Annotated in this window: 158 protein-coding genes, 4 tRNA genes and 1 riboswitch (1 of these 163 cut by a window edge); of the genes, 102 read left to right on the forward strand and 60 right to left on the reverse strand. The window is 68.2% G+C overall.

The window, feature by feature from the left end; translation table 11 throughout:
* A protein-coding gene (locus AC1DVI_RS01855) for a tetratricopeptide repeat protein (RefSeq protein WP_476956530.1) crosses the window boundary here: on the reverse strand, positions 1 to 124 show its 5' portion. It extends 2,507 nt beyond the left edge of the window; 124 of the gene's 2,631 nt are visible here — the first part of the coding sequence; its start codon is at positions 122 to 124; the stop codon falls past the left edge of the window.
* 523 nt (positions 125 to 647) lie between these two features.
* Here AC1DVI_RS01855 and AC1DVI_RS01860 point away from each other — a divergent pair.
* Entirely contained in the window at positions 648 to 1,157 is a 510-nt protein-coding gene (locus AC1DVI_RS01860; protein WP_476956531.1) for a hypothetical protein, read from the forward strand.
* A gap of 177 nt (positions 1,158 to 1,334) precedes the next feature.
* Here AC1DVI_RS01860 and flgH read toward each other — a convergent pair whose 3' ends face one another.
* The 4 genes from flgH to flgF are packed head-to-tail and all read right to left on the reverse strand — an operon-like array spanning position 1,335 to position 4,483.
* Positions 1,335 to 2,120, reverse strand: a complete 786-nt coding sequence (gene flgH, locus AC1DVI_RS01865; protein ID WP_476956532.1) for a flagellar basal body L-ring protein FlgH — start codon at positions 2,118 to 2,120, stop codon at positions 1,335 to 1,337.
* A gap of 12 nt (positions 2,121 to 2,132) precedes the next feature.
* On the reverse strand, positions 2,133 to 2,903 hold the full coding sequence (gene flgA / locus AC1DVI_RS01870) for a flagellar basal body P-ring formation chaperone FlgA (protein WP_476956533.1): 771 nt from the start codon (positions 2,901 to 2,903) through the stop codon (positions 2,133 to 2,135).
* Between the two features lie 44 nt (positions 2,904 to 2,947).
* Positions 2,948 to 3,733, reverse strand: a complete 786-nt coding sequence (flgG, locus tag AC1DVI_RS01875; RefSeq protein ID WP_035675001.1) for a flagellar basal-body rod protein FlgG — start codon at positions 3,731 to 3,733, stop codon at positions 2,948 to 2,950.
* Between the two features lie 27 nt (positions 3,734 to 3,760).
* Complete coding sequence (flgF, locus tag AC1DVI_RS01880; protein WP_476956534.1) at positions 3,761 to 4,483, reverse strand: flagellar basal-body rod protein FlgF; 723 nt, start codon at positions 4,481 to 4,483, stop codon at positions 3,761 to 3,763.
* Between the two features lie 498 nt (positions 4,484 to 4,981).
* Between flgF and AC1DVI_RS01885 the strand changes: the two genes are divergently transcribed.
* The 10 genes from AC1DVI_RS01885 to AC1DVI_RS01930 all read left to right on the forward strand — a co-directional run bounded on the left by AC1DVI_RS01885 (position 4,982) and on the right by AC1DVI_RS01930 (position 15,102).
* A complete protein-coding gene (locus AC1DVI_RS01885; protein WP_035674997.1) occupies positions 4,982 to 5,503 on the forward strand; it encodes a flagellar basal body-associated FliL family protein in 522 nt (173 codons plus the stop codon).
* Positions 5,504 to 5,521: 18 nt separating this feature from the next.
* Positions 5,522 to 6,604: a flagellar motor switch protein FliM gene (gene fliM / locus AC1DVI_RS01890; protein ID WP_035674995.1), complete on the forward strand. Its 1,083-nt coding sequence runs from the start codon at positions 5,522 to 5,524 to the stop codon at positions 6,602 to 6,604.
* The gene (locus tag AC1DVI_RS01895; protein WP_476956535.1) at positions 6,601 to 7,284 is read left to right on the forward strand and encodes a DUF6468 domain-containing protein; all 684 of its coding nucleotides are present in this window, start codon (positions 6,601 to 6,603) and stop codon (positions 7,282 to 7,284) included. The genes fliM and AC1DVI_RS01895 overlap by 4 nt, the downstream gene beginning before the upstream one ends.
* Positions 7,281 to 8,237, forward strand: coding sequence for a MotE family protein (locus tag AC1DVI_RS01900; RefSeq protein ID WP_476956536.1), 957 nt, complete (start codon positions 7,281 to 7,283; stop codon positions 8,235 to 8,237). Before AC1DVI_RS01895 ends, AC1DVI_RS01900 begins: the two co-directional genes overlap by 4 nt.
* Positions 8,238 to 8,439: 202 nt before the next feature.
* Positions 8,440 to 8,778 carry a con-10 family general stress protein gene (locus AC1DVI_RS01905; protein WP_137114835.1) on the forward strand — a complete coding sequence of 113 codons (339 nt, stop codon included), beginning with the start codon at positions 8,440 to 8,442 and terminating at the stop codon, positions 8,776 to 8,778.
* 461 nt (positions 8,779 to 9,239) lie between these two features.
* Positions 9,240 to 9,956, forward strand: coding sequence for a protein phosphatase CheZ (locus tag AC1DVI_RS01910; RefSeq protein WP_476956537.1), 717 nt, complete (start codon positions 9,240 to 9,242; stop codon positions 9,954 to 9,956).
* Positions 9,957 to 9,960: 4 nt separating this feature from the next.
* A complete protein-coding gene (locus AC1DVI_RS01915; RefSeq protein WP_247889727.1) occupies positions 9,961 to 10,647 on the forward strand; it encodes a hypothetical protein in 687 nt (228 codons plus the stop codon).
* Positions 10,644 to 11,381, forward strand: a complete 738-nt coding sequence (locus AC1DVI_RS01920; protein ID WP_035674985.1) for a flagellar motor protein MotB — start codon at positions 10,644 to 10,646, stop codon at positions 11,379 to 11,381. Before AC1DVI_RS01915 ends, AC1DVI_RS01920 begins: the two co-directional genes overlap by 4 nt.
* A 5-nt stretch (positions 11,382 to 11,386) precedes the next feature.
* A complete protein-coding gene (locus AC1DVI_RS01925; RefSeq protein WP_476956538.1) occupies positions 11,387 to 14,815 on the forward strand; it encodes a tetratricopeptide repeat protein in 3,429 nt (1,142 codons plus the stop codon).
* Positions 14,816 to 14,895: 80 nt separating this feature from the next.
* Positions 14,896 to 15,102 (forward strand): hypothetical protein, encoded by a 207-nt coding sequence (locus AC1DVI_RS01930; protein ID WP_476956539.1) that lies wholly within the window; start codon positions 14,896 to 14,898, stop codon positions 15,100 to 15,102.
* Positions 15,103 to 15,186: 84 nt separating this feature from the next.
* Here AC1DVI_RS01930 and AC1DVI_RS01935 read toward each other — a convergent pair whose 3' ends face one another.
* From AC1DVI_RS01935 to AC1DVI_RS01955, 5 genes are all read right to left on the reverse strand, one after another.
* The gene (locus tag AC1DVI_RS01935) at positions 15,187 to 17,085 is read right to left on the reverse strand and encodes a potassium transporter Kup (protein ID WP_476956540.1); all 1,899 of its coding nucleotides are present in this window, start codon (positions 17,083 to 17,085) and stop codon (positions 15,187 to 15,189) included.
* Between the two features lie 200 nt (positions 17,086 to 17,285).
* A complete protein-coding gene (gene fliP / locus AC1DVI_RS01940; protein ID WP_476956541.1) occupies positions 17,286 to 18,041 on the reverse strand; it encodes a flagellar type III secretion system pore protein FliP in 756 nt (251 codons plus the stop codon).
* A 14-nt stretch (positions 18,042 to 18,055) separates the two neighbouring features.
* Positions 18,056 to 18,391, reverse strand: a complete 336-nt coding sequence (locus AC1DVI_RS01945; protein WP_476956542.1) for a FliO/MopB family protein — start codon at positions 18,389 to 18,391, stop codon at positions 18,056 to 18,058.
* A gap of 8 nt (positions 18,392 to 18,399) precedes the next feature.
* Positions 18,400 to 18,768, reverse strand: coding sequence for a hypothetical protein (locus AC1DVI_RS01950; protein WP_476956543.1), 369 nt, complete (start codon positions 18,766 to 18,768; stop codon positions 18,400 to 18,402).
* The gene (locus AC1DVI_RS01955) at positions 18,765 to 19,091 is read right to left on the reverse strand and encodes an EscU/YscU/HrcU family type III secretion system export apparatus switch protein (protein ID WP_014240972.1); all 327 of its coding nucleotides are present in this window, start codon (positions 19,089 to 19,091) and stop codon (positions 18,765 to 18,767) included. Before AC1DVI_RS01955 ends, AC1DVI_RS01950 begins: the two co-directional genes overlap by 4 nt.
* A 225-nt stretch (positions 19,092 to 19,316) precedes the next feature.
* Here AC1DVI_RS01955 and flgB point away from each other — a divergent pair, with 225 nt between their 5' ends.
* The 7 genes from flgB to AC1DVI_RS01990 all read left to right on the forward strand — a co-directional run bounded on the left by flgB (position 19,317) and on the right by AC1DVI_RS01990 (position 25,333).
* Entirely contained in the window at positions 19,317 to 19,721 is a 405-nt protein-coding gene (gene flgB, locus AC1DVI_RS01960; protein ID WP_476956544.1) for a flagellar basal body rod protein FlgB, read from the forward strand.
* A gap of 63 nt (positions 19,722 to 19,784) precedes the next feature.
* On the forward strand, positions 19,785 to 20,195 hold the full coding sequence (gene flgC, locus AC1DVI_RS01965; RefSeq protein ID WP_094302992.1) for a flagellar basal body rod protein FlgC: 411 nt from the start codon (positions 19,785 to 19,787) through the stop codon (positions 20,193 to 20,195).
* 37 nt (positions 20,196 to 20,232) lie between these two features.
* Entirely contained in the window at positions 20,233 to 20,532 is a 300-nt protein-coding gene (gene fliE / locus AC1DVI_RS01970; RefSeq protein WP_149163230.1) for a flagellar hook-basal body complex protein FliE, read from the forward strand.
* Positions 20,533 to 20,577: 45 nt separating this feature from the next.
* Positions 20,578 to 20,898 carry a flagellar biosynthetic protein FliQ gene (locus tag AC1DVI_RS01975; RefSeq protein ID WP_109070594.1) on the forward strand — a complete coding sequence of 107 codons (321 nt, stop codon included), beginning with the start codon at positions 20,578 to 20,580 and terminating at the stop codon, positions 20,896 to 20,898.
* A complete protein-coding gene (gene fliR, locus AC1DVI_RS01980; RefSeq protein WP_149163231.1) occupies positions 20,895 to 21,665 on the forward strand; it encodes a flagellar biosynthetic protein FliR in 771 nt (256 codons plus the stop codon). The genes AC1DVI_RS01975 and fliR overlap by 4 nt, the downstream gene beginning before the upstream one ends.
* A 15-nt stretch (positions 21,666 to 21,680) precedes the next feature.
* Entirely contained in the window at positions 21,681 to 22,757 is a 1,077-nt protein-coding gene (flhB, locus tag AC1DVI_RS01985; RefSeq protein ID WP_476956545.1) for a flagellar biosynthesis protein FlhB, read from the forward strand.
* 50 nt (positions 22,758 to 22,807) lie between these two features.
* Positions 22,808 to 25,333 carry a PAS domain S-box protein gene (locus tag AC1DVI_RS01990; protein ID WP_476956546.1) on the forward strand — a complete coding sequence of 842 codons (2,526 nt, stop codon included), beginning with the start codon at positions 22,808 to 22,810 and terminating at the stop codon, positions 25,331 to 25,333.
* 21 nt (positions 25,334 to 25,354) lie between these two features.
* Here the strand turns inward: AC1DVI_RS01990 and AC1DVI_RS01995 are convergent, their stop codons facing one another.
* A complete protein-coding gene (locus AC1DVI_RS01995; RefSeq protein ID WP_476956547.1) occupies positions 25,355 to 25,858 on the reverse strand; it encodes a class I SAM-dependent methyltransferase in 504 nt (167 codons plus the stop codon).
* Between the two features lie 224 nt (positions 25,859 to 26,082).
* On the opposite strand from AC1DVI_RS01995, the gene recA reads away from it, so the two are divergent.
* Both recA and alaS read left to right on the forward strand, forming a co-directional pair.
* Positions 26,083 to 27,162: a recombinase RecA gene (gene recA, locus AC1DVI_RS02000; protein WP_476956548.1), complete on the forward strand. Its 1,080-nt coding sequence runs from the start codon at positions 26,083 to 26,085 to the stop codon at positions 27,160 to 27,162.
* A 446-nt stretch (positions 27,163 to 27,608) separates the two neighbouring features.
* Positions 27,609 to 30,278 carry an alanine--tRNA ligase gene (gene alaS / locus AC1DVI_RS02005; protein ID WP_476956549.1) on the forward strand — a complete coding sequence of 890 codons (2,670 nt, stop codon included), beginning with the start codon at positions 27,609 to 27,611 and terminating at the stop codon, positions 30,276 to 30,278.
* 23 nt (positions 30,279 to 30,301) lie between these two features.
* Here the strand turns inward: alaS and AC1DVI_RS02010 are convergent, their stop codons facing one another.
* A complete protein-coding gene (locus AC1DVI_RS02010) occupies positions 30,302 to 30,700 on the reverse strand; it encodes an Mpo1-like protein (RefSeq protein WP_476956550.1) in 399 nt (132 codons plus the stop codon).
* 116 nt (positions 30,701 to 30,816) lie between these two features.
* On the opposite strand from AC1DVI_RS02010, the gene AC1DVI_RS02015 reads away from it, so the two are divergent.
* From AC1DVI_RS02015 to AC1DVI_RS02030, 4 genes are all read left to right on the forward strand, one after another.
* On the forward strand, positions 30,817 to 31,662 hold the full coding sequence (locus AC1DVI_RS02015) for an AAA family ATPase (protein WP_014240958.1): 846 nt from the start codon (positions 30,817 to 30,819) through the stop codon (positions 31,660 to 31,662).
* A 356-nt stretch (positions 31,663 to 32,018) separates the two neighbouring features.
* Positions 32,019 to 32,999: a pyridoxal-phosphate dependent enzyme gene (locus tag AC1DVI_RS02020; RefSeq protein ID WP_476956551.1), complete on the forward strand. Its 981-nt coding sequence runs from the start codon at positions 32,019 to 32,021 to the stop codon at positions 32,997 to 32,999.
* Positions 33,000 to 33,210: 211 nt separating this feature from the next.
* Positions 33,211 to 33,450: a hypothetical protein gene (locus AC1DVI_RS02025; RefSeq protein ID WP_476956552.1), complete on the forward strand. Its 240-nt coding sequence runs from the start codon at positions 33,211 to 33,213 to the stop codon at positions 33,448 to 33,450.
* A 99-nt stretch (positions 33,451 to 33,549) separates the two neighbouring features.
* Positions 33,550 to 34,047: a DUF6803 family protein gene (locus AC1DVI_RS02030; RefSeq protein ID WP_476956553.1), complete on the forward strand. Its 498-nt coding sequence runs from the start codon at positions 33,550 to 33,552 to the stop codon at positions 34,045 to 34,047.
* Positions 34,048 to 34,269: 222 nt separating this feature from the next.
* Here AC1DVI_RS02030 and ccoG read toward each other — a convergent pair whose 3' ends face one another.
* On the reverse strand, positions 34,270 to 35,736 hold the full coding sequence (gene ccoG, locus AC1DVI_RS02035; protein ID WP_476956554.1) for a cytochrome c oxidase accessory protein CcoG: 1,467 nt from the start codon (positions 35,734 to 35,736) through the stop codon (positions 34,270 to 34,272).
* A 91-nt stretch (positions 35,737 to 35,827) separates the two neighbouring features.
* Entirely contained in the window at positions 35,828 to 36,379 is a 552-nt protein-coding gene (locus tag AC1DVI_RS02040; protein ID WP_476956555.1) for an HD domain-containing protein, read from the reverse strand.
* A gap of 67 nt (positions 36,380 to 36,446) precedes the next feature.
* Between AC1DVI_RS02040 and AC1DVI_RS02045 the strand changes: the two genes are divergently transcribed.
* The 4 genes from AC1DVI_RS02045 to hmuQ all read left to right on the forward strand — a co-directional run bounded on the left by AC1DVI_RS02045 (position 36,447) and on the right by hmuQ (position 41,024).
* Positions 36,447 to 37,640: a vWA domain-containing protein gene (locus AC1DVI_RS02045; RefSeq protein WP_476956556.1), complete on the forward strand. Its 1,194-nt coding sequence runs from the start codon at positions 36,447 to 36,449 to the stop codon at positions 37,638 to 37,640.
* Positions 37,641 to 38,083: 443 nt separating this feature from the next.
* A complete protein-coding gene (locus tag AC1DVI_RS02050) occupies positions 38,084 to 39,775 on the forward strand; it encodes a methyl-accepting chemotaxis protein (protein ID WP_476956557.1) in 1,692 nt (563 codons plus the stop codon).
* Positions 39,776 to 39,914: 139 nt separating this feature from the next.
* The gene (locus AC1DVI_RS02055; RefSeq protein WP_476956558.1) at positions 39,915 to 40,619 is read left to right on the forward strand and encodes a hypothetical protein; all 705 of its coding nucleotides are present in this window, start codon (positions 39,915 to 39,917) and stop codon (positions 40,617 to 40,619) included.
* A gap of 84 nt (positions 40,620 to 40,703) precedes the next feature.
* Positions 40,704 to 41,024: a heme-degrading protein HmuQ gene (gene hmuQ, locus AC1DVI_RS02060; protein ID WP_149163247.1), complete on the forward strand. Its 321-nt coding sequence runs from the start codon at positions 40,704 to 40,706 to the stop codon at positions 41,022 to 41,024.
* Positions 41,025 to 41,044: 20 nt separating this feature from the next.
* Here hmuQ and AC1DVI_RS02065 read toward each other — a convergent pair whose 3' ends face one another.
* Positions 41,045 to 41,524, reverse strand: coding sequence for a phosphate-starvation-inducible PsiE family protein (locus AC1DVI_RS02065; RefSeq protein ID WP_476956559.1), 480 nt, complete (start codon positions 41,522 to 41,524; stop codon positions 41,045 to 41,047).
* A gap of 251 nt (positions 41,525 to 41,775) precedes the next feature.
* Here AC1DVI_RS02065 and AC1DVI_RS02070 point away from each other — a divergent pair, with 251 nt between their 5' ends.
* From AC1DVI_RS02070 to AC1DVI_RS02085, 4 genes are all read left to right on the forward strand, one after another.
* Positions 41,776 to 43,221, forward strand: a complete 1,446-nt coding sequence (locus AC1DVI_RS02070; protein WP_476956560.1) for an NADP-dependent isocitrate dehydrogenase — start codon at positions 41,776 to 41,778, stop codon at positions 43,219 to 43,221.
* A 78-nt stretch (positions 43,222 to 43,299) separates the two neighbouring features.
* A complete protein-coding gene (locus AC1DVI_RS02075) occupies positions 43,300 to 43,866 on the forward strand; it encodes a sigma-70 family RNA polymerase sigma factor (protein ID WP_476956561.1) in 567 nt (188 codons plus the stop codon).
* Positions 43,866 to 44,657, forward strand: coding sequence for an anti-sigma factor family protein (locus AC1DVI_RS02080; protein ID WP_476956562.1), 792 nt, complete (start codon positions 43,866 to 43,868; stop codon positions 44,655 to 44,657). Before AC1DVI_RS02075 ends, AC1DVI_RS02080 begins: the two co-directional genes overlap by 1 nt.
* 175 nt (positions 44,658 to 44,832) lie before the next feature.
* A complete protein-coding gene (locus tag AC1DVI_RS02085) occupies positions 44,833 to 45,216 on the forward strand; it encodes a GcrA family cell cycle regulator (RefSeq protein ID WP_094302970.1) in 384 nt (127 codons plus the stop codon).
* A gap of 105 nt (positions 45,217 to 45,321) precedes the next feature.
* Here AC1DVI_RS02085 and AC1DVI_RS02090 read toward each other — a convergent pair whose 3' ends face one another.
* The 4 genes from AC1DVI_RS02090 to AC1DVI_RS02105 all read right to left on the reverse strand — a co-directional run bounded on the left by AC1DVI_RS02090 (position 45,322) and on the right by AC1DVI_RS02105 (position 48,608).
* Positions 45,322 to 45,930 (reverse strand): exopolysaccharide biosynthesis protein, encoded by a 609-nt coding sequence (locus AC1DVI_RS02090; protein WP_476956563.1) that lies wholly within the window; start codon positions 45,928 to 45,930, stop codon positions 45,322 to 45,324.
* Between the two features lie 91 nt (positions 45,931 to 46,021).
* Complete coding sequence (locus AC1DVI_RS02095; RefSeq protein WP_476956564.1) at positions 46,022 to 46,402, reverse strand: oxidoreductase; 381 nt, start codon at positions 46,400 to 46,402, stop codon at positions 46,022 to 46,024.
* A gap of 157 nt (positions 46,403 to 46,559) precedes the next feature.
* The gene (locus AC1DVI_RS02100) at positions 46,560 to 47,783 is read right to left on the reverse strand and encodes an NADP-dependent isocitrate dehydrogenase (RefSeq protein WP_454018712.1); all 1,224 of its coding nucleotides are present in this window, start codon (positions 47,781 to 47,783) and stop codon (positions 46,560 to 46,562) included.
* Positions 47,784 to 48,023: 240 nt separating this feature from the next.
* Positions 48,024 to 48,608, reverse strand: a complete 585-nt coding sequence (locus AC1DVI_RS02105) for an LOG family protein (RefSeq protein WP_476956565.1) — start codon at positions 48,606 to 48,608, stop codon at positions 48,024 to 48,026.
* 142 nt (positions 48,609 to 48,750) lie between these two features.
* Between AC1DVI_RS02105 and AC1DVI_RS02110 the strand changes: the two genes are divergently transcribed.
* Together AC1DVI_RS02110 and AC1DVI_RS02115 are read left to right on the forward strand one after the other, a co-directional pair.
* Complete coding sequence (locus tag AC1DVI_RS02110) at positions 48,751 to 48,972, forward strand: hypothetical protein (RefSeq protein ID WP_476956566.1); 222 nt, start codon at positions 48,751 to 48,753, stop codon at positions 48,970 to 48,972.
* 164 nt (positions 48,973 to 49,136) lie between these two features.
* Complete coding sequence (locus AC1DVI_RS02115) at positions 49,137 to 50,228, forward strand: LysM peptidoglycan-binding domain-containing protein (protein ID WP_476956567.1); 1,092 nt, start codon at positions 49,137 to 49,139, stop codon at positions 50,226 to 50,228.
* 19 nt (positions 50,229 to 50,247) lie between these two features.
* On the opposite strand, the gene AC1DVI_RS02120 is transcribed toward AC1DVI_RS02115, so the two are convergent.
* The gene (locus tag AC1DVI_RS02120) at positions 50,248 to 50,712 is read right to left on the reverse strand and encodes a hypothetical protein (RefSeq protein WP_149163256.1); all 465 of its coding nucleotides are present in this window, start codon (positions 50,710 to 50,712) and stop codon (positions 50,248 to 50,250) included.
* Positions 50,713 to 50,839: 127 nt separating this feature from the next.
* Here AC1DVI_RS02120 and AC1DVI_RS02125 point away from each other — a divergent pair, with 127 nt between their 5' ends.
* Both AC1DVI_RS02125 and pssA read left to right on the forward strand, forming a co-directional pair.
* Positions 50,840 to 51,538, forward strand: coding sequence for a phosphatidylserine decarboxylase (locus AC1DVI_RS02125; RefSeq protein WP_476956568.1), 699 nt, complete (start codon positions 50,840 to 50,842; stop codon positions 51,536 to 51,538).
* Entirely contained in the window at positions 51,535 to 52,425 is an 891-nt protein-coding gene (pssA, locus tag AC1DVI_RS02130) for a CDP-diacylglycerol--serine O-phosphatidyltransferase (protein WP_476956569.1), read from the forward strand. The genes AC1DVI_RS02125 and pssA overlap by 4 nt, the downstream gene beginning before the upstream one ends.
* A gap of 21 nt (positions 52,426 to 52,446) precedes the next feature.
* On the opposite strand, the gene AC1DVI_RS02135 is transcribed toward pssA, so the two are convergent.
* Positions 52,447 to 52,785 (reverse strand): hypothetical protein, encoded by a 339-nt coding sequence (locus AC1DVI_RS02135; protein ID WP_476956570.1) that lies wholly within the window; start codon positions 52,783 to 52,785, stop codon positions 52,447 to 52,449.
* Between the two features lie 370 nt (positions 52,786 to 53,155).
* Here AC1DVI_RS02135 and AC1DVI_RS02140 point away from each other — a divergent pair, with 370 nt between their 5' ends.
* Positions 53,156 to 53,746, forward strand: a complete 591-nt coding sequence (locus AC1DVI_RS02140) for an N-acetyltransferase family protein (protein ID WP_476956571.1) — start codon at positions 53,156 to 53,158, stop codon at positions 53,744 to 53,746.
* A gap of 12 nt (positions 53,747 to 53,758) precedes the next feature.
* Here AC1DVI_RS02140 and prmB read toward each other — a convergent pair whose 3' ends face one another.
* Positions 53,759 to 54,700 (reverse strand): 50S ribosomal protein L3 N(5)-glutamine methyltransferase, encoded by a 942-nt coding sequence (gene prmB, locus AC1DVI_RS02145; RefSeq protein WP_476956572.1) that lies wholly within the window; start codon positions 54,698 to 54,700, stop codon positions 53,759 to 53,761.
* On the reverse strand, positions 54,701 to 55,042 hold the full coding sequence (arsC, locus tag AC1DVI_RS02150; protein ID WP_476956573.1) for an arsenate reductase (glutaredoxin): 342 nt from the start codon (positions 55,040 to 55,042) through the stop codon (positions 54,701 to 54,703).
* Positions 55,043 to 55,250: 208 nt separating this feature from the next.
* On the opposite strand from arsC, the gene serA reads away from it, so the two are divergent.
* Both serA and AC1DVI_RS02160 read left to right on the forward strand, forming a co-directional pair.
* Complete coding sequence (serA, locus tag AC1DVI_RS02155) at positions 55,251 to 56,498, forward strand: phosphoglycerate dehydrogenase (protein WP_476956574.1); 1,248 nt, start codon at positions 55,251 to 55,253, stop codon at positions 56,496 to 56,498.
* A 53-nt stretch (positions 56,499 to 56,551) separates the two neighbouring features.
* Entirely contained in the window at positions 56,552 to 57,301 is a 750-nt protein-coding gene (locus tag AC1DVI_RS02160) for a hypothetical protein (protein ID WP_476956575.1), read from the forward strand.
* Positions 57,302 to 57,317: 16 nt separating this feature from the next.
* Here AC1DVI_RS02160 and AC1DVI_RS02165 read toward each other — a convergent pair whose 3' ends face one another.
* From AC1DVI_RS02165 to carA, 3 genes are all read right to left on the reverse strand, one after another.
* Complete coding sequence (locus AC1DVI_RS02165) at positions 57,318 to 57,638, reverse strand: HNH endonuclease (protein WP_476956576.1); 321 nt, start codon at positions 57,636 to 57,638, stop codon at positions 57,318 to 57,320.
* Positions 57,639 to 57,663: 25 nt separating this feature from the next.
* Complete coding sequence (locus AC1DVI_RS02170; protein ID WP_476956577.1) at positions 57,664 to 60,702, reverse strand: response regulator; 3,039 nt, start codon at positions 60,700 to 60,702, stop codon at positions 57,664 to 57,666.
* A gap of 293 nt (positions 60,703 to 60,995) precedes the next feature.
* Complete coding sequence (gene carA, locus AC1DVI_RS02175) at positions 60,996 to 62,171, reverse strand: glutamine-hydrolyzing carbamoyl-phosphate synthase small subunit (RefSeq protein WP_476956578.1); 1,176 nt, start codon at positions 62,169 to 62,171, stop codon at positions 60,996 to 60,998.
* A gap of 450 nt (positions 62,172 to 62,621) precedes the next feature.
* Between carA and AC1DVI_RS02180 the strand changes: the two genes are divergently transcribed.
* The 4 genes from AC1DVI_RS02180 (at position 62,622) to AC1DVI_RS02195 (ending at position 67,425) form a co-directional block, all read left to right on the forward strand.
* Complete coding sequence (locus AC1DVI_RS02180; protein ID WP_476956579.1) at positions 62,622 to 63,083, forward strand: GatB/YqeY domain-containing protein; 462 nt, start codon at positions 62,622 to 62,624, stop codon at positions 63,081 to 63,083.
* A 38-nt stretch (positions 63,084 to 63,121) separates the two neighbouring features.
* Positions 63,122 to 65,053 carry a DNA primase gene (gene dnaG / locus AC1DVI_RS02185; RefSeq protein WP_476956580.1) on the forward strand — a complete coding sequence of 644 codons (1,932 nt, stop codon included), beginning with the start codon at positions 63,122 to 63,124 and terminating at the stop codon, positions 65,051 to 65,053.
* A gap of 185 nt (positions 65,054 to 65,238) precedes the next feature.
* The gene (rpoD, locus tag AC1DVI_RS02190; RefSeq protein ID WP_476956581.1) at positions 65,239 to 67,200 is read left to right on the forward strand and encodes an RNA polymerase sigma factor RpoD; all 1,962 of its coding nucleotides are present in this window, start codon (positions 65,239 to 65,241) and stop codon (positions 67,198 to 67,200) included.
* Positions 67,201 to 67,349: 149 nt separating this feature from the next.
* Positions 67,350 to 67,425: transfer RNA gene (locus tag AC1DVI_RS02195), tRNA-Ile, on the forward strand.
* 272 nt (positions 67,426 to 67,697) lie between these two features.
* On the opposite strand, the gene AC1DVI_RS02200 is transcribed toward AC1DVI_RS02195, so the two are convergent.
* A tRNA-Arg gene (locus AC1DVI_RS02200) sits at positions 67,698 to 67,774 on the reverse strand.
* Between the two features lie 212 nt (positions 67,775 to 67,986).
* Here AC1DVI_RS02200 and AC1DVI_RS02205 point away from each other — a divergent pair.
* The 5 genes from AC1DVI_RS02205 to AC1DVI_RS02225 all read left to right on the forward strand — a co-directional run bounded on the left by AC1DVI_RS02205 (position 67,987) and on the right by AC1DVI_RS02225 (position 74,156).
* A complete protein-coding gene (locus tag AC1DVI_RS02205) occupies positions 67,987 to 68,478 on the forward strand; it encodes a hypothetical protein (RefSeq protein WP_476956582.1) in 492 nt (163 codons plus the stop codon).
* Positions 68,479 to 68,501: 23 nt separating this feature from the next.
* Positions 68,502 to 69,155 (forward strand): phosphatase PAP2 family protein, encoded by a 654-nt coding sequence (locus AC1DVI_RS02210; protein WP_476956583.1) that lies wholly within the window; start codon positions 68,502 to 68,504, stop codon positions 69,153 to 69,155.
* A 187-nt stretch (positions 69,156 to 69,342) separates the two neighbouring features.
* The gene (locus AC1DVI_RS02215; protein WP_476956584.1) at positions 69,343 to 72,723 is read left to right on the forward strand and encodes a DEAD/DEAH box helicase; all 3,381 of its coding nucleotides are present in this window, start codon (positions 69,343 to 69,345) and stop codon (positions 72,721 to 72,723) included.
* Between the two features lie 108 nt (positions 72,724 to 72,831).
* Complete coding sequence (locus AC1DVI_RS02220) at positions 72,832 to 73,371, forward strand: hypothetical protein (RefSeq protein WP_149163271.1); 540 nt, start codon at positions 72,832 to 72,834, stop codon at positions 73,369 to 73,371.
* Positions 73,368 to 74,156, forward strand: a complete 789-nt coding sequence (locus tag AC1DVI_RS02225) for an endonuclease III domain-containing protein (protein ID WP_476956585.1) — start codon at positions 73,368 to 73,370, stop codon at positions 74,154 to 74,156. Before AC1DVI_RS02220 ends, AC1DVI_RS02225 begins: the two co-directional genes overlap by 4 nt.
* Before the next feature lie 4 nt (positions 74,157 to 74,160).
* Here the strand turns inward: AC1DVI_RS02225 and AC1DVI_RS02230 are convergent, their stop codons facing one another.
* Together AC1DVI_RS02230 and AC1DVI_RS02235 are read right to left on the reverse strand one after the other, a co-directional pair.
* Positions 74,161 to 74,382 (reverse strand): hypothetical protein, encoded by a 222-nt coding sequence (locus AC1DVI_RS02230; protein WP_476956586.1) that lies wholly within the window; start codon positions 74,380 to 74,382, stop codon positions 74,161 to 74,163.
* A gap of 24 nt (positions 74,383 to 74,406) precedes the next feature.
* Positions 74,407 to 74,670, reverse strand: a complete 264-nt coding sequence (locus AC1DVI_RS02235) for a hypothetical protein (RefSeq protein ID WP_149163273.1) — start codon at positions 74,668 to 74,670, stop codon at positions 74,407 to 74,409.
* 193 nt (positions 74,671 to 74,863) lie between these two features.
* On the opposite strand from AC1DVI_RS02235, the gene AC1DVI_RS02240 reads away from it, so the two are divergent.
* On the forward strand, positions 74,864 to 77,515 hold the full coding sequence (locus AC1DVI_RS02240; RefSeq protein ID WP_476956587.1) for a glycosyltransferase: 2,652 nt from the start codon (positions 74,864 to 74,866) through the stop codon (positions 77,513 to 77,515).
* Between the two features lie 65 nt (positions 77,516 to 77,580).
* Here the strand turns inward: AC1DVI_RS02240 and AC1DVI_RS02245 are convergent, their stop codons facing one another.
* The 4 genes from AC1DVI_RS02245 to AC1DVI_RS02260 form a co-directional block, all read right to left on the reverse strand.
* Positions 77,581 to 78,399, reverse strand: a complete 819-nt coding sequence (locus tag AC1DVI_RS02245) for a hypothetical protein (RefSeq protein WP_476956588.1) — start codon at positions 78,397 to 78,399, stop codon at positions 77,581 to 77,583.
* A gap of 103 nt (positions 78,400 to 78,502) precedes the next feature.
* Positions 78,503 to 78,853: a hypothetical protein gene (locus AC1DVI_RS02250; RefSeq protein ID WP_476956589.1), complete on the reverse strand. Its 351-nt coding sequence runs from the start codon at positions 78,851 to 78,853 to the stop codon at positions 78,503 to 78,505.
* 70 nt (positions 78,854 to 78,923) lie between these two features.
* Positions 78,924 to 79,373, reverse strand: a complete 450-nt coding sequence (locus AC1DVI_RS02255; protein ID WP_476956590.1) for a hypothetical protein — start codon at positions 79,371 to 79,373, stop codon at positions 78,924 to 78,926.
* A gap of 247 nt (positions 79,374 to 79,620) precedes the next feature.
* Complete coding sequence (locus AC1DVI_RS02260) at positions 79,621 to 81,852, reverse strand: type IA DNA topoisomerase (protein WP_476956591.1); 2,232 nt, start codon at positions 81,850 to 81,852, stop codon at positions 79,621 to 79,623.
* A gap of 45 nt (positions 81,853 to 81,897) precedes the next feature.
* On the opposite strand from AC1DVI_RS02260, the gene AC1DVI_RS02265 reads away from it, so the two are divergent.
* The 8 genes from AC1DVI_RS02265 (at position 81,898) to AC1DVI_RS02300 (ending at position 91,553) form a co-directional block, all read left to right on the forward strand.
* Complete coding sequence (locus AC1DVI_RS02265) at positions 81,898 to 82,683, forward strand: trypsin-like serine peptidase (protein ID WP_476956592.1); 786 nt, start codon at positions 81,898 to 81,900, stop codon at positions 82,681 to 82,683.
* A gap of 112 nt (positions 82,684 to 82,795) precedes the next feature.
* Positions 82,796 to 83,143 (forward strand): RidA family protein, encoded by a 348-nt coding sequence (locus AC1DVI_RS02270; protein ID WP_014240903.1) that lies wholly within the window; start codon positions 82,796 to 82,798, stop codon positions 83,141 to 83,143.
* Positions 83,144 to 83,372: 229 nt separating this feature from the next.
* Positions 83,373 to 85,517 (forward strand): elongation factor G, encoded by a 2,145-nt coding sequence (gene fusA / locus AC1DVI_RS02275; protein ID WP_476956593.1) that lies wholly within the window; start codon positions 83,373 to 83,375, stop codon positions 85,515 to 85,517.
* A 196-nt stretch (positions 85,518 to 85,713) separates the two neighbouring features.
* Positions 85,714 to 86,262, forward strand: a complete 549-nt coding sequence (locus AC1DVI_RS02280; protein ID WP_476956594.1) for a tetratricopeptide repeat protein — start codon at positions 85,714 to 85,716, stop codon at positions 86,260 to 86,262.
* A gap of 120 nt (positions 86,263 to 86,382) precedes the next feature.
* The gene (locus AC1DVI_RS02285; RefSeq protein WP_476956595.1) at positions 86,383 to 87,933 is read left to right on the forward strand and encodes a DegQ family serine endoprotease; all 1,551 of its coding nucleotides are present in this window, start codon (positions 86,383 to 86,385) and stop codon (positions 87,931 to 87,933) included.
* A 190-nt stretch (positions 87,934 to 88,123) separates the two neighbouring features.
* Positions 88,124 to 88,801, forward strand: a complete 678-nt coding sequence (locus AC1DVI_RS02290) for a winged helix-turn-helix domain-containing protein (protein ID WP_109070631.1) — start codon at positions 88,124 to 88,126, stop codon at positions 88,799 to 88,801.
* Between the two features lie 45 nt (positions 88,802 to 88,846).
* A complete protein-coding gene (locus AC1DVI_RS02295; protein WP_476956596.1) occupies positions 88,847 to 90,244 on the forward strand; it encodes a sensor histidine kinase in 1,398 nt (465 codons plus the stop codon).
* Between the two features lie 226 nt (positions 90,245 to 90,470).
* Entirely contained in the window at positions 90,471 to 91,553 is a 1,083-nt protein-coding gene (locus AC1DVI_RS02300; RefSeq protein WP_476956597.1) for an AI-2E family transporter, read from the forward strand.
* 23 nt (positions 91,554 to 91,576) lie between these two features.
* Here AC1DVI_RS02300 and AC1DVI_RS02305 read toward each other — a convergent pair whose 3' ends face one another.
* On the reverse strand, positions 91,577 to 93,118 hold the full coding sequence (locus AC1DVI_RS02305) for an MDR family MFS transporter (protein ID WP_149163284.1): 1,542 nt from the start codon (positions 93,116 to 93,118) through the stop codon (positions 91,577 to 91,579).
* A gap of 128 nt (positions 93,119 to 93,246) precedes the next feature.
* On the opposite strand from AC1DVI_RS02305, the gene AC1DVI_RS02310 reads away from it, so the two are divergent.
* The 3 genes from AC1DVI_RS02310 to AC1DVI_RS02320 all read left to right on the forward strand — a co-directional run bounded on the left by AC1DVI_RS02310 (position 93,247) and on the right by AC1DVI_RS02320 (position 94,926).
* Positions 93,247 to 93,837, forward strand: a complete 591-nt coding sequence (locus tag AC1DVI_RS02310) for an ABC transporter ATP-binding protein (RefSeq protein ID WP_476956598.1) — start codon at positions 93,247 to 93,249, stop codon at positions 93,835 to 93,837.
* 4 nt (positions 93,838 to 93,841) lie between these two features.
* Complete coding sequence (locus AC1DVI_RS02315) at positions 93,842 to 94,645, forward strand: ABC transporter permease (protein WP_476956599.1); 804 nt, start codon at positions 93,842 to 93,844, stop codon at positions 94,643 to 94,645.
* Between the two features lie 68 nt (positions 94,646 to 94,713).
* Positions 94,714 to 94,926: a hypothetical protein gene (locus tag AC1DVI_RS02320; protein ID WP_014240891.1), complete on the forward strand. Its 213-nt coding sequence runs from the start codon at positions 94,714 to 94,716 to the stop codon at positions 94,924 to 94,926.
* A 109-nt stretch (positions 94,927 to 95,035) separates the two neighbouring features.
* On the opposite strand, the gene AC1DVI_RS02325 is transcribed toward AC1DVI_RS02320, so the two are convergent.
* Together AC1DVI_RS02325 and AC1DVI_RS02330 are read right to left on the reverse strand one after the other, a co-directional pair.
* Entirely contained in the window at positions 95,036 to 97,582 is a 2,547-nt protein-coding gene (locus AC1DVI_RS02325) for a hybrid sensor histidine kinase/response regulator (protein WP_476956600.1), read from the reverse strand.
* The gene (locus AC1DVI_RS02330; protein WP_476956601.1) at positions 97,579 to 100,626 is read right to left on the reverse strand and encodes a chemotaxis protein CheB; all 3,048 of its coding nucleotides are present in this window, start codon (positions 100,624 to 100,626) and stop codon (positions 97,579 to 97,581) included. Before AC1DVI_RS02330 ends, AC1DVI_RS02325 begins: the two co-directional genes overlap by 4 nt.
* 644 nt (positions 100,627 to 101,270) lie before the next feature.
* Between AC1DVI_RS02330 and AC1DVI_RS02335 the strand changes: the two genes are divergently transcribed.
* The 3 genes from AC1DVI_RS02335 (at position 101,271) to AC1DVI_RS02345 (ending at position 102,456) form a co-directional block, all read left to right on the forward strand.
* On the forward strand, positions 101,271 to 101,516 hold the full coding sequence (locus AC1DVI_RS02335; RefSeq protein WP_476956602.1) for a hypothetical protein: 246 nt from the start codon (positions 101,271 to 101,273) through the stop codon (positions 101,514 to 101,516).
* Positions 101,517 to 101,752: 236 nt separating this feature from the next.
* Entirely contained in the window at positions 101,753 to 102,079 is a 327-nt protein-coding gene (locus tag AC1DVI_RS02340; protein ID WP_476956603.1) for a hypothetical protein, read from the forward strand.
* A gap of 26 nt (positions 102,080 to 102,105) precedes the next feature.
* Positions 102,106 to 102,456 (forward strand): hypothetical protein, encoded by a 351-nt coding sequence (locus tag AC1DVI_RS02345; RefSeq protein WP_476956604.1) that lies wholly within the window; start codon positions 102,106 to 102,108, stop codon positions 102,454 to 102,456.
* A gap of 38 nt (positions 102,457 to 102,494) precedes the next feature.
* Here the strand turns inward: AC1DVI_RS02345 and sppA are convergent, their stop codons facing one another.
* Both sppA and AC1DVI_RS02355 read right to left on the reverse strand, forming a co-directional pair.
* Positions 102,495 to 104,246, reverse strand: coding sequence for a signal peptide peptidase SppA (sppA, locus tag AC1DVI_RS02350; RefSeq protein ID WP_476956605.1), 1,752 nt, complete (start codon positions 104,244 to 104,246; stop codon positions 102,495 to 102,497).
* 42 nt (positions 104,247 to 104,288) lie between these two features.
* Positions 104,289 to 104,861, reverse strand: coding sequence for a peroxidase-related enzyme (locus tag AC1DVI_RS02355; RefSeq protein WP_476956606.1), 573 nt, complete (start codon positions 104,859 to 104,861; stop codon positions 104,289 to 104,291).
* Positions 104,862 to 105,070: 209 nt separating this feature from the next.
* Here AC1DVI_RS02355 and AC1DVI_RS02360 point away from each other — a divergent pair, with 209 nt between their 5' ends.
* Positions 105,071 to 106,165, forward strand: coding sequence for a response regulator (locus AC1DVI_RS02360; protein ID WP_476956607.1), 1,095 nt, complete (start codon positions 105,071 to 105,073; stop codon positions 106,163 to 106,165).
* Between the two features lie 9 nt (positions 106,166 to 106,174).
* Here the strand turns inward: AC1DVI_RS02360 and AC1DVI_RS02365 are convergent, their stop codons facing one another.
* From AC1DVI_RS02365 to fabI, 4 genes are all read right to left on the reverse strand, one after another.
* Positions 106,175 to 106,711 (reverse strand): invasion associated locus B family protein, encoded by a 537-nt coding sequence (locus tag AC1DVI_RS02365; protein WP_476956608.1) that lies wholly within the window; start codon positions 106,709 to 106,711, stop codon positions 106,175 to 106,177.
* 47 nt (positions 106,712 to 106,758) lie between these two features.
* Entirely contained in the window at positions 106,759 to 107,835 is a 1,077-nt protein-coding gene (gene aroC, locus AC1DVI_RS02370) for a chorismate synthase (RefSeq protein ID WP_476956609.1), read from the reverse strand.
* Positions 107,836 to 107,931: 96 nt separating this feature from the next.
* Positions 107,932 to 109,068: a hypothetical protein gene (locus tag AC1DVI_RS02375; RefSeq protein WP_476956610.1), complete on the reverse strand. Its 1,137-nt coding sequence runs from the start codon at positions 109,066 to 109,068 to the stop codon at positions 107,932 to 107,934.
* Positions 109,069 to 109,267: 199 nt separating this feature from the next.
* On the reverse strand, positions 109,268 to 110,116 hold the full coding sequence (gene fabI, locus AC1DVI_RS02380; RefSeq protein WP_476956611.1) for an enoyl-ACP reductase FabI: 849 nt from the start codon (positions 110,114 to 110,116) through the stop codon (positions 109,268 to 109,270).
* 91 nt (positions 110,117 to 110,207) lie between these two features.
* Between fabI and AC1DVI_RS02385 the strand changes: the two genes are divergently transcribed.
* Entirely contained in the window at positions 110,208 to 111,599 is a 1,392-nt protein-coding gene (locus tag AC1DVI_RS02385; RefSeq protein WP_476956612.1) for a YihY family inner membrane protein, read from the forward strand.
* Between the two features lie 21 nt (positions 111,600 to 111,620).
* Here the strand turns inward: AC1DVI_RS02385 and AC1DVI_RS02390 are convergent, their stop codons facing one another.
* Positions 111,621 to 112,637 carry a radical SAM/SPASM domain-containing protein gene (locus AC1DVI_RS02390; RefSeq protein WP_476956613.1) on the reverse strand — a complete coding sequence of 339 codons (1,017 nt, stop codon included), beginning with the start codon at positions 112,635 to 112,637 and terminating at the stop codon, positions 111,621 to 111,623.
* Positions 112,638 to 112,775: 138 nt separating this feature from the next.
* On the opposite strand from AC1DVI_RS02390, the gene AC1DVI_RS02395 reads away from it, so the two are divergent.
* From AC1DVI_RS02395 to AC1DVI_RS02410, 4 genes are all read left to right on the forward strand, one after another.
* A complete protein-coding gene (locus AC1DVI_RS02395) occupies positions 112,776 to 113,912 on the forward strand; it encodes a sialidase family protein (RefSeq protein ID WP_476956614.1) in 1,137 nt (378 codons plus the stop codon).
* A 73-nt stretch (positions 113,913 to 113,985) separates the two neighbouring features.
* Entirely contained in the window at positions 113,986 to 115,146 is a 1,161-nt protein-coding gene (locus tag AC1DVI_RS02400; protein ID WP_476956615.1) for a phosphoserine transaminase, read from the forward strand.
* Positions 115,147 to 115,199: 53 nt separating this feature from the next.
* The gene (locus tag AC1DVI_RS02405) at positions 115,200 to 115,472 is read left to right on the forward strand and encodes a ribbon-helix-helix domain-containing protein (protein ID WP_476956616.1); all 273 of its coding nucleotides are present in this window, start codon (positions 115,200 to 115,202) and stop codon (positions 115,470 to 115,472) included.
* Positions 115,453 to 115,806, forward strand: a complete 354-nt coding sequence (locus AC1DVI_RS02410; protein ID WP_476956617.1) for a hypothetical protein — start codon at positions 115,453 to 115,455, stop codon at positions 115,804 to 115,806. The genes AC1DVI_RS02405 and AC1DVI_RS02410 overlap by 20 nt, the downstream gene beginning before the upstream one ends.
* A 32-nt stretch (positions 115,807 to 115,838) precedes the next feature.
* On the opposite strand, the gene AC1DVI_RS02415 is transcribed toward AC1DVI_RS02410, so the two are convergent.
* Positions 115,839 to 117,314, reverse strand: a complete 1,476-nt coding sequence (locus tag AC1DVI_RS02415; protein WP_476956618.1) for a TrkH family potassium uptake protein — start codon at positions 117,312 to 117,314, stop codon at positions 115,839 to 115,841.
* A gap of 124 nt (positions 117,315 to 117,438) precedes the next feature.
* On the reverse strand, positions 117,439 to 119,148 hold the full coding sequence (locus AC1DVI_RS02420; protein ID WP_476956619.1) for a hypothetical protein: 1,710 nt from the start codon (positions 119,146 to 119,148) through the stop codon (positions 117,439 to 117,441).
* A 292-nt stretch (positions 119,149 to 119,440) separates the two neighbouring features.
* Here AC1DVI_RS02420 and AC1DVI_RS02425 point away from each other — a divergent pair, with 292 nt between their 5' ends.
* The 4 genes from AC1DVI_RS02425 to AC1DVI_RS02440 all read left to right on the forward strand — a co-directional run bounded on the left by AC1DVI_RS02425 (position 119,441) and on the right by AC1DVI_RS02440 (position 124,865).
* Complete coding sequence (locus tag AC1DVI_RS02425; protein WP_476956620.1) at positions 119,441 to 120,604, forward strand: ATP phosphoribosyltransferase regulatory subunit; 1,164 nt, start codon at positions 119,441 to 119,443, stop codon at positions 120,602 to 120,604.
* Between the two features lie 91 nt (positions 120,605 to 120,695).
* Positions 120,696 to 121,988 (forward strand): adenylosuccinate synthase, encoded by a 1,293-nt coding sequence (locus AC1DVI_RS02430; RefSeq protein WP_145678478.1) that lies wholly within the window; start codon positions 120,696 to 120,698, stop codon positions 121,986 to 121,988.
* Between the two features lie 272 nt (positions 121,989 to 122,260).
* Positions 122,261 to 124,303, forward strand: coding sequence for a serine/threonine-protein kinase (locus tag AC1DVI_RS02435; RefSeq protein ID WP_476956621.1), 2,043 nt, complete (start codon positions 122,261 to 122,263; stop codon positions 124,301 to 124,303).
* A 34-nt stretch (positions 124,304 to 124,337) separates the two neighbouring features.
* Positions 124,338 to 124,865 carry a hypothetical protein gene (locus AC1DVI_RS02440; RefSeq protein WP_145626465.1) on the forward strand — a complete coding sequence of 176 codons (528 nt, stop codon included), beginning with the start codon at positions 124,338 to 124,340 and terminating at the stop codon, positions 124,863 to 124,865.
* Positions 124,866 to 124,965: 100 nt separating this feature from the next.
* Here AC1DVI_RS02440 and rpoH read toward each other — a convergent pair whose 3' ends face one another.
* Both rpoH and AC1DVI_RS02450 read right to left on the reverse strand, forming a co-directional pair.
* Entirely contained in the window at positions 124,966 to 125,850 is an 885-nt protein-coding gene (rpoH, locus tag AC1DVI_RS02445) for an RNA polymerase sigma factor RpoH (protein WP_145626466.1), read from the reverse strand.
* Between the two features lie 183 nt (positions 125,851 to 126,033).
* Positions 126,034 to 127,086, reverse strand: a complete 1,053-nt coding sequence (locus tag AC1DVI_RS02450) for an RluA family pseudouridine synthase (protein WP_476956622.1) — start codon at positions 127,084 to 127,086, stop codon at positions 126,034 to 126,036.
* Positions 127,087 to 127,132: 46 nt separating this feature from the next.
* Between AC1DVI_RS02450 and AC1DVI_RS02455 the strand changes: the two genes are divergently transcribed.
* The 4 genes from AC1DVI_RS02455 to AC1DVI_RS02470 all read left to right on the forward strand — a co-directional run bounded on the left by AC1DVI_RS02455 (position 127,133) and on the right by AC1DVI_RS02470 (position 128,763).
* The gene (locus tag AC1DVI_RS02455) at positions 127,133 to 127,459 is read left to right on the forward strand and encodes a hypothetical protein (RefSeq protein ID WP_145678483.1); all 327 of its coding nucleotides are present in this window, start codon (positions 127,133 to 127,135) and stop codon (positions 127,457 to 127,459) included.
* Complete coding sequence (locus AC1DVI_RS02460; protein ID WP_476956623.1) at positions 127,456 to 128,505, forward strand: threonine aldolase family protein; 1,050 nt, start codon at positions 127,456 to 127,458, stop codon at positions 128,503 to 128,505. The genes AC1DVI_RS02455 and AC1DVI_RS02460 overlap by 4 nt, the downstream gene beginning before the upstream one ends.
* 68 nt (positions 128,506 to 128,573) lie before the next feature.
* A tRNA-Glu gene (locus tag AC1DVI_RS02465) sits at positions 128,574 to 128,649 on the forward strand.
* A gap of 38 nt (positions 128,650 to 128,687) precedes the next feature.
* A tRNA-Glu gene (locus tag AC1DVI_RS02470) sits at positions 128,688 to 128,763 on the forward strand.
* 59 nt (positions 128,764 to 128,822) lie between these two features.
* Here the strand turns inward: AC1DVI_RS02470 and AC1DVI_RS02475 are convergent.
* On the reverse strand, positions 128,823 to 129,824 hold the full coding sequence (locus AC1DVI_RS02475) for a transglycosylase SLT domain-containing protein (RefSeq protein WP_476956624.1): 1,002 nt from the start codon (positions 129,822 to 129,824) through the stop codon (positions 128,823 to 128,825).
* A 627-nt stretch (positions 129,825 to 130,451) separates the two neighbouring features.
* On the opposite strand from AC1DVI_RS02475, the gene AC1DVI_RS02480 reads away from it, so the two are divergent.
* Positions 130,452 to 131,156 carry a sigma-70 family RNA polymerase sigma factor gene (locus AC1DVI_RS02480; protein WP_476956625.1) on the forward strand — a complete coding sequence of 235 codons (705 nt, stop codon included), beginning with the start codon at positions 130,452 to 130,454 and terminating at the stop codon, positions 131,154 to 131,156.
* 214 nt (positions 131,157 to 131,370) lie between these two features.
* Here the strand turns inward: AC1DVI_RS02480 and AC1DVI_RS02485 are convergent, their stop codons facing one another.
* Positions 131,371 to 131,535, reverse strand: a complete 165-nt coding sequence (locus AC1DVI_RS02485; protein WP_149163311.1) for a DUF1328 domain-containing protein — start codon at positions 131,533 to 131,535, stop codon at positions 131,371 to 131,373.
* Positions 131,536 to 131,865: 330 nt separating this feature from the next.
* Between AC1DVI_RS02485 and AC1DVI_RS02490 the strand changes: the two genes are divergently transcribed.
* A complete protein-coding gene (locus AC1DVI_RS02490) occupies positions 131,866 to 132,519 on the forward strand; it encodes a hypothetical protein (RefSeq protein WP_149163312.1) in 654 nt (217 codons plus the stop codon).
* A gap of 18 nt (positions 132,520 to 132,537) precedes the next feature.
* Here the strand turns inward: AC1DVI_RS02490 and AC1DVI_RS02495 are convergent, their stop codons facing one another.
* The 4 genes from AC1DVI_RS02495 to tldD form a co-directional block, all read right to left on the reverse strand.
* Entirely contained in the window at positions 132,538 to 134,613 is a 2,076-nt protein-coding gene (locus tag AC1DVI_RS02495; protein WP_476956626.1) for a YjbH domain-containing protein, read from the reverse strand.
* Between the two features lie 141 nt (positions 134,614 to 134,754).
* Positions 134,755 to 135,408, reverse strand: coding sequence for an AAA family ATPase (locus tag AC1DVI_RS02500; RefSeq protein WP_476956627.1), 654 nt, complete (start codon positions 135,406 to 135,408; stop codon positions 134,755 to 134,757).
* Between the two features lie 184 nt (positions 135,409 to 135,592).
* Complete coding sequence (locus AC1DVI_RS02505; RefSeq protein ID WP_476956628.1) at positions 135,593 to 136,117, reverse strand: glycine cleavage system transcriptional repressor; 525 nt, start codon at positions 136,115 to 136,117, stop codon at positions 135,593 to 135,595.
* A gap of 160 nt (positions 136,118 to 136,277) precedes the next feature.
* A complete protein-coding gene (tldD, locus tag AC1DVI_RS02510) occupies positions 136,278 to 137,711 on the reverse strand; it encodes a metalloprotease TldD (protein WP_149163315.1) in 1,434 nt (477 codons plus the stop codon).
* 169 nt (positions 137,712 to 137,880) lie between these two features.
* Between tldD and AC1DVI_RS02515 the strand changes: the two genes are divergently transcribed.
* From AC1DVI_RS02515 to AC1DVI_RS02585, 15 genes are all read left to right on the forward strand, one after another.
* Entirely contained in the window at positions 137,881 to 139,242 is a 1,362-nt protein-coding gene (locus AC1DVI_RS02515) for a DUF3422 family protein (RefSeq protein WP_476956652.1), read from the forward strand.
* 483 nt (positions 139,243 to 139,725) lie between these two features.
* The gene (gene coxB, locus AC1DVI_RS02520) at positions 139,726 to 140,586 is read left to right on the forward strand and encodes a cytochrome c oxidase subunit II (RefSeq protein ID WP_476956629.1); all 861 of its coding nucleotides are present in this window, start codon (positions 139,726 to 139,728) and stop codon (positions 140,584 to 140,586) included.
* A gap of 66 nt (positions 140,587 to 140,652) precedes the next feature.
* Positions 140,653 to 142,266, forward strand: a complete 1,614-nt coding sequence (ctaD, locus tag AC1DVI_RS02525; RefSeq protein WP_476956630.1) for a cytochrome c oxidase subunit I — start codon at positions 140,653 to 140,655, stop codon at positions 142,264 to 142,266.
* 82 nt (positions 142,267 to 142,348) lie between these two features.
* Complete coding sequence (gene cyoE / locus AC1DVI_RS02530) at positions 142,349 to 143,278, forward strand: heme o synthase (RefSeq protein WP_476956631.1); 930 nt, start codon at positions 142,349 to 142,351, stop codon at positions 143,276 to 143,278.
* Positions 143,275 to 143,409, forward strand: coding sequence for a hypothetical protein (locus AC1DVI_RS02535; RefSeq protein ID WP_256380051.1), 135 nt, complete (start codon positions 143,275 to 143,277; stop codon positions 143,407 to 143,409). Before cyoE ends, AC1DVI_RS02535 begins: the two co-directional genes overlap by 4 nt.
* A gap of 40 nt (positions 143,410 to 143,449) precedes the next feature.
* Complete coding sequence (locus tag AC1DVI_RS02540; protein ID WP_149163320.1) at positions 143,450 to 144,073, forward strand: cytochrome c oxidase assembly protein; 624 nt, start codon at positions 143,450 to 143,452, stop codon at positions 144,071 to 144,073.
* Between the two features lie 87 nt (positions 144,074 to 144,160).
* On the forward strand, positions 144,161 to 145,039 hold the full coding sequence (locus tag AC1DVI_RS02545) for a cytochrome c oxidase subunit 3 (RefSeq protein WP_476956632.1): 879 nt from the start codon (positions 144,161 to 144,163) through the stop codon (positions 145,037 to 145,039).
* An 82-nt stretch (positions 145,040 to 145,121) separates the two neighbouring features.
* On the forward strand, positions 145,122 to 145,496 hold the full coding sequence (locus tag AC1DVI_RS02550) for a DUF983 domain-containing protein (RefSeq protein WP_476956633.1): 375 nt from the start codon (positions 145,122 to 145,124) through the stop codon (positions 145,494 to 145,496).
* Between the two features lie 2 nt (positions 145,497 to 145,498).
* Entirely contained in the window at positions 145,499 to 146,239 is a 741-nt protein-coding gene (locus AC1DVI_RS02555) for an SURF1 family protein (protein WP_476956653.1), read from the forward strand.
* 11 nt (positions 146,240 to 146,250) lie between these two features.
* On the forward strand, positions 146,251 to 147,747 hold the full coding sequence (locus AC1DVI_RS02560; protein WP_476956634.1) for a carboxypeptidase M32: 1,497 nt from the start codon (positions 146,251 to 146,253) through the stop codon (positions 147,745 to 147,747).
* 412 nt (positions 147,748 to 148,159) lie between these two features.
* Positions 148,160 to 149,488 carry a glycoside hydrolase family 5 protein gene (locus tag AC1DVI_RS02565; RefSeq protein ID WP_476956635.1) on the forward strand — a complete coding sequence of 443 codons (1,329 nt, stop codon included), beginning with the start codon at positions 148,160 to 148,162 and terminating at the stop codon, positions 149,486 to 149,488.
* 417 nt (positions 149,489 to 149,905) lie between these two features.
* Complete coding sequence (gene thrC / locus AC1DVI_RS02570) at positions 149,906 to 151,318, forward strand: threonine synthase (protein WP_476956636.1); 1,413 nt, start codon at positions 149,906 to 149,908, stop codon at positions 151,316 to 151,318.
* Positions 151,315 to 152,571: a M16 family metallopeptidase gene (locus tag AC1DVI_RS02575; RefSeq protein ID WP_476956637.1), complete on the forward strand. Its 1,257-nt coding sequence runs from the start codon at positions 151,315 to 151,317 to the stop codon at positions 152,569 to 152,571. Before thrC ends, AC1DVI_RS02575 begins: the two co-directional genes overlap by 4 nt.
* Before the next feature lie 27 nt (positions 152,572 to 152,598).
* Entirely contained in the window at positions 152,599 to 153,189 is a 591-nt protein-coding gene (locus AC1DVI_RS02580) for a GNAT family N-acetyltransferase (RefSeq protein WP_476956638.1), read from the forward strand.
* A 119-nt stretch (positions 153,190 to 153,308) separates the two neighbouring features.
* Positions 153,309 to 153,527, forward strand: coding sequence for a hypothetical protein (locus AC1DVI_RS02585; protein ID WP_144243459.1), 219 nt, complete (start codon positions 153,309 to 153,311; stop codon positions 153,525 to 153,527).
* 73 nt (positions 153,528 to 153,600) lie between these two features.
* On the opposite strand, the gene AC1DVI_RS02590 is transcribed toward AC1DVI_RS02585, so the two are convergent.
* Positions 153,601 to 154,176: a YqgE/AlgH family protein gene (locus AC1DVI_RS02590; protein WP_237903291.1), complete on the reverse strand. Its 576-nt coding sequence runs from the start codon at positions 154,174 to 154,176 to the stop codon at positions 153,601 to 153,603.
* A gap of 158 nt (positions 154,177 to 154,334) precedes the next feature.
* Here AC1DVI_RS02590 and AC1DVI_RS02595 point away from each other — a divergent pair, with 158 nt between their 5' ends.
* On the forward strand, positions 154,335 to 156,434 hold the full coding sequence (locus AC1DVI_RS02595) for a protein-disulfide reductase DsbD family protein (protein WP_476956639.1): 2,100 nt from the start codon (positions 154,335 to 154,337) through the stop codon (positions 156,432 to 156,434).
* 29 nt (positions 156,435 to 156,463) lie between these two features.
* Positions 156,464 to 156,946 (forward strand): peroxiredoxin, encoded by a 483-nt coding sequence (locus AC1DVI_RS02600; protein ID WP_137103196.1) that lies wholly within the window; start codon positions 156,464 to 156,466, stop codon positions 156,944 to 156,946.
* 48 nt (positions 156,947 to 156,994) lie between these two features.
* Here AC1DVI_RS02600 and AC1DVI_RS02605 read toward each other — a convergent pair whose 3' ends face one another.
* The 5 genes from AC1DVI_RS02605 to ispH form a co-directional block, all read right to left on the reverse strand.
* Entirely contained in the window at positions 156,995 to 158,578 is a 1,584-nt protein-coding gene (locus AC1DVI_RS02605) for an AMP-binding protein (protein ID WP_476956640.1), read from the reverse strand.
* Between the two features lie 111 nt (positions 158,579 to 158,689).
* Positions 158,690 to 159,172 (reverse strand): ribonuclease HI, encoded by a 483-nt coding sequence (rnhA, locus tag AC1DVI_RS02610; RefSeq protein ID WP_476956641.1) that lies wholly within the window; start codon positions 159,170 to 159,172, stop codon positions 158,690 to 158,692.
* 4 nt (positions 159,173 to 159,176) lie between these two features.
* The gene (locus tag AC1DVI_RS02615; protein ID WP_476956642.1) at positions 159,177 to 160,160 is read right to left on the reverse strand and encodes a homoserine kinase; all 984 of its coding nucleotides are present in this window, start codon (positions 160,158 to 160,160) and stop codon (positions 159,177 to 159,179) included.
* Between the two features lie 65 nt (positions 160,161 to 160,225).
* The gene (locus AC1DVI_RS02620) at positions 160,226 to 160,783 is read right to left on the reverse strand and encodes a Uma2 family endonuclease (protein ID WP_476956643.1); all 558 of its coding nucleotides are present in this window, start codon (positions 160,781 to 160,783) and stop codon (positions 160,226 to 160,228) included.
* A gap of 49 nt (positions 160,784 to 160,832) precedes the next feature.
* Positions 160,833 to 161,813, reverse strand: coding sequence for a 4-hydroxy-3-methylbut-2-enyl diphosphate reductase (ispH, locus tag AC1DVI_RS02625; protein WP_038527134.1), 981 nt, complete (start codon positions 161,811 to 161,813; stop codon positions 160,833 to 160,835).
* A 226-nt stretch (positions 161,814 to 162,039) separates the two neighbouring features.
* Here ispH and AC1DVI_RS02630 point away from each other — a divergent pair, with 226 nt between their 5' ends.
* The gene (locus AC1DVI_RS02630; protein ID WP_476956644.1) at positions 162,040 to 162,546 is read left to right on the forward strand and encodes a hypothetical protein; all 507 of its coding nucleotides are present in this window, start codon (positions 162,040 to 162,042) and stop codon (positions 162,544 to 162,546) included.
* A gap of 87 nt (positions 162,547 to 162,633) precedes the next feature.
* On the opposite strand, the gene AC1DVI_RS02635 is transcribed toward AC1DVI_RS02630, so the two are convergent.
* Positions 162,634 to 163,452: a hypothetical protein gene (locus tag AC1DVI_RS02635; protein ID WP_476956645.1), complete on the reverse strand. Its 819-nt coding sequence runs from the start codon at positions 163,450 to 163,452 to the stop codon at positions 162,634 to 162,636.
* A 301-nt stretch (positions 163,453 to 163,753) separates the two neighbouring features.
* Here AC1DVI_RS02635 and AC1DVI_RS02640 point away from each other — a divergent pair, with 301 nt between their 5' ends.
* The 5 genes from AC1DVI_RS02640 to gcvPB all read left to right on the forward strand — a co-directional run bounded on the left by AC1DVI_RS02640 (position 163,754) and on the right by gcvPB (position 168,788).
* Positions 163,754 to 163,999: a CDGSH iron-sulfur domain-containing protein gene (locus tag AC1DVI_RS02640; protein WP_476956646.1), complete on the forward strand. Its 246-nt coding sequence runs from the start codon at positions 163,754 to 163,756 to the stop codon at positions 163,997 to 163,999.
* A 72-nt stretch (positions 164,000 to 164,071) separates the two neighbouring features.
* A riboswitch (glycine riboswitch) is annotated at positions 164,072 to 164,171 on the forward strand.
* 175 nt (positions 164,172 to 164,346) lie between these two features.
* Positions 164,347 to 165,459: a glycine cleavage system aminomethyltransferase GcvT gene (gene gcvT, locus AC1DVI_RS02645; protein ID WP_476956647.1), complete on the forward strand. Its 1,113-nt coding sequence runs from the start codon at positions 164,347 to 164,349 to the stop codon at positions 165,457 to 165,459.
* 47 nt (positions 165,460 to 165,506) lie between these two features.
* Complete coding sequence (gene gcvH, locus AC1DVI_RS02650; protein ID WP_476956648.1) at positions 165,507 to 165,881, forward strand: glycine cleavage system protein GcvH; 375 nt, start codon at positions 165,507 to 165,509, stop codon at positions 165,879 to 165,881.
* Between the two features lies 1 nt (position 165,882).
* Positions 165,883 to 167,223, forward strand: a complete 1,341-nt coding sequence (gene gcvPA, locus AC1DVI_RS02655; RefSeq protein WP_476956649.1) for an aminomethyl-transferring glycine dehydrogenase subunit GcvPA — start codon at positions 165,883 to 165,885, stop codon at positions 167,221 to 167,223.
* Positions 167,223 to 168,788 (forward strand): aminomethyl-transferring glycine dehydrogenase subunit GcvPB, encoded by a 1,566-nt coding sequence (gene gcvPB, locus AC1DVI_RS02660; protein ID WP_476956650.1) that lies wholly within the window; start codon positions 167,223 to 167,225, stop codon positions 168,786 to 168,788. Before gcvPA ends, gcvPB begins: the two co-directional genes overlap by 1 nt.
* Positions 168,789 to 168,857: the final 69 nt, after the last annotated feature.

The following is a 168,857-nucleotide window of genomic DNA, read 5'->3' on the forward strand; positions in this document are numbered from 1 at the left end:
GCCAAGCGGCGGCTTGATCCGGGTCGGCGTCGAGGATGCGCCGACATAGGATCTCCGCCTCCGCCGGGCGTCCGGCCTGATGGTGGTCGAGCGCGATGACCAGCGCTTCTTGAATGGTTGCCATGACGCCAGTGGTCTTCAACCGCATGGCCTTGTCAACAGGAGAGTGCCAGCGACGGAGGGGGCGTCCGGAGTCGGCAGGATCCTGACCATGAGATGAAGAATGGGCGGCCCGCCCCTCTGTCGGAGCTTGGTTCGCTCGGGCCGGCCGCGAGCCCGCTGCAAGGAGCCGTCAATCTATCGGCCGGGACTGTTCCAGGCCAGCCGGGGAAACGGGCTGCCTCTCCCTGTTGCCATCCACTATCGAATGAAGGACGCCTTCCGATGGCTGCTTCGCCCTTCGGCGTGGCGCTTTCGCGCGATTCGCCGCGCAGCCTAATCGGCTGCCGGCTCGCCCCGTTGGTGCGGGTTGCCAGAACGGCCTGTTGAGGGTGAAATGGAACTCCTGAAGCGGATCGAGACATTGCAGGCCCTGGTCCGTGAGACGCAGACGCGAAGGAAGCGTCTGCTGGACCGGTCCGACGAACGTCTGCGCTCTGCCGAGAAGGCGTTGGAAGGGTCTCATCGCCTGCTGAAAGGGAGGTCCGATGACCCAGGCACATCATCCGCTGAACCGCGCTGAGGCGCAGGACGCGGATGCGGAGGATTGGCGGCGGCGCAGCGAGGCGCGGCGCAGCAGGGCCGAGGACGCCCGTGCCGGGGCGGAACGGATGCGCGAGGAGGCCGAAGAGGAGCGATCCGCGAGCTTCCAGCGCCATGTCGAGGCGGAAGGAGCGCGACTCATAGCCGAAGAGGGGCGGATCACCGGCGAGGCGCAGCGGCAGGACGCCGAGGGGACGCGTCTCCTGGACGAAGAGCTTCGCCGATCCGCGGAGGTGGCCAGGCTCGCGGCGGAGGATGCGCGCAGCGCCGAGGAACAGGCGCGGCTGCTTCATGAGGCCACCCGGCGTTTCACCGAGGAGGCCCGGCTTCATGCCGAGCAAGCGCGTGCCGATGCGGAGCGCATGCGGGCGGCGAACGAGGAACAGCGCATGATCCTGGAGGAGATGCGGGACACCGTTCGGCGTTACGAGGCGCTTCTGGCTCGGAACGGGTGACGGGGCGCCGAGGGACGGCAGGAAGGGCACGGCAGATCCAGCCGGGCGGCAGAAACTTCCCGCCCACGCGTGAAAGAAGGCCGAGGCCCCCCGGGCAATCGGCCGGAAGGGGATGTGCGCTCCCTTCCGGTGTGATGGCTTGTGCTTTTCAGCCTCGCCGTCTCGAACGCCCTCGGATCAGAAGGGCATGATGATGTCGAACAGCTGCTGGCCGTAACGGGGCTGCTGCACGTCGGTGATCTGGCCGCGTCCGCCGTAGGAGATGCGGGCCTCGGCGACCTTTTCGTAGCTGATGGTGTTCTGCGCGGTGATGTCCTCGGGCCGGATCACGCCGGTGATGATCAGGTCGCGCACCTCGTAGTTCACACGGACCTCCTGCCGGCCCTGGATGACCATGTTGCCGTTGGGCAGAGACTGGGTGACCAGCGCGGCCACCTTCAGGGTGATCTGCTCCTTGCGGTTGATCGCGCCCTTGCCGTCGTTGGAGGTCGAGCTGGAGAGATCCAGCAGGCTGTCGGCGCTCACCCCGTCGGGCAGCGCGCGCTGCAGGGCCTTGCCTTCGAAGCCGAGGAAGCTCGGCATGCCGGCCTTCTCGGAATTGCCGCGGGTGCGTGTGGTCTGGTTGTTGAGCTGGGCTTGATCGTTGATCTGGATGTCGACGGTCAGCAGGTCGCCGACCTTGGCCGCGCGCTGGTCCTTGAAGAAGGCCTTGGCGCCGGTCCGCCACAGGGAATTCGGGTTGCGCTCCGTCGGCAGCGGGGTGGGCATCGGCAGGCTGACGGGCTGGTAGCCGGGCTGCGCCTGCGGGTCCTTGATCTTGGTGAGTTCCGGAGCGGAGCCGATGTCCGCCACGCGCGACATGGCGTTGCAGGCGGGAAGGCCGGCGGCGACGGCGGCGAGCAGAGCGAAGCGGAACGCCATGCGGGCGGTGTGCGTGGGGGCGGACATCCTGAAGGCGGACATGGAGCTTTCTCCTTACTTCGCGGTGAGGCCGGGCTTTGCCACGGCGACGATGCTGGGGCCGGCGACGGTCGCCTCGAGGATGCGGTTCGACTGGGTGTTGACGACGCGGATCACGTCGCCCCGACCGCCGTCCTGCAGCGCCTTGCCCTGGACCGACAGGGTCAGGTTCTCGGTGGCCAGCGTGATGGTGACCAGCGAGCCCTTGTCCACGACCCGCGGCGACTGGAGGTCGCGCAGCCGCACCGGCTGGTTCACGGGAACGCCGCGCCGCGGCGTCAGGCCGATGAGCTGGGCGTCGGTGGCGGCGATGTCGCTGCCGGCCAGGTCGGCGCGCACGTCCTGCCAATCCACGTCGCCGGGGCCGATCACGTCGCCGGGCGCGATGCGCCGCGACAGCACCGGAACCTGGACCACGCCATAAGCGCGGCCCGACACCGGAAGGCGCACGACCGGACGGGTGTCGGCAACGATCATCTCCGCGGCGAAGCGGCCCTGCACCGGGTTGTAGTAGAGGTTTTCCACCGTCAGGCTGCCGGCGCCCGCCGGGGCGCGCAGCTCCACCGCCCGATTGTCCATCTCCATCTGCAGGCGGCCCGTGGTGATCTGGCGGGACAGCGCGTCGGACAACACCGCCTCGACATGGGCCGGGCTGTAGACCACCGCCGCCGAGGCCGCGCCGTCCATCGTCTGGGCGAGGGCCGTCCGGGCAAAGACCGTCTGGCCGCCGGCGAGGGCGGCGACGAGAAGGGCGGTGCCGAGGATGCGGAGAGCGGGGCGGGACATGGCGGGAATTCCTTGAAAGAACAAGCCTTGCGACGGTGATGGGATCAGCGGAGCTGCGAGGCCTGCTGCATCATCTCGTCGGTGGTCTTGATGACCTTGGAGTTCATCTCGTAGGCGCGCTGGGCGGAGATCAGGGTGGTGATCTCCTGCACGATGTTGACGTTGGAGGTCTCCAGCGCGCCCTGCACCACGCGGCCGAAACCGGGAGCGCCGGGGTTGCCGCCGACCGCCTCACCCGACGCGCCGGTCTGCAGGAACAGATTGTCGCCGACGGCTTCCAGGCCGGCCGCGTTGGCGAAGGTGGCGAGCTGGAGCTGGCCGACATTCTGCTGGGCCACCTGGCCGTCCAGCTTCACCATCACCTCGCCCGAGGCGTTGATGGCGACATCGACGGCTTCCGCCGGGATGGTGATGGCCGGCTGCACCGGATAGCCGTCGGCGGTGACGATGATGCCCTCCGGCGACAGCTTGAAATTGCCGGCGCGGGTGTAGGCCGTGTCGCCGCTGGGGAGCTGCACCTGGAAATAGCCGGAGCCGTTGATGGCGACGTCCAGCTTGTTGTCGGTGACGGTCAGGTTGCCCTGCTCCAGCACGCGGGCCACCGCGGCGACGCGCACGCCGGCGCCCACCTGCACGCCGGTCGGCACGATGGTGCCGGCGTCCGACGAGGTGGAGCCGATGCGGCGGAAGTTCTGGTACAGCAGGTCCTGGAACTCGGCCCGCTGCTTCTTGAAGCCGGTCGTCGTCGCGTTGGCGATGTTGTTCGAGATGGTCTCGACGTTCAACTGCTGGGCGATCATGCCGGTGGCGCCGATGGCGAGGCTGCGCATGGTTCCTTACTCCTTGTACGCGGTCGATCAGGCCGTGCGGCCCAGCTTCTGGACGGCGCTGCGGATGCGCTCGTGCTCGCTCTCGATCAGCTTCTGGTTGGACTGGTACTGACGCTGGATCTCGATCAGCGCCGTCATCTCCACCACCGGCTTCACGTTCGAATTCTCAAGCATTCCCTGTGCCACCTTCGTATCGGCGGGAGCCGCCTGCGGCTCCTCGTCGCTGACGTAGAGGCCGGCACCGACCTCGGTCATCAGCTGCTCGTTGCGGAAGGTGACGATGTTCAGCCGGCCCACCTGACCCAGCTCGGTCGAGACGGTGCCGTCGCCGGACACCATGATGTCCCTGGTGCCGTTCGGGATGGCCAGGGGCTGGCCGTTGTCGCCCAGGACCGGCAGGCCGCCGCCGTCGACGATCTGGCGCTGGTCGTTCAGGCGGAAGTTGCCGGCGCGGGTGTAGCGGGGGCCGCTGGCCGTATCGACCGTGAAGTAGCCGTGGCCGGTCAGCGCCAGGTCCAGCGAATTGCCGGTCTGCATCATTCCGCCGGCGGAGAGGTCGCGCACCACGGCGCGGTCCTGCACGAAGCTGACCTGCTCGTGCATGCCCGGACGCTCCAGGAACTCCGTGAACAGCATGCGCTGCTGCTTGAAGCCCGTGGTGTTCATGTTCGCGATGTTGTTCGAGATCACGTCCAACTGGCGGCGCAGGGTGAGCTGGCGCGACAGGGACACGTAGATCGGGTTTTCCATCGGCGGCCTCTTTCCATTCGGGCCGGGGCATCGTCCCGACCGGCGCAAATGGCAATGCACGGTGCGTGCCAACGCCGAGAAGAGCCGGAAGGGCGGCATTGATGGCCGCCGCCGCCGCCGGGGAAGCGCCTGCCGGGCAAGAACTGCCGGTGGGCTGGCAAGGGCTGCCGCCCGCCGCCGGGCAAAAGCGTCCCGTTGCCGCGGCGCGGATCGCGCGCGGGTCACACAAGGCCGCTCCATCGGCCGGAAGCGGGCGGACGGTCGGCAGACGAGGCGGGGAAGGGTGCTGCGGAAGGGGACTGCGGGCGTGGCTCGGGCGTTCGCTCCTCGGTTGACGGGGATCTCCGGCGATGCCCCAATCAAGAACCGTGCCGCTGTCCGTGGTTGCGCTTCTGTCACAGCCCCGGACCATGCCTGAAAGGCTTTGTTAACTATCCGAAAGATAGGGTTGCTGCGCTGGTAAGGCCACGCTCCGCCACCGCTCGCGCTTAGGATTCCATGACCGCGCACGCTGAAGACGACGTTCCGACCGATGGCCTGCCGCGCAAGAAATTCAGCGGCAAGAAACTGGTCCTGTTCGTCATCCTGCCGCTGGTGCTGCTGATCGGCGCCGGTGCGGGCGTGTATTTCAGCGGCCTGCTCGATTCGCTGCTCGGCAAGAAGGAGGAGCACGCGGAGGTGCCGGCCGAACCGGCGCAGCCCGATCCCCACGCGGCGCCGGTCTTCTACGACCTGCCGGACATGTTGGTGAACCTCAACAGCAGCGGCAAGCGTCCGGCCTTCCTGAAGATCAAGATCTCGATCCAGCTCGCGAAGGGCGAGGACATACCGGCGATCGAGCATGTGCTGCCGCGCATCATCGACAATTTCCAGGTCTATCTGCGCGAACTGCGGCTCGAGGACCTGAAGGGGTCGGCGGGCATGTACCGCCTGCGCCAGGAGCTGCTGATGCGGATCACCGCGTCCGCCCATCCGGTGAAGGTCAAGGACGTTCTGTTCAAGGAAATGCTGGTCCAGTAGGGGCGGCGGAAACGGGCCATGAGCAACACCGAGGAACTGAGCGAAGAAGAACGCCTTGCCGCCGAATGGGCCGCCCTCGCCGAAGACGGCGGCGACATGGGCGACATGGCGGACATGGGCGGCGGCGGTTCGACCCGCGTCCTGAACCAGGACGAGATCGACAGCCTGCTCGGCTTCGACCAGGGCGGGGCCGGGGACGGCGACAACTCCGGCATCATGGCGCTGGTCAACTCGGCGCTGGTCAACTACGAACGCCTGCCCATGCTGGAGGTGGTCTTCGACCGCCTCGTCCGCATGATGTCCACGTCCTTGCGCAACTTCACCTCCGACAACGTCGAGGTCAGCCTCGACCAGATCTCCTCGGTGCGCTTCGGCGACTATTTGAACTCCATCCCGCTGCCGGCGATGCTGTCCGTCTTCAAGGCGGAGGAGTGGGACAACTACGGCCTGATGGTCGTGGACTCGGCGCTGATCTACTCCATCGTGGACGTGCTGCTGGGCGGGCGGCGCGGCACCGCGGCGATGCGCATCGAAGGCCGCCCCTACACGACCATCGAGCGCAACCTCGTGGAGCGCATGGTCCATGTGGTGCTGTCCGACCTGTCCGCCGCCTTCGACCCGCTGTCGCCCGTCACCTTCCGCTTCGACCGGCTGGAGACCAACCCGCGTTTCGCCACCATCGCGCGCCCGGCCAACGCGGCGGTGCTGGTCAAGCTGCGCATCGACATGGAGGATCGCGGCGGGCGCCTGGAGCTGATGATCCCCTACGCGACGCTGGAGCCGGTGCGCGAGCTTCTGCTCCAGATGTTCATGGGTGAGAAGTTCGGCCGCGACTCGATCTGGGAAACCCACCTCGCCTCGGAACTGCTGGTCACCGACGTGGACATCTCCGCGGTGCTGGACGAGGTGACGATGACCCTGCACGATGTGCTGAACTGGCGCGTCGGCACGCGAATCCTTCTGAACGCCACGCCGGACGGCACCATCGAGCTGCGCTGCGGCGACGTTTCCATGTTCCAAGGCCGCATGGGCCGCAAGGGCGGGCACATCGCCGTGCGGATCGAGCGGGAGCTGCCCAAGCAGGAGGTCATGCGGCTATGAGCCCGACCCTCACGCTCGTCCTCGATCTGGTGATGGTGGGGCTGCTGGCCGCGACCATCGCCTACGCGATCATCCTCAATCGGCAGATCATCAAGCTGCGCGAGAGCCGCGGCGAGATGGCCGAGCTGGTGCGTGGCCTGAACGAGGCCATGTCGCGCGCCGAAACCGGCGTGCGCGGTCTGAAGAAGACGGCCCATGAGACCGGCGAAGACCTTCAGCGCACGGTCGCCAAGGCGCAGACCCTGCGCGACGAGCTGGAATTCATGATCGAGGCCGCCGACGCCATGGCCAATCGGCTGGGCAACGTCGGTGGGGAGCGGCCGAAATCGGGGCCGGCGGTGCGTCCGGCGGCGCGTCCGGGCTTGGCCGCCCGCCCGCCCGTGGCGTCGCGCCCGATCGTTGAGGACGATCTTGGCCACGACGATCACGATCTCCACGGCCACGATCTCCACGGCCACGATCTCCACGACGACGGTCACATCGATCACGACGATCTGCCGCCGCTGCGTTCCGCCGCCTTCCGGAACGAGCCGCTGCGTGCCGACCCGCTGCGTGCCGAGCCATTGGCGCGCCGCCCGGTGCCGGCGCCCGATCCCATCCTGCGCGAGGGCGAGAGCCTGTCCCGCGCCGAACGTGAACTTCTGCAAGCCATCGAGAACGCCGGCAAGGGGGTCGGATGAGCGACGCCACCACCACCGCGAAGGGCACGGCCGCCGCAACGGGCGGGGAGCCCAAGGTCGTGATCCGGCCGGCCGGGGCCACCCCGACCGGCGTACGCACCAGCCCGAGCGTTGCCGGCCAACCGCCGGCCCAGGGTGCCGCGCAACCCGCCGTACAAGCCGCGGCCAAAGCGAAGCCGAAGGCCAAGCTAAAGCCCAAGGCCAAGCGCAAGCCCGCCGTTCCGCGCCGCCCGCTGTCGGAGCGCATGCGCGAGAAGATGAAGGCGTGGCGGTTCCGAATCCTGCCGCTGACCATCTTCGTCGCCGTCCTGATGCTGGGAGTGCGCGTCGGCGACCTGTGGCGGATCACCACGCGCGACGCCCGCCTGCCGGAGTTCCCGGCGACCCTGGCGCAGGGACAGAGCGCCGTTCCGGCCCCGCCGATGCAACTTGCCGCCAACGGCGCCAAGCCCTCGTCCGAACCGGCCCCGGCCCAGGGCGGGTCCAGCAACGGCGCGCCGCCCAACCCGACGCCGCCGGACAACGCCGCCCTCGGCCCGGTGAAGAACGAGGAGCTTCTCCAGCACTTCGCCGAGCGCCGCGCCGAGATCGAGCGCCGCACCAAGGAGCTGGAGCAGCGCGAGGCCCTGCTGACCGCCGCCGAGAAGCGCATCGATCAGAAGGTGCAGGAGATGGACAAGGTTCGCACCGACATTCAGAAGCTGATGCGCCAGGGCGACGAGAAGCAGACCGCCCAGCTCGAGAGCCTCGTGAAGATCTACGAGACGATGAAGCCCAAGGAGGCCGCCCGCATCTTCGAGGAGCTGGACATGCCGGTCCTGCTGGGGGTGGTGGAGAAGATGAAGGAAACCAAGACGGCGCCGATCCTGGCCGCGATGGACCCGCTGAAGGCCAAGGAGCTGACCTCCGCGCTCATCGAGCGGCGCGGTGTGCCCGCGGCACCGAGGAACTGAATACGCTCTTTGGTTGAGGTGGCGGGAAGGCGGGTATGACCGTGCGGTTGGTCATACACGCCGCCGCCGGCGCATCTACTGAATATACGTACACGTACTGTCAGGATGGTAGAAGGCCTGCAACGGTCGGCTTCGGTTCATGTTGGCTCCGGCGTGTTCGGGCAACGCAAGTTTGCCCAACAACAAGAAGGAAGGAGACAAGATGAACGACCAGAACCAGGGCCGTAGCTCGGGCGGTCAGCACTCCGGCGGCAACTTCAAGAACGATCCGGAGCGTGCGGCTGAAGCCGGCCACAAGGGCGGCCAGGTTTCCGGCGGCAACTTCAAGAACGACCCGGAGCGCGCCTCCGAAGCCGGCCACAAGGGTGGCCAGGCATCCGGCGGCAACTTCAAGAATGATCCGGAGCGTGCGTCGGAAGCCGGCCACAAGGGTGGTCAGGCGTCCGGCGGCAACTTCAAGAACGATCCGGAACGTGCATCGGAAGCGGGCCGCAAGGGCGGCGAACACAGCCATGGTGGCGGGCGGAGCAGCGGCAGCTGACCGCCGGGACTGTTTTACCGGAACGTTTCACCCCTGACTGTTTCATTGGCGCACCAGCCTGACGGAACAGTCGCACGGTGCAACGGTGAAGAAGGGCCGCCCCCAAGGCGGCCCTTTGTTCGTTTGCGGACTCGGATTGAAACAAATTGCCGCAGCTCTCTTTAAAGTTCGACAATGGCGAGCGTTGGTCGAAGGCGCGCGGGCGCAGAACAACGCTTCCGCTTTCCTTCCGGTTGGGCGATTCCGTCCCGTCTTTGCGTTGCGACGTTTCAGGCGCTTAACGGCGTGTTAACCGAGCGAAACTAGGGTTGGAAAGGCTGACGAGGCTCCGAGTCGGCGGCGGCCGTGCGAGGACGCGAGGTTGGGTCGAACCCGCTTCCGGCGTCTGCGTCCGGGCCGGCCGACGCACCCGATCGCACGCAGGCCGGACAAGACCACGGAACGCTCACATCGGAACGCACATGGCCCCGCCCGTTTCCTCCTTGCTCGCCGACCAGAAGCTCCTGCGCCAGCAGCTCGACGCCGCCCATGCCGAAGCGGCCCAGCCGCTGAGCCGCGAGGAGGTGACGGACATCGTCCGCTCCATCCTCGGCAGCATGGACGGCGACATTTCCGCCACCGACCTGCGCCTGTACAAGGAGGTGGTGGATCTCGCACGCTTCATCGAGAGTGCAAAGCATGAGCTGGCGGCGCTCCAGCCCGCGGAAATCCGCGACCAGCACATCCCCAACGCCACCGATGAGCTGGATGCCGTCGTCGGCGCCACGGAGCAGGCGACCTTCGCCATCTTCGACGCCTGCGACGTCATCACCGGCATTTCCGGCCAGATCGACCCGGAGAACTCCGCGAAGCTGACCGAGCAGGTGACCAAGATCTTCGAGGCCTGCAACTTCCAGGACATCACCGGCCAGCGCATTTCCAAGGTCGTGCGCACGCTCAAGCACATCGAATCGAAGGTGGACATGATCGTCGCGGCCTTCGGCGACGAAGTCCGGCAGAACCACACTCGCCCCGCCGCCGCGGTCGCCGCGGCCGAGGTTCACACCGATTCGTCGCCGAACTTCGCCACCGACCGTCCGGCGGACGATCCGGAGGCCGGGCTGCTGCACGGGCCGCAGATGACCAGCGCCGCCATGGACCAGGACGAGATCGACCGTCTGCTGGCGAGCTTCGACTAATCCCATGGCTGCGCCCGGCCACAGGAAGCCGGACCTGTCGGGCAGCCGGCCGAACCCGAACAACGGAAGCGTCGTGCTTCTGCTGTCGCTGTTCCTGCTGCTGCTCGTCTTCTTCATCGTTCTGAACGCCCAGTCCGTGCAGACCGCCCAGCGGGTGCGCACGGTTCTGGTGTCGCTGGAGCGCAGCTTCCCCGCCTTCTACATCGACCCCCGCCTGCGCGAGCCGGCCGACCCGCTGGCCTCGCGCGCCGGCACCGTCTTCGCCGTGCAGCGGCTGGACGGCCTGGGCAACCTGTTCGCCACCGCCATCGCCGTGGCGAAGGTGGACAGCGTCACGCCGGGCCGGCTGCTGGAGGTGCGCCTGCCCGCCGACGAGCTGTTCCTGCCCGGCACGGCGGACCTGCGCCCGGACCGCATCGGCCTGATCGACCGGGTGGCCGACGCGTTGTTGCAGAACCGGCCCGGCGAGCGGATCGAGCTGGACGCGCTTTTGTCCATCGGCCCGGCGGGCGGTCCCAGCCAGCCGCCCGGCCCGGTGGTGCGGGCCGGCGCGCTGGCCCGGCTGCTGATCGCCGATGGGGCGCCGGCGGACGCGGTGACGGTGGGCATCGAGCGCGGTGCGCCGGGGGCCGTCCGCCTGCTGTTCAGCCTGCGCGCCATGGACGATCTGCCGGGGGGAGGGCGCCGATGATCCGCCTCCCCAAGCTGCCCAAGGCCGAGGACAAGAGCGGCGGCCACAACCGGACGATCTGGCTGATCAGCTTCACCGACCTGATGTCGCTGCTGCTCGCCTTCTTCGTTCTGATGTATTCGATGAGCGAGCCGGAGGCGCAGCGCTGGACCGGGCTGGTCAAGTCGCTGTCGTCGGCCCGCTCCACCGCGGTGACGCCCTCCGCGACGCCGCCCGAGCCGAAGGCCGCTTTCAACGCCGCCACGGTGGAGTCATATTCGGCGATCAACCTGGATTATCTCAGCGCCCTGCTTCGTACCCAGACCGCGGCCAACGAGGATCTGGCGGCGGTGGAGGTGCGGCGGGAGGACGACCGCGTGGTGATCGGCCTGCCGGCCCATGTGATGTTCGATCCGACCGGCGGCAGCTTCACCGACCAGGGGCGGCGCGTGCTGTATCTGCTGGGCGCGGCGGTGGGCCGGATCGGCAACCGGATCGAGGTGGTCGGCCACGCCGAGCGGGAGGACCAGTCCGCGGGGCTGGCCTGGGAACGCGCCCTGACGCGCGCGGTTGCCGTTGCGGCGCTGCTGCGCGAGACGGGCTACAAGCGCGACCTCGTGGCGCGCAGCCTGATGAGCGAAGCGCCCGGCATCGATCCGGTGCCCGGCGGCGCGCGGGTCGATGTGGTGGTGCGCGAGGAGACGGCGGGGCCGCCCGTGTCCGGGGCGGCCACCGATGCGGAGCCGGAGGAGTGAAACGGATGGGGCGGGGCAGGGCATATCGGCGCTGGCTGAGCGGCTTCGTGGCCGCCACGGCTCTGCTCGCCGCCCAGGTCGCCGTCTCGCCCGCTGCCTGGGCCGTCGACGTTCCGGTGCGCGCCGCCACCCACAAGACCTTCGGGCGCATGGTTTTCGACTGGCCGCGCCAGACCGGCTACAGCGCGTCGGTGGAGGGCGACACGCTGATCGTCCGCTTCGACGAGCCGATCAACGCGGCGCTGGACCGTGCGGTGTCGGCCTTGCCCGGCTATCTGTCCGGGGTGAGGATCGGCGGCGACGGCAAGACGGTGACCTTCGACCTAAAGCGGCCGGTGACGGTGAAGAGCTTCCGCAACGGCAACGCCGTGGCGCTCGACCTGACCCCCGCCGCGGAGGCGCCGGCCCAGGCCCAGAGCCAGACGCCAACCCAATCCCCCGCTCCAGCCGCCAAGGCCGAGACACCGGCCGCACCCGCTCCGGCGCGTTCCGCAGGGCGGGTGACGGTCAGCGCGGCCGATACGCCGGAACAAAGCCGCCTGTCCTTCACCTGGCCGGAGGGCGCCAACTACACGCTGCGCCGCGACGGCGCGTCGGCCACGCTGCTGTTCGACCGCAACGGCACCGCCGACCTAGCGCCGGTGGCCAAGGCGACGCTGCGCAACATCCAGAACGTGGAGCAGTTCCGGCAGGCCAACGGCGCGCTGGCCGTCACCTTCGCCGTGCCGCAGGACGCCGAGGTCAAGGACAGCAAGTCGGGCCGCTCCGTGGTGATCGACGTGCAGAATCCAGGCACGCGCGCCGGTCTGCCGACGAGCGATGCGGCGAGTGCGCCGCCGCCCGGCGCCACCACGACCACCGTGCGTCCGCCCTCCGCCGAAGCCGCTGCGCCACCGCTCGCGGCAACACCCCCGGCCGTCGCCAAGCCGGTTGCGGCGCCTCCCCCGGCGAAGGAGGTCGCGGCCGCGCCCGCGAAGCCCGAAACCGCCAAAGCCGACGCCGCCAAACCCGATCCGGCGAAAGCCGAGCCGCAGGGGCCGACCTTGGTCTTCGACGCGGGTGGCCCGGCGTCCATCGCCGTCTACCCGCGCGCCGGGCATCTCTACATCGTGTTCGACAAGCCCCTGCCCATCGGTGCCGGTAAGGCCATCGGTGGCGGAGCCGGAACGGTCGGCGCGATCGAGCCGGTTCCGGCCACCGGGGGGAGCGCCTTCCGCACCAGGATCGGTCCGCTGGTCTGGCCGAAGATCGAACGGCAGGGGACGAGCTGGAAGATCACGCCGACCAGCCGCCTGACCGGCACGCCGCCCTTCGAGCTGAAGATCGATCCGGAACCGGATTTCCTGTTGGGTGCCCGCCTGCTGGTGCGCGCCGCGGACGCGGCGACCGTGGTGACGCTGTCCGACCCCGACGTCGGCGACCGTCTCCAGATCGTTCCGCTGCCGGTTCCCGGCAACGCCGTTCCCGAATCGCACCGCTACGCCGACCTGGAACTCCTGCCCAGCTATCAGGGCGTCGTCGTGCGGCCGATCGCCGACGCCGTCACCGTGCGTCCGGTCAAGGAGGGGGTGGAGGTGACCGCGGCCGGGGGCCTCCACCTGTCGCCCATGGCCGACGCCGGAAGCCGCCCGGCCGCATCGCAGACGGCGTCGCTTCCGCCGAAGCCGTCCCCTGGCGGCGCGTCCAACACGCTGACTCCGCCCACCGATCCGAAGCCGGTGCCGTCCGGACGCCGCCTGTTCGATCTGCCGGCCTGGAAGAAGGGCGACCTCGACCATTACACCGAGGCGCGGCAGAACCTTCAGCTCAACATCGTCAACGCGCCGGATTCCGAACGGCCCCGCGCCCAGCTCGACCTCGCCCGTTTTTATCTGGCGAACGGCTTCGGGCAGGAGGCCATCGGCATGATGGACGTGCTGCAGGAGGCCCAGCCCGACCTGGAAGGCTGGCCGGAATTCCGCGCGCTGCGCGGGGCCGCGCGGTTCCTGGCGGGAAACACCGACGCCGCGGCGGAGGATTTCGCCCACCCGAATCTCGCCAACAACGGCGAGGCCGCGCTGTGGCGCGCCGCCATCGCGGCGGACCGCAACGATTGGCCCGCGGCCCAGGCCGGTTTCAAGGCTGCGGCGCCGATCCTGAATTCCTACCCCGACCCGATCCTGACCAAGCTGGCAGCCCGCGCCGCCGAGGCCGCGCTGAAGACCGGCGACGCACCTTTCGCCAAGCGGCTGCTCGACCGCATCGTCGAGCGCGGCGGCACGGATGCGGAGGAGCGGCCCGACGTCCAGTATCTCCGCGGCCTTTACTACGCCCAGGCCAACGAGCCGGAGCGGGCGCTGGAGCAGCTGACCGCCTCCTACAACAGCCTCGACCGCTATTACCGGGCCAAGGCCGGGCTGGCGCTGGTGAACCTGCAACTGGCCGAAGGCCGCATGTCGCCGCCCGCGGCGGCGGAGCAACTGGCCGGCCTGACCTTCACGTGGCGCGGCGACGAGCTGGAAATGCAGATCCGCCAGCGCATGGGCGAGGTGCTGATCGCCGCTGGCCAGTACGCCGATGGCTTCAACGCCATGAAGGATACCGCCGCCCTGGTCGCCGACACCCCACGGGCGGAGGAGATCACCCGCGAGATGTCGCGCATCTTCGCCGACCTTTACAAGGACGGGGCACAGAAGCTGCCGACGATCGAGGCGCTCCAGCTCTACGACCAGTTCCGCGAGCTGACTCCGGTGGGAGAGGCGGGCGACGAGGTGATCCGGCAGCTTGCCGAACGGCTGATCTCCGTGGATCTGCTGAACCGTGCCGCCGACCTGTTGCAGCATCAGGTGGAATACCGCCTGTCCGGCGAGGACAAGGCGCAGGTTGGCACCCGGCTCGCCTCCGTCCGCCTGCTCGACAACAAGCCGGAGGACGCGCTGCGCGCGCTGGAGCTGTCCAACGTGCCGAACCTGCCGGCGGATCTGGTGGGCGAGCGCCGCCTGATGCAGGCCAAGGCTCTGGCCGAGCTGGGCCGTGGCGACGAAGCGCTGCTGCTGCTCTCCGAGGACGACAGCAAGCCGGCCAACTCGCTGCGGGTGGACATCGCGTGGCGCGCCCAGAAGTGGGAAGCCGCGGCCTTCGCGCTGAACAAGCTGATCGGCTCGCCACCGCCCCCGACCCAGCCGATCAACCCGGCGACCTCGCAGCTCGTCCTGAACCGCGCGGTGGCGTTGGCGCTGGCCGGGGACGGCACGAACCTGAACCTGCTGCGCAAGGAGTTCGGCTCGGCGATGACCAACGGTCCCGACGCCGATGCCTTCCGCGTGCTGACCCGGCCGGAGCAGGCGCTGGGGCTGATCGACGTCAACACCGTCCGCTCCCGCGTCGCCGAGGTGGACGTGTTCCAGAAGTTCCTCAAGAACTACCGCGGCAAGCAGAGTGCGGCGATCAACTAGGTTCTTCTCCGGATTCGACCGGGGCGGGAAGTCGTGTTAGGGTTTTGCATCGGAATTCATGCGTCCCAGGGGATTCGGTGATGGACCGTGAATCGGAAATCCTGTCGAAGCTGGACCAGATCATCGCCACCCAACGGATTGATGGCGAGCGTCAGCGTGCCATGGAAGGCGATCTCCGTGAATTGAAGGGCCAGATGTCCATCATGCTGACGGGGCTGCAATCCATGGATCAGCGTTTTTCGGCGCTGATGGCGCCGGTCAATCCACCACGCAAGCCCGCAGCCTGACCCTGCTCTTCCACGAAAAAGCCCCTTTCCATCGGAAAGGGGCTTTTTCCTTGGCACGGCGGCGGACCCTCAGAGCTGGCTCCTTCAAAGCTGGACCTGGGTGCCCAACTCGACCACGCGGTTCGGCGGGATCTTGAAGAAGTCGGTGGCGCTGACCGCGGTGCGCGACATCACGACGAACAGCTTCTCCCGCCACTGGGCCATCTGCGGGTTGATGCGCGGGATCAGCGTCTCGCGGCCGAGGAAGAAGGAGGTCGTCATCACGTCGAACTCCAGCCCGAACGCCTTGCACAGCCGCAGCGCCTTGGGAATGTTCGGTTCCTGCGAGAAGCCGTAGCGCACCGTCAACCGGTAGAAGCCGTCGGCCAGCCCTTCCAGGACGACGCGCTCCTTGGCCGGAACGCGCGGCACGTCCTCGACCAGCACGGTCAGGAAGACGATGCGCTCGTGCATCACCTGATTGTGCTTCAGGTTGTGCAGCAGGGCGATCGGGACCGTGTCGGCGCTGGAGGTCAGGAAGATCGCCGTGCCCTTCACCCGCTGGATGTCCGTGGATTTGGCATGCCGCTTGATGAAGCCGTCGAGCGGCAGGGAATCCTCGGCCAGACGGCGGTTCAGGACGGCGCGGCCGCGGCGCCATGTGGACATCAGACCGAGAGTCACCGCGGCGATGACCAGCGGCACCCAGCCGCCGTGCGGGATCTTCACCGCGTTGGCGAGGAACAGCGCCAGATCGACGCTGAGGAACAGCGCGCCCAGCGCCAGACAAGCCGGCAGGCTCCAGTTCCAGCGGCGATGCGCCACGACCAGCGCCAGGATGGTGGTGATGACCATGTCGCCGGTCACCGCGATGCCGTAGGCGGTCGCCAGCCGGCTGGAGGACTCGAACCAGACGACCAGACCGATGACCGCGAACAGAAGGCCCCAGTTGGCGCGCGGGATGTAGATCTGCCCGCCTTCCTCCTGCGAGGTGTGGCGGATGTCCAGCCGCGGGCACAGGCCGAGCTGCACCGCCTGCCGGGTCAGCGAGAAGACGCCGGAAATCACCGCCTGGCTGGCGATCACAGCCGCGCAGGTCGACAGCAGGATCATCGGATAGAGACCCCACTCCGGCACCAGCAGATAGAAGGGGCTGCGCACCGCCGCGGGATCGCTCAGCAGCAGGGCGCACTGGCCGAGATAGTTCAGCAGAAGCGCCGGCAGCACCACGGCCAGCCACGCCACCTTGATGGGTCGACGGCCGAAATGGCCCATGTCGGCGTAGAGCGCCTCGCCCCCGGTGACGGCCAGAACGACGGCGCCCAGCACAAGGAAGCCGATCCAGCCGTTCGAGGCGAAGAAATGCACGGCGTGGCGCGGGTCGAGCGCCGCCAGGACCTGCGGCTCCTTGACCAGCTCGATCAGGCCGAGCAGGCCCAGCGTGGCGAACCACGCGACCATGATCGGGCCGAACAGCCGGCCGACCTTCTCGGTGCCGCGGCTCTGGATCCCGAACAGGGCGATCAGGATGCCCACGGTCACCGGCACCACGACCCGCTCCAGCGCCGGCTGCGCCACCTCCAGTCCTTCCACCGCGGAGAGGACGGAGATGGCCGGAGTGATCATGCCGTCGCCGTAGAACAGGGCGGCGCCGAACAGGCCCATCGCCATCAGGCCGGACAGCCGCCCGGTGGAATCGGGCCGGCTGTTGGTCGCCAGCGCCAGCAGGGCCAGGATGCCGCCCTCGCCCTTGTTGTCGGCCCGCATGACGAACAGCACGTATTTGACCGTGACCACGAGCACCAGCGCCCAGAAGACCATGGACATGATGCCGAGGATGTTCTGCGGCGTCAGGGCGAGCCCGTGCTCCGGCGAGAAGCATTCGCGCAGCGTATAGAGGGGGCTGGTGCCGATGTCGCCGTAAACGACGCCAAGCGCACCGAGGGTGAGCGCGGCCAGCCTGCCCTTGTCGGGTGCCGCGGCTTTCAGGGTCGTGTCTGACATGTGGGACGTGGAGGGGGTCCGTTGGGAGTCCGAGCGGGGGACGAGAAAGCCACAAGCTGCGGGTACGGCGGCGGTCGGTGCGCTCGCGCGGGCCGATCCTCTTACGCTCTTCCCGGATCCGATACTAGCGCAAGCCGATGCGCCCGTCCGCAGGCCGTTTCACCTGCGACGATCTGTGCCGGAAACCGTGCCCCCCCTGTTCAGAGCGTGCCGAAGCTGCGGGCCAGCGACCCGGCGATCAGGTACCAGCCGTCGACCAGCACGAAGAAGATGATCTTGAACGGAATCGCCACCATGGTCGGCGGCAGCATCATCATGCCCATCGACATCAGGATGGACGACACCACCATGTCGATGATCAGGAAGGGCAGGAACAGCAGGAAGCCGATCTCGAAGGCCCGCTTGATCTCCGAGATCATGAAGGCGGGAACCAGCACGTGCAGCGGCGTCTGTTCGGCGTCCGTCACGTTCTCGATGCGCGCCATGTCCATGAACAGGCGCAGGTCCTTCTCGCTGGTGTGCTTCAGCATGAACTCGCGCAGCGGGGCGACCGTACGGCGGAACGCCTCCGTCTCGTCGATGTCCTGGTTGATCAGCGGCTGGATGCCCTGGTTGTAGGACCGCTCGAACACCGGGGCCATGACGAAGAAGGTCAGGAAGACCGCCAGCGACATCAGCACCGTGTTCGGCGGGACCTGCTGGATGCCGAGCGCCGAGCGCAGGAAGGACAGCACAATCACGATGCGGGTGAAGGCCGTCATCATGATCAGGATCGACGGCGCCAGTGACAGCACCGTGATGAGCGCGACCATCTGGACGATGCGCCCGGTGGTCGATCCCCCGGCGTCGCCCAGGTCGAAAGTCATGCTCTGCGCCAGCGCCGGCCCGGCGGCCAGCGCCCCGGCAACCCCGATCGCCAACGCCAGCAGGCCGGCAAAGGTCAGACGTCTGGTCATGCCCGTGCCGGTCTTCACGACCGGTCCCCGGCGGGCGGCGGGGCGGCGGGCGGCGGGGCGGAAACCTCGGCCATCGCACCCGAAAAGCCGCCGCGTGGCGTCTGGTCGACCACCTGGTCGCCGAAAGCGCTCAGCAGCAGCAGATGCTCACGGTCGTCGCGGCGGACCAGCACCAGCCGGCGCTTGCCGTCGAGCGGCAGCACCTCGACGACGCCCAGCCGGCGCTGGCGCCCCGACGTGGCGGTCATGCCACCGAAACCGATGCGGCGCATCACCCAGGCCACCAGCACGATCAGCGCGATGACGAAGGCGAGGGCGAGAACGAATTGGATGTACTGGTCGAGGCCCATGGATCAGGTCAGCTCTGTCGGGACGGCGTGGCCGGCGGGTCGGACGGGAGGTCGGCGGGGGCACTGCGGCCGTAAACGGCGCTGGCGCGCTGACGCGCCGAATGGGGATCGTGGCGTCCCTCGGCGGCGGCGGCCAGCGTTTCCCTCTGGCGGGTCAGCGCCGTGGCGACGGCGTCCAGCGTGGGGAGCAGGCGTTCCAGGGCGGCGGCCAGTTCGGCGTCGCCGCGGGCGGACTGCGCCTCGGCGCACAGGGCGGCGACACGGGTGTCGAGCCCGGTGAGGTCCGCCGTCAGTCCGGCCTCCATCTGGTCGCGGGTCTCCTCCAGCGCGGCGGCCAGAGCCTGGATGTCCCGGCGGAGCGTCGCGGTCTTTGTCACGGAGCCTCTCCGGTGGCCGGTTCCGCAGACGGCGGCAGCGTGCCGTTGGCGCGGTAGACGTAAGCGAGGATCTCGGCCACGGCGGCGATGGCCTCGATGGGAATTTCCGAATCGATGTCCACCGCCGACAGGATCTGCACGAGGTCGGCATCCTCGCGCACCTTCACGCCGTTGGCGAAGGCCAGTTCCAGGATCTGTTCGGCCACATGACCCTTGCCGGTGGCGACCACGCGGGGCAGGGACTGGTCGCCCAGCTCATACTTCAACGCGACCGCGACGGGCCGGTTGGGGAGAGGGCGGTGGTTGGGAGTCGGCTCGGACAAGGGGCTCCTGCCGGATGGCCTGTGTCGATGGGTGTATCCTGGCGGAACATGCTTAACGAAGCATGAAGCTCAAGCGTGGCGGCAAAGGACGGAGCGATGCCGTGGGTGGGATTCATCTTTGATTAACTGAAACGGCGGAAGATCGGAATGCTGTGATGCATCCCGCCCGCCTTGCTGCGCCCTTTCGCGCGTCCGGGCGGCAGGCCCTCAGACCGGAACCCGGCGATGAATCTCGAGAATCTCGGCCTCTTCAAGCTGATGTCGCGCAAGATGGGCTGGCTGACCGAACGCCAGAACGTGCTCGCGCAGAACATCGCGAACGCCGACACGCCGGATTACAAGGGCCGGGACCTGAAGCCCTTCACCTTCCGCGACGCCTTGTCCGACAGCCGCCGCCTTCAGCCCAGCGCGACCAACGCCTCTCACCTCCAGGGGACGCGCGGCGCGGGCGGGCTGAACCAGGAGCAGCGCCAGCGCAATCCCTACGAGACGGCGCCGGACGGCAACAACGTGGTCCTGGAGGAGCAGATGCTGAAGCAGGGGCAGACCGGCATGGATTTTCAGACGATCACGAACCTCTACAAGAAGCAGGTCAACCTGCTCCGGTCCTCCATCCGCAGCGGCGGTTAAGGAGCGGCGGGGTTCGGGGCGGCAGGGTTCGTGGTGGCAGGGTTTGGGCGAAGGAGGCGGAACATGGATCTCTACACGTCGATGGCGGTGTCCGCGTCCGGCATGAAGGCGCAGGGCACCCGTCTGAAGACCATCGCGGAAAATCTGGCCAACGCCAACACCACGGCGGAAACGCCGGGCGATCTGCCCTACCGGCGCAAGGTCGTGATGTTCCAGAACGCTCTGGACCGCCAGATGGGGGTCGATCTCGTCCGCGTCGCCAAGATCGACGTGGACAAGAAGGACTTCGAGCGGCGCTACGACCCATCGCACCCCTCCGCGGACGCCGATGGCTACGTGCTGCTGCCCAACGTCAACTCGGTGGTCGAGGCGATGGACATGCGCGAGGCGCAGCGCTCCTACGAAGCCAACCTCTCGGCGGTGGACAGCGCGCGCCAGATGCTGACGCGCACCATCGACATCCTCCGCGCCTGACGCGGCGACGCATTTCTAAAGGAAGGACGCACGTCCCATGATCAACCCGATCAACGCCGCCGCGGCCTACGCGAACACGGCCGCCTCCACCACCGGACCGGGCATGGCCCCGCGCAACGGCGTCAGCTTCGGCGACGTGCTGGAGCAGACCGCCAAGGAGGTCATCGGCGACCTCAAGCAGGGCGAGACGATGACCGCCAAGGCCGCCGTGGGGCAGGCCGATCTGACCGACGTGGTCCAGGCCGTCACCAACGCCGAGGTGACTCTGCAAACCGTCACCACCGTGCGCGACAAGGTGATGTCTGCCTATCAGGAAATCCTGCGCATGCCGATCTGATGGCGGCTTCCCTTCCTTGAGCGAAAGCGCCCCGAGCGAAGCATCATGAGCGAAACCGACGTCATCGAGATCTGCCGCACCTCCATCGTCACGCTGGTGTTCGTGGTGGCGCCGGTGCTGGTCGCCATGATGGTGGTCGGCACGGTCATCTCGGTGTTCCAGGCGGTCACCCAGATCAGCGAGCAGACGCTGGCGATGGTGCCGAAGGTCCTGCTGGTTTTCGGCCTGTCGATTCTGCTGATGCCCTTCATGCTGGGCGAGTTGCGCTCCTTCTTCGAGCATGAGGTCGCCGACCGCATCGTCGCCATCGGCACCGGAGCCAACAGCGTCCCCAACGCCGGAAACCTGCCCGGCGGCGGCGGATGAACCTGCTCCAGCAGTTTCTGGGCGACCAGATCTTCCTCTGGTTGCTGGTCTTCGCGCGCGTCGGAACGGCCTTCAGCATCATGCCGACCATCGGCGACGCCTTCGTTTCCACCCGCACGCGCCTTCTTTTTTCCGTCGCGGTCAGCGTTCTGGTGGCGCCGGTTCTGGGCGACCGCATGCCGCCGATCCCCGACAACATCTTCCGCCTGTTCGTCCTGATCGCCGGCGAGGTGACCGTCGGCATTTTCATGGGCACCGTCGCCCGCCTGCTGATGGGCGCGCTGGAAGTGGCGGGCACGATCATCGCGCTTCAGTCCGGCCTGTCGAACGCCCAGATGTTCAACCCGGCCATGGCGTCGCAGGGATCGCTGCCCGGCGCCCTGATGGGGTGGTTGGGGCTGTTGCTGATCTTCATCACCAACCTGCACCATCTGCTGATCATGGCGGTGGTGGACAGCTATTCCACCTTCGCGCCGGGCGCGGCGATCCCCATCGACGACATGGCGAACGTGGTCGGGCAGCTGGTCGGCAAGTCCTTCATGCTCGGCGTGCAGATGGCGGCGCCGTTCCTGATCTCCGGCATGCTGTTCGCGCTGGCGTTGGGGCTTCTGAACAAGCTGGCGCCGCAGATCCAGGTGTTCTTCCTGTTCACCTCGCTCCAGGTCGCGATGGGGCTGTTCATGTTCGCCCTGACGCTGGCCGCCATGATGATGTTCTGGCTGACCCATTTCGAGGCCGCCTTCGTCGATTTCCTGAGACCGGGCTGAGCGGGGAGAGAGCCGGTGTCCGAAGACGCGGATGACGCATCCAAAACAGAAGATCCGACGCAAAAGAAGCTCGACGAGGCCCACAAGCAGGGCCAGTACGCGATGACCCAGGAAATCGGCAACTGGCTGATGATCGCCGCCGCGCTGGTGATCCTGGTCACGACCCTGCCCGAAACGCTGAAGGGCATGGTGCCCCGCCTGAACTTCTTCTTCGAGAACCTGGACCAGATCCCCATGGACCAGGGCGGGGTCGGCGCGGTGCTGATGCGGGTGATGAAGGACATCCTGTGGGCGCTGTGGCTGCCGATTCTGTTCCTTCTGTTTGCCGGCGTGCTCGGCACCATCGGGCAGAAGGGCTTCAACGTCTCCTGGGAGCTGATCTCGCCGAAGTTCGGGAAGCTGAACCCGATCTCCGGCATCGCCAACCTGTTCAGCGCCCAGAAGGGCGTGGATCTTCTGAAGAGCCTGGCGAAGGTCGCGGTGGTCGGCGTCGTCGCCTACATCGCGCTCCAGCCGATGATGCTCACCATCGAGCATTTCATCGGCATCGACATGATGCTGCTGCTCCGCGAGATGGACGGCCTGACCTTCCGGCTGCTGGCCGGCGTGCTGGCCATCCTGACCCTGATCGCCGGGGCCGACCTGTTCTGGCAGCGCCACAGCTTCGACAAGAAGATGCGCATGACCAAGCAGGAGGTGAAGGACGAGCACAAGCAGGCCGAAGGCGACCCGCATGTGAAGGGGCGCATCCGCCAGCTGCGGTTCGAGCGGGCGCGCAAGCGCATGATGGCGGCGGTGCCCGACGCCGACGTGGTGGTGACCAACCCGACCCACTTCGCCGTCGCGCTGAAATACGACTCCACCACCATGGGTGCCCCGATGGTGGTGGCGAAGGGCGCCGACGCCGTCGCCTTCAAGATCCGCGAGATTGCCGAGGAAAACGGCGTACCGGTGATGGAGAACCCGCCCCTCGCCCGTGCGCTCTATGCCGCATGCGATATCGACGAGGAGGTTCCGTCCGAGCACTATCGCGCCGTGGCGGAAGTCATTACCTATGTCTTCAAGCTGAAAGGACGCGCGGTGCGGAACTGAGGACCGTTCCCGGACCTTTCCTTGCAGCGAACGGCTGACCTGGAGTTCCGGTGGACGACACGACCTCTTCCTTTGCCGACAGCGCTCCCGCCGGACGCCGCACCGTTGGTGTCGCGGGGATGGGGGAACGGCCGGGCAGCGCGTTCGCCACGGGAGCGTTGGCGGTCCTTCTTTTGGCCGGGCTGGCCGCGGCTGGGGCGGGGGKGGTTCTGGACCGCGACCCGCTGGCCTGGGCCGGGCTGACCACCGCGGGTGCAGGAGCCTTGGTCCTGGCGATCCGCATGGTCCGTGCACGGCGGCGGGTGGCCCGCGTCGGCTCCCTGCTGGGCAGCGCGCTGGAGGGGCTTCCGTCCGGCCAGCTGGTCTGCGATGGGGCCGGGCGTGTGGTCTTCGTCAACAGCACCTTCCGCTCGCTGACCGGCTGGAGCGAAGGGGAGCCGCCGCTGCGTGCGCTCGAGCGCCAGTTCGCCGACGATCCGGACAGCGCCGACGCCTTTCGCCGCCTGTGCGAACGGGTGAAGGGCGGCTACTCCGGCTCCATCGAGCTGGCGGTCCGCCAGCAGGGGCGCGCCGCCGAATGGCGCCGCATCCAGGGCCAGCCCATCGACGGGCATGCCGGGGCGGTGATGTGGCGTGTCGAGGACATAACCGCCCGGCGCGAGTTGGAGCAGGTGACCCGGCGCGAGCAGACCCAGCTCGTGGATTTCATGGACCATGCGCCGATCGGCTTCTTCTCGGTGGATCAGGACGGGCATTTCCAGTTTGTGAACGCGACCCTGGCGAAGTGGCTGGGCTGCGCCCCGGAGGATCTGGTCGAAGGAGGGCGCCGTCTTCACGATGCGCTGGCCCATCCGCCCACCGCCTCCGCCCCCTACGACCTTCTGGATGGCGGGGGGATGGAGCAGCGCGGCGAGATCGCCATGCACGGGCTCCAGGGGCGCCGTTTCCAGGCCTATGTCGCGCAGAGCGTGGTGAGGAGCGAGGACGGGCGGGTCTCGCACACCCGCTCCGTCGTGCGCGACCTGACGCCGGAACGCGAGTGGCAGGAGGCCCTGCGCCTGTCCGAGCAGCGCTTCCAGCGCTTTTTCGAGGACGCGCCCATCGGCATCGCCCTGGTGGACGAGGGCGGGCGGTTGGCGGAATGCAACCAGGCCTTCCTGGCGCTGATCGGCAGCGAGGCCGGCAATGTCCTCGGGCTGGCCATGGCCGACCTGATCGTTCCGGCGGAGCGCGCCATGGTGACCGAGCGGCTGACCGCCGTGCAGGGCGGCTCCGACCCCGCCGCCCCGCTGGAGGTGCGGCTGACCGGCGGGCGGGAACTGGTGGCCCAGCTCTACGCGCGGCGGCTCGGGGGGGTGGGGCCGGAAGGGGCGGTGGGGCTGATCCTGCATTTCATCGACATGACCGAGCGCAAGGGGCTGGAGGCCCAATTCGCCCAGTCGCAGAAGATGCAGGCGGTCGGCCAATTGGCCGGCGGCGTCGCCCACGACTTCAACAACCTGCTGACCGCGATGATCGGCTTCTGCGATCTGCTGCTGCTGCGCCACAAGCCGGGTGACCAGTCCTTCAGCGATATCATGCAGATCAAGCAGAACGCCAACCGCGCGGCCAACCTCGTGCGGCAGCTCCTGGCCTTCTCGCGCCAGCAGACGCTTCAGCCGCGCATCCTGAGCGTGACCGACGTCCTGGCCGAGCTTGGCAACCTGATGCGCCGGCTGATCGGCGAGAACATCGAGTTGAAGATGCTCCATGGCCGGGACATCGGCTATGTGAAGGTGGACCAGAACCAGCTGGAACAGGTGATCATCAACCTCGTGGTCAATGCGCGCGACGCCATGGCCGGGGGCGGGCGGCTGACCATCGTCACCTCCAACCATGTGGTGGAGCAGGCGCAGCGCCGCGAGCACGAGACCATTCCGCCCGGCGACTATGTGTCCATCGAGGTGATCGACACCGGCTGCGGCATCCCCAAGGAGAATCTCCAGCGCATCTTCGAGCCCTTCTTCACGACCAAGGGCGTGGGGTCGGGCACCGGGCTGGGGCTGTCCACCGTCTACGGCATCGTCCGCCAGACCGGCGGCTTCGTGCTGGTCGAATCGGAGAAGGGGGAGGGGACGACCTTCACCATCCTGCTGCCCCGCCACAAGGGCGAGGCCCGTCCCGACCAGGGCGAGCCGCGCGAGCGGCGCGGCAGCGACCTGACCGGCTCCGGCACCATCATGCTGGTGGAGGACGAGGACGCCGTGCGCGTCTTCTCCGCCCGCGCGCTCCGCAACAAGGGCTATCAGGTGCTGGAGGCCAAGAACGGCGAGGCGGCGTTGCAGCAGCTCGGCACGGACGGCAACCGCATCGACCTGCTGATCACCGACGTGGTGATGCCGCAGATGGACGGCCCGACCCTGGCCCGCCATGTCCGGCAGATGAGGCCCGACATGCGCGTCATCTTCATCTCCGGCTACGCCGAGGATCGGCTGGGCGAGATCGACGGGGTCGAGGTCGCGCATTTCCTGCCCAAGCCCTTCTCCCTGAAGCAGCTTGCCTCCAAGGTGAAGGAGGTCATCCGGGACGGGAAGTAGCGGCGTGGATGACGGTGGCGCCTATCCGACGCGCCAGCCGTGATAGGCCCAGCGTTCCGTTCCCGGTACGTCGACCGGCTCCCAGCCGCGACGCCCCGCGCCGATCGGGCGGTCCGACAGAACCAGCGCGTCCGGTGCCAGGAAGGGTTCGATCAGCCCGCCAATCCAGTTGCGGATGCCCTCCTCCTCGCCCTCCCGCGCGCTGCCGATGTCGGCATGGGCCAGCCGCACCGCACCGCGGAAGCGCTCCGTCGCGGCGGGCAGCGTGTCCCGGAAGTCACCGAGGAACAGCCGGTCATCGTCCGGACGCAGGGAGGCGGGAACGCGCGCTCCCATATCGAACACCAGGATGTCGCGCGGTGGGAACAGGCTGCGCAGATGGTCGTAGGTGCGGCCCTTCCCCAGACCGATCTCCATCACCAGACCAGGGCTCCCCGCGACGCAGCCGGCGGCCCAGCCGAGCGCCACACGCTGTGTCGTGAGGCGGTCGATCATGCGGTCGAGCGTGGAATGGGCTGTGTTCATGTCCGGCTTTTTTGGGCGTTGTTGGCGAGGCTTCCCTTCTTGAACGCCGCAGTTGGAATTCCGTTGCGCGGCGGCGGATCGTTCCTACATTCGGACGAGAACATTCGCGGAACTTAGGGCTTTGCGGAGAGGAACAAAGCTGGTACATTCCCTCTCACCGAATGACCGTTGGTGAGATCGTTGGCCCTGGGGCCGCGGATGTGATCTAACAAGGGGAGACGGGCATGTCGTCCGCACAGCTTCGTTTGGTCGAGAAGGATTCCATGGATAAGCAGAAGGCCCTGGATGCCGCTCTGGCGCAGATCGAGCGCGCCTTTGGCAAGGGCTCGATCATGAAGCTCGGCGCCCGCGAGAACACGGTCGAGACGGAGGTCGTTTCCACCGGCTCTCTTGGCCTCGACATCGCGCTGGGCATCGGCGGCCTGCCGCGCGGCCGCATCGTCGAGATTTACGGGCCGGAAAGCTCGGGCAAGACGACGCTGGCGCTGCACGCCATCGCCCAGGCCCAGAAGAACGGCGGCACCTGCGCCTTCGTGGACGCGGAACACGCGCTCGACCCGTCCTACGCCCGCAAGCTGGGCGTGAACATCGACGATCTGCTGATCTCCCAGCCCGACGCGGGTGAGCAGGCGCTGGAGATCGCCGACACGCTGGTGCGCTCCGGCGCCGTCGACGTGCTGGTGGTCGACTCCGTCGCCGCCCTGGTGCCGCGCGCCGAGTTGGAAGGCGAGATGGGCGACAGCCACGTCGGCCTGCACGCCCGCCTGATGAGCCAGGCGCTGCGCAAGCTGACCGGCTCCATCTCCAAGTCGAACTGCCTGGTGATCTTCATCAACCAGATCCGCCTGAAGATCGGCGTGATGTTCGGCAACCCGGAGACGACCACCGGCGGCAACGCGCTGAAGTTCTACGCCTCCGTTCGCCTGGACATCCGCCGCATCGGCGCGATCAAGGACCGCGAGACGGTGGTGGGCAACCAGACCCGCGTGAAGGTGGTGAAGAACAAGATGGCCCCGCCGTTCCGCGTGGTCGAGTTCGACATCATGTACGGCGAGGGCGTGTCGAAGGTGGGCGAGCTTCTCGACCTCGGCATCCAGGCCGGCGTGGTGGAGAAGTCGGGCGCGTGGTTCAGCTATGACGGCACCCGCATCGGCCAGGGCCGCGAGAACGCCAAGAACTACCTGCGCAACAACCCGGCGGCGGCCGACTCCATCGAGGCGAAGATCCGCGGCAACGCCGGTCTCGTCGCCGACGCGATGATGGGCACTCCGGAAGCCGACGGCGAGGCCGCGACCCCGGAGTGATCCCGGGCGGCAAGCCGGTTTCGCTGCGTGAAAGCCCCTCTCCGGTCCGCCGGGAAGGGGCTTTCGCCGTCTTGCCGGACGGCTGGAAAGACCTTACATTCAGGCTGGGCGGACGGGTGTTCCAGCACCCGWCCGCCGGCCCGGTCCTAGCGGTTCAGGATCTCAAGCAGCAGCTTGAGCGCCCGCAACAGCAGGATCAGGAGTTCGAGGATTTTCCGCATCCTCTCATCTCCTTCTGAGCGGCGGGGCGGTGGTCATCCACCGCCCGTCCTCGCCGACGATCATGCAAATGTGTGGCGCTCCGTCCACGCGGCCTGTCGCCGCGTGGGAGCCCGTCGCGGGCACTCTGTGGACAGCCACCGCAAGTCACGTTAAAAGCACGGTTCGGCCGCGAACAAGGCCGCGCCGCCGATTGTAGCCGACCGTAGCCGGAGCCTGGACAGCCTATGAAGACCGCCAACGACATCCGCCGCACGTTCCTGGACTTTTTCGCGAAAAACGGCCACCAGATCGTGGAGTCGTCGCCGCTGGTTCCGCGCAACGACCCGACGCTGATGTTCACGAACGCCGGCATGGTGCAGTTCAAGAACGTCTTCACCGGGGCGGAGCAGCGTCCCTATTCGCGCGCGACCACCTCGCAGAAATGCGTGCGCGCGGGCGGCAAGCACAACGACCTGGACAATGTCGGCTACACGGCGCGGCACCACACCTTCTTCGAGATGCTGGGCAACTTCTCGTTCGGCGACTATTTCAAGGACGACGCGATCGCCTTCGCCTGGAACCTCGTGACGAAGGAGTTCGGGCTGCCGGCGGACAAGCTGCTGGTCACCGTCCACAGCTCCGACGAGGACGCGGCGGGGATCTGGCGCAAGGTGGCCGGCCTGTCGGACGACCGCATCATCCGCATCCCGACCGACGACAATTTCTGGCGCATGGGCGACACCGGTCCCTGCGGCCCCTGCTCGGAGATCTTCTTCGACCACGGCCCGCACATCGCCGGCGGTCCTCCGGGCTCGCCCGACCAGGACGGCGACCGCTTCATCGAGATCTGGAACCTCGTGTTCATGCAGTATGAGCAGCGCGGTCCCGACGACCTGATCGCCCTGCCGAAGCCGTCGATCGACACCGGCATGGGGCTGGAGCGTCTGGCCGCCGTGCTTCAGGGCAAGCACGACAACTACGACATCGACCTGATGCGGGCGCTGATCGTGGCCTCCGCCGAGGCGACGAAGACCGCGCCGGACGGCCCGCACGCCGTCTCGCACCGCGTCATCGCCGACCATCTGCGCTCCTGCTGCTTCCTGATCGCCGACGGCGTGCTGCCGTCGAACGAGGGCCGCGGCTATGTGCTGCGCCGCATCATGCGCCGCGCCATGCGCCACGCCCACATGATCGGCGCGCGCGAGCCGCTGATGCACCGCCTCGTTCCGGCGCTGATCCAGCAGATGGGCGACGCCTATCCGGAGCTGAACCGCGCCCGCGCCCTGATCGTCGAGACGCTGAAGCTGGAGGAGACCCGCTTCAAGCAGACGCTGGAGCGCGGCCTGCGCCTGCTGGAGGACGAGGTCGGGCGCCTGGGCGAGGGGCAGCCGCTGCCCGGCGACGTCGCCTTCAAGCTGTACGACACCTACGGCTTCCCGCTCGACCTGACCCAGGACGTGCTGCGCACCCAGGGCCGCCCGGTCGACGAGAGCGGCTTCAAGGCCGCCATGGACGAGCAGCGCCGCAAGGCCCGCGAATCCTGGGCCGGCTCGGGCGAGGCGACGACCGAGAAGCTGTGGTACGAGCTGAAGGACGAGCTGGGCGCCACGGAGTTCTTCGGCTACGACACCGAGGTCGCCGAGGGCAAGGTGACCGCCATCGTCAAGGGCGACGCCCGCGTCGAGCAGGCCGCCGCCGGGGACGAGGTGCTGGTCATCGTGAACCAGACGCCCTTCTACGGCGAGTCGGGCGGTCAGGTCGGCGATGCCGGCGTGATCTTCTCCGCCGAGGGCACCGAGGTCGCCGTCTCCGACACCCAGAAGAAGCTGGGCGCCGTCTGGGCCCATGTCGGCACGGTCACCAAGGGCACGCTGAAGGTCGGCGACGTGGTCGAACTGCGCGTTGACACGGAGCGCCGTTCGGCCATCCGTGCCAACCACTCGGCCACCCACCTGCTGCACGAGGCGCTGCGCCGCCGCCTGGGCGAGCATGTCACCCAGAAGGGCTCGCTGGTCGCCCAGGAGCGCCTGCGCTTCGACATCAGCCAGCCGACCGGCCTGACCCCGGCGGACATCGCCGCGGTCGAGGACGAGGTGAACCGCCGCATCCTCGGCAACAGCGAGGTCGTCACCCGTCTGATGTCTCCGGACGAAGCCCGCGCATCCGGCGCCATGGCGCTGTTTGGCGAGAAGTACGGCGACGAGGTGCGCGTCGTCTCCATGGGCGGCCCGCACGGTGAGCTGGACCGCGACTATTCCATCGAGCTGTGCGGCGGCACCCACGTCCGCCGCACCGGCGACATCGGCCTGTTCAAGATCGTCGCCGAGGGCGCCGTCGCCGCCGGCGTGCGCCGCATCGAGGCGCTGACCGGCACCGGCGCCAAGGCGTGGCTGTCGGAGCGCGACCATCTGCTGACCGAGGCGGCATCCGTCCTGAAGGTCCGTCCGGAGGACGTTCCGTCCCGCCTCGCCGTCCTGGTCGACGAGCGCAGGAAGATGGAGCGCGAGCTGGCCGAACTCCGCCGTCAGGTGGCGATGGGTGGCGGCGCCAAGGCCGAGGGCGGCAACGAGGCCAAGGACATTGCGGGCGTCAAGTTCGCCGCCCGCGTGGTCGAAGGCCTGCCGGCCAAGGACCTGAAGCCGATGGCCGACGAGCTGAAGAAGCAGGTCGGCTCCGGCGTGGTCGTTCTGATCGCGTCGAACGAGGGCAAGGCGTCCATCGTCGTCGGCGTCACCGACGACCTGACGGCCAAGATCAGCGCCGTCGATCTGGTGCGCGTCGGTGCGGAGGCCCTGGGCGGGAAGGGCGGCGGCGGCCGTCCGGACATGGCCCAGGCCGGCGGTCCGGATGCCGCGCTGGCCCCCGCCGCGGTCGAGGCCATCGAGAAGGCCGTGGCGGCGAAAGCCGCCTCTTAAAAACCTTCGGCGAAGGCCGCCTCCTAACTGCGTTTCTCGTCCGAGTGCACCGGCTCCAACGCGGGTGTGCTCGGCGGGTGCCTGCGGATCACGAGGCCGGGGCGGTCGGGAATGCCGTAGCGTCGGTATTCCCGCGCCAGCTGTCCGGTCAGGGCCAGCCCGGCCATGCGGACATCCGCGGCCAGCGAGGCCAGCGGCGCGTCCAGCGTCTTGGGCCGGTTGCGCTCCACCAGGAAATGGCCCAGCCACGCCGCGCCATAGCCGACCAGCGGTGCCGCCACGAGCGCCCGCCAGTCGCGGCGGGCCAGTCCCACCGTCAGCAAGGTCGCCGCCGACAGTGTGCCGGCGACGTGCAACGCCCGGTTCGTCGGGTCGCGGTGCTGTTCCAGATAATCGGGCCAAAAATTCGGATCGGTCGCCATGACGGACTCCTTCCGCGGGGGAACGCCGGGCGGCCCGTGGCGGTTCCGTCTTGCATGACGCCCGCCGTGCTGGAAGGATGCGCGGGTCAACGAACAATACCGCGGAACCGACTGGCATGCGCTTTACCGGCACCGATTCCTACGTCGCCACCGACGACCTGATGGTGGCCGTCAACGCGGCCATCACGCTCGAGCGCCCGCTGCTGGTGAAGGGAGAGCCGGGAACCGGCAAGACCGTGCTGGCCCAGGAGGTCGCCCGCGCCCTGAACAAGCCGCTGCTCGCCTGGCACATCAAGTCCACCACCAAGGCGCAGCAGGGCCTCTACGAGTACGACGCGGTCAGCCGCCTGCGCGACAGCCAGCTTGGCGAGGAGCGGGTGCACGACATCGGCAACTACATCGTGCGCGGCAAGCTGTGGGAGGCGTTCGAGGCGCCGGAACCCCCCGTGCTGCTGATCGACGAGATCGACAAGGCCGACATCGAGTTTCCCAACGACCTGCTGCTCGAACTCGACCGCATGGAGTTCCACGTCTACGAGACGCGGCAGACGGTCAAGGCGGCCCGGCGTCCCCTCGTCATCATCACTTCCAACAACGAGAAGGAACTGCCGGACGCCTTCCTGCGCCGCTGCTTCTTCCACTACATCCGCTTCCCCGACCGCGACACGATGGAGCGGATCGTGGACGTCCATTATCCCGGCCTGAAGCAGGACCTGCTGCGCGAGGCGATGTCGCTGTTCTACAGCCTGCGCGAAGTGCCGGGTCTCAAGAAGAAGCCCTCCACCTCGGAGCTTCTCGACTGGATCAAGCTGCTGATGGTCGAGGACGTGGACCCCGAGACCCTGCGCGCCAAGGACGCCCGCAGCCTGATTCCACCGCTGTGCGGCGCGCTTTTGAAGAACGAGCAGGACGTGCATCTGCTGGAGCGGCTGGCTTTTCTCGCCAAGCGGGAAGGGCGCTAGGAAGCGCTTGACCGCGGCCGTCCTTCTGGGGCAGCCTGAACCCATGCAAGCGACCCCGCACCTGAACCGAATGCGAATTACCGCCCCGGCGCTCTGACAGAGGGCGCCGGACCGCGAGCGTTCGTTTTCGCAATCTGGTGTGGAGTGTGGCGTGTCCGTGCGCCCTGGGTCTTCCGGAACCCGCAATCCGGTTCATCACGATCCCCTGACCCGCTGCTTCACGCGTGCGTTGCGCCCCTTGGCGGAGCGAATGCGGGGCTCTGCGCGAATTATCGTCCCGGTCCGCTGACGCGGGCCGGGTTTCGCGCCTTCCTTCTCCGCCCCCCGTTCGTTCCCTCCGCCCGAGGACTTCCGCGATGCCGTCCGCGCACGCCACCCGTCTGCCTGCCGTTTCCTCCCCCAGAAAAAGCGAGAGCCGCGACACCGAAGACCGTTTGCCGCCCTGGCTTCCCCTCTCCGCCATCGAGGACGCCGCCGAGCGTTTGAGCGGGCGGATCGTCCGCACGCCGCTGCTGCCCGCTCCGGTGCTGGGGCGTGATGTCTGGCTGAAGGCGGAGACCTTCCAGGCAACCGGCGCCTTCAAGGAGCGCGGTGCCCTGAACCGCTTGCTGCGCCTGACGGCGCTGGAGCGCGCGGCGGGTGTTGTCGCCATGTCGGCGGGCAACCACGCCGCCGGTCTGGCGCTGCACTCCCAGCGGCTGGGGGTGGCGGCGACCATCGTCATGCCGGTCACCGCGCCGCGCTGCAAGGTGGAGCGGACGGAGGCGCTGGGCGCCGAGGTCGTGCTGTCCGGTTCCACCGTGGGGGAGGCGAAGGTCCGCGCGCTGCAACTGGCGGCGGAGCGGCGGCTGACCTTCGTGCATCCCTACGACGATCCTGACGTGATCGCCGGGCAGGGCACGGTGGGGCTTGAGGTGCTGGCCGACCGTCCGGACCTCGACAGGCTGGTGGTGCCGGTGGGCGGCGGCGGCTTGCTGGCCGGGATGGCGGCGGCGGTGAAGGCGCGCAAGCCCTCGGTCACCGTGGTCGGGGTGCGGCTGGCGCGGCGGCGAGGACCGACCTTGGCCGACGGGATCGCGGTGGACGCGCTGGGCAAGCTGCCGCAGGCTCTGCTGGCCGGCTTCGTGGACGCTCTGGTCGAGGTGGAGGAGGCGGAGGTCGCGGCGGCGATGCGGACCCTGCACGGCTCCTTCGGCATGGTGGCGGAAGGTGCCGGGGCCGCCGCGGTGGCGGCTCTGCTGGCCGGGAAGGTGCCGAAGGAGGGGCGGACCGTCGCCGTGCTGTCCGGCCGCAACGTGGATTCCGACACGCTGGTGCGGACGCTGGCCGCTGCTTGATCGACATCAAAGACCGCGGGGCTGGGGCAGGCTCAGGATCATCCTGCGGGCGCACCGTCCGGAAGACGGTGGCCTCGCAGGCAAAAGGCCGGTTGTCCCCGTGGCTCGTCTGGTGTCCCTCCTCGCGCTTGTGGTTGTGGCCATCGGGCTTCTCGGCGGTGCCGCACCCATGCGCATGCCGGACCTCCCGGCATCGCACTGCGAGTCCGCCGTGGTACAGGATGCCGCGGACTGCGCCATCGATCACCCGACGGATAGCCCGGTTTCGGGAAAGACCCACGCGCACGGCACCGCCGGGTGCCTCTGCCTGAGCGGGGCCTGTGACCTGACCGGCCTTCCGGCCCGGGTCGGCGTGCCTTTTGGCCATCGCCTCGCGACTCTGCTTCCCGGTGCGGACGCCATGCCCGCCGCCACCGCCCACGCGCCGCCGCTGCCGCCGCCGCGCGCCTGATTCCCGTCGTTCCGTCGCCTTTTCCCCGACCTGCGGACGTGCCCGGTCTTACGCCCATCGCGGCACCGGCGCGCCCGCCGAACACGCGCGAGTCATCCCATGACCATGACCCACTACATGGAACTGCTGGCCGTCAACCAGCCCTGGAACCTGCTGATCTTCATGGCGGTCCCCGTCATCCTGGCCGAGACGGTGGCGATCAGCGAACTGTACCTGCTCTACACCCGTAATTACGATGGCCCGGTGCGGCGGCTGAACCGCTGGGCCGGCATCACCGTCGGCGTCTATTTCACCGGTGTCTTCGTCCATCTGATGCAGAACGCGGTCGTTCCGCTGACCGCGTCCGGCGGCTGGCGCGGGCCGGCGGATGTGCTGGCGGTGGGCTTCTACCTTGCCGGCATCGTCCCGCTCGGCGGCATCGCGCTCCTGGACCTCGGGGTGATCGGCCGGGGCCGCGGCGAGCACGGCCGTATGGCGATCCACGCCGCCTTGGTCGGCCTGTTCCTGATTGTCGCCCACATCGCCATGATCTTCGGGATGCTGGACCCGACGCTGCTCACCGGTGCCGCCGCGGCTGGCGGGCACACGATGCACTGAACGGATGCGGACTGTTCCTCTCCCGCCCCGGGAGAGGGAAGGGGCCCGCGCAAGGCGCGGGAAGGGTGAGGGTCATTCGAGAATCACTGCCTTGATCCTTGCACGACCCTCACCCGGCTCTCAGCGGATGCCATCGGCATCCGCCTGACGCCGTCAGCGCTGGCCTTCGGCCAGTGCGAGAGGCCCTTCGGGCCACCCTCTCCCGGGACGGGAGAGGGATTCCTAGGGCGCCATGAACACGCTGCGGTGCCGACCAATCTCGCCGCTCGTCAGGTCGCGCGCCAGCACCGTCACGTCGGTGGACCCCGCCGTTGCGGCGCCCCGCGGCACACGGACGAAGATGCGGTAGGTCGCCACCGAATCCGCTTCCGCAGCGAGCGTCAGCGAGTTCCCCGACTGGGCGTCCACACTGGCGACCGACAGGTCGGCGTTCGCCAAACCCTCCACCGACAGGCGGTAGGTCCGCGCCTCGTGCGTCTTGTTGAGGATCTTGATGGTGTAGGCGTTCTGCACGTCGCCGTTCGACTGCTGCACATAGAGCGGGGCGCGGTCGCGCAGCACGCTGACGTCCAGCGTCGGGCGCATCGCCAAGGAAATCGCCATGACGCCGGTCACCACCAGGATGATGAGCGCGTAGATCACCGTGCGCGGGCGCAGCAGCCGCACCGGGGCGGCCTGACCGTCGGCCTTGGCGACCTGGTTGGAGCGGGTGTCGAACAGGATCAGGTCGCCAGGGCGCCCGACCTGGGCCATCACGTCGTTGCAGGCGTCCACGCACAGGCCGCAGCCGATGCAGGAAATCTGCTGCCCCTTGCGGATGTCGGTGCCGGTCGGGCAGACATGGACGCACAGCTTGCAATCGATGCAGTCGCCCAACCCCTCCGCCGTCCGCTCGTCCCAACTCTGCGACTTGCGCAGAGGCGCGCGCCCTTCGCCGCGCCAGTCCTGGTAGGTGACGACGTAGGTGTCCTCGTCGACCATCGCGGCCTGGAAGCTGCGCCACGGGCAGACGTAGATGCAGATCTGCTCGCGCGCCCAGCCGGCAAAGAAATAGGTGGTGCCGGCGAACAGCCCGGCAAAGGCCAGGACCTTCCACGACACCTCGCCGGTCGCGATCTCGCGCAGCAGGGTCGGGGCGTCGTTGAAATAGAAGATCCAGGCGCCGCCGGTGACCAGGGAAATCATCAGCCAGATGGCGTGCTTCGACGCCTTCAACCCCAGCTTGCGCGCCGAGAAGGGCGCCTTGTCCAGCCGGATGCGCTCGGTCCGCGGTCCTTCCAGCTTGCGCTCCACCCACATGAACAGGTCGCTCCACACCGTCTGCGGGCAGGCGTAGCCGCACCAGATGCGGCCGAGCAGGGTGGTGGCGAAGAAGATGCCGAAGGCGCCGATGATGAGCAGGCCGGTCAGGTAATAGACCTCCTGCGGCCAGATCTCGATCCAGAAGAAGTAGGCGCGCCGGCCCACCATATCGACCAGCACCGCCTGATCGGGAATGCCCGGCCCGCGATCCCAGCGCAGCCAGGGCGTGACGTAATAGACGCCGAGCAGGATCGCCAGGGCCAGCCATTTCAACTGGCGGAAGCGACCTCGGACATCGGCGGCGTAGACCTTGGGGCGTTGCACGAACCAGCGCTCGCGCGGCTGGTCGGCATCATGGGTGGCAGGTGCCGGGGAAATGAGGGACATGGTGTGCGACCTTGCTTTGACGCGGCGGTCAACCTAGTCCCTCTTTTATAAGGCTTCCGTGATGTAGTCACATTGCGGCAGATCAACGCTTTCAGACCGCCTCGCCGCGCAGTTCGGCAAGCCCGTCCTCATAGGCGCGGTCGAACAGCGATTCCAGCCGGGCGTCGGTGCCGCGCAAGCCGGCGACGACCGCGTGCGCCCACTCGAAATACTCGATCTTGCGCTCCAGCGGCCAGTCGGCGGGGGGGCTGTGCGCCATCGAGCGCAGGTTGGACACCTTGTCGGCCAACTTCACCAGCTTGGCGCGGGAGGACGCGGTGGGGGCGGCGTCGATCTGGCGCTGCTTGCGCTCCGCCTTGCGCAGCCGCTTGTCGTCGGTGGTCTCGGCGACGACCCCGGCGACCTCCGCCCCGAAATGCTGCTCGATCTCCTCATAGGAGGCGTCGGTGTCCTCCAGCGTGTCGTGCAGCAGGGCGGCGATGATCACCACCGGGTCCTTGCCCGCCGTCGCCTCGGCGCACAGGAACGCCACCTCCGACAGGTGGTTGAGGTAGGGCTCGGCGCGCACGCCCTTGCGGCGCTGGTCGATGTGCTTGTGCGCGGCGAACTCCAGCGCGCGGGCGAAGTCGAGAAGGGCTGTCATGGCGTTCCTGGCGGGTCGGCGCTACGATGAGGGCGGATGGGGACGAAACCCCACGGGGGGAGGCGGCATGTTCACGGGTTTCTTCTTCGAACTGCGCAAGGCGGGCGTGCCGGTCTCGCTGAACGAGTACCTGACGCTCATGGAGGCCATGAAGCGCGGCGTCGCCGCCTTCCGCGTCGAAGACTTCTATTACCTCAGCCGGGCCTGTCTGGTGAAGGACGAGCGCAATCTCGACCGCTTCGACCGCGTGTTCGGGCAGGTCTTCAAAGGGCTGGAGGGGACGGAGGGCGCCGGCGGCGACGAGATTCCCGTGGTCGACCTGCCGGAGGAATGGCTGCGCAAGCTGGCCGAACGCTTCCTGAGCGAGGAAGAGAAGGCGCAGATCCAGGCGCTGGGCGGCTGGGAAAAGCTGATGGAGACGCTGGCCGAGCGGCTGGCCGAACAGAAGGGGCGGCACCAGGGCGGCTCCAAATGGATCGGCACCGCCGGAACCTCGCCCTTCGGCGCCTACGGCTACAACCCGGAGGGCGTGCGCATCGGCCAGAAGGACTCCCGGCACCGCCGCGCCGTGAAGGTGTGGGACAAGCGGGAGTTCAAAAATCTGGACGATCAGGTCGAGATCGGCACCCGCAACATCAAGGTGGCGCTGCGCCGCCTGCGCAAGTTCGCCCGCACCGGGGCGGCCAGCGAGCTGGACCTGCCCGGCACCATCCGCGCCACCGCCAGCAACGCCGGCTGGCTGGACCTGAAGATGGTGCCGGAGCGGCACAACACGGTGAAGGTGCTGCTGTTCTTCGACATCGGCGGCTCCATGGACGACCACATCCGGCTGGTCGAGGAGCTGTTCTCCGCCGCGCGGGGCGAGTTCAAGCATCTGGAGCACTTTTACTTCCACAACTGCGTCTACGAGAGCGTGTGGCGCGACAACAAGCGCCGCCACGACGAGCGCACCCCGACCTGGGACGTGCTGCACACCTATCCCGCCGACTACAAGCTGGTCTTCGTCGGCGACGCGGCGATGAGCCCCTATGAGATCGTCTATGCCGGCGGCAGCGTCGAGCATTGGAACGAGGAGCCGGGTCAGGTCTGGCTGCAGCGGATGCTGTCGGTCTACAGCCGCGCCGTCTGGCTCAACCCCACGCCGGAATCGCGCTGGGGCTACACCGAAAGCACCCGCATGCTGCAGCGGCTTTTGGGCGGGCGCATGTACCCTCTGACGTTGCAGGGGTTGGACGCCGCGATGCGTGAGCTGGTGCGGTAGCGTTTTCCAGAACAACCGAACACCGTCGCAACCCAGCTCGTGGTTCTGGATTTGCAATCCATTGGTGCGCTTTAAAATGGATGATGCGGGTTCTCGTTCTCTAGGAAAACGGTTTATCAATCACCGGATGAGGGTGGCGCATCAAGATTTGCGTATTTGAACTGATTTGACTCGATAATTGAATGACTCATCGCCCGTTCGCAGAATAAGAACTCCGAGTCGTGGAGTTAAGCATCTGAACAAAGCCTGACTCTGTATTTCTATATGATACGACGAGACGATAATTTTCGTCCGTTTTAAACATTGATCGTCATTTCTGCGGCTTCCTGGCAACATTCGAGGCCAAACGGATACTGAGAATCTTTCCTCCTTGAACGCATACGATTGCACTACGAAGCATGAAGCTTCTTGTTCAGGCATGCAGTCGATGAGGGTCGGGGAAAATGCAGGGTGTTCTTGCACGCATCAGTATCAGCGGCAAAATCTACAGCGTTGTCGCTATCCTGGGAGCGGTGGCCACCATCATTGGTGGTGTCGGCTTCATCGGAATGCAGACCTACGACGACAAGTTCGGCCAGATTCAGAACTGGTCCCGGCGGGCGCTGATCAACGAGCAGATCAACGCTCTGGTCTACAAGGTCGTCATGGACAGCCGCGGCATCTACGCCGCGGATGGACCGGCGGACGCCACGCCCTACGCCAAGAACATCCTCGGCTCCACCGGCGAGTTGGAAAAGCTCATGGGCAAGCTGGAGACCCTTCAGCCGCCGGAAAACAAGGCGGCCTTCGGCGAGATCCAGCAGACGGCGCGCGCGTTCGTCCTGCAGCGCAACGAGGTCGCCCGCCTCGGGATGGAGGCCGGCCCTGAGAGGGCGCGCGAACACGGCGACACCCCCGAGGCCCGGGCGCTCCGCAGCAAGCTGGGCCAGTACATGGAGAAGGCCTCCGAACGCAACATGCAGGGCATCGCCGAGGCGAACGAGGAACTGGCCGCCGTGAACAGCCTGATGACGACGCTCATGATGATCGTCGGCATCGGCGGCGGACTCGGCGCGCTGGCGTTGAGCGTCGTGGTCGCGCGCGTCGGCATTTCCCGCCCGATCGCCGGGATCACCGACGTCATGGCCCGTCTCGCGACCGGTGACACGTCGTTGACGGTTCCTGGCCTCGGCCGTGGCGACGAGATCGGCGGCATGGCCAAGGCCGTGGCGGTCTTCAAGGACAACGCCGTGGACCGAGAGCGCATGAGGCTCGCCGAGGAGGCGGAGCGCCGGGCCAAGGAGCGGCGCACCCACGCCGTCGAGGAGTTGGTGCAGTCCTTCGACCGGAACGTCTCGGGCATCCTGCGCACCGTCGCCTCCGCCGCCACGGAGTTGGAGGCCACGGCGCAGAGCATGCTGACGACCGCCGACCAGACCAAGGGGCAGGCGGCCAGCACGGCCGCTGCGGCCGAGCAGGCGTCGGTCAACGTGCAGACGGTCGCCGCGGCGACCAACGAGCTGAGCGCGTCGATCAACGAGATCAGCGGTCAGGTGACGCGCTCCACCAGCATCGCCAGCCACGCGGTGGGTGAGGCGCAGCAGACCAACGAGCGCGTGCAGGGTCTCGTCGCGCAGGCGCAGCGGATCGGCGACGTGGTGAAGCTGATCACCGACATCGCAAGCCAGACCAACCTGCTGGCCCTCAACGCGACGATCGAGGCGGCGCGGGCCGGGGAGGCGGGCAAGGGCTTCGCCGTGGTGGCGTCGGAGGTGAAGAACCTCGCCAACCAGACCGCCAAGGCGACGGAGGAGATCGCCTCCCAGATCGCCTCCATGCAGGCGGCCACCGGCGGGGCGGCGGCGGCCATCAACGGGATCGGCGACACCATCGGCACCATCAGCGAGATCGCCACGATCATCGCTTCGGCGGTCGAGGAGCAGGGGTCGGCGACCGGCGAGATCGCCCGCAACGTGCAGCAGGCCGCGCAGGGCACCCATCTGGTGACCACCAACATCACCGAGGTCAGCGACGGCGCCACCCAGACCGGCTCCGCCGCCACCCAGGTGCTGGGCGCCGCCGGCGAGTTGTCCCGCCAGTCGGAGAGCCTGCGCACGGAGGTGGAACATTTCCTGGCGGGCATTCGCGCCGCGTAAGGGGCCGCGCGCGGGGTTCGGGGGTGTGCCACGGTGCACGCCCCCATCCGTTACCTCCTGAACGGACCGAACGGCGTTTGCCGGACTGAAATCCCGTTTTTATCGTCACGGCCAATTCGTGTTCGAATGGAGGGGTACCGTGGCGAAATCCTATCTGGCGTCCTGGAAAAAGGCGAAGGACCGCTTCGAAAAGACGACGGGCAAGAAGAAGCCCGACCCCAAGAGCCGTTTCGGCAAGCTGTTCAGCAAGATCAGCGCGACCGGCCTGGAAGGCGCGCTGAAGAGCTACGACGCCGCCACGACGGTGCAGGATGCGCAGAAGCACGCCCGCGCCTTCAAGACGGCGGCAAGCAGCTATATCCCCACGCTCGACGCGGCGGGCAAGGCGGCCAAGCAGGACGGCGACGCGGTCTACGCTGAGGCTTGCGCCGACATGGTGGCGTCGCTGAACAAGATCGCCGGCAACGTCATTACGGATTTGGAGCGGTTCGACGATCTGCCGAAGACCATCGACGGCTACTTCAAGTCGCCATACTGGTTCAAGCTTCTGAACAAGATCGCCAAGCAGGAAATGTCGCTCGAGAATGTCGAGCTGTACGACAAGATCCTGAAAGGCAAGCTGTCGAAGGCCGAGCCTGCGGAAGAGGCATACAAAGAATACGTGGCCGTCCGTTCACCCAAGGAAGTGAACATCGGGTCGGGAACCCGGAGCGCCTGCAAGAAATGCGCGGATCAGGGCGCTTGGACCGCCATGCCGTGGGACAAGGTGGCGAAGGATCTTGGCATCAACCTGGCCGACACCATCGGACGCCTGCACAGCGCGCTCGCCAAGGGCGAGATCTGACGGCCGGGGGCGGTTGACGGGGCGGGCCTCCGCCGTCACTTTGAAGGTTCAGCTTTCTAAGGAACGGTATCGGGAGGCTCCGCCATGTACATCGCCATGAACCGTTTCCGCGTGCGTCCGGGCTCGGAGCAGGACTTCGAGGAGGTCTGGCTGAACCGCGAGGTCCATCTGAACAAGGTCCCCGGCTTCGTGGAGTTCCACATGCTGCGCGGCCCTCGCTATGAGGACCACCGCCTCTATTCCTCCCACACCGTCTGGGAGTCGGAGGCGCATTTCCAGGCCTGGACCCGCTCGGAGGAGTTCCGCGCCGCCCATCGCGGGGCGGGCGACCGCAAGCCGCTGTATCTCGGCCCGCCGCAGTTCGAGGGATTCGAGGTGATCCAGACCGTGGGGCGCGAGGGCTGAACGGGCGGCTTCTCGCGCGGTCAGCCCTTCAGCGCGTCCTCGTCGCCGATCAGCCGGTGGGCGATGGCGACGGTGATCAGGCCGGCGAGCAGGAGGCCGTACTGCCACAGGCTGGACCAGTCGCCGGTCTGCACGTCGCCCGCCACCGCCTGGACCGGGCGCACGATCAGTTGCCGCAGCAGCGTGATCATCGCCACCTCCAGAAAGACCCGCAGGTGGAAGCGGTTGGTCCGCACGTAATCGACCTCCGCGGAGATCAGCGCGGACAGGGTCCAGACGATGAACAGCACGCCGAGCGCGTGCAGGAAGCCGTGCGCCAGCTGGTCCTTCTGAAAAGCCGCCCAGGCTTCCACGAAGAATTCCCAGACCACCATGGCGCTCGCCGCGACCAGGGCGATGGCCAGGACGACGTGCAGCAGCCCGTTGAAGGACTTCAGGGCGCGGATCAGTCCCTGTTCGAGAAGCGAGTTGGGGGCGGTGCGGGGGTGCGATTGCAGCATCGGGGCGGGTCGCAAGGTCGAGGGGTGCGGGAAGATAGAAGCCCAACCCACCGGACGCCCCCGCCGTTTTGCCATTGCCGCCATGGGGAAAACGCAAGCATTGCAGATCAGCGTCAAGTCGCCGCATCAATGGTCCCGGCTTTGCAGGTGGAAAAAGGCACCGGCCATTGAACTCCGGCCCTGATTTCGTCTAGGGTCGCCGCGGTCCCTCCGGCTTCGTTCCTTCGAGGGTTTCCCCCAGGAGTGAATGGATGCGCGAAACCACCCCCATCACGGTCGCCCGCGGCGACGGCATCGGTCCGGAGATCACCGACGCGGTGCTTCACGTGATGGAGGCCGCCGGCGCCCGCCTGAAGGTGGAGGAGGTGCCGGCGGGCGAGCAGGTCTACCGCCGTGGCCATCTGGGCGGGCTGGACGCCGCCGGCTGGGGGTCGATCCGCCGCACCCGCGTCTTCCTGAAGGGGCCGATCACCACGCCCCAGGGCTACGGCAACAAGTCGCTGAACGTCACCGCGCGCACCACGCTGGGGCTGTTCGCCAACGTGCGGCCCTGTGTGTCGCACCATCCCTATGTCCGCACCCGGCACCCGCGCATGGATGTGGTCATCATCCGCGAGAACGAGGAGGACCTCTACGCCGGGATCGAGCACCGCCAGACCGACGAGGTGATCCAGTCGGTCAAGCTGATCTCCCGGCCGGGGTCGGAGCGCATCGTGCGCTACGCCTTCGACTACGCCCGCGCCAACCACCGGCGCAAGGTGACGGCCTTCGTCAAGGACAACGTCATGAAGATGACGGACGGGCTGTTCCTGAAGATCTTCAACGAGATCGCCGCCGAATTTCCGGAGATCAAGGCCGACCACCTGATCGTCGACATCGGCGCCGCCCGTCTGGCCGACCAGCCGGAGCGCTTCGACGTGATCGTGACGCTGAACCTCTACGGCGACATCGTGTCGGACATCGCCGCCCAGATCACCGGCTCGGTCGGGCTGGCCGGCTCCGCCAACATCGGCGACGCCTGCGCCATGTTCGAGGCGATCCACGGCTCGGCTCCGATGATCGCGGGGCAGGGCATCGCCAACCCGTCGGGCCTGCTGATGGCCGCGGTGATGATGCTGGCCCATATCGGGCAGGGCGACGTGGCGGCGCGCATTCACAACGCCTGGCTCAAGACCATCGAGGACGGCGTTCATACCGTGGACATCTTCAACCGCGGGGTCAGCCGCCGGCGCGTCGGCACCCACGCCTTCGCCGACGCGGTGGTGGAGCGGCTGGGCCAGATGCCGGTGACTCTGCCCACCGTCGGCTACGCCATCACCGCGCGGCCCGCCTATGAGTCCGGGGTGCGGCTGTCGCCCCGGCGCAAGGCGGTGAAGGAGCTGGTGGGGGTGGACGTGTTCCTGCACTGGCCGGGCGGCAACCCGGACGAGCTGGCCGGGCTGGTCCTGCCGGTGGCCACCCCGGCGCTGCGGCTGTCCAGCATCTCCAACCGCTCGCAGAAGGTCTGGCCGGAGGGCAACATCGGCGTCTTCTGCACCGACCACTGGCGCTGCCGCTTCCTGGCGCCGGAGGGCGTGGCGGTCGGCCACCCCGACATCGTCGAGCTTCTGTCGGGTCTTGCCCGCGCCGGTCTGGATTTCACCCAGACCGAGAACCTGTGCAACTTCGACGGCAAGTCCGGCTTCTCGGCAACGTAAGTTGCGAAACCGGGGAATAATCGTCCCCGGCCGGGCGTCCAGACGGGCAGGACATCCTTCCAAGGGGAGCGCCGCCGCATGCCTCTGCCAAAGCCGCCTCCCGATCCCCCGCCAGCCGACGGCCCGCGAGCCAACTCCCCGGTGGACGAGCGGGCCATCGCCGCGCAGGTGCCGCGGCTGCGCCGTTACGCAGCCGCGCTGGCCGGCAACCTGTCCGATGCCGACGACCTCGTGCAGGACTGCATCGAGAAGGCCTTGGCCAACCGGCACACGCTGCGGGACGTCACCCGGCTCGGCGGCTGGCTGCTGTCGATCCTGCACAACCTGCATGTCTCCGGCCTGCGCTGGCGCCGCCGCCGTGGACCGGAGGTGCCGGTGGAGGATCTCGCCAACGATCTGGCGCTCAGCGCCGCCCCCGCCGACCGGGTGGAGGTGCGGGATTTCGTGCGCGCCTTCAACCAGCTGTCGGAGGAGCATCGGGCCGTGCTTCTGCTGACCGGGCTGGAAGGGCTGTCCTACCGCGAGGCAGCCGAGGTGCTGGGGGTTCCGGTGGGAACCGTCATGTCGCGGCTGGCCCGTGCCCGGGAACGGCTGCGCGTCCTGCTGGACGGCGGGATGGAGCAGGCGGTGAGGAGGATCAAGTGATGGACACCGAACCGGACGCCCCTGTGACCGAGGCCGATCTGCACGCCTGGATGGATGGTGAATTGCCGGAGGAACGGCGCGGCGAGGTCGAGCGTCATCTCGCGGGCAACCCCGATCTGGCCCGCCGCTTCGAACGCTACCGCGCCCAGCGGGCGATGCTCCAAGGGACCTTCGGCCCGCTGATCGATCGCCCCTTGCCGGCGGCCCTGGTCCCGCCCTACGGACGCGCAGCCGGTCGGCCGGCGACGCGTCCGCGCCGGTCGTTCCGGGCGCTGGCCGCCGCGGCTGTTCTGCTGGTTTTCGTCGCCGGCGGGGCGGGGGGCTGGTGGTTGCGCGGCTGGTCGGGCGGGGTGGGCGGCGGAGGCACCGCCTTCGTCGCCGACGCCGTGGCCGCGCATCGCGTCTTCGCGGTGGAGGTCCGTCATCCCGTGGAGGTCGGGGCCGACCAGGAGGCGCATCTCGTGGGCTGGCTGTCCAAGCGCCTGGGCAAACCCCTGCGGGCGCCGCGGCTGGCCGGCAAGGGCTATGATCTGGTGGGCGGCCGGCTGCTGTCCGACGCGCGGGGGCCGGCGGCCCAGCTCATGTACCAGGATGCGGCGGGTCGCCGCATCACCCTCTACATCCGTCCGGCCTCCGACGCGCCGGACACCTCCTTCCGGTTTGCCCAGGACGGCAACGTCCAGGCTTTCTACTGGCGGGACAACGGTTTGGCGTGGGCGGTAACGGGTGACCTCGACCGAGTGACCCTTTCGGCCATAGCCGAGGAGGTGTACGGCGCGTTGAACTCATAACACCCACAGACTTATGCACAGGAATGTTGCGCAAGCCCCCTATCCCTCTATCCGGCCATCTGGTAGGTTGGCCGGCGTTGGGCACAAAATATTGCGCCTTATGGAAAACGGCCGTCTGGTCGGAAGGTATATTGGTTAACCAAGTCACCGGTTACCGGACCACGGGAGACAGGGGATGAGTTGGACGGACGAACGGGTTCAGCAGCTTAAGGACCTCTGGGCCCAAGGGCTGAGCGCGAGTGAAATCGCGGACATCCTGGGCGACATCACCCGCAACGCGGTGATCGGGAAGGCGCACCGCCTCGGCTTGTCGGGACGCCCGTCGCCGATCAAGAAGAAGCCGACCCGCGGTGCGACGATCCTCGCTTTGACCGAGCGCATGTGCAAATGGCCGGTCGGCGATCCGAAGCACCAGGATTTCCATTTCTGCGGCAAGCCCTCGCTGCCCGGCCTGCCGTACTGCGCCGAGCACGCGGCGGTGGCCTACCAGCCGGCATCCTCCGGCAAGAAGCGCGACGAGGACCGCAACACCGGCGACCGCAACGTCGGCGCCGCCTAGACTCCGCCGGATTTCCGGATTTCGGGCGCTCTTCACGCGGGCGCCCGGCCGACACGGCGACTGGATCGGTGGCCGTCAGATCGGTGCCGATCAAATGGGCGCCGATCAAAGGGGGGCGGAGGTGATCGCCCACCAGCTTCCGGCGATCAGCATCGCCGAGACACCCGCCGCCGCCACGCCCAGACCCAGACCGGCGGCGACCGCCAGACCGTCCTTCACGATCAGCCCCAGCGCGATCACCAGCACCGCCAGACCGGGCAGGGTGTTGCCGAACGGGATGGGCAGGGCGATCAGAACGCCCATCACCAGCACGAAGAGGCCCAGCGGCCGTAGCACACCCCGGTGAGTCAGCGACGGCCAGCGCGTGCGCAGCCGGGCCTCCAGCCGCTCGACCAGCGGCGTTCCCTTCTCCACGATCTTTTCAAGCGTGCCGCGCGCCACGCGGCGGCGCCCGATCCAGCCCGGAACCTCCAGCCGGTCGCGGCCCACGATCATCTGAATCGCCACCAGCGCCAGAACCGTGCCGAAAATCATTCCCGCCGGCAGCCCCGGCGTCGGAACCACGGCGGGGATCGCCAGCGCCAGCAGCAGAAAGCCCGGCGCGCGGTCGCCGAGATGGCCCAGGACCTCCCCCAGCGACGGCTTGTCGCCGGTGATCCGCCCGTGCAGCCGTTTCAGCAGCGCGGACGCCCGTGCCGGGTCCTTCGTGTCCATGACCTGTCCCAACTCCCTGTTCCATCGTCGCCGCGTGCATGTGGTGGCGCGACGGCTCACAGGGAAGGGGGAGAGGGACGAGGCGTGGGGGTCAGTACTCCTCGACCTCGTGCTTCAACTGCACCAGACGGCCGCTCAGCAGCGACAACATCAGCTGCACCAGCATCTCGTGGACGATCAACGTATGGTGGTTGCCGCTGTCCTGCATGTGCTGGCGCAGCGCCTCGCGCACCTTTGGGACGCCGGTCACGTCGATCAGCACGTCCACCGCCTCGCCGAACCGGGCGAGGTCCATGAAGTCGGTCGTGGTGGCGACGCCGCGCTCGCGGGCGAGCCGTATGCCGGGCGCCTCGGCGTCCAGGTCGGCGACGCCGAGAATCTCGACGAAGGGAGCGTCCAGAAGCTGCGTCAGCAGGGGCGTTCCGGTTTCGCCGGCGCCGATCACGGCGATGCGGAAGATGTCCTTGGCCATGGGAAAGTCTCGAATTCCGGTTCGTCAGGTCTACGTCGCCATTGAGGCCACGCGGGCAAGAAAAAAGCGGGGAGCTGAAACTCCCCGCCGCAACCTTACATCGACCGGGCGTCCCGTTTGACCGGGACGCGTCGTCGCACCTGACGCGGAACGCGCGTTACGCCCAGGCGGCCATCTTCTTCTGCAGGTTCTCGTCCAGCTTGTCGAGGAACTGCTTGGTGGTCAGCCAGGGCTGATCCGGACCGATGAGGATCGCCAGATCCTTGGTCATGAAGCCCGACTCGACGGTCTCGACGCAGACGCGCTCCAGCGTCTCGGCGAACTTCACGACGTCCGGCGTGTTGTCGAACTTGCCGCGGTAGGCGAGGCCCTGCGTCCAGGCATAGATCGAGGCGATCGGGTTGGTGGAGGTCTCCTTGCCCTTCTGGTGCTCGCGGTAATGGCGGGTCACCGTGCCGTGAGCGGCCTCCGCCTCGACGGTCTTGCCGTCCGGCGTGATCAGCACCGAGGTCATCAGGCCCAGCGAGCCGAAGCCCTGCGCCACGATGTCCGACTGCACATCGCCGTCGTAGTTCTTGCAGGCCCACACGAAGCCGCCTTCCCACTTCAGGGCCGACGCCACCATGTCGTCGATCAGGCGGTGCTCGTAGACGAGGCCCTTGGCCTTGAACTGGGCGGCGTAATGCTCGTCGAACACCTTCTGGAAGATGTCCTTGAAGCGCCCGTCATAGGCCTTGAGGATCGTGTTCTTGGTGGACAGATAGACCGGGTAGCCGCGCTCCAGGCCGTACATGAAGCTGGAGTGGGCGAAGCCCTCGATCGACTCGTCCAGGTTGTACATGCCCATGGCGACGCCGGAGGCGGGGAAATCATACACCTCGTGCTCGATCGGCTCGCCGCCGCCTTCCGGCACCCACTTGATCGTCAGCTTGCCCTTGCCGGGAACGACGAAGTCGGTGGCCTTGTACTGGTCGCCGAAGGCGTGGCGGCCGATGATGATCGGCTTGGTCCAGCCCGGAACGTAGCGCGGAACGTTGGAGCAGACGATCGGCTCGCGGAAGACGGTGCCGCCCAGGATGTTGCGGATCGTGCCGTTCGGCGACTTCCACATCTTCTTGAGATTGAACTCCGTCACCCGCGCCTCGTCCGGGGTGATGGTCGCGCACTTGACGCCGACGCCGTACTGCTTGATCGCGTTGGCGGACTCGACCGTCACCCGGTCGTCGGTCTTGTCGCGGTTCTCGACGCTGAGATCGTAGTATTTCAGGTCGATGTCGAGATACGGCAGGATCAGCTTGTCCTTGATGAACTGCCAGATGATGCGCGTCATCTCGTCGCCGTCGAGTTCGACGACCGGATTGGCTACCTTGATCTTCGTCATGGGTGCGAGTTCTCCCCGAACGGGTAGGGGTTGTCTTATGCTTGGACGCCGGGCGCGCTGTGCGAGGGCACGGGCCGGGGCGTCCATCCGAAGACGGGCCCCGGTTCCCCGGACGGAAACGGATGGCGGTTATATAGCACCGGGGCACCGCCGAAAGAAAGGACCGCGGGGCATCAAAACAGACGATATCGCGCTGAAAACGGCGCGATTTGCGCGATCTGGTCCTACCACTTGGCCTTTTCAGAGCTTTTGTGTGGGAATCTTCAACGCGGGCTCCGGTTCATAGGCCAGCGCGGCGAACACGTCGTCCACGTCATCGACGACGGTGTACAGCGCGCGGTGCGCCGGCTGGGTGAAACCCTGCGCCACCGTATGGTCGATCAGGCCGAACAGCGGACGCCAATAACCGTCGACATCCACGATCACCACCGGCTTGTCGTGCAGGCCCAGCTGCTTCCAGGTCAGGATCTCGAACGCCTCGTCCAGCGTGCCGAGACCGCCGGGCAGCACCACGAAGGCGTCGGCCCGGTCCACCATCATGCGCTTGCGGCTGTGCATGCTGTCGACGACGAGCAGTTCGGTCAGGCCGGTGTGCTCGATCTCGGCGGACTGGATGTGTTCCGGGATGATGCCGATGACCTGCCCCCCGGCGGCGAGTGCGGCGTCGGCGGCGATGCCCATCAGCCCGACGCGCCCGCCGCCGTAGATCAGCTGGATGCCGCGCCGCGCCAGCCCGTCGCCCAACATATGGGCGGCCTCCTTGTGGACAGCGGCGACGCGGCTGGATGAGCCGCAATAGACGCAGACGGAATTCGGGGCTCTCATCGCTCACCCTTTCTCGCCGGTTGGGTACACGTTCCGGTGACTGTTCCGGTGCGCCCGGCGGGGTCACCTAATGCAAGGGAATAGCAAAGCCGGGGCGGCGTCTACCCGGACATCGGACTTCAGCCCATCGGGAGGAATCATTATGGATTCGCGCGTCGTCAACGCCCTGGCCGCCATTTCGGTGGCCACGTTCCTGTTCCTCGGCTTTGGCGGGGGCTTCGGCGGCGGGATCGGCTTTCTGACCGGCGGGGGCAAGGCGAACGCGGGCGGCGCCACGACGGCTCAGGCCATGGAAACCAGCGTTTCCTCAGCGGACCTTTCCTCCAGCCGCCATTCCGAGACGGTCGCCAAGCTGGAGAAGTGAACCGGGAGGCGTGAGCATGGGGCCCACCCGGCGGCGCGAAGGCGGTGCGCCGGTCCCGATGCGGTTATGCGTCTGCTCCATCGGCGGTGTTCAGTTCCACTGCCGCAATCTGCTATCCTGCCGCAAGCCGGCGTGTCCGCCGGCAATGATGCGGCGGTGCTCCGGTGAAGCAAGCTCTCCTGTTCGGCGGTGCGGCGACGGTCGCCGCGGCCGCCGTGGTCTCGTATCTGGCCTTCGATCCGGCGCCCGCGCCGGGCTCCCGCGCCGGAACGGCCGGTTCCGGAACAACCGTCGCGCTGGGCAGCGTGTCCCCGGCCAAGCCTCCGGCCAACACGCCCGCCCCGGCGAAGGCCGCGGAGGAGCCCGCCGGTCCGCGCTTTGACATCGTGCGCGTCGCCCCGGACGGCGCCACCGTGATGGCCGGGCGCGCCACGCCGGGCTCGTCGGTGACCGTTCATGACGGGGAGCGCGCGCTCGGTTCCGTCAACGCCGACGCGCGCGGCGAATGGGTCCTTCTTCCCGATCAGCCGCTGGCCCCCGGCGCCCGCGAACTGAGCCTGTCGGAAAAGGCGACTCCCGCCGCCGAGCCGACCCCGTCGGAGCGCGTCGTGGTGGTCGTGGTGCCCGACCCGCCGCCCGCCACCGGTGGAGCGTCTTCGGAAGCGCCGACAGGTCCGCTGGCCGGTCCGTTGGCCGTCGCCATGCCGCGCGATGGGCTGGGCGATGGGCAGGGGGGCAGCACCGTCCTGCAGGCGCCGAAGGGACCCGCCGCCCCGGCGACCCGTGGCGTGGCGGCCCCGCCGCCGCCGGGGGGCGTGTCGCTGGAAAGCATGGATTACGACGCCTCGGGTCGGGTCGCCATGGGCGGCCGGGCGCAGCCGGGAAGCGCCGTGCAGCTCTATCTCGACAATCTTCTGGTCGGCAGCGCCCACACCGACCCGAACGGTCAATGGCGCCTGCGCCCGGAGCGCGCCGTGCCGCCGGGCGTCTACACCCTGCGCGCCGATCAGGTCACCGACTCGGGCAAGGTCACCGCCCGCGTCGAGCTGCCGGTTCAGGTGTCGGAGGTTCCGGCCAACCTGCCGGACGGCCGATCGATGGTCGTCCAGCCCGGCAACAGCCTGTGGCGGATCGCCCGCTCCACCTACGGGCGCGGCGTGCAGTACACGATGATCTACGAGGCCAACCGCGGCCAGATCCGCGACCCGGACCTGATCTATCCCGGCCAGATCTTCGCGCTGCCGGTCTCGAACTGAAATTTTCCCGAACCGGGCCTTACAGGTAAGGGGCGAGCAGGCGCAGGAAGGGGCGCGCCTGCTGGAGCGCGACCACCGTCTGGTGGATCAGATCCTCCGGCGTCGCCTGTCCCTCATACTCCGCCTCGGAGAAGAGCAGGATCTTCTGGCCCTCCTGGACGAGGAAGCGGGTGCCCCGGCGGTCCTGGATGCCGCGCAGGATCGCCAGGAGCTGGCGCCGCCGCTCCGGCGACTGGGCGGTGTAGGGGATGTGGCCGATCTCCGCCCACACCTGCGAACGCGATTTTTCCCCGTCGAAGCCGACGGCGATGCTGAAGGGCAGCCCGTCGGCCATGAAGTGCAGCCGCGCCGGGCGCGGCGGCTGGGCGATGCCCAGGACGCCTTCGGGGGTCATCACGAAGGTGTCTGGGCTGAAGGGCAGGGCGGTCTGCGAGACCTGCGCGAGCGACGGCATGGCCTGAAGGCGGGCGGCGGGAACGGACACGGTGGCTCGCTCATTCCTGTGGTGTCGGTGGCGTCACTCTCCACCTTCCCTGCTAAAATTCTGTAAAGGGCGGGGGATGCTGTCTAGAATGCGCCGCTCCAACGATCCGAGGCTGAAGTAACCGGCGATGTCCGCCCTCAATACCGTAGTCGTTCCGATCCACCGCGCCGGCTGGCCCTTCATCGCCGCCTTCGCCGTGGTCTCCCTGATTCTCGGGCTTGCCGTGGCGAAGCCGCTGGGCTGGCTGGGTCTCGTGCTCACCCTGTGGTGCGTGTATTTCTTCCGCGATCCCGATCGCGTGACGCCGACGCGCCCCGGCCTGCTGGTCAGCCCCGCCGACGGGCGCGTGACCATGATCGTTCCCGCGGTTCCGCCGCCGGAGCTTGGCATGGGCGACAAGCCGCTGACCCGTGTCAGCATCTTCCTCAACGTCTTCAACGTGCACGTCAACCGCGTGCCGGCGGACGGCACGGTGGTGGCGGCGGAGTATCACAAGGGCACCTTCGTGAACGCCGCGCTGGACAAGGCCAGCGAGGAGAACGAACGCGCTGCCTTCCGCCACCGTCTTCCCGACGGGCGTGAGATTGCCTATGTGCAGATCGCCGGCCTCGTCGCCCGCCGCATCCTCTACTGGGTGAAGGCCGGCCAGGAGGTCAAGGCGGGCGAGCGGTTCGGCCTGATCCGATTCGGCAGCCGCACCGACGTCTATCTGCCTGACGGCGTGGTCCCGCTGGTCTGCGTCGGGCAGACGGCGATCGGCGGCGAGACCGTTCTGGCCGACCTGGCCGCCACCGAACCGCAACGGCAGGGGGATGTCCGCCGATGAAGCGTCCGGTCTTCAAGCCGGCAGTGTTCCGCAAGCGCCGGGCGCGCCGCCCGCATCCGCGGCTGAAGGGGTTGTCGATCAACCATCTTCTTCCCAACGTGCTGACGGTGCTGGCGCTGTGCTCCGGCCTGACGGCCATCCGCTTCGCCATGCACGAGCGGTGGGAGCAGGCGGTCGTCTGCATCGTCATCGCGGCGATCCTCGACGCGCTGGACGGGCGGATCGCCCGCCTGCTGAACGGGCAGAGCAAGTTCGGCGCGGAGCTGGACAGCCTGTCCGACGTCATCAGCTTCGGCGTGGCCCCCGCCTTCCTGATGTATCTGTGGGCGCTGAACGGCGCCGGCAGCCTGGGCTGGATCGCCGCCATGGCCTACGCGGTCTGCGCGGCGCTGCGGCTGGCCCGCTTCAACTCCCGCCTGGACGTCGACCTGCCGCCCTGGGCCTTCAACTACTTCACCGGGGTTCCCGCCCCGGCGGGAGCCGGTCTGGCCGTCCTTCCCATGGTCATCGGCTTCGAGGCCGGTCCGGACATCGCCGGCCATCCGGCCGTCGTGGTACCCTGGACGCTGGCGATGGGCGGGTTGATGGTCAGCACGCTGCCGACCTTTTCCTTCAAGGGCATGCGGGTGCCGACCCAGTATGTGGTGCCGGGTCTGGTCGGCGTCGGCCTGCTCGCCGCCTCGCTGGTCAGCCAGCCCTGGTGGACGCTGGCGTTCCTCGGGCTGGCCTATCTGGCGAGCCTGCCTTTCTCGGTGGCGCAGTTCCGCAAGCTGCAGCAGGCCGCCCAGATGATGAAGGAGACGGAGGAGACTCCGGTTGAGGAGGCCGTGGTTTCCGCGCCGGAAACGCCGTCTTCGCAGGAAACCACGAAGACGGCCAACGACTGAACGGCGTGCCCGCCGTTGCCGTCACTCGGCGGCGGCGGGCAGGTCCAGCGGCACGGTCCGTTCGGTCACGACGACCGCGAGCACCATCGGGATCTGCCGTAGGCAATTGCCGACATGGCTCGACTCCGCGGCGACCATGCCGGTCATTTCGACCTCCACGGTCAGCGTCTCGCCCAGCAGGCGGCTGTTCAGCGACAGGGGGACGAGGCCGCGCTTGGCGAACAGCTCCAGCACGCGGGGCAGGGTGCCGGGATCGGCATCGGCCTGCACGGCGAAGCGGACGAGACGGTTCGGATCGGTCGGACGGGATTCGGCGGCGGGCGCCGCCAGCGTGACGGTGGACAGCGTGACGGTGGACATGGATCGCTCTTACCTTGGTCTTGAGTCGATGAGTGCAGGTTCAGACCTGCAGACGCGCGAAAACCCCGGCTCTCACAGGAGAACCGGGCTGCTAATTCGCAGACCCAGGGTAAGGTGACGGTCCATCATGGCCGCCAGGATAGGGCGATGGGCGGCCATGGTCAATGGAGTCGGCATGCGATAAACCCTCTCCCCCCTGGGGAGAGGGCTGGGTGAGAGGGACTCACGCCCGGCAGGGCGGGGGAAATCTTCGCCCCGCGTCGTGGATCGCCTTCGGCGCCCCCTCATCCTGACCTTCTCCCCAGAGGGGAGAAGGGAACGGCGCCGTGTGGAAGATTATCTAGGGATATTCAACAGGACACGCGAAGCCATGAACGACAACGGCATCCACATCCGCCCGGCCGAGCCGGACGACGCGCCGGACTTGGCGCGGCTCATCGACATGGCCGGGGGCGGCGTCTACGAGTTCCTGCTCGACGGGCTGGTGCCTGGCCAGACGGCGGCGGAGATGCTGGTGCCGGGCCTGGCGGGCTCCTCGGGGTCCTTCTCCCACCGCCACTCGGGCGTGGCGGAGGTGGCGGGGCGGATCGTCGGGGTCGCCCATGCCTATCCCGTGGACTGGATCAAGACCCAGGACTACAGCGGACTGCCGGTCGACCGGCTGGCCCATATGGAGGACTTCAACCGGGTGCACGACTGGGGCAGCTACTTCCTGTCGGCGCTGGCCGTCGATCCGGCGTGGCGCCGCCGCGGCATCGCCTCCCAGCTTCTCGCCTGGGTCTACGAACGGGCACGCCGCGGCCGGTTCGACCGGGTGACGCTGCATGTCTGGGCCGACAACGCCGACGCCCGCCAACTCTATGCCAAGGAAGGCTTCGCCGAGATCGGCCGCGCCGACATCCCCTGGCACGAGCGGCTGCCGCACCAGGGGGGAAGCGTGCTGCTCCGGCGCCCGGTCTAATCAGCGGTCCAGTTACTTCGCTGCCTTCAGCTGGTCGCGGGTCAGCCAGAAGACCTCGCCGAAGCTGTTGGCGGTCTCCACCCAGAAGAAGTCGAGGTCCGGATACTCGGCCTCCAGGATCTCGCGGCCGGTGCCGAACTCGCAGAGCAGGCCGCCTTCCGGCGTCAGGTGCTTGGGCGCCTCCTTGAGGATGCGGCGCACGATGTCCAGCCCGTCCTCGCCCGACGCCAGGGCCATTTCCGGCTCGTGGCGGAATTCCGGCGGCAGGGCGGCCATCGCCTCGGCGTCCACATAGGGTGGGTTGGTGATGATGACGTCGTACTTGCGGTTCTTCAGCGGCGCGAACAGGTCGCCGTGGTGCAGGGCGATGCGGTCCTCGAACCCGCTGTCGGCGACGTTGCGCTTGGCCACCTCCAGCGCGTCGGCGGACAGGTCCACCGCGTCCACCTGGGCCTCCGGGAAGATCTGCGCGGCCAGGATGGCGAGGCAGCCGGAGCCGGTGCAGAGGTCGAGCACCCGCTCGACCTCCGTCGGGTCCTCGACCAGCGTGAAGTCGTCGCCGCCGATCAGGTCGGAGAACAGGATCTCCCCGATGTAGGAGCGCGGGACGATCACCCGCTCGTCCACATAGAAGGGGATGCCCTGGATGTAGGCCTTGTTCAGCAGGTAGGAGGCCGGCTTGCGCGTCTCGACGCGGGCGTGCAGCAGGTCGGCGATCTTGCGGCGCTCCGCCAGGGTCAGTCGGGCGTCCACATAGGGGTCGAGCTGGTCGATCGGCAGGCTCAGCCCTTCCAGCACCATGAACACCGCCTCGTCATGGGCGTTGGTGGTGCCGTGGCCGTAGTCCAGATCGGCTTCGTTGAAGCGGCTGACGCCGTAGCGGATCAGGTCGCGGATGGTGCGCAGCTCGGTCGCCGCGTCGGCGGGGGTGAGGTCCAGGGAGGGCTTGGTCACTTACAGGATCTCCAGAACGCTTTCCGGCGGACGGCCCACGCGGGCCTTGTCGCCCGAGACGACGATGGGCCGCTCGATGGCGGCGGGGTTGGCGGACAATGCGTCGATCAGGGCGTCGCCGTCGAGATCCTTGGCGATCCCGGCCTCCGCCGCCTCCTTGGCGCGCAGGATGTCGCGGGGATCTTTGCCCAGCTTGCCCAGGATGGCCTTCAGCTCGGCCGGGCCGGGCGGGGTTTTCAGATACTCCACGACGGTGGGCTCGACGCCCCTGGACCTCAGAAGCTCCAGCGTCTGGCGCGACTTGGTGCAGCGCGGGTTGTGGTAGATGGTGACGTCGCTCATCCCGGTGTTTCCCTCGCTCTTCCCAGCCATGACTTTGCCTGTGGCACGAATACACCCGCCCCGCGCGCGGCGCCAACCCGCCATGCGGAATGGCGGCGGCAACGCAACATCCCTCGCGTGACAAGGCTGGCGCTTGGCATTACCTTGCGCGCTCGCATTATTGGCGGCCCGCCGCGCGCGGGGCCATTCATTTCGACGGATGCCGGCCGTGACGAAGCTCTCGCTCTCCAAGGACAAGATCAACATCCTGCTGCTCGAAGGCGTTCACGACAACGCCATCAACGAGCTGGCGCATGGCGGCTACGCCACCGTGGAGCGTCTGCCGCACGCGCTGGACGAGGCGGAGCTGCTGGAGCGCATCGGGTCCGTCCACATGCTGGGCATCCGCTCGCGCACCCAATTGACCGGCAAGGTGCTGGAGGCCGCGACCCGCCTGTTCAGCGTCGGCTGCTTCTGCATCGGCACGAATCAGGTCGATCTGAAGGCCGCCCGCCGACTCGGCATCCCGGTCTTCAACGCGCCCTATTCGAACACCCGGTCGGTGGCGGAGCTGGTGATCGGCGAGGTCATCATGCTGATGCGCGGCATCTTCTCGAAGTCGAACCTCGTGCACGGCGGCGGCTGGATGAAGTCGGCCAAGGACAGCTACGAGATCCGCGGCAAGACGCTGGGCATCGTCGGCTACGGCCACATCGGTACACAGGTGTCGATCATGGCCGAATCGATGGGCATGAAGGTCCGCTACTACGACGTCGTGAACAAGCTGGCGCTCGGCAACGCGCAGCCCTGCCACTCGCTGGAGGAGCTGTTGGCGGTGTCCGACGTGGTGACCCTGCACGTCCCCGACACGCCGCAGACCCGCGACATGATCGGCGAGGCGCAGATCCGCGCCATGAAGAAGGGCGCCCACCTGATCAACGCCGCCCGCGGCAAGGTCGTGGTGATCGAGGCGCTGGCCGCCGCCCTGAGGGACAAGCATCTGCTGGGTGCGGCCATCGACGTGTTCCCCAAGGAGCCGGGCGGCGACAAGGAGGTGTTCGAGAGCGCGCTGCGCGGGCTCGACAACGTCATCCTGACCCCGCACATCGGCGGCTCGACGATGGAGGCGCAGGCCAACATCGGCACCGAGGTGTCGCAGAAGCTGATCGAGTATTCGGACAACGGCTCGACCATGGGCGCCGTGAACTTCCCGCAGGTCGGCCTGCCGGTGGTCCACGCCGGCAGCACCCGCTTCCTGCACGTCCACGAGAACCGTCCGGGCGTGCTGCGCAAGATCAACGAGGTGTTCTCGGGCCGCGACCTGAACATCGCCGCTCAGTATCTCCAGACCGACCCGGAGCTGGGCTACGTCGTGGTGGATGTCGACGGCGACGTGGAGGAGAACGAGGTGGCGAGCGACCTGCGCGCCATCGAAGGCACGCTGAAGGCCCGCTTCCTCTATCCGGGCAAGCGCTGAGGTCCGGCGTTGCGGCCCTTGCCGTCGGCGGGGGCCGCACCGACATAGGCGGAATGACCCTCCGCCCAACTCGACCGCGCCTGCGCGCCGGCCTCCTGATGCTCCTGTGCCTGGGTGGAGGAGGGCTCGGCTTTTCAGCGCCCGCCGCCGCGCAAACCGCGACGGCCCAGGGCGGGGTCGCCGCCTGTCCGGACTTCGCGCCGGCCCGCGTGGTCCTCGACCTGCAAATCGCCCCGCTGCGCACCGACTACAGTCAATCCATCCGGCAGCTGGCTCAGAAGCCGGGGCGGCGGCCCATCGCGGGGCGGATCGCCAACTCTCACACGCTGGGGCTGGCGGCCATCCAGTACAATCAGCAATGGCAGGCCGGCGTCATGACGGCGTCGCTGGGGCAGGGTCGCTATTGCGGCGCGGCGCAGACTTTGACCGTCACCTTCGGCTACGACGAGCGGACCGTCTATGTGGCCCGCGAACTGCCGCAGGGCAGTTGCATCCATGGCGAGGTGCTGGCCCACGAGATGCGCCACGTCACGGTGGACGAGCAGCTTCTGCGCGAATATGTGCCGGTCCTGAAGCGCCGGTTGGAGGACGTGGTCGGCCGCGCCCGCCCCGCTCAGGGCCGCTCCGAGCGGCAGATCATGGCGGCCATCGAGCAGCCGATCAAGGCGGCGATGCGCCAGTTGATGGAGGAGTTCGGGCGTGAACGCAACGCGCGTCAGGCCCGCATCGACACCCCAGCCGAGTACGAGCGCATCAGCCAGTCCTGCAACGGCGAGATCAACCGCTACCTCGGGCGCGTCTGACCCACCGAGCGGCGTGTCATCGCCGGCGCCCGCGTCCGGAGGCGTGGCGGTCGATGAATTCCGGCGGCTTGCGGGACACCCAGCGCAGGAAGGCGGCAATGTCCGGGTGGGCGCGCAGGCTTGCGATGGTGTGGTAGTGGTCGCGCAGTTCCGCCTCGCTCAGCACCGTGTGGATCTTGGCGTGGCAGATGCGGTGCATGGTCACGGTGTCCCGTCCGCCGTAGGTGCGGGGGATCAGGTGATGCTCGTTGAGGCTGGGGCCGGGCACCATCGGGCGCCCGCAGAGTGGGCAAGGCGGATGGAACGAGGGCGGATGGAACGGGGCGGGCGGCGGCATGGAGCGTCCGGGCGGGCGGGGGCCGTCAGCCGGGCGGCGCCGCGGGCAGGGCGGCGCGGATGCGGGTGACCAGCTCGTCGGCCTGATAGGGCTTCTGCAGGATGGGCATCCCGTCCAGCGCCGAGGCCCTCTGGATCTCCGCATAGCCGGTGACCATCAGGACCGGCAGGCCGGGGCGCCGGGCGCGCAGCTCCCGCACCAGTTCCAACCCCGTCATGCCGGGCATCGCGTAATCGGTCAGCACGAGGTCCACCTCCGGTTCGCGGGTGAAGGCGTCCAGCGCGTCAGGGCCGCTGGACGCCTCCATGATGCGGAAACCGGCATGCTCCAGAACCGTTGCGGTCGCCATGCGGACCAGCGCCTCGTCCTCCACCAGCAGGATGGTGGCGGGGCGGGGCGGGGATAGGACGGCGGCGGGCGGCTCGGCGTCCGGGGTGGCGTCCTCCTCGGCGTCGGCCCGCGGCAGATAGAGCGTCACCGTCGTGCCGGCGCCCAGACGGGTCGTGAGGACCACGGTCCCGCCGGATTGCGCGGCCAGCCCGTGCACCATCGACAGGCCCAGGCCGGTGCCGTGCCCGACGCCCTTCGTCGTGAAGAAGGGCTCGAAGGCGCGGGCCGCCGTCTCCTCGCTCATCCCGCTGCCGGTGTCGGCGACGGCGATGGACACGCAGTCCCCGGCGGCGAGGTCGAGCGGCCGCCCCTCCATGTCATCCGGGCAATTGCCGGTGCGGATGGTCAGGGTGCCGCCCGCCGCCATGGCGTCCCGCGCGTTGATGGCGAGGTTGAGGATGGCCATTTCGAGCTGGTTCGGGTCGACCCGCGCCGGCCACAGGCTGGGGTCCGTCTCGGTCACGATGCGGGTGGTGCCGCCCAGCGTGCGTTCCAGCAGCCCGCCCATCCCGGTGACCAGGGCGCCGACGTCGACCGTCTTCGGCTCCAGCCGCTGCCGGCGGGAGAAGGCCAGGAGATGCTGGGTCAGCGTGGCGCCGCGCTCCACCGCCTTCTCCGCCATGTCCAGGGCCTGGGGGTGGGTGGCTCCACCGCTTTCCCCCGCGGCGCGCAGCAGGTAGAGCGAGGTGCCGATGGCCTGGAGCAGGTTGTTGAAGTCGTGGGCGATGCCGCCGGTGAGCTGGCCGATGGCCTCCATCTTGCGGGCCTGGTGCAGCGTCTCCTCGATCTCGCGCAGGGCCTGGCCGGTGCGCTCCCGCTCCTCGACGTCGCGGGCGACGTGATAGGCGCCGATGCGCCGTCCGCTGGAATCCAGGATGGTGCCGAAGGCCAGTTCGTAGCGCTTGCGCTGCAACGTGGGGTCGCCCAGCTCCTCCACGATGGTGAAGCGCTCCCCGCCGAGCGCGCGGCTCCACAGGGACTCCGCGGTGACCTGCGCGGTGGGCAGATGCTCCATCATCTCCAGCAGGCGCTGGCCGATGGCCGGGCGGTGGCCGTACAGCGCCTCGACCTCCCGCTGGTAGGCGCCGTTGAAGAGGATGTAGCGGCACTCCTGGTCCACCGCGACGATGAGGTCGGTGGAGCTTTCGATGATCGCGGCGAACAGGCGGCGGTCGGAGGCGTGGCGGTCCACCAGCTCGCCCAGCTGCATCTCGTGGGCGCGCCGCCGCTCCGTCACGTCTTCCAGGATGCCGACGGCGCGGGTGGTGCCGTCCGGGTCGGTCAGGCAGGAGCCGCGCATGGCCAGCCAGCGCACCTGTCCGTCAGGGGAGCCCACGGGAAACTCCGCTTCCAACTCGCCCTTCGACGGGGCGTCGCGGAAAAGGGCGGCGCGGATGGCGTTGCGGTGATCCGCCGCTACGTTGCGAATCCAGGATTCGACCGAGGCTCCGTCGAGCACCGGGACGCCCAGCAGGGCCGCGGTGTGGTCCGACCCGTGGAAGCGGCGGCTGCGCATGTCGAAGCGCCAGACGCCCAGCCCGACGACCTCCATGACCAGCCGCTGCTGCGCCTCGCTGTCGCGCAGGCGGCGGGCCGCCCGGTTCAGCGCGCCAGCCACCGCGTTGACCTCGCGGATCGGTGCGGGAGAGGTCATCATCAGCGCGGCGTGCGGGCCGTCGCGCCCGAGCGCCAGAGCGGACCCGGCCAGGGCCGCGACCGGATCGGCGATGCGCCGCCCGACCGCCAGCGCCATCGCCAAGCTGACGAGCAGCAGGATGCCGCCGCCGCACAACACCAGCGTGACCGAGCGGCGCATGGGCTCGGTGATCAGATCCTGCGGAACGCCGACGGCGACGGTCCAGCCCGACAGCTCCGACCGGGCGAAGGCGTTGAACAGCGGCGTGCCATCCCGCGCCACGGCGGCGAAGGTCCCGGAGCTGGCCGAGGCGGTCCGGCGGAACACCTCCGCTGAAATCGGCGTGCCAGTGAAGGTGTCGGACGCCGCGGTCCGGGTGATGACGACGCCCTGCCGGTCCCACAGGGCGGCGATCCATCCCTCCGGAAGGCTCTGCTGGCGCAGCACCTCGATGAACATCTCGGTCGGGATGCTCATGGCCAGCACATGCTCCGAGGGTCCGTTCCGCGTGATCGGCAACGCGACGGCGACCAGCGGGCGTTGGGCGACGACACCCGTGAACATCTCGGAAATCTGGGTCTGTCCGCTGTCCGCCGTCCGTCGGACGAGGCCCGTCACCGCGGCGCGGGGAAGCGTCTCGCCGAACGGGCGGCGCGTGTTGATCAGCTGCTGGCCCTGGGCGTTGCTCAGCACGATGTGGACGCCCTCGCGCCGGGCGCCCTTGTGCTGAAGCAGTTCGGTGGCCTGCCGGTGGAAGGCGGCGAGATCGCCTTTCTCCAGGTGGGGGGAGGTCGTCAGGACCCGGAGCGCCGTTTCCATCGCCATGAGTTCGCGGTCGACGGCGACGGCCAGCGTCCGCGCCAGATCCTGGCCGGACCGCTCGATCGCGGCGCTCTGCGTCTCGGCCATGCGGAAGACCGTCCAGCCGGCGAATCCCAGCATCGGCAGCAGCGCCGCCATGACCAGCAGCACCAGCCCGGTGCGAAGCGACAGGCCGCCGGCCTGGGCTTGGTCATCGCCCAGGCCGCCGTCGTTCACGGCGGGTGCGTTGTCATCCTGAGCGTGCACAGGCAAGGGATGTCATGCTCCGGTATGCATGGCGAGGGGCGCGCCCGTAACCATCGCAGAGTCCGGCAGCAAAGGACACACCTTTGACGGAGCAGGGTTTTTATCGAAGGAGGTGGAAAAACCGGCCGGACCGCCCGATCGGGTGATGACGGTTGAGCGAAAAAGGAGAGGGGCGGCGGCCCTGCGTGTCCGGACACCCGAACAAGAAAAGGGAGCCGCAAGCGGCTCCCTTCTCGTTATCGACCCGGTGCGTCCGCCGGGCGTCAGACCGGCTGCTTGCCGTCCATCAGCGCCACGAAGCGGTCGAACAGATAGTGGCTGTCCTGCGGGCCGGGCGAGGCCTCCGGGTGGTACTGCACCGAGAAGACCGGCTTGTTCTTCAACCGGATGCCCTCGTTGGTGCCGTCGAACAGGCTGACGTGGGTCACCTCGGCATCGGCGGGCAGGGTCTCCTCCATCACCACGAAACCGTGGTTCTGGCTGGTGATCTCCACCCGGCCGGAAGCCAGATCCTTCACCGGATGGTTGGCGCCGCGGTGGCCCAGCGGCATCTTCTTCGTCTTGGCGCCCAGCGCCAGCGAGAGCATCTGGTGGCCCAGGCAGATGCCGAACATCGGCAGGCCGGTGTCCAGCAGGCCCTTGATCGTCGGCACGGCGTATTCGCCGGTGGCCGCGGGGTCGCCGGGGCCGTTCGACAGGAAGACGCCGTCCGGCTTGTTGCGCATCACGTCCTCGACGGTGGCGGTGCCCGGAACAACGGTCACCTTGCAGCCGGCCGCCGCGAGGCAGCGCAGGATGTTGCGCTTGGCGCCGAAATCGATCGCCACGACGTGGAAGCGCGCGCTCTCCTGGGTGGCGTAGCCGGAGCCGAGCGTCCAGGCGCCCTCATCCCAGCCGTAGGTTTGGCGGCAGGAGACGTCCTTGGCGAGGTCCATGCCCTCCAGCCCCGGCCAGCCCTTGGCCTTGGCGACCAGCGCGTCGAGGTCGAACCGGCCGTCCGGCGCGTGGGCGACGACGCCGTTCGGCGCCCCCAGGTCGCGGATGCGGCGGGTCAGGCGACGGGTGTCCACCCCGGCCAGACCGACCAGCCCGTAGCTTTTCAGCCAGTCGTCGAGATGGCGGGTGGCGCGCCAGTTCGACGGGTCGGTGACGTCGGCGCGCAGGATCAGGCCGCGCGCGGCGGGGGTCACCGTCTCGATGTCTTCCGGATTGGCGCCGGTGTTGCCGATGTGGGGGAAGGTGAAGGTGATGATCTGCCCGGCGTAGCTGGGGTCGGTCAGGATTTCCTGATAACCGGTCATCGAGGTGTTGAAGCACACCTCGCCCACCGAATCCCCCACCGCACCGATGCCTCGGCCCTTGAAGACGGTGCCGTCGGCCAGAACCAGGACACCGGTGTAAGCGCCGGCATCGCCCGCCGGGAGAGTCGATTGAGCCATCCTTCAGACCTTATCAAGAGCCGCCGCGGGCCACATATTCCTGCTTTGCGGAGCGTCGGCGCCGCGTCCCGCCCCGCTGGGCGCACGCGTCGTCGTCGGTCCGTGCCCCTCCATCCCGTTTCCTTGCGGTCGGGTGTCTGAGCCTGGATCGATTAGTCGGGACGGGTGAGCCGGTCAACCGTATATGACGATTGGTACCCCGATTTCCAGCGGCGCGTTTGCATAATCGCCGTGCTTCACCGGTGGGGCTTGGCTGTTGGAAGGGCGGTTGGGGGCGTGAAGCGGCTCTTCGGAATTGACGTGGCAATCCGGCGCAAATTTAGGAATATTACCGGTTCGCGCCGCGTCTCCCGCGCCATCCCACGGATCGGGATGCTGCGGATGCTGCCGAGCGGCCATTGATCGTTTCGACCTGACGAACACTCCTGACGAACACGAAGGACACACGCAATGCTGCGCACGCGCCTGAACGAGGCTTTGAAGCAGGCGATGCTCGCCAAGAACCAGCGCGCCGTCTCGACCGTGCGCCTGATCCTGGCCGCGCTGAAGGACCGGGACATCGCGGCGCGCACGCGCGGCGTCACCGACGGCATCGACGAGGCCGAGATCCTCTCCATGCTGCAGACGATGATCAAGCAGCGCGGCGAGTCGATCAAGCTGTACGAGCAGGGCGGCCGCCTGGAACTGGCCGAGCAGGAGCGCGAGGAGATCACCATCATCGAGGGCTTCCTCCCCAAGCAGATGTCGGAGGAGGAGGTGGCCGCCGCCGTGAAGACGGTGGTGGACGAGATCGGTGCCACCTGCATCAAGGACATGGGCAAGGTGATGGCGGAGCTGAAGGCGCGCTACGCCGGCCAGATGGACTTCGCCAAAGTCAGCGGCACCGTGAAGCAGCAGTTGTCGGCCTGCTGACGGTGCGGTTTCCGATCTAGCACGGGTGCCGCCCGCCCATGGCCTTCCCGCCCCAATTCCTGGAAGAACTCCGCACCCGTCTTGCCCTGTCGGACGTGGTGGGCAAGCGTCTGCGCCTGATCCGCGCCGGGCGCGAGTACAAGGCGCCGTGCCCCTTCCACAACGAGAAGTCGCCATCCTTCTACGTCAACGACCAGAAGGGCTTCTTCCATTGCTTCGGCTGCGGGGCGCACGGCGACATCATCGGCTTCGTGATGCGCCACGACAACCTCGCCTTCCCGGAGGCGGTGGAGGCGCTGGCCGGCGAGGCGGGGCTGCCAGTCCCCCGCGCCACCGAGGAGGACAAGCAGCGCTATGAGCGGCGCAAGACGCTGCACGATCTGGTGGAGCAGGCCGCCCGCTGGTTCGAGCAGCAGCTCTACGCTCCCGCGGGCCGCGCCGGTCTGGAGTATTTCCAGCGCCGCGGGCTGGACACCGACGGCATGGCGCGTTTCCGCCTGGGCTTCGCCCCCGCCGATTCCGGCGCGCTGCGCGGCCAGCTGCTGAAGCAGGGCTTCTCGGAAGAGGACATGGTGACCGCCGGCCTGCTCAAGCGGCCGGAGGATGGGCGCGCGCCCTACAGCTTTTTCCGCAACCGGGTGATCTTCCCGGTGACCGACCGGCGCGGCCGGGTGGTCGCCTTCGGTGGACGCATCCTGGAAGGCGATGGCCCGAAATACGTCAACACCGCCGATACGCCGCTGTTCCACAAGGGTACGCTGTTGTACGGCCTGTCGCGGGCGCGGCAGGCGGCGGCGGACGGCAAGCCGGTGATCGTCGCCGAAGGCTACATGGACGTCATCGCGCTGGTCCGCGCCGGCTTCGAGGGCGCGGTGGCGCCGCTCGGCACCGCCCTGACCGAGACGCAGATCCAGGAGCTGTGGAAGCTGATTCCCGACGCGGAGAAGGTGCCCTTCCTCTGCTTCGACGGCGACAACGCCGGGCGCCGGGCGGCGTGGCGGGCGGTTGAACGGATCCTGCCGCACCTCGCCCCCGGCCATTCCGCCCGCGTCGCCTTCCTGCCGGAGGGGGAGGACCCCGACAGCCTGATCCGCCTGCACGGTCCCCGCGCCATGCAGGAGGTGCTCGGCGAGGCCATTCCGCTGTCCGAAGCGGTGTGGCGCATGGAGACCGAGGGCAAGCCCACCGGCACCCCCGAATCGAAGGCGGCGGTGAAAGCCGCCCTGGACTCGCGGGTCGGGCAGATCGCCGACCGCGACGTGCAGGTCTTCTACCGCACGGAGATGCGCCGCCGCGTCGACGAGGCCTTCGCCCCTCCGCCGCGTCAGCGCAACGACCGCGGCCCCTGGGTTCCTGCAGGGCAATGGCAGGGCGGGGGGCAGGGCGGACGTTTCGGCCAGCCGACGCGCCGGCACACGCCGGGCCTGCCGGGCCTGCGCACCGCGCCGCCGCCCGGCCACCGCCGCCGCAACCCCGGCAATCTCGCCGCTGCGCGGGAGCGCGTTCTGCTCGCCGTGATCATCAATCACCCCGAACTGTTTGATGAGTTGGGGGAATCGCTGGGCATGCTGCCTTTTCCCGACCGGGAATTGGAGGAATTGCGCCAAGCGGTCATTGGATTGCTTGCCGAACGGCGGGAAAACGACTCGGGACTTGACGCCGCATCGCTTTGTCGCCACTTGTCTTCCGCCGGCTATGATACCATTGTCCGCTCTCTGCTCAGCGAGTCGACCTATGTCCATGCCGGCTTTGCACGCCCGGATGCGTCCTCCTTGGACGCGAAACGGGGGTGGTGGCCGACATGGCATCACCTGCATCACAGGCAGGTGATGGCCGATTTGAGAGAAGCGGAGGCGGCTTTGGCCCGTGACAACAGCGAGGCGAACTTCGCGCGGGTCGTGGCCCTTCAACAGGAGGTCATCAGGTCCGGAATGGGTATGACGGATGACGAGGATCTCGACGATGCCTAGCGGCCGGCGCCGCCGGGCGTGGTGCGGAAGGGAAGGGCCGGAGGGAATGAGACCTGGAAGGGTCTGGCCGGACAAGGTCCGGAACGGTTCACAACCGGTTTAAGCAGGTGCGGATCGACAGCGGGGGGCCGCTGCGATGCGTGCTATGGGTTTTTATAATGGGGTAATGCGGGGGCATCGATCGCATGGCCACGAAAGCTGCGAACAGCGTTGAAGTTTCCGAAGCCCGGGACGAGGCCGGCGACGGCCCGCTCATGGACGGCATGGGTCTTGCCGTCAAGAAGATGATCGCCCGCGGCAAGGAGCGTGGCTACGTCACCTATGACGAGCTGAACGCTGCCCTGCCGCAGGATACGTCGTCTTCGGAACAGATCGAAGACACGATGGCCATGCTCTCCGAGATGGGCATCAACATCGTCGAATCGGAAGAGCAGGACGCGGAAGGCAACGCCAACGCCGACGGCGAGGGCGAAGGCCGGTCCGCCGGCAATCTGGACGACGACGACATCGGCCGCACCGACGACCCCGTGCGCATGTATCTGCGCGAGATGGGATCGGTCGAGCTGCTGTCCCGCGAGGGCGAAATCGCCATCGCCAAGCGCATCGAGGCCGGGCGTGAGATGATGATCGGGGCGATCTGCGAATCGCCGCTGACCATCCGCGCCATCCTCGAGTGGCACGACGCCCTCATGGAAGGGAAGATGCTGCTGCGCGACATCATCGACCTGGACGCCACCTATGGCGGCGGCCCGGACGGTGAGGAGATTCCCGAAGGTCTGGCCGAGCCGGTGGAAGCCGCTCCGGAGGCGACCGACGAGGAGCGTCCGCCGCGCCCCGAAGGCGAAAGCGAGGAGGAAGGCGACGAGGATGGCGACAACAGCCTGTCCCTGTCGGCCATGGAAGCCGCGCTGAAGCCGCAGGTCATCGAGACCTTCGAGAAGATCAAGACCACCTACGACAAGCTGCACAAGCTGCACGAGGGCCGCATCGCGGCCATCCAGCGCGGCGAGGACGTGGCCAAGCAGTCGGACAAGAAGTACGACAAGCTCAAGACCGAGATGGTCGAGCTGATGAACACGGTGCGCCTGAACAACCAGCGCATCGAGCAGCTTGTCGAGCAGCTCTACGCCTTGAACCGCAAGCTGACCGGCTTCGAAGGCAAGCTGCTGCGCATGGCGACCGATTGCCGCGTGAAGCGCGAGGATTTCCTCAACCACTATTTCGGGCACGAACTCGACCCGAACTGGCTGGAGCGCATCCGCGGCCTGAACCCCAAGACCTGGGGCAAGTTCTACGACAAGTACGAGGCCGACATCCGCAAGACGCGCGACGGCGTGTCGAGCATCTCGGATGAGGCCAAGCTGCCGATCAGCGAGTTCCGCCGCATCGTCTCCACCGTCCAGAAGGGCGAGAAGGAGGCGAGCCGCGCGAAGAAGGAGATGGTCGAGGCCAACCTGCGCCTCGTGATCTCCATCGCGAAGAAGTACACGAACCGCGGCCTGCAGTTCCTGGACCTGATCCAGGAGGGCAACATCGGCCTGATGAAGGCGGTGGACAAGTTCGAGTACCGGCGCGGCTACAAGTTCTCGACCTACGCGACGTGGTGGATCCGTCAGGCGATCACCCGCTCGATCGCCGACCAGGCGCGGACCATCCGCATCCCGGTCCACATGATCGAGACGATCAACAAGCTGGTCCGCACCAGCCGCCAGATGCTGCACGAGATCGGCCGTGAGCCGACCCCGGAGGAGCTGGCGGAACGTCTGATGATGCCGTTGGAGAAGGTCCGCAAGGTCCTGAAGATCGCCAAGGAGCCGATCTCCCTCGAAACGCCGATCGGCGACGAGGAGGATTCGCATCTCGGCGACTTTATCGAGGACAAGAACGCGGTCCTGCCGCTCGACGCCGCCATCCAGGCGAATCTGCGCGAGACGACGACCCGCGTCCTGGCCTCGCTGACCCCGCGCGAGGAGCGCGTGCTGCGCATGCGCTTCGGCATCGGCATGAACACCGACCACACGCTGGAAGAGGTCGGTCAGCAGTTCAACGTGACGCGCGAGCGCATCCGCCAGATCGAGGCGAAGGCCCTGCGCAAGCTGAAGCACCCGTCGCGGTCGCGCAAGCTGCGCAGCTTCCTCGATACCTGAGGTTTCCGGGAGCGTAAGCTCCGCACGGATTGCGGTTGTGTGGAAAGCGGGGGGCCTTCGGGTCCCCTGTTTTCATTTTGGGCTTCGGTCCACATCAAACGGGGTTGCATAAGCTCCCTGTTCTGGGCACATTCGGCATCCCTCGGTGGGGGCCTGTAGTTCAGCGGTTAGAACGCGCCGCTCATAACGGTGTTGTCGTCGGTTCGAATCCGGCCGGGCCCACCATTTCCTTCAAAGTGTCGGCTATTCCCAGGAGGGGGAAAGCACGTTGATGGAAAAGCGATGGGAAAGCAGCCGGTCGGCCGCTTATTTCCATACCGCCCGCCGCGACATCCTCGTTGGTTGGCAGGCTGCCGCTTTCCGCTGCTGGCGATGCAGGATCGCGGCACCGTCATCGCAGCGCCACCTGTCGAAAACGACAAAAAACGCTGTCGGACCGTTTGATCCAACCGCGTACAGAAAAATCATATGAGATGGATTTTGCAAGAAGAGGAGAGTGGCGCGCCCGAAGAGATTCGAACTCCTGACCCCCAGATTCGTAGTCTGGTGCTCTATCCAGCTGAGCTACGGGCGCTTCTCTCTGCCGCGGCGGCGGCAAGGCCGTCGTCTGCGGTGGCGCGGTTTTTAATCGGGCCGTGGCCGGAAGGCAACCAAAATCGTCCGGCTCGTGAAATTTTTCCGGCAAGCGGGTGTCAGCCCTTTGACGGACTACAGAATGGCGGCGGTTGGGCTTACCTTGGCGTGGAGAGCGACCAGCCAGAAGGGCATTTGAGAACAGCTATGGGCATGACGTTTCTGAGCCGCGCCGTTATGGGGCCGGTGGGTTCGCTGATGGCGCTTTCCTTGACGGCGGCGACCGGGATGGCGCAGGCGGCGGACGACCGGGGCGGTGCTGCGGTCCTGGTGTCTGCGGCCATCGGCAACGAGGTCGTCCAGATGGTCGAACTCGGTCCGAAGGTCATCCAGGTGACCGTCAACGACCGTGTCGTCTATGAGGACCGCGAGGGGCGCACCCTGTCCTTCGTGAACGCCTACAACATGGAAGGGCGCTGGCTGGTCCTGCTGCAGGAGAGCGTGGACGGCAAGTGCGCCGCGCGCTTCCGCGTGCTCGACCTCGGCGGGGCCAAGGCCTCCGTCTCGCTGCCCTTCGGGACCTGCAGCGATGCGCCGAAGGTGGAGCAGGCCGACCGGACGCTGACCGTTTCGCTGCCGGCGTCCGACGGAAAGAGCACGGCGGCCTGGAACTACCGGGACGGAATGCTCGTTCGCATGCGCTGAATGGAAAGGGAGCGGCGAGGACCGTGGGACATCTGAACCTCTGGCACGTCAGCAAGGCGATCTCGCTTCTCGGCAGCACGTCCTTTGTGCTTCCGGTGGCGGGCATCCTGATCGTGATGCTGTGGCGCCGCCATTCGGCGGTCTCGGCGGCGCGCTGGCTGGCCGTGCTGGCCATGCTGATGGGCTCGGTGGCGCTTCTGAAGATCCTGGGGCACGCCTGCGGCATCCGCCTGTTCGACGACCGGCTGACCAGCCCCAGCGGCCACGCCGCGCTCGCCGCCGCCGTCTACGGGGCGGTCGGGGTGATGGCGGCGCGCTCGCTGGACGGCTGGCGGCGTGGCGTGGTGGTCCTCGGCGCCCTCGGGCTGGTGGGGGGCGTCGCGGCGTCGCGCATCCTGCTGCGCTACCATTCGGTGACGGAGGTGGTGGTCGGGCTCGTCCTCGGCGGGCTGGCGGTGGCGGCCTTCGCGCAGAGCTTCAACCGGCTGACCCCGTCGCGCCTGAACCTCAGCCCGCTGGTCCTGGCCCTGGTCGTTCTGTTCGGCGTCGCCACCTACGCGCTCGGCGATCGCACCAACGCGGAGCCGATGCTGAAGCATTTCGCCTATCTGCTCCGTGAGGAATCCCCGGTCTGCAGCCCGATGCCGCCGCTGAACAGTTTTCTTGAACGGCTGTAGAGCGCGTTTTCCTTGCCGGATGCCGATGCGGTCCGCCTTTGGTCTTCCCTGGACTTGGCAACCGGAATGTTTGCCTTGCGGTGTCGGTTGAGGGTTGAGAGCGGGCTTGCGACGGGGCATGGTGTGGGCTTATACCGACGCCCCCGTTCCTGACCCGTTCTGTTTTTTTCGGTATCCCTTCCGCCCCATGTCGCTGTTCGGCTCCCTTCCACGCGCCGCCGCCACCGCCAGCGCGACGGTCTCCTTTTCGCAGGAGGATCTGGCGCGCGTCTTCGATGCGAAGACGCTGCAGCGCGGACGCACGCTCATCCTGACCGGGGCGGTGACGCTGCTGGAAGCGGAGGGGCGGATCGCCGCCACGGTGACCGACCTCGGCCGGACGCTGACGGTGACGGTCGTTCCGGTGCGCGGGCGCAGCCGGGTGGTCTTCGACAAGAGCTGCACCTGCGGGCGGAACGCCTGCGCCCACATGGCCGCGGCGGCGCTGATGACGCTGGACGCCCGTCCGGAAGGGCGGCAGATGTCCCTGTTCGACGCGCCCCCGATCGCGGAGCCGCCGGCGCTCCTGGCGGTTCCGGAACCGGCTCCCGCACCGCCGCCGGTTCCGGAGCCATCCCCACCACCCCCCGATCCGGTGCTCAGCGTCCGCTGGACCCTGGAGCCGGGGAAGGACGACGCGGCCATGTTCGTCTCCGCCGTCATCGCGGTGGAGGGGGCGGGGGAGGGCGACGACGTGTCCACCCCGGCCAGCCCGCGCGACGTGCTGGCCCGCGCGCCGCGCAGCCTGGACGGCGACGTGGATCGCGCCATCGCCCGGATGCTCGGCGGCGGCGGGGTGGTGCGCACGCCGGTCGCCAAGAGCCGCGGCGACGTGGTGGATCGCATCCTGCGCCGTCTGCTCGGCTGCGGGCGGCTGCGCTGGCGCGGCGGCACGGTGCTGACGGAGGGGGCGGGGATGACCATCCGCGCCTTCCGTGATCCGGCGACGCGCAAGCTGCGCCCGACCGGCCTGCCGCCCGGCGCCGCGTTGATCAAGGGGCTGGGCTACTGGTGCGTCGATCCGAAGGCCGGCACCGTCTGCCCGGTCGAGTTGCAGGTCGTCGAGGTGCCGAAGCCCAAGGGCCCCGTCGCTCCGCCCGCTGCGAAGACAACTCTTTCGAAGGCGGCGTCCCTGAAGGCATCGCCTTCGAAGGCCTTGGGCCGGCCCGCACCGGTGCGATCGGCGCCTGAGCGCCCGGACTTCCCGGCGGCCTCCGCTTTCGCCGCGGGCAAGCCCGGCGGCGTGCGCATGGGCTCCGACCCCGCCGCCACCATCGTCGAGCGCGACCCGCGCGTCGTCGCCCGGCTGGGCCGGGTGGTGTCGCCGGACGGCGGTCTGGTGGACGTGCTGCGGCTGGCCTTCGACTATGGCGAGGATGATTCACCCTCGGAGATCGAGCCCGACGACCAGCGCCAGTTCGCCCGCGTCGAGGAGCCCGCCGGGGCGGTCTTCGTCCGCCGCGACAAGGCGCTGGAGCAGGGCGCGCTGGAAAGGCTGGCCGCCTTCGGCTTTGCCCAGGCGCGGATCGAGCCGCCCAAGGGCCAGTTGAACGCCCGCGGCACCCGCGTCCATTGGCTGACCGGCAAGGACGCCGACGAGCGCTGGTCCGCCTTCCTGACCACCGAGGTGCCGGCCCTGCGCAAGGACGGCTGGACCGTCGAGATCGGCGCCGACTTCGGCACACGCGTCGTCGAGGCGAACGAGGATGTCGCGGTCGCCGTGCGCGATTCCGGCGACGGCTGGTTCGACCTCGACGTCGGCGTGGAGATCGACGGCGAGCGCCGCGCCCTGCTGCCCATCCTGGCGACCCTGATCGAGCGCGGCGGCATGGAGGCGACTCGCGTCATCGACGGGCGCGCCCATCTGGTGCTGGACGACGGCAACGTGCTGGCCCTGCCGGCGGAGCGGGTCGAACGGCTGCTGAGCGTTCTGGAATCCATGCTCGACAGCGGGCGGCGGCTCGACGACACGCTGAAGGTGCCGCTGACCGAGGCCGACGGCCTGCTGGACATCGACGACCTGATCGCGCGGCGCACCGAGGACACCGGCCAGATCGACCGTTACCTGCGCACCATCCAGGAGCAGGAGATGCCGGCGGAGATGGACCCGCCGCCGGGCTTCCAGGGCACGCTGCGCGACTACCAGCGCGTCGGTCTGGCCTGGATGCAGGGGCTGCGGGCCAACCGGGTGGCCGGCATCCTGGCCGACGACATGGGGCTGGGCAAGACCGCCCAGACGCTGGCCCACATCGCCATGGAGGAGCAGGAGGGGCGGCTGACCGACCCCTGCCTCGTCGTCGTTCCGACCAGCCTCGTCCCCAACTGGGTGGCCGAGGCGCAGCGCTTCACGCCGCACCTGCGGGTGGTCGTTCTGCATGGTCTGGACCGCCACGAGAAGCTGGGCGACCTCGACCGCGCCCACATCGTGGTGACCACCTACGGCGTGGTCGGCCGCGACGTCGAGGTGCTGAAGCGCCGGGACTGGCACACGCTGATTCTCGACGAGGCGCAGGCCATCAAGAACCCGGACAGCAAGGCGACCCGCGCCGTCTGCGCGTTGAACGCCCGCAACCGGCTCTGCCTGTCCGGCACGCCGGTGGAGAACAATCTCGGCGAGCTGTGGAGCCAGTTCGCCTTCCTGATGCCCGGCCTGCTCGGCGACCGCAAGGAGTTCGGGCGCCGCTACCGCACGCCCATCGAGAAGCGCGCCGACGGCACCCGCGCCAAGCAGCTGATGCGCCGCATCCGCCCCTTCCTGCTGCGCCGCACCAAGGAGGCGGTGGCCAAGGAGCTGCCGCCGAAGACCGAAGTGGTGGTCCGCATCGACCTGGAGCCGGCGCAGCGCGACCTTTACGAGACCATCCGCCTGTCGGTGAACGAGACGGTGCGGGCGGCGCTGGCGGTCAGCGGCGTGTCGCGCAACGCCATCACCATCATCGACGCGCTCCTGAAGCTGCGGCAGGTCTGCTGTGACCCGCGTCTGGTCAAGATCCCCGCCGCCGGCAAGGTGAAGGAGACCGCCAAGCTCGACGCCCTGACCGACATGGTGCTGGAGATGGTGCCGGAAGGCCGGCGCATCCTGATCTTCTCGCAGTTCACCTCGATGCTCGACCTCATCAAGCTGCGGCTGGAGGAGGCGAAGATCGGCTATGTCGAGCTGACCGGGCGCACGTTGGACCGCGCGGAGCCGGTGAACCGTTTCCAGAACCGCGAGGTGCCGGTCTTCCTCATCAGCCTGAAGGCGGGCGGGCGCGGCCTCAACCTGACGGCGGCGGACACGGTGATCCACTACGATCCCTGGTGGAACCCGGCGGCGGAGGACCAGGCGACCGACCGCGCCTACCGAATCGGGCAGGACAAGCCGGTCTTCGTCTACAAGCTGATCGCCGCCGACACGGTGGAGGAGCGCATTCTCGACTTGCAACGGCGCAAAGGCAATCTGTCCGACGCAACCATCGAGGGCAGCGGTCTCATCAGTGCACTTGAAGGCGGCGACATCGACTATCTGCTGGGTAAGGCGGCGGACTGACCGTACCCTCGGGGTTACCGCCCTTCCCGGTCTGGCCTTCGCCCGCCCGTGGCATAGATCCTTGAGGACGAAAGCACTGCGTTCGTTTCCCTTGCAGCGGGGAGGGCCATGGCATCGACGAAGCGGGACACCGCGCCCGATCCGGAACGGCTCATCGGCGCGTGGCGCGACGCCGCCGCGGACGCCCGTCGTTGGCGTGACGATCCGGACCGCGTGGCCGCCCTGAGGGCGGCGCGCACCCGGCTGCACCAGCCGCCACCACCACCACCGCGCCCGCCCCAGCGGGTGCTGGCCGACGAGTTGCACGCCGCCCGCGCCGCGTGGGAGGAGGGGCAGGGGCTGGACGCAAACGCCCGCGCCCTGGCCTACGCCAACCTCAAGCGCTGGGAGCCCGGCCTGTTCGGCTACAGCGAGACTCAGCGCTCCACCGCCGGCAAGATCGCCGCGTCGGAAGCGGCGGAGTCGCGGCGCGACGCGCAGGAGCGGGCGGAGGCCCAGGCCCTGCTCCGCGCCTTCCGTCGGGTCCAGGAGCGCGCCCGCAGCACCGCCCGCGCCGTGCAGGCTGACCCCCGCGCCCGCGCCATGGCGGCCGACGAGGGGTTGATGCTTCCGGAGGGCGGCCGGTCCGGCGGTGTGACGGCCCCGTGAGGCGCCGCCTCAAGGCCAGTGACGAGCAGGCGTCCTTCGCGCTGTCGCCCCCAACTTCAGTTCCCTCAGCTTTGCCGGACGAGAAGCTGCTGGAGATTCATCGTCGGCTCTGCCTGATCTTCGGCTGTCCGATCGCCTATTTCCGTGCGCTCGATCCGCTCAGTGAACTGGTGTCCTCGCTGCTGTCGCACCGCACGCGCAACGCGGCGTCCGGCGCGGCCTTCCGCGCCTTGCGGGCGCGCTGGGGGGAGGATTGGGCGGCCGTCCGCGACGCCGACCCGGCGGGGGTCGAGACGGTCATCGCCGGGGTGACATGGCCGGAGCAGAAGGCGCCGCGCATTCAGGCGATCCTCCGGCGGATCACCGAGTTGCGCGGCGAACTCTCCCTGGATTTCCTGGCGGAGATGCCGGTGCCGGAGGCGCGGGCCTGGCTGCAGACGCTTCCCGGCGTGGGCCCGAAGACCAGCGCCGCGGTGATGAGCTTCAGCAGCCTGCGCCGTCCCGCTTTGCCGGTGGACAGCCACCATCACCGCGTCGCGGTGCGCACCGGGCTGATCCCGGCCAGCATGGCGGTCGGCCCGTCGCACTCCATTTTGGAGGCGCGGTTGCCCCCAGACTGGACGGCCCAGCAGATCTACGACCACCACGAGGTGATGATGCTGCACGGCCAGCGGGTCTGCTTCCACCGCACCCCGGCCTGTGAGCGCTGCGCGTTGCTGGATTTGTGCCCGGAGGGGCAGGGGCGGATGGTGGGTGGGCCACCGCCCCAGGAAAGCCGGGAATAAGGAGTCAGGGGGCTTTGCCCGCCTTCCCCTTGTAGTTTTCCGCCTGACGGCGGTCATCTTCCAATTCGCGCGCGATCTCCCGGTCGATCTTCGGGTCGATGGCTTTGGCTTCGTCCGCCAAGCCCTTGGCCTTGCGCGTATCGCCCTCGGCCGCCGTCTCTATGGCCTCTTCAGCGAGATCGTGGGCTTTGCGGTGTTCGGGGCTCTGTTCATGCTTGCCTACCATGAATGTCTCCTTGCCGAATGATCGTCAATTGATGAGGGAGGGCGGGCGCCGCATGCCCGGCAGGGGGGAGGGGTTGCTGCGCTGCGGACGGTCCCCCGCTGCGGCCTGTTCGGCGGCGTCGAGCATGGCTTCGGCCTGCTTCTGCACCGCGGCGGCGCGGGCTTGGTCCATGGGATCGGTGCTCTCCTTCCGGACATAGCCGGCGGCCTGCTCGGCGAGGTCGAGGGTTTCGACCACCTCGTCCATCGTTTCCTCCAGCGCGGTCACATCGACCTTTTTGCCGGTCATTTCGTCGTCTCCCGTCGTTGCGGTTGGTGAAGCCAACAGGAGCGGGGCGGTCGCCGTTCCCGATTTGGTAACCCCGGCGGTGGACGGAGAAAAAAATCGACGCGGGTGCGGGAATAGTTTTTTGCAGCGCACGTTCGTCTGTGTGTCCGGTGGCGCCCGCCACCCATCCCACCCAGGCTTGCGAAATCCCCACATGAGCAACCCGAAGCGTTCGATCCGGTCTGCGGCCTTGGCCGCGGCGATGCTCGCCGTGACTGCCGGCCACGCGTCCTTCTGGTCCTGGCGCAACGCGCCCACTCCTGTGGACGCCGTGCCGGGTCGCATCGAATCCGTCTCCTACTCCCCCTCGGGCCGCAGCTACGACCCGAACCACCAGCCGGTGGTCGATGCGGTGGAATTGGACCGGGACATGACCGCCATCGCCGGCTTCGCCGACGGTGTGCGCACCTACTCCACGCTGGGCTCCCAGGGCGACGTGCCGGCCATCGCCGCCAAGCATGGCCTGGACGTCACGCTGGGCGTCTGGCTGAGCGACGACAAGGCCCGCAACGAGCGCGAGGTCGCCCGCGCCATCGTGCTGTCCCGCACCGTGCGCGGCATCGAGCGCGTCGTGGTCGGCAACGAGACGCTGCTGCGCGCCGAACTGACCGACGCGGAACTGGCCTCCTACATCCGCCGCGTCCGCGCCGGCGTGCCGAAGCACATCAAGGTCGGCACCGCCGACGTGTGGTCGGAGATCGTCAAGGCCAAGGAGACCATCGCGGCGTCGGATTACATGGGCGTCCACGTCCTGCCCTACTGGGAAGGCGTGCCCGTGGAGAACGCGCTGACCTGGATCCGCGACCGGCTGGACACCGTGCGCAAGGCGCATCCGGGCAAGCCGCTGTTCGTGGGCGAGGTGGGCTGGCCGTCGGGCGGCGAGAATTTCCACGACGCCTACCCGACGCCGCAGGCCCAGGCCTTCGTCGTCCGCAACTTCGCCGCCGAGGCGGGGATGCTCGGCATCGACTACAACGTGGTCGAGGCGTTCGACGGCGTGTGGAAATCGAGCATCGAGGGCTCGCCGGGCCCGACCTGGGGCGTGCTCGACGCCGACCGCGCGCCGAAATGGCCGCTGGCCGGCGACGTCCCGGCCCCCTGGGGCGACCGTGCGGGCGCCGCCGTGGCGCTGGCCCTCGGCCTCGCCCTGTCGGCCTTCGCCGCCTTCCGCCGCCGCACCAACATGACCTACGCGCTGGCCGCGTCGGTGGGTGCCAACATCGTCGGCTTCGGCGTCGGCTCGGCCGTCGCCGGCGCCTACGCCGAATACTTCACCTTCGGCGCCGCGACCACCTGGGGCTCCGCCTTCCTGCTGGGCGCGCTGATGATGTCGGTGGCCTTCGCCGACCTGACCGAGGTGGCCCGCCGCCTGTTCACCGGCCGCGCCCCGGCCCTGCTGCCGCGGGTTCCCGCGGTGCCGGAGCACAAGCCGATGGTGTCGGTGCACATCGCCGCCTGCCGCGAGCAGCCGGACGTGCTGGCCGCCACGCTGACCTCGCTGGCCCGCGTCGACTACCCGGACTACGAGGTCGTCGTCCTCATCAACAACACCGAGGACGAGGCGCTGGTCCGCCCGGTCGAGGAGCTGTGCGCCGAGCTGGGTCCGAAGTTCAAGTTCCACTGGTACAAGCAGATCAGCGGCTTCAAGGCCGGCGCGCTGAACGCCGCGCTGCGCCACACCGACCCGCGCGCCGAGATCGTCGCCGTGCTCGACGCCGACTACACGGTGGAACCGGACTGGCTGAACAAGCTGGCCCCGACCTTCGCCGACCCGCGCGTCGGCATCGTCCAGGCCCCGCAGGAGCACCGCGACGGCCATGAGACGCCGCTGAAGGCCGCCATGACCGCCGAGTACCGCCCCTTCTTCGACGTCGGCATGCAGGAGGGTCTGACCTCCCAGGCCTTCGTCTGCCACGGCACGATGATCATGCTGCGCCGCTCCGCCATGGAACAGGTCGGCGGCTGGTCGGAAGAGGGCATCTGCGAGGATACGGAGCTGGGCATCCGCATCCTGTCGGCCGGCTACCGCGCCGCCTACACGGACGAGCGTCTGGGCCAGGGCCTCGCCCCCGACAACTTCATGCAGTTCCGCAAGCAGCGCGACCGCTGGGTCTTCGGCTCCACCCAGATCCTGCGCGCCCACTGGCGGAAGTTCCTGCCCGGCGCCACGGAGCTGACGGTCGGCCAGAAGATCGGCTACCTGACCAACTGGGCGCGCTGGTGGTCCGACGCGGTGGGCGTGCTGGCCGCCGGTGCGGCGGTCACCTGGACCTTCGCCTCGCTGGTCCTGCCGCTGCACCTGCCGCCGGTCCAGGCCACCGCCGCGGTGCTGGGCGCCCTGGTCCTGCGCGCCGGGTCGAGCCTGCTGGCGTCGCGCTACGCCTCCGGCAACTCGTGGAAGGAGAGCTTCGGGGCCTGCGCCGTCGGCATGGCGCTGTCGACCACGGTGGCGCTGGCCGCGCTCCGCGGCGTGGTCCGCAAGCGCGACGCCTTCCGCGTCACCGCCAAGGGCGGCAAGCGGACCCAGGGGGCCTTCTGCGCAAAGCCGGAAGCCTGGCTGTCGGGTGCGCTGCTGGTCTCCGCGGTGACCGCGTGGTTCGCCAACCCGCTGGGCACCCTGTCGCTGGAGCTGTGGGCGATCCTGCTGACCGCGATGGCCGTGCCCAACCTGATGGCCGTGGGCCTCGCGATCGGCGATATGCTGCCCGCCGGCACCCCGCGCCCGGCGCCGCTGCCCGCCCCGCAGGGCGTGGTCCAGCCCGCCGCCACCCAGGCCAAGACCGCCAACGAGCCGGTCGCCGCGTAACCGCGCAACCCTGAACGGAGAAAGCCCCCTTGCCGCCGGCAAGGGGGCTTTTCTTTTCCGGTGGTTCAGCGCTTGCCCTTCTTGCCCTGGATGCTGGTGATCTGCTGGGTGGCGAGGTTGCCCTGTCCGATGGCGGCGTTGAAGGCGCTTCCGACGTTGTTGAACTGGATACCGCCGCTGGCCAACGCCGCGGGCAGATGCGGCAGCGGGCCGAAGTTGCTCATCACCGGGTCGAAGAAGCCCTCGGGCGGCGGGCCGCCGTTGCCGGTGATCACGCCCGGCTGCGGTTTGGGCGTGGGTGCTTTGGCCTGCACCGGTGGCGGGGCCTGCACCGGGGCGGGCGTCTGGCTCGCGGGAGAGGGGACGCCGGCCTGTTCTGTGCCCCCTCCGCCGCCGGTCGACCCGTCCGCACCCTGGAAGATGAACTGTTCCGTCACGTTGCTGTCGCCGAAGGACAGGGCCAGCGAGCTGTCGAAGTTGTTCACGATGAAGGGCGCGTCGATGAAGGTGAAGTTCGGCACGATGGGTTCCGGCGGCGGCTGGCGGCTGGCGGCCAGCGCCTGACCCTTGTTGAAGCCGCCCAGGAAGCCGGCGTCGCCGCGGATCTTGGCGATGGCCTGCTGATGCTTGGCCTGCCGGCTGACGTTGGGGTTGGTCACCGTCGCCCCCGGAGGCGCGCCGCGCTGGGCGGCGTTGACGAAGACGGGCTGGCGGGGCAGCAGCGGGGGCATCCCCATGCCCATCCCCATCGACATGCCGACCGCCGCACCCAGCTGCGGGTTGACGGAGAAGCCGCCGGCATCCTGGGCGGCGGCGGTTCCGCCCAGCAGCGCCAGGGCGGCGAGGCCGGACAGCAGCGGCGCGAAGCGGCGGATGCGGATCATGGCGGGGGCTCCTCTGTTCGGCGGTGTGCGCTGATCCTAGGGCGGCCGACCGGGGAGCCGCTGTGAGACGGGCCACAAGTGGCGTTTTTTGCGCCGCCGGGCTTTACACCTCTTCCTCAAAAGGGAAGTTTTTGCCGAAGGGATGGTCCGGCATCGGCGCGGCCTGCGGGGGCATCGGCGGCATGGGCATCGGCTTCAAGTCGGGCTGCGACGGGCCGCGCCGGCAGGCCGTGTGGCCGTTGACGGTTTCGCAGGTCAGCGCGCCCGGCCCGGTCACGCAGGTCGTCCGGTCGTTGACCGTCTGGCACGACAGAGAGCCCGAGCCGCGGCTGCACACCGTTTTTCCATTGACCGTCTGACAGGCGAGATTCTCGGCGGCGGCGGTCTGCGGGGTTCCGGCCAGGGCCAGGATGGCGGCGAGCGCACCGAAGACCGGCAGGGCGAAGCGGAGCATGACGGCAGTCCTCCAATGAGGAATCCGAAAGGGGCGCCGCCGGATGGATCGGCGGCGCCGGATGGGTGGATCACTGGGCCTTGAAACCGAACAGATTCTGCCCGGCGGTGTTGCCGATGCCGGCGCCGACGTTGGTCGTCACCCCGACGTTGGTGTCGAGCAGGCCGCCCTTGCCGAAGCCGAAGGTGACTCCGGTGACGTTCTGCTTGGCCTTGTTGCCGATGCCGGCGGCGACGTTGGTGGCGACGCCGACGTTGGTGTTCACCAGCGACCCGCCGGTGCCCTGCTGCATGGTGAAGACGTTCTGCTTGGCCTTGTTGCCGATTCCCGCGGCGAGGTTCGTCGCGACGCCGACGTTGGTGCTGGAGAGGGAGGGCGCTGCGGCGAAGGGGCTGCCGAAGCCCGGCTGCATCATCATCGGGTTGACCGGCATGCCGCCGGTCTTGAGGTCGTTGGCGAAGGCGTGGGGGGCGGCGAGCAGCGTGGCGGCAGCGGCGGCGATCAGGGTCAGGCGGCGCATGGGCTGGGTCTCCTCCGGGGTGTGGGGCCGTGTGTGGCTCGATGTCCGTGGAGGAGAGGGTAGGCGGACGCCGCCCCCGCCGCTGTGGCCTGGGCCACAGTCGGGGCTTGATTGTTGGGTGGATTGGAAACCATTGCCCCCTCCCTAGCCCTCCCCCGCTGACGCAGGGGAGGGAACTGCCGCCGCTTTGCAGAAATCTCCCTCTCCTGCGAAGCGGGGGAGGGTTGGGGAGGGGGCGAGTCGGCGCTCAGCGCGCGTGTTGGTCCAGGAACTGACGGCAGGAATCGAAGTCCTGGAGTACGGCGTCCGGCAAATCGACGCCCTTGCGGTCGGCGAGGCTGCGGGCGAAGGCGACCATCTTGTCGGTCGGTGCCTTGCGCCGCGCGCCGCTCGACGGTGCGGCGGGCGGCGGCAGGGCGGCGTCGGCGACCGGAGCAATCGAGTCGGAGACCTCCGGCGCGGCCTTCGCCTTGCGGCTGCGCCGGGGCGTCTTCGGCGCTTCGCCGTCCATACCGGCCGCGGCGACCGCCGTCTTGCGGCTGCGCGTGCGTGGTGCGGCACCGGCGGGGCGCGGGCTCGTGGAGCGACGGCGCCCGGCGCCACGACCAGCTCTAACCGGCCCGCCGCGCACGCCGAGATCCACCGCCGGTCCTCGGTTGCCGACCAGCACGCCGATCAGCCGCCCGGCCTCGTCGGCGATGCCGTCGATGACGTTGCGGAAATCCGCGCGTCCGACGACCACCTCGTCCAGCCGCATTTCCCACAGGGCGGTGGTGCCGGGATCGACCAGGGTGGGGGCGGCGCCGCGCAGGGTCTCGAACAGTTGCAGCCCGGCGGGGGTGGGCACCAGCCACTTGCCGTCGGCGCCCAGCAGATTCTGCCGCCGCAGGCCCTTGATGATCTCAGCGCGGGTGGCCGGGGTGCCGATGCCCTTGGCCTCCTTCAGCCGGTCGCGCAGCGCCGGGTCCTCGACGAAGCGCCAGGCGTTCTGCATGGCATCAACCAGCGTGCCCTCGTTGTAGCGCGGCGGTGCCTGGGTCCGCTTGGCCTCGACCCGGGGCTCGGACAGGCGGGCGGGTTCGCCGTCGGCCAGAGGGGGGAGGGTCTGCTCCTCCTCCTTCTCGTCGGGCTTGCCGTCCGTCTCGGCGGAGCCGAAGGCTGCCTTCCAGCCAAGCTTCAGGGGGATGCGCCCGACCGCCCGGAAGACCACCGGTTTTCCCTCGACGGGCACGTTCATCAGCACCGTGGTCTGCCGATACTCGTAGTCGGGCATGACGGCGGCGAGGTAGGAGCGGCAGATCAGCGCATAGAGCCGCTTCTCGTCGTCGGTCAGGCGGTTCAGCCGGCTTTCCAGATCGTCGAGCACGTTGACGTTGGGCACGATGGCGTGGTGCGACACGCCCTCCAGCGCCTTGTCGCAGAAATGGCCGGACTTGCCGCGGCGGATCACTGGGCGGGACAGGTCGAGATGGGCGAAGCCGCGCAGCCGGGTCAGCGCCCCGGTGATCGCCGGCACGTCGGCGATCTGGTTCTCCGACAGGTGGCGTGCCTCGGCGCGCGGGTAGGTGATGAGTTTCTTGCCCTCGCCGTCGTAAAGCTCCTGCGCGACCTCCAGCGTGCGGTCGGCGGTCCAGCCCCAGCGCTGGCCGCAGGTCTTCTGCAGAGCGGGCAGGTCATAGAGCTTCGGCGGGGCCTGCCGCCGGTCCTCCACCGTCACCGACAGCGGCCCGCCATGGCCGTCGGCGGCGCGGGCGATGGCCTCGGCGCGGGCGCGGTCCTTGATGCGGTCCTTCGGTGGCGGGGCGTGGCGCATCAGGAAGGAGCCCCCCGCGGCGGTGGCCGTCGCCACCACCTCGAAATAATCCTCCGGCTTGAAGTTGCGGATCTCCAGCTCGCGCAGGCAGACGATGGACAGGGTCGGCGTCTTCACCCGCCCGATGCCGATCACCCCGCGGGTTCCCGGCGCCAGCAGCGTCTTGGTCGCCGTGCGGGTCAGGGAGAGGTTGAAGATCTGGTCGGCCTGCTGGCGCGCCACCGCCGCCTCGTAGAGCGGGCGAAGCTCGGTGTTCGGCTTCAGCTTGGCGAAGGCGTCGCGGATCGTCTTGGGGTCCTGGGCGGTGAACAGGGCGCGCTGCACCCGCCCGCGGAAGCCCAGATGCTCCAGGATCTCCTGGCCGATCAGCTGCCCCTCGCGGTCGCAGTCGGTGGCGAGGATGACTTGGTCGCAGCCCTTCAGCGCCGCCTTGATGGCCGCCAGCTTCGCCGTTTTGTTACCGCCGCTGTCCGGCCGGGTCGGGTAGAGTCCGTCGGGCTTCAGCAGGGTGGGCGCCCAGCGCTTCCAGTCCGGGTTGACCTCGTCCGGTTCGGCCAGCCGCAGCAGGTGCCCCTCGGCCGGCAGGATGCGCCCGTAGCGATCCCCCAGCGCGGCACGCAGGTCCTTTGCCTGACTGGATTTTTCCGTGATGATGAGCGTGGCCATGGCCGCCATGGTAAGACGAAAATGAAAACGTATCAAGAACACATGATGGCTGTCCTGCGCGGACTCCTGATCGCCGCGCCGCTTCTCGCCGTCGCCCTTCCGGCGGCGGCGCAGAACCCGCTGCTGCCGGGGATCGGGGCGAAGGACCGGCGGGTGGTGGTGGACGCCAGCCACGCGCCGTGGAACAGCCTCGTCAAGGTGCAGAGCAATCTGGGCGCGCGCTGCACCGGCGTGCTGGTGGCGCCGCGCCGGGTGGTCACCGCCGCCCATTGCCTGCTGAACCGGGCGCAGCGCTTCCTGCCGGCCTCCTCCCTGCACGTCCTGTTCGGCTACGAGCGCGGGGAGTACCGGCAGCACCGCGCCGTCGCCGCGCTGGAGACCGGCGGCCCTTACGACAAGGAGAGGCGGCTCGACGGGCTGGTCGGCGACTGGGCGGTGCTGACGCTGGACGGTGACGCGCCGGAGGGCATGCCGCCGCTGCCGCTCGCCCGGGTCCCACCGGACGCCGGCACGCCGCTGATGCTGGGCGGCTACAGCCAGGACCGGGCGCACCTCGTCACCGCCGACACCGGCTGCGCCGCGCGCGGCATCAACGACACCGACCGCGGGCCGCTGCTGGTCCACGACTGCGACGGGACGCGCGGGGTGAGCGGGGCGGCGCTGCTGGTGCGCGTGCCCAGCGTGGATGGGGGCGCGGATGGGGCGGGGGAGGGCTGGGCGGTCGCCGGCATCGCGGTGGCCGCGGTCAGCGGCCCCAATCCCCGCAACATCGCCGTGCCGAGCGCCGCTTTCGTGGCCGCGGTGGAGGGAAATACGCCTTCTTTGCGGTGATGCACGGGCGCGGGGCAGCTTTGAGCGGTGGCGCCTCATTTTTTGCTAGGCCGTTGGACGTGAATCGCATAGACGTACGCGCGTTCAAGACCCCGTAACCGGAGCCGTACCGATGTCGATCCAGCGCTTCCATTCCGGACCGCGCATGAGCCAGATGGTCATCCACAAGGACACGGTCTATCTGGCCGGCCAGGTGGCCAACGATCCGACTCCGGACGTGGAGACGCAGACCCGCCAGATCCTGGGCCAGATCGACGCCCTGCTGGCCGAGGGCGGCTCCGACAAGAGCAAGCTGCTGTCCGCCACCATCTATCTGACGGACATGTCCACCTTCGGCGCGATGAACAAGGCGTGGGAAGCCTGGGTCGATACGGCCAACCCGCCCGCCCGCGCCACCGTGGAAGCGAAGCTCGCCGCGCCGGAGTATCTCGTTGAAATTCAGGTGACGGCGGCCAAATAAGCTGCGTAACGGGGCGACCCGGCTCCCTCGGTTGGGGTTTGCCGGCGTGGCCCACCAGACTGTGAGGGCCGCGTGCTTCGAAAAAATCCGGAAGGCTTGACCTTCCGGATTTACAGAACGTTAATCACGCCTTAACAGATCATCCGTAAAACCCCGACCAACCTCTGCCGCCGGAGCGGACGACCGTCGTTGCGCTTCGATAGCTGCGTTACAGTAATGGATTCGCAACATGCCGCGCCAAACGCCTCTTTCTGACATCCGGAACATCGGCATCATCGCCCACGTCGATGCCGGCAAGACGACGACCACCGAGCGCATCCTGTACTACACCGGTCGTAAGCACACGATCATCGACGTGCACGAGACGAAGGACCTGAAGTCCTCGACCACGACCGACTACATGGAGCAGGAGCAGAAGCGCGGCATCACGATTCAGTCGGCTGCCGTCTCGACCTTCTGGCGCGGCAAGAAGATCAACGTCATCGACACCCCGGGCCACGTGGACTTCACCATCGAGGTGAACCGCTCGCTCCGCGTGCTCGACGGCGCGGTCGTCGTGTTCGACGGCGTGGCCGGCGTGGAGCCGCAGTCCGAGACCAACTGGCGCCTCGCGGACAACTACAACGTCCCGCGCATCTGCTACGTCAACAAGATGGATCGTTCGGGTGCGAACTTCCAGCGTTGCGTCGGCATGATCAAGAGCCGCCTGAACGCCCGCCCGGTCTGCATCCAGGTTCCGCTGGGCTCGGAAGACAACTTCCGCGGCATGGTCGACCTGATCGAGATGAAGGCGTACGTCTGGTTCTCGGACGACAAGGACGCCAAGTGGGAGATCTGGGACGTCACCGACGATCTGGCGAGCAAGCTGAACCTGACCGTCAAGGAAGACCTCGACAACATCGACCTCATCCCGTCGCTGCGCACCGAACTGGTGGACACCGCGCTGGAGATGGACGAAGTGGCGATGGAAGCCTACCTGGAGTCGGGTGAGGAGCCGTCGCCGGACGTGCTGCGCGCCTGCCTGCGCAAGGGCACCATCACCAGCACCTTCACCCCGGTTCTCTGCGGCTCGTCCTACAAGAACAAGGGCGTCTGCCAGGTTCTGGACGCGGTCGTCGACCTGCTGCCGGCCCCGACCGACGTCGAGGCCATCAAGACGGTGGACGAGGACGGCAACCCGAACGGCGAGCGTCTCAGCTCCGACGAGGCGCCCTTCGCGGCGCTGGCCTTCAAGGTGTTGAACGACACCTACGGCTCGCTGACCTTCGTGCGCGTCTATTCGGGCGTGCTGACCAAGGGCATGTCGGTCCTGAACACCACCCGCGGCAAGCGCGAGAAGATCGGCCGCATGGTCGAGATGTTCGCCGCCCAGGCCAACCCGATCGAGGAAGCCCGCGCCGGCGACATCATCGCGCTCGTCTCCCTGCAGGAGACGGACACCGGTGACACGCTGTGCGACGCCGCCCACCCGGTGATCCTGGAGCGCATGCGCTTCCCCGACCCCGTCATCAGCGTCTCGGTCGAACCGAAGACCAAGGGCGAGCAGGAGAAGTTCTCCATCGCGCTCGGCAAGATGGTCCGCGCGGATCCGTCGCTGCGTCTGGAGACCGACCGTGAAACCGGTCAGACCATCCTGCGTGGCATGGGCGAGCTGCACCTGGAAGTGACGCTGGACCGTCTGCGCACGGAGTTCGGCGTGGAAGGCAACATGGGCAAGCCCCAGGTCGCCTACCGTGAGACGATCACCAAGCCGGTCGAGTACACCTACACCCACAAGAAGCAGACCGGCGGTTCGGGCCAGTTCGCCGAAGTCAAGATCGTCTTCGAGCCGCTGGAGCGTGGCGAGGGCTTCGTGTTCAAGGACGAGACGGTCGGTGGCACGGTGCCGCGCGAATACGTCCCGTCGGTCGCGAAGGGCCTGGAAATGCAGAAGGAAGAGGGCGTGCTCGCCTCCTATCCGACTGTGGACTTCCGCGCCCGCCTGGTGGACGGCAAGTACCACGACGTCGACTCGAACGCCCTGACGTTCGAAATCGCCGCCAAGGCCTGCTTCCGTGAAGCCCTCAAGCAGGCCGGCCCGATCCTGCTGGAGCCGGTCATGAAGGTCGAGGTCGTCACCCCGGACGATTACCTGGGCGACGTCATCGGCGACGTGAACCGCCGCCGCGGCACGGTGCTGGGCCAGCTCGAGCGTGGCACCAACATCGCCGTCGAGGCCCACGTGCCGCTGAACGAGATGTTCGGCTACATCGGCCAGCTCCGCGGCATGACCTCGGGCCGCGCGTCCTACTCGATGGAGTTCAGCCACTACGAGCCGGTGCCGCGCAACGTCACCGACGAGATCGTGGCGGGCCGCAGCAACAAGGCCGCCTGATAACGGGCTGCTGCTTTCAGGGGAAGGGGTCGGCGAAGCGATTCGCCGGCCCTTTTTCTTTGTCCGGCGGGAACTTTGCCGTGACCACCCCGGCGGGATGAGGGATTCTTCTTGCGGCGATACCACTTTCGGATCAGTGTTGCTGGTAAGTGACGCATCCCAGTTTTTGGGAATGACCCAGCGAATCTTCTTGCCCGTGGCCGTCGTGGCCCTTCTGCTCCTCGGCGCTTCCGGCCCCGGCTCGCGGGCTTGGGCAGGGCAGGAGGACGCGCGACTCGGTGGACTGTTCCAGGACCTGCAGGCCGCCGGCGATGCGGTCGCGGCGGAGGCGGTCGAGGACCGCATCTGGGACGTCTGGCTGGAGCATCCCAGCGACGACCTGATCGTGCTGATGCACCATGGCGTGCAGAGCCTGAACGCCGACCGCTACGGCGACGCGCTGGCCGCCTTCGATCAGGTGGTCGCCGCCGACCCGACCTACGCCGAGGGCTGGAACAAGCGGGCCAACGCCGAGTACATGCTGGGGGATTACGACGCCGCGGTGCGCGACATCCGCCGCGTGCTGGCGCTGGAACCGCGGCATTTCGGGGCGCTGGCGGGGCTGGGCCTCGTCTACCTCGCCATCGACCAGCCGGCGGGCGCGCTGCGCGCCTTCGACGCCGCCCTGGCCATCAACCCGCACCTCGACCGCGTTCGCCAGCAGGCCGCGACCATTCGTCTGCGCATCGCCGGATCGGCGCTGTAAGAGACGCGGATTTATAGTCCCTCCCTGAAAAACTTTTAATCCGCCCGCAAGCCCCCCGTGACTCGGCGCCCGCTACTTTGGGGGCAACGAACAACGCATGCCAGTCACGGAGAGCAACCGATGTCCACCCCCGCCAACGCCGGACGCGTCCCGCGGTCGAGCCGGGTGCGGCGTACCATCGCCGCCGTCCTCCTCGGCACCACGGTGCTGACCGGTCCGTTCCTGATCGCCAACCAGTCGACCGCCGCGGCCGCCGAAAGCGTCCTGACGCAGAATATGCCGGGCAGCTTCGCCGATCTGGCGGCCAAGGTATCGCCCGCCGTGGTGAACGTCTCCACCACCCAGCAGGCCAAGGCCGAGCGCGCCAACCCGCGCATGCCCGGCTTCCCGCCGGGGTCGCCCTTCGAAGAGTTCTTCCGTCAGTTCCAGGACCAGTTCGGCCAAAACGGCGGCCCAGGCGGCGGTCCCGACGATGAGTCCGAAGGCCAGCCGCGCGGCAAGGTCGGCTCGCTCGGCTCCGGCTTCATCATCGACGCGGCCGGCTATGTGGTGACCAACAACCACGTCATCGACGGCGCCGACGAGATCAAGGTCACGCTTCAGGATGGAACGGAGCTGCCCGCCACGCTGGTCGGCCGCGACGCCAAGACCGACATCGCGCTGCTGAAGGTGACCTCCGACAAGGCGCTGCCCGCGCTGGACTGGGGCGACAGCGACGCCGCCCGCGTCGGCGACTGGGTGATGGCCGTCGGCAACCCGTTCGGGCTGGGCGGCACGGTGACCAAGGGCATCATCTCGGCCCGCGGTCGCGACATCCACAGCGGTCCGTACGACGATTATCTCCAGCTCGACGCCGCCATCAACCGCGGCAACTCGGGCGGCCCGACCTTCACCCTGGATGGCCGGGTGATCGGCATCAACACCGCCATCTATTCGCCCAACGGCGGCTCGGTCGGCATCGGCTTCGCCATCCCGTCCAACATCGCCAAGCAGGTCGTCGCCCAGCTCAAGGAGAACGGTCATGTCGAGCGCGGCTGGCTGGGCGTGAAGATCCAGGAGATCTCGCCGGAGATCGCCGAGTCGGTCGGCCTGTCCCAGCCCAAGGGCGCGCTGGTCGCCGAGGTGACTCCGGACAGCCCCGCCGCCAAGGCCGGCGTGCGCCAGGGCGACGTGATCCTGGCCTATGGCGGCAAGCCGGTGAACACGCTGCGCGACCTGACCCGCCGGGTGGCCGACACCAAGGCCGGCGACACGGTGAACATGACCGTGGTCCGCAAGGGCAAGGAAACGACCCTGACCGCCCACATTGCGCCGCTGCCGGCCGAACAGCGCATGGCCGCCGCCGAGGGGGGCGGCCCAGCCGCCGAGAGCGCGGTGGAGACCGTCAACGGGCTGAAGCTGGCTCCGCTGGATGGTGCGGCCCGCAGCCGCCTCGGCCTGGGCGAGGGCGTCAAGGGCGTGATCGTCACCGCGGTGTCGCCACAGGCCGGTGATCTGCCCGTCCGTCCGGGCGACGTGATCGTCAAGGTCGGCGACCACAGCGTGACCTCCCCCGCGGAGGTGACCAAGAGCCTGCACGAGGCCGAGAAGGATGGCCGCAAGGCGGTCCTGCTGCTGGTCAACCGCGGCGGCAACGAGAGTTTCGTCCCGCTGAAGCTCGGCAAGGCGTGACTCGGGAAAACACCGGCGATCCTCATCGCCTCCAACGATCAGGGGCCGGTGTGATGGGGGAGGGTGTCCGCGGTGCGAGCCCCCGCCGCGCGGACATCCTCTCCCTTCGGTCCGTTTGGCCCTCCCCCTCCGCTGAGGGGCGAGGGCATTCATCTTTTGACCGTCGGAAGGATGCGGTAGTCTCATGCTCATGAAAGTCCTCGTCATCGAAGACGACCAGCAGGCCGCCTCCTATCTGGCCAAGGGGCTGAAGGAGGCCGGGCATGTCGTGGACGCCGCCAACGACGGCAAGGAGGGGCTGTTCCTGGCCGGCTCCGAGCATTACGACGTCATGATCGTCGACCGCATGCTGCCGGGCCGCGACGGGCTGTCGCTGGTCGAGATCCTGCGCGCCACCGGCAACGACACGCCGGTGCTGTTCCTCTCCGCGCTCGGCAGCGTGGATGACCGGGTGAAGGGGCTGAAGGCCGGCGGCGACGATTACCTGACCAAGCCCTTTGCCTTCTCCGAGTTGCTCGCCCGGATCGAGGTGCTGGTGCGCCGCCGCAGCGCCGCCCAGCCGCAGACCCGGCTGACGGTCGCCGACCTGGAGCTGGACCTGCTGTCGCGCACCGTCCGGCGGGCCGGCAAGTCCATCGACCTGCTGCCGCGGGAATTCGCCCTGCTGGAGTATCTGATGCGCAACGCCGGCAGCGTGGTGACGCGGACCATGATGCTGGAAAATGTGTGGGACTATCACTTCGACCCGCAGACCAACGTCATCGACGTGCACATCGCCCGCCTGCGCCAGAAGATCGACAAGGATTTCCCGACGCCGCTGATCCACACGGTGCGCGGCGCCGGCTACAGCCTGCGGGCGCCGCAGTGATGGTGCCGCGGTGATGGCGGCGGCCATGGTGGCGGGCCGGGGAGCGTGAAGGCGGCCATTCCCACCCTGCGCCTTCTGCGCACGACGCCGTTCCGGCTGGCCCTGCTGTATCTGGGGCTGTTCATCATTTCAGTCGGGGTGATCCTGGGGGTGGTCTACCGCTCCACCGCGGGCTTCCTGGAGGAGGAGATCGGCGCCACCATCGCGCTGGAGGTCGCCGGGCTTCAGGACCAGTACCGTAGCGCCGGCCTGCGCGGGCTGGTCGATTCCGTGCGCGAGCGCAGCGGCTATTCGCACACCAACTCCATCTACCTGCTGACCACGCCGGGCGGCGTCATCCTGGCCGGCAACCTGTCGGGCTGGCCCGACGCCACGCCGGAGCCGGGTGGCTGGACCCACTTCAAGATTTCGGACTATGGCGGGGTGAACAACCGGCCCTCCACCGCGATGGCGGTCAGCTTCGTCCTGCCCGGCCAGTTCCGCCTGCTGGTGGGCCGCGACATGAGCGAACTGGACCAGCTCCGCGGGCGCATGGTCGTGTCGCTGCGCTGGGTCTTCCTGGTGACGGTGGTGCTTGGGCTCGGTGGCGGCCTGCTGCTGGCGCGCGGCGCCATGCACCGGATCGAGGCGATCAACCGGACCACCCACCGCATCATGGCTGGCGACCTGTCGGGCCGGGTGCCGCGCGGCGGTGGCGGCGACGAGATCGACCGGCTGGCCGGCAACCTGAACGCCATGCTGGACCAGATCGAGCGGCTGATGACCGGCATGCGGCAGGTGACCGAGAGCGTGGCGCACGACCTGCGCACGCCGCTGTCGCGCCTGCGCTCCCGCGTCGAGCTGGCGCTGATCCGCGAGACCGACGACCCGGAGGTCTACCGCGCCGTGCTGCAGGACACGATCCTGGAGGCCGACCGGCTGCTCGCCACCTTCACCGCGCTGCTGTCCATCGCCGAGGCCGAATCCGGCGCCAACCGCAAGGCGCTGGAGCCGGTGCGGCTGGCCGACGTGGTCCGGTTGGCCGCCGACCTCTACGAGCCGGTGGCGGAGGAGAAGGGCTTGACTCTGGTCACCGACATCCGGGCGGAGCCGACCGTGCGCGGGAACGAGCAGCTGCTCGCCCAGGCGGTGTCGAACCTGCTGGACAACGCGATCAAATACACGCCGGAAGGCGGGCGCATCACGCTGCTGCTGGAGGGCGCCGCGCCGGGACAGGCCGCCCGCGTCACCGTGGCGGACAACGGTCCCGGCATCCCCGCCGACATGCGGGAGAAGGTGCTGGAGCGCTTCGTCCGGCTGGACGCCGCGCGAGCCTCGCCGGGGAACGGGCTGGGGCTCAGCCTCGTGGAGGCGGTGGCGCGGCTGCACGACGCGTCGCTGCGGCTGGAGGACAACGAACCGGGCCTGAAGGTCGGCATCGTCTTCCCGCCGGACGCCGGTTGAAGCCCACCACAAGAAAAGAGCCCGCCGTTGCCGGCGGGCTTTTGAGGTGACATCAGCGAGAATGACTCCTTGGCGTCAGACATGATATGGGGCGCCAACCGTCCGCGCGCATTCGGATAAGCGTATTAGCACGAAGGTGCTAGCGGAGTGGCGGTGCAACACTTTCCTGCGGGCGGCGTTTGTCCATCGGACCGGCATGCCGGTGGCAACACGGCGGGAAGAATCGATGGACGCGACCAGACAGGCCCCCATTCAAGCCCCCATTCAGGCCGGGCAGCCGGCGACCGCCGGGCGGAACACCGCGACCGAACTGAAGCTGTTCACCTGGAAGATGCTGATCGCCGCCGGCGTGCTGGGGACGCTGTTCCTGGCTTGGCAGGTGGCGGACGCGCTGCTGCTGGTCTTCGCCGGCGTGCTTCTGGCGATCCTGTTCCAGCGCATGGCCGGGCTGGTGCGGCGCTTCACCGGGCTGCCGCAGGGCTGGTCGCTCGGCCTGGTTCTGCTGCTGCTGGCGGTGGTGCTGATCGGCGGCGGCGTCCTGATGGGCCAGTCGGTGGTCAGCCAGTTCGACCAGTTCTCCCAGCAGATCAGCGGGGCCGTGCAGCAGCTTCCCGCTTCCTTGCGCGACCAGATCATGGAACAGGGGCGGGACGCCTCCTCCTGGCTGAACCGGCTGCAGACGGTGGCGTCGAGCGTGATGTTCTTCCTGGGCGATCTGGTGGTGGTGATGTTCACGGCCATCTATCTCGCCGCCTCGCCCGGCGTCTACCAGCGCGGCGTCATCCTGCTGGTGCCGCCGCGCGGCCACGAGCGGGCGCGGGAGGTGATGGACGTGATGGGCGACTCGCTGTGGAAGTGGCTGATCGGGCAGCTCTCGGCCATGGTCATCGTCGGCGTGCTGACCACCGCGGGCCTGCTGCTGCTGGGCATCCCGAGCGCTCCGGCGTTGGGGCTGCTGGCGGCACTCCTGGAGTTCGTTCCGCTGATCGGCCCGTTCCTGGCGGCGGTCCCGGCGATCCTCATCGCCTTCGCCCAGTCGCCGCAGGACGCGCTGTGGGTGGTGGTGCTCTACCTGGCGATCCAGCAGGTCGAGGGCAACGTCGTCATGCCCCTGATGCAGAAGAAGGTGGTGGACCTGCCCCCCGTCATCACCATCGCCGCCATCGCGGCGGGGGGTGTGCTGTTCGGGCTGATGGGCATGTTCCTGGCGACGCCCTTCGCGGTCGTCATGCTGGTTCTGGTCAACATGCTCTACATCGAGGACAAGCTGGGGGAGGGGCGGCACTTCCCCAGCGAGGACAAGGCGTAAGGAAGGGCTTGCTACCGCTTCTCTCAGGCCACCTCCGCCCCGGCCTTGGTGGCATCGGCGGCGGAGCGCAGGGGAAGCTCCTTCAGGAACAGGGTCAGCACGAAGGACACCACCGCCAGCCCGGCGGCCAGCAGGAACAGCGTGGAGAAACCGTGCTCGAACACCGACTGGGCGGCGTCGCGGGCGGCGGGGGGCAGGCTGGATAGGGCGGACGGGCCGCGCTCCATCACCTCGCGCCCGCTGATGCCGGGCAGACCGGCGGCGTTCAGCCGGGCCTCGACGTCGGCGGCGAAGACCGCGCCGAACACCGCCACCCCGACCGACCCGCCGAGCGAGCGGAAGAAGCCGACCGAGGCCGTGGCCGCACCCAGGTCGCGCCGGTCCACCGCGTTCTGCACGGCGACCGTCATCACCGGCATGACCAGCCCCAGCCCGATGCCCAGCGGAACCAGGATCAGCGTGGACCACAACCCGCTTTCCGATACGGTCGGCGACAGGCCGAGCGCCAGATACATCACCGCCGCCAGCGCCAGCCCGGCCAGCGGGAACACCTTGTAGCGGCCGGACTTGGAAATCAGCCGCCCGCCGCCGCCCGCGCCCAGCACCATGCCCAGCACCATCGGCAGCAACAGGAAGCCCGATGTCGTGGCGCTGGTCCCGGCGACGAGCTGCGAGCGCAGGGGCAGATAGACGATGCCGGCGAACAGCACCATGGCCGACACCGCCACCACCGGGTTGGCGACCGCCACCACCGGCTCCCGGAACAGGTGCAGCGGCAGGATCGGCTCCACCACCCGCCGCTCGTGCCACAGGAAGACCCCGAGCATCATGAGGCCCAGGACGCACAGCCCGAGGATCGTCGGGGAGGTCCAGGGCAGGGCCACCCCGGCGCGCGACACCACGAACAGCAGCGAGGTCACCGTGCCCATCAGCAGAGCGGCCCCGAGATAATCGATGGTCGGCTTCGCCCGTCCCGCCGGCAGGCGGTCGAGCGCCCGGCTGGTCATCAGCAGCGCCGCCGCCCCCAGCGGCAGGTTGATGAGAAAGATCCAGTGCCAGCTCAGTTGTTCGGTGAAGACGCCGCCCAACAGCGGCCCGGCCACGCTGGACAGGGCGAAGATGCCGCCGATGTAGCCCTGGTAGCGCCCGCGCTCGCGCGGGGCCACCACGTCGCCGATGATGGTGAAGGCCAGCGCCATCAGGCCGCCGCCGCCCAGCCCCTGGATGCCGCGGAACAGGATGAGCTGACCCATGCTTTGCGCCAGCGCGCACAGCACCGACCCGATCAGGAACAGGAAGATCGCCACCTGGAGCACCCGCTTGCGCCCGTAGAGGTCGCTCAGCTTGCCGTAGATCGGCGTGGTCGAGGTCGAGGCCAGCAGATAGGCGGTGACCACCCAGGGCAGGTTCTCCAGGCTTCCCAGGTCATGGGCCATGGTCGGCAGGGCCGTCGCGACGATGGTCTGGTCCATCGCCGCCATCAGCATGGCGAGCGCCACCCCGCTGAACACCCGCATGATCTCGCGGTGAGTGAAGACGGCGTGGTCGTTGGAAGCGTCGGTCATGGTCTCGGTTCGGGCCGGAATGAACGGTGGGGCGTACCATAGCCCCCGAGACGTTCCGCGCAAGGACTCCGCCATGAATGGCTGCTAATCTCCACTTCCGCCTTCCGGAATAGTCGCCGTAATCCGCCATGCTGAGCGTGCGCAACCTGTCCACAACCGTGCTGAAGCCCGCCAGTTTCCATATGGAGGCCGGCGAGTGCGTCGCCGTTCGGGGGAAATCCGGGTCGGGGAAATCCGTGCTGTTGCGCGCCCTGGCCGACCTCGACCCGTCGACCGGGGAGGTGCGGCTGAACGGTGATCTTCGGGAGAACATGCCCGCGCCGCTCTGGCGTCGTCGGGTGACCTACGTCGCCGCCGAGTCGGGCTGGTGGGAGGATCGGGTGGGCGCCCACTTCGCGCAGCCGGACCGCGCCGCCGCGCTCGCCGGTGCGCTGGGCCTGCCGGGGGAGGTGATGGACTGGCCGGTCGCCCGCCTGTCCACGGGTGAGCGGCAACGGCTGGCGCTGGTCCGCGCGCTGGTCCAGGGGCCGGAGGTGCTTCTGCTCGACGAGCCGACCGGTCCGCTGGACGCCGAGGCGACGGAGCGGGTGGAGGCGCTGCTGCGCGGCGAGCTGGCCCGTGGGGCCGGGCTGCTGATCGTCACCCATGCGCCGGAACAGGCCCGCCGCCTGGCCCAGCGGCATCTGCATGTGGCGGACGGCGTGGTGACGGAGGGGTAGGGCGATGCTGGTGACCCTGCATTACACCGACCTTGCCGTGGCGGCGCTGCTCCTGCTGGTCAACGGCGGCCTGTCCATGGTGCTGGATCTGGGGCTGGCGCGGCCGCTGCTGGTGGCGGCGCTGCGGATGGTGGTCCAACTGTCGCTGGTCGGGCTGGTGCTGACCCGGCTGTTCGCCCTGGAGTCGCCCTGGCTGACCCTGGGGGCGGCTCTGGTCATGCTGCTGTTCGCCGGCCAGGAGACGATGGCCCGGCAGGAGCGGCGGCTGACCGGCTGGTGGTCCTACGGCATCGGCACCGGGGCCATGGGGACGGCGGCGGGGATCGTCCTGCTGCTCGGCCTGTCCACCGCGGTGCGGCCCGACCCCTGGTGGGACGCGCGCTACGCCATTCCGATGCTGGGCATGGTCCTGGGCAACGCGATGAGCGGGGTGGGGCTGGCCCTCCACACCCTGACCGCGACGGCGGCGCGGGAGCGGGCGGCCATCGAGGCGCAGCTCGCGCTCGGCGGCACCCGCTGGACGGCCCTGCGACCCATCCTGCGCCACGCGTTGCGCACCGCGCTGATGCCGACGATCAACAGCATGGCGGCCATGGGTCTGGTGGCCCTGCCCGGCATGATGACCGGCCAGATCCTCTCCGGCGTCGATCCGGGGGAGGCGGTGAAGTACCAGATCCTCATCATGTTCCTGATTTCCGGGGCGACCGGGCTGGGCGTCCTGGCGGCGTCGCTGGCGACGGTGCGGCGGCTCAGCGACCGGCGGCACCGGCTGCGGCTCGACCGGCTGGTGCGTCGGAAGCAAGCGTAAGGAACCCCGACGGGCTCCCCGCCGTTGAACCCGTTTGGCATCCACCAACGGCGGCGGGGGAGCGGGTCATGGCGCACATCGTGGAAATCCGGAACGGCGCGATCATCGGCAATGACGAGGCCACCGACGAGTATCTGCCCGTCGGAACCCACATCGCCCAGGCCGACGGCTTCTATGTGAGCTTCGGCATGGATGTGGAAGGCCCCTACGCCCGCAATGAGGCCGAAGAGCGGCTGAACCACCTGAAGCGCGCCACCCAGGCGGATTTGGAGCGTCCGTGACGCTGCTGACTTTGCCCCCTCCCTAACCCTCCCCCGCTTCGCAGGGGAGGGGACCGATCTCCCTCCCCTGCGTTAGCGGGGGAGGGCCGGGGTGGGGGCAAGTCCTTCGCTACGTCGCTTCCGTCTCCGCGTCGCGGCGCTCCAGACTGGCACGCACGGTGCGGCGCAGGTCGTCGGGCTGGATGGGCTTGTGCAGCAGGGCGCATTGCGCGCCGGCGGCCTCGCGCAGCCGGTCGGACGAGGTGTCGCCGGTCAGCAGCACCCCCGGCAGGTCGGGACCGAAGCGGCGGCGCAGCGTGTCCATCAGCATCAGCCCGGTGTCGCCGTCCGGCAGGCGGTAGTCGGTCAGCACGAGGTCGGGGACCAGCGTGCCGTCCACCAGCTCCAGCGCTTCCGCCACCGATCCGGCCTCGGTCACCCGGTAGCCCCAGCCGTCCAGCATCAGGGCCAGCGCCATGCGGATCACCGCGTCGTCCTCGACCAGCAGGACCGAGGCGTCGCCGTCCGCTTCGCCGCCTCCCGCGGCGGAGTGGTTCGGCGAGTCGCCGCAGTGTCGCTCGTCGAGAATGGCTCCCTGGGGCAGGGTTACGGCGAAGCAGGACCCCTTGCCCGTCGTCGAGGTCACCTCGATGGTGCCGCCCAGCATGTGGACGAGGCGTCGCGCGATGCTGAGCCCCATGCCCAGCCCCTCCCGCCGGTCACGGGCGGCGTTGCCGATCTGGTAGAAGTCCTGGAAGATCCGGTCGAGCTGGTTTTCCGGAATGCCGATGCCGGTGTCCCACACCTCGAACCGGAGGGCGCCGTTGCGCCGCCGCGCCCCGAACAGAACCCGGCCCTGCCGGGTGTAGCGGATGGCGTTGGTCAGCAAATTGCGCAGCACCCGCTCCAGCAGGCCGCCGTCGGTGCAGGCGCTCAGCCGCACCGGCACGGTGCGCAGCGTCAGCCCGGAGGAGGCGGCGACCGCCCGGAACTCCCCGTGCAGGCGCTCCATGATCGACCCCACCTCCACCGGTGCGCTGTGGGGGGTGACGAGACCGGCCTCCAGCTTGGAGATGTCGAGCAGGCAGTCGAGCAGCCCGCCGAGCGAGGCCACGGTGTCGCGCAGTTGGGTGGCGATGCGCCGCGCGTCCTCCGGGATCGGTTCCTTCAGCAGCAGGCCGGACAGCAAAGTCAGGGCCTGGGCCGGCTGGCGGAGGTCATGGCTGGCCGCCGCCATGAAACGCTCCTTGGCGTCCAGCGCCACGTTCAGGTCGCGCTCCATCGACTTGATGGCGGAGATGTCGGTGACGCTGGACACCACGGCCTCGGGCCGTCCATCCGCGCCCGGCACGGGGTGGCTGGAGACGCGCAGCCAGCGGGTGGGGGCCGCCGCCCCGTCGCCCTCGGCGATGCCGACGATCTGCTCGACCACCGGCTTTCCGCTGTCCACCGCCTTGGCGGCGGGCGGCAGTCCGGTCAGCCGGGCGCCATCGGCGCCGATGAAGCGCCGCCGGGCCGCGCGGCCCGTCCGATCGCCCGGCTTGCGGCTTTCGAGGGGGCGGGCAAGGGGATCGAGCAGCACGCCCGCCGGACCGGTCATCAACCGCTCCGCCATGGCGTTGGCGACCATCACCGCGCCGTCCACCGACCGCATGACAAGCCCTTCGGACAGCGATTGGACCAGCGTGCGGTGCCGCCGCTCGCTCTCGGCCAAAGCCCGTTCCGCGGCGCGGCGGGCGGTGACGTCGCGGAAGGCCACCACCGCCCCGGTGATCGCCCCGTTCTGGAGGATCGGCGAGACGGTCAGCTCCGCCACGAAATCCTCGCCGCCCTGGCGCCGCAGGCGCCCGTTCGCCACCTGCCGGACCAGCCCGTCGGCCAGCGACAGCGTCAAGGCGCGCCGGCTTTCCTCCTCCGCGCCGCCGCCGATCAGCGCGGCGAAGGGGCGGCCGACCAACTCGCTGGCGCCGAAGCCGGTCATCGACTGGGCCGCGGCGTTCACGAAGGTGACGGCGCCGCGCGCGTCCAGACCGCAGATTCCGTCGGCCACCGCCTGAAGGATGTGATGGTAGGCGGCACGGGTGCGCTCGGCCTCGTCGCGGGCGCCCTGAAGTTCGCCGACCCAGGCGTTGCGCTCCGTCACGTCGGTGATGGTCAGCAGGACGTCGCCCTTGTCGACACCGTCCGGCCCGGCCTCCAGCTCGACGAGCCGGGCGTCGGTCAGCCCGTCGATGGCGCTGTGGGCGCCGACGAACGTGTATTCCTGGCGCGTCCACTGCCCGGAGTCGCGCAGTCGGGCCAGTGCCGTGAACAGGCGGCCGTGATCCAGCGACTCCACCATCAGGGTCAGCGGGCGGCCTTTCAGCCGGCGCAGCGGCAGGCCGAACTGCCGTTCCGCGGCGACGTTGGCCTCGCAAATGATGCCCGCGGCGTTGACGGTGAAGCAGGCCAGCGGCACCGACTGGAACAGCTGGAGATACTGGATGCGCGAGGCTTCCAGCGCCTGCTGGGCGGTGCGCAGCTCCTCGTTCTGGATCTCCAGCTCGGCCTGATGGACGTACAGCTCGTGCAGGACTTCCTTAAGCGTGGTCGCCGAGACCTCCGCCCCTTCGAAGCCGCCCGAGTTGAGTGCCTGTTCCGCGCGCTTGCGAAGCCGTTCGTTGCGGAAGCCGTTCACGCCGCGCCTCCGGCCGCCGGGTCCTTGGCGGCGAACGGCCCGGACGTCGTCTCGCCGTTCCGCCGTCCGCTCGCGCGCAGTTCCATCCGCTTCCGGTTGGTGATGTCGATGTGGCTGACCACCGCTCCCCCTGACAATCCGGCCAGACGACAGGCGTGCATCATGAACCAGCGCTCCTCCTTTTCGGAATGACAAGGGTATTCGATGGTGAACCGCTCGATGTCGCCGGACAGGATCCGGCGCAACCCGTCGTTCACGGCACGGGCGATGTCCTCGCCTTCGGTTCCTTCCTCGGCGCTGCAGACATCCAGATAATTGGTACCCGGACCGCAACGGTCCAGCACCGGCGCGCCGTTCTTCTCGCCAAACATGCGCCAGGCGTGGTTGACCATGGTGATGGCGCCGTCGGAATCGATGACCGCCACATGCTCCGGCAGGCTGTCCAGAACCGTTTGGAGGCGATGCTCCGCGGCCTTGGCGGCGGTGACGTCCACGAAGGTGACGACCACCCCGGCGACCTGGTTCTTTTCGGTCAGGTAGGGCAGGATCCGCGTCTGGATCCAGCGATCGCCGCGCACCGGGACATGGCGTTCCACCGGCGTGTGGTCGTGGAAGACCCGTTCGATGTCCTTGAGGAAGTCCGGATAGTCGATGTTGGTCGACAGGTGCGAGATCGACCGCCCGACGTCGCGCGGGATGATGTTGATAAAGCGGGCCGCCGCCGGGGTGAAGCGCCGGATCACCATGCCGCTGTCCAGGAAGACCGTGCCGATCTCGGTGGAGCGCAGCAGGTTGTCCAGGTCGTTGGTGACCTCCGTCAGCTCCTCCACCTTCGCCTGATACTCGGCGTTGACGGAATACAGCTCTTCGTTGACGGACTGCAACTCTTCGTTGGTGCTCTGCAACTCTTCGTTGGAGGCGAGAAGCTCCTCGTTGGTCGCCTGGAGTTCCTCGTTGGCGGTCTCCAACTCCTCGATGGTGGCCTGGAGGTTCTCGCCCCGGGAGAGCAACTCCTGCTCCAGCCCGCGGATGCGCTCCGCGGTGTCGGTGTCGAAGTCGAAGTCGCTGTCCGGCAAGGCCAGCGCCGGGGCGCTGGGGTCGAGCACGATCAGCGCGAAGCGCCGGCCGGTCTTGCGGGCGACGAAGGGCTTGACGCGCAGGCTGACGGCGGGCAGCCCTTCGCGGTCCTTCACCGGGATGTTGGACAGGGCGAATTCCTCGCCGGAGCGGAAGGCCCGCGTCAACGCGGTCCCCACCACCATCGAAACCGAGGAGGGCAGGAGCTTCAGCGCGTTCAGCGTGGCCTCGCCCGGCGGCACCTTCAGGATGGCCGACGCCTCGCCGAACACGTGCATGATGTTCATCTGCTCGTTGACCAGCAGGCTGGGCGGCACATAGGCCCGCATCAGGGTTGAGATCGCCTCGTCGATGGCGGCCCCTTCCTCCTGCGCCTGCGACATGGTCTCGTCGCCGTGGCGGTGCACCGGCGCGGCGACGGTGGGGACGAGCAGCCGCGACAGCCGGTGGGTTCCGGTGCGCAGGCTCTGGAACAGCTTGTTCCGGCTGTCCAGAACGTGGAACTCCGCCGACAGGTCTCCCAGCGTCTCGCTGGTGCCGAGGAACAGGAAGCCGCTCTGCCGCAGCGCGTACTGGAACAGGCTGAGCACCTTCCGCTGAAGCGGCGAGTCCATGTAGATCAGCAGGTTCCGGCAACTCACCAGATCGACCTTGGTGAAGGGCGGATCGCGCATGATGTTGTGGGCGGCGAAGACCACCATGCGGCGGATGTCGCGCGACACCAGATAACGATCGCCGCGGGCGGTGAAGTAGCGGGTCAGCCGGTCGTGCGAGACGTCCTCCGCGATGGAGCGCGGGTATTCCCCCTGGCTGGCGATTTCGATGCTGTCCTGGTCGATGTCGGTGGCGAAGATCTTGACGTCGAAGGACCGCCCCATCCGCTCCTGCGCCTCGGCGAACAGGATGGCGATGGAGTAGGCCTCTTCGCCAGTGGCGCAGCCGCAGACCCAGACGCGCACCATGTCGGTGGGGCTTCGCTTGGCCAGCAGGGTGGGAATCACCTTGTCGGCCAGGGAGGCGAAGGCGCCCTCGTCGCGGAAGAATCGGGTGACGCCGATCAGCATCTCCTTGTAGAGGCTGACCGCCTCGGCGCTGTTGCGGCGGAGCAGGGCGGCGTAGTCGCTCATCGAATCGAGGCCGGCGGTGTGCATCCGCCGTTCGATCCGGCGCAGCAGCGTCGCCAGCTTGTAATGCGAGAAATCGACGCCGGTCACCGAGCGGATGGCCGCCACGATCTGCGCCAGCGGATCGTTGTCGCGGTCCTGCGGCTTGGCGGGGGCGGGCAGGTTGCGGGACAGCACCCGGCTGGCGTGTTCGATCAGGCAGCCCGGCAGCTTGTCCGGCGTCTTCACGGCGTCCACCTGCCCGGTGGCGATCGCGCTGCGCGGCATGCCGTCGAACTGGGCCGATTCGGGGTCCTGCGCCGCGGCGAAGCCGCCCGCCGACTTGATCGCCAGAAGCCCGCGCGTCCCGTCCGACCCGGTGCCGGACAGCACCACCCCGAGCGCCCGCGGCCCCTGGTCCCTGGCCAGAGCGGTGAAGAAGATGTCGATGGGCAGGCTCATGCCGCCGGCGGCGTCCTTGGCGGTGAGGATCAGACGCCCGTCCTCGATGGCCAGATGTTTGGCGGGGGGCAGAAGATAGACGGTGTTGCGCTCCACCGCCATGCCGTCGGCCGCCTGCACCACCGACATGGCGGTGTGCTTGGCCAGCAGGTCCACCATCAGGCTTTTGTGGACCGGCGACAGGTGCTGGACGACCACATAGGCAAGGTCGCTCTCTCCCGGCACATTGTCGAAGAAGCGCTGGAGCGCTTCCAACCCGCCGGCGGAGGCGCCGATGCCGACGATGCAGCAGACCCGATCCTGGTCCTCCGGATAGGGACCATAGACGGAAACCGTTTCCTCACCCTCCTCGGGCTGCGTGGTGGCGTCGGCGATGGGATGATCGTTGTCTTCTGGTTCCACGGAGCACTTCAGGTCTGCGGGAGTAAAGGACGGCCTACTGAATTATTTGCCGTCTGACCGTGACATTCAAACCCTCGCGCGCGCGGCGCCTTTCCTTTTCCGTGCGCACCGGCGGCTTTGAAACGGCGAAGAGTCCAGCGGCTATATAGGAAGCCTCCATGCCGGTCAATCCGGACAATCGGCTCCTTGAAGGGGTGCGCGGCGTCGGCATTCCAAAGATCAGGCCCGGGATGGAGCGCGCGCTGTTTTGAACGTTGCGCATATGACCAATGGATTCTTTTTCAGTTCATTTAACGATGTTCGATTTCGGCTTTCCCTCATCGAGGAATTGAGACTTTCGAATGTGTCGTGGTTTTCCATATTTATTCTTTTCGATGTTGTGAGATCGAGTGCCTGAATTCGTTGCGTGATGGGGCGCCTTTCCTTTTTTCCCGAGCCGCGTTTGGTGGCGGGGGTGAAAGATAGAAATCGATGGGATTTGCTACCAGCGCACAGCTTACCCAAAACGTATGATGTGATACGGGCACAACACTGTGCAGGATCTGTTGCCTCGTTCGCTTATGTCGCTTTACGCGATTGGTGCTTTGCGCAATCTTTAATCCGTAGCCACTAATCACGAGAAACGTAGGAAAGGAGTGCGCCAGATGGAGCGCGAGGACGAATGTGCTCTCGACCGATATATCGCGGCGATTCCGCTTAGCCTGAGAGTAGTGGCCAGGGCTGCTTACGAGGAGCTGTCGAACAATCCCTTCCTGCCGGTCTTTTCGAAGGACGAAATCGCGCGGTTGGTCTGCTCACCAGGATTTCAGAGTTACTTGGAAAGTGAAAACCGGGCCAGCGCCGGTTCGCTGATGATGCTCTGTTCGGCGGGGCTTGCGACGCGCCATTGACGACGCTCCATAGACGGCGCGCTTTCGTCACGGCGCAACGCAGCCACTTTTCGCAGGCCGGCGGTCGTTCCGCCGGCCTGATCTTTGTGCATACAAAAGTCTTCTGAAGCGATACGAGGCCGCGAACTGAAGTCAAGTAACTATACTCATAGCCGGAATTGTGTTGCGGATGCTTCCATGTCGTACTAGAATTAGTGGTAGAAACGACTGTTTTCATAGAATTTGGATTAACCAATATGGGCGCGAAAAAGCCGAAGTCGAAATCACTCGTCGCCAGAAATGCGCAGAGAGGGCGGTTGTTCGCTCTAAGGGCAACCCCAGCTGCGGGGGCCGCCGACCGTATCGAGGATGTGCTGAAAGTCGCGGGGGCCGTTCCAATTGTGCCTCGGATTGCGTCGCCCGAACAACAGCGCAAGGCGAACCAACTCTTTAGCCACCTCTCCAAGTCGGTCAAAGAGACCGGATGGGAAGTCTACAGGAAGGCCGATAGCCCGCTTCGACAAAAAACCACAGCCAGTCAGGTCGTTGCCAGCGCTTCTAAGTTGGCCGAGGGGTCCGGCTGAAAGATTTGTAAATCAGGCGGCTGAATATGAAGAAAATCAATATTCCCTTGGCTGGGTCGCGCGCTCAAATAATTTGCTCACGGCATGTTACGAGAGATTTCCTTTCAGAGCGCGCGAAGATCAATCCTGAAGGCCGAAAGATAATTGAGTATCTTGTTGAATCGTTTGATGGCCGCCCCGAAAGCAGGCGTGATATTCTTTTTCCGTCTACACCTGTTGGAACCGCTCACGTCCGCTATAGAAGCGGTTACTACATCTTTTTTCAACGCTTCAACGCTGCCCAACCGCTCCGATACCAGATCAAGCTCTGGTGGTGCGGAACCTACACGGTCAAATCCGGCAGGCTAAGGTTCGACTTCGAAAAACTGGATGAGTAACGGGCGGCCAACAGCCGCTTTGCCGCCCGAACGATGCGTCACCGCTCGATGCCCAGCGGCGGCATGCGCGCCTCCACCGCACCGCGGCGGGCCGCCGTCACCAGCGGCGCCAGTTCGGCCAGCGCCGGGCGCAGCCCGGCCAGCACCGCCACGGCCTCCACCAGATCGCCCTTGCCCGAGGCGAGGTCGAGGATTTCCCGGATCAGCGGCTTCGGACGGGGATAGCCGGTCACGGTGACCGGGGCGTCCGGCTCCAGCTTCGCCGCCTGCTTGGCGAGCGTCAGCGCGGTGGCGACTCCGCCCAACTCGTCGATCAGCCCGAGGTTCTTGGCCTGAGCGCCGGTCCACACGCGGCCCTTGGCGGCGTCCCGCGCCTGCTCGGGGGTGAGGTGCCGGGCCTCCGCGACGCGGGACAGGAAGGTGGCGTAGCTGCTGTCGATGATGGTGTTCAGCCGCTCCTCCCCGGCGGGGCCGAAAGGGCGGAAGGGTGACCACAGACCGGCGTTGGGGGCGGTGTCGAGGACGCCCCAATGCACGCCCAGCCGCTCCGACAGGCCGGCGACCGACATCTTGCCGGCGACCACGCCGATGGAGCCGGTCACGGTGGCGGGGGAGGCGACGATGCGGTCGGCGGCCAGGGCGATCCAATAGCCGCCGGACGCCGCCGTGCCGCCCATGCTGGCGATCACCGGCTTGCCCGACTGGCGGGCCTTGACCAGCGCCCGGCGGATCGTTTCGGAGGCGGTCACGCTGCCGCCGCCACTGTCGATGCGGAACAGGATGGCCTTGACGTCGGGATCGTCCACCGCGTCCTCGATGGCCTCCACGATTGTCTCGGACCCGGCGGTGACTTCGCCCAGACCTGGCTTGCCGCTGTCGCCGCCGGTGATGGTGCCGGTGGCGTGGATCAGCGCGATGGTCGGGCCGCTGCGGTTGGGCGGGCCGGCGATGCCCAGATAGTCCGCCGCCTCCATGGTGTCGGCGTCGGGCGCGGCCCCGGCGCGGCGTAGCGCCTCCTCCCGCGCCTCGTCGGCGTAGCCCAGCCGGTCGACCAGCTTGGCGTCCACCGCTTCGCGGTCGATCAAGGGAGCGCGGTCCATCGCCGCCTTCACGGCGGCGGGGGGCAGGCGGCGGCTCGCCGCCACCCCGTCGACAATCTGGTTGGTCAGGTCGCCGAGCAGCGACTCCATCATCTCGCGGTGGGCGGGCGTGAAGTCCGTCCGCATGACGCTGTCGGCGAGGCTCTTGTACTCCTCCCGCTGGAACACCTGCGGCTGGATGTCCAGCTTGTCCAGCGCGCCGCGGGCGAAGGGGATCTGGGCCGACAGGCCGGTCAGGCCGAGCAGCCCCAGCGGCTGCATCCACACCTCGTCGAAGGCGCTGGCCAGCAGGTAGGAGCGGTTGCCCGCACCGGTGTCGCCGTAGGATTCGGCGAAGGCGATGGCGAAGCGGCCCGACGCGCGGAACCGGTCCACCGCCGCCCGCAGCTCCTGCACCTGGGCGAAGCTGGCGCCGTCGCCGCCGAAGCGGGCGAGAACGCCCTTCACCCGCGGGTCGCCGCGCCCGCGCTCCAGCGCGTCGAGCACCTCCTGGAAGGTCGTCTCGTGGCCGAGGAAGCTGCCCAGCCGGTCCACGCTCCCCTCCGCCAGCGGGTCGCGGAGATCCAGCTCCAGCACGACGGTTTCGGGCAGGGAGGGCTCGTGCCGGACCGCCAGGACGACCCCGGTGACCACGGCGGCCACCACGAGGAAGCCGATGAGGGCGAACAGGCGGACAAAGAACCTCAGCATCCGGGGGGCTCCGGTGGTTGCGCGGCGACGGTTGGCCGGCGTTTAGCGGTCCTGCTTGTGGTAGTCGCGGTTCGGCATCATGTCCACCGCCGAGGCGACGCGGTTCGACATGTTGTAGAAGCCGGCGGTGTCGGCGATGTCGAAGATGTCCTCCTCGCCGAAGCCGGCGTCGCGCAGCGCCTGCCGGTCCGGCTCGCCCATGGTCCAGGGCTCCTTGGTCAGCTTCCACGCGAAATCGAGCATGGCGCGCTGGCGCGGCTCCAGCGTGGCGGCGCGGTAGTTGAAGGCGAGCATCTCGCCCAATTCCGGGTCGCCGGACAGCTTGCGCACCGCCTGCCCATGGGCGACGAGGCAGTAATAGCAATGGTTGGCCGAGGATACGACCACGGCGATCATCTCCCGTTCCAGCTTGGACAGGCCGCTCTCGCCGACCATCAGCTCGTTGTAGAGCTGGGCGAAGGTGCGCAGCTTCTTCGGGCGCAGGCTGTAGGCGCGCAGCACGTTGGGGACGAAGCCCAGCTTCTCCTCGCACTTGGCGAAGAGCGCGGCCATGTCCGGGTCGAGGTCGGGCGTCTCGGGAACGGGCAGGGCCATGACGTGATCGGGCTGGGGCATCGCGGTGGTCTCCTCCGGCGTGTTGGTTTCGTTGCGGTGCACGCTGTTTTGGCCGACAGGGTAGCCGTCCGGCGGCGCTTCGCAAAGCCCCACCTCCGGTCAGGCCCATTCACCAGGGGTTGCAACCCTGCCTTTCGTACGTTGTCTCTCGCCAAGCCGTCGCCGTCCGTGCGAAGACTGCGCTCCGCCGCAACGCAGTGGTTCGACCGATGAAGGATCCGGGTGCCAAAGGCGCGCCCAAGCTCGGCCTCCTCTCGGTTCTGGTGGTCGAGGACAGCGCCTTCATCCGCAACGTGCTGACCGCGACCCTGCGCACCATCGGGGTCGGCGCGGTGCATGCCGAGGCCGGCGGTGCGGAAGCCATCCGCTTCCTGGAGGAACGGCGCGCCGCTTTGCCGCCCGGCACGGCGCCGGTGGATGTGATCATCACCGATCTGGTGATGCCGGAGGTGGACGGGTTGATGCTGCTGCGCTGGCTGCGCTGCAGCCCGAAGTCGCCGGACCGCTTCCTGCCCGTGCTGATGCTGTCCGGCGCCGCCGACCGCCATTATGTGGAGCAGGCGCGCGACCTGGGCGCCACCGACTTCATCGCCAAGCCCTTTTCCGCGGCGACCATCGCCAACCGCCTGCTGGCCGCCATCGCCCGGCCGCGGCGCTTCGTGCTCGCCAAGGGTTATTTCGGACCGGACCGGCGGCGGACGCAGCGGCCGGTGGCGATGGACTGCCGGATGACCGGCCCCAGGGAAATCCTGGTGGTGCACAGCGCGTCCAAGGCGGTGGGCATCGACCGCTTTCCGGTCGTGCATTTCGATCTGCCCAACCGGCTGGGCGCCAAGATGGGCATCGCGCCGAAGGACCCCGTCCCGAGCCTGCCCGACGAGGTGCTGGCGGCGGCGGAGGCGGAGATCCAGAACCGGGCCGGCGATTACGCCACCTGGATCGCCGGGGAGGTGGACGAGTTGGCCCGCCGCGTCGAGCGGCTGGGCGCGGACGCCGCCGCGGTTCCGGCGCTGATGGCGCAGATCAACCGCTCTGCCCACGAGATGCGCGGGCAGGGCGGAATCTTCGGCTATCCGCTGATCACCCGCATCGCCAAGTCGCTCTACGAGGCGACGCAGGGCGGCTTCCCCGCCGTCACCGGCAACGAGCGTCTGCTGCTGAAGGCCCATGTGGACGCCATCAAGGCGGTGATGGCCGGGCGGATCAGCGGCGACGGCGGGGCGACCGGCCAGCAGCTTCTGGCTTCGCTCGACCGCGCCAAGAAGAAATACGCCAAGTCGGACGGCGAGGGCGATCCGGCCTGAGCGCCGCCGCTATTTCCAGCGGATCCCCGCCTCGCGGCGGATCTCCTCCATGCGCTCCAGCGCCGGCTTGAAGCCGGTCAGGGAGAAGCGCACCTCCGCCTTGCCGCCCGCCGGGGCGGAGCCGACGGCGGAAACCTCCTTGGCCGGCGTCAGACGCTCGACCAGCTTGGCGTTGGTGTCCGGATCGACCACGGCGCAGGTGTTGGTCTCCCATTCGAACCGCTCGCACGGGTATTCGGGGCGGAACAGCGCCCGGTCCACCCAGACGCGGACGATCTTCGACAGGTCCATCGTCCGCTCGTCCAGCCGGAAGCGCAACCCCTCCAGCCAACGCTCGCTGGAGCGCAGCCAGACGAGGCGCGACCGCCGATCGCTGCCGGGGCGGGACAGCAGTTCGCACTCGACTCGGCTCGGCTCGCTCCAGACTTGGCAGTAGAGCCGCCAGTCCTTGAAGGTCTCCGCATGCTCGCGGTAGGCCGGAGACTGGGATTGGGCCTGGATTGGGGCGGCGGGAAGGGCGGCGGCCAGCAGAAACCCCGCGATCACGCCACCACGCCACGCACCCGTCCTTCGTCCCGACTCCCGCATCGGCCTCAGCCCCGCGCGTAGGCGCGGTGGCGCAGCAGATGGTCGGCCAGAACGCAGGCCATCATCGCCTCGCCGACCGGGACGGCGCGGATGCCGACGCAGGGGTCGTGGCGGCCCTTGGTCAGGATGTCGGTGTCCTTGCCCTGCAGATCGACCGTCTGGCGCGGGGTGAGGATGGAACTGGTCGGCTTCACGGCGAAGCGCACCACGATGTCCTGCCCGGTGGAAATGCCGCCAAGGATGCCGCCGGATTGGTTGGAGAGGAATTCCGGCTCGCCGTCGGGGCCGGCGCGCATCTCGTCGGCGTTCTGCTCGCCGGTCAGGGTGGCGGCCTCGAAGCCGTTGCCGATCTCCACGCCTTTGACGGCGTTGATCGTCATCATGGCGCGGGCGAGATCGCCGTCCAGCTTGTCGTAGAGCGGGTCGCCCAGCCCGGCGGGCAGGCCGGAGGCCACGACCTCAACCACCGCGCCGATGGACGAGCCGCTCTTGCGGATGCCGTCCAGATAGTCGGCCCATTCGGCGGCGGCCTGCGGATCGGGGCAGAAGAAAGGGTTGTTGTCCACCTCCGCCCAATCCCAGCGGCTGCGGTCCACCTTGTGCGGGCCGATCTGCACCAGCGCGCCGCGTACGGTCACCCCGTCGCCCAGAACCTTGCGCGCCACCGCGCCCGCCGCCACGCGGCAGGCCGTCTCACGCGCCGAGGAGCGCCCGCCGCCGCGGTAATCGCGGATGCCGTATTTCTTCCAGTAGGTGTAGTCGGCGTGGCCGGGCCGGAATTTGGCGGCGATCTCGCTGTAGTCCTTGGAGCGCTGGTCGGTGTTCTCGATCATCAGCGAGACCGGCGTGCCGGTGGTCTGCCCTTCGAAGACCCCCGACAAAATCCTGACCTGATCCGGCTCCTGGCGCTGGGTGGTGTAGCGCGACTGGCCGGGGCGGCGCTTGTCGAGCCAGGGCTGGATGTCCGCCTCGGTCAAGGAGAGCAGCGACGGGCAGCCGTCCACCACCACGCCGATCGCCGGCCCATGGCTCTCGCCCCAGGTGGTGAAGCGGAAAAGCGTTCCGAAGCTGTTGCCGGCCATGGCGAGGACTCCCGATGCGACGCGATGTTGCCGTACATTGTACGGTGGAGCGCGTTTCTTGCGGCGTTTCGGCCAGCGCGTCAAGCGCAAGGGAGCTTAAAACGCTCCCTTCTGCTCGCGCCGGCGGTCGAGCGCGACCTCGAACTGGCGCAGCAGCTTGTGCGTGGTTTCGAAATAGAGCTTGCGCTGCGGGTTGTTCTTCATGCAGCGGGCGTCCAGATGGGCGACGCTGGTCAGCGCAGAGACGCAGTAGCCGAGCAGCCAGTAGTGGGAGCGGATCTTGCGCAGATAGTCGCGGAAGGGCTCCGGCTGGCCGCCCATGAAGGCGGAGAAGCTCGCCTCGTAGTCGGCAAGGATCTGCCGGATGTCCATCAGCGTGGTTTCCAGCAGCTTGCCCACCTTTTCGATGTGCATCAGAAGCTGGGTTTCGTAGGGCTTGTGCATGCGGATGTCGACCGGGATGCATTCCCGCGACTTCAGCCAGTTCAGGATGATCCGCGCCCGCGGCGCGATGCGGCGAAGCTGGTACTCATAGAAGGTCGTGCCCTTCCAGGCGCTGAAGATCTGGTCCGCTTCGCTGCGGTCGATGCCGAAGGCCGAGACGAACAGGCCGGCTTCCTCAAGCTCGGGATTCCAGATCGCCTCCAGGAAACGCTCGATGCTCTGGGCGCCGTTGCCGCCGCCGTCGATGGCCTTGCGCACGATGGGTTCGATGCGCGCCCGGATCAGGCGGCGGAGCTGCTGGTCCTCGGCGTCGCTGATCGCCCAGTGACGCTTGTCCACCGGGACCTTCTCGCCTTCGAAACAGGCCTTCAGCAGGAAGGCGTCCAGCGACGGCACGCTGTCGATCAGGGTGAGAGTGCGCAGGTCCGCGGCCGCGGCCTCGCTGTTGGCCTCGCCGATGCCGAATTGCTCCGCCAACAGGAGGTTGCTGTTGCGGGCGCGCAGATAGATGGCAAGCCCGCCCGCTTCGGTGTGTTCGACGCTGTGCGGAATGTAGATGCCGGTCTCGACCGGCCGCGCTGCGGCGTCGCCATCCTCATCCTCGTCGGCGATGGGATTGGCGTAGTCGTCGGCGTCTTCGTCGAAATTCGGATACTTGAACAGGATGGCCTTGTTCAACCCACGGGCACGGAACAGGCGGCTCTCTTCGGGGATGTCGCGTGTGATCGTTATCAAATTCATCGAGACGCTGGAGCCGCCGTAGAGAATTTGCTCCAGAATCGGGGACACCGAATCCGATTGCCGCCGTGCACGCATCCGACCGTCACCTTCCGCAACCTTCTGTAAGCGTGAAGAATAGCGGTCTGCTGCGGTGCGCAAAAGTAGGTAATACGACGATCGGTAAAAAATACCTCAAACCGGGTAAGGACGTTTCCGGCGGGCGTTCCGGAACGAACCGGGCGCGCCCGCCGTTGCCTGAGGTCAGGGATCAGGCGGGCTTGGCCGCGCCGCTCAGCGACCCCAGGAGCTGCGACACCTCGGCCGCCGCGTCCACCGCGACCATGCCGACGGTGTGGTAGCCGGAGTCGACGTGCATCACCTCACCGGTCACGCCGGTGCCGAGATCGCTCAGCAGGAACAGGCCGGCGCCGCCGACCTCGCCGATGGTGACGTTGCGCTTCAGCGGGGCGTTCAGCTCGTTCCACTTCAGGATGTAGCGGAAGTCGCCGATGCCGCTGGCGGCCAGCGTCTTGATCGGGCCGGCGGAGATGGCATTGACGCGGATGTCCCGACCGCCCAAATCGACGGCCAGGTAACGCACGCTCGCCTCCAGCGCGGCCTTGGCGACGCCCATCACATTGTAGTGGGGCATCACACGCTCGGCGCCGTAATAGGAGAGGGTGAGCAGGCTGCCGCCGTCCTTCATCAGCGGAACGGCGCGCTGCGCCACCGCGGTGAAGGAGTAGCAGGAGATGTCCATGGTGCGCAGGAAGTTGGCCCGCGTCGTGTCGAGATAGAGGCCGTCCAGCTCGTTCTTGTCGGAAAAAGCGATCGCATGAACCAGGAAGTCCAGCTTGCCCCATTCCTTCTCGATGGCGGCGAAGGTTGCGTCGACGCTGGCCTCGTCGGTGACGTCGCAGGGCAGCAGCAGCGGGGCGTTCACCTGCTCGGCCAGCGGCTTCACGCGCTTCAGCAGCGCGTCGCCCTGGTAGGTGAAGGCCAGCTCGGCGCCGTGCTGCGCCAGCGTGGAGGCAATTCCCCAGGCGATCGAACGATCGTTCGCCACGCCCATGATCAGGCCACGCTTGCCGTCCATGAGCGGCTTCGGGTTGGACATCCGTACCTCGTGCATCCAGAGTATGCTTTGAAAAGTGGGCCGCATCCTACACGAAAGGCCGGCCCGGTCAAACCAAGGCGGGAGGCGTCCTGTGGCTGAAACCGAAGGCACGTCGAAAGGGGCGTGGAACCCCTTTGTGCGCGTTCGGGAAATCGGCGGCTTCATCGCCTATTCCTCCATGCGCTTTTACAACGACAACTGCTTCCAGACCGCGGCCTCGCTGACCTACACCTCGCTGCTGGCGCTGGTGCCGCTGATGACCATCGGCTTCGCGATCTTTTCGGCTTTTCCCGCCTTCAATGCCTTGCAATCGCGCATCCAGACGTTGCTGTTCAAGAACCTCGTGCCGGAGAACAGCGACGCCATCCTGCAATATCTGGCGGCCTTCATGGCCAACGCCGGGCAGATGCCGGTGTTCGGCATCGTCGGGCTGGCGATGTCCGCGGTTCTGCTGATCTGGACCATCGAGGGATCCTTCGCCACCGTCTGGCGGGTACGCGAACCGCGCTCCTACGTCACCCGCATCCTGTCCTTCTGGGCGGTGGTGTCGCTGAGCCCGCTGTTCGCCGGCGCCAGCCTGTCGCTGTCCAGCACCCTGTGGGCGGTGCTCCAGTTCGCCCATCTGGAGGGCTTCGCCGACCCGCTGGTGGGGATCGGGGCAATCCTGCCCTTCATGCTGCAGCTGGTCGGCTGCACGCTGCTCTACGTGATCATCCCCAACCGGGACGTCGGGTGGATGGACGCCGCCTGCGGCGGGGCGGTCGCCTCGCTGCTGCTGGAGACGTCCAAGGCGGGCTTCGCCATGTACATGAAGGAGTTTCCCGCCTACCAGACCATCTACGGCGCGCTGGCGACCGTGCCGATCTTCCTGTTCTGGCTCTACATCGCCTGGTCGACGGTGCTGTTCGGCGCGGTCATCACCGCCTCGCTGCCGGAATGGCGGGCCGGCAAGATCACCCGCGGCGGGCCGGAAGGGCTGCTGCCCGCGCAGCGGCTGGGGCTGGCGCTGGCCGTGCTGCACGAGCTTATGGAGGGCACGCGGCTCGGCGTCGGCCTGCGGCGGCGGACGCTGGTGGGGCGCGTGCCGGTGGGCACGGTGCTGATCGACGGCATCCTGGAGCAGCTTCGCGACGCCCATTGGGTGGCCCACACCACGCACAACGCCTGGGTCGTCACCCGCGACCTGAGCGAGGCCACGCTGTTCGACCTGATGAAGGCGCTGGGCATCGGCCTGCGTGGCTCCGTCCGCGGGCTGGGCGGGTTGGAACTGCCCTGGCAGGACCGCACGGCCCAGCTTCTGGAGCAGGCGGAACGGAATCAGGAGGACATCCTCGGCGTGCCGATCAAGACCCTGCTGTCCGACCGGCCCCTGGAGGCGGAACCGCCCGAAACGGGCGCACGGGAGCCGGAGGCGCAAGATTCCGAGACGGCGGCCGGGGAGGGCTCCGGAGCGGTGCCGTTGCGCGCGAAGCGCTGGCCCTGAGGGCGGGACTTGTGCGGACGCTCAAGCCCGGTATTTGGCGATGAGGTCCGCGGCGAAGCCGTCCAGATTGTTGTCGGCGGGGAGAGTCTGGACGTAGGAGCAGCCGCGGCAGGCCTCGATCTCGTCGCGGCGGCCCTCCAGATGCTTCAGCCGGAAAACGCGCAGCCGTTCGCCGTTCCAGATGTCGCGCAGCGACTCCTCGGCGACGTTGCCGACGATGGTCCCCATGCGCCAGTCGGCGCAGCAGACCGAGACCTCGCCGTTGAAGTTGATGGCCAGCTTCAGGAATGGCTCGGAGCAGACCTTGCGCGCGGTGTCCGGGGCGGCGGCGAAGGCGCTCTCCTCGGCCAGCGCCTCGCCGTGCAGGGGATGGACGAACAGGCTGTCGGCGATCGGCGTGAAGGTGTCGATGAAGCTCTGCCGCTCCGCCTCGGTCAGCTCCACGTTGATGATCTTGCAGTGGAGGTGAAAATCGCGGCCCAGCTCCGTCTTGCGGCGGTAAAGATAGGCCACGTTGTCGACGATGGTCTGGAAGTGGTCGAAGCGCCGGGTCACCCGCTTGTACATGGCGTCGCTGGCGCCGTAGACGGACACGCGCATGGCGTCCAGTCCGGCGGCCAGCAGCGCGTCCGCCCGCTCCGGCGTCAGCAGGGAGCCGTTGCTGGTCATCTCGACATGGCGGGCCAAGCCGCGCGATTTCAGAAGATGGACCATGTGCTCGATCCGCGTGTTCACCAGCGGCTCGCCGTCCTTGTAGAGGTGGACGGATTTGATCGGGGCGTCGAACTCGACGATGTCGTCGGCGATCTTGCGGAACAGGTCGAACTTCATGGCGCCCCGCGGGCGGCCGATCTCCTTCAGCAACTCCGGGTTCCCGGTGGCGCAGAAGACGCAGCGGAAGTTGCAGCCGTTCGACGGGTCGATCAGCAGCGAGAAGGGCGTGGTCAGCGGCAGCACCTGCGACAGGTCGTTGCGGTCGCGGTGGCGGCCATAGGGGATGTTCGCGGGAGCGGCGGCTTCGGTGCTCACTTCGGTCATGACCTTCGCCGGGCAGGGCTGCGGAAAGCGGTGTGACTAGCAGGGGACCACGCGCACCGTAAAGGAATCCTTCATTCCGGCAACCGGACATTGGCCGGGCGCCTCCAATGCCGCGGGCGCAAGGCGGATTTCAGGTGCATGTTCGACAGTCTTTCCCATCGCATCGTTTACAGCGACCGGCGCTTCTACGCGTCCTTCCCGTCCGCGGCGACGCTGGCCGACGGGCGGATTCTGGTGGCCTTCCGGCGCGCCCGCGACCACCGCTGGCTGCACGGGGAGCCGGCGGACCGCAACGGCGACTTCACCAGCGTCGACCATGTGGACTCGCGCTCCCACCTCGTGATCCAGCGCTTCACCCCGGATTTCGAGCCGGAGGGCGCGCCGCAGCCGCTGCCCACCGACCCGGAAGCGGGCGACCAGGACCCCAGCCTGCTGGTTCTGCGCTCAGGGCGGATCGTCCTGGGCAGCTTCGGCTGGTACCCGATGTCGGCGCGCCACGGCCTGCGGCTGCGCGAGAAGGGCGTCCACCTGCTGGGCAACGCCGAGACGTCGGGCACCTTCTTCCTGTTCTGGGGCGGCAGCACCCGAGTCAGCGACGACGGCGGTCGGCACTGGTCGGCCCACCGCTACCTGCCGGAGCTGCCGGGCCAGGGGCCGATCCTGCCCGGCCTGCGCCCGATGCTGGGCGGCGCGGTGCGCGGCCGGGCGGTGGAGGCGCCGGACGGCACGCTGCTGATGGCGACCTACACCGGCGGCCCCTACACCAGCTACCTGTTCGCCTCCCGCGACCGGGGGGAAAGCTGGGCTCTGCGCAGCACCATCGCCCGCGACCCGGCGGGGCGGGCCGGCTTTTGCGAGACCGCCCTGCACCTGACCGCGGACGGGCAACTGGTCGCCTTCCACCGCACCACCGGGCTGGGCGACCGCCTCGCCACCTCGGTCTCCCATGATCTGGGGGAAAGCTGGGCGCCCTGGATCGAGAACGCGATCATCGGCCATCCCTACGACGCCTGCCCGCTGCCGGACGGACGGCTGCTCGTCGTCTATGGCTACCGCCACGAGCCCTACGGCGTGCGTGCCCGCGTCTGGGACAGCCGGCGGGAAACTCTGGAGACCGCGCCGGAGGTGGTGATCCGCGACGACGCGCCGTCGCCCGACGTCGGCTATCCCTGGGCGACCGTGCTGGCGGACGGGCGGGTGGCGGTCTGCTACTACATCTGCGACGCGGCGGGCATCCGCCACATCCAGGCGACGCTGCTGCGCGTGAGCGGCTGATTGACGGGCTCCGACGCAACTCCTATCGTCCCCGGCCATACCGCAATCCCGAGTTTTGGGGAGTAGACCGTCCATGAAGCCCGCCCGCCGGCCGTCGAACCCGCTGTTTTCCTCCGGCCCCTGCGCCAAGCGGCCCGGCTGGTCGCTGGACGCCCTGGACGGCGCGCTGCTCGGCCGCTCCCACCGCTCGAAGCCGGGCAAGGCGAAGCTGAAGGAGGTCATCGACCTGACCCGCGCCGTCCTGGCGATCCCCGGCGACTACCGCATCGGCATCGTCCCGGCCTCCGACACCGGGGCGGTGGAGATGGCGCTGTGGAACCTGCTGGGTGAGCGCGGCGTCGACATGATGGCCTGGGAGAGCTTCGGCAAGGAGTGGGTGACCGACGTCACCAAGCAACTCCGCCTGTCCGACGTGCGGACCATCCAGGCCCCCTACGGCGAACTGCCGGACCTGTCGCAGGCCGATTTCAGCCGCGACGTGGTGTTCACCTGGAACGGCACGACGTCGGGCGTGCGGGTGCCGGACGGCGACTGGATTCCGGCGGACCGCGCGGGTCTGTCGATCTGCGACGCGACCTCCGCCGCCTTCGCCATGGACATCCCGTGGAGCAAGATCGACGTCGCCACCTGGTCCTGGCAGAAGGTGCTGGGCGGCGAGGCCGCGCACGGCATGCTGGTGCTCAGCCCGCGCGCCGTGGCGCGGCTGGAGAGCTTCCAGCCCGACCGCCCGCTGCCCAAGATCTTCCGCCTGACCAGTGGCGGGAAGCTGATCGAAGGCATCTTCGTCGGCGACACCATCAACACGCCGTCCATGCTCTGCGTCGAGGACGCCATCGATGGGCTGCGCTGGTCGTTGTCGGTCGGCGGCCTGACCCAGCTCATCCGCCGGTCGGAGCAGAACCTGCGCATCGTCTCGGAATGGGTGGCGGCCTCGACCTGGGCCGGCTTCCTGGGGGACGATCCGGCGACCCGCTCCTGCACGTCGATCTGCCTGCGCTTCACCGACCCCGAGGTGACCTCCCTGACGCCGGAGGCCCAGGCCGACTTCGCCAAGAAGCTCGCAGCGCTTCTGGAGAAGGAGGAGGCCGCCTTCGACGCCGGCTCCTACCGCGACGCCCCTCCGGGCCTGCGCCTGTGGGGCGGTGCCACGGTGGAGAACGAGGACATGGAGGCGGTCCTGCCCTGGCTGGACTGGGCCTTCGCCACGGTCAAGGCGGAAACCTTCGGGCGCTGAACCTTGACGTTGGTGCTACTGGGTAGTACTTGGTTGGTGAGGGAGGGCAACGCATGACCGTGAAGACCTCGATCTCGCTGACCGACGAACAGGAAGCCTTCGCACGCAGCCTTGTCGAGACCGGGCAGTATCCAAGCCTCAGCGCGGTGCTCCAGCGCGGTCTCGACATGCTTCGGCGTGACACCGAGAAAAGCAACGCCGAGATCGAAGCGCTGCGGATTCTGATCGACCAGCGCCGCGCCGGTGCGTTCATCGATCTTGATGACGGCGAAGCGGAAACCCGGGCGATGCTGGAGCGCAAGCGGCGTGCGCGTGCGGCTCTATAAGGTCCGCCGTGCGGCCTCCGTTACCCGGGATCTCGACCTGATCGAGGATCATCTCGTCCAGGCTTACCGGGATCTGGGTGACGATGGGGAGCGCGCGATGGAGCGGGCCGCCGGGCGGATCGGCGACGCTCTTTCCTACATGCGGACGTTCGAGGCCCATCCGCATCGTGGCACGGAGCATCCGGAAATCCGATCCGGCATCCGCACCGTGACCAGTCGGAGTTTCATCTTCTATTTCGAAATCGATGAGGGGCTGGTTGAGGTCCGGATTCTCGCCGTTTTCTTCGGTGGGGTGAATCACAGCCACCAGATTCTGGACAGGCTGCGCGGCTGAGCCACTCCGGCGCGGCCTTTTTCGTTGCCCGCTCAATCCCGCCAGAAGCTGGGCAGGATCAGCACCAGCACGGTGAAGACCTCCAGCCGGCCCAGCAGCATGGCGAAGCTCAGCATCCATTTCGCGGCGTCGGGCAAGGGGGCCATGGTGCCCGACGGGCCGACCACCGGCCCCAGCCCCGGTCCGGCGTTGGCGAGCGCGGAGGCGACGGCGCTGGCCGCGCTCAGGTAATCCACCCCCATCGCGGCGACCAGGAGCGACAGGATGCCGAAGGCCGCCATGAAGGCGAAGGCGAGGTTGATGACCGAGCCGACCACATCCTCGTCCAGCACCTTGCCCTGATAGAGTGGGACCAGCACGCGGTTCGGCTTCAGCATACGCTGCATCTGGTTCAGCATCGACAGCGCCAGCACCTGCCAGCGGAAGACCTTGATGGAGCCAGCCGTCGAGCCCGTGCAGCCGCCGATGAAGTAGAAGAAGAAAAAGGCGACCACGGCGAAGCTGCCCCAGGTCGAAAAGTCGGTGGAGACGAAGCCGGTCCCGGTGATGATCGAGGTGACGTTCACCACCGAATGGCTGAGCGCGTCCCGGAAGGGCAGGCCGACCACGGTGAAGGCCCACAGGGTCATGGCGACGCCGGCCACCAGCAGGATCGCCAGCAGCGCGTTCACCTGGCTGTCGCCGGACAATGGTGCTTTGCACTGGCCGCGCAGCAGGCGGATGTACCAGGTCAGCGGCAAGGCGCCGGAGATCATCGAAAGGGTCGCCACCCACAGTACCGCGTGGGAGTCGAACCAACCGAGCGAGGCGTCCTTGGTCGAGAAGCCGCCGGTGGCGATGGAAGCCATGGCGTGGTTGATCGCGTCGAACCACGTCATGCCGGCCAGATGGTAGGCGGCCGCCGACAGCACAGTCAGCGCCAGATAGATCATGGCGATGGCCCCCGCCGTGTCCTGCACCGTGGCGAAGGGCTTGTCGCCCTTGTCGGAGGACTCGGTGCGGAACAGCTGCATGCCGCCGACCCGCAGGATGGGCAGCACCGCGATCGCCATGACGATGATGCCGACCCCGCCGAACCAGTTCAGCAGCGACCGCCACAGCAAAACCCCCGGCGGGGCGTCGTCCAACCCGACGATCACCGTACCGCCGGTGGTTGAGAGGCCCGACATCGCCTCGTAATAGGCGTCGGTGAAGGACAGGCGGGCGGCGGAGATCATGAAGGGCAGGGCGCCGAAGGCCGCCAGCACGCACCAGGACAGCGTGGTCAGCAGGAAATGCTGCTTCACGGTGAAGCGCGCGTGCTCCTTGCTCGACGTCGCCAGGACCATGCCGCCGCTGACCGCCAGGGTCGCCGCGCTGGAACCGACGAAGGCCGTCCAGTCGCGGTTGCCCACCGCGGCGTCGGCCAGGGCCGGCACCAGCATGCCGAGCCCCAGGATGGTCAGAAGGATGCCGATGATGTGGAAGACCGGTCCCAGCGCAATTCCATTGCCGACGTCCTTGCCCAAGGCTGTGCCCTTCGTCGCCGCGGGGGCCGATGGCGGCGCCCCGTCTTGTCCCGATGTGATGCGCTGATTATCCAAAGGGGCGGGTGCTGTCCATCCGCATCGGGGCGGTCAGACCGTCCGAGGCTCACACGAAACCAGCCGCTCCCAACATGCGGTAGAACTCCCGCAGAGCGCGCTGCTGCGTCACCGCGTCGGGCAGGTCCTCCACATATTTCCGGTCGAATTGAGGTTGGCGGAGATGCTCGACGACGCGGCGCCGGACCATCTCCAGCGCCCGCCGGCTGCGCAGGATGCCCGGCGCGCAGACCTGCAGCAGACGGTTCGCGCGCAGCCGCAGCGCGTCGCCGGGATCGTCCAGCCGCTCCACCACGCGCTCTTCGGTGATGTAGGCCACCAGAAGCGCGTCGAGGTCGCCGGTCAGGCGGGTCCGCGCCTCCTCCGGCAGCGCCGAGTCGGCGGCTTGGCAGTAGAGCAGGGTCAGCGCTTCCAGATTGTCGCGGGGCGGCAGGCGGGGGTGGATGAAGCGGCCATAGCCCGCCGGGTTGCCGGTCAGCGCGTGCAGCAGCCGGGCGACGTCCCCGGCGTGTCCATGGCCGAGGTCGGAGTCGGCCAGCGCCAGCAGGAAGCGCACCCGGTCCCGTGCGTCGGGGATGCGGCCGGCCACCTCCGTGATGGCCTGCTTGCGGCCCGGCGCCCCACCGCCCTCCAGGAAGCGCAGGTAGCGCAGGACCAGCGCCTCGGCCATCGGACCGCCCCCGGCGGGTCCGTCGGGGCCGAGCGCGCGCTTCAGGATTTCCTGGAAGGCGTCCATCTCCAGCGACGGGTCGGAGCGGTGGAGCGGCTGCGTCCCCTTCAACTGCCGGCGCACCAGATCCAGGATGACCAGGCGCGTCTGGTCCAGGTCGTGGAAGGCGAGAAGCTCGTTCAACTGGACGGCGCGGTCGCCCTCCGCCCGCTTGGCCGGGGACAGGCGGCCCCGCGACAGGTCGATCAGATTGCACAGCGCCTCCGCCAGGCTGCCCTGGGCGCCCAGAAGCTCCTGCGCGACGGAGGGGGCGCCCAGAACATCGGCGATCACGCCGTCGAGCAGGACCAGCGGCCGGTCGGCCGTACCCCCGCCCTCCCGCGCCAGCTCACCCAGGAAATCCAGCTTGGCCAGCCAATTGCGCATCTGCACCAACTCGCGCGACAGCACGACGCGGGCGAGGAAATCGCGCTCCTCCGCCGGCAGGCTCGAATCCAGACGGGCGAACATGGGACCGAAGCCGGTGGCGGCAATGGCCGGCAGGTCCTTGCGGGCGGCGGCGACGCGCGCCCGGTCGGTCAGTTCGTGCATCAGCAGGTTCAGCGCGTCGCGCCGCCCGCGCCCGTCCGTCCCGGCCTTCTCCGCCTGGAGGGCGGCGACCCGCCCGACTGCGGTGGGCACGAGGTTGTCGGTGTTGAGAAGCCGCGCCAGCTCCGCGTGGTTGTGCAGCACCTCGGTCGGGGTGACCACCGCGCGCTCCACGTAATTGCGCAGCACGCGGTTCATCGTCATGCGACTCTGCACGCTGTAGCAATGGTCGAGCGTAAGGCAGAGCGCCGGCGCCTCGTCGATGGGGGAGGCGGTCACCGTGCGGGAGACCTGACGGAACTCCACATGGACTTCCGTCTCGACATGCCGGCCGTCCGGGCGCCGCCAGTCGCGCACCACCCGCATGCCCTCGACCTTGCCGCCGGACAACGCCTTGCGGCCGAAGACCAGCGCCTCCGCCTCGGTGTCGAAGCGGCCTTCGAGGACCCAGTGGTCCTGCTTGTAGATCTGCACTTCGTAGCTGGCGGACGGGCGTGCCATGGCGCCATTGCCCCGCTGCTGCTGGCACGGTTCGTACACAGGATGCCGGAGATTTCGCATCAAACTCAACAAAGATTCGATTGGAATGCATTCATGTCTCGAACCGCGCCGGACGGGCGCCTGTGGTCGGCGCAGGGGAGACGGGCACGGGTCGCGGGGCTTTTCCGTTTGCATGAGGAAGGGGGGTGGGGTATTGACCCGCTCCGTATGCCCGAGCACCGCATGCCCATCGGACTTGCGGGCTCTCGCCATGCCGACGGTTTGCCACTTATTCGACGAGACGACGCAGGCCATGCCCGCTGATTCCCTGAGCTCCGCCCTGTTGCCCGCCGGCCTGCACGACGTGCTGCCGCCCGAAGCGGCGCACGAAGCGGCGGCGGTGGCGCGCCTGCTGGCGGACTTCACCGCCCACGGCTATGAACGCGTCGAGCCGCCGCTGGTCGAGTTCGAGGACAATCTGCTGTCCGGCTCCGGCGCGGCCATGGCGAAGCAGACCTTCCGGCTGATGGACCCGCTGTCGCAGCGCATGATGGCCGTGCGCGCGGACATCACCCCGCAGATCGTGCGCATCGCCACCACCCGCCTGAAGAACGGCGCCCGCCCGGTGCGGCTGTGCTACGCCGGGCCGGTGCTGCGCGTGAAGGGGTCGCAGCTCCGTCCCGAGCGGCAGATCACCCAGGTCGGCGTCGAGCTGATCGGTCCGCTGGAGGCCGAGGCGGACGCCGAGGTGATCCTGCTGGCCGCTCACGCCCTGGAAGGGGTGGGGGTGCGGCACCTGTCGGTGGACCTCTGCGTTCCGACCATGGTGGCGCGGGTCTGCCGCGGCCTGGGGCTCGGCGATGAGGAGACTGCCCGGCTGCGCGAGGCGCTGGACAAGAAGGACGCGGCGGCGGTGACGGCGGTCGGCGGTCCGGCGGCCACGCTGCTGCACACGCTGATGACCGCCTCCGGTCCGGCGGAGCGCGCCATGGAGGTGCTGTCGGCTCTGCCGCTGCCGGAAACGGCGGAGAAGGACCGGCGCCGCCTGACCGACGCCCTGGGCCTGCTGCGCGCCGCGCGCCCCGATCTGACGATCACCGTCGATCTGGTGGAGCATCGCGGCTTCGAATACCAGACCGGCCTCAGCTTCACCCTGTTCGCGCGCGACGTGCGCGGCGAGCTGGGGGCGGGGGGCCGCTACCGCGCCGGCGTGCGTCCGGGCGTGGAGGAGGAGGGCGAGCCGGGGACCGGCTTCACCCTCTACATGGACACGCTCCTGCGCGCCGTTCCGGCGCCGGAGCCGGCCAAGCGCGTTTATGTGCCGCATGGCACCTCCTGGGCCGCGGCGGGCAAGCTGCGCGCCGAGGGCTGGGTCACCGTGGCGGGGCTCGCCCCCGTGGCGGACGCGGCGGCGGAGGCCCGGCGTCTGGACTGCGGCCACCGTCTGGACGGCGGCAGGGTCACGCCGCTGACTTGAGACTTCACGATGGGGCTTCCCCCGCAAGGTCGGGGGACGCCTTTGCATGGGCAACGTTTTCTTTCTGCCTTCTTTTTTTGCGGAGACACACATGGCCAACGTGGCGGTGGTCGGCGCCCAGTGGGGCGACGAGGGCAAGGGCAAGATCGTCGACTGGCTGTCCAGCCGGGCCGACGTGGTGGTGCGCTTCCAGGGCGGTCACAACGCCGGCCACACGCTGGTGATCAACGGCGTGACGTACAAGCTGAGCCTGCTGCCTTCGGGCGTGGTTCGGCCGAACAAGCTGTCGATCATCGGCAACGGCGTCGTCTTCGACCCCTGGGCCTTCATCCGCGAAGTGACGGCGATCAAGAGCCAGGGCGTGGACGTGTCCCCCGCCACGCTCCAGGTCGCCGAGAACGTTCCGCTGATCCTCCCGGTCCACAGCGCGCTCGACAAGGCGCGCGAGGAGGCCCGCGGCGCCGGCAAGATCGGCACGACCGGCCGCGGCATCGGCCCGGCCTATGAGGACAAGGTGGCCCGCCGGGCCATCCGCCTGTGCGACCTCGGCGACGAGGCGGTGCTGAAGGAGAAGGTGGACGCCCTGCTGGCCCACCACAACCTGCTGCTCCGCGGCCTGGGCGCGCCGGAGATGACCCCGGCCGACATCCTGGACCCGCTGCGCGAGATCACCCCGCAGGTGCTGCCCTACGCCTCGGTCGTCTGGAAGACGCTGGACGAGCTGCGCCGCGCCGGCAAGCGCATCCTGTTCGAAGGCGCGCAGGGCCAGATGCTCGACATCGACCACGGTACCTATCCGTACGTCACCTCCTCCAACACGGTGGCCGGCAACGCCGCCGCCGGCAGCGGCATGGGCCCGCGCGCCGTCGGGTACGTGCTGGGCATCTGCAAGGCCTACACCACCCGCGTCGGCTCCGGCCCGTTCCCGACCGAGCTGTTCGACGACGTCGGCGAGCTGATCGGTCAGCGCGGCAAGGAGTTCGGCGTGGTCACCGGACGCAAGCGCCGCTGCGGCTGGTTCGACGCCGTGATGGTCCGCCAAGCGGTGAAGACCGGCGGCATCGACGGCATCGCCATGACCAAGCTGGACGTGCTGGACGGCTTCGACGAGATCAAGGTCTGCGTCGGCTACCGGCTGGACGGGCAGGAGCTGGATTACTTCCCGGCCAACGCCGGCGCCCAGGCCCGCGTCGAGCCGATCTACGAGACCTTCGAGGGCTGGAAGGACAGCACCCACGGCGCCCGCTCCTGGGCGGAGCTGCCGGCCCAGGCGGTGAAGTACGTCCGCCACGTCGAGGAGCTGATCCAGGCCCCGGTGGCCCTGCTGTCCACCAGCCCGGAGCGCGACGACACCATCCTGATGAACGATCCGTTCCAGGATTGAGCCGGGCACACGGTCGAGGAGTGGTCGAAGCGGGCCCCCMCCCAACCCWCCCCCCGCTCTCGGCGGACCGTAGGTCCGCCTGCCGCGTCAGCGCAAACCTCTAGTTTGCGCGAGAGCTTCGCAGGGGAGGGCTTTTCTCCTCCCCCTGCAAAGCGGGGGGAGGTCGGGAGGGGGGCCCAAATCAACCACTTCCCCCCGCGTTAACAATTTGTTTGCCCTTTTCGAGCGACTAAGGCTGGCACACGCTCGCAGGCTCTGGGGATTCGAACGCCATGCCATCCGATGCCATGACCGCAGCCGCCGCGGATCGGATGATGGCGAACGCCGAGCCGGTCAAGCTGGCCGAGCGGTACGAGATCCACCCCAGCGCGCCGCTCGCCGCGCTCAACGCCATCGGCGGCAACGCCTACACGGCCAAGCCGCTGCGTGACAAGCGCTCCGAAGCCTTCGCCATCATCGGCCACGGCGCCACGCTGGCCCGCACCGACATCGCCGCCACCGTGGCCAGCCTCGACAACCAAGCCCACATGCGCCTGCTCGACTGGGGCATGGTGGATTGGCCGGCGAGCCAGGGGCGCCGCCTCTGCATGATCTTCGAGCGTCCGGCGGGCAAGCGGCTGATGAACAGCCTGACCGAGGCCACGGACCCGATCCCCGAAGACCATCTGACCCGCCAGATCATCCATCCGCTGGTCGCGGCGCTCAAGGAACTGTCGAGCCGCGGCGTGGTCCATGGTGCGATCCGCCCGACCAACCTCTATTACCGCGATCTGGCCTCCAGCAGCCTGATGCTGGGCGAATGCCTGTCCACCCCGCCGGGCTACGGCCAGACGGTCCTGCTGGAGACGGTGGAACGCGGCATGGCCTCGCCGGCCGGGCGCGGCACCGGCACCATGGCCGACGACCTCTATTCGCTGGGCGTGACGCTGCTGCTCCTGCTTTTGGGGCGCAACCCGGTAGGGGCGGCGGAGGACGAGGCGATCCTCCAGGCCAAGATCGAGCGCGGGTCCTACCCGGCGCTGGTCGGTCAGATGCGCCTGCCGCTGGCGATCAGCGAGGTGATCCGCGGTCTGCTGGTGGACGATCCCAAGCAGCGCTGGACCCTCCAGGATCTCGATCTCTGGGTGGCCGGCCGCCGCCTCAGCCCGAAGCAGCCGCAGGTGCCGCGCCGCGCCGCCCGCCCGCTGGAATTCCAGGGGCAGGATTACTGGCATTGCCGCACGCTGGCCCGCGCCTTCGCCCGCCATGTGGCGCCCGCCGCCACCGTCATCGAGGGCGGCGAGCTGGACAAATGGCTGCGCCGCTCCATGGGCGACGACGCCCGCGCCGAGGCGGTGGCGAACGCGGTGCAGACGGCCTCGACCACCGGCAAGGGCGGCAGCATGGCCGAACGGCTGGTCGCGCGCGTCTGCATGGCGCTGGACCCCGCTGCACCCATCCGCTACCGCGGCAAGGCGATGATGCCCGACGGCATCGGCACCATGCTGGCCGAAGCCTTCCTGCGCGGCGAGTCGCCGCAGCCGTCGGCCGAAGTCCTGGCCAACCAGCTTCCCATGTTCTGGGTGAGCGTGCAGAGCGACTTCAAGCCGGAGTTCGTGCCGATGGTGCAGAACTTCGATCAGGTCCGCGGTCTGCTGGACCGCACGGGCCATGGGCTGGGGGTGGAGCGCGTGCTCTACGAGATGAACCCCACCATGCCCTGCATCAGCCCGCTGGTCGCCAAGCAGATGCCGACCACCCCGGCGGAGCTGCTGCGCGCGCTCGATTGGGCGGGGGCGGGGAGCGAGCGGCACAAGGACCCCATCGACCGCCACGTCGCCGCCTTCCTGGCGGTGCGGCACCGGCGGACCGACGAGATGCTCTACACCCAGCTCGGCTCCAGCATCGAGCCGATGCGCCGGGTGATCGCCATGCTGACCATCCTGGCCGACGTCCAGGCGCGCACCGGCACGGATTCGCTGTCGCACCTCGCCGCCTGGGTGGTGTCGTTGCTCGATCCGGCCTTCCGCCGTTTCCACAGCCGGCCGCACCAGGACAACGTGCGCAAGCTCGCCGACTCCGCCGCCCACAACGGACGCCTCGGTGATCTGCTGAAGATCGTCGACGATCCGGAGGCGCTGCGCCGCGACAAGCTGGAGTTCGAAGCCGGCCAGATCGCCTACCGCGAGGCCGATGCCGAGATCAACAAGCTGCGGCAGAGCATCGGCGACCGGAACAGCATCATCGAATCGTCCGGGCGGCAGGTGGCGGCGATCGTGTCGAGCCTGCTGTCCACGATTCTGGTCGGCGGCATCATCCTCTTCTTCGCCTTCTGACGGCGGCCTTCAAACCAAGGATCGGGTGGCACCCATGGCGCGCGGCGGCAAGAGCGGCGGAAAGAAGAAGAAGCGCAAGGGCAGCATGCTGACGCTGATCCTGCTGATCATCCCGGCGGGTCTGGTGGTGCTGCCCACCTCGATCCTGTTCGGCATCGGCATGATCCCGACCATCGTCGCCTACGTCACCGACCGCGACCCCGAAAAATCGGCGCCGATCACCGTCGGTGGGCTGAATTTCTGCGGCTGCATGCCCTACGCCATCGAGCTGTGGAAGCACAACCACACCATCGGCGCCGCCGGCAAGATCTTCATGGACCCGCTGGCCTGGCTGGTGATGTACGGATCGGCGGCGATCGGCTGGGCGCTCTATTTCGGGATTCCGCCGATGGTGGCGAATTTCGAGGTGATGCGTGCCGAGAAGCGGGTCAGCGCGCTGAAGGACGTGAAGGTCGGTCTGGTCCAGGAATGGGGGCCGGAGGTCGCCGGCGACCTGTTCGACGAGGCCGGCGGCCTCTCTCCGGACGAGCAGGACCAGATGGCCGAACCCGCGGGGGCGTAAGGGGAGTGTATTTCCCTCTCCCCGCTTTCGGCGGACCAAAGGTCCGCCTGTCGCGTCAGCGCAAACGAAGTTTGCGCGTGAGCGGAGGGGAGAGGGTTAATTACCCGGCCAGCTTCTGCTCCACCGCGGCGTTGCGGATGGCCTTCTGGAGCTTCTCGAAGGCGCGCACCTCGATCTGGCGGACGCGCTCGCGGCTGATGCCGTACTTCTGCGACAAATCCTCCAGCGTGGTGGGGTTGTCGCGCAGGCGGCGCTCCTCCAGGATGTCGCGCTCGCGCTCGTTCAGGTTCTCCATGGCGGCGGTCAGCAGCTTGCGCCGCTTGCCCAGCTCCTCGTTCTCGGCCAGGGAGATTTCCTGGTTCGCCGTCTCGTCCACCAACCAGTCCTGCCACTCGCCCTCGCTGTCGGCGCGCAGCGGCGCGTTCAGCGAATGGTCGGGGGCGCTGAGACGGCGGTTCATGTTGACGACGTCCTGCTCCGGCACGTCGAGGGTCGTGGCGACGTGGCGCACCTGCTCGGGCGACATGTCGCCCTCCTCGATGGCCTGCATCTGGCCCTTCAGGCGGCGCAGGTTGAAGAACAGCTTCTTCTGGGCCGCCGTGGTGCCCATCTTCACCAGCGACCAGCTGTGCAGGATGTATTCCTGGATGGCGGCGCGAATCCACCACATGGCGTAGGTCGCCAACCGGAATCCGCGGTCGGGGTCGAACCGCTTCACCGCCTGCATCATGCCCACGTTGCCCTCGGAGATCAGCTCCGACAGCGGCAGGCCGTAGCCGCGGTAGCCCATGGCGATCTTCGCCACGAGCCGCAGATGGCTGGTCACCAGCTTGTGCGCGGCGTCCGAATCCTCGATCTCCTGCCAGCGCTTGGCCAGCATGTACTCCTCCTCTGCCGCGAGCATGGGGAACTTGCGGATTTCCTGGAGGTAGCGCGAGAGATTGCTTTCGGAACTGATGACCGGAACGCTGGATGTCGTCGCCATGTTGGACCCTCTCCGACGGCTGTTCTTCGTGCCTTCTCACGGGCACACGGCCGTTCACTGTTCTGCGCCGCCTCGCCGTCCGCTTGCCCGTTCGATCCGCCGGGGATGGTCCCGGATGCAAGCGTGAGCGCTGGCGGCTGTTGACGCGAAGAATAACCGACTTCTGCGCGCGGGTATAGTGGATTACAGGGATTCTAAGAAATCTGACAAATCATTAATATCCGTGGGTAGCGGCGCCTGGAAGCGGACCGTCTCCCCCGTTGCCGGGTGCCGGAAGGTCAGCCCCACGGCGTGCAACGCCTGCCGTGGAAAGCCAACAAACCGGTCGCGATGGGGTTCCGGCAAGGCTGAGGCGTGCTTGCCGCCGGCGCGCCCGGCACGCCCCTTGCCATAGAGCGGATCACCCACGATGGGATGGCCGATGTGCGCCATGTGCACGCGGATCTGGTGGGTGCGCCCGGTCTCCAGCGTGCATTCGACCAGCGCGAGCGCGGTGCCGAAGGAGCGGACGACGCGGTAGCGGGTGGCCGCGTGCTTGCCGCCGCCGGTGACCACAGCCATCTTCTTGCGGTCGGTGGTGCTGCGCCCGATGTTGCCCTCAATCCGCCCCTCGCGGGGGGAGGGGACGCCCCAGACGAGCGCCTGGTAGGTGCGGCTGAGCGTGCGGCCGGAGAACTGCTCCGTCAGCGCGTGGTGCGCGCGGTCGTTCTTGGCGATGACCATCAGGCCGCTGGTGTCCTTGTCGAGGCGATGGACGATCCCCGGACGCCGCACGCCGCCGATGCCCGACAGGCTGTCGCCGCAATGGGCGAGCAGGGCGTTGACCAGCGTGCCGTCCGGATTGCCGGCGGCGGGGTGGACCACCATGCCCGCGGGCTTGTCGATCACCAACACGTCCTCATCCTCGTAGACCACGTCCAGGGGAATGTCCTGGGCCTCGGGCTGTGCAGGTTCAGCTTCGGGGATGAAAACGTCGAAAGTTTGTCCGGGCTTGACCTTCATCGACGGGTCGGTGACCGTCCGCCCGGTGCCGTCCCGCACGCAGCCCTTCTCCAGCAGCGCCTGCACGCGCGACCGCGACAGGCCGGGAAGGCCGGTGGACAGGGCCTTGTCGAGCCGCTGGCCGCCGGCCTCCTCCGGAACGCTCCAGCGCTGCCGCGTGCCTTCGCCGGTTTCGCCGTCCTGCGTTCCGGTGTATTCGTCCTCATCGTCGTCGAATTCGGTGCGTTCGGGCATCGTTCGGCAAAACTCCTCACATTCGCGCGAGAGTGGACCCCAAACCGTGCAGTTCCTCAAGGCACTCATTGTCATCATGGGCGTGATGATCATCGCCGGCTTCGCGTTTCTCGGCGTCGAACTCTACAAGCGCATCAACGATCCGGAGCGCCGGGCCGCCATGGATGCCGAGCGGGCAACCGCCGCCGCCGGCCGCACGGAGGAGGTCACGCTGGGTCTGCCGGCGGGCGCGCGTCTGGGCGAGCCGGTGGCGGTGGGCAACCGCGTCGTCTTCCGCGTCACCATACCGGACGCCGCGGACCGCCTTTATGTGATGGACCCGCGCACCGGCGCCATCGCCGTGACCGTCACCGCCGGAGCCGCCGCGCCATGACCACCCCATTCCTGTACGACTTCCGCAGCGACAATGTGGCCGGCGCCGCGCCGGAGGTGGTCAACGCGCTGGCCGCGGCCGCGGTCGGGTCCGCCGATCCCTATGGGCAGGACCCGTGGACCGCCAGCGTGACCCGCCGCCTGTCGGCCCTCTTCGAGGCCGAGGTGACGGTGTTCCCGGTCGCCACCGGGACGGCGGCCAACGCGCTGGCCCTGTCGGCCCTGGTCCCGCCCTACGGCGCGGTCTATTGCCACCAGGAAAGCCACATCCACGTCGACGAGTGCGGCGCGCCGGAAATGGCCACCGGCGGGGCCAAGCTGGTGCCGCTGGCGGGGGAGGGCGGCAAGCTGAGCCCCGCCGCCCTGACCGCGGCGCTGTCCGGGGCGGGCATCGGCGTGGTGCACCGGGTGCAGCCCGCCGCCCTCAGCCTGACCCAGGCGACGGAGGCCGGGACGGTCTACCAGCCGCAGGAGGTGGCGGCCTTGTCCGACGTCGCCCACGCCCACGGCATGGCGGTGCACATGGACGGCGCCCGCTTCGCCAACGCGTTGGCCCGGCTGGGCTGCGCCCCGGCGGAGGTGACCTGGAAGGCCGGGGTGGACGTGCTGTCGCTGGGCGGCACCAAGGGCGGCTGCCTCGCCGCGGAGGCGGTGGTGTTCTTCAACCCGGCGCTGGCCGAGGATTTCGGCTTCCTGCGCAAGCGGGCCGGGCATCTGGTGTCCAAGGGCCGCTTCCTGTCGGCGCAGCTCGACGCCTGGCTGGCCGACGACCTGTGGCTGCGGCTGGCCCGCCACGCCAACGCCATGGCCGACCGGCTGTCGCAGGGCCTCGCCGCGCTGCCGGGGGCGGAACTGGCCCATCCGGTGGAGGCCAACGAGGTCTTCGTGCGGCTGCCCGCCGCGGTGGCCGACGGGCTGGAGTCTGCGGGCTACCGCTTCTACCGCTGGGAGGGCGATCTGCTGCGTCTGGTCACCGCCTTCGACACGCCGCAGGCCGTCGTGAACTCTTTTCTGAAAATCGCCAAAGCTCTGTCAGAAAAGGCTTGATCGGGGCGGGTGGGTTCGCTAAAAACCCGCCACGCCGACGACGCCACGTCGTCAGACGACGAAAGACTGTCCCCTTCGTCTAGAGGCCTAGGACACCGCCCTCTCACGGCGGTAACAGGGGTTCGAATCCCCTAGGGGACGCCACTTTCGTTCGGCTGGCAACCGAGCATCGCCCGATGAAGGTCCCCTTCGTCTAGAGGCCTAGGACACCGCCCTCTCACGGCGGTAACAGGGGTTCGAATCCCCTAGGGGACGCCATCCTTTCCGGCATCAACGATCCACGGCCCGCCTTTCTGCGGGCCGTCGTCGTTTCGGCTTTACCGTTTTGCGCCGGTGGAGCGGGAGACGCTCAGCTCGGCGACCTCCTCCTGCTTGGCGGCGGGCAGGCCGGCGGAGCGCACCACGCTGGAATCGTGGGGATGGACGCGGCGCGGGTAGACGCTGTGGACCTTCACCACATAATCCTGCGTCTCGCGGTAGGGCGGAACGCCCTTGTACTGGACCACGGCCCCTTCGCCCGCGTTGTAGCCGGCCAGCGCCAGAGTCACGTTGCCGTCGAAATAGGCCAGCAGCCAGCGCAGATACTTCATGCCGCCGCGCAGGTTCTGCTCGGGGTCGAAGGGCTTGGTCACGCCGAAGCGTTCCGCCGTCTCGGGGATGAGCTGCATCAGCCCCATGGCGTTCTTTTCCGACACCACATCCACACGGTAACCGGATTCCACGGCGATCACCGCCAGCACCAGATCCGGGTCGAGCCCGTAGCTGGGGGCCATCTTGGTGACCATGGCGCGGATTTCCTTGGGCGGCATGCGGATCACGCCCCAGCGCACGCTCGGCGGTTCGCAGCGGTCGGGCGCCTTGCCCGCCGCCCCCTTGCCCGAACTGCTGGCCGGCTTGACCATCTGCGCCGCGTTGTCGTTGCCCAGCAGGGCGGCGCGGCGCAGCCAGGAGCGGCCGAGTTCCTCGTCCTTCGACACCGCACCCCGCCCGGCCATGTGCATCCGCCCGGCGCGGTAGGCCGCCTCGGCGTAGTCCTGGCGGGCCGCCCGGCAATAGAGGGAGAGGGCCATCCGCTCGTCCCGGTTCACGCCTTTGCCGACCTCGTAGCGCATGGCCAGCTCGTACTGGGCGCGGGCGCTGCCCTTGCCGGCGAGTGCCTCCAGCGCGCGGATCGTGCGCTCGCCCGTGCTCTGGAAGGCCGGTGGCTGGGCGGCGGCCGTCTGTACCGACGTCTCCTGTGCCGTGGCCGGCAAAGCCGTCAGAAAGGACGCGATCAGCCCGCCGGCGGCCAAAGCCACCACGCTTTTCACCGCCTTCACACGCCTTCCGCCAATTGGTGAATCCGGGCGGTCTTTCGGCGTATGCGGGAAGATCGGCGCGCTAGCGCCAACGTCCGGCTGTCCACGAAAGACGTAATGCGATATGGTTCCGGCCAACAGAGGAAGCGGACTACAATGAAATAAGACTTCCGCTAAGGGACGGAAACGCCGCCTATACAGAGAAGAAGAACCGCTGGCAGCGGACCTGCGGATGGATGAATGAGCGAATTCATCGTTGGCCATAGACATGGCTATCCCGCAAAGGAGATTTGAGGTCGGTTGGTGAAAGCCAGCCGGCCTTTTCCTTTTGAGCAAAGTCATGAAGCCTCCCGTATGTCCGGAGACGATACCTCATCCCCGAGCGAATGCTACGGGAGCAATCGGACGATCCATGGCATTTAGGGGTAATCTCGCCAAATTGTTAAGGGGCTTAGCCTTTTTCCCAACTGGCAGCCCCTGTGGTGCGCCATTACGTACTGATGGACCGACGATTGTCGTTGGAGAATCCGGTTAAGCCCCGCGCGCATTCGGCGCAAGGCGGGGTCCGGAGCGATGGTTCGGGCGTTTCCAGACGCGCCCGACATGATCGGGACATCTTTCGGTACACAGGGAGGCAGCGTTCCACCGATGGCGAACCACGTCGCGAGTTCCTTGCGCCGTCCGGCAAGCGGCCCCGCGCCGCTTGACCCCGTCGCCCTCAAGCCGGTGATGGGAAGCCGCCGTGCGGACGAGGACGAGTTGAACGTTGCGGTCGAAGCCGAGGATGGCGTCGAAGCCGACGATCCGCCCGCCGAGGACGCGGCAGAAGCGCCCCAGGCACCCTTGGCGCCCCCCGATCCGGCGATCATCGCGCAGATCGAGGCGGAGATTCCCCGCCTGCGCCGTTTCGCCCGCGCCATGGTGCGGGACGCCACGCTGGCCGACGACCTCGTCCAGGAATGTCTGGAGCGTGCTTTGTCGCGCCTGCATCTGTGGCGGCCCGGCAGCAACCTGCGCGCCTGGCTCTTCACCATCCTGCGCAACCTGCACATCAACGGCATCCGTCGTCGGCAGGCGGTCGTGGACATCGACGGAGAAGGGCAGGCGGCGATCGGCGCCGCCCATGGCGGGCAGTTCGTCCGGCTGGAGCTGCGCGACCTGAAGCGCGCGCTCGGTCTGCTGCCGACCGAACAGCGGGAGGTGGTCCTGCTGATCGGGCTGGAGGGCATTTCCTACGGCGAGGCCGCCGACATTCTCGGCATCTCCATCGGCACCGTGAAGTCGCGCCTGTCGCGCGGCCGTCGTGCCCTGCGCCAGCTCATGGAAGGGCACAGCCCGACCGACGACGATTGACCTGTCCGCACTTCAGGCCGCGTTCCGCATCCGCTCACGGCTGACCGCACAGAGAAACCGGCAACGCTCCGGATGGGGCGTTGCCGGTCAGGTGCGAGGCTAACATCGAGAGGCTTTGGGGGTAATCGCGAGCCCGACCCTCCGAAACGTGAAGGCCGGACTCGGGCGCGCTGCGGGAAACGCCCGCCCGGACGGTTCCGGGCGGGTGCTGGGTCTAGCGGCGCCTGACCAGGCCCAGAATCAAACTCGCCGCGAACAAGATAAGGAAGAGGAAGAACAGGATTTGCGCAATGCCCGAAGAGGCTGACGCAATTCCGCCGAAACCGAGTGCGCCGGCGATCAGCGCGACCACGAAGAAAACAAGTGCCCAATAGAGCATCCTAACCTCCCTCGCTCGGCCCGAAGCGCGTTACGGCTCGTCCGGCGCGCAGTCTGTTGAACGTCATACTCTGTGAAGAGCGTGTCAGTATTGTGCAAAACACCGCGCCGATCTGAAAGGTTCCCGGACCCCACTCCAGCAAAGAGCTTTTTTTGGGTAGGGTCGGTTCCAAAAGGGGGAGGCGCATCCCGATAACGCTGGCTTGACCGCAACAACGTCCGACGAGCGCTGTTGTCGAGTTCGCCAGCCTGCTTGGTTCCGGCCGGGCGGGTGAAAAGGCGCAGCACCGCTCCGCCGGTGCGAGACGCCGTATCGAGAGAAGAGGATGCCATGAACGCCAAACTGTCCCTCGCCGTTCTCGCCGCGACCCTGGCCGCCGCTCCCGTCGCGATGGCCCAGACCTATCAGAACAACGCGCCGCAGGTCCCTTACGAGCGCTCCAGCCCGTCGGGCCTGCCGACCACCAGCCCGCAGGTCGAAAGCCTGCCCGGCGAGAGGGCCGACCCCTGGAGCAATCAGACCCAGAACCGGATGCCCGACGGCCGCATGCCCGACCGCGTGACCAGCGGCAGCGCCGAATCCACCGTCGGGTCCGGCGCCGCGGGCACCTACGGCAGCACCGGCACCTATGCGACGCCCGGCACCTACGGTTCGACCGGGACCATGAACAACAGCGTGCCGAACAGCGGCGCGATGGGGACCACCGGGTCGGCCACCGGCACCATGCCCAACACCATGCAGGGCAACCGGCAGGTCATCATGAATGTCGATCCGAACACCGCCCAGCGCGCCGAGCGCGGCCAGAACCGCAAGGAGCTGATGCAGACCTCTCTGCTGAACTACTTCAGCGCCGCCGGCTTCACCTCCGTCCGCGACTTCCGCAAGCAGGGTGAGAACTACGTGGCGGAGGCCCAGTCGGCCAACGGCACCTGGAGCACCGTGCTTCTCGACGCCAAGACCGGGACGATCTCCGAAATCCGCTGATTCCAGGTCCGCCTCGGCTCAGTCCATCAGCCGCGGCCATGATCCGGTCAGGCGGCCGTAACCCGCCACGACCGACGCGTCATACAGGGGCAATGGCTGGCGCAGCCGTTGCCCCGCGTCGCGTCCGAGGGTGCGCACCGCGGCCGCCAACCGCCCATCCGGCGGCCAGGAGCCTCCGGGACTGAAGGGCATGGTCAGCGCGATGCCCTGCTCCAGCCGCCCGCCGTAGCGGCTCTGCGCGCCCTCCGGGCCATCGGTCCAGGTGACATGGCCGGACAGACGGAGGCCGCCGTCGAAGGCGCGCATCAGTTCGACCGTGCCGCCCCAATCCCCGCCGAGATAGCGACCCAGCCGCAGCACGCCCGTTGTGGCGGCCCCCGGCGTTTCCCAATAGAGGCTGGCGTGGCCGGTGTTCCGTCCGCTTTCCGGGGCAAGGCGCAACGCGTCGTCAGGCGGGCGCTTCCAGACGCGGTTGAGGTCAAGCCCGAGCGCCCAGCGCGCCGTCAGGGGGCGGTACAGCGCCTCGCCTCCCACACCGCCGAACATCTCCTCGAAATGGCCGACGGACAGGCGCGTGTTCCAGCTCTCGGAGGGGGCGGCCAGCCACGCCGCGTACAGCCGCTCGACCGCGGCGTGGCGGTCGGCGTAGCGCGGCAGGTCGCTGCGCACCGGTTCCGCCGCCGGGATGGCGTTGGTGTCGAGGAGGTGGAGGTTATGGCTGAGGTTCACCCGCAGCCCGCCGCTGAGCACCAGCCCGCGCAGCGGTTCCGCCGTCAGCACGGCGTCGCCGTAGGTCCGCTGCACCAGCGGCGCGCTCTGCTCGAACAGGCTGGCCTCTACGGTCGGGGCGACGGTCAGGGCGAGCCGCGACGCCCAGTCCGGCGGAGGGCCGGCGGAGCGGTCGATGCGGGCCGTCCGCCAGATTTCTTCAGGACTGCCGCGCTTACCGGCCGCCTGTTCAACGGCGCGGCGCGACAGGGTGACGGCCGTGCCGTCCAGCCCGGCGCCGCCGGTGACGACGCTCAGCCATTCGACTGCCGGCGGCGCGCGGTCGGCCAGCAGGCGGGCGGCGCGCCCCACCTCCTGCGCCAGCGGGGCGGTGCCGGTTCCCGCCGGGTCCAGCCACAGGGCGGCGCGGTCGCCGTCGATCACGGCGGAGCGGGCGGGCAGCCGGTGAAGCCGGGCCAGGGCCGTGATGTCCGGAGCGGACAGGGCGGCGTCCGGCGAGGCCGGGCGGGCGCCGACCGTGGGTGGTGGCGTGCGCGGGGTGGTCTCCACGTCCTGCCGTGGGTCGAAGCGCGCGGCGAGGCGCAGCATGGCACGCGATCCCTGCTCGACGCCGGCGCCGACCTCCAGCCAGTTCCAGGGACGGTAGGCGAGGCCGGCGTTCAGCGGCAGGCCGGGCCGGAAGCTCGGGTCGTCCTGCTGCTGGGCGCGGAAACTGTCGGCGCTGTACTCCAGCTTGATGCTGAGCCCCTCCAGCGGCGTGTGCCATTCGACACCACCGAACAGGGCCGCGCGCTTCCCGGTGAACCACGCCTCCGGCCCGCGGGAGGCGGCGTTGGCCGGGTCGCGGTCGCGCTTGAAGCGCCCGCCGAGGAAGTGCAGCGGGTTGCGGATATGCCCGTAGTCGCCGAGCCCACCCCAGCCGATGCCCAGGCTGAGATCGACATCCCACCAGCGGCGCGAGGCGACCAGATACTCGCCCGCGAAGCGCCCCTTGCCCGGCAGGTCCAGCCCGCAGCCGGTGACGTCCCGCCCGCCGACCGCCAGAGCCGGCCACCATGGCCCTTCGCGCAGCAGGCGCAGCTTGGCGTCCACCCCCGGTTCGCTGAGGCCGTGCCAGCTCGGGTAGGTGCTGTTGCGCAGCGTGACCTCAAGGCCGGGAAGGAGCTGCGCCCCGGCGAAGGCGTGGCGGTGCAAGCCACCGAGAGCGGTCAATCCGGCGGTGACGGTGCCGTCCGGCAGGCCGCGCGCGGTCGGCGTCTGAAGCAGCCCGACGGTTCCCCAGTCGGACAGGGTCGCCTCAAGCCCTTCCGCCCGCGCGGGCAAAGCGGAAATGGACAGCGCAAGGAAGAGGAGAACGCGATTCACGCCATGGTAGAGATTGCTGTGGGATATTCCCGACCAATGGCATTGTCATGCGTATGAATGCAATCATAAATCCTCCCCCTGGGCGGAGGCTAATACGTGTCGCCAAAGTGCCTATCCGGGCAAATGCTGCACCTGTCCTGTTCAGGCCAGACGAAAATCGCCACTGCGAAGCGCCGCCCACACGGCGGAGAGTGTCTCATCCGGGGCCTGACCGCCTGTCTCGATGACGTGCTTTTCGAGATCGCCCAGCGCAGAGAACTGCCGATGGAGCGCAGCGATCGGCACCGGGTCGGTAAGCGTATTACCGCCTCGTTGGCGGCAGCGGCCAATCGCTGCGTCAAGCTCTGGACGCAGCACGATGTAGTGGACGGGCTTCGTGAGATTTCGAAATGGGGCAAGGAACCAAGGACCTACGATCCCGTCCACGATCACAAAGTAATCTCCTCCCGCGTAGCCCTCAGCAGCTTGTGCCAGCACGGCCATCACGCATTCGTTCTGTTTATGTGCCTCGGGCAGATAAGGCGGGATGGCTCCCTGACGAATGAAATGCCAGAAGTCATCTCCATGGAGATGAACGGCTGCTGCAGACGACGAGCGCACGAGGCTGAGCGCCGTAGTGCTTTTCCCGGCACCTGGTGGCCCGGTGAGGATGAGGACATGTCCACGGTTATCAAGCATGGTGCAATGTATACTGTCCTTGGCGAGGCTGTCACCTTGTTGCGAGGGCGCCTCTTCCGGGCCGGTCAAGGGCATCGTCGTCTGTAAAGACGAGGCGATCATGGCGTCGGGCGGCATGGGAGCGGGCACGGATCACGCTGCTGTCGATCAGGTGCGCATTCGGGCCGGCGTTTGGCGCCCTGGTGCTTAATTCCGCGACAATCGGGCTCCGGATTCCGACAACCGTCCAGAGGTGCAGATGGCGCCACGCGGTGCGGCAGTTCATTGCATTGCCCGGCAGCGGCAGCGGCAGCGGCAGAGCCTAGAGCGCGACGGCGGTGCAGGTCAGGCCCATCGTCTCCGCGGTGTTGGCGATCGCGGACAGGCAGGTGTCGGCGCGCTCCGGCGGGATCGAGACGGCGAAGCGGATGGTGTAACGCCCGCTCTCCCGCTCCGGCAGGGTCTGGGCGTCCAGCCGGACGATGTTCGCCTCGAACTGGGTGAAGATCTCCGACAGACGGGCGATCAGGCCGGGCTGGTCGCCGCCCGACACCTCCACACGGTGGGTGATGCGGGCGAGCGGACCGGGGTTGGGGTCGAAGTCGAAGGGCGTGACCTTGATTTGCGCGCCGGCCAGTTCGGGCAGGCTGGCCAGCCCCTCCTGCACCTCCCCGACGGGGACGTCGTCCGGCAGTTCGCAAACCGCCGAGAACTCCGCCCCGGACCCCATCACCGCGAAGGTCGCGTCGCGCAGGTTGGCCCCCAGCCCGAACAGATGGCCGGTGACCGCCGAGACGAGACCGACGCGGTCGGGGCAGAAGGTCGAAACCAGCGCGAGGGACGACACGGGCGAAACCTCCGATGCTGAGCCCTCTCCCCCTGGGGAGAGGGTTGGGTGAGGGGGCGGTGCGCCCGGCAGGGCGAAGAAAAACGCCGGATGAGTCGGCGTGGCGCGCCTTCGGCGCCCCCTCATCCCGACCTTCTCCCCAGGGGGGAGAAGGGAAACATCAGGCCGCCGTGCCGCCCACGGTCAGGCCGTCCAGGCGCAGGGTCGGCTGGCCGACGCCCACGGGGACGCCCTGGCCGTCCTTGCCGCAGGTGCCGACGCCGGGGTCCAGCTTGGTGTCGTTGCCGATCATCGACACGCGGGTCAGGCTGTCCGGGCCGTTGCCGATCAGGGTCGCTCCCTTCACCGCCGGACCGAGCTTGCCGTCCTCGATCAGATAGGCCTCGTTGGCGGAGAAGACGAACTTGCCGCTGGTGATGTCCACCTGCCCGCCGCCGAAGTTCTTGGCGTAGAGGCCCTTCTTGACCGACTTGATGATCTCCTCCGGCTCATAGGCGCCGGGACGCATCACGGTGTTGGTCATGCGCGGCATGGGGTGGCAGGCGAAGCTCTGGCGGCGCCCGTTGCCGGTCGGGCGCATGCCCATCAGCCGGGCGTTCATGCGGTCCTGCATGTAGCCGACCAGGATGCCGTCCTCGATCAGCGTCGTGCACTGGCCGGGGGTGCCCTCGTCGTCCACGGTGATCGAGCCGCGGCTGTTCTCGATGGTGCCGTCATCCACGATGGTCACGCCGGGCGCGGCGATGCGCTGGCCCATCAGCCCGGCGAAGGCCGAGGTCTTCTTGCGGTTGAAGTCGCCCTCCAGCCCGTGGCCGATGGCCTCGTGCAGCAGGATGCCCGGCCAGCCGTTGCCGAGAACGACGGTCATCTCGCCCGCCGGGGCGGGAACGGAGGACAGGTTGACGAGCGCGGAGCGCAGCGCCTCGTCGACGAAGGCCCGCCACGTCTCCGGCTGCATGTAGTGTTCGTAGGTGACGCGCCCGCCGCCGCCGTGGCCGCCCGTTTCCATGCGGTCGCCCTCGGCCACCACGACGGAGACGTTCAGCCGGACCAGCGGGCGCAGGTCGGCCACGCGCACGCCGTCGGCGCGGATGATCTGCACCGCCTGCCACTCGCCGCTGATCGAGCAGGAGACCTGCCGCACCCGCGGGTCCTTGGCCCGGGCGTAGGCGTCGATCTCCGCCAGCAGCTTCACCTTCGCCTCGAAGGGGACCAGGGGCAGAGGGTTGTCGGGGATGTAGAGCGCGCGGTTGGTGCCGGCGGGCGGCTCGGCGAAGGTGCCGGCGTGCCCGGCCTGGACGGCGCGCACCGTCGCGGCGGCGCGGCGGATGGCGTCCTCCGACAGGCTGGAGGCGTGGGCGAAGCCGGTCGCCTCGTCGGCGATGGCGCGCAGGCCGAAGCCCTGGGTGGTGTCGAAGCTGGCCGCCTTCAGCTTGCCGTCGTCCCAGCCCAGCGATTCGCTCTGCGCATATTCCAGATACAGTTCGCCGTCGTCCGCCCCCCGCAGCGCGTCGGCCACCACCCCCTCGACACGGGACCGGTCCAGGCCGGCGCGGTTGAAGAACAGATCGTCGGTGACGGCAAGCGCGCTCATGGGGACTCCGGGGTATCGGTCTATCGTAGGACAACGATGCGGCACCGGCGCTCTCGCACCCGCACCCGCGATGTGGTCTAAGATCAGACTTATAGTGTGGCGACGGGCGGCCCATCCGGCAAGGCTCGTCGTCTCTGGGCGGAAGGGGCTTGGAAGGGGAATGGCCGCGATGACCGACGACGCGCTGGCGATGGGCCGCACCGGCAACGGAGACGCCGGCCGCTCCCTGGCCCACCCCCTGAAGAACCACGCCCTGCGCGTGACCCTGACCAACGAGGTGCACACCCGCCCGCCGGAGGTTCTGTCCACCCCGGTGCGCGCCACCATGCTGGCGATGCTGTCGGGGGAGGGCGCGTCGGAGGCCGACCGGCTGCATCTGGAGAAGCTGTGCGACTGGGCCGGCGTGCCGCGCCCGCCCGCCGGGGCCACCCATTACAGCGGCTCCTTCGGCAGCTTCCGCCTGAAGTGGGAGCGGCACACCGAATTCTCCACCTGGACCGTCTTCCGCCCCAGCGCCGCGTCCCCGGCGGGCGTGCTGGTCGATCCCTTCCTGGAGCCGGCGCTGAACGCGGTGCCGAAGGATTGGCTGGCCGGGCTGCCGGGCGAACTGATGGTCGGCGTCCATGTCGCCGTCCTCGATGCCGAATCGCCGGAACCCTCGGCCAACATGCTGGCGGCGATGTTCGGCTCGCCCAGCTACATCGGCACGCGCATCTCCGGGCGGGCGGCGACGGCCTGGACCGACTTCCGCATCCATGGCGACGGCTTCTCGCGCATCCTGATCGCCGACCATGCGATGACCGCCAACCAGGCGGGCCGCGTCGTGCAGCGCCTGCTGGAGATCGAGACCTACCGGGTGATGGCGCTGCTGGCCTTGCCGGTGGCGCGCGGCGTGCTGCCGCGCATCGGCCCGATCGAGGCCGATCTGGCCGACCTGACCACCCGCATCGCCACCCTGCGCGGCCTGGACGACGAGCGGGAGCTGCTGGACCGGCTGACCCTGCTGGCCGCCCAGACCGAGCAGATCGCCGCGGAAACCGCCTACCGCTTCGGCGCGGCGCGCGCCTATTACAACCTCGTGGAAAAGCGCATCGTCGAGCTGCGCGAGATCCGCATCGAGGGGTTGCCCACGGTGGGCGAGTTCATGGACCGCCGCCTCGCCCCGGCGATCCGCACCTGCGAGGCGGTGGAATCGCGTCTGCAGGCCCTGTCCCAGCGCGTGGCTCGCGCCAGTGACCTGCTGCGCACGCGGGTGGAGATCGCCGTGGAAGGGCAGAACGCCGAGCTTCTCCTCTCCATGGACAAGCGGGCGCAGTTGCAGCTTCGCCTGCAGGAGACGGTGGAGGGGCTGTCGGTGGTGGCGATCAGCTACTACCTCGTCGGCATCGTCGGCTACGCCGCCAAGGGGCTGAAGGGACTCGGCATGAAGGTCGATCCCGACCTGCTCGTCGGGCTGATGATTCCCATCGTCATCGCCTTCGTCTGGTCCGGCGTGCGCCGAATCCGCAAGGTCATCACCAGCGGGCACTGACGGCCCCGGAGCTTTTCCGTTCCAACACGGTGGTGGGGTACCGCAGCGCGCACGGCGACCGGAAGGCGCCACCCGCGGAAGGTCCCTTGCGTCCCGCGACTCAGGCGTGCAAGCCTAAAAACTTGATTTTCCGAGACAATTCGCTGTACCATCAAACTGCGACAGCTTGTCGCAGTGCGAAGCCGATACCGAAACTCAACTTCTGTTTTGATGCGGGCTTGAAACCGGCATTGCGCCTATGTCCTTCGTGTAGGGACGCCTGACTTGTACCCAAGCGCAGTGCAGGGTTAAGCTCGCGCTGCGGGGACCGTGCCACCCACAAACGGCACGATCCCTGCATAGACCGGCACCGTCGCAACGCCCGGACGCGCAACCGCCCGACAGGGGTGGAACGCACCAGGGAAACAGGGGCGAAGGCGGGTCCGGCGGGAAGGGACGACCGCCGTCCACGACCGTGGGCGGCGGGTAACGAAGAGGGTGGGGATGAAGACGCAGACCCTGAACGCTGCCGTTCTGGCGGCGCTGACATCTTTGTGTGGATTTGCCGCGACCGGTTCCGCCGCCGAACCCCATCCCTGGCAATTGGGGCTTCAGGAGGCGGCCACGCCGGTCAAGCACGCCATGGACTCGTTCCACGATCTGCTGACGGTGATCATCGTCGCCATCGTCATTTTCGTGGCGGGGCTGTTGGCCTGGGTGGCGCTGCGCTTCAACGCCAAGAAAAACGCCGTGCCGTCCACGACCTCGCACCACACGGTGCTGGAGATCGCCTGGACGGTCATCCCGGTCATCATCCTGATCGTCATCGCGGTGCCCTCCTTCAAGCTGCTCTATCAGGCGGAGCGGGTGCCGGAAGCGGAGATGACCCTCAAGGTCACCGGGCGGCAGTGGTACTGGGACTACGAGTATCCCGACCACGGCAACATCGCCTTCTCCAGCTACATGATCCAGGATTCGGAGCTGAAGCCCGGCCAGAAGCGCCTTCTGGAGGTCGACAACCGCGTGATCCTGCCGGTCGGCACGACGGTACGCGTGCTGGTCACCGCGGGCGACGTCATTCACTCCTGGGCGGTGCCGAGCTTCGGCGTGAAGAAGGACGCGGTGCCGGGCCGCGCCAACGAGACCTGGGTGCGGATCGAGAAGGAAGGCGTCTATTACGGCCAGTGTTCCGAGATCTGCGGCGTGAACCACGCCTTCATGCCGATCGCGGTCGAGGCCGTCTCGAAGGAGGCCTTCAACCAGTGGGTCGAGAAGGCCAAGACCGCTTACGGAACCCCCGACACCAAGCGCGACGTTGCCGAGGCGCAGTCCTCAGAGGTGGCGTCCGCCGGGGCCGTCCAGTAAGAATCACGCTTTGGATGCAGCGGCACCTCAAAGAAAAATCATTCCGCCGACGCGAGGGTTAGAGACATGGCAAACGCCAATCCGGGGGAAGCGCAGGGACACGGCCACGGGCATGACCACGACCACCACATGCCGGGCTTCGTCGAGCGTTGGTTCTTCTCCACGAACCACAAGGACATCGGAACGCTCTACCTGATCTTCTCGGTGATCGCCGGGCTGATCGGCGGGTTGTTCTCGGTCATCATGCGTCTGGAACTCCAGTCGCCGGGCATGCAGTTCGTCAGCGACGGGCAGGTCTGGAACGTGCTGATCACCGCGCACGGCCTGATCATGGTGTTCTTCGTGGTGATGCCGGCGTTGATCGGCGGCTTCGGCAACTGGTTCGTGCCGCTGATGATCGGCGCGCCCGACATGGCCTTCCCGCGGCTGAACAACATCAGCTTCTGGCTGATCGTCCCGGCCTTCCTGCTGCTGCTGGGCTCCGCCTTCGTGGGGCAGGGGGCCGGCACCGGCTGGACGATCTACCCGCCGCTGTCCTCGCCGCTGGGCCACAGCGGGCCGTCGGTGGACATGGCGATCTTCGCCCTTCACCTCGCCGGCGCCTCGTCGATCCTGGGTGCTGTGAACTTCATCACCACCATCTTCAACATGCGCGCGCCGGGCATGACGCTGCACAAGATGCCGCTGTTCGTCTGGGCGATGCTGGTGACGGCCTTCCTGCTGCTGCTGGCCGTGCCGGTGCTGGGCGGCGCCATCACCATGCTGCTGACCGACCGCAACTTCGGCACCAGCTTCTTCAACCCTGAGGGCGGCGGCGACCCGATCCTGTTCCAGCACCTGTTCTGGTTCTTCGGCCACCCCGAAGTCTACATCATGATCCTGCCGGCCTTCGGCATCATCAGCCACATCGTCTCGACCTTCTCGCACAAGCCGGTGTTCGGCTATCTCGGCATGGCCTACGCGATGGTCGCCATCGGCGTGGTCGGCTTCGTGGTGTGGGCGCACCACATGTACACGGTGGGCCTGGATGTCGACACCAAGGCCTACTTCACCGCCGCCACGATGATCATCGCGGTGCCGACGGGCGTGAAGATCTTCTCCTGGATCGCCACGATGTGGGGCGGGTCGATCGAGTTCCGGGTGCCGATGCTGTGGGCGCTCGGCTTCATCTTCCTGTTCACGGTCGGCGGCGTGACCGGCGTGGTGCTGGCCAACGGCGGCATGGACATCGTGCTGCACGACACCTACTACGTCGTCGCGCACTTCCACTACGTGCTGTCGCTGGGCGCGGTCTTCTCGATCTTCGCCGGCTGGTACTACTGGATCGGCAAGATGTCGGGGCGCCAGTATCCGGAGTTCTGGGGCAAGGTTCACTTCTGGACGACCTTCATCGGCGTGAACCTGGTCTTCTTCCCGCAGCATTTCCTGGGTCTGGCCGGCATGCCGCGCCGCATCCCGGACTATCCGGACGCCTACTGGGGCTGGAACATGGTCTCCTCGTTCGGCGCCTATCTCTCCTTTGCGTCCACGCTTCTCTTCGTGTGGATCGCGTACAAGACCCTGCGCAGCGGCGAGAAGGTTGAGGCGGCCTACTGGGGACCGCAGGCCGGCACGTTGGAGTGGACCGTGAGTTCGCCCCCGCCGTTCCACGCCTTCGAGACGCTGCCGCAGGTGAAGTGAACGATCGTTCGTGACCATGACGCCGGGGGAGCCGGGAAGCTCCCTCCGGCCAGAGAGCCGAAAAGCCAGAGGATAGTGCAGAATGACGGACCTGAGCATTGAACGGGTCTCGACAGGTCCGGTCTCCGGATCGACGCCGGGTGACTACATCGAGCTGCTGAAGCCGCGGGTGATGTCGCTCGTGGTCTTCACCGGGCTGGCCGGCATCGTGCTGGCGCCCGGCCACATCCATCCCGTGCTGGCGGCGGTGGCGGTGCTGTGCATCGCGGTCGGGGCCGGTGCCTCGGGCGCCATCAACATGTGGTACGACCGCGACATCGACGCGGTGATGACGCGCACCGTCCGCCGCCCGATCCCGTCGGGTCGGGTGGAGCCGGACAACGCGCTGGCCTTCGGGGTGATCCTGGCCGCGGCGTCGGTCGTGGTGATGGGGCTGGCGGTCAATTGGGCGGCCTCGGCGCTGCTGGCGATGACCATCGGCTTCTACGTGTTCATCTACACGATGTGGCTGAAGCGGCGGACGCCGCAGAACATCGTGATCGGCGGGGCGGCCGGCGCCTTTCCGCCGATGATCGGCTGGGCGGCGGTGACGGGTGGAGTGGAGTTGCCCTCCATCCTGCTGTTCCTGCTGATCTTCCTGTGGACGCCGCCGCATTTCTGGGCGCTGGCGCTGTTCCGCAACGGCGACTACACCCGCGCCGGGGTGCCGATGATGCCGGTGGTGGCCGGGCCGGACTCCACCAAGCGGCAGATGCTGGCCTACACGCTGGTCCTGCTGCCGGTGGCGGTGGCCCCGTACTTCCTGGGCATCGGCGGCCTCACCTATTTGATCGGGTCGAGCCTGCTGGGCGCCTACTTCGTGCTGTGCGCGGTCCGCGTGCTGCGCGCCACCGACGACAAGCCGGCCAAGCGGATGTTCGGCTTCTCGATCCTCTACCTGTTCCTGCTGTTCGCCCTGCTGATGGGCGAGCATCTGGTGAGCGGAATCCTGACGACCGGAGGCGGGGCATGACGATCATGGACGAATCCCACGAGGAACGCCGCAAGCGGCTGCGCGGGCGCAACTACGCGGTTCTGGCCGCGCTGATCGGGCTGGTGGTGATGTTCTACGTCATCACGCTGGTGCGGATGGGCGGACACTGACCACCACGACCGGATCAACGCAAGGGGAGGAAGCGGCGCCATGAGCGACCGGCCTGAAAGCGACAAGGGGCTCCGGCGGAAGAACCGCCTGTTCATGGCCGGGCTGTTCGGCCTCGTCTTCGGGATGGTCGGGCTCGCCTACGCCTCGGTGCCGCTCTACGCGCTGTTCTGTCAGGTGACCGGCTTCGGCGGCACCACCCAGCGGGCCGACGCCGCGCCCGCGCGGCAGGTCGACCGCGTCATCAAGGTCCGCTTCAACGCCGACGTGAACCAGTCGCTGCCCTGGCGCTTCAAGCCGGAGCAGAAGGAGCTGACGGTGAAGCTGGGCGAGATGGGGCTGGCCGCCTATCAGGCCGCCAACCGGACCGACCGAGCCACCGTGGGGACCGCGCTCTACAACGTCACGCCGGACAAAGTCGGCAAGTACTTCAACAAGATCGAGTGCTTCTGCTTCACCGAGCAGGTGCTGGAGCCCGGTCAGTCGGTGGACATGCCGGTGGCCTTCTTCGTCGATCCGGCCCTGGCCGACGATCCGGCGATGGAGGATGTGACCACCATCACCCTGTCCTACACCTTCTTCCGCGCCAAGGACGAGACCCAGGTGCTGGCGCAGCACGCGACGCAGGCCGCGGGTGCGAAAGGCACCGGGACCGCGGCGAACTGAGAACGCTGTAAAAAAGAGACAGTCTGAACAGAGAATTAGGGCTGAACGAAGAAATCGGGCGAAACAAACCGGGGTTGGAAAGAGACGATGGCCGACATCACGCACGCGCACATGCCGCATCCCCCAGCCTCCGCGCACGGCGCGGGGGAGGGCGCCGGCATCCCGCATCCCTACCATCTGGTGAAGCCGAGCCCCTGGCCTCTGCTGGGCGCCTTCGCGGCCGGTCTGTTCGCGACGGGCATGATTATCTACATGCACGGCGGCGGCTGGCTGCTGGCGGCCCTCGGCTTCGCGTCCATCCTGGGCGTGATGTTCGGCTGGTGGCGCGACGTCATCAAGGAGGCGGTGCGCGAGGAGGCGCACACCCCGGTGGTGAAGATCGGCCTGCGCTACGGCATGGCGCTGTTCATCGCCTCGGAGGTGATGTTCTTCGCCGCCTTCTTCTGGGCCTTCTACGACGCGGCTCTCTACCCCAAGGTGTTCGCCGAGAACCCGCAGGGCGTCTGGCCGCCGCCGAACATCACGGTGCTGGAGACCTTCCACCTGCCGCTGATGATGACGCTGATCCTGCTGCTGTCGGGCGTTACCGTCACCTGGGCCCACCACGCGATTCTTGAGGGCCGCAACAAGGAGGCGTCTCGCGCGCTGGGCCTGACCGTCCTGCTGGGGGTGATGTTCACCTTCTTCCAGGGCTGGGAGTACGCCCACGCCGCCTTCGGCTTCACCCAGGGCATCTACCCGTCGACCTTCTACATGGCGACCGGCTTCCACGGCTTCCACGTCATCGTCGGCACCATCTTCCTGGCGGTCTGCTGGTTCCGCACCATGAAGGGCCACTTCACCCCGCAGAGCCATTTCGGCTTCGAGGCGGCGGCCTGGTACTGGCACTTCGTGGACGTGGTCTGGCTGTTCCTGTTCGTGTCGATCTACTGGTGGGGGTCGCTGGGCGCCACGAGCGGCCACTGAACGATCCCCCCTGTCGCCTTGCGAAGCCCTTCTCCTCCACCGGGGGAGAGGGGCTTCCCATTCCTGGAAGGAGGCGAATGATTTGAGCACCTACTACACCAGCCCCTCGCCTCTGATCGCCGGCCTGCGCTGCGCCTGCCCGCGCTGCGGACGGGGCAAACTGTTCGACGGCTACCTGACGGTCAACGAGCGCTGTTCGGTGTGCAACCTGAACCTCGCCCGGCAGGACAGCGGCGACGGGCCGGCGGTGTTCCTGATCTTCATCCTGGGCTTCCTGGTCGTGCCGGTGGCGCTGTGGGTGTCGATGACGGTGGACTGGCCGCTGTGGCTGCACGCCATCGTCTGGAGCATCGTCGTGCTCGGGCTGGCGCTCGGCATGCTGCGCCCGGCCAAGGCCTACGTCGTGGCGCTGCAATACCGCCACCGCCGCAACGAGTTGGAGGACCCGGACGAGTGACCATGACCGCCGCCGCCGAATCCCGCCGCTTCCGCCCCTCGCTGTGGGCGACGCTGATCACCGTGCCCGCCGTGCTGGTCATGCTGGGGCTGGGCACGTGGCAGATGCAGCGGCTGGCGTGGAAGGAGGATCTGGTCCGCCGGGTGGAGCAGCGGCTGCACGCGCCCCCGATCCCGCTGCCCTCCGCCATTACCGATCCCGAGGCGCTGGAGTTCCGTCCGGTGACCGTCACCGGGCGCTTCCTGAACGACAAGGAACTGCTTCTGGTGGCACGGCCCCGGAAGGGGCAGGCGGGCTACGAGCTGCTGACACCGTTGCAGCGCCCGGCGGAGGACGGCGGCGGCGTGGTGCTGGTCAACCGCGGCTTCCTGCCCATGGACAAGCGCGCGCCCGTCAGCCGTCCGGAGAGCCGGGTGGAGGGGCCGGTGACCGTCACCGGTCTGGTCCGCCTGCCGCAGCCCGCCGGCTGGCTCCAGCCGGGCAACCGGCCGGGGGCGGAATCCTGGATGCGGCTGGACCCGCCGGCCATGGCCGCCGCCGTGAAGCTGGAGAACGTCGCCCCGCTGGCGGTCGAGATGACTCCCGACCCGGCGCGCGGCAACGCGCCGCTGAACGGCATTCAGCCGCTGGTCGAGTTGCCCAACAACCATAGGCAATACGCGTTCACCTGGTATAGCCTCGCCGCGACGCTGGTCGTCGTCTATGTGCTGTCCCAACGCCGGAGGACCGGTCCGGGATCCTAGGAGTTGCATCCATGACAGCCGCCTATCAGGAGTTGGAACGCCGTTTCGCCCGCATCGCCGCCATTGGCGACGCCCTGGGCATCCTGAGCTGGGACAGCCAGACCATGATGCCCGACGGCTCCAGCGACGGGCGGGCGGAGCAGACCGCCACCCTGACCGTGCTGGCCCACGAGCTGCAAACCGACCCTCGCGTGGCCGACTGGCTGGCGGAGGCCGAGGCGGCGGGCGGGCTGGACGATTGGCAGGCGGCCAACCTGCGGGAGATGCGGCGCACCCACCGCCACGCCACCGCCGTTCCCGGCGACCTGATCGAGGCGACCAGCAAGGCGATCTCGGCCTGCGAGATGATTTGGCGCACCGCGCGGGCGGAGAGCGACTTCGCCAAGCTGCTGCCCAGCCTGTCGGAGGTGCTGCGCCGCGTGCGCGAGTGCGGCGAGGCCAAGGCGGCGGCCATGGGGCTGTCGCCCTACGATGCCATGCTGGACGAGCACGACCCGGGCGCCCGCTCCGAACGGATCGACGCCCTGTTCGCCGGTCTGGCCGGCTTCCTGCCGGACCTGATCGGGCGCGTCCTCGACCGTCAAGCCGCCGAGCCGGCGCCGCAGCGGCCCGTGGGGCCCTTTGCCGTCTCCAACCAGAAGGCGTTGGGCGAGCGGCTGATGCGCGCGGCGGGGTTCGACTTCACCCGTGGGCGGCTGGACGTGTCGCTGCATCCCTTCTGCGGCGGCGCCACCGGCGACGTGCGCATCACCACCCGCTACGACGAGGACGATTTCACCAAGGCTCTGATGGGGGTGATGCACGAGACGGGGCACGCCCTTTACGAGCAGGGCCGCCCGCGCGACTGGCTGCGTCAGCCAGTCGGGCTGGCCCGCGGCATGGCGGTGCATGAGAGCCAGTCGCTGATCGTGGAGATGCAGGCCTGCCGGTCGCCGGAGTTCCTGTGCTGGCTGGCCCCGGTCGCGCAGGAGGCGTTCGGCGGCTCCGGCCCGGCCTGGGAGCCGGACAACCTGCGCCGCCTCTACAGCCGGGTGGAGCGCGGCTTCATCCGGGTGGATGCCGACGAGGTGACCTACCCGGCGCACATCATTCTGCGCTACCGGCTGGAGAAGGCGCTGATCGCCGGGGACTTGGCCTTGGCCGACCTTCCCGGCGCCTGGAACGACGGTATGAAGGAGTTGGTCGGGGTGGTGCCGCCGAACGACCGGCTGGGCTGCCTTCAGGACATTCACTGGCCGTCCGGCGCCTGGGGCTACTTCCCCAGCTACACGCTGGGCGCCATGACCGCCGCCCAGCTGTTCGAGGCCGCGGCGAAAGCCGATCCGGACATCCGCCCGGCGCTGGCGCGCGGCGATCTCGGGCCGCTGGTGGCGTGGCTAGGGGAGAATGTGCACGGCAAGGGCTGTCTCTACGCGTCCGGTGACGATCTGCTGACGGCGGCCACCGGGCGCCCGCTCGACGCATCGGTGTTCCGGCGGCATCTGGAGAGCCGGTATCTGGGGGAGTGAGCGGAGTCTTGCCCCCTCCCTAACCCTCCCCCGCTACGCAGGGGAGGGGACCTTTTCTCCCTCCCCTGCGAAGCGGGGGAGGGCCGGGGTGGGGGCGATGGTTTCACCGATGCCTGTTCGCTGCTGCGGGAGAATCCGCAAAACCCGCCGAACGCAAAAGGCTGACCGGTAACCCTCCTTCGTTTCAGTGTGCCGCTTCGCGAATTCAAGCAATCAATCCGAAAAACAGCTTCAAAACAGCGCAACCACTCGACGCGTCTTCATTGTCTCAAATGTCCTCGAAATCCTTCCTTCCGGACATGGTCACATATGCCTTGGATTGCCGGAATTAAGCGACATTCCTGGCAATATTTCATTAACCATAAACCGCCAGCTTCCGGCCCAACGCGAATGGCAACGAGGGCTGAGAACAATGGGCATCGCCAAGGGCTTCCTGCACACGGACGGCAACCAGATCGTCGATTCGTCGGGTCAGAACGTCAAGCTGACGGGCGTCAACTGGTTCGGCGGCGAGGGCTTCGTCTTCAACCCCAATGGCATGGACATGCGCGGTTACTGGGGGATGATGGAGCAGATGAAGGAGATGGGCTTCAACACCATCCGTCTGCCGTGGAGCGACGCGGCGCTGGACGCCGACCGGGCGACGGGCATCGACACCTCCAAGAATCCCGACCTTGCGAACAAGTCCCCGCTTGAGGTCATGGACAAGGTGATCGACTACGCCGGGCGCATCGGCATGAAGGTCATCCTCGACCACCACCGCTCCAGCGACGGCGCGTCGGCCAACGAGAACGGCTTGTGGTACGACGACAAGTACCCGGAGTCGAAGATGATCGAAAACTGGAAGATGCTGGCCGAGCGATACAAGGGCAACGATACGGTGGTCGGTGCCGACCTGCACAACGAGCCGCATGGGCAGGCGACCTGGGGTGGCGGCGACAAGGCCACCGACTGGGCCTGGGCCGCGGAGCGCATCGGCAACGAGATCCAGTCCGTGAACAAGGATTGGCTGCTGCTGGTCGAGGGCGTCGAAATCCACGAGAACCAGTGGGAGTGGTGGGGCGGCAACCTGCGCGGCGCCAAGGACCGTCCGATCGAGTTCGACAATCCGGGCAAGCTGGTCTACTCGGTCCACTCCTACGGCCCGTCCATCCATGAGATGGAATGGTTCAAGGCCAGCGACTACCCGAACAACCTGCCGGGCCAGTACACCGACAATTGGGGCTGGCTGCTGAAGGACGACAAGGCGCCGGTTCTGGTCGGCGAGTTCGGCGGCAAGCTGGAGACCGATCAGGACAAGGCCTACATGGCCAAGCTGATCGACTATATGAACGGCGACCTGGACGGCAACGGCACCAACGACCTGGGCGCCGGCAAGGAAGGGGCGAGCTGGACCTATTGGTCGTGGAACCCGAACTCGGGCGACACCGGCGGCATCCTGAAGGACGATTGGCAGACGGTCGACCAGACCAAGTACAACGCCATCAAGGAAGGCCTGTTCGACGGCGGCGGCAGCCCGGCCAAGGCCGCCTGGGCTCCGGCGCAGGCGCAGGCGCTTGGTGAGGGCGACATCAACGTCCTGTCCCACACGGTGACCCAGCCGCAGCCGGCGGACCACAGCACCGCCGCGTCGGTGGCCGCCGCGCTGGCCGCCCAGACGGTGGAGCTTCCGCCGGTCGATGCCGCGCACGATCCGTCGGCGCTGCACCACGACCCGCTGGACGTCCACACCGGCGCCTGACCGGCGGGCGGAGCGATTGCCCTCGCCCCTCCGCTCACGCGCAAACGAAGTTTGCGCTGACGCGACAGGCGGACCTTTGGTCCGCCGATAGCGGGGAGAGGGAGGGGACCCACCGCGTCAGCGGTGGGGAGGGTGAGGGGGCCGGTGCGCCTGCGGCGCACCGCCAAGGGGCATTCTGCCCCTTGGCAATCCCCTGGCATGGGCTGATGCCCATGCTGCCCCCTCACCCTAACCCTCTCCCCTGAGGGGAGAGGGAATGACGGCAGGGATGGCCGCGAGAGTGTATCGCGCAAGCGTCTTGCATAAGAGGGAACCCGCCGCTTGCACGGCGTGTGGGAGGGCGCTAACTATGCCCGTTCCACAAGAGTCGCCGGCCCGCCACAGCGTCGGCCACCTTCAGGCGTCGGAGAGTGTGCGTTGAAGTACGTCAGCACGCGGGGCCAGGCCCCGGTCCTGGGTTTCGAGGAAGTCCTTCTGGCCGGTCTCGCGCGTGACGGCGGCCTCTATGTCCCGGAAAGCTGGCCGCAGTTCTCGGCCGACGAGATCCGCGCGATGCGCGGCCTTCCCTACAGCGAGATCGCCGTGCGCGTGATGCTGCCCTTTCTGGGCGGCGCCATCGCCGAGGACGATTTCCGCGCCATCGTGACGGACGCCTACGCCAGCTTCGACCACGCCGCGGTGGTGCCGCTGGTGCAGTTGGACCAGCGCACCTGGGTGATGGAGCTGTTCCACGGCCCGACGCTGGCCTTCAAGGACGTGGCGCTGCAACTGCTCGGCCGCCTGTTCGACCATGTGCTGACCAAGCGCGGCGAGCGGGTGACCATCGTCGGCGCCACCTCGGGCGACACCGGCTCCGCCGCCATCGAGGCCTGCCGCGACCGCCGGAACGTGGACATCTTCATCCTGCACCCGAAGGGCCGCACGTCGGAGGTGCAGCGCCGCCAGATGACCAGCGTCCTGTCGGACAACGTCCACAACATCGCGCTGCACGGCACCTTCGACGACTGCCAGGATCTGGTGAAGGCGCTGTTCAACGACATGGCCTTCCGCGACAAGATGGGCCTGTCGGCGGTGAACTCGATCAACTGGGCGCGCATCATGGCCCAGATCGTCTATTACTTCGCCGCCGCGGTGGCGCTGGGCGCGCCCGACCGCAAGGTGGCCTTCACCGTGCCCACCGGCAATTTCGGCAACGTCTACGCCGCCTACGGCGCGCGGGCGATGGGCCTGCCGGTGGAGCGGCTGATCGTGGGCTCCAACGCCAACGACATCCTAGCCCGCTTTTTTGCCAGCGGCACCATGTCGGCGGCTCCGGTCGTGCCCACATTGAGTCCCAGCATGGACATCCAGATCTCCTCCAACTTCGAGCGGCTGCTGTTCGACCTGCTGGGCCGCGACGGCGCCGCCGTGCAGGCCGCCATGGACGGCTTCCGCGCGGACGGCAAATTCGCCGTCACCGACGCGCAGCTGGCCGAAGCGCACGCGATCTTCGCCGCGGGCCGCGCCGACGACGCCCGGACCATGGACGTCATCAAGGAGGTCTGGGAGAAGACCGGTGGCTATCAGGTCGATCCGCACACCGCCGTCGGCATCCATTCCGCGGCGACCGCCCCGGTCGATCCGTCGGTGCCGGTGGTCGTGATGGCGACCGCCCACCCGGCCAAGTTCCCCGACGCGGTGGAGACGGCCACCGGCCGGCGGCCGGTCCTGCCGCCGCGCCTCGCCGACCTCTACGAGCGCGAGGAGCGGCTGTCCGAACTGCCCAACGACATGGCGGCGGTCCAGGAGTTCGTCGTCGCCCGCGCCCGCGCCGCCAAGGAGGCCGCATGAGCATCCGCGTGACCACGCTGCCGAACGGGCTGCGCGTCGCCACCGACACGATGCCCGGCGTGCAGTCGGTCTCGCTCGGCTGCTGGGTCGGGGTCGGCACGCGCAACGAGTCCGCGAACGTCAACGGCGTGGCGCATCTCGTCGAGCACATGCTGTTCAAGGGCACCGAGCGGCGCTCCGCCTTCCGCATCTCCGAGGAGATCGAGAATGTCGGCGGCCAGCTCAACGCCTACACGACGCGCGAGCAGACGGCCTATTACGCCAAGGTCCTGCACGAGGACGCGGCACTGGCGCTCGACCTCATCGCCGACATGCTCCAGAACTCCGTCCTCGACAGCGAGGAGCTGGTGCGGGAGCGCACGGTGGTGCTCCAGGAAATCGGCCAGTCCGCCGACACCCCCGACGACATCATCTTCGACCATTTCCAGTCCACCGCCTATCCGGGTCAGGCGCTCGGGCGTCCGGTGCTGGGGTCGGCGGAGATCGTCGGCGCCCTGTCGCGCCCGGCCCTGGTCGATTACATCGACGGCCATTACGGCGCGCCGGGCATCGTCCTGGCCGCCGCCGGGCGGCTGGAGCATGACCGGCTCGTCGACATGGCCTTGTCGGCCTTCGACGGGCTGTCCTCCCGCCCGGCGCCGGAATCCGAGAACGCGCACTACGCCGGTGGCGACTTCCGCGAGGCGCGGGACCTGGAGCAGATGCACCTCGTCCTCGGCTTCGACGGGGTGGGGGTGCACGATCCCGATTATTACGCCCATTCGGTGATGTCCACGCTGCTCGGCGGCGGCATGTCCTCCCGCCTCTTCCAGGAGGTGCGGGAGAAGCGCGGGCTGGTCTATTCCATCTACACCTTCTCCGGCGCCTACCGCGACGGCGGCCTGTTCGGCGTCTACGCCGGCACCGGCGAGGACGAGGTGGCGGAACTGGTCCCGGTCGTCTGCGACGAGCTGATGCGGGTGACCGAGGACGTGACCGACGAGGAGGTGGCCCGCGCCGCCGCCCAGCTCCGCGCCGGGACGCTGATGGCGCTGGAAAGCTCCATGTCGCGCTGCGAGCAGTTGGGACAGCAGCTTCTGGTTTACGGGCGCCCGGTGCCGGTGGAGGAGATCGTCGAGAAGATCGGCGCGGTCGACCGCGAGTCCATCGTCCGCGTCGCCCGCCGCCTGCGCGAGAGCCGCCCCACCGTCGCCGCGATCGGCCCGATCGGCCGGCTGGAGGAGTATGACCGCATCGCCACGCGGTTCCGGTAAGGGACGCGCCAGGGTGGGAGGGGCAGCATGATCCGCCTGCTCGGCAGTGGTCTCATCAGCCCGCCGGCGGTCCGGCTCGACGGGCCGATCTGCTACATCCGCCCGCCGCTGCCGCGGGACTGGCGGGAATGGGCCGACCTGCGGGCTGACTCCCGCGCCTTCCTGACCCCCTGGGAGCCGACCTGGCCGGCGGACGCCCTGACACGCAGCGCCTTCGGGCGGCGGCTGCGGCGGCAGGCGCAGGAGTGGCGCGACGACCAGGGCTACAGCTTCCTCGTCTACGACCGGGCGACCGACCGGCTGGTCGGCGGGCTGGGGCTGACCAACCTGCGGCGTGGCGTGGCCCAGATGGCGACGCTCGGCTACTGGGTTGGGCAGCCCTACGCGCGCAACGGCTACATGTCCGGCGCCACCCGGCTGGTGCTGGATTTCGCCTTCGGGCAGTTGGGGCTGCACCGGGTCGAGGCGGCCTGCCTGCCGACCAACGCGCCCAGCCGCGGCCTGCTGGAAAAGGTCGGCTTCACCCACGAAGGCTACGCGCGCGGCTATCTGCGCATCGACGGGGTGTGGCGGGACCATGTCCTCTACGCCGTCCTGCGCGAGGAGTGGCGGGGCTAGCCCGTCCGGTTGGGGTGTGCGCCTCCAAAATCCCAAGACGCCGTCCCGGTCGGCTTAACCCGCGGTTAAGGGAGCGGGCGCAGGCTGACGGCATGTCCTTCGCATCCCATGAGGCGGATATGTCGTCGAACCCCACCTATCCGAACGCCACTTGGACGAAAGAAGACTCCCTGACCTACGCCGTCGAACTGGACGGACGCCGCGTCGATCTGCGCTACGAGGCGTCGGGCTTCCAGAGCGGCTGGGCGGTCTACGCCGGAGACGAGCTGGTCGAACGGTGCAGCGAGCTGATGCAGGCCCGCGGCCTCGCTCTGGCGATCGCCAGCAAGGGTCCGTGAATCAAAAGTTCTGACATGAGGTCCCGCCGCTTGCGGTGCGGCGGGTCGTGACCGTGACCGGGAGCGGACGCCGTCAGGCGTGCCCGGCCTCCGCCGACAGCATCGACAGGCTGACGCCGAGCTTGGCGATCGAGCGTTCCCACTTGGTGTCCAGTTCGGGATCGAACAGCAGCGACTCGTCGCAGGGCACGTTCAGCCAGCCGTTCGCCTGGATTTCCGCGTCCAGTTGCCCCGGTCCCCAGCCGGCGTAGCCGAGCAGCAGGAGGTTGCGGCGCGGTCCGCGGTCCTCGGAAATCGCGCGCAGGATGTCGATGGTCGCGGTCAGCGCCACCTCGTCGTCCACCACCAGCGTGCCGTCCCGCACATAGTCGGTCGAATGCAGGACGAATCCGCGCCCGGACTCTACGGGACCGCCATAATGGACGGGCATGTTGGCGATCGGCTCCTGGATTTCGATCTCGAGCTGTTCCAGCAAATCCTCGAAGGTGACCGATCCGAACAGGCGATTGACGACGAGGCCCATGGCGCCGTCGTCGTTATGGGCGCACATGTAGATCACGGTCCGCTGAAAACGCGGGTCCGTCATGCCCGGCATGGCGATCAGCAACTGGCCGGTCAGATAGTCCGAGGACTTGGTCAGGTGCGGCATGGGCGCTATCCTTAGTGTCGGGGGACGGGTGGACCGTTGGGCGGCCGCCCGCTGCCGTCTTCGCCCGAGTGTGACAGCACGGGCCAAGCTTTGTCATCCATATACAGCCACGGCCGATGGGCGGCCCGCTGCGTCTTGATATGAGAACAGTCGGTGCGATGAAAAGGTTTGTTCCGTTCCTGATCGCCATCCTGGCCTTGGCCGCACCCGCAATGGGGAGGGCGGAGACCGGCGCCTGGGTCAAGTCCGGCCCGGTGGAGGCCCGGCTCGTCGCGTCGGTGCAGGGGGTGGGCGATCTCACCAAAATCCCCCTGGGGCTGGAGGTCCGGCTGGAGCCCGGCTGGAAAACCTATTGGCGCACTCCGGGGGACGCCGGCTTCGCGCCGCGGCTGGACTGGTCGGAGTCGCGGAACCTCAAGGCAACGGAACTGATCTACCCGGCCCCGCACCGCTTCACCGTTCTGGGCTTCGAGACGGCGGGCTACGACGCGGAGGTGCTGTTCCCCATCGCCGCCACCCCGGCGGAGCCGGGCAAGCCGCTCGACCTCGCGCTGAAGGCGGAGCTGCTGGTCTGCTCGACCATCTGCGTGCCGGAGATGGTGGCGCTGTCCCTGTCCATCCCCGAGGGGCCGGCAACGCCCGGGCCGTCGGCCAACGACATCGCCCGCGCCCAATCCCTGGTGCCCGGCGACGGGCGGGCGTCAGGCCTGACCGTCACGGCGGTGCGCGGCCAGGGCGCCGCGCTGGAGGTCGAGGTCACCGCCCGCGAGCCGATGGTCGCCCCCGACGTGTTCGTGGAAACCGACCCGCCGGTGACCTTCGCCGCGCCCAAGAGCCAGTTCCTCGACGGCGACCGGCGCGCGATCCTGCGGATGGACGCCACCGACCCGACGCCCGGCCTGGACCTCGCCGGACGGGCGATGACGCTGACGGTGGTGGACGGCAATCGGTCGGTGGAGGCTCCTGCAACCGTCGTGGCGGGGCTGGGCGGAGGCGCCGGAGCGGCTCCGGCGGGGCTGCTCACCATGCTGGGCGTGGCCCTGCTGGGCGGGTTGATTCTGAACCTGATGCCCTGCGTGCTGCCGGTGCTGTCGCTGAAGCTGCTGTCCATCGTCCAGCATGGCGGACGGGCGCCCGCGGCGGTGCGCGCCGGCTTCCTGGCCTCGGCGGCGGGCATCCTGACCTCCTTTCTGATCCTCGCCGGGGCGCTGGTCGCGGTGAAGGCGGCGGGTGGCGCCGTGGGCTGGGGCATCCAGTTCCAGCAACCGCTGTTCCTCGTCTTCATGGTCGTCCTGGTGACCTTGTTCGCCGCCAACCTGTGGGGCCTGTTCGAACTTCCGCTGCCGCGCGCCATCGCCGACCGGCTGGGCGGGCCGGAGGGGCAGGGGCCAGAGGGACAGAGGCTGGGCGGGCAGTTCGCCACCGGCGCCTTCGCCACGCTGCTCGCCACACCCTGCTCCGCGCCCTTCCTGGGGACGGCGGTGGGCTTCGCGCTGGCCCGCGGGGCGCTGGAGGTGTTCGCCATCTTCGCCGCGCTCGGCGTCGGGCTGGCGCTGCCCTATCTGCTGATCGCCGCCTTCCCGCGCGCCGCGCGCCTGCTACCGCGTCCGGGGCGCTGGATGGTGGCGCTGCGCCGGGTGCTGGGCGGGGCGCTGGCCCTGACGGCGCTCTGGCTGCTGTCGGTGCTGGTCGTCCAGGTGGGGGAGGTGCCGGCGCTGGCCGTCGCCGTGCTGATGGGCGGGCTGGTCGCCGCGCTGTGGCTGGGCCGCCGCCTGACGGACTCGGCGCGCTGGGCCGGGGCGGCGCTGGCCGGGCTGCTGGCCGTGGTGGCCTTCGCCGTCCCCGCCGTCTTCGGTCCCTCCGCCGGGGCGGCTCCGGTGGCCGAAAGCACGGCGGCGCGCTGGGTCGCCTTCGACGAGGCCGTGATCCGCGAGCAGGTGGCCGCTGGTCGCACCGTCTTCGTGGACGTCACCGCCGACTGGTGCATCACCTGCCAAGCGAACAAGAAGCTGGTGCTGAACCGCGGGACCGTCGCGCAACGGCTGGAGGACGCCGGGACGGTGACCGCCATGCGCGCCGACTGGACCCGCCCGGACGAGGCCATCGCCCGCTACCTTGCCCGACACGGCCGCTATGGCATTCCCTTCAACATCGTCTATGGTCCGGGGGCTCCGGAGGGCATCGCGCTTCCGGAACTGCTCACCGAGGGCGCCGTCCTCGACGCGCTCGACCGGGCGTCCGGCAAGATCAAAAGCTGAAACACAAAGAATTTGGGAGTTCAGGAGACATGACCATTCAAGTGGGCGACGCCATCCCGTCCGTCACGCTGAAGCATCTGACCGACAACGGGATGCAGGACATCACCACCGACGCGCTGTTCAACGGCAAGACGGTGGTGCTGTTCTCCGTGCCGGGCGCCTTCACCCCGACCTGCTCCGCCAAGCATCTGCCGGGCTTTGTCCAGAAGGCCGAGGATCTGAAGGCCAAGGGCGTGGACGACATCGTCTGCCTCGCCGTCAACGATCCCTTCGTTATGCGCGCCTGGGGCGAGAAGAACGGCGTCGGCGGCAAGGTCACCATGCTGCCGGACGGCAACGCCGCGCTGACCCAGGCGCTGGGCCTGACGATGGACGGCACGGGCTACGGCCTTGGCCTGCGCGGCCAGCGCTTCGCCCTGGTCGCCAAGGACGGCAAGGTCACCCACCTCGCCGTCGAGAAGCCGGGCCAGTTCGAGGTGTCCTCGGCCGAAGCGGTGCTGGGGGCGCTGTAAGGGAGCCGGAATGCCCTCTCCCGGAGCGGGAGAGGGCGTTTGGAGGCGTCACCCCACCTTCATACGGTCCCAGGTGGTATCCCCCACGCCGCGTTCGCGCAGCTTGGCCTTCTGCACCTTGGCGGTCGGCGTCTTGGGGAAGGCGTCCACGATGTCGATGTAGCGGGGCTGGGCGTAGCGCGGCAATTCACGCTCGGCGAAGGCCGCCACGACCTCCGGTGTCAGGGCGGCGCCCGGTGCGGCGACCAGCGCCACCATGATCTCGTCCTCCGCCCCCGGAATGCCCGCCGGTACGGCGTAGGCGGCGACCTCCGCCACGCCGTCCAGCCGAGACAGCACCGTCTCCACCTCGTAGGACGAGACGTTCTCGCCGCGGCGGCGGATGCAGTCCTTGATGCGGTCGACGAAGGTGACGTAGCCCTCCGCGTCCATCACCGCGGCGTCGCCGGTGTGGAACCACAGATTCCGCCACGCCTCCACCGTCTTGTCGGGCATCCGGTGATAGCCGGACAGGAAGCCGAAGGCGGCCTTCGGGCGCACCATGACCTCGCCGACCTGACCGTGCGGCACCGGGATGTCGGTCTGCGGATCGCGGATCTCCACCTCGAAATAGCGGTCGTAGACCTTGCCGCAGGTGCCGGGGCGCGGCTTGCCCATCTCGGCGTAGAGCGGAATGTTCACCTCGGTCATGCCGTAGAGGCTGATGACGTCGCGGACGCCGAAGCGCTCGCGCAGCACCCGCTCGGTGTCCGCCGGGTTGGGGGCGGCGCCGACGAGGCGCAGCGGGTGGTCCCGGTCGTCGGAGCGCGGCGGCTGGGCCACCACGAAGGCGGTGACGGCGCCCAGCGAGTTGGTCACCGTGCAGCCGTGGCGCCGGATGTCGTCGAGCCAGGAGGACGCGCTGAACCGCTCACGCAGCACCGCCGACCCGCCGGAAATCATCGCGGCGTAGAGCTGCATGTAGAGCCCGTTGGCGTGGAACAGCGGCAGGCAGATGTAGAAACGGTCCTCGTCCGTCAGCGCGAAATTGTCGATGGAGCCCAGCCCGAACAGGAAGCCGTGGCCGTGCGGCATCAGCACGCCCTTCGACAGGCCGGTGGTGCCCGACGTGTACATGATGCAGGCGTCGTCGCCGGCGCGGGGCAGGGGGCCGTCATAGGGAGCGGCGTCGCGCCAGCCCTCCAGCGCGCGGTGCGGCGATCCCTCCGCCGCGCCGGGCACCACCAGCCCGCGCAGCGCGGTCAGGCGCGGCGCGATGTCGGTGATGCGGTCGGCCAGCGCGGCATCGGCCACCGCCAGGGCCGCTCCGGCGTTCTCCAACTGGTGTTCCAGGAAGCCGCCCTTCAGCTCGGTGTTCAGCGCGACCATGACAGCGCCCAGCCGCCCCAGCCCCAGCCACACGCGCACGAAGTCCAGCCCGTTCGGCAGCATCACCGCCACTTTGTCGCCCGGCTTCACGCCCAGCCCGGCGAAGAAGCCGGCCACGCGGGCGGCCTGCTCCTGCGCTTCGGCGTAGGTGATGGAATCTCCGCCGATCATCGTGACGAAGGTCTTGCCGCCGCGTTCGGCGGCCTGATGAGCCAGCACCTCGGGCAGCACCCAGCGGGCTTCGTTCCGCAAATGCGGATACATCTCGGTCTCCTCCCAACGATCTTTCGTCGTCCGTTATCGGAGGGAGCCTAGCGGGACGGCGGGTCCGCCGTCCAGAAGCCCTTGAGGATGGTGGTTGTTTGGCGCGCGGGATCAGCCCCGCGCGGCCTGCCGGACATCGGCGACGCCCTGGCGGGCCAGCGCGTCGGCCCGTTCGTTCTCCGGATGGCCGGCGTGGCCGCGCACCCAGTGGAATTCGATGCGATGCTGCCGCTTCGCCTCGTCCAGGCGGCGCCACAAATCCTCGTTCTTCACCGGCTTCTTGTCGGCGGTCTTCCAGCCACGGGCCTTCCAGCCGTGAATCCACTGGGTGATGCCGTTCTTCACATACTCGCTGTCGGTGTAGAGCCGCACTTCCATGGGCCGCTTCAGCGCCTCCAGCGCCTGGATGGCGGCCATCAGCTCCATGCGGTTGTTGGTGGTGGCCGGCTCGCCACCGTACAGCTCCTTCTCCACCCCGTTGTAGCGCAGGATGGCGCCCCAGCCGCCGGGGCCGGGGTTGCCGCTGCACGCGCCGTCGGTGAAGATGTCGACGACCTTCGGCGCGCCGTCACCGCTGTTCGCTGCGTCCGTCATGTCATCAGACCTGATAGCTGCCGCCGTCGTCGAGCGCGTAGTCGCCGAGCCCGCGGACGGTCTGGTGGAAGCGCAGCTTGCGCAGATATTCCAGCGGGTCCTTCGGGCGCACGAAAGCGCCCGGCGGGTGGTTCAGCCAGTCGTAGAGGCGCGTCAGCAGGAAGCGCAGGGCGCTGCCGCGGCACAGCCAGGGCAAGGCGGCCAGCTCCGCCGGCGACAGGGGGCGGACCTTCTGGTAGCTGGTCAGCAGCATCCGCGCCTTGGTTGCGTTGAACGACCCGTCGATCTCGAAGCACCAGGCGTTCATGCAGATCGCGATGTCGTAGGCCAGGAAGTCGTTGCAGGCGAAGTAGAAGTCGATCAGGCCGGACAGCCCGTCGCCGCGGAAGAACACGTTGTCGGGAAACAGGTCGGCGTGGATGACCCCGGACGGCAGGCCGGCGGGCCAATTGGCCCCCAGCGCCGCAAGCTCCGCCTCCAGCGTGGCGCGCAAATCGCGGGCGACCTCATCGGCGCGCGGCGCGCATTTCCCGGCGAGGTCCTTCCAGCCGTCCAGCGACAGGGCGTTGGGACGTTCCATCCGGAAGTCGGCGACGGCCAAATGCAAACGGGCAAGCGCCGTCCCCAGCTCCGCGCAGTGGTGCGGCGTGATGCGGCGCGGCCACATGCCAGCCAGGAAGGTGACGATCACAGCCGGGCGCCCGGCCAGTTCGCGCAGGGCCTGCCCGTCCGTTCCCTGGACCGGCAGCGGACAGGCGATGCCCTTGTCGGCAAGATGCTCCATCAGGCCCAGGAAGAAGGGCAGGTCCTCCCGCCGGGTGCGCTTCTCATAGAGCGTCAGGATGTAAGGGCCGCGCTCCGTCACCAGGAGGAAGTTGGAATTCTCCACCCCCTCCGCGATGCCCTTGCAGGACAGGACGGCGCCCAGATCATACTGGGCGATGAAAGCGTTCAGCTCTTCGTCGGTGACTTCGGTGTAAACGGCCATGCCAGCGCCTTACCGGGATTCGGGGCGCCGGTCAATGGCGGCGCGGCCGCTCACCTCTGGGCCGCTCACAGGGCGATGCCGTCGTACAGCGCCGCCAGGGGAAGCTCCGTCCCGATGGAGGCCAGCGGCAGCGTGGCGTCGTCGGTGAAATCCTCGACGATCCAGCGCCGTCCGTCGCGGCGCCAGAGCTGCGCCCGGACGGCGCGGCTGTCCACCAGCAGCACCTCCTGCACGGAGGGGATCTGCAGGTAGTCGGGCACCTTGGTGCCGCGGTCGTGGCTGGCCGTACTGTCGGACAGGATCTCGACCACCAGCACCGGATTCGGCGTCGAGCGCTGGCCGGGCTGGTGGGGCGAGCAGGTGACGGCGATGTCGGCCTCGTAAAAGCGGTCGGCGCGGTCGTCGCGTTCGATGGCCGTTTCCGACAGAACGCGGCAGGGCGGGCGCAACCGCCGCCGAACCTCATAGACGACGTTCGCGGCGATCTGGCTGTGCGCCTGGGAGCACGCGTTCATTCCCCGCGGCCGCCCGCCGACCAGCTCGTAGCGCGTGTCCGGCTCCTGCCGGTCTGCCCAGACGAGGAACTCGTCAATGTCCATCTTCTGGATGGCGGGGGCGCCCATGAACGTCTCCTTCGCGAAGGCCGGTCCCTGGATTATGCGGGCCTTTGCATTATGCGTCTGCCGGGACCGGACGGGAAGGGGCGCCGCCGTCCAGAAGCGGCTTCGGCAGTTTGAAGGTGATGTCCTCGAAGGCGGTGCGCAGCTCCTCCACGGTCACGGCGTAGCGGGCGCGGGCGGCCTCCATGACCTCCTCCACCAGCACTTCGGGGGCCGACGCTCCGGCGGTGATGCCCAGCGTGGCGACGCCGTCCAGCGCCGACCAGTCGATGTCCGCCGCGCGCTGGACGAGCTGGGCGCGCTGGCAACCGTGGATCTTCGCCACCTCGACCAGTCGCTTGGAATTGGAGGAGTTCGGCGCGCCCAGCACCAGCAGGGCGTCCACCTTCGGCGCGATGGCCTTCACCGCCTGCTGGCGGTTCGTGGTGGCGTAGCAGATGTCCTCTTTCTTCGGCCCGCCGATCGACGGGAAGCGGGCCTGGAGGGCGGCGACGATGCTCGCCGTCTCGTCCACCGACAGGGTGGTCTGGGTGGCGTAGGCGAGATTCTCCGGGTCATCCACCTGGACCGTCGCCACGTCCTCCACCGTCTCCACCAGCACCACGGCGCCCTGGGGCAACTGGCCCATGGTGCCGATCACCTCCGGGTGGCCGGCGTGGCCGATCAGGACGATCTGGCGCCCTTCGTTGAAGTGGCGCTCGGCCTCGCGGTGCACCTTGCTGACCAGCGGGCAGGTGGCGTCGAGGTAGAACAGGCCGCGCTGCTCCGCCGCCGCCGGGACCGACTTCGGCACGCCGTGGGCGGAGAAGACCACCGGCACGCCGTCGGGCACCTGGTCCAACTCGTCCACGAAGATGGCGCCCTTGGCCTCCAGGCTCTGCACCACGAATCGGTTGTGGACGATCTCGTGCCGGACATAGACGGGGGCGCCGAACCGCTCCAGCGCCACCTCCACGATCTGGATCGCGCGGTCCACGCCGGCGCAGAAGCCTCGGGGGGCCGCGAGCAGGATGGTCAGGGGCGTCTGGGTCATGCGCGTCGTTCCGGTGTCTCGAAAAAGGGGTGTAGGGGTTCGTTCGTCGCAGCGGCGGCGTGGCCTTGTGCCGGCCCCACCGCTTCTCTAAAGTCGTGGCAGAACACACCCTTCCAACCGTTAGGTCAGACCGATGGACCGCCGCCGCGACCGTAATATAGGAACCCCCGCCCGGAAAAGCCCGCGGGCGCTTGCATTCGCGAGTCTCGGTGCAGGGGTCGGCGTCTTGGCGCTCACCGGCTGTTCCGGACTTGGGGGCGGCAGCAACGCGGCGGTGGACGCGGCCTTGGCCTGCCCGAAGGTGTCCATCGTCCGCGATCTGGCGGAGGTCACCCAGTTCCGCAATGGGGGCGGGCGCGACCTGACGGACGTCACCTCCCGCGCGGCTCTGGCCGACTATTCCGGCAACTGCGACTACACCAGCGACGGCGTCACGGTGAACGTGAACGTCTTCCTGATCGCGGAGCGCGGGCCCGCGATGCAGGGCAACACGGCGAATTACCGCTATTTTGTCGCCGTCGCCAAGCCGGGCGAGGAAGCGCCGACCACCAAGACGGAATTCGACACCTCCGTGACCTTCGATGCCGGCAAGCTCCGCTCCGGCAGCCGCGAGGAGCTGGCGCCGAAGATCCCGCTGCCCAAGGACGCCAACGGCAAGGACTGGAAAATTTTCCTGGGCTTCCAACTGACGCCGGAGCAGCTGGCCTTCAACCGGGCACAGATGAAGCAGTAACGTTGTATTGAAGCATTGGAAAAAGAATATTCAGTTTGGCTGAAGCATGAGAAAGAAGAGGCGCCCGCTGAGGGCGCCTCGGGCGTATCAGGCAACTTTTGTTGCGGTGAAGTACGTATTGCTGGCTCCGGTGTGCAGTGTGCAGGTGGTCGGGCCGGATTGGTAGGCATAGACTTCAAGAAAGTCCGTCGATCCATTCAAATACACTACATCGTAAGTCGAAACCCACTGAGCGCCAGTGGTGTTGGAGTTCGTTCCCGACAGTGTGGCACCGTTCAGATAAATGACCGCGGACATTCCGTATCCGGCGCTGACGCCCTGATAACCGATTGTCGCGCTCACCGCATAGTAGCCAGCCAATGACGGTTTGAAGCGGCTGTTTGCGCTGTCGAATCCGTTGCCAACGTCAAACGTCACGGCGGAGAGCGGGGTCTTAACATGGACCGCTTGGGGGACCGATGTGGTCACGTTGAGGTAAGCGCGGCATACTGCGGCTATGGAGGCGCTGCTATCATGGAGCGCACGCTCATCAGCGATTGCGTCATTCTTCACCGAGGTGGTGATGTTGTCCATGAACACACGCGCGACAGGCAGTTTTCCGGACGGGATGGCCGGCGGGGCCAAGCTGTTCACTATCCCGGTTACGATGCTCGCCGCACCCGTCATTCGGTCTACCACCACGCGGTCGATGCGGAAGCCCGAGGCCGGAGGTGTGAAGGGACCGACGATTTGCGCGTTCACCTCAGTCAGAATGGCGTTGTTCAGCAGGTGGCCGGGATCAAGCGCGATGGTCAGATCCGGCGACACCTGGGCGTGCGGGGCGAACGGCCCGACGATGCGCTGGGCGACGGCCCAGTTGGTGGCGTTCTGAGACAGATCGGTCGGGTTGAAGGTCTGGACGGACATAGAACGCTCCTTGAAACATTGGCGGTGCAGCGAGGGGCCGTTGAGCAAAAGGTCTCGCGGCGGACGAATTTAGGACTATCATCCTTTGAGGAGATTTAAGAGACTATATTCCTCATTAATCGAGATTAAAATCCTTGACTGGGCACGCCTGTCGCTGCGACTTCCCGCGCCCGATTCGCTTGGAAGCGGGTTGGCAAGCGGCGGAAACGATGCCGTTCATAGGACGCTTGCCTTAAGGCCCGGGTCGGTTAGCCTTCGATGGCCCGCATTGGATTCAGCGATCGAACAAAGGACAAGACTCATGGCCAGCGCACCGGTCGCCGCGACCAAGGAACCCATCATTATCGAACTGGAAGCTGGCAAAACCTACTGGTGGTGCCGGTGCGGGCGCAGCGCAAAGCAGCCGCTGTGCGACGGCAGCCACGCCGGCACCGGGCTGGAGCCGATGAAGTTCGCTCCCGCCACCTCCATGAAGGCGCGCTTCTGCGGCTGCAAGGCGACCAGGAAGCCGCCCTTCTGCGACGGCAGCCATCTGGACCTGAAGTGAGCGTCCCCGGCACCCGAGCGAACCCCAATTGACATTCGCAAAGGTCCCGGTAGGTTAAACGGCACAAGCTGACGATCCCTCGCGGGAGAGATCGCTGTCCGGTTCACCGGACAGTGGCGCCGAAGGAGCAACCGCCCCGGAAACTCTCAGGCAAAAGGACCGCAAGGGGGACAAGGCAACTCTGGAAAGCAGCTTCGTCCGTGCACAGCGGATGACGGCTCACCGAAGGAGTAAACCGGTTGTTGGGGGTTGGACCCCGCCGGTGAATCTCTCAGGTCCAGGACAGAGGGGGCAGGACTCGCGTCAATTCCGGCGCGGGTTGTGCGACCCTATGTCGGAGGACCCGCGTGACCGAGGCTTCTGAGTCCCTCAAGACAACGCCGCTGCACAGCCTCCATCTGGAGCTGAAGGGCAAGATGGTGCCCTTCGCCGGCTACGACATGCCGGTGCAGTACCCGCTCGGCATCCTCAAGGAACACCAGCACACCCGCGCCAAGGCCGGGCTGTTCGACGTGTCGCACATGGGGCAGGTGCGCCTGACCGGCGAAGACCCGGCCGCCGCGCTGGAGTCGCTGGTCCCCGGCGACATCAAGGGGCTGGCCCGTGGGCGCATGCGCTACACGCTGTTCCTGAACGAGCAGGGCGGCATCCTGGACGACCTGATGGTCACCAACGCCGGCGACCACCTGTTCCTGGTCGTCAACGCCGCCCGCAAGGACCACGACGTCGCCCACATGCGCGAGCGCCTGAAGGGCAAGGCCGACGTGGAATTGCTGGACGACCTCGCTTTGATGGCCCTTCAGGGGCCCGAGGCCGCGGCGGTGCTTGGGCGCTTCATTCCCGAAGCCGCCACCATGAAATTCATGAGCTACCTGCCGGCCACCTTCGACGGCATCCCGGTGATCATCACCCGCTCCGGCTACACGGGCGAGGACGGCTACGAGATCTCCTGCGACACGTCCGACGCCGAAACCATCGCCCGCGCCCTGTTGGCCGAGGACGAGGTCGAGGCCATCGGGCTGGGTGCGCGCGACTCGCTGCGGCTGGAGGCCGGGCTCTGCCTCTACGGCCACGACATCGACGAGACGACGACTCCGGTCGAGGCCGGCCTGGAATGGGCGCTGTCCAAGCGCCGCCGGGAGGAGGGCGGCTTCCCCGGATACGCCATCATCAAGGACCAGCTCGCCAACGGCGCCCCGCGCCGCCGCGTCGGCCTTCAGCCGGAAGGCCGCCAGCCGGCCCGCGAGCACACCGACGTCTGCGACGCGGACGGACAAAAGATCGGCGAGGTGACCAGCGGCGGCTTCGGCCCTACCGCTTCCGCCCCGGTCGCCATGGGCTATGTGGACCGCGCGCACGCCGCCGTGGGCACGCCGGTCCAACTCATGGTCCGCGGCAAGCCGCTGGCCGCCAAGGTCGCCGCCATGCCCTTCGTGCCGCAGCGCTACTACCGCGGCTGAGAATCACACGCGGACAATCCAAAAACCGTTTCGAACAGGGGACAACCATGACCATCAAGTACACCAAGGACCATGAGTGGGTCCGCGTCGAAGGCGATGTCGGCACCGTCGGCGTCAGCGACCACGCCCAGCAGCAGCTCGGCGACGTCGTGTTCGTCGAGCTGCCGGACGTCGGCCGCCAGCTCACCCAGGGCAAGGAAGCCGCGGTCGTGGAGTCGGTGAAGGCCGCCAGCGACGTGTTCGCCCCGGTCTCCGGCGAGGTGATCGAGGCCAACGCCGACCTGGAGAACGACCCGTCCCTGGTCAACGCCGGGGCCGAGACCACCGGCTGGTTCTTCAAGCTGCGCCTCAGCAACCCGGCGGAACTGGACGCGCTGATGGACGAAGCCGCCTACAAGGCCTTCGTGGAAGGGCAAGCCTGAGATGCGCTACCTGCCCCTGACCGAGGCCGACCGGCGCTCCATGCTGGAGGCCATCGGCGTGCCGTCGGTGGACGAACTGTTCCGCGACGTGCCCGAGGCGGCCCGCCTCTCCGGCCCGATCGAGGGGCTGTCCAACCACATGGGCGAGCTTGAGGTCGATCGCGCCCTGTCGGCGATGGCGGGGAAGAACCTGCCCGCCGGCAGCGTGCCGAGCTTCCTCGGCGCCGGTGCCTACCGCCACCACATTCCGGCGACGGTGGACCATCTGGTGCAGCGCGGCGAGTTCCTGACCGCCTACACCCCGTACCAGCCGGAGGTGAGCCAGGGCACGCTGCAGGTCCTGTTCGAGTTCCAGACCCAGGTCTCGCTGCTGACCGGCATGGACGTCGCCAACGCCTCCATGTACGACGGCGCCACCGCCTGTGCGGAAGCCGTGATGATGGCCAACCGCGTCACCCGGCGGAAGAAGGCCGTGCTGTCTGGTGGCCTGCACCCGCATTACCGCGACACGACGACGACCGACGCCCGCTTCATCGGCTTCGAGACGGTGGTGATGCCGCCGGCCCCCACCGGCGGTGAGGACCTGCTGGCCGCGGTGGACGGCGACACCTCCTGCGTCGTCGTGCAGAACCCCGACGTGTTCGGCCATGTCCGCGACTACACGGAACTGGGCAAGGCCTGCCAGGCCAAGGGCGCTCTGCTGATCATCGTGGTGACGGAGGCCGTGTCGCTCGGTCTGCTGACCCCGCCGGGCGAGATGGGCGCCGACATCGTGGCGGCGGAAGGCCAGTCGCTGGGCAACGCGCTGAACTTCGGCGGCCCCTATGTCGGGTTGTTCGCGGTGAAGGAGAAGCTGGTCCGCCAGATGCCGGGCCGTCTCTGCGGCCAGACGGTGGACGCCGACGGGCGGCGCGGCTTCGTGCTGACGCTGTCGACGCGTGAGCAGCACATCCGCCGCGAGAAGGCGACCTCGAACATCTGCACCAACTCCGGCCTGTGCGCGTTGGCCTTCTCCATCCACCTCAGCCTGCTGGGGGAGGAGGGTTTCACCCGGCTCGCCCAGCTCAACCACGCCAAGGCCGTGCAGCTGGCCGATAAGCTGGCGGCGGTGACGGGCGTCGAGATCGTCAACGACAGCTTCTTCAACGAATTCACCATGAAACTGCCGAAGCCGGCCGCAGGGGTGGTCGAAGCGCTGGCGCAACGCGGCATCCTGGGCGGCGTTCCGGCCTCCCGCCTGTTCGGCGGCGGGCTCGACGACTTGCTGATCGTGGCCGCCACCGAGACCAACACCGAGTCCGACATGGACGCCTTCGCCACCGCCCTCGCCGAGGTTCTGTGATGAGCATGAACAACCAGGGTCGCCCGACCGGCATCCAGAATTCGGACAGCGCTGTTCCGGAGACCGTCACCGGCAACCGCGGCCTGCAGATCGAGGAGCCGTTGATCTTCGAACAGGACAGCGCCGGGCGTTGCGGCGTCGACCTGACGGAGGCCCCCGCGGTGGGATCGCGCCTGGGGGCGGTGAAGCCGCGCGGCCGGATCGGCCTGCCGGGCCTCGCCGAGCCGCAGGTGGTCCGCCACTATACCCGCCTGTCGCAGAAGAACTACGCGATCGACAGCGGCCTGTACCCGCTCGGCTCCTGCACGATGAAGCACAACCCGCGCCTGAACGAGAAGATGGCGCGGCTGCCGGGTTTCGCCGACGTGCACCCGCTCCAGCCCGAAAGCACGGTGCAGGGTGCCTTGGAACTGATGGCGGAGCTGGGCCGCTGGCTCGCCACGCTGACCGGCATGGCGGCGGTGACGCTGGCGCCGGCGGCGGGCGCGCATGGCGAGATGTGCGGCATCATGGCGATCCGCGCCGCCCATGACGCCAAGGGCGATAAGGGCCGCACCAAGATCCTCGTCCCGGAAAGCGCCCACGGTACCAACCCGGCGACCGCCGCCGCCTGCGGCTACGCCGTCGAGGCGATCCCGGCGACCGAGGACGGGCGCGTCGATCTGGAGGCGCTGAAGGCCAAGCTCGGCCCCGACGTGGCCGGCCTGATGCTGACCAACCCGAACACCTGCGGCCTGTTCGAGCGCGACATCATCACCATCGCCGAGGCGGTGCACGCGGCGGGCGCCTATTTCTACTGCGACGGCGCCAACTTCAACGCCATCGTCGGGCGGGTGCGTCCGGCCGACCTCGGCATCGACGTGATGCACATCAACCTGCACAAGACCTTCTCCACCCCGCACGGCGGCGGCGGTCCGGGCTCCGGCCCGGTGGTCTTCGCGGAGTCGCTGGCCCCCTACGTCCCGGTGCCCTACGTGGTGCAGGACAAGGACGGCGCCTTCCGTCTGGTGGAGCAGGCCGGCGACGGCCCGGCCTTCGGGCGGATGAAGGCGTTCCACGGCCAGATGGGCATGTTCGTCCGCGCGCTCGCCTACATGATGAGCCACGGCGCCGACGGTCTGCGGCAGGTGGCGAACGACGCGGTGCTGAACGCGAACTATCTGCTGGCCCGCCTGCAGGACGTGATGACGCCCTCCTTCGCGGGGCCGTGCATGCACGAATGCCTGTTCGACGACCGCTTCCTGAAAGGCACGGGGGTGACCACGCTCGACATCGCCAAGGCGCTGATCGACGAGGGCTTCCACCCGATGACCATGTACTTCCCGCTGGTCGTGCATGGCGCCCTGCTGATCGAGCCGACCGAGACCGAGTCGAAGGCCAGCCTGGACCAGTTCGTCACGGCGCTGCGCGCCCTGGCGGAGCGGGCCAAGTCCGGCGACGTGGCCTATTTCCAGGGCGCCCCGCGCCTGACCCCACGCCGCCGCCTCGACGAGACCGCCGCGGCGCGGAAGCCGGTGCTGCGGTGGACGCCGGTGGTGGAGCAAGAGAAGGTCGCGGCGGAGTAGGGCGTTCTTGCCCCCTCCCTAACCCTCCCCCGCTTCGCAGGGGAGGGGACAAAATTCCCTCTCCTGCGA

The sequence above is a fragment of the Azospirillum sp. P4_B5 genome (assembly GCF_056402275.1).

Excerpts from the sequence above, each read along its gene's own strand:
- AC1DVI_RS01860 (WP_476956531.1), top strand. The coding sequence starts at position 648 with ATGACCCAGGCACATCATCCGCTGAACCGCGCTGAGGCGCAGGACGCG.
- flgH (WP_476956532.1), bottom strand. The coding sequence starts at position 2,120 with ATGTCCGCCTTCAGGATGTCCGCCCCCACGCACACCGCCCGCATGGCG.
- flgA (WP_476956533.1), bottom strand. The coding sequence starts at position 2,903 with ATGTCCCGCCCCGCTCTCCGCATCCTCGGCACCGCCCTTCTCGTCGCC.
- flgG (WP_035675001.1), bottom strand. The coding sequence starts at position 3,733 with ATGCGCAGCCTCGCCATCGGCGCCACCGGCATGATCGCCCAGCAGTTG.
- flgF (WP_476956534.1), bottom strand. The coding sequence starts at position 4,483 with ATGGAAAACCCGATCTACGTGTCCCTGTCGCGCCAGCTCACCCTGCGC.
- AC1DVI_RS01885 (WP_035674997.1), top strand. The coding sequence starts at position 4,982 with ATGACCGCGCACGCTGAAGACGACGTTCCGACCGATGGCCTGCCGCGC.
- fliM (WP_035674995.1), top strand. The coding sequence starts at position 5,522 with ATGAGCAACACCGAGGAACTGAGCGAAGAAGAACGCCTTGCCGCCGAA.
- AC1DVI_RS01895 (WP_476956535.1), top strand. The coding sequence starts at position 6,601 with ATGAGCCCGACCCTCACGCTCGTCCTCGATCTGGTGATGGTGGGGCTG.
- AC1DVI_RS01900 (WP_476956536.1), top strand. The coding sequence starts at position 7,281 with ATGAGCGACGCCACCACCACCGCGAAGGGCACGGCCGCCGCAACGGGC.
- AC1DVI_RS01905 (WP_137114835.1), top strand. The coding sequence starts at position 8,440 with ATGAACGACCAGAACCAGGGCCGTAGCTCGGGCGGTCAGCACTCCGGC.
- AC1DVI_RS01910 (WP_476956537.1), top strand. The coding sequence starts at position 9,240 with ATGGCCCCGCCCGTTTCCTCCTTGCTCGCCGACCAGAAGCTCCTGCGC.
- AC1DVI_RS01915 (WP_247889727.1), top strand. The coding sequence starts at position 9,961 with ATGGCTGCGCCCGGCCACAGGAAGCCGGACCTGTCGGGCAGCCGGCCG.
- AC1DVI_RS01920 (WP_035674985.1), top strand. The coding sequence starts at position 10,644 with ATGATCCGCCTCCCCAAGCTGCCCAAGGCCGAGGACAAGAGCGGCGGC.
- AC1DVI_RS01925 (WP_476956538.1), top strand. The coding sequence starts at position 11,387 with ATGGGGCGGGGCAGGGCATATCGGCGCTGGCTGAGCGGCTTCGTGGCC.
- AC1DVI_RS01930 (WP_476956539.1), top strand. The coding sequence starts at position 14,896 with ATGGACCGTGAATCGGAAATCCTGTCGAAGCTGGACCAGATCATCGCC.
- AC1DVI_RS01935 (WP_476956540.1), bottom strand. The coding sequence starts at position 17,085 with ATGTCAGACACGACCCTGAAAGCCGCGGCACCCGACAAGGGCAGGCTG.
- fliP (WP_476956541.1), bottom strand. The coding sequence starts at position 18,041 with ATGACCAGACGTCTGACCTTTGCCGGCCTGCTGGCGTTGGCGATCGGG.
- AC1DVI_RS01945 (WP_476956542.1), bottom strand. The coding sequence starts at position 18,391 with ATGGGCCTCGACCAGTACATCCAATTCGTTCTCGCCCTCGCCTTCGTC.
- flgB (WP_476956544.1), top strand. The coding sequence starts at position 19,317 with ATGAATCTCGAGAATCTCGGCCTCTTCAAGCTGATGTCGCGCAAGATG.
- flgC (WP_094302992.1), top strand. The coding sequence starts at position 19,785 with ATGGATCTCTACACGTCGATGGCGGTGTCCGCGTCCGGCATGAAGGCG.
- fliE (WP_149163230.1), top strand. The coding sequence starts at position 20,233 with ATGATCAACCCGATCAACGCCGCCGCGGCCTACGCGAACACGGCCGCC.
- AC1DVI_RS01975 (WP_109070594.1), top strand. The coding sequence starts at position 20,578 with ATGAGCGAAACCGACGTCATCGAGATCTGCCGCACCTCCATCGTCACG.
- fliR (WP_149163231.1), top strand. The coding sequence starts at position 20,895 with ATGAACCTGCTCCAGCAGTTTCTGGGCGACCAGATCTTCCTCTGGTTG.
- AC1DVI_RS01995 (WP_476956547.1), bottom strand. The coding sequence starts at position 25,858 with ATGAACACAGCCCATTCCACGCTCGACCGCATGATCGACCGCCTCACG.
- recA (WP_476956548.1), top strand. The coding sequence starts at position 26,083 with ATGTCGTCCGCACAGCTTCGTTTGGTCGAGAAGGATTCCATGGATAAG.
- alaS (WP_476956549.1), top strand. The coding sequence starts at position 27,609 with ATGAAGACCGCCAACGACATCCGCCGCACGTTCCTGGACTTTTTCGCG.
- AC1DVI_RS02010 (WP_476956550.1), bottom strand. The coding sequence starts at position 30,700 with ATGGCGACCGATCCGAATTTTTGGCCCGATTATCTGGAACAGCACCGC.
- AC1DVI_RS02015 (WP_014240958.1), top strand. The coding sequence starts at position 30,817 with ATGCGCTTTACCGGCACCGATTCCTACGTCGCCACCGACGACCTGATG.
- AC1DVI_RS02020 (WP_476956551.1), top strand. The coding sequence starts at position 32,019 with ATGCCGTCCGCGCACGCCACCCGTCTGCCTGCCGTTTCCTCCCCCAGA.
- AC1DVI_RS02030 (WP_476956553.1), top strand. The coding sequence starts at position 33,550 with ATGACCATGACCCACTACATGGAACTGCTGGCCGTCAACCAGCCCTGG.
- ccoG (WP_476956554.1), bottom strand. The coding sequence starts at position 35,736 with ATGTCCCTCATTTCCCCGGCACCTGCCACCCATGATGCCGACCAGCCG.
- AC1DVI_RS02040 (WP_476956555.1), bottom strand. The coding sequence starts at position 36,379 with ATGACAGCCCTTCTCGACTTCGCCCGCGCGCTGGAGTTCGCCGCGCAC.
- AC1DVI_RS02045 (WP_476956556.1), top strand. The coding sequence starts at position 36,447 with ATGTTCACGGGTTTCTTCTTCGAACTGCGCAAGGCGGGCGTGCCGGTC.
- AC1DVI_RS02050 (WP_476956557.1), top strand. The coding sequence starts at position 38,084 with ATGCAGGGTGTTCTTGCACGCATCAGTATCAGCGGCAAAATCTACAGC.
- hmuQ (WP_149163247.1), top strand. The coding sequence starts at position 40,704 with ATGTACATCGCCATGAACCGTTTCCGCGTGCGTCCGGGCTCGGAGCAG.
- AC1DVI_RS02065 (WP_476956559.1), bottom strand. The coding sequence starts at position 41,524 with ATGCTGCAATCGCACCCCCGCACCGCCCCCAACTCGCTTCTCGAACAG.
- AC1DVI_RS02070 (WP_476956560.1), top strand. The coding sequence starts at position 41,776 with ATGCGCGAAACCACCCCCATCACGGTCGCCCGCGGCGACGGCATCGGT.
- AC1DVI_RS02075 (WP_476956561.1), top strand. The coding sequence starts at position 43,300 with ATGCCTCTGCCAAAGCCGCCTCCCGATCCCCCGCCAGCCGACGGCCCG.
- AC1DVI_RS02080 (WP_476956562.1), top strand. The coding sequence starts at position 43,866 with ATGGACACCGAACCGGACGCCCCTGTGACCGAGGCCGATCTGCACGCC.
- AC1DVI_RS02085 (WP_094302970.1), top strand. The coding sequence starts at position 44,833 with ATGAGTTGGACGGACGAACGGGTTCAGCAGCTTAAGGACCTCTGGGCC.
- AC1DVI_RS02090 (WP_476956563.1), bottom strand. The coding sequence starts at position 45,930 with ATGGACACGAAGGACCCGGCACGGGCGTCCGCGCTGCTGAAACGGCTG.
- AC1DVI_RS02095 (WP_476956564.1), bottom strand. The coding sequence starts at position 46,402 with ATGGCCAAGGACATCTTCCGCATCGCCGTGATCGGCGCCGGCGAAACC.
- AC1DVI_RS02100 (WP_454018712.1), bottom strand. The coding sequence starts at position 47,783 with ATGACGAAGATCAAGGTAGCCAATCCGGTCGTCGAACTCGACGGCGAC.
- AC1DVI_RS02105 (WP_476956565.1), bottom strand. The coding sequence starts at position 48,608 with ATGAGAGCCCCGAATTCCGTCTGCGTCTATTGCGGCTCATCCAGCCGC.
- AC1DVI_RS02110 (WP_476956566.1), top strand. The coding sequence starts at position 48,751 with ATGGATTCGCGCGTCGTCAACGCCCTGGCCGCCATTTCGGTGGCCACG.
- AC1DVI_RS02125 (WP_476956568.1), top strand. The coding sequence starts at position 50,840 with ATGTCCGCCCTCAATACCGTAGTCGTTCCGATCCACCGCGCCGGCTGG.
- pssA (WP_476956569.1), top strand. The coding sequence starts at position 51,535 with ATGAAGCGTCCGGTCTTCAAGCCGGCAGTGTTCCGCAAGCGCCGGGCG.
- AC1DVI_RS02135 (WP_476956570.1), bottom strand. The coding sequence starts at position 52,785 with ATGTCCACCGTCACGCTGTCCACCGTCACGCTGGCGGCGCCCGCCGCC.
- AC1DVI_RS02140 (WP_476956571.1), top strand. The coding sequence starts at position 53,156 with ATGAACGACAACGGCATCCACATCCGCCCGGCCGAGCCGGACGACGCG.
- arsC (WP_476956573.1), bottom strand. The coding sequence starts at position 55,042 with ATGAGCGACGTCACCATCTACCACAACCCGCGCTGCACCAAGTCGCGC.
- AC1DVI_RS02160 (WP_476956575.1), top strand. The coding sequence starts at position 56,552 with ATGACCCTCCGCCCAACTCGACCGCGCCTGCGCGCCGGCCTCCTGATG.
- AC1DVI_RS02165 (WP_476956576.1), bottom strand. The coding sequence starts at position 57,638 with ATGCCGCCGCCCGCCCCGTTCCATCCGCCCTCGTTCCATCCGCCTTGC.
- carA (WP_476956578.1), bottom strand. The coding sequence starts at position 62,171 with ATGGCTCAATCGACTCTCCCGGCGGGCGATGCCGGCGCTTACACCGGT.
- AC1DVI_RS02180 (WP_476956579.1), top strand. The coding sequence starts at position 62,622 with ATGCTGCGCACGCGCCTGAACGAGGCTTTGAAGCAGGCGATGCTCGCC.
- dnaG (WP_476956580.1), top strand. The coding sequence starts at position 63,122 with ATGGCCTTCCCGCCCCAATTCCTGGAAGAACTCCGCACCCGTCTTGCC.
- rpoD (WP_476956581.1), top strand. The coding sequence starts at position 65,239 with ATGGCCACGAAAGCTGCGAACAGCGTTGAAGTTTCCGAAGCCCGGGAC.
- AC1DVI_RS02205 (WP_476956582.1), top strand. The coding sequence starts at position 67,987 with ATGACGTTTCTGAGCCGCGCCGTTATGGGGCCGGTGGGTTCGCTGATG.
- AC1DVI_RS02215 (WP_476956584.1), top strand. The coding sequence starts at position 69,343 with ATGTCGCTGTTCGGCTCCCTTCCACGCGCCGCCGCCACCGCCAGCGCG.
- AC1DVI_RS02220 (WP_149163271.1), top strand. The coding sequence starts at position 72,832 with ATGGCATCGACGAAGCGGGACACCGCGCCCGATCCGGAACGGCTCATC.
- AC1DVI_RS02230 (WP_476956586.1), bottom strand. The coding sequence starts at position 74,382 with ATGGTAGGCAAGCATGAACAGAGCCCCGAACACCGCAAAGCCCACGAT.
- AC1DVI_RS02235 (WP_149163273.1), bottom strand. The coding sequence starts at position 74,670 with ATGACCGGCAAAAAGGTCGATGTGACCGCGCTGGAGGAAACGATGGAC.
- AC1DVI_RS02240 (WP_476956587.1), top strand. The coding sequence starts at position 74,864 with ATGAGCAACCCGAAGCGTTCGATCCGGTCTGCGGCCTTGGCCGCGGCG.
- AC1DVI_RS02245 (WP_476956588.1), bottom strand. The coding sequence starts at position 78,399 with ATGATCCGCATCCGCCGCTTCGCGCCGCTGCTGTCCGGCCTCGCCGCC.
- AC1DVI_RS02250 (WP_476956589.1), bottom strand. The coding sequence starts at position 78,853 with ATGCTCCGCTTCGCCCTGCCGGTCTTCGGTGCGCTCGCCGCCATCCTG.
- AC1DVI_RS02255 (WP_476956590.1), bottom strand. The coding sequence starts at position 79,373 with ATGCGCCGCCTGACCCTGATCGCCGCCGCTGCCGCCACGCTGCTCGCC.
- AC1DVI_RS02260 (WP_476956591.1), bottom strand. The coding sequence starts at position 81,852 with ATGGCCACGCTCATCATCACGGAAAAATCCAGTCAGGCAAAGGACCTG.
- AC1DVI_RS02265 (WP_476956592.1), top strand. The coding sequence starts at position 81,898 with ATGGCTGTCCTGCGCGGACTCCTGATCGCCGCGCCGCTTCTCGCCGTC.
- AC1DVI_RS02270 (WP_014240903.1), top strand. The coding sequence starts at position 82,796 with ATGTCGATCCAGCGCTTCCATTCCGGACCGCGCATGAGCCAGATGGTC.
- fusA (WP_476956593.1), top strand. The coding sequence starts at position 83,373 with ATGCCGCGCCAAACGCCTCTTTCTGACATCCGGAACATCGGCATCATC.
- AC1DVI_RS02285 (WP_476956595.1), top strand. The coding sequence starts at position 86,383 with ATGTCCACCCCCGCCAACGCCGGACGCGTCCCGCGGTCGAGCCGGGTG.
- AC1DVI_RS02290 (WP_109070631.1), top strand. The coding sequence starts at position 88,124 with ATGAAAGTCCTCGTCATCGAAGACGACCAGCAGGCCGCCTCCTATCTG.
- AC1DVI_RS02300 (WP_476956597.1), top strand. The coding sequence starts at position 90,471 with ATGGACGCGACCAGACAGGCCCCCATTCAAGCCCCCATTCAGGCCGGG.
- AC1DVI_RS02305 (WP_149163284.1), bottom strand. The coding sequence starts at position 93,118 with ATGACCGACGCTTCCAACGACCACGCCGTCTTCACTCACCGCGAGATC.
- AC1DVI_RS02310 (WP_476956598.1), top strand. The coding sequence starts at position 93,247 with ATGCTGAGCGTGCGCAACCTGTCCACAACCGTGCTGAAGCCCGCCAGT.
- AC1DVI_RS02315 (WP_476956599.1), top strand. The coding sequence starts at position 93,842 with ATGCTGGTGACCCTGCATTACACCGACCTTGCCGTGGCGGCGCTGCTC.
- AC1DVI_RS02320 (WP_014240891.1), top strand. The coding sequence starts at position 94,714 with ATGGCGCACATCGTGGAAATCCGGAACGGCGCGATCATCGGCAATGAC.
- AC1DVI_RS02335 (WP_476956602.1), top strand. The coding sequence starts at position 101,271 with ATGGAGCGCGAGGACGAATGTGCTCTCGACCGATATATCGCGGCGATT.
- AC1DVI_RS02340 (WP_476956603.1), top strand. The coding sequence starts at position 101,753 with ATGGGCGCGAAAAAGCCGAAGTCGAAATCACTCGTCGCCAGAAATGCG.
- AC1DVI_RS02345 (WP_476956604.1), top strand. The coding sequence starts at position 102,106 with ATGAAGAAAATCAATATTCCCTTGGCTGGGTCGCGCGCTCAAATAATT.
- sppA (WP_476956605.1), bottom strand. The coding sequence starts at position 104,246 with ATGCTGAGGTTCTTTGTCCGCCTGTTCGCCCTCATCGGCTTCCTCGTG.
- AC1DVI_RS02355 (WP_476956606.1), bottom strand. The coding sequence starts at position 104,861 with ATGCCCCAGCCCGATCACGTCATGGCCCTGCCCGTTCCCGAGACGCCC.
- AC1DVI_RS02360 (WP_476956607.1), top strand. The coding sequence starts at position 105,071 with ATGAAGGATCCGGGTGCCAAAGGCGCGCCCAAGCTCGGCCTCCTCTCG.
- aroC (WP_476956609.1), bottom strand. The coding sequence starts at position 107,835 with ATGGCCGGCAACAGCTTCGGAACGCTTTTCCGCTTCACCACCTGGGGC.
- fabI (WP_476956611.1), bottom strand. The coding sequence starts at position 110,116 with ATGTCCAACCCGAAGCCGCTCATGGACGGCAAGCGTGGCCTGATCATG.
- AC1DVI_RS02390 (WP_476956613.1), bottom strand. The coding sequence starts at position 112,637 with ATGACCGAAGTGAGCACCGAAGCCGCCGCTCCCGCGAACATCCCCTAT.
- AC1DVI_RS02395 (WP_476956614.1), top strand. The coding sequence starts at position 112,776 with ATGTTCGACAGTCTTTCCCATCGCATCGTTTACAGCGACCGGCGCTTC.
- AC1DVI_RS02400 (WP_476956615.1), top strand. The coding sequence starts at position 113,986 with ATGAAGCCCGCCCGCCGGCCGTCGAACCCGCTGTTTTCCTCCGGCCCC.
- AC1DVI_RS02405 (WP_476956616.1), top strand. The coding sequence starts at position 115,200 with ATGACCGTGAAGACCTCGATCTCGCTGACCGACGAACAGGAAGCCTTC.
- AC1DVI_RS02420 (WP_476956619.1), bottom strand. The coding sequence starts at position 119,148 with ATGGCACGCCCGTCCGCCAGCTACGAAGTGCAGATCTACAAGCAGGAC.
- AC1DVI_RS02425 (WP_476956620.1), top strand. The coding sequence starts at position 119,441 with ATGCCCGCTGATTCCCTGAGCTCCGCCCTGTTGCCCGCCGGCCTGCAC.
- AC1DVI_RS02430 (WP_145678478.1), top strand. The coding sequence starts at position 120,696 with ATGGCCAACGTGGCGGTGGTCGGCGCCCAGTGGGGCGACGAGGGCAAG.
- AC1DVI_RS02435 (WP_476956621.1), top strand. The coding sequence starts at position 122,261 with ATGCCATCCGATGCCATGACCGCAGCCGCCGCGGATCGGATGATGGCG.
- AC1DVI_RS02440 (WP_145626465.1), top strand. The coding sequence starts at position 124,338 with ATGGCGCGCGGCGGCAAGAGCGGCGGAAAGAAGAAGAAGCGCAAGGGC.
- rpoH (WP_145626466.1), bottom strand. The coding sequence starts at position 125,850 with ATGGCGACGACATCCAGCGTTCCGGTCATCAGTTCCGAAAGCAATCTC.
- AC1DVI_RS02450 (WP_476956622.1), bottom strand. The coding sequence starts at position 127,086 with ATGCCCGAACGCACCGAATTCGACGACGATGAGGACGAATACACCGGA.
- AC1DVI_RS02460 (WP_476956623.1), top strand. The coding sequence starts at position 127,456 with ATGACCACCCCATTCCTGTACGACTTCCGCAGCGACAATGTGGCCGGC.
- AC1DVI_RS02480 (WP_476956625.1), top strand. The coding sequence starts at position 130,452 with ATGGCGAACCACGTCGCGAGTTCCTTGCGCCGTCCGGCAAGCGGCCCC.
- AC1DVI_RS02485 (WP_149163311.1), bottom strand. The coding sequence starts at position 131,535 with ATGCTCTATTGGGCACTTGTTTTCTTCGTGGTCGCGCTGATCGCCGGC.
- AC1DVI_RS02490 (WP_149163312.1), top strand. The coding sequence starts at position 131,866 with ATGAACGCCAAACTGTCCCTCGCCGTTCTCGCCGCGACCCTGGCCGCC.
- AC1DVI_RS02500 (WP_476956627.1), bottom strand. The coding sequence starts at position 135,408 with ATGCCGCCCGACGCCATGATCGCCTCGTCTTTACAGACGACGATGCCC.
- tldD (WP_149163315.1), bottom strand. The coding sequence starts at position 137,711 with ATGAGCGCGCTTGCCGTCACCGACGATCTGTTCTTCAACCGCGCCGGC.
- AC1DVI_RS02515 (WP_476956652.1), top strand. The coding sequence starts at position 137,881 with ATGACCGACGACGCGCTGGCGATGGGCCGCACCGGCAACGGAGACGCC.
- coxB (WP_476956629.1), top strand. The coding sequence starts at position 139,726 with ATGAAGACGCAGACCCTGAACGCTGCCGTTCTGGCGGCGCTGACATCT.
- ctaD (WP_476956630.1), top strand. The coding sequence starts at position 140,653 with ATGGCAAACGCCAATCCGGGGGAAGCGCAGGGACACGGCCACGGGCAT.
- cyoE (WP_476956631.1), top strand. The coding sequence starts at position 142,349 with ATGACGGACCTGAGCATTGAACGGGTCTCGACAGGTCCGGTCTCCGGA.
- AC1DVI_RS02535 (WP_256380051.1), top strand. The coding sequence starts at position 143,275 with ATGACGATCATGGACGAATCCCACGAGGAACGCCGCAAGCGGCTGCGC.
- AC1DVI_RS02540 (WP_149163320.1), top strand. The coding sequence starts at position 143,450 with ATGAGCGACCGGCCTGAAAGCGACAAGGGGCTCCGGCGGAAGAACCGC.
- AC1DVI_RS02545 (WP_476956632.1), top strand. The coding sequence starts at position 144,161 with ATGGCCGACATCACGCACGCGCACATGCCGCATCCCCCAGCCTCCGCG.
- AC1DVI_RS02555 (WP_476956653.1), top strand. The coding sequence starts at position 145,499 with ATGACCGCCGCCGCCGAATCCCGCCGCTTCCGCCCCTCGCTGTGGGCG.
- AC1DVI_RS02560 (WP_476956634.1), top strand. The coding sequence starts at position 146,251 with ATGACAGCCGCCTATCAGGAGTTGGAACGCCGTTTCGCCCGCATCGCC.
- AC1DVI_RS02565 (WP_476956635.1), top strand. The coding sequence starts at position 148,160 with ATGGGCATCGCCAAGGGCTTCCTGCACACGGACGGCAACCAGATCGTC.
- AC1DVI_RS02575 (WP_476956637.1), top strand. The coding sequence starts at position 151,315 with ATGAGCATCCGCGTGACCACGCTGCCGAACGGGCTGCGCGTCGCCACC.
- AC1DVI_RS02580 (WP_476956638.1), top strand. The coding sequence starts at position 152,599 with ATGATCCGCCTGCTCGGCAGTGGTCTCATCAGCCCGCCGGCGGTCCGG.
- AC1DVI_RS02585 (WP_144243459.1), top strand. The coding sequence starts at position 153,309 with ATGTCGTCGAACCCCACCTATCCGAACGCCACTTGGACGAAAGAAGAC.
- AC1DVI_RS02590 (WP_237903291.1), bottom strand. The coding sequence starts at position 154,176 with ATGCCGCACCTGACCAAGTCCTCGGACTATCTGACCGGCCAGTTGCTG.
- AC1DVI_RS02595 (WP_476956639.1), top strand. The coding sequence starts at position 154,335 with ATGAAAAGGTTTGTTCCGTTCCTGATCGCCATCCTGGCCTTGGCCGCA.
- AC1DVI_RS02600 (WP_137103196.1), top strand. The coding sequence starts at position 156,464 with ATGACCATTCAAGTGGGCGACGCCATCCCGTCCGTCACGCTGAAGCAT.
- AC1DVI_RS02605 (WP_476956640.1), bottom strand. The coding sequence starts at position 158,578 with ATGTATCCGCATTTGCGGAACGAAGCCCGCTGGGTGCTGCCCGAGGTG.
- rnhA (WP_476956641.1), bottom strand. The coding sequence starts at position 159,172 with ATGACGGACGCAGCGAACAGCGGTGACGGCGCGCCGAAGGTCGTCGAC.
- AC1DVI_RS02615 (WP_476956642.1), bottom strand. The coding sequence starts at position 160,160 with ATGGCCGTTTACACCGAAGTCACCGACGAAGAGCTGAACGCTTTCATC.
- AC1DVI_RS02620 (WP_476956643.1), bottom strand. The coding sequence starts at position 160,783 with ATGGGCGCCCCCGCCATCCAGAAGATGGACATTGACGAGTTCCTCGTC.
- ispH (WP_038527134.1), bottom strand. The coding sequence starts at position 161,813 with ATGACCCAGACGCCCCTGACCATCCTGCTCGCGGCCCCCCGAGGCTTC.
- AC1DVI_RS02635 (WP_476956645.1), bottom strand. The coding sequence starts at position 163,452 with ATGTCCGTCCAGACCTTCAACCCGACCGATCTGTCTCAGAACGCCACC.
- AC1DVI_RS02640 (WP_476956646.1), top strand. The coding sequence starts at position 163,754 with ATGGCCAGCGCACCGGTCGCCGCGACCAAGGAACCCATCATTATCGAA.
- gcvH (WP_476956648.1), top strand. The coding sequence starts at position 165,507 with ATGACCATCAAGTACACCAAGGACCATGAGTGGGTCCGCGTCGAAGGC.
- gcvPA (WP_476956649.1), top strand. The coding sequence starts at position 165,883 with ATGCGCTACCTGCCCCTGACCGAGGCCGACCGGCGCTCCATGCTGGAG.
- gcvPB (WP_476956650.1), top strand. The coding sequence starts at position 167,223 with ATGAGCATGAACAACCAGGGTCGCCCGACCGGCATCCAGAATTCGGAC.